This window comes from Kribbella sp. CA-294648, from assembly GCF_050943845.1.
Classification (GTDB): domain Bacteria; phylum Actinomycetota; class Actinomycetes; order Propionibacteriales; family Kribbellaceae; genus Kribbella.
This window is the reverse complement of the sequence record NZ_CP191981.1, coordinates 5,717,428-5,944,977: the sequence shown is the minus strand read 5'-3', so window position 1 is coordinate 5,944,977 and position 227,550 is coordinate 5,717,428. Positions and strand designations below refer to the sequence as shown.

Sequence of the window (227,550 nt, the reverse complement as noted above, 5' to 3'; positions counted from 1 at the left end):
GGGTCTAATACCGGATATCACCTCGGGCTTCATGGTTTGGGGTTGAAAGTTCTGGCGGTTGGGGATGGGCTCGCGGCCTATCAGCTTGTTGGTGGGGTAATGGCCTACCAAGGCGTCGACGGGTAGCCGGCCTGAGAGGGCGACCGGCCACACTGGGACTGAGACACGGCCCAGACTCCTACGGGAGGCAGCAGTGGGGAATATTGCGCAATGGACGAAAGTCTGACGCAGCAACGCCGCGTGAGGGATGACGGCCTTCGGGTTGTAAACCTCTTTCAGCAGGGACGAAGCGAGAGTGACGGTACCTGCAGAAGAAGGACCGGCCAACTACGTGCCAGCAGCCGCGGTAATACGTAGGGTCCGAGCGTTGTCCGGAATTATTGGGCGTAAAGGGCTCGTAGGCGGTTCGTCACGTCGGGAGTGAAAACTCGGAGCTCAACTCCGAGCCTGCTTCCGATACGGGCAGACTAGAGGTAGGCAGGGGAGAGCGGAACTCCTGGTGTAGCGGTGGAATGCGCAGATATCAGGAAGAACACCGGTGGCGAAGGCGGCTCTCTGGGCCTTACCTGACGCTGAGGAGCGAAAGCGTGGGTAGCGAACAGGATTAGATACCCTGGTAGTCCACGCCGTAAACGTTGGGCGCTAGGTGTGGGGGACATTCCACGTCCTCCGTGCCGCAGCTAACGCATTAAGCGCCCCGCCTGGGGAGTACGGCCGCAAGGCTAAAACTCAAAGGAATTGACGGGGGCCCGCACAAGCGGCGGAGCATGCGGATTAATTCGATGCAACGCGAAGAACCTTACCTGGGTTTGACATATAGGGAAATCCTCCAGAGATGGGGGGTCCGTAAGGGTCCTATACAGGTGGTGCATGGCTGTCGTCAGCTCGTGTCGTGAGATGTTGGGTTAAGTCCCGCAACGAGCGCAACCCTCGTCCTATGTTGCCAGCACGTTATGGTGGGGACTCATAGGAGACTGCCGGGGTCAACTCGGAGGAAGGTGGGGATGACGTCAAGTCATCATGCCCCTTATGTCCAGGGCTTCACGCATGCTACAATGGCCGGTACAAAGGGCTGCGAAACCGCAAGGTGGAGCGAATCCCAAAAAGCCGGTCTCAGTTCGGATTGGGGTCTGCAACTCGACCCCATGAAGTCGGAGTCGCTAGTAATCGCAGATCAGCAACGCTGCGGTGAATACGTTCCCGGGCCTTGTACACACCGCCCGTCACGTCATGAAAGTCGGCAACACCCGAAGCCGGTGGCCTAACCCTTGTGGAGGGAGCCGTCGAAGGTGGGGCTGGCGATTAGGACGAAGTCGTAACAAGGTAGCCGTACCGGAAGGTGCGGCTGGATCACCTCCTTTCTAAGGAGCATTGGCAGCTGCAACCCGTAAGGGTGTAGTTGCCTACAGGTCGTTTCCAGGACGAATGTTTCTGGGCGGCCATGCTTCGGAATGTGGAACATTGACCATTAGATGAGTAAACGGAACCGAGTGGGTAAGTACTGCTGATTCTCTTCGGAGAGGACGCGTGGAACACACATAGAGTCGAGTGGATCATCGAGGCGCGCTGTTGGGTCCTGAGGAATCGGGCCATGGATCTTCGGATCCTTGGATCGGTTTTTCTGGGTCACTACTACATCAACTGCTGGATCTTTGCGGATCACAGGGTTGGTGTGGCTGTGTGGCTGGGGCCGGCTCTCACCAAACTCCTGGTGATGGGTTTTTCGAGGGTGTGTTTTCCCTTCGTTGGATCTGTCCGAGGGTAGTGGTGGACAAGGGCTGGTGTTCCTGCCCGTATTTTGAGAACTGTATAGTGGACGCGAGCATCTTCAGTATTTTGTTGTTTTTGTGACAAGCTACTAAGGGCAATCGGTGGATGTCTAGGCACCAAGAGCCGATGAAGGACGTAGGAGCCTGCGATAAGCCCCGGGGAGTTGGCAACCAAGCTGTGATCCGGGGGTGTCCGAATGGGGAAACCCAGCTGGCATTCTAAAGCCAGTTACCAGTGCCTGAACACATAGGGTTCTGGAGGGAACGCGGGGAAGTGAAACATCTCAGTACCCGCAGGAAGAGAAAACAATAGTGATTCCGTGAGTAGTGGCGAGCGAAAGCGGATGAGGCTAAACCATGTGCGTGTGATAGCCGGCGTGCGTTGCGTATATGGGGTTGTGGGAGCATTCAGATCCTAATGCCGTGGGGTCAGGGAGTTATAAATCACTGTTGAAGTCGAATTTTCTGGAAAGTTGAGCCGTAGTGGGTAAGAGCCCCGTAGGCGTAAGACAGTGACTTCCGAGTGTTTTCCCAAGTAGCACGGGACTCTTGAAATCCCGTGTGAATCTGGCGGGACCACCCGCTAAGCCTAAATACTTCTTGGTGACCGATAGCGGACTAGTACCGTGAGGGAAAGATGAAAAGTACCCCGGGAGGGGAGTGAAATAGTACCTGAAACCGGTTGCCTACAATCCGTCGGAGCGCTCACCTTGTGTGGGTGTGACGGCGTGCCTTTTGAAGAATGAGCCTGCGAGTTAGTGGTATGTGGCGAGGTTAACCCGTGTGGGGTAGCCGTAGCGAAAGCGAGTCTGAATAGGGCGACCAGAGTCGCATGCTCTAGACCCGAAGCGGAGTGATCTATCCATGGGCAGGTTGAAGCGCGGGTAAGACCGCGTGGAGGACCGAACCCACCAGGGTTGAAAACCTGGGGGATGACCTGTGGATAGGGGTGAAAGGCCAATCAAACTCCGTGATAGCTGGTTCTCCCCGAAATGCATATAGGTGCAGCGTCGCGTGTTTCTTACCGGAGGTAGAGCACTGGATGGTCTAGGGGGCTTACCGGCTTACCGAAATCAGCCAAACTCCGAATGCCGGTAAGTGAGAGCGCGGCAGTGAGACTGCGGGGGATAAGCTCCGTAGTCGAGAGGGAAACAGCCCAGATCACCAGCTAAGGCCCCTAAGCGATTGCTAAGTGGAAAAGGATGTGGAGTTGCCCAGACAACCAGGAGGTTGGCTTAGAAGCAGCCACCCTTGAAAGAGTGCGTAATAGCTCACTGGTCAAGTGATTCCGCGCCGACAATGTAGCGGGGCTCAAGCAATCCGCCGAAGCTGTGGCATTCACACTCGTACCCGGCCCAGACTTGTTCTGGGTCCAGGTGTGTGGATGGGTAGGGGAGCGTCGTGCAGCGTGTGAAGCAGCAGAGTGATCTAGTTGTGGATGCTGCACGAGTGAGAATGCAGGCATGAGTAGCGAATGACGGGTGAGAAACCCGTCCGCCGAATGATCAAGGGTTCCAGGGTCAAGCTAATCTGCCCTGGGTAAGTCGGGACCTAAGGCGAGGCCGACAGGCGTAGTCGATGGACAACGGGTTGATATTCCCGTACCGGCATTAACACGACCCGACCGAACCCACTGATGCTAAGGATCTGAAACCGCGAGGCCTTCGGGCTGAGTGGTGGAAGCTCTGACCCTAGGTGGTATTAGGTGCACTAAGGAGTGACGCAGGAGGGCAGTCCATCCGCGGCGATGGTAGGCGCAAGCTGATCCGCGGGCAAGGTGGTAGGGCGAGGCATAGGCAAATCCGTGTCTCACAGAGCCTGAGAACCGAGGCGGACCCGTTCAGGGGAAGTGGATGATCCCATGCTGCCGAGAAAAACTTCGTAGTGAGTGTTAGAGCCGCCCGTACCCCAAACCGACACAGGTGATCAGGTAGAGAATACCAAGGCGATCGAGTGAACCATGGTTAAGGAACTCGGCAAAATGCCCCCGTAACTTCGGGAGAAGGGGGGCCTGATTCGTGACGAGACTTGCTCTCGGAAGCGTTGATGGCCGCAGAGACCAGGCCCAAGCGACTGTTTACTAAAAACACAGGTCCGTGCGAAGAAGTAATTCGATGTATACGGACTGACGCCTGCCCGGTGCTGGAACGTTAAGGGGACAGGTTAGCTGGCTTTGGCCGGCGAAGCTTTGAACTTAAGCGCCAGTAAACGGCGGTGGTAACTATAACCATCCTAAGGTAGCGAAATTCCTTGTCGGGTAAGTTCCGACCTGCACGAATGGCGTAACGACTTGGGCGCTGTCTCAACCATGGACTCGGCGAAATTGCATTACGAGTAAAGATGCTCGTTACGCGCAGCAGGACGGAAAGACCCCGGGACCTTTACTACAACTTGGTATTGGTGGTCGGTACAACTTGTGTAGGATAGGTGGGAGACTGTGAAACCTGGACGCCAGTTCGGGTGGAGTCATCGTTGAAATACCACTCTGGTTGTTCTGGCTGTCTAACTTCGGTCCATTATCTGGATCAGGGACAGTGCCTGGTGGGTAGTTTGACTGGGGCGGTCGCCTCCTAAAAGGTAACGGAGGCGCTCAAAGGTTCCCTCAGCCTGGTTGGCAATCAGGTGTCGAGTGTAAGTGCACAAGGGAGCTTGACTGTGAGACAGACATGTCGAGCAGGGACGAAAGTCGGAACTAGTGATCCGGCGGTGGCATGTGGGAGCACCGTCGCTCAACGGATAAAAGGTACCCCGGGGATAACAGGCTGATCTTCCCCAAGAGTCCATATCGACGGGATGGTTTGGCACCTCGATGTCGGCTCGTCGCATCCTGGGGCTGGAGTAGGTCCCAAGGGTTGGGCTGTTCGCCCATTAAAGCGGCACGCGAGCTGGGTTTAGAACGTCGTGAGACAGTTCGGTCCCTATCCGCTGCGCGCGCAGGAGACTTGAGAAGGGCTGCCCCTAGTACGAGAGGACCGGGGTGGACGAACCTCTGGTGTGCCAGTTGTTCCGCCAGGAGCACGGCTGGTTGGCTACGTTCGGGAGTGATAACCGCTGAAAGCATCTAAGCGGGAAGCACGCTTCAAGATGAGGTCTCCCACCGAGTTAATCGGGTAAGGCCCCCAGTAGACCACTGGGTTGATAGGCCAGAAGTGGAAGCGCCGCAAGGTGTGGAGCTGACTGGTACTAATAGGCCGAGGGCTTGTCTCAACACCAACACATCGTGTTGGGGCAACAAACTGCTGCAAGATTCGCGTCCACTATACGGTTCCCGAAATACGGTCAACCCCCAGCCGATGCCTGCCCCTCGCGGGGCGGGAAGTGACTGTAGTGTGGTTGGTTGATATTTCTATAGAGTTACGGTGACCATAGCGTCGGGGAAACACCCAGTCTCCATTCCGAACCTGGAAGTTAAGCCCTTCAGCGCCGATGGTACTGCGACCGGGAGGTCGTGGGAGAGTAGGACGTCGCCGGACATTCACACTGTTAAGGGCCACCCACACCGGGTGGCCCTTAACATTTCCCCCGGCTACTGCCACATGCCGTCTAGCTAAAAGGCGCACGGCGATGAGCTCGTTCGGCAGCGGCGGCGGCCGCTCAGCCTTAGGATCTCCGCTGAAGGCCAGCTGGCGAGCTCAGGGGTGATGGCTGCCGTGGCTGAGAAGGCCGGCTGGTATACCCGGCGATGAAGTCCCGTCCGGAGACTGCCGGCACAGCTCAACCGGACGCTGCGCCGTGCACGGGCGCTTGGTCCATGCCGAGGAAGCCGGCGTCTCCAGCGGCTGGCGCCGCCCAGCGCAGCCGCCTCGAGCAGCGCCTTCGGGAAGGTGCCGAGCACGGAGGCGAGCAGGGCTGGAGCTCAACGATGGACCTCACGGTCCGAGGCTCCGCGCGTGGACGGCTGGAGGCTGATTTCAGCTGGCCGGCTTTCTGTGCCCGGTAGTGAGTCCTCCGGTGCGCCTTCATGGGACTGGCAGCGATGGGCCGAGTGGTGGTAGCCGGTTGCCGGCGTCTCTGCGACCCGACAGCCATGCGTTCCACCGCCCCATGCCTTGGTGCTTTAGCGCCCCATGCAGGTGGTCGACCGTCGCCACGCAGCGGTGCTGCTCGACCGTCGCCACGCAGCGGTGGTGCTCGACCGTTCTCAGGCAGTGGTGCTGCTCGGCTGTTCCCAGATAGTGGGCCAGCTCAGGTGCGTGCCGAGCTTCCCGCTCGTGCTCGCCTTTAGAGGTCTTCGGGGGAGATTCCTACTAGGGCTGCTGCTGCGCAGATGTGGATGGGGGTTAGGTCTGCGGGGGCTACGGGGGCCTGGAGGAGGGTGCCTCGTTCGAAGGGGGTGAGGTTGATGTCTATGCCGTGGGCGCCGGCGACCATGCCTCGGACGTACGTGAGCCAGCCCATCATCGGGATGCCGCGGCGGAAGACGCCTGCGGCGGCGGCTAGTTCGGTGTCGGCGATGCTGGCCCATTCGGGTTCCCAGATCGTGACGACTGCTCGGAGTACCTGGGCGAAGCGCTCTGACTGGATCAGGGCGTCCTCGTCGCTCCAGTGCAGCGTGAGCTGGTCGGAGACGGTGGTGAGGGTGCCGCCCATGGAGAGGTCGAACAGCCAGGGGAGTTCACCGGCGCTCTGCAGGTGCAGACGGGTGGTGCTGGAACCGTTGGAGAGGACCTTGGTGGTCGCCTCGACCATCTCCTGCAGCGGCGTCGACGCGTCGGCCTCGAGCACGTGGAAGCCCCAGCGTTCGTCCTGCGTCCAGAGGTGGACCTCCGGGAACGCGACGGCGACCGCGGTCAGCGTGCGCCCGACGCGCAGCGCCCTGTGGTCGACCGATTCGTCTCGGTGAGCCCATTGGGCGCGCAGTAGCCAAGATGCCATCTCACGCCCTCCGATCAGCTGCCGGCTGGACCTGTCCAACGGACGCTACGCCGACCGGTGAGTGGTTGACCAGAGCTCCGCCTACTCCGTGTGAACAGATGGGGCGGGCCCGAACGCCCAGCTGCTGACACGTCACCGCTCCAGTGTGAAGCAGCCACAGGTCAGCCCCGACCACCGGGGTCGCTTTTCCGCAACCTCCCACCAGAAACCCGAGGCGACCCCCACCCTCCCCAGCAGCAGCCACCCCACCAACAGCACTCAGTACTCCGCCCCGTCCGCCTCGCCACCAACCCCGTTGCCGTCATAAGCAGTCGCCGCGGCGGTCGTGCCATCTGCGCCCCCGACTTCGCTGCCCACGTCGCCGGTCGGCTCGCCTGCGTCGCCAGCTCCACTGCCGGTGAGGTCCTGGGTGCTGCCGCCGACGTCGCCGGTCACGCTCTGAGCACTCCCCGCGCCGCCGGTGCTGTCGCTGACGTCGTGGGCGTTGCTCCCCGGGCCGCCAGCTCCGTCCGTGCCGCGGGTCGCGGTCTGGGCGTTGCTGCCCGAGGCGGCGGACCTGCTGGCGGCGGCGCTCGGCTTGCTCTCCGCATCGGCGGGAGCTGCGTCGGCGGGAGCTGATGCTGTGGTGCTTGTGGCAGGCGGGCCTGCCTTGGGGGAGCGGCGGCGGGAGGTGGGTGCCGGCGCGGCGGCGGTCGTCCCGTCGGCGTCGCTGCCCGCGCCGGCGGTTGTGCTGTCAGCTCCGCCGGTGCTGCTGGTGGCGCTCTGGGTGCTGCTGTCCGAGGCGGCGGCTGTGTTGGCGGCGGCGCTCGGCTTGCTCTCCGCGTCGGCGGGAGCTGATGCTGTGGTGCTTGTGGCAGGCGGGGTTGTCTTGGGGGAGCGGCGGCGGGAGGTGGCCTTGACGGGCTCCGGCGCTGCGTCGTCGACAGGCGCCGGTGCGGTGGGGGCGGCGTCGGTTGTTGTTGTGGCGGGGGCGGGCGAAGGGGCGGGCTCCGGGTCGTGGGGGATGGAGTCCAGGGTTGGAGCTGCTAGGTCGAGGGTGGGGCGGGGGCCTCGGTAGGAGTCGAGCCAGGTGCGGAGGAGTTCTACTCGGTCGGCGTACTCCTCGTTGCCCTTGACCACCGGGGCCTGGTTGTAGGCCATGGTGTCGGAGGAGCGGCGGAGCTTTACGTAGAGGCGGGAGGAGGACAGGGCGTAGCGTTCCATGTCGTCCTGGAGGGCACCGATCACCGTGATGTTGCGGTCGCGGCCGATCTGTTCGAAGAGAGCCACGGCTTCACGGCGGTGCTGGGAGCCCAGGTTGCGACCCAGCTCGTCGAGGATCAGCAGCAGCGGGCGGTCGCTGCCGCCGGCCAGGGCGGCGGCGCAGACGAGCTTGACCGCCTTCTCGTCCATCTGTGCGGTGTTGCCCTTGACGTTGAACGCCGAGAACGGACCACCCTCGGACCGTCGCCACTTCGGCGTGACCGTCCAGCGCCACGGCTTGTCCGGTTCGGCCGGCGGGTCGGGCTCCGGGTACTCGAGCTTGGCCCCATACCCGCCGTACTGCTGATCAAGCCGATCGAACTCAGTCGACACCAGCCGCAGCCGGGCCTTGATGCCGTCGGCAAGTGACGCGCGGTGGGCGCGTGCCGTGCTCTCAGCCTCGCCGAGTCCTTCGCGGGCCCGCTCCAGAGCCGCATTGCGCTCGGCACGCTGGCTCGTGATCTGTTGTTGCTGCAAGCTGTCGAAGGTCTCGTGCTGCGCCAGGTGGCTGGCCAGCGTCCGCTGCATAGCCGGTACCAGCGCCACGCGCGCCCCGAGCGTCCCGTTCGACCAACCATCGGGGCCGTTGAGGATCTCCCACAGTTCGGACGGGATCTCTTCCCGCGAGCGGGCGTTCGGGAAGCATCGGCGTACGACGTCGTCGAGTTGGGTGCAGGCCTGGTGGTTCCAGTCGGCCGTGGTCCGTCGCTGGGCGGCCTCATCCGGCAGCGCGACCAAAAACTCAGCAGCTTCCGAGGCGCTGCCGCCCCAGGCAGTCGTCCTGGAGACGAGGTCGAGCGCGGTCTGCTCCTCCAGCAGGACGAGCCGGCGCCTGGCTAGCTCTTCGAGGATGCGGTCGTGGTCGCGGCGGGTCGCCTCGAGGTTCTTCAGCCGCTCGTCACGGACGAGTTGCTGCCCGGCCGCCGCCTCGGCTGACTCCTTCGCCGCCTGCAACGCGGGTGCAAGCTTTTCGCGATCGGTCTCGTGCTGATCATTGGCTTCGCGGAGAGCGAGGATCTGCTCCTGTACGTCGGCGGCCGTCCCGAGCGCGCGAGCGGCCGCTGTACGGCGCTCGGCCTGTTCGACCCGTGCGCGAGCCTGCTCGAGTGCAGCCGATGCCAAAGACCGGGCTTCGACGGCGGCGTCGAGCCGGCGGCGAGCGGCCTCGATCCGGGCGGTGCGACCGGTGATCGCCTCCTCGAACTGCCCGACGGCGACCACACCGGCCTGGTCGTCGATGACCTCCTTGGCCGAGCGGGCGGCCAGCGCGGCAAAGAACCCATCGAGCTTGAAGCGCTTGTCAGCCGACGAGGGACCGCCCTTGAAGGCCGCGGCGCCAGGCCGATTCGCCAGCACCAGCAGGAAGCCCGGATAGCCGGCATCGCTCAGCGCGGAGGTCGCCAGCGCGACATCGGCCGCGTCAACGACAACAGCCTCCCGGTACGGCGCCAGCCGCGGCTCCCACTCCGCACGGTCGGACGAAGCGAGTTCGGTGATGTCGGTGAGCGCACCGCACTCGATGCCCGCGTTCGTGAGGACCTGCTGCTGCGGAGCCGAAACGGTCTGGCCGCTCTCGGCCTCCCGCAACTCGGCAGAGGCCTGATCCACGAACGAACGTGCCGCGTGATCCCGCCCGATGTGCTCCTCGAGTACTGCGCGGGCCTCCTCCTGCTCGTCCGCAGCAGCGGCCAGGTCGCGTCCGTCGGCCGAGCGACCCGCATCGAGCAGTCGCCGGTGCTCCTGGCCGAGCCGCTCGAGCTGCTCGCGGACCGAACGCTGGGCAAGATCCAGTTCGCGGTCCCGGGCGTCGAGCTTGTCGCGCTCCTGGCGGGTCAGCTGGACGTCGCGGAGCAGGTTCTCCTCGCTGCCGAACGCCTCGATCTCGGTGTCGATCGTCTCGCGGCGAGCTTCCTGCTCGGCGACCCGCTCGTCGAGAACACCCAGCTCCTGCACGATCTCGCTGTTCCGCGCATCGCCGTCGATCAGATGCCTGGCGCAACGAGCCCGCCAGGACTCGCGAGCCGCGGCAAGGGCCTCGCGGGCCGCCGCGCGCTGCAGGATGCCCGCCTCGACGGTGGCCATCTCCTGCTCCCAGCGCTGCAGGTCGGCAGCCGCCTGCTTGGTCGCCTCGCGTTGCGTGTGCTCGGCGGAGCGATGAGCCTGCTCCTGCTCGAGTTCGTGGTCGAGCCCGGTCAGCGTCGCGATCGCGTTGAAGATGCGGGCCGGGCCGAGTTCGTTGAGCGGCTCGGCCAGCAGGTTGGCCGTCGGCGACGACCTGACGGAGGTCGACAGGAACGACACGCAGCGGACCTGACCGCCGTACAGGACGGTCGAGAGCTTGTTGGCGTGGAAGTCGGTGCGGCCGTTGGAGTGGGGGAGGGCCGCCCACAACGCGTCGGCGCCGGCCGCGCGCTCGGCCTCGGTCGCGCCGTACGGGACGTGCAGGCCCTTCTTCCAGCGCAGATCCAGGTACGACGCCTTGCGGTTGATCCGGATCCAGACGGTGATGGCGGCCGCTTCGATCTCGGACAGCTCGGTCAGGTCGGGGTCGGAGAAGACGCCGATGATGTAGCCGCGATCGACGTTCGACCAGGTGCCTTCCTGGCCGGCCGCCTCCGCGGTGAAGAGCAGCTCGGCCGCGCCCGGAGCACCGCTGGTCAGTCGCCACTGCTCGTCGGCGTGCAGGAGCGACAGCGCGGCGATCCACGACGACTTGCCGGCGCCGTTGGAGTCGACCGGGCCCTGGCCGGCGACGGTGACGAGGCCCTGGCTGACCATCGGGATCGGGTGCGTCGAGAGCCGGGACAGGTCGACGACCTGGACGCCGAGCAGCACCTTCGAACCGAGGATGTCGAACGGGCCGTCCTCGGTCGGGGTCGTGGTGCTCATGCCGTTCCTATCTGGTCTGCGTTCGGGGAGCTCGTCCGGGTCACTCCTGGTCCCCCGGCCGGAAGGACCGACCATATCCAGTCGGCGCCCCAGCGGCCGCATCGGCAGGCCCGGAGCGATCCCGCGGCGTCCGGAAGGCCGCCGATCCACCCTCGAACCGCCCTCGAACGAGCCCAGAAAAGTTTCGGCAGCGCCCTGCAAAATCGAAGATTGTCGAATACGTAATCAGCTGGTCACGCACTGTTGACGCCACCGTCACCCCGTGACTACCTTGCATTCCGAGGAAAGCGTTTTCCCCCTGCGGATAGAGCGCTCTATCCAACCCTTCCATCCACCAGTACCGCGAAACCCGGACGCGGGTCGCGGAACCGGTACTCGTCCTGGAGGTTCCTCGTGTCATCTTCCGCCCCAACTTCAACCCCTCCGCGCCGTCGGTTCGGCCGTGCCGCCGTGGCACTGGCCGCCGCCGCGGCACTCGTCGCGGCCGGCAGCGTCGCCGTCGCGCCGGAGGCTTCCGCCTACACGTTCGCGCTCCAAGGCTGGGCCACCCAGGGTGGTGGTACGACCGGCGGCGGGAGCGCGTCTCCGGTCACCGTCACCACCCAGGCGGCGCTGATCAGCAACATGCAGGCCAGCGGTGCCCGGGTGATCCGCGTCTCCGGCACGATCGCGCTGCCCAGTGGCATGACCAAGGTCGCGTCCAACAAGACGATCATCGGCGTCGGCAGCGGCGCGACGATCACCTCGGGCGGTATCAACGTCAGCCAGGTCAGCAACGTGATCATCCGCAACATCAACTTCCGGAACTGGAACGACGACGCGATCAACGTCCAGTACTCGACCCGGGTCTGGATCGATCACAACAACTTCAGCAACGGGTACGACGGCGCCGTCGACATCAAGCGCGCCTCGGACTACGTCACCGTGTCGTGGAACCGGGTCTTCAGCCACGACAAGTCGTTCCTGCTCGGTCACTCCGACAGCAACGGCGGTGAGGACCGGGGCAAGCTGCGGGTGACCTACCACCACAACTATTTCGACGACTCGAACCAGCGCCACCCGCGGGTGCGGTTCGGCAACCCGGTGCACGTCTACAACAACTACTACCGCTCGACCAGTGGGTACGGCGTCGCCTCGACGGTCGGCGCGGGCGTCTTCGTCCAGCGCAACTACTTCGAGAACGTCAGCAAGCCGACGGTCGCGCAGACCGGGGACTCGCCGGAGGGCAACCTCAAGCTCGACGGCAACCACCTGGTGGGTTCTGGTACGCCGGTCTCCCGCAACCCCGGCAGCGTCGCCGGCATCCCCTACAGCTACACCCTCGACGCGGCGGCCAACGTGAAGTCGATCGTCACGGCCAACGCAGGCACCGGCAAGATCTGAACCGAGGAGTCAGGTTCCGCCCCGCCTGACAGACGGGCACGCGACCAACCGTCGCGTGCCCGTCTCACTGGCAGCGGCGGATCGCCTGGAAAACAAGGGGATCTGCTCGAAAGGTCAACCACCGGCAGACCTGAGCTGCCGGTCCATCTGCCTGTTCTGGTCTCCGTGCGGCCGGTGTCATGGAGTGACCGGCCGATCACTCGGCGCCGCTCGAACGGAAGGAACGAAAGTGAGGATGATCAACCGGCGAGCCGTCTCCGCCACAGCGCTCTGGCTGTTGGCGGTCGCGGTCTGCGTCACACCCTGGGCAGGCACCGCCAACGCCGCGCCCACCACCTCCCCTGCCGCAGTACAGGCCGCGCCCGCCGCGGCAGGCGATGACGAGGTTGTTGTCGTCGAGCGCAATGCTCTGGGGACCATCACGAAGATGACTCGGTATCAACCGGCCGGATCCGCCGAGAAGCTCCGGGCTCAGCTCCGGGCCAGCGGCGTCACCGGAGTTCTCCCGGCCGGCCAGAAGGCTCCGAATCAAATCCTGGCCGCCTGTGCGCCGTTTGTCGGTACCGCCGCGGCCTGGTGCGATCACGCTTGGGCCTACAACGGATTCAACGATCCGCAGGTCTACTTCCTGGACCACACGCCGGCGGGATATCCCGTGACCGCTGCCGTGGCGGACTGGTACCAGTCGCCGGGAATCGACGCCTACTACCGTTGGCACACGCAGGGCTGCCCGGGCGGCGGACGTCACTGTGTCCACGTTCGTGTCGTCAGCAGCACGGCCAACTGGTTCGGCCGGACCAGTTGGGCGCCGAACGCCCCGCAGGGCCCAGCCTCGGTGGAGCTGAACAGCAGGCTGCTCGGTAACGCCACCCAGCGGCGCAAGACCACCTGCCACGAGCTCGGCCACGCCCTCGGCCTCGAACACAACTCGTCCACCAACAGCTGCATGAGGAGCGGCACTGTAGGAGCGGGCTGGTCGGTCCGCCCGTCAGGCGACGACTTCCAGGTACTCAACCGGCTCTACCCCCGGCCGGGCACCTGATCGGCACGTTCCACACGCGAGTCCCGTGCTGCCGGCACCCCTTGCCGGCAGCACGGCCGTCGTCCGGGGCCGCTAAAGGCGTTCGGCTCCGTACTACGGTCCGCCCGCCGCCGTGGCTGCTCGTCGGTGCCGGTCACCTGCTGGTTACTCGGACGTGGCCGCGGTTCGCGCGGACGGCTCGAGGCGGGCGCGGATGGCTTCGGCGATGGGGCTCGACGGCGCGGCGGCGAGGATCAGCTGGTCTTGCAGCCGGCGGCGCGCTGCTGGGGTGAGCCGTTGAAGCTGCGGACCAGGGATGTAGCTAGGCCCGCCGGAGTGGTCGCCCGACAACTGGATCAAGCCGGCCGCTCGAAGTCGCTGCAGGGCAAGCCGGCGCTCCTCACCGCTGATCTTCGTGGTGCGCAGTTCGTCGACCGTCGTCGGCCGGGCCGACTTCCAGCTGTCGCCGGTGAGGATGCCTTCACTGCGAGGAATCGCCACCGAGTGGACCAACACAAGCACCAGGACGGCGCGATCAACCACGGACAGCGGCTGCCACCCCTGCGCGGTGAGCGTCTCGGCGATGTCGTCGGCATAGCCGGCAGTCCAGTGGGTGCCGTCCACGTGCACCAGCGTGCGGCCGATCAGCTTCAGCATCTTCTGGACCTGGCGGCGCAAGGTGACATCGCGCAAACCAGCCAGCTGTACTTCGGCCACCGGGTGCGCGGCATACTGCACCGCGCTAAATGCAGCCAGTACTTCGTCCCGGCTCCGGTCACTCAGATCCTGCACCAGAGAATCAAACAACGCATGCTGCTCGCTCACACGTCCTCCTCGGTCGCAGCCTCAGACGGCAGTGGGTCCGGCGCAACCTCAGGCGCCGGCGGAGCAGCCAGTACTGCGGGTGGCGGGTCGGGCAGCACCCGGCAGACCTCGCGCAGCCCGATGAGCTGCGATGGTCCCCACGTGATGACCCGAGGACCCAGACGGACCTCGCCCGCCTTCTCGTTCCACAGGAGCCAGCTGGTTGCGTGCAGACGACGGAGGCTGCCGATGATCAGAGTCAGGTCGCTCGACTGTTCCGGGCGGCCGCGCAGACCGGCGTACACGGCTTTGATCTGGGTGAGCGTGCCGACGACTCCTGGCCAGGCCGAGCCGCTGCGATCCGGCCAGCAGCAGGCGACGCAGATCGCGAGCACTCGGGCCGTTTCGTTCGGCTGCTCGACCGCCACCGCCGACATGCCGAGCTCATCCAGAACCGCGTGCCCGGCACCATCCGGCAGTGTCGGCACCATCCAGATCGACTCGCCGTCAGGCTCGGCCGCGCGAGTCATCCCCGAAACCGCAGGCGTGTCCGGCGAGACCTGCAACGGGCCCGCGGACTGCACCTTCGCCCACCACAACGCGTTGTAGCTGCGCCCGCTCTCTACAACCTCCGGCGCGCTCATCGCGTCACCCGGCGGAACGAACCCTCGGTCGCCCACGGCGTCCCGGCCGACGGATCGATCCGCATCCCGTCGCCCCAGACCAGTTCGTAGTCGAGTTCGTCATGCAGATGAGCCGCCGTCAGCTCGGCCAACACCCGTCGCGCGGTCACCCAGTCGCCCGCGTCGTCGACCACGTCCACGATGCTCACGCTGTCCCGCCCGGCCAGGATGCGCTCTGCCTCCGCTCGCAGGTCCTCGCGATCCGTCGCGGCAGCCGACTCCGGTGCGTCGGTCTCCGACGAAGGCCGCGGCGGCGCCATCCGCGCAGTACCGGTGCGCCGTCCGGACTCGACTGCCTCCAGCATTCCCTCGGGCGAGAATTCCGGAGCGGCCGCGTCGAAGAGCAACCCGTCCAGAACCCCAGCCAGTACGTCGATCTCGCTGCTCCTCGTGAACGTCAGCCAGGTCTCGATCGGCAGCAACCCCAATGCCCGGGTCGTACCGGCTCGCTCGACCAGCCGGCCGGCCGCTAGCTGGACAGCGTCGGCATAGGCGGCCAGCGACATCCGCAGTTGCGTGCAGACCTGGTGCAGGGTCGGCCAGCGGTCGAGGACGATGCGGTGGACCTTCTCGGCTTGTTCGATCAGCCGCTCGTTGCCCCAGGCGAGTTGCGCGTTCTCCCGCAGTTGCGCGGTGGTGCTGGTCGACACCAGGATCGACAACTCGTTCCCCAGCAGCCGGAACACCTTGGTCAGTCGCTCGATCGACGCCTTGCCCTGCTCCTCGACGGCCCGCGGGTCGCTCACGCTGTGTGCCTCGAGCGTCAGCAACTGGTGCAGCTCGGCCTGACCGCCCTGCACCGACATCCGCTTGAGGAACATCAGCATCACGTACGGCGCGAAGGCGGCGCGGTGACGCAACTCGTTCGGCCGGTCGACCAGCTTGGTGATCGCGCCGTACTGCCGGAGCACCTCGAAGCGCCGCACGATCACGTCGTGCGGATAGCCGCGGCAGGCGAGCGTGGCCTGTTCGACCGTCATCCCGTCGCTGCCGGCCTCGGCGAACGCGTCCAGGATCGCCTGGTCGACATCGAGCAGCTCGGGATCGACGATCATCGCGCCGGCCTCGCGGGCGAGCACGGCGAAGACCTGCCGGTAGACGCGCAATACGGCCGCTTCGGCCTCCGCGTCCAGCAATGTCGCGTCCATCGCGCCTCTCCTCCCGTGGCCCGGCCGCCCTGAGAACGACCAGACAACGGACTTTATCGACGCGGCCCGACGGACCGAAACCCGCCCCGACCGGCCTGTGGACAAACCAGGCCGGTCAAGGCAGAGCCGGAGGCAGCAAGCGGGCTCTAGTCGCGCGAGCGGCGGCGGAAGGCGGCCAGGGCGAGCGGGGCGAACACGGCGGTGAAGACGATCGACCAGCCGATCGAGGCGATCACCGGGTGCCGGAGCGGCCATTGGGCGTCCGCGGATGGTGCCAGGCCGTTGCCCCACAGCTCGCGGCAGGCGGCAGTCAGCGCGGACACCGGGTTCCACTCGGCGATGAACTGCAGCCAGCCGGGCATGTTCTGGGTCGGCGCGAACGTGTTGGCGACGAAGGTGAGCGGGAACATCACGGTGAACATGAAGCCGTTCACCGCCTCCACCGAACGCATCAGCGAGCCGACCCAGATCCCCAGCCAGATCATCGAGAAGCCGAAGAGCAGCAGGAGCAGGTACCCGAGGATGCCGTTGACCAGTCCGTCGCGGATCCGCCAGCCGATCAGCAGACCGGTCAGGCTCATCACCACGATGCCGATGCCGGAGTGGATCAGGCTGGACAGGCTCCGCCCGACGAGCACCGACGACCGCGAGATCGGCAGCGACTTCAGCCGGTCGACGATGCCCTTCTCCAGGTCGCTGGTGAGCCCGATGGCCACGATGGCGGAGGAGAAGATGATCGTCTGCGCCATGATGCCCGGCAGCAGGAACTCCCGGTACGACGTCCCCGGCACATTGATCGAGCCGCCGAAGACGTAGGCGAACAGCAGCACGAACATCACCGGCTGGACCGTCACGTCGAGCAGCATCTCCGGCATCCGCCGGATGTGCAGCAGGTTGCGCCAGACGACGGTCATCGACTGCTGCAGCAGGGAGCGCTGGTGGATCGGCGGCCTGGTCATCACGGCGGTCATCGGACAGCCTCCTGGTCGGTCAGCGCCTCAGCGGTATCGGTGGCGGTCGGCTCGGCGCGGTGGCCGGTCAGGTGCAGGAAGACGTCGTCGAGGCTCGGTCGTTGCAGGCCGAGGTCGTCGATGCCGATCCCGCTGTCGGCGAAGACATTCGCGATCCGGGAGATGTCGCCCAGGCCGCTGGCCGGTGCGGTCAGCCGCCGGCTCGCCTCCTCGACATGCACCTCCGGCGCGTGCTGCCGGAGCAGCTCGGCGGCGCGTTGCAGATCGACGGCCGATGTCACCGTGACCATCACGCTGGCGCGGCCCGCCTCGTCCTTGAGTTGGGTCGGCGTCCCGGCCGCGATCACCTTGCCCTTGTCGATCACGATGATCTCGTCGGCCAGTTGGTCGGCCTCTTCCAGGTACTGCGTGGTCAGCAGCAAGGTGGTGCCGTCCTTGACCAGGCCGCGGAGCACCTCCCACAGGTCCGCCCGGCTGCGCGGGTCGAGGCCGGTGGTCGGCTCGTCCAGGAACAGCACCGGCGGCGAGGCGACCAGGCTGACCGCGAGGTCGAGCCGTCGCCGCATGCCGCCGGAGTAGGTCTTCGCCACCCGGTCGGCGGCGTCGGTCAGCAGGAACCGCTCGAGCAACTCGTCGGCCAGCTTGTGCAGGTACTTGGTCGGCAGACCGTAGAGCCTGCCGATCAGCCGGATGTTCTCCCGGCCGGTCAGCAGCTCGTCGATGGTGGCGGCCTGTCCGGTCAGGCCCATGCTCCGCCGCACCGCCGCCGGTTCCTTGAGCACGTCGTGGCCGGCCACCCGGCCGGTTCCGCTGGTGGGCACGCTGAGCGTTGTCAGCATTCGCACCGTAGTTGTCTTGCCGGCGCCGTTGGGCCCGAGCAGGCCCAGCACTGTTCCTTCCGGCACGACAAAACTCACTCCGTCGACGGCACGGTTCGTGCCGAACACTTTCACCAGATCGATCGCTTCGACTGCGGGTCCGTTGGACATGGGCTCACCCTAAATCGCCGCACCGACAAGTTGCCGAGCTTTTCGACCAGCAGAAAAAACCTGGTGACGCCGGGCAGCCGCAGTTCCTACCATCCGAACCATGATGAGACTGCTCGGCTAGTGCGTCCTCAAACGCTCTAGCCGACCCCAGCAGCGGTACCGGTGCGGACGACCCATGCGGTCGTCCCCGGGCTGCTTGCTGTTCTCATTCACCGGAGTCACCCATGGCACCGTCACGTCTCGATGCTCTGTCCATCGGCGCGCAGCACCCGCGAGTCCGCGAACTGCTCGCTGTCCGCAAGGATTCCGTCCCGGGCCGGATCCTGGTCGAAGGCAACTGGGAGCACAACCAGCTCCTCACCACGCCGACGATCATTGACGCCTTGTATTACTGCCCAGAAGAAGCAGAAGACACCCGTACTGCGGAACGCGCCGCCGCCCGAGCGCGTGAGGTCTACCGGATCTCCCCGAAGCTCTTCACCAGAGTCGCCCGGCGGAGCCGATCGGACGGCCTCATCTCCATCGCCCGGCTCCCGGTCTGGCAGCCTCAGCAATTGCAGTTCACCGAGTCATCCCTGGTCCTGGTCGCCGACGGAGTCGAGTACGCCGGAAACCTCGGCACCCTGATCCGGACGGTCGACGCGGCCCGCGCGGACTGCCTCGTCCTGACCAGTCGCCGGGCCAAGTTGTCGCACCCGTCGGTCTACACGGCCAGTCGCGGCATGGTCCTGAGTACGCCGGTGCTGGAGTTCGACGACATCGCCACGGCAGCCGGGTGGCTCCGGCAGCACCGGTTCGCGGTCCACCTGGCCGACCCTGGCGCGACGGGGAGCTACCGCGTACCGGAGTACAGGGGAGGGCCGACGGCGTTCGTGGTCGGTTCGGAGGGGAACGGGCTCGACCGGCAGTGGCATGAGCAGGGGTTCGACGCTGTGTCGATTCCGATGCTCGGGCGGGCGGACTCGCTCAACGTGGCGTTGTCGGCCGGCATCCTGCTCTTCGAGGCCCGCGCCCGGAAGGACGGCTGGTAAGCGTGCGGCCACCCGCCCCAGCCAAGCTTGTGCACCACCTGAGCGGATCCACCCCCGCCCACTTGCTCAGGTCGTGCACAACGTGGCTCGGAGGGCGGGCCGGAGGGGCGGGCTGGGGTGGGGATGGGGAGAATGGGGGGCGTTGCCGAGGTCGGGAGTGGAGCTGTGGGGTTTGTGGCGGGCGAAGTGGTGGCGCCGGGGGATCCGCGGGTAGTGCTGGAAGGCCAGTGGGGACACCAGCCGGGGTTGGCGATCACGGTGAACTCCGGGTCGCGGATCTCGTTCACGGTCAACGGCACCGCCGTCCAGGTGCTGTTCGACGTCGATGGGCTGACGATCCCGCCGCAGCTGTGGGTCAGCGTCGACGAGGCTGAGCCCGAGCTGCATGTCCTCGAGAACCCGCTGATCGAGTTGACCGCCGAGCGGGCCGGTCAGCACAAGGTCGAGATCGTGGTGAAGGACGTCAACGAGCACGCTAACCGGTGGAACCCGCCGTTCGGCTGCGCGGTCGTGTTCGCCGGGCTGGTGCTCGACGCGGAGACGCGGTTGCGGTTGAGCGGCCGGCCGGGCGGTCCGCGGCTGGAGTTCTACGGCGACTCGATCACCCAGGGCGTGCGGGCGCTCAGCGCTCACCCCGAGTCGGAGGGGGCGGACGGAAGCAAGTCGTACGCCTATCTGACCGCGCGAGCGCTCGGGGCTTCGGCGTACCAGGTGGGGTTCGGCAGTCAGGGCGTCCTCAAGCCGGGGAACGGTGAGGTGCCGCCTGGCCCCGATTCGTTCGGCTGGAACTTTGCCGGTTCGCCCGCCGAGCGGGTCGAGCAGCCCGACGTGGTTGTGCTCAACCTCGGGGTCAATGATCAGACGCTGACGGCCGCGCAGTACGGCGACTACCTCGCGCGAGTGCGGGCGGCGTACCGGGACAGCAAGATCGTTGCCTTGAGCCCGTTCAGTGGCAAGCACGCGAGCGAGATCGAGGCGGCGGTGAAGTCGGCGCGCGACCCGCGGATCCGCTATGTCAGCACCGACGGCTGGATCACCACGGACGACTGCACCGACGACGTGCACCCGAGCGTCGACGGCCACGCCAAGATCGCCGCGCGGCTGACCGAGGAGCTGAAGGCGGACCTGGCCGACTGATTGCCTTTGCAGGCGTGGCCGGGGCACTCTGAGACATGGCGACCACGGATTTCCGGAGTGTCGACGAGTACATCGCGTCGTTTCCCGCCGACGTGCAGGACATCCTGCGGCAGGTGCGGGAGACGATTCGCGCGGTGGTGCCGAACCCCGGCGAGAAGATCAGCTACCAGTTGGCGGAGGTCTCGATGGACGGCAAGCCGCTGATGTACTTCAGCGGCTGGAAGAAGCACATCGCGGTCTATCCGCTCCCGCCCGCGGACGACGAGCTGGCGCGGGCGATGGAGCCCTACTTCTCGGGCAAGGGGACGCTCAAGTTCCCGCTCAACCAGCCGATCCCTTATGACCTGATCCGTCGCGTGGCCGAGGCCTTCGTCGCGTCACGGACGACCAAGTAGCTCCGCGGGATCGGGCGACGGCGGCGCGCTCAGCACCCAGTCGCTGAACTGCTTGGTGAACAAGTACCAGAGCCCATCGGCCCCGAGACGCAGCTGAGCCCGCGCGGCCGTGATCCGATTGCCCTCGATCACGCCGTCGAGCACCTCCAGCCCCTCCGCCAAGGCGCTCGGATCGAGATCCGCCGGCCGATCGGCAGCCGCGGCCAGACCACCGGCACCCCCTTCGCGCCACGCGACGGCCCAATTCGTCAGCTGCCGAGCGGTCAGCCCGGCGCGATGCGCGAGGTCGGCGAGTCCCGGCGTACCGAGCAAGCCAGCGGCTCGACGGGCCAGGTCTTGCTCACGCGTCAGGCGGAGTCCGCCGTCGCCGTCTCCGGCCGCGAGCTCCCACGCCCGACGCGCCGCGTCCGTCGCCAGCGCGACCAAGTCCTTGCCATCGACACCGGACTGCCGTGGCGGTTCCAGCACCAGTACTGCGGTTGGCGCGCCCGGCTGATTCATCGGCCGCACTGGCTTCGGGATGGGCCCGGGCGTTCTCGCGAAGGCCGCCTTGGCTACAAGGCCAACGGGTTGGGGCTTGATCTGTGGCGCATCGCCGCCCACGGATCGTCGTGCGCGCAGAGCTGACAGGAGTTCGTCCTTCTGCCTGCCGCGCAGCAACAGCAGTTCGAACGGATCCTCGTCGAGCGCGTCGGCGATCAGGTAGCAGACCGCCGCCGAATGCTTGCAGGGAACGGCGAAATCGGGGCAGCTGCAGTCGGTGCGCACCTCACCCGCGTCAGGCAGCTGCTCGAGGCCGGCCGCTTGGGCGTCCTCCACCAGCTCAGGCGGCAACTCGCCGTCGAGCAGCGCTGCGACCCGCCCGATCTGCGCCGACACCACATCGAGCACCGCATCCCACTCGGCATCGTCGAACGCACGGATCTTCACCGTCACCTCGTACGGCGTGACGCGGCTGCCCTGCACCGACGCGCGCACGACACCGGGGTCGACGTCGAGCTGGAGCACACTGCCACGCCGCGCGTAGGACCGCCCGCGACCCAGCCTGTTCGGGTCCAGCCGGGCCCGATGCTCCAACGCCTCCAGCCAAGCCTTCCCCCACCAGGTCGCCCCGAACGGCCGCCGACTCCCCGGCCCTTTAACCGCAGGCAACCCCGCATTCTCCCCATCCCGCTGCCGCCACCCCTGCCACGGCGTCCGCTCATTCATCCCCAACCACCTCCCGGGCTGGGGAGGCGGACGCGGCTGCGTCGAGAGCTGGGTCGCGACCGATCGCCGAGGGGTTGTAGGCGCTGGCGGCGCCGGACTTTGCGGGGGTTGTGGACAGTTCGACGAGTTCTGTCAGTTCGGTGTCGGAGAGTTCGCTCAGCCAGGACTCGCCGGAGCCGATGACCGCGTCGGCCAGTTCGCGTTTGGTGGCGAGCACCGTGGAGATGCGGTCTTCGAGGGTGTTCTCGGTGACGAGGCGATGGACCTGGACCGGGCGGTCCTGGCCGATTCGGTACGCGCGGTCGGTGGCCTGGTCCTCGACGGCCGGGTTCCACCAGCGGTCGTAGTGCACGACGTGGGTCGCCTTCGTGAGGGTCAGCCCGACGCCACCCGCCTTGAGCGAGAGCAGGAAGACCTGCGCCTCACCCGCCTGGAACTGCTCGACAAGCTGCTCCCGCTTCCGCACCCCGATCCCGCCGTGCAGGAAGAGCGAACGCACCTGCCGCGCCGCCAGATGCGACTCGATCAGCCGGCACATCTCGACGTACTGGCTGAAGATCAGGACAGACTCGCCCTCCGCGAGGATCACGTCGAGCAGTTCGTCCAGCGCCGCGAGCTTGCCTGACCGCCGGGGGAGCGGCCCCGGCTCGTGCAGGAACTGCGCCGGATGGTTGCAGACCTGCTTCAGCTGCGTCAGCAGACTCAGCACCAGCCCCCGCCGCGCGATCCCCTCCGCTTCCTCGATCTTCGCCAGCGTCTCCTTGGCAACAGCCTGATAGAGCGTCGCCTGCTCAGCAGTCAGCGGTACGACGACGTCGTGCTCGGTCTTGCGCGGCAACTCCGGCGCGATCCCCGGATCGCTTTTTCGCCGGCGCAACAGGAACGGCCTGGTCACCCTGGTCAGCCGCGCCGTCGCCTCTTCGTCGTGATACCGCTCGACCGGTACGGCGACGTCGTGCCGGAACCGGTCGAGCGTGCCGAGCAGTCCCGGCGCCGCCCAGTCGAGGATCGACCAGAGCTCCGACAACCGATTCTCCACCGGCGTCCCGGTCAGCGCCAATCTAGTTGCCGCTGGCAACGTCCGCAACGAGCGAGCCGTCCGGGACAACGGGTTCTTCGCATGCTGCGCCTCATCCGCGACCGCCAGCCCCCAGAAGATCTCACCCAGCACCCGATGGTCCTGACGCACCACCCCGTACGTCGTCAGCACCACCTCGTCGGGAGCCACATCCGACAACGATCGCCCAGCCCCGTGGTACCGGCGTACCGGAACGTCGGGCGCGAACTTCATCAGCTCCCGCTCCCACGTCCCGAGCAACGTCGACGGGCAGACCACCAGCGTCGGTCCGCGACCGCGTTTGGACAGATGCAGATGCAGCGCGATCACCTGGATCGTCTTGCCGAGCCCCATGTCGTCGGCCAGACACCCGCCGAACCCGAGCTCGGCCAGCTGCGCCATCCACGCGACACCTCGACGCTGGTAGTCGCGCAACGTCGCCCGCAACCCAATCGGCTCGGCGACGGGCTCCGGCTGCTCGGCGGCCCGCAATCGCTCGACCATCGTCAGCAGCGAACCGTCCGCGTCGAAGGCGACCAGTTCGCCGTCGATCTCCAGCGTCCCCGTCAACGCCGCGCCCAGAGCCTCGGCGCCACTGAGCTTCCGCGATCCACCGTGGCGCAGCTTGCGAACCAGCTCCTGATCGATCCGAACCCACCGCCCGCGCATCCGGATCATCGGCCGCTTCGCCTCCGCGAGGGCCGCGATCTCGGCCTCGGTCAGCTCCTGCCCGTCCAGCGTCGGCCGCCAGCGGAAGGCCAGCAGTTCCGTCAGACTGAAGTCAGGCCCAGTCACCGCACCAGGCGTCGGCGTGGCCTGGACGGCGCCGCGCAGCGCGAGCTCACCCGCAAACAGTTCCGCGGGCCACAACACCTCGATCCCGGCACCGTCGAGCGCATCACTGTCACCCGCCAATTCGTCCAGCGCCGCATCGCCCACCGGTACTGCGGCCGGCGCGGCATCCCGCAGCGCAGCCCCGAGCGGCGGCCAAACCCGAGCACCCCGACGTAAAGCCAGCAGCAGATCCGTCTCGGCCCGCTCACCCAAAGCAGCCAGTACTGCGGGAGGCGCGTTCCACACGTCAGCCACATCGACGAGCAAACTCGGATCGACGCCACTGCGCAGTTGCAGCACAGCCCGGAACTCGGAGTCATCCTCAGGCGGCTCGATCCGCAGTACCAGTCGCGCCCCGGCCTCCTCGCTGCGAGCGGTCTCCTCGAGCCAAGCCGTCGACCCCGTCAACGCCACTGGCTCAACCTCGGCGAAAGCCGCGGCACCAGCCCGTACTGCGACCGCGGCGGCGGGCGTCCGCACCAAGGTGTCGGCGAGCGCATCCCAGAACGCGCGCACGAGTTGCTCAGGATCCACAAGTCGCAGCGGCCGCGACCCTTCGATGGCGAGCGCATGTCCGCACGCGGGCATAGCTGCCGCCAGATTCCGCAACCACCCGTGATCCGCTGGATCAAGCGGCGCGACCCGCCACGCACCGAACCCGGCCGGACTCTTCTCCGGCACCAACCGCCCGCGCCCGATCAACCCCACCCCAGCCAACGCAGCCGCCGCCCAAGCCCGCCAACTCCCCGACCCCGAGTCCGCGTCGGCCGACTGACCCCGCAATTCCTCACCGGCCCACCCCGAGCGGTCGGCTGACTCCCCGTCTGGCGAGCCCAGCAAGAAGGTCAGCGCTTCCTTCACCCCGAGGCTCGCCACGGGCACTCGCACTCGCCGCACCTGGTCGCCGCGGGGGAGCACCAGCTCGGCTTTCTCGGTCGCGACGAGGCCGGCCGCTGCCAGGTCGCCGTACAGGAGCAGCCGGCCCGCGCGCGGCGGGTCGGCGGGCCTGAAGACAACCTCCAACACCCCCCGAACCCTACCGACCACCACCGACAATCCGGATTTGACCTCAACATTGGTTCAGGTAGCAGGCTGACCAGCACAACCCGCTACCACGGAACGGAGCCATCACGATGAGGGCAGCAGTAGTGACGAAGTTCGGCGACCCGGACGTCATCGAGGTACAGGACTGGCCGGAGCCGGTGGCCGGACCTGGCCAGGTGCTGGTGGACATCGAGCTGACCGACCTCATCTTCGTCGAGACAGCCATCCGGAAGGGTGATCACGGCAACTTCTTCGACGTGCAGCCGCCCTATGTCCCGGGCAACGCCTTCGGCGGCAAGGTGCGGTCGGCCGGATCGGACGTCGACGAGAAGTGGATCGGCCGCACCGTGGTCGGCCGAACCGTCGACTTCGGTGCGCACGCCGAGATCGGGGTCGCCGAAGCAGCGGCGCTGGTCGAAGTACCGGCAGAGCTGGATCTCCAGACCGCCGTGGCCGTGTTCGGTGACGGCTTCACCACTTTGCTCCTCGAGCAGCTCGCGCCAAGCCTGCAAGGAAAAGAGGTGCTGATCACGGCCGCGGCGGGTGGCATGGGAGTCCTGCTCGTCCAGCTCGCCCACCAGGCCGGCGCGCACGTGATCGGCGCGGCGCGCGGTCAGGCCAAGCTCGACCTGGTCAAGGCGCACGGTGCCGACGTGGTGATCGACTACTCGGTCGAGGGCTGGGAGAAGTTGGTGCTAGAGGCAACGAATGGCGAGGGTGTCGACGTCGCGTTCGAAGGCGCCGGTGGTCAGCTCGGCGCGACCGCGTTCAGCACCGTCAAGGATGGCGGCTGGATCTCGGCGCACGGTGCGCCCAGCGGCGGCTTCGCGGCCATCGACCCGGCGGAGGCCGAGCGGCGGGGGATCACCGTGAAGGGGATCATGGATCTGCGCGCCGACACCCGCGAGATCGAGATCACCGGCGAGGACGTGATGCGCCGAGCGGCCCAGGGCGACCTGGTCCCGGTGATCGACCGGACCTTCCCGCTCGACCAGCTCGGCGAGGCACACAACGCGGTCGAGTCACGAGCGCTGGTCGGTAAGGCTTTGATCAGGATTCAGTGACTACCGGTTAGTCAGTCCCCTCCACGGGGCATTGGTTGCTTGAGGGTGTGGCACCAGCGCCTCGAGGAGGGCTGACCCATGTCGCTCGGAGCAGCAGGCGGGTACGGCGTACGGTCAGTCGCCGACCGGTTGGTCGGAGCGCTCGCCGACGGCCGGTGGGAGCGGTCGCGCGGACACGATCGTGTTCCGGCCGGCCCGCTTCGCGGTGAGCAGCGCGTTGTCGGCGGCCAGGACGAGCTGGTCCATCGTCACGGCCACTTCCGGATACACGGCAGCCCCGAACGAAGCCGGTACGCCGGTGATGACGGTCTTCGACGTCCCCGTCGTACTGACCGAGACGGTCAGCGCGGCCAGCCGGTCCCTGATCCGCTCCGCCACCTCCAGCACCTCGGTCTCCGAGGCGCCGGGCAGCAGCACGGCCAGCTCGTCGCCACCGACCCGAGCGACCAGGTCGCCCTGCCGCACCTCGGCGCAGACGCTCTCGCCGACTGCCTTCAGCGCCTGGTCACCCGCGGGGTGCCCGTAGGTGTCGTTGATCTCCTTGAACTTGTCCAGGTCGAGCATCAGCAGGCCGACCGTACTGCGCAGCGTCTCGGCGCGAGCGAGCTCCACCGGCACCGCGTTGGCCCAGTACGACGGGGTGGCGAGCCCTGTCTTCACGTCCGTCCCGGCGGCCCGCTGGTACTGCGGGAGCAGCAGGTCGCGGTGCAGCGCGAGCACGGTCACCATCAGGACGGGGACGACCCATGGGTATGACGTCTGCATCGCAGCGATCGCGACGCCCAGGCCCAGGCCGGCGCAGACCACCAGTTGGTCGGACAGCTCGCCCAGCGCGTCGCGGGCGGTCGCCTCCGGGGAGGCCAGCAGGATCGCGCCGATCACCAGCGCGTAGTTCACCAGCCACCAGGTCGCCGCGGCGGCGATCACGACGAGCAGGGACCAGAAGCTGGTCGGGACGCGCGGCTCGGCGAGCAGGCCGCCGCCGCGCAGGACAGCGGCAGCGGCAGCGCTGGCCAGGATGTAGGTGGACGTGGAGAAGATCTTGCGGTGGGCCACGGTGCGGCCGTACACGCGGAGCCACGAGTACAGGTACGACAGGCAGATCAGTGGGATGACCAGCGACAGCGGCAGCAGCAGCAGGCTGGCGAAGACCCACAGACACTTCAGGTTCGTGTGCGGCGAGGTGTTGGCGGCCATCTCGCGGCGCCGCTCGATCCCGCGGGCGGACTCCAGGTGCAGGGTGGAGGCGACGGCCAGCACGGCGAACGCGGCCCACTGGCTGGAGGTCACCCCCGCGCCGGGACCGGACACCGTCGACCGCACCGCGAGGGCGGTAATGGTGATCGCGATGAAATCAATCACCAGTACATATCCGAGCGCGGCGGGCGGCAACGACCAGAGCTTCCATTGCCGGGGTGGCACCCAGCTGCTCCGACCGATCAGAATCATCATGAGCCTCACACAGTCGACCTGAACGGTTATGTGTTCATCGTAACGGCCTGTTCACGTCAGGTCACCCCTGTGTCCGGATTCCTCGACGGACGAAAACTCAGCGAAGGGTCGAAAATCATGAGCAAGGCAGCGCGGACGACCGGTACCGGCAACGACTGGTTCACCGGCGGCAACGACTGGTTCCACGGGGGAAACGACTGGTTCACAGGCGGTAACGACTGGTTCACCGGCGGCGGCAACGACTGGTTCGCGGGCGGAAACGACTGGTTCGTCCCGGCCGCGCCGGGCGGTAACGACTGGTGACCGACGGTCAATCTTTACTCTTTTCTTACGGTCGGCCGCAGTGATTCGAAACTGATTTCCGAGCGCGCTTTACCGGAATTTTACGGAATCCGCCGGTAATGGGCGGGCGCGCCGCCAGGCAGCGCCCGCCACGACCGCCACCAATACCCCGGCCGTTCCCATCAGGGCCAATGCGGTGGACGGCGTGAATCGTTCGGCGAGAAGGCCCGCGAGCAGGATTCCGAGGCCTTGGCTGCTTTTCAGCGCCGTACTCGCGACCCCGAACGCCTGACCCCGCTGGTGGTCCGGCACGGCCTGGACGAAGCTCGCGCTGGCCGGCAGGTGGTAGGCCGACGCGAGGCCGGACAGGCCCCAGAGCAGCACCGTGACGGCCAAACCGGGCTTGAGGGCGCAGAAGACCAACGGAACGCAGGCAGCCACGGCCAGCGGTCCCAGGAAACGCATGCGGCGTTCAGGCGACCAGAGGGTGATCAGCCACATCCCCAGTACGGCTCCGGCGGGACTAGCGGCCAGCAGGAGCCCGGCCGCCTTAGGGCCGCCGCCGATCTCGTCGGCATAGGGGACAGCCAGGCCTTCCACCGTGACGTAGAAGCCGGCGACCGTTGCCAGGGCCACCAGCGACCGCAGTTTCGGCGTACGGGCGACCAGGGAGGCTCCGGCGGCCAGGTCCTTGAAATAGCTGCGCTGGGGGCCGTCATCGGATGGTCGCGCCGGTACTGGGCGGGAGCGCACACCGAAGGTGATGAAGGCGGCGGACAGCAGGAACGTCGCGGAGTCGAGCAGTAGGCCGCCGGAAGTCCCTACGGCGACTACAGCGAGTCCGCCTGTGCCGAAGCCGAGCACCTGGCTGAACTGGACGACCATGTCGTTCGCAGCCTTGCCCAGGACGTAGTGGTCGTCTGGCAGGACCACTGGCAGCGTGGCTGCTCGTGCGGCGTTGAAAGGCGAGCCAAAAGCCTGCAGTGCGACCAGAAGCAGGATCACCGCCAACAGCGGCAGCGCATCGATGGCCATGAGAGCGACCAGGACAGCGCGTGCGAGGTCCGTGACGATCATCACGCGTCGCCGCGGATAGCGGTCGGCGAACCCGGCCAGCAGCGGTCCGAAGAGCAGGTCCGGTATGTAGGTGAGGGCGTAGGTCAGAGCGGTCAGCCCGGCCGATGCGGTCCGTTCGAAGACGAGCACAGACAGCGCGACCCGCGCGAGTTGGTCACCGACGACGGACAGCACGCCGGCCAGGAACAGCGCCCGAAACTCCGAGTGCCCGAACAGATCCCGCCAACGAGCCTTCTTCACCGCCCCCTCCGCCATGTCGGAGACCCTAACCACAATCTGTGGCCTGACACCTTCTCGCTGTGACAGTGAGGGTTTCCCTGCGCGGGGACAGCCGTGCCGTGTGATCGATCGCACCCCAGTGGTGACGTACCAGCGGCCGCACTGGTGTGCTGGTTCAAGGGTTTGAACACGGCGAAACAGTGCCAAAAGTGGCAGCCGGTGCAGCGGGACTTGTCCGCCCCCTCTATTCTGGAGTCCTCTGGTACTGGGGTCTGGGCGGGGCGGCCCCGACCCTGGTACCAGAGCTTTTTTCTGCCCGGCCGTCTGTGTGACCACGGGCCTGGGGCGGCGGCCGAAAACTGTCGGTGCGGCCCGGTAGCGTTCTTCTTGCCAGGGGCGGCTCTGGACGTGCTTCCTTCTCCTCTACCAGGCACTAGCGCGTCCGCTCTCCGCCCCTGGCAGTTCTGTCCATAACGCTGCCCGCGGGAGGCCGCTGTGCCGGAAGCTGTCCTCAGCACCGAAGCGCTCGCCGCTGTCCTCCTGCGCCGCCGCCGGCTGGTCCACGCCACCCACCTCACCCCATCCGTACGCCGATCCGCCTGGCAGTGGCTGCGCCGTCCGCTGACGACCCAGGCCGGGCTGACCGCGTTGCAGGGCGAGCTGATCCAGCGCGGACTGTTGCTGTCGGCCGAGCTCTATCGCCACTGCTCCGGCCTGAACCCGTTGGCACTGGCCGGGCTGGGCAAGAAGGTGCTCGAGTTGCTCGACCAGGAGTCGGGCGCGGACGCGTCGCACGTGCCGCTCTTCCGCAAGTTCCCCGAGAGCGTGCCGGGCAACACCGAGACCTTCTACATCGACCGGGTCTTCGCCCGGCTGCTGCAGGAGCCGGAGCAACCCTGCGTGCTGTGCGGCGAAGCGAAGACGGTCCACCCGGTCTCGCCCTGCGCCCACCTGGTCTGCCGCTCCTGCTGGGACGGCTCCGACTTCTCCGCCTGCCCCCTCTGCCTCCGCCGAATAGACCCGGACGACCCTTTCCTGCTGCCCTCCTCCCAGCAACACTTGACCGAGGACGAGGCACCGTTCCGCCAGACGTCAGCCGAGGACGGCACTTCGTACTTGCACCCGACGGCCAGGGATGGAGATTCAGCGACGCCCGGCGGCGCTCACCGGCTCCGCCTGCTGACGCTGGCGCCCGCGACCGCCGCACGCAGTACGGCCGCTGACCTACTCGCGCGACGAGCGCCCTTGTCCGCCGCCGATCGCGCGGACCTCGTCGCCTTGCTGGGCGAGGCCGACCCGAGCTGGCTTCCCGACGTGATCCCGGTGCGCGAAACCCGCGCCCTGGTCCTCGCCGAGTTCCTGCCCCGGTTTCCGACCCAGGTCGACCGCCTGATCGATACGGCGACCGACGCACTCCGGCTCCTGCATGTGTTGATGGGCGCCGACCCAGGCCTGCGCACCCCGCCGGACCGACGACTCTCGCTGCCGCGGGCGATTCGGCGCTCAGTGCTGCGCAGGCTCGATCGCCTGCCCGTCGAGACCCTCATCGAGGACATGCTGCGGCACGAGCGAGCCTGGAAGCGGATCGCGGAAAACCTGCACCCGTTCGAGTTCGCGGCCCGCTATCCGGTGGCAGCGCTGGCCTTCGCCGTACTCCGCCGGACAAAGCTCGACGCAGCGAGTCCGGCCGGGCGGGCCGTCCTGAGCGAGGCAGCTCGCCATCCACTCGTCCGGATCCAGGACGGACGGCTCACCGTGAACACCTTCGCGAGTCGCGTCGAAGATGCGTTCAATGCGGGTCAGCCCGAGCTCGCGTTGGAGCTGCTGCGCACCCGACCAGGCGAGATGCTGCGCCGACTCGTCCAACTGGCTCGGGCGCTGCCGCCAGCTGCGCACGCGACCTTGGTCGAAGCAGTCACCACGGCGATGTCCGACGTATCGCCGGTAGTGCTCACCGCAGCACTCGGCCAAGTGCGAACGCCACCCGGCGATCTGCGCCTGTTCTTCCCACGAGGCGGTACTGCGCAGGTCTGGACGACCGTCGACGAGCGAGACCCGTTGCCGGTCGAGCTGGCGGCGGCGCTGGGCGCAGTACTGGTGGGGGAGTTGTTGCGGAGGGCAACCGCTTTGCCGCGGGTGCGACGGGCGTTCCTGGATGAGGGGCTGTCTCTGCTGGCGGTTCCCGGGTCGGAGCGCAGCGCGTCTTCGTCGTTGTTGCGGATGACCCGGGGGAGTGCGCAGCCGATCCCGGAGGACGACCTGTTGCGGTTGTTCCTGCACTGGGTCGAGCCCGACGGCCAACGGGTCGATCTCGATCTGTCGGTCGCGGTCTTCGACGAGGAGTGGGCGTTCGTGGGGCTCTGCGACTACACCCGGTTGAGGTTCGACCAGGACGCGTTGGTGCACTCCGGTGATCTGACCTCGGCGCCGGGTCCGCTGGGCGCGACCGAGTTCGTCGACCTCGACCTCGTCGCGCTGCGGCGGGTCGGCGGACGGTACGTGCTGCCGGTGGTGTTCAGCTACAACAACGTGCCCTTCGAAGCCTTGGAGCGCGGTTTCGCCGGCGTGATGCGGCGCCCGGCCGGCCTGTTCGATCCGGCGGCCGTGGAGGAGCGGTTCGACCTGACCGGTCCGGCGAAGATCCTGCTGCCGTTCGGCGTCGACCTGCACACGAAGGAGCTCCGCTGGTACGACGTGAACCTCGGCACCGCCGGTTACGGACACAACATCGCGCGGTACGGCGGTCAGCTCGCCCTGATGGCCGCGGCGATGGAGGAGGTCCACGGCGCCGGCCACCGGGTGAGCCTGTGGGAGCTGGCCTGCTGGCATGCGGCCGCACGTACCGACGAGGTCGTGGTCCGCTGTGCCGATGGCTCGATCGTCGGCTACCTCCGTGGTGGGTCCGAGGACGTGACCGAGTTCGCCCGGAGGCTGACCGCTCGCCTCGAGCCCGACCGGTACTGGGACCTCGACGCCGCCAACCGCGCCGACTTCGTCGCCGTCGTCACCGGCGACGTGGACCCCAAGTCCGGCGCCGAGGTCTACGCCTTGCACCCCCACCTGCTCGACCCGAGCAACCTCACCCTGGTCGACGCCCCACACCTGCTCTCCACCCTCACCCCCGACACCCGAGCCACCCTCCCCACCCACTGACTCCAGCTGCGGGCCCTCGGGAGAGCCCGCTGCCTCAGAGGGCTCGGCTGGTGAGAGTTCGGTGACTTTTCGGCGCTGTTTGCGGCGATCATGGCCGCGGACGGCGCTGCGGAGTACAAAGGAAGTGTCGGCGAAGGGAGCCACGAATGACGTACGACGTGGTGGTACTCATCGAGCGGGAGATGAGTGAGGGCGACGCGCGAAGGGTCGCCGCCCTGCATGCAAGGCACGACGAGCCAGTGGACTACCACCTGCTGGTCTCCAGTCACCCCACCGAGGGCATCGGCGGCCCACTGGCGCTGCTGGGTTCCAGCTTCGCGGACGTCGCCGGTCTGGCCCCGGGCGCCGTCCCGGCCCGTACTGCGGCCGCGACGGCGCTGGCCGATCCGCAGTACGACCTGGCCTCGGTGATCGAGCGCAGCTCCCGAAGACTCCGCGGCCTCAACGACTGCCGGGTCAACGTCTCCATCACCCACGGCGAGATCCTGCTGGCCCTGAAGACCCTGGTGAAGAGCACCAACAGCCAGGAGGTCGTCGTGGTCGCCTGGCCCGAAACGGCGGCCAGCTTCCTCTGCTCCAACTGGCCCGCCAACGCCCGCCGCCAGCTCAACATCCCGAAGATCCGAGTCCTCGAGCACGCTGACTAACCCCGTACCGGACCGCTGGCCGCCGCAGCGAGCCAGCGGTCTGATCAACGGCGCCCGGTCAGTCGTCGATGAGGGCTCGCAGAGGGTCGCGGGCCGGTTCGGGGACGTAGCTGGCGTAGTAGTCGTAGAGGTTCTGGCGGGCCAGGCGGGCGGCGGCGTGGCCGTCGCCGGCCCGGATCGCTTCGACGACCTCGGTGTGGTGCTCGAGCGAGGCGAGCATCAGGGCACGGCTGTTGGGTGCGTGCGCGATCTTGTCCGAGATCAGGCTCAGCACGACGCCGCGCACGACCTCGTTGCAGGTCTGGATCAGCGAGTTGCGACTGACCCGGGCGACGGCCTCGTGAAAGGCGACATCGGCTTCGCTGAACGCGGCGAAGTCGATGTCGATCGCCTCCCGCATCGCGACCAGGGTCTGCTCCATCTCGGCGAGTTGCTCGTCGGTGCGCAGCCGCGAGGCGAGCTGGATCGCCGCGCCGTCCATGATCATCCGGAACGCGATCAGCTCGCTCAGGGTCAACTGGTCGACCCGGGCCAGCCGGGTCATCTGCTTGCGCAGCGGGCCCTGCGAGAACGGCAGGATCTCCGGGCCGTGGGGATCGCCCGGCCGGGAGCGGACCACGCCGTTGCTCTCCAGCACCCGCAACGCCTCGCGCACCGTCGACCGGCTGACCGCGAACTGCGTCACCAGCTCCCGCTCGCTGGGTAGTCGCTGACCGGGGGTGAGCTCGCCGCGGGCCAGTGCGTCCTCGATCTGCTCGACGATCCGCTGGTACGCGCGGACCGGCTGCACCGGCTCGAACCGCACTGGCTGGACTTTGCCGGCCATCCGCACCCTCCATCGCTTGACAGCCCGATCGGTAGCGACAAACCTAGTGCCCTATTGATACCTAGTCCACTGGTCGGACCAGTCACAGCTGCACTGCCCGTCGGCCCCGGTCGGCGATCCGCGAGCGTGACGCCGCGAGTGGACAGGCAAAATCAAGCGCATGAAGGCAGGCGCAGCAGAGCAACGGCCGACGGCACCAGAGGAGTTCGCGTGAAGTCCTATCCCACTCGGGCGGTCGCGCTGCTCGGCGCCGCCTTGCTGACCACCGCTGTCGCAGCCTGCTCCGCGGGCTCCGGTACGTCGGGCGGCTCGTCTCCCGGCGGCGACCAGTCGCTCGCGATCGGCCTGGTCGCCGAGCCGGCCAGTCTCGACTTCACCACCACGGACGGTGCCGCGATCCCGCAGGCGCTGCTCGGCAACGTCTACAACGGGCTGGTCAAACAGGACGAGAGCGGCAAGATCGTTCCGGACCTGGCCAAGTCGTGGACCGTGTCGCCCGACCGCAAGACCTACACGTTCGAACTGGTCGGCAACGCCATGTTCACCAACGGCGCCACCTTCACCGCCGCCGACGCGGTGTTCAGCATCAACCGGGTGAAGACGGCCTGGACGACCTCGCTCAAGTCGGTGATGGACGTCGTCCAGGAGGCCAAGGCCGTCTCGCCGACCCAGCTGCAGGTGACGCTGACCAAGCCGAGCAACGGCTGGCTGTTCCGGATGACCACCCGGGTCGGCGCGATGTTCTCGCAGACCGGCGTGGACAAGCTCGCCAGCGAGCCGGTCGGCACCGGGCCGTACAAGCTCGGCAACTGGAAACGCGGCGACTCGATCGTGCTGCAGCGCAACGACGCCTACTGGGGCACCAAGCCGTTCTTCAACCAGGTCACGCTGAAGTACTTCAAGGACCCGACCGCGCTGAACAACGCGTTGCTCACCGGCACGATCAACGTCGTCGGCACGGTGCAGGCGCCGGAGGCCCTCACCCAGTTCACCAGCAGCGACAAGTACAAGGTGATCGAAGGAACCACCAACGGCGAGGTGGTCCTCTCGTTCAACAACTCGCGTCCGGTGTTCAAGGACATCCGGGTCCGGCAGGCGATCCGCCAGGCGATCGACCACAAGGCCTTGCTCGACACGTGTTTCGCGGGTCGCGGCAAGCTGATCGGCAGCATGGTCCCGCCGACCGACCCGTGGTACGAGGACCTGACCAGCGTGGCGCCGTACGACAAGGCGAAAGCGACCGCCGAGCTGAAGGCGGCCGGGGCGGCCGGCGCGACCTTCCGGCTGCGGCTGCCGACGTTGCCTTACGCAACTTCTTGCGGCCAGGTGGTGAAGAGCCAGCTGGAGCAGGTCGGGCTGAAGGTGACCATCGACCAGCTCGAGTTCCCGGCGGCCTGGCTGACCACGGTGTTCAAGAACGCCGACTACGACATGTCGATCATCGCCCACGTCGAGCCGCGTGACCTCGGCGCCGTCTTCAACGCGAAGTACTACACCCGGTACGACGACCCCACGCTCGTCGGGCTGCTCGCCGCGGCGGACGCGGGCGACGAGGCGGCGCAGACCGAGAACATGAAGAAGGCCGCGCGCCGGATCTCCGAGCAGGCGGCGGCCGACTGGCTCTACCTGATCCCGAACCTGGTGGTCGCCGAGAAGAACCTGACCGGTCTGCCGACGAACGCGATCACCGAGTCCTTCGACCTGACCCGCCTAGCGCGCTCGTAGTCCGATGATCCTCCGCCTGGTCGAGCGCACCGCCGTGCTGCTGGTCAGCCTTGCGGTCGCCTCGGTGCTCGTGTTCGCGTTCATGGTGATCCTGCCGGGCGACCCGGCCCGGGTCGCGCTGGGCGTGAACGCGTCGGACGAGGCCGTCACACAGTTGCGTCAGCAGTTCGGACTCGACCGGCCACTGCCCACGCAGTACTTCGACTGGCTCGGTGGTCTGCTGCAGGGTGACTTCGGGACGTCGTACGTGTCGAAGGTTGCCATCGGCCCGCAGATCGCCGATCGGTTCCAGGTCACGCTGTGGCTGGTCGTGGTCGGCATGGTCGTCGCGCTGGTGATCGCCGCACCCGCCGGCACGGTGATGGCGGCGCGGCACCGGCGGATCTCGGGGCTGGCGTTGTCGGCGCTGTCGCAGGTTGGCGTCGCCGTGCCGGCCTTCCTCGCGGGGATCCTGCTGATCATGGTGTTCGCGGTGAAGCTCGGCTGGCTCCCTGCGAACGGCTGGACGCCACCCGCTTCCGATCCGGGGATGTTCTTGAAGCAGTTGATCCTTCCCGCGTTGTCACTGGGTCTCGTGCAAGGCGCGGTGCTGACTCGCTACGTCCGCAGCGCCGTGCTCGAGGTCCTGCGTGAGGACTACCTGCGGACCGCGCGAGCGAAGGGGCTGCGGCCGTTTCCCGCGTTGTGGCGGCATGGTCTGCGGAACGCGGCTGTGCCGGTGGTGACCGTGCTGGGGTTGCAGTTGGCGACATTGCTGATCGGGGCGGTTGTGGTCGAGCGCGTGTTCGTCATCCCGGGCCTCGGCAGCCTGCTGCTCGACGGCGTCTCCAACCGCGACCTGCTGCTGGTCCAGGACGTCGTGATGGTCCTCGTGGTCGCCGTCCTGGTGGTCAACTTCCTCGTCGACCTCCTGTACGTCGCCCTCGACCCCCGGTTGCGGGTCGCGCGATGAGAAGACTGAACCCGAGCCTCATCGTCGGCGCCGCGATCGTCGGCCTGATCGTCCTGACCGCCCTGTTGTCGTTCGTCTGGACCCCGTACGACGCCACGCTGGTCGACCCGGCCGGCCGGCTGGCGGAGCCGTCGTGGTCACACTGGCTCGGCACCGACAAGTTCGGTCGCGACGTGTTGAGCCAGCTCATGGTCGGCTCCCGGACGACGCTGTTCGTCGGGTTGGTGGCGGTCGGCGTCGCGGCCCTGATCGGCGTACCGGTCGGGATTCTCGCGGCGATGAGCCGACGGTGGTCGAGTGAAGTGATCATGCGGGCGAACGATCTGCTGCTCGCGTTCCCGGCGTTGCTGCTGGCCATCATGTTCGGTGCGGTCTTCGGAGCCAGCACGCTGACGGCGATGGTTGCCATCGGCATCGCTACCGTGCCGTCGTTCGCCCGGGTGATCCGGAGTGGAGCGTTGCAGGTGATGCGGACGGAGTACGTGCTGGCGGCGCGGGCTGCTGGGCGGACACCGTTTCCGATCGCAGTGCGGCATGTGTTGCCGAACGTGATGAGTTTGATCACCGTGCAGGCGTCGGTGTCGTTCGCGATCGCAGTACTGGCTGAGGCCGCGTTGTCGTTCCTCGGATATGGGACGCCGCCGCCAACGCCTTCGTGGGGGCGGATGTTGCAGGAGAGCCAGGAGTTCTTGTTCAGCGCGCCGCGGCTGGCGGTGTTCCCTGGGTTGGCGATCGCGATCGCCGTACTCGGGTTCAACCTGCTGGGTGACGGGTTGCGGGACCGGTTCGATCCGAAGCTGGAGGACCGGCGATGAGCGACGTTGCGCGCACCGAGCCGCAGACCGACGCGCGGGGCGATGTGCTGACTGTGCAAGGTCTGACTGTGACCGTGCGGGACAAGACGCTGGTGGAGGATGTGAACCTGACCGTCGGGCCGGGGGAGCGGGTTGGGCTGATCGGGGAGTCCGGGTCCGGCAAGTCGCTGACGGCGTTGAGCGTGATCGGTCTGCTGCCGGAGGACGTGCACGCGGCCGGGTCCGTGCGGTTGGCCGGTGTCTCACATGAGCTGATCGGTGCCGACGAGCGGCGGATGTCTCGGGTGCGAGGACGCTCGCTGGCGATGGTGTTCCAGGAACCGATGACCGCGCTCAACCCGACGATGCGAGTAGGCGATCAGGTCGCCGAGGCGATGCTGATCCATCGGACTGTGGTCGGCCGGTGTGCGGCGCGAGTTGCTGCCCGCGAACTGCTGGACAGGGTTGGCTTGCAGGGTGCTCTCCGGACTTATCCGCACCAGCTGTCTGGTGGCCAAAGGCAACGAGTCGTTGTGGCGCTTGCCTTGGCTAACGATCCGGCTTTGCTGATCTGTGACGAGCCGACCACGGCGCTGGATGTGACGGTGCAGGCGATGATCTTGGACCTGATCATGAAGGGTGTCGCGGCGCGCGAGTCGGCGCTGCTGTTCATCACCCACGACCTCGCGGTGGTCGCCACCGTGTGTCAACGCGTACTGGTCATGTACGGCGGCCGCGTGGTCGAATCCGGCCCGGTCAACGAGATCTTCACCAACCCCCGCCACCGCTACACCCAGGGTCTACTGGCCGCCTCCGACCTGGAGTCCGCCGAGCAGGGCCCAGCCGACCAGCGGCCAGCTGGCCAAGGTGCAGCCGAGCCGGGGTCAGCCGACCGAGAGCCCGTTGGCCTGGAGTCCTCCGAGCGGCGGCCTTCCGGTCGCCGTCTCGCGACCATTCCCGGCAACGTGCCGCCCGCCGGTCAGTTCCCGTCCGGGTGCGTCTTCCGGACCCGCTGCACCCACGCGACCGACATCTGCGCCGAGACCCCACCCTGGACAGGCACCGAGACCCGCGGCTTCGCTTGCCACCACCCCGCTCCCGCATTGGAGCGCACCCATGCCTGAGCCAGTCATCCAGGTCGTCGACGTCCGGCGCGACTACCCTCGCCCCCGCACCTCCTTGCTCAAGGCAACTCCGCCCATCCACGCACTCCGCGGCGTCAGCCTCGAAGTACAGGCAGGGGAGCGGTTCGGAATCGTCGGGGAGTCCGGCTGCGGCAAGTCGACGCTGCTCCGGATCATCGCCGCGCTCGACCGCGCCACCTCCGGGCAGGTGGTTGTCGAAGGCACCGACATCACCCGGTTGCCCGAGCGCCGGCTCAAGTTCCTCCGGGAGAACCTTCAACTCGTCTTCCAGGACCCGATGAGTTCGCTCGACCCGCGGATGCGAGTCCGCGACATCATCGCCGAACCCCTCGTAGTACAAGGCCATCCGGCCTCCGGTGCGCGCGTTCGCGAGTTGCTCGAAGCCGTCGGCCTGTCGGCGGATGCCGGTGACCGCTATCCACACCAGTTCTCCGGCGGCCAGCGCCAGCGCATCTCGATCGCCCGCGCGCTGGCGCCCCGTCCACGCATCCTGATCGCCGACGAACCGGTGAGCGCGCTCGACGTCTCGGTTCGCGCACAGGTCCTCAACCTCATCTCGGACCTGGTCGACGAGCTCAATCTCACCCTGGTCTTCGTCTCCCACGACCTGTCCGTCGTCAAGCACGTCTGCGACCGCGTCGCCGTGATGAACGCCGGCGAGATCGTCGAAACCGGCCCCACCGGTCAGGTCTACGCAACCCCCACCCACCCGTACACCCGCCGCCTCGTCTCCGCCATCCCGACGCTGCCCCGAGCCCTCGCCGGCGCCACCACCTCGGACCTACTGAGAGGAGCCCCCGAATGACCACCCCGCCAGGTCTCCCCATCGGCGACTCCTGGGTGCCCACGCCCACCACAGCCCCAGTGCATTTCCCGTACGACGGTTCTGTGGTGGCCGAGGCGCCCGTCGGCACCGTCGAGCTTGCTGCGCGGGCGCTAGAGGAAGCCCTCTCGGTGCGGACCCAAGTTGGCCGCCTGCCCTCGCACGTTCGCCGGGCAGCTTTGCAGGGAGCGATGTCTGCGGTAGCCGACCAGCGTGACGCTTTCGTCCACCTCCTCGTCCTGGAAACCGGCAAGCCTCTCGTCGACTGTCGAGTCGAGGTCGATCGCACCCTGCTCACCTTGGAGACGGCGGCCGAAGAAGTAGCTCGGCTGCACGGGGAGACGGTGCCTCTCGATCTCCTGCCGAGCGGCGACGGCCTGCAAGGGTTCTGGGTGCGCAAGCCGATCGGCGTCGTCGTCGGCATCACCGGCTTCAACTATCCGCTCCTGCTCGCCGCGCACAAACTCGCCCCGGCTCTGGCCGCCGGCTGCCCAGTCATCATCAAGCCCGCACCTCAGACTCCGCTCGCAACGCTGTGGCTTGTACACCTTGTCCGCGAGGCCTTGGCTGCGGCCGGCGCTCCGGTTTCGGCCGCGCAGTTGGTGACAGGCGGAGTCGAGGTCGGCGTCACCCTGACCACAGATCGCCGGATCGGCGCCGTCTCCTTCACCGGCTCGGCCGCCGTCGGCCATCAGATCGCCCGCGATGCCGCCCCCACGAAGGTCCTGCTCGAACTCGGCTCCAACTCGGCTCTCGTCGTAGCGGAGGACGCAGACCTCGCCGCGGCCGCCGACGCCGTAGTACGGGGTGGTTATTACGCGTCCGGCCAGGCGTGTATCAGCGTGCAGCGAGTCATCGTCGTTGAGGCTGTGCGCGCCGCGTTCCTGGCCGAGCTGACTCCGCGGCTGGAGCAGGTGGTCGTCGGTGACCCTCGCGACCCGGCGACTCGGGTGTCGGCGCTGATCGACGAACGCTCCACCGCCCGCGTCCGCACCTGGATCGACGACGCCGTCACAGCCGGCGCCACTCTTGTGCATCCAGTAGCTGGCGGCAGCGATGGCACGGTCATCCGGCCGACAGTGCTCCTCGACCTCCCACACGGACAACTCGTCTGGGACGAGGAAATCTTCGGCCCCGTGATCGCAATCCGCTCGGTCCCCGACATCGCCGCCGCCTTCGGAACCGTCAACGCCTCGCGGTACGGCCTGCACGCCAGCGTCTTCACCTCCTCGTTGGAGACCGCCTTCGCCGCCATCGACCAACTCGAGGTCGGGGGAGTAGTGGTCAACGAAGTCCCCGGCTTCCGCTCGGACGTGATGCCGTACGGCGGCGTCAAGGACTCCGGCACCGGCCGGGAAGGCCCCCGCTTCGCCATCGAAGAACTCACCACCACCCGAATGGCCATCATCCGCCCGACGCCCTCGACGCCCTCGACGCCCCCGACGCCCTGAGCTTGCCCGAAGTCCTGAGAAGGAGGTTCCACCGATGACCGACTATGCGACGTTGTTCCGGCTGGACGGCAGGCATGCGGTCGTCGTCGGTGCGGGTAGCGGCATCGGCCGGGAAGCCGCTCTCGCCCTCGCCGCCCAGGGCGCCCGCGTGACCGCCGCCGACCGCGACCTCGCCGCCGCCTCGGAGACGGTAGCCCTCGGCAACCGTGATCTCGGCGCAGCAACGGAGACCGGGGCCGATGGCAACCACCTCACGGCGTACCAGCTGGATGTACTCGACGAGCAGGCGATCACCACCGCGGCCCGCGAGCTCGGCGACGTCGACGTGCTCGTCTTCACCGCGGCGACCAACGTCCGCAAGCGCATCCTCGACTACACCGGCGAGGAGTTCGACCGGGTCGTCGCGCTCAACCTGCGCGCGTCGTTCGACCTGATCCGCGCGTTCGGCGGCCCGATGGCGGCGCGCGGCCGGGGCAGCATCGTGGGGTTCAGCTCGATCCGCGCGACCACCGTCGAGGCCGGGCAATCGGTGTACGCGGCAACCAAAGCCGGTCTCGTCCAGCTCCTCCGCACCGCCGCCGCCGAGCTCGGCCCGAACGGCGTACGGGTCAACGCGATCGCCCCCGGCGTCGTCGAGACACCACTCACCGCGCAGATCAAAGAGAACAAGGCCTGGTACGACGCGTACGCTCAAAAGGGGGCGCTCGGCCGATGGGCAACCCCCGACGAACTGGCCGGCGCCGTCGTCTACCTCGCCTCCGACGCCTCGACCTTCGTCACCGGCAGCGTCCTGCACGTCGACGGAGGCTGGACCGCCGTCGACGGCCGCTTCGACCCACCGAACTGAGCTGGCGGAACCCGAGCCGGATCACCACTGACTTGTCTGGAGCCTGACCACGATGACCGAGCGCCTCGCCGATCTGACCGCTGTCGAGCTCGTTTCCCGTTACCAGGAAGGCTCGCTGTCGCCCGTCGAGGTGCTCGAAGACGTGCTCGCCCGGGTCGAGACGCTCGAACCCAAGCTTTGCGCCCTCTACGCTCTCGAACCCGACAGAGCACGCGCGGCAGCCCGCGAATCGGAGTACAGGTGGCGCCGCGGCGAGGCCGGCCCGCTGGACGGCGTACCGGTGACCGTCAAGGAAAACATCGCGACCCGCGGTACTCCGGTTCCGCAGGGGACGGCCGCGACCGAACTCATCCCGGCACCCGAGGATGCTCCCGCCGCGGCCCGCCTGCGCGCAGCCGGCGCCGTCATCTTCAGCAAGACCACAATGCCGGACTACGGCATGCTCTCGTCCGGCGTCTCGACCTTCCACCACCTGTCGCGCAACCCGTGGGACCTCACTCGCACCCCAGGCGGGTCCAGCGCGGGGGCAGGCGCAGCGGCCGCGGCAGGCTACGGCCCGATCCACATCGGTACCGACATCGGCGGCTCGATCCGCCTCCCCGCCGGCTGGTGCGGCCTGGTCGGCGTCAAGCCAACCCACGGCCGGGTAGCAGTCGGCATCCCGTACCCAGGAAGAGCGATCGGCCCCCTCACCCGTACTGCGGCCGACGCCGCGCTCGCCCTGAGTATCATCTCCGGCCCAGACCGCCGCGACTACACGTCTCTACCGCACGATGAAGCGCTGAACCCATCCCACCTTGCCGACCTGGAAACCCCGGAAGGCATCCGCGTAGGTCTGCTCCTCGACGCGGGCGTCGGTCTGCCGGTTGATCCGGAAGTCACCGCAGCCGTCTCAGCTGCCGCCGCGCTGCTCGAGAAAGCGGGCGCCTTCGTCGAACCGATCGGCCCGATCGTGACCCGCGAAATGCTCGACGGCCTGGACCGCTTCTGGCGCGTACGTTCGGCGTACGACATCAGCAACCTGCCCGCGGACCGCCAGACCAAGGTCCTCCCCGAGATCCGCGAATGGGTCTCGACCGCTTCCGACCTCACCCCCTTCGACGTCCTGCACGGCCACTCCCAGATGCATGCGCTCGCCGTCGCCGTCGACGCCGCCTTCGCCGACTACGACGTCATCCTGTCGCCGGTCGCCCCGATCACCGCGTTCGCCGCCGAGCTCGCCTACCCGACGGACGATCCGCTGAAGCCGTTCGAACACATCGCCTTCACCGTCCCGTACAACATGTCCGCCCACCCCGCGACCACCGTCAACTGCGGCTTCTCCACGGACGGCCTGCCCATCGGCCTGCAGATCGCCGCGCCCCGGTTCCACGACCTCGCTGCACTCCGCCTGGCCGCCTACGTCGACTCCGTGGCGCCCCACCGGCCCTGGCCTTTAGCGGCAGCTGGTTAAGCGAGCCGCAATCGAGGCCGCGGATCGCTCCCAGCCTTCAGAATCTCGCTCAGCACCGGCGACGGCAGGTGAAGCTCATCGGCCAGCTGATCGGCCCCATAGCCAGACTTCGCCAGCAGCTCGAACGTCAACTGCAGCAACGTCGGCGCCTCGATCGCGCTCAGCGGACCCGGTTCGGGATATCCCCATTCCTTGAGCTGCTGCATCCCACGCCGGTACGCGTTGGGGGTCAGTACGCCGAGGTGGTGCGCGCGGTAGACAAGCGCCTTGAGCGAAACTCCCCAACGCTGCTTGAGGTGATGCAGCTTCTCCCAGTCGAGCCGACGGGGGAGCTCGTCGACAATCTCATCGGCCGGCATCAGGAACTCGGCGGCGAACGAGTCGGCCTCCTTCTCCACCAGCCGCGAACCGGGCGCCGCATCGAAATGCATCACCAGATGCGCGAGCTCATGCGCCGAGTCGAAGCGTGCGCGGGCGGCATCACCCTTGGCCGGGTTGAGCAGCACGACCGGACGAGTCGGGAGATGGGCCGAGAATGCATCGACGGACTGCGAGATCTCCGGCAGGCGCAGTACGAGCACGCCGGCCGCTTCGAGCATCCTGACCATGTGCGGCACAGGACCAGGCTGCAACTCGAAATGTTCGCGCGCCTCAGCCGCCAGCTTCGCGATGTCGGCGTGATCCTCGGGCGCCCGCAAATCGGGCAGCAGCAGGTGCGGCAACTCGACCTGCTGCTCAAGCGCCGTCAGTACGTCGGCCGCCAACTCGGCGAAGGCGAGCGCGCGATCCCGTTGCAGCTGGCTCGTGGCCCGCAGACTGCGAAAGTGCGGACTCGAAGCCGAACCAGGCTGCAGCGACCGCCCCAACGTGAAGAACTCAGCCGGTACTGCGAGCGCCAACGACATCGCCGCGACCAAGGGCAAGGTCGGCCTCGTCTGACCCCGCTCGAACTGACTGACCGCGGCCGGAGTCACCCGGATCAGATCGGCCAGCTCGGTACGGCGAAGTCCCCGCAGCCGGCGCGCGAGGGCAAGCCGGAGCGGATCGAAGCGCACGGCAACGCCCGCGGACCGCCGTTCGTTCGGGTCCGGGTCTGGCTTACGCACCATCGCTGCCGGCCGCCTGCTGCTCGGCATCGCGGAGACGAACGGCGATCGGCGGCACCGGACGCTGGTCGAACCGGTCCGCGTCGTACCCGGTCGCAGGCACGATCGGCAACTGGTCGCCCGGCAGATCGCGATGAACCAGCCGTACGGCGAACCACGGCTCGGCGCCGTCCTTGGTGTCGCGCGGGAAGCCGAGATGCGCGGCGATATCGCCGGTCTCCGCATCGCCGGCCCAGGCCAGATGCAGGTACCGCGGCGAATTGGCTCTCGAGTTGGCCTCAAGCTCCTCATCGGGCAGCTCGAACCCGTCGAAGAGCTCGAGTTGCTGGCTGTTCGCCGCCGGGCCCTGGTGTCTGGTCGCGGAGGACTCCCAGTCGACGGAGTACGGACTCGCGTCTACGGACTTGCCCGGCAGTTTGGACGCACGCAGAACGCGGCCGAGGTGGACGACCCGCAACGAGTTGCCTTGGAGGTCGGCAACCACGTCGGTACGACGGGCGAACTCCTGCACGGTCCGGTTCGCGAAGTTGCGCGCCGACCCCATCCCGAGCGTCACCGCGTCGTCGCCGAGGGCCGGTTCGTGGCGATCGAGGTTGGTGCGCCAGACGTCGCGCAACAACCCGACCAGCTCCGGCAGGACGCCACTGGCCGTCCAGTCCGACGTCACCTCGGCGAGCAGGTCTTCATGCATGCGACCAGTTATAGCCGAACCCCCGGACAGTTGCCGGAAAATCAAGTGGGCGTGTCGCGGATCGGTGCGAGTCTTGGTGCCGGCTGCCGGGTCAGTACTTGCCGTAGACCTGCACCTTGGTGCCGATCGGAGTCTCCTCGAAGATGTGGTGGATCTCCGGCCGCATCACCCGCACGCAACGGTGACTGGCGGGATAGGTCTTGATCAGGCTGTTGACGCGACTGCCGTGCAGCGCGATGCCCGGCCGGTCCTTGAGGAAGTAGATCGAGTCGTACATGTACGCGTCGTCGTACAGGCTGCTCTCGTGCGCACCCGCCCACTTGCGCCACACCTTGCCGGTGCGGTTCGGCGTCTCGTACCCCGGCGCGCCGGTGGACACCCAGACGATCCGGCGGATCTCCTTGCCGACGACCTGGTAGAGCACCAAGCAGGTCTTGTTGACGTAGATCCCCGGCTCCCGGTTGGCGGCCGGCCGCTTGGTTGCCTTGAGCACCGACCAGACATCGGCCGCGGTCAGCCCGCCCCGGCTCACCGGCAGTCCGTTCGTCTCACGCCAAGCACACAAGGCCTGCTTGGCCCGCGTGGTGATGTCACCGTCGACATCGCCCACTGGGTAGCCGAACGCCTTGAGCTTCGCCTCCACCTGCTTCGCGTACGCCGCCGGCGGCCGCCGCGGCTTGGGCCTCGCGGTCGGCTGGCCCGTCGGTTGGCCTGTAGGCGTGGGGGTCGGGGTGAGGGTGGGCGTGCCCGTGGTGCCCGGGGTCGGGTTGCTCGGGTTGCTCGGCGTCGGGGTCGGCGTCGAGGTGGGCGCCGGCGTACTCGGGGTGGCGCTCGGCGTCGTGCTCGGCGTGGTCGTCGGACTGCCGGAGGACGCGGTAGCGCTCGGCGTACCGGAGGAGTTCGGCTCGGCCGCAACGTCGGCGCATCCCGTCAGCACGAGGGCCAGCAGGGCGGTACCAGCAACGAGACCACGTCGGCGAGACACGGTTCCCCTTTCCGTCGGCACTTCTCAGAGTCGCAGAGAGGCAGCACCGTCAGCCGAAGACCCGCCGCACAGCCTGCCGCCCGCCGAGGCTAGTACTCCGACGGGTTCCCGGAGCCGTCCTGCTCCACACCCGTCACCGAACCGTTGTCATCGGTCGTGTACCGACCCTTCGACAGATCGATCAACACCAGTTCGTTGCCGAACGCATCAGCCACCACCCCACACCGCCCAACCGGCACGTCGAACGGCTCATTCCGCACCACACCCCCACCCGCAACAAACGCCGCAACCGCCTCGCTCACATCGTCAACCAACCATGTCGGCGCATAATCCAGCCCAGTAGCCAACACGATCTCGGTCTGACTGTCCGGCAACGCCAATCCAGCCTGCCCAACCTCGTCATTCCACCACAACAACGCATGCCCCAACCGATCTCGGTACAACGCCAGCCCGGCATCCAGATCAGGGACTCGAATCGTCACCGCGTCGACCATCCGTAGTACGGGTAGCTTTTTCTTCACCGTGTCCTCCGGCCTTTAGGACAGAACAATTTCGACAGTACGACGCCACGCCGTAGGCTGGACGACCATGGACGAATCGCGGCCGTTGTTCGAGTTACCCGCTGTGCGGCTGCCTCCCTTCGCGCAGCTTGCTGCCGCTGCACGCGAGTGCGAACGCCTGCAATTGGTACGACGCCTGGCCAGGTGGACCGGCAGGCGCAGGGTCACCAAGGCGGGCACCCTGCTGCTCGCCGACGCCAGGGCGGCCGTGCGGGAGCTCGGATTGCCAGAGCATCCCCAGGCGCGCTCGGCCACCGGATTCCCTGAGCTGAGCGCACTGTGGTCGTCGGTCGTCGGCATGCACCTGGTCGAAGGCGGAGCCGGGCGTGCCGAATATCGCGCCGATGCGGACGACGGTTCGGACCGCAGCGTCGTCGAGCTCTGGATCGACCTGCTCACCTCGACACTGCGGCAGCTACCGGCGGCCGACGACGGACTCGTGCTACCGGTGTTGATGCGGCTGTACGTCGACACGCGGGGCAACACCGTTGAAGGATTGGCGGAGCACGCCGTCACCGCCTCACTCGAGATCGGGCTCGATGGGGCCGCTCTAGAACCGGCAGCACTCCCATCGCGAGTGCTTGCGGCGCTGGACCCGTCGGTCCGACGCCTGGTGGAGTCGCTGGCCGCGATCGATGCGCTCATCGTCGAGGACGAACTGGTTCGGCTCACCGACTTGGGTCGGTTCGGTTTGGTGCACTGGTTCGAGTCGGGCGGGATCGGCGCGCCATTCGTGATGGACCTGGCCGGCGCGACGGTGGCTGAGGTGCTCGATCTGGGTCTGACGCAGGACTCGGCCTTCGAGGAATGGTTCGGACTGGTCGGGCCGGAGGTCGCGACCGACCGCATCCTCGAGTACGCACGAGGCGGTACGCCGACGCACCGGGTCGTCGCCTTCGGGATGCTCAACCAGATCGGCGTCGTCGCGGAGAGGGCTGTCCGCGCCTGTCTCGACGACCCCGACCTCCGCCCCCACGCCAACGCCTGGCTGTCAGCTCGCGGACTGCCGGCGGGTGAATCCACACTGGACGACCTCCACCGGGTCTTCATCGACATGGTCGCCACCGACCTGGACGGCCACCCGCGGTCGGCGCGCGAGTCGATCCGCGACCTCGCCAACGGCATCGGGTACGACCCCGCCGCTCTCTTCGAGAACCTCTGGCGCTCCGACCACCCCGACACCCTCCCGGTACTACGAGCCCTCGCCGAACACTTTCCCGACCAGACCGCCGCAAGGGTCGCCCGCAAAGGCGTCATGCGCCTCGAGTCGGAGGCTCCTCCGCAGACGACCGCTTCGACTACCAGCTGAAAGTGGTGCTGGAGCACGTGAAGCCACCGATCTGGCGGCGGATCGAGGTCCCTGGATCCACCAGCCTGGCAGAACTCCACCTGGTGATCCAGGTCGCGATGGGGTGGACGAACTCCCACCTGTACGGGTTCGAGATCGCGGGCAGGAGCTACGGCGAGACCTACGACGACGCACCGGAGACCCTGCTCGCAGCGGCCGACCACACCTTGGCCGACGTCGCCGAGGCGGGGGACCGTTTCTCCTACCTCTACGACTTCGGCGACAACTGGGACCACCTGGTAACCGTCGAGAAAACGCGACCCGCGACCCCTGCCCCAACGATTCGCTGCACCGCCGGCCGACGAAACTGCCCACCCGAGGACATCGGAGGCCCGTACGCGTTCGACGAGTTCCTGAAGGCGTACGCGGATCCCGCCCACCCCGACCACAAGCACTACCGGAACTGGCTCGGCAACAACTACGACCCAACAGCCTTCAACCTAACCGGAACCAACACGGATCTAGCCCGACTCCTGTAACTGCTCTGGGCCGGGCTTGCTGCCCGGCTACCCAATAACAGGTACTAGACGCCGCCTGGAATTCCTGAGGTAGACCGTCGCACGGGGCGCGTCCAGGCGGCCGGGTGGCCGACCGAGGACGGGCCGGTCGCGGCTGGAGTTCGCGCGCAGCCACTCAGGGGCGACCCCGGCGGCCCGCCAAGACGTGTGCCGCCGAAGCTGCCTCAGAGCCCGAGGTCGCGAAGGAACTCCGGCTTGTAGGCCTGCATCACCACATACCGCGGATCCGGCGTCTCAACACCCTCGTAGCTAGGCTCCGCCGCGCCGACCTCGTCCTCCGGCGTACTCGGATCAACCCACTCCTGCTTCGCGTGACTCCACCGAGTCAGGGTGTAGTCCGCGCTCAACTCATCCGCCGAGATGACCTCCCGCACCGTCTTCTCAGCCTCACGAGCATCCGCCTCGGTGTCCGCATAGATCAGCATCCGCGACCCATCCCGCGTCACAGTCACCTGACCTCCGAGCCGCTTCCGCGCATCGTCATCCACATCAAGCGCCCGAAGCCGCTCCCAGAACGACAATCCATGCTCAGCATCATCGAGCTCAACCTCAACGCGGTACTCATCAGCCATGCCCACACCCTACCGACGGCAGACCCCAAATCCCCGCATCCCTCAGTCAGGCGGCCACCCACAGCACTTCTTGTACTTGACCCCAGATCCACACCAACACCCCTGATTACGCCCCGGCGGCCACTCGATCGCCTCGCCCACGTCACACCGGCTGGTGACCGATACCAGTTCGGCCATGGTTCTCGCGCCGAAGGCAGCCTGCGCCCAGGGCGACAACACGTCGAAAAGACGCGGCAGTACTACGACCCGACCACTGCCATGGTTTCGCAGTTCACGCTCAGCGAACTGGTAGTAGATATCCACGAATCTTGCGGGTATCCCTGGATCCAGCCGCCTGAGCCTGTCGAGGTCGCGCCGACTCCTGAGCTGCAATCTGCCGTCGATCACCTGTGGGTAGCTCAGCAGGCGACTCAGACCTCGGACCTTCTCTTCAGCCTCGGCTTGGCCCAACGGTGCCAGCAGGTCCCTTTCATCGAGCGGGATACCCAGACCCCACCTGACCCTGCGCCGGCCGGCTCGGAGCTCCTCCGTCCAGTCGTCGACCTGGTGCGCCATACCGCCGATGGGCGGCTCGTCAAGAGCGGCTGGTTCGACGGCCGGGAGAGCACCAGCCGCCGCGGAGTACCAGACCAGTGCCTCTTCCAACTGCCCGCGGTCCTCAAGTAGCTCTGCCGTTGACAGCCACTGCACGCCAGTTGCACGCCGCCCCACCACCAGTGTCACCAGTTCGGTGCGAGCCCCACGTTCCTGCTCCGAACTCAAGAAGTAGTCCGCGAATTCGAGATGCCCCCAATCAGCTGCTTCCCCTCCCTCGCTGATCAGTTGCTGCCAGATCGCAACGGCCTCCTCCGGCTGATCTTCTAGTAGGTGTGTCTGCGCGGCATCCAGCATTTCTGCCACTCGCCCGTCGGGCCAACCGCTACGGACTTCATCTGCTGTCAGGTTCTTCATGCCAGGGAAGATATGGATCACGGCCCGCCTCGCCGGAACCTTCTGGGAACCTGTGGACAACCCGTCCCCATAGCGCACAGGGACATCTGAGACCGAAGAATCACGGGAAATCGATAACCTATACTTCTGAGTCATGGAGCTGAGGCATCTCGAACACTTCGTCGCCGTCGCCGAGCAGAAGCACTTCACCCGCGCCGCCGAGGCGATGTCGATCTCGCAGTCCGGCCTCTCCGCGTCGATCCGGGCCCTCGAACGCGAACTCCACGCCTCCCTCTTCGTCCGCAACACCCGCAGCGTCGAACTCACCGAAGCCGGCCGAGCCCTCCTCTGCGAAGGCCGCCGCACCCTAGCCGCCGCCGAGGCAGCCAAGGACGCGGTAGCCGCAGTACAAGGCCTACTCCGCGGCACCCTCACCGTCGGCCTCGAGCAGTGCCTAGGCGTCGTCGACGTACCGGCCCTCCTGGCAAAGTTCCGCTCGGCGTACCCCGGAGTCGAAATCGAAGTCCGCCAAGGCGGCTCCACCCCCATGCTCGACGAACTAGCCTCAGGCCGCCTAGACGTAGCCTTCGTAGCCACCGCCGGCCACCCCATCGAAGGCCTAGACCTACGCCCCCTCTCGGCCGAAGACATGGTCATGGTCTGTTCCCCAGAACACCGCCTAGCCGCGGCCTCCACCGTCTCCCTCCAAGACCTAGCAGGCGAGGCCTTCGTAGACTTCGACCCCACCTGGGGCGCCCGAGCCATCTCCGACCACGCCTTCGCCACAGCCGGCGTCGCTCACCCCGTCACCATCGAGGTCAACGACGTCCACACCCTCCTGGCCCTGGTCAGCCACAACCTAGGCGTAGCCCTAGTCCCAGAACGCATAGCCGCCAAACGAGGCGACCACATCACCATCCCCCTAACCCCCAACTCAGCCGACTCCTGGCAAGTCTCAGTAGCAGTCCCCACCGGCTCCGCAGCCTCCCTAGCCGCCGACGCCCTAATAGGCATGCTCCCCACCAGCAACACCTAAGCCCCGCCACCGGCACAACCACATCACCCGCACGACAACGCTGCGTCGTACGGGTGATGGACTAGCCGACTCTGGTGTGGTAGACCTACCAGGCGTAATCCTCAGGGGCGGTCTTGTACCCGGGGAAGATCTCGTCGAGCTTCGCCAGTGACTTGTCGTCGAGCTTGAGATCGACGGCCCGTACTGCGGACTCCAACTGCTCCATCGTCCGCGGCCCGACAATCGGCCCGGTCACGGCAGGCTGGTGCAGCAACCAGGCGAGCGCGATGTCGCCAGGCGCATGCCCAATCTCATCCGCAAACGCCTCGTACTGCTCGATCTGCGGCCGCATCTTTTCCACGGCCTCCTTGGCGCGCCCTTCAAGCCGGCGTACGCCCTCGACGTCCTTCCGCAGTACGCCACCCAGCAACCCACCCTGCAACGGCGACCAAGGAATCACCCCAAGCCCAAACTCCTGCGCCGCCGGCAACACCTCCCGCTCCACGTCCCGGACAATCAGGTTGTAGATCGACTGCTCACTCACCAGCCCGGTGTAGTTCTGCTTAGCAGCCTCAGCCTGCGCCTGAGCAATATGCCAACCCGCGAAGTTGCTGCTTCCCGCGTACAGCACCTTCCCCTGCTGTACGGCGACCTCCATCGCCTGCCAGATCTCGTCCCACGGCGTAGCCCGATCCACGTGGTGGAACTGATACAGATCGATGTAGTCCGTCTGCAGCCTCTTCAACGAAGCATCAAGCGCCCGCCGAATATTCAGCGCCGACAGCTTCCCCTCGTTAGGCCACCCATCGCCCATGTCCCCATAGACCTTGGTAGCCAACACCGTCTTCTGCCGGTTACCAGGATCCTTGGCAAACCACTCCCCAACGATCTCCTCAGTCCGCCCCATAGACACGGCCCGCCCATACACGTTGGCCGTATCAAAAAAGTTGATCCCCGCCTCATGAGCCGCACTCATGATCGCGTGCGAGTCCTCCACACTCGTGTGCGGCCCAAAGTTCATCGTCCCAAGAACGATCCGACTAACCGTCAGGCCAGTCCGGCCCAGATGAGTAAATTCCATACTTCCAACCTCGCCCATCCCAGCCGAGATCTCCAACAGAAGAATCCACTGAGTTTGATCACTCAGTCTTCTGAAATGCGCAGGGGCGGCAACCAGCAGCCCCAGGCTTGTCAGGCGACTACTGAGGCCGCCTGGAATAAGTCGGTGGGCATGGCGTGGTCAAGTCGCCAGGTGATGGCGATGGGGCGATCGCCGGTGTGGGAGGTGTAGGTGGCTGGGCCTAGGAAGAGATAGGGGGAGGTGCCCAACTCGTTGTGCTTTTTCTCGCGGGCGAAGATGAGGATGCTGGACCCCAGGGAACGATGGTTCAGGTAGCGCTGGCCAGTTACTGAGGTGACCGAGGTGGTGCTTTGGGACTCCCAGTGAAACAGCGTGGGGCTGATGGCGTAGTCGCGGTACATCGTGGTGGGGGAGTAGTCCGCTTCGGACTTGGTCAGAGTGACGAAGAAGGCGTCGATGCCGGCGTCTTTCGAGGACAGAACACCTTCGCGGAAGCTGCTTGGGCGGCGTTGAAGACTCGCGTAGTTGAGAGCCGCCAGGATTTCCTCGCGCTGATAGCGAGCGTGGACACGAAGCGGGATGCTGTGGAGTGCGCCTGAGAGTTCGATGGTTCGGTGACGAGCGCGGTCCATGGAGAAGTCGATGACTTGGATCAGCTCGTCGCGAAGGGCTTGTTCTGACCGAAGCGCCTGCAACCCTGCATCGTATGAGCTGAAGCCTCCGCCATCAGGCCATAGGGAGAAGAAGAGCATCCGGGCGTGATGGCGTTGCTCTTCGCTCAGGTGGTCATAGGCTGGCGCGGCGTCGTCCAGGAGCAAGGTGTAGGTGGACATGCGGTCGGGGTCGTCGATGTGGGCCAAGGCGCGCACGCGTCGGAGCAGTGTTGACTCGCGAGCTGTGCCTTCGCGGGTCGGTAGGCCGGCGTTACGTCTCAGCGCAGTCCAGCTCTTGCCGTTGCGAAGGATGTCACTGATGTCGACACCAGACTCTCGGATGAAGGTGCCAAGGTCTTGGTCGCCGTGCGAACGCAACTCGGCGGTCATCTCGGGCCAGCGCCCGACGACCTGGGTCCGTAGGTTATCCAGAACGGTCTGCTGGGTGACCTTGTCGAGAACGATCTGGCAGCCCGAGGGCAGGAACGGGAAGCCCAGCTCCACTTGCCGCTGAAGACCTCTGCGAGTCTGCCCAGTGAGCGCCCCGAATCGCTTGTCGAATCGAAACTCTTTGCGTTGGTGTCCGACAAAGTCGAGGGCCGTCAGCACAGCCTTACCTGGTGCTTGGCGCAGGCCGCGGCCGAGCTGCTGTAAGAAGACGGTTGGGCTTTCGGTCGGTCGCAGGAAGAGGACGGTGTCCACTTCGGGCAGATCGAGTCCTTCGTTGAAGAGGTCCGCTGCGAAAAGAGCATTGACCTTGCGATCCTTCAGATCGCGAAGTGCTTGGTCGCGGTCGGCGTGCAGGGACCGGCCAGACACTGCCAGGGCGGGAATGCCTGCCTCGTTGAACACCTTCGCCATGTACTCCGCATGCGCGACGGAGACGCAGAAGCCGAGAGCTCGCATCGCTTGGACGTTGGTCAGCTTGTCCTGAAGCTCACGCAGGACGATAGCTGCTCGTCGGTCATTGCCGGTGTAGAGGCCTTCGAGTTCCGACTCGTCGTATCGGCCACGCTTCCATTGGAAGTCAGTCAGATTGGTGCCATCGGCAATGCCGAAGTAGTGAAAGGGGCAGAGGAGGTCGTCAGAGAGAGCGTCCCAGAGCCGGAGTTCGACTGCCGTGCGGCCGTCGAAGTACGACTGTAGGTCGAAGCCGTCGGTGCGCTCTGGCGTTGCTGTTAAGCCGAGTAGTTCCTGTGGCTGGAGGTGAGTCAGGAGTTTGCGGTACGTCGGTGCGGCGGCGTGGTGGAACTCGTCGACGACCACGATGTCAAAGGAGTCCGGCGGCAACGTGGTTACGTCGTACCCGTGCAGCGCTTGGACGGACGCAAAGACATGATCCCAGCGCTCAGGGCGGAACCCAGAGTGGTACTCCTCACCGAAAGACGCATCGTTCAGCACCTCCCGGTAGGTCCGCAGAGACTGCTGAAGGATCTCTTTTCGGTGGGCGATGAACAGGAGTGACGGGGCCAGCTTCCCGCTTGCGAGTGCGGCAGCTCGGAGACGTCGATAGTCGAGAGCTGCGATCACAGTCTTGCCGGTGCCAGTTGCTGCGACCACCAGGTTTCGATGGCGGTTGTGAACTTCACGCTCGACGGCGAGGGTCTCGAGCATCTCGGCTTGGTATGGCCGCGGACGTACCTCGAGGCCAGCGAGCGAGATGGTCACGCGGTCTGACGATTTTCGGTGGCCGGCCTCAGCTAGCGCGTCATCTAAGCGGTCACGGTCTCGTTCCGGGTCATACGCCTCGAAGGTGGAGTCATTCCAGTAGGTGTCGAAGGTAGCGCCGAACTTGTTGAGCAACGTGGGAGTTCCGATCCGTGACAGCCGGACGTTCCACTCGACTCCATCCAGGAGCGCCGCACGAGAGAGGTTCGAGGAACCTACGTAGGCGGTATCGAAGCCGGTGTTGCGGCGAAATAGCCACGCCTTGGCGTGCAGACGGGTCCGAAGTACGTCGTACTGGATCTTGACCTCGGCACCGAAGTCGCGGACCAGCCGATCCAGGGCGGCTCGATCGGTGGCTCCGAGATAGGTCGTTGTGATGACGCGGAGCGGTGCGCCTCGTTGTCGTAGGCGGTGGAGTTCTGGTTCTAAAAGTCGCAGTCCGTACCACTTCACGAAGGCGCAGAGAAGGTCGACCTCGTCCGACGTGTCGATCTCAGCGCGCAGTTCCGAGCCTAGCGCGGGCTCGCCGTGGGCATTGGTAAGAAGAGCTGCATCTGACAGCGGTGTGCTGGGGCGCTTGTCGCCAGGCTGGTGCACCCCCGGCCCAGCCGCTGGACGTAGCGCGAGGAGTCGCTGTGGGTTCGTCTCTGGCAATGCATCATGCTGCGCGGCGAGGCGGCTGAGGAGTTCGTTGACGAGTGCTACTCGCTCGCCCTTGCCGCGAGTCGCGGACAGCGTTCGCAATACGGCGTCCCGAACGTGCCGAGCCAGCACCTCAGGCTGATCCGCGTCGTCGATGTCTTCGAGCGTCGGAGCAAGTCCCTCAGCCTGAGTGAGTGCCCCCAGCAGGCCATCAGTAACGAGTGCGTCATAAATACCGGGCTTCATCCAGTCACCACCTCGCCGAGAGCTTGTCAGATCCCGCCGACATTTGCTGACCCGCCGACAGCTGGGCGTGCTTGGGGCATCCTGTGAGACTGTCCGGTCTAGCTGGCAGCCTTGAACTGCTCATAGCGCCATTCAAGGGCCTGGAGGCTCGGGTGTTCAGCCTTACGTCGCGGCAGCGTGATGGTGGTGCCATGCATCTCCTGGAGGCCATATTTCAGCATCGGGCCGTCGGTTTCGGTTAGAAGACCCTGATTGATTTGAACCACCCAATCAGGGCGGATGCCGAGGAGGTTCTGGTCGTAGGCGGCGTGGTGGATTTTGCACAGGCTTAGACCGTTGCTTACGACCGGGAGACCCTCTTCGTCTGAGTCTGGCCGGATGTGCGCGGCGTCGAGGAGCTCGCCATGTTTCAGCCGACAGACAGTGCATTGGGTCTGGTACGCGCGGATCACGGAGGCTCGGAACAGTGGCTGATGGAGCCGGCGGCGAGTGGTTTGCTCTGCGTAGCGCTTGAGCGGTTCGGACATGGTCCCGGGGTCTTCGACAAACCGCAACGACTCATCCAAGGCGAGCAAGAACTGGCGTGCCTGATCGTCGAACGCGACGGCAAACACAGGAAAGACCGGTACGAAGATATTGGCCTTGAGTTTGAACAGCAAGATCAAGGGCAGGCCGAGCTCGACTGCCCGACGGAGTTTTTTGTTGCTGCCATCGACCGATCCGGCTCGATAGTCATACTTGAAAAAGCCACCCTCAACCTGACCGTCCCGGTACGGACCCGTAGGCGAGCTCATGATGGAGAGCGTCGCGTTGAGATCCTTGGGGTTCCAGATTCCGGCATTGCGATCGACGATCCGACGCCGCCCGCCCCCGACCTCAAGATCGGTCAGCTGCTCGCGGGTGACGATGCCGCCTGACTGATCAGCGAGCTGTGCCAGGCACTTCATGATCTGGTCACGAAGGGCGAAGTCCGCGGGCAGATCCAACCTCATGCGCCGCCTTTCAAGGAACCGAGCATCAGTCGGATAGGAGATGTGCGTTGATTGCTTTGACTGCGTCGGCGAGCTCAGATAGCTCCACAACTTCGAGACCCGCAGAGCTCAAGAGTTCGACCCCTTCGCAATCGACGAAGATGGCCGGTTCGCGCCACGCGAGTACGACGCGGCCAATGCCGGCGGCCACGATCAGGTCAGTACAGGTTCGGGGGCGTGAGGCCCGCTTGCTGCATGGTTCGAGACTCGTGTAGATCGTCGCACCGACCAAGGATTCGTTGTTGCCGGAGAGCTTGGCGATAGCGACTTCTTCTGCGTGGTCGTGAGGGTCGGTTTCGCGGGAGTAGCCGGTCGAAAGGACCGTGCCTTTGGCGTCCACGATGATCGCGCCTACTGAGAACGCCGTCGCCAATGGTGGGCAGGAGCGGGAGAGGTTGATGGCCTGCTGGAGCCAGTGGCGGTCGTCGAAGTCAGGCACTTAGTGCTCCGCTTGGGAGATAGCGCAGGAGTACGACGTCGCCGATCTGTTTTACCTCGGCCAAATTCATTCGGTTGGCAGAGTTCTGTGGGAACTTGGCGTCGCCTACGAAGCGGGGAGCGGTACTGTCACCGATGAAGAACGGCGCCACCACAAGGTGAACCTCGTCTGCGAGGCCGGCGGACAAGAACTGGGTGTGCATAGTTCCACCACCCTCCACCATGAGCCGTGCGATGCCACGTTTCCCGAGGTCTTCGAGGACAAATGCGAGGTCGACCGTGGTGCCGCTGCCGACCACCGTGGCGACCTCTCCGAGTGACTGTGTGGCCATGGCCGCCGCGGAGCTGGGGACGTAGACGATCTTCTCGACGTTGCCTGTGCAGAAAAAACTCGCCGACGGGTCTAGGTTTCCACTGGCGCTGATGGTCACCTTGATCGGCGACTCGGTCATGCCGGCCGCCTGACGCTGTTGGCGCCGAATAGCTGAGCGGACGAGCAAGCGGGGGTTGTCCCGACGGATGGTATTGGCGCCGACCAGAATTGCGTCAACTCCAGCCCGAACTTCGTCAACCCGATCGAAGTCCTCGTCGTTAGACAACAGGAGTCGCTGATCGGTGTTGTCATCGATATAGCCGTCGATCGAGGCTGCCACTGACAGCAAGACAGAGGGGCGCTCAGTCACGCGGGTCTCCTTGGTCGGCGTCGACAAGGTTGTCGATCAGGTCAACAAAATCATCCGCAACGCGGGCAATGTCGCCCGACCCAGCATCAGCGTCGAGGTCCGCGCAATGATCCAGTGCCCTCCGCGTGCCGTCGCTCATCCAAGCAGACAGCAGCGGCGTACGGAGGATCTGCTGGTAGATGGCCTGAGATGAGCCACCGCTGGCACCAAGCGGGAGGATCCGCTTACCAAGAGACATGGCGATGTCCGCTTCAGCTTGCGTACCGTTCCCGCCCCCGACGAAGACGACGTACTCGGCGTCCATGATGATATTGCGGCGGCCGAAGATCGCGACCGCGGCACGCAGGCCCGGGGGCTGATAGTAGTCCGCGATGTGAGTGATCACTTCGATGCCTACACCGATCGGTCCATGGTTAACCATCAGGCGTCGCACCATGACAAGCCGAGCCAGAGACCTCACAGCTGCGTCGATGACTTGCTGGTTGGCAGTGACCGCTCGGCTGCCGCAGATCGCAATCCGTGTGCTGGACGAGTCTGCTCCGTCGACACGACGCCTTGCGTTTGGTACAAGTCCCGGCGCGCTAGCGAGCTCCCGCTCGTCGCGGACCGACGACACCAACGCATCCGCGGGCGCCAAGCCCATCAGGATCCTTGCGCTGTCGGGCATCCGTAGGCCCTCAGCGATGCGGGTCAGCACATTAATGTCGGAAACTTGACCGTGGCGACTGCCACGAATCCAGTTCGAGACATCCGATCGATCATGCTCGGTGAGCAACGCCAACTGGGTTTGAGTGCAGTCCGCAAATTGCTTCAAGTAAGCCCGGAACAGTTCGGCGACATCACGCCGAGCCAGCGCGACCTGTACGACGTCGTCGCGCCAGAACGCGGCCGGCACGACGCCTGGATCGAACATCCTTCGACGAGTCACGCATCCCCCCAGCTGTGGTACGCCATCCCACAGAGGGTAGCCGGACGCTTCCGAGCTGTGGAATGAGTCCACGGATTCGGCCAATTTCCCTGCCGACCCGCTCCGGTCAGCATGGACGCATTGGCTCGGTCGAACCTTGAGGAGTGGCGATGTCGGTCGTACAGCAATTGAAGGAACAGCTGCATCACATGTCGGTGGAAGCGAATCGTGCGGCAGGCGGTCTCGGAGGTTTCCAGAACAACTTCGGCCAGAGCAGTGCCCAGGTACAAGCGCTGATCGCGGGTTCTGCCACAGGCACTGATCGCGACATCTGTCAGCTGCTCGACGCGGCTAGCAAGGCCGTAGGCGACGCAGTACAGAGTCTCCAGATTGCCGCAGCGGGTTGTGCCAGCTATGCGAATCAGATCTAGGGCGAATGCCTTCCGAGCTGCAGCGGGTGGCTCAGAGCCTGGTTGAGTGTCTAGACCAAGTGCCGGCGATAGTCGGCTACCTTCGTCGGCTTGCGGCGCAGTGCAGGGACAACGCGTCCTTCATTGCGAACTTTGCATCAGGCAACCCCGCTGCGCGACTGGCGGCCTATCAATTGGCGGCGGCCGCGGATGCCTGCGAGCTGGCGGCACACCTTGCCAGCGGAACCCCGCCGAAGGCTCGAGCCTGGGCAGACCACATGGTTGCCGGTGTGCGGGGACCGGGAACACCGCCGCGCACAGGTCGCCCACCTGCAGCAGCCGCAGAACGCCAGATTTCAGACTCGATCCTCGAGCTCTCAACAACAGACCCAGATCACAAGGACCTTCTGGATAGGCCTCCGGCCAGCAAGACAGTGAGGGTCGACAAACGGTTCACCTATGAGACCGATGAGGCTGGCCGGGTCGTCCAAGCGAGAGCGCTGCTGGACATCGTCGATGTGACGCATCCTCGAGACACGGCGGCTCAGCGCAGACTGGCAGACAAGCTGGCAGGTGATCACGCCGGCCACATCTTCGCGCGGATCTTTCAGGGGCCGGTCGGGATGATGAATCTGGTCCCGATGATGGGCAGTAAGGTCAATCTCAGCGCCTACAAGAAGGCCGAGAACGCATGGCGGGTAGCGCTTAAATCCGGCCACGATGTGGAGGTCCAGGTCGACCTGCTCTATCGGACCAGCAAGAATCGCCCCGACATGATCGCGCTGAGGTACTCGATCAACGGGGTCGTGACGCAGCAGACCATCCGCAACATGCCACGCCGAACACGAGAGGCTAACGATGCCGATTCCTGACCAAGCAGCGCTGGATGCCATTGGCTCAGCCATGGCAAAAGTGGTTCCCGAGGGATGGGGGCGAGCTGTGCTGAAGGTGTCGGCGGTGGCCGCGACGATGGAGACGCAGTTGGCGATTGAGATGTTGGATGGCTCGGCTGATGGGTCGCACAGCCTCGACGCGGAGGCGCAGCTGGTTTGTGATGACCTTCGGGATGCCATGTATGAAGAGGGCGCAGGCACCTGGTACAACGCTGTGTTCATCTTGAGTCCCGTGGATGGGCTTGCCGCAGAATTCGACTATGAGACGCCGCCGTTTGGCGGCGAGGCGACTGACGATCTCCTTGAGGATGACCAGCGGGCCTATCCGCGCGACGCCGCGCACCTGCCCAGCTGGCACCCATCTCGATCCGACACTGCGTAGTCGCCGGTCCCGCTAGCCAAGAATCGCCAGTGATGGGTGCGAGCCGGGTTGTTCCGATCTACGCTTGTCGAATGTGACTCAGCGTGAACGGTGGCGACCGGAGGTGGCGATGGTTGCGGCGGGGGAATTCGAGACGCTCGTGGCGCTTCGCGCGAAGCAAGGGGAGTTCGCCGCGCTCAAGGCCTTGTCGGACGGTGATATCGTCCAGCCGCTCCTCGAGCTGCACGAGACCGACCATTCGCCAGCGGGTGATACGCGGCAGCTGGTGGAGGTTGTCCGGCGGCTCCATGGGTTCGGGCGGTTGATCATGGTCGATGCTGCCGAGTTGAAAGCTGTGGCGAGCGTTGGAGGTGAGAAGCCTGGCGGCCTCGCTGAATTGGCCGACAGTCTGCTACCCGTCAAACTCCTTGACCATCCCGAGCAGATCCCCTTCATTCCTGTCGTCCGCAGCGGCTTACCAGCAAATCAGGTCGCTTGGATTGGCCGGCTATGCAACGAGCTGGGAGTTGGTGGAGCGATTCGCGTTCGCCGGAGTGGCGCCACGCCGGAGGAGGTCGGACGGCTCATCGCGGGTCTCGAGATCGGAGTCGAAAACCTAGATCTGCTCCTGGATCTGCAGTACGTCGACTCCGTCACGGTAGAGCTCATCGACTGGGTGTCGGGCACTCTGGTTGACCTTGGCAGACTCGGACCGTTCCGGTCGGTGACGGTGTTGGGCGGCTCCGTTCCGTCCAGCCTGGACCGAACCGCGTTCTGGGAGAGACCACGGTTCGAGGAACTGCTCTGGAAATCAGTCCACGACGGCGGATTGGAGCAGGTTCGGCTAGGTGACTATGGCGTCACACATCCCGGGGCAGGCGTTCCATTTCCGTCGAAGCATGTAGCTGTCAAGTACACGTGTCCGGGCCACTGGCTGTTCGTTCGTGAGCGCACAACCGATACCAGCGACCGCGGTCGGACCTTGAAGACCGTCTGCCGGAATTTGGCCGAGTCAGACAGCTTCTCGGGGCCGGAGTTCTCCTGGGGTGACAGCGAGATATCCCTTGGAGCAAACGGGCTCGGAACAGGTTGGGGCTCGACGAGCAAGCCGGTGGCCATCGGAACTTCTCATCACCTCGCATATCTCGCCTCGTTTCAAGCCGCGTAGCGGACTCGGCATGCATGAACTGCTGGCGCTGGCTTCGCAATGCCTGGTTGGTGCGCCTGGGGCGGACAAAGGCTGTGGTGATTGAGAGGTCTATTTGCACGCTGGTCGGGGGTTCAGCCTCCGCCCGGCCCTTCGGCCAGCCTTAAAGCGATGGGGTCAGCGGTCTCGGGTGGGAGGGTCGGGGCGACTACGGGTGCTTGTCGGGGTCTGTGACGGGGGCTGGGCGGTGACGGCGCCGCGGGCGGGGGCTACGTCGGAGGCCGCGGCTAGGGCTTTGCGGAGGTCTGGCGGGAGGGGGTGGCGGATCGGGGCTGACTCGTTGGTGGGGCGGCGGGTGGGGGTGGAGGGTGTGCCGGCGGTGGAGTGGAGGCGGTCGAGTCTCATGCCTAGTGGGCGGTTCAGGCGGGCTGCGGCGACGTGGAACGGGCGGTCGTCCTTGCGAGGTTCGAAAGCGACGATTTCGCGGTACGGCGGGCCGTCGTCTTCTGCTTCGAACTCGCGATAGATGAGGCGGTGGGAGGGCCCGAGTTCGGTGTTGCCGCGAGCCTCGGGGATGACGGAGAGCTTGATTTCCGCGCAGTCGCTGAGGTCATGGTCGGCGTTGCGAAGGCGCTTGCCGTCGAAGCTTTGCTCTTGGCCGTTGGCCAGTGCTCGAAGGCCGAGTCTGAGGGCGTGGAGTTCTCGATCCCGCAGACCGCCTGGCTGTTGCGACTCGGCGGCTCGCTGGAGGGCCCTCAGTTGCTGCATCACCTCCGGACGGACGAGGAGGCGGTACGGCGTCACTGTGGCTTGCGGAACTCGGAGTCGTCGACCTCTTCGTCGAGGTCCCAACCCAGCTCGGCGGCGACGTCCTCGAGAGGTATCGACTGTTGCGGGTTCGCGAGTCGGTGGCGCGCGAGCGAATAGCTGGCGTCGAAGCCCTCCTCGTCAGTCGCTTCGGAGACCAGCGCGCGCCAGACGGCGAACGGGATCACGACGGCCTCTGGTTGGCCTGCATCGCCGAAGATCAGTGGTTCGGCTTCACCTTCGCGGTACAGGGCGAGCAGGTTGGGCAAGTGTTTCGCGGCCTCGTCCGTGGCGATCACCCAGGCGGTCTGACCGTCGGGGAGGAGATGCGGCGTTTCCGGGTCCATGGGAATCCTGTTCGGCTTGGTGATTCCAACAGGATAGGGCGGCGCCGTGGGATGGGTGGGGAGTTTATCCACAGGGGTTAGGTGGTTAGGCGGGCTAGGAGGCGGCCGGCTTGGGTGGTTAGGGCTTCTAGGGTTTCGGTGGCTCGGGCTATTGGTGGGGAGAGGATCAAGGCTATGTAGCGGCTGGTGGGTTTGGCGGTGGTGTCGAAGGAGCCGTGGGGGCCGTGGTCGCCGGGGAGGGGGTGGTAGAGGTTGTCGGGGCGGTTGGGGGTGTCTGGTTCCGCGGTTTGTTGGCTTTGGTAGCCGGTTTTGGCTAGGAAGGCGTCCAGGAGTGGGGCGGCTATGCGGTTGCCGAGGATGGTGTAGGCGGTGGGGAAACCGATCCAGAGTTGGCGGCGGCGGTGGTGGGCTGCGTGCCAGATGGCTTCGGCGGCCAGTTCGGGTTGGTAGATGGGCGGGACCGGTTGGGCTTTGTGGTCCAACTTGGATCGCTGGATGCGGAACTGTGGGGTGTTCGTCGCCGGCATGTGGACTTCGCAGATGTGGATGTCGATGTTGTCGTGCTGGAGTTCGCAGCGGATCGACTCGGTGAATCCCTGGGCTGCGTGCTTGGCGCCGCAGTACGCCGATTGCAGGGGGATCCCGCGGTACGCGAGTGACGAGCCGACCTGGATGATGACGCCGCGGTTGCGGGGGACCATCCGGCGCAGGGCCGCGCGGGTGCCGTTGACGAAGCCGAGGTAGGTGACCTCGGTGACGCGGCGGAACTCGTCGGGTTCGAGGTCGAGGAACGGGCCGAAGACGGTGGCCATCGCGTCGTTGACCCAGACATCGATCGGGCCGAGTTGCTCCTCGATCTGCCCGGCCGCGCGATCGAGGGCCTCACTGTCACTGACATCAGCCTGTACTGCGACCGCACGCGCCCCCGTCTTCTCCACCTCGCTCTGGGCGGCGCTCAACCCGTCGGGGCCGCGCGCGATGAGACCCACGTCGTACCCACGATCGGCGAACAGTTGGGCGGTGGCCCGGCCGATCCCTGCACTGGCTCCGGTGATGGCGACAACACTCATGGCCCGCCGGTGCCCAGCAGTAGACGCTCCTACTCGTTGACCAAGTCCTGAAGGAAGAGGCCGTGGATGATGGTGCGGTGATCATGCGTATTTGGCGGACTGGGCTGGACGAGCGGCGGGCGGCGGAGTACGAGACGTTCGCGGCTGAGCGGTCGCTGCCTATGTTCAAGCGTCAGGCTGGGTGCCTGGGGGTGCTTTTCGGGCGGACCGCGAGCGGGCGGATGGTGGTCACGTTCTGGCGAGATCAGGAGGCGGCCGAGGCGTTGGCTGAGTCCGATGACTATCTCGAGACGGTGGCGGCGATCATGGCTGCTGGTTTCCTCGAGGCGCCGCAGTCGGTGGAGCTGCTTCCCGTTGACGACGCCTGGGTTGCATCCGAGCTGTTCTGACGCGGTGGTCCGCAAACGCCAACCGGCCGGCTCACCGCGGGTGCGGTGGCCGGCCGAAGGTGGTTCAGCTCGATGCTGCCGGAGTGACTACAGGTTGCGGAAGAAGGTGCGGAGGTCTTCGGTGACGTCGGTGGGGCGTTCCAGGGAGGCGAAGTGGCCGCCTTCTTTGAAGGTGGACCAGTGGACGATGTTGGAGTTGTCGCGTTCGGCGAGGGAGCGGATGGTTTTGAAGTCGTCGGCGAAGACCGCGACGCCGGTCGGGGCGTGGTTGATGGCCGGCTCGGTGCCTGCGTTGGCTTCTTCGTAGTGGTAGCGGCCGGCGGTGGCCGAGGTGTTGGTGAACCAGTAGAGGCTGACCTCGGTGAGGATCTGGTCGCGGCTCACCAGGCTGGTGCCGTTGCCGAAGTTGTTGAACAGTTCGTTCCAGGCCAGCTGGCCGACCGGGGAGTCGGAGATGCCGACGGCAACGGTCTGCGGGCGGGTCGAGTTGATCGCGTTGTAGCCGCCGACCGACTGGAACCACTGCAGGTGCTCCAGCGCCGCGTAGTCCTCGGGGGTGAACTTCTCGAACTCGGACGGGTCGCCCGACGGGAACGAGAACAGTTGCAGGACGTGCAGGCCGAGGAAGCCTTCAGGGTTCAGCAGGCCGAGTTCGCGAGAGATCATCGCGCCGCCGTCGCTGCCGTGCGACCCGTACGACGAGTAGCCGAGCCGGCGCATCAGCTTGTCGAAGGTGCGCGCCACTCGCGCCATCGTCCAGCCGCGGTCGACCAGCGGAGTACTGAAGCCGAAGCCGGGGATGGACGGTACGACGACCGAGAACGCGTCCTCGGCCTTGCCTCCGTGGGCGACCGGGTCGGTGAGCGGGCCGATCATGTCGAGGAAGTCGACGAACGATCCCGGGTAGGTGTGGAGCAGGAGCAGGGGAGTCGCGTCGGCCTCGGCGGACGGTACGTGGATGAAGTGCACGGTCTGGCCGTCGATGTCGGTCAGGTAGTGCGGGAACTCGTTCATCCGCGCCTCCTGCGCTCGCCAGTCGAACTCGGTGCGCCAGTGCTCGACCGTCTCGCGCAGGTAGTGGTTCGGAGTACCGAGGTCCCAGTTGTCGCCGGGCGCCTCGGCGGGGAGGCGGGTGTTGGCGAGCCGGGCCTGCAGGTCGTCCAGGTCGGCCTGGGCGATCTCGACGCGGAAGGGGCGGATGGCTGCGGTGTCGTTGTTGTTCATGGCTCTACCGTAGAAGCCATATAGGAACGTTAGATTCCCAATTGAAGTACCGTTTTCCGCATGCGTGAAACTTCTTCCCGGTTGCTGTCCTTGCTGGCGCTGATGCAGTCGCGGCCGGCCTGGCCCGGGTCCGAGCTGGCGGAGCGGCTGGGGGTGAGTACGCGAACCATCCGGAACGACATCGATCGGCTGCGCGAGCTGGGGTATCCGGTGGATGCGACGCGGGGCGCAGCCGGGTACTACCAGCTAGGTGTCGGCGCCAAGCTGCCGCCGTTGCTTCTGGATGACGAGGAAGCGGTGGCTGTGGCTGTCGGGCTGCGGACAGGTGCTGGGGTCAGCGGGATGGAGGAGAGCAGCGGGCGGGCGCTGGCGAAGCTCGAGCAGGTGCTGCCGCATCGGCTGCGGCGGCAGGTCAACGCGATCCACACGACGCTGTCGAAAGGGCCGGACAACACCGGGTCGAACGTTCCGGATCCGGAGATCGATCCCGTGGTTGTGACTACGATTGCGGCGGCTATCCGCGATGAGCATTACCTGCGGTTCGACTACGCAGTACCGGGGCAGGAGTCGTCGGGTCCTTCGCTGCCGTTGCTGGTGGAGCCGTATCGGTTGATGAGTTGGCAGCGGTACTGGTATCTGGCCGCGCGCGACGAAGCGGGCGAATGGCGGACGTATCGGGTCGACTGGATGGATCTGCGGATGGCGACCGGGCGGAAATACAAGCCGCGCCCGATGCCGGACGGCGACTACACCAACTTCGTGATGCGCGACGTCGCCACCGCGGGCTGGAAGGTGCATGCCCGGATCACGGTGTTCGCTTCGGCGGAGGAGGTGCTCGCGCGAATCCACGCGGCAGTCGGAATCGTCGAGTCGGTCGACGAAAAAACCTGCGTACTCGTCACCGGCGCGGAAAGCCTCGAGGTAGTCGCCGTCTACATCGGCATGCTCGGCTTCGACTTCCACGTCACCGCACCCGAGGCCCTGGTCGACCACCTCAAGATAATCGGCGAGCGCTACCTCCGGGCAATCGAATCGAGAACGGACTAAGGGTTTCCGAGGCCGGCGTTGCGGGCTTGGATTATGGCTGTGGCTCGGTCGGCTACGGAGAGTTTGGTGAAGATGGTGGAGACGTTGTTGGCGACTGTTTTGGAGGCCAGGCCTAGGCGGGTGCCGATGGCGGTGTTGGAGAGGCCGGCGGCTAGGAGGTCGAGGATTTCGCGTTCTCGGGTGGTGAGGTCGGGGAACGGTTCGGCGGCGGGTTGTGGGGGTCTGGCGAAGAAGGAGAGGACGCGGCGGGCAACGCCGGGGCCGAAGATGGCTTCGCCGGCGGCGACGGCGTGGATGGCGCGGGCGATCTCGTCCTGTTCCGCGCCTTTGACCAGGTAGCCGCGGGCGCCGGCTCGCATCGCGGCGAAGACCGAGTCGTCGTCCTCGAACATCGTCAGCACGAGCACCGCGACGTCGGGCGCAGTACGGGCCAGTTCGCGGGTTGCGGCGAAGCCGTCGAGGTCGGGCATCTGGAGATCCAGTACTGCGACGTCGGGTCGCGTCGTCACCACTTCGCGGACGGCTTCGCGGCCGGTCGCGGCGACGCCGACCACCTCGATGCCGGGCAGCGAGGAGAGCAGGGCGGCGAGACCGGCGCGAACCACCGGGTGGTCGTCGGCCAGCACGACGCGGACCGCGCTGGTTGCCTCGGGGGTCATTGGGATGCCTTTGAGTCGCCGGCCAAGCGGATTTGGGACGTGGCCTCCTGGTCGACGGTCATCGGGAAGGTGGCGTGGACCCGGCCGCCGGTGGGGGTAGGGCCGGCTTCGAAGGTGCCGCCCAGTTCGGCGGCTCGTTCGCGCATTGCTTGCAGGCCGACGCCTGGCTTCCACGCACCGTTCGGTGGGCCGTCGTCTGTCACTTCGACCTCCAGCTCGGGACCACAACGCAGGCACAGTACTGCGGACGTCGCGCGCGAATGCCGCACCACGTTGGTGAGTGCCTCGGTCGCGATCCGGTACGCCGCGACCTCCAGCGCGGCAGGCAATGCGGGCAACCCGTCGGCTGACACTCGCACCGAAACCGATGCGCCGTCTGCTCGCCATGACAGTTGGTCTGCTCGCTGGCGCAGCGCACCGACCAGGCCGAGTTCGTCCAGCGCGGGCGGGCGAAGGTCGTCCACCAGCCGCCGCACGTCGGCGATCGCCGCTCGAGTGTCGGTCCGCAAGGTCCCCAGCAACTCAGAAGCTCGCGCCGGATCGGCGGAGATGAGGTTGGCGGCCGCATCCGCCGTGAAGGCGACGCCGGTCAACGTTGGGCCGAGCCCGTCGTGCAGGTCCCGCCGCAACCGCCGGCGCTCCTCCTCGCGCGCAGCGACGAGGTGCTCCCGCGAGGCCTGCAATTCAGACGACAGCCGAGTCGCATGCACAGCAACGGCCAGCGGTACTGCGATCAGCGCGAGCACGTTGCGATCAGCCTGCGACAACCCTGACTCGCCCGAACGCAGCCCAACCAGCAACGAGCCAACCGTAGTACCGCCATAAGACAACTCCACCGGTACTACGTCCGCCGAGCCCACGAGCCCGCCCTCGCGGGCGACTCCGGCCGAGTCCACGGGCCCGCCATCGCGGGACACCCCGGCGGAAGGCTCGCCAGGCGGCGCGACTCCGGCGGAGGCGAGGATCGTGTCGTCCACCGCGACGGCGACGTACGGGAAGCGGAGGGCGGAGCGGATGGCTTCGACGACACCGGGCATGCCGCCGGCCACGCCGGAGGACAGTTCCTCCCCGATGCGTGAAGCGACCCGAGCCGGGTCGCGGCGGTCGCCGTACATGGCTCGGTCGACCATTCGCTGCAGGCGCGGCAGTACCGGAGCGATCAGCAGTGCGACCAGGACCGTGACCGTGGCGGAGCGCCCGAAGCGGGAAGAGATCAGTGAGTCCGTGAGAGCGACCAGCGCGACATAGGCGCCGACGGCAAGGATCGACAGCAACGCCCAGCTCAACGCCCGGGACACCACCAGTCGGATGTCCAGCAGCTGATGACGAACGATCGCGACCGCCACCGAGATCGGGATGAGTGGGATCGCCAGCAGGACCAGGATCGGTGTGCCGCTGACCAGCGCCCAGGGGGTGACGAAGACGATCATGATGACGCTTGCCAGCAGCAACCACAGTAGTTGTCGGCGGCCCGTATCAGCCGCCCGGCGATAGCGGATGACCAGACTCGCTATCGCCAGGAGATAGGCGAGCAGTCCACGGAGTTCGGTTGCCGTCCACAACGGTTGAAGGGAGTCGTACCCGGGGAGCTGGAGATAGCTCGTGGGGCCGTCGTCGAATATCGCCTCCGGGCCTGCGCCCATCTCGAGAGCGAACAACGGCGAGGTGACGATGATGCCGATGGCAACAGGTCGCCACCGCTTCGAGAGAAGGCGTCCGTCGGGGAACAGCAGCAGCGCCAGCGGCAGGAACAACCCGATCGACCAAGGCCAGGACCAGAGGAACACCGTCGCCGCGAAGCGTTGCACCGGCATCGGCGCGGCACTGTCGTACAGCAGTTGGCTCAGCGGCGCCCCGACGGCGGTGGTCGCGTGACCGATGCCGTCGGCGATGAAGAGCCAGCCGATCGGGTTGGCCGGCCGATGCCAGGCGATCACCGCGCCGCAGGCCGCGAAGGTGAATCCCATCAGCCCATTGGTGACCAGGAAGCTGTCGAGCGCAGTACTGAAGGACCAGCCGACCACCACGGCCAGGACCAGCCCGGTGAGCACTTCGGCCACCGCGAACCCGCCGAGCCCGGCCGCCAGCGCCCGGCGGTTGGGAGGGTGGTCGGCCTTCATGGGGATCAGTGTGCGCTCAGAGGTGTCCCGGTGTCTCGGGAACGGGTTCCCGGGGATGGCGGGCGAGTTCCTGGCGACGGGTGAACGCCGGCTCAGGCGGCGGGAGTGCGGCCGGCCCGACTGTGGAGGCAGACGGCCCGACGGGCCGCAGTACAGGGGAGGTTTGGAGATGTCTCGTACATTTCGTGCCGGGCTGGTCGTACTAGGGCTGCTGTCGCTGGCGGACCTGGCCGGCCCGCTGCTGACGGATGGTGAGCACCCGCCAATGTCGGTCGCGCTGATCGGCTCCGCGCTCGGGCTGGTCAGCCTGGTGCTCGTGGTGTTCGCCTGGCGCGGTGCTCGGCGGCCGGTCGTGCCGCTGATCGTGCTGCGGGCGCTGTCGGCCCTGAGCGCAGTACCGGCCTTCTTCGTGGGTGACGTCCCGGCAGCGGCGTTGGCGGCCGCCGGACTGGTAGTCGCGTTGACTGCGCTCGGTGTGGCGCTCCTGCTCGTGCCTGCGCGGCAATTGGCAGGTGCGCGATGACAACCACAGCAGCCCGTACTACGCCCGTTGCGGACACCCGCGGCATCACCCGATGGGCAGCCGCGCTCCTGTTGCCAGTCGGCCCGGCGGCTGTCGCGGTACTGCGGTACGTCCTGCCCTACGACACCGTCGACGACACCTCGACCATGGCCGCGAAGGCGATCGCGGAACCGGGTCGCGCCTCGGCCGTGTTGTGGTTAGGACTCATCGCGATCCTGACGCTGGTACCGGCCGCGTATGCGGTTGGTAGGCTGACCCGGCGGCGGGCACCCAAGCTGACGCTGGTCGCGCTGGCGCTGCTGATCCCGGGGTACCTGTCGCTCGGCTGGCTGGCCGGTAGCGACCAGCTTCTCTGGGCTGGGGCAGATGCCGGGCTGGAAGCCGGTAGCGTCACGCGGATCGCGGAGGCAGTCCACCCGACGGGTGAGATCGCCGGGGTGTTCTTCGTCCTCGGGCATGTCATCGGCACCATCCTGCTCGGTGCCGCGATGTGGCGCTCGCGAGTGGTGGCGCGCTGGGCCGCGGTCGCGGTGATGGTGTCGCAGCCGGTTCATATCGTTGCCGCGGTCATCATTCCCAACCACACGCTCGACCTGTTCGGCTGGGGACTGCAGGCGGCCGGGTTCGCCGCGGCGGGGTGGGCGATCCTCAAGCTCCGCAACGACGACTGGGACCTACCGGCCGTGCGCTGACGGCAAACCAAAGCGTCTGGGTCTGATGTCCCGTCAGACCCAGATTGCTGCCGGCCACCCGTCGGCGAAGATTTCCGGTGGATTGGGCAACGACACGGCATCTCCTCGCGCGACGCGCAGCGCGGACCACGCCGCCGCACCCGCGTCCAGTACGTCGTCCACGCCGACCGCCTGACCCGCCAGGCCGAGCTCGCCGTTCAGAGCGATACCTGCGTCGGCCAGCAGAGCACGTCGGCGTTCGGCGCCGGCCCAGGTCGACTTGCGGACCGTCAGCGGCGCCCCGGCCAGCTGGGCGAAGCTGACCTCCGGATGAACCTCCACCACCAGCGCACCGGCCCGCTTGACCCACTGGTCGACCTCGAACAGTTTCCCCCGCAGACCATAGGCCTGGATCGAGAGCCCTTGCCCGGTGAGTTCACGATTGATCAGGACCGCATCCCGATGAGTCGGAGCCAGCAAGGCCGCTCGTACCGGCGTCGTGAACACCGAAGACGACAACCGTCCGATCGCGGACCTAGCCAGCAGATCCGCCTGCCGTGGCGCCTTGTCGGGCAGCCCGATCGGCATGTCGACGGCGACGACAGCGAGCGGTCCGTCATGCTCGGCCTGCGCGATCAGGAGTTCGATCGTGCTCGCCACGTGCGCGCGCACCGAATCGTCCTCCAGCAGTACGCCGACCCACCCCGCCTTGCAGGCATCGACACCGAGCACCCGGGTCACTTGCTAGAGGCCCTGTTGTTTGAGGAAGGCAACAGATCTGGCCATCGACCTCGGCCAGGCGGCAGCGAAGGCGTGCTCCTCACCAGGGTAGGTGTAGAGAGTGGCTTGCTTACCGGCCTTCTGCAGGGCTGCGTAGGTTTGCTGCGCCCAGACAGGTGGACAGGTGGAGTCGGCCAGGCCCTGCTGGATCAGCAGTGGTTCGGTGATGCGGTCGAAGAAGTTGACGGCTGACAGGTTCCGCCAGAAGGTCGGGTTCGCGGCCGGGTCGCCGTGAGCACGGACGATCGCACCGGCGATCTCGGCCTGCGGGCGGACCCAGCGGTTGAAGTTGTCGACTGCGTTCGAGCTGACCGGCGCGTAGACGATGGCTGCCTTGACCAGACCCGGTTGCGCCACCAGCACGTTGTACGTGATGCCGCCACCCATCGACCGGCCGAACAGCCCGACCCGCTGCGGGTCGACGAACGGTGCCGCCTTCAGGGCGAGCACCGCGTTGATGACGTCCTCTGTGTAGCCGAGGCGCAGGTTGACCTCGGACTGCGGATCCTTGGACGACTGCGCGTGATTGCGATAGTCGGTGTGCAGTACTACGTATCCGCGGCGGGCAAGGTAGTCCTGCTCGCGCATCAGGCCGCGGCCGTTGGTGTAGATGGCTGGGTCGATGTAGCCGTGGTTGAGGACCAGTGCTGGGTGGCGGCCGGGGGTGCGCGGGACGTTGAGGATGCCGGAGATGGTGAGTTTGCCGCTGGCGTAGGTCACGTAGTACCGGGTGTAAGCGTCTGTGCGGCTCAGGACGCGGCCGAGGCGGAGGTCGCGGCCGTCGTACTTCTTCGCCATCAGGGCCTGGAGCGACACGGGATGCGGCGGCGTGACCGGGGTGCTGGCGGTGCTCGGAGTGGGTGCCGGAGCAGTCGGTGTCTGGGAGGGCTGGGACGGCTGAGCGCTAGGGGTCGGTGTGGTGGCAACGGGTCCCGTAGGCGTGGGGTCGGCCGACTGGGGCGTCGAGCAACCAACTGCAGCCGACAGGACCAGCGCGGCACACCCCAGCGCAGGGCGTCCCAACCACGGCAGCTTCATAGCCCCATAGTGCCGCCCTGCCCCAAGGCGAGCGGAGGGACGGGGGTTGACGCAGGCGGGAGCGAGGGGGACTGTCAAGGGGAGAGGGGTTGTCAGCGGGGAGGTCTGGCAGCCGTCCGGGGGACCAGTTGCGCTGGGGGAGCTCGCGCTGAGTTCACGGGGTGGCTTGCCGGTCTGGGCGGCGCCGCGTGAAGCGCGCCGGTCGACACAGGGAAAGCCCACTGGACCGTGGAGGAGTCATGGGCGAGTACACGATCGAGAACTTGAGGGAACGCACCAGAGGTCCCGTCATCACCGATGCGGACGAGGGGTACGACGAGGCGCGCAAGGTCTACAACGCGATGCACGACAGGCACCCACGGGTGGTCGTGCAGTGTGAGAACACCGGCGACGTGATGGCCGCTGTCGGCTTCGCTGCCGCCAACAACCTGGACCTGGCCGTCCGTGGCGGCTCGCACAGCGTCCCGGGCTTCGGCACCTGCGACGACGGCGTCGTGGCCGACCTGAGCCCACTGCGCAACGTCCGGGTGGACCCAATCACCCGTACTGCGCGCGCCGGCGGCGGCGCCACCTGGGGTGACTTCAACGCGGCGACCCACGCGTTCGGGCTGGCGACCACCGGCGGCATCATCTCGACCACAGGTGTCGGCGGGCTGACGCTGGGCGGCGGGATCGGGTACCTGGCGCGCGGGCTCGGCCTGTCCTGCGACAACCTGATCTCCGCGGACTTGGTCACGGCGGACGGCCGGTTCCTGACTGTCAGCGAGAAGGATCACGAGGACCTGTTCTGGGCACTCCGGGGCGGCGGCGGCAACTTCGGCGTCGTCACGTCGCTGGAGTTCCGGCTGGCTCCGGTGGACACCGTCTACGGCGGGCCGATGCTGTTCGAGATGGCTGACGGAGCCGCTGTGCTCGCTGGGTTCAGGGACCTGATCAAGGACGCGCCAGAGCAGCTCGGCGGCTTCCCGGCCTTCCAGTTGGCGCCACCGCTGCCGTTCATCCCAGAGGACCGCCACGGCGACCCGTTCACGCTGATAGTCGCTTGCTGGGCCGGGGACCCGGAGCAGGGCGAGGACGAGGTCAACAAGTTCCGGCAGTTCGCCCCTGTGGTCGCAGAGAGCGTGGGGCAGATGCCGTACCCCGCACTGAACAGTGCGTTCGACGGACTCGTACCGCCCGGCCTGCAACACTACTGGAAGGCCAACTTCGTCACTGAGCTCACCGACGACGCCATCCAGGCGCATCTGCAGCACGCACCCGGTCTACCGGCAGTGAACTCGACAGTGCACATCTACCCGATCGACGGAGCCTGCCACCGGGTAGCGGCGGACGCGACGGCCTTCGCCTACCGGGAAGCCAATTTCGCGACAGTGATCGCCGGCATGTGGCCGGACCCCGCGCAGAACGACGAGGGGACCAAGTGGGTGCGCGACTACTACGACGCTGTGGCGCCCCACTCGGAGGCGGGCGGCTACGTCAACTTCATGGCCGGTGACGACCAGGGCCGGGTTGCCGACAACTACAAGGGCAACTACGAGCGGCTGGTGGACGTGAAGCGCAAGTACGACCCGGACAACCTGTTCCACCTCAACCAGAACATCGCTCCCTAGTCCACAGCAGGTCTGGTCCAGAGCATGGCGTGGGCGTTGCCGACCCTGGTGAAGGTGGCACCGGGGAAGGCGGCTGAGTAGGTCTCCTCGAACTGCTGGCGACTCAGGTACCGATCACTGACCCGGTGATCGAGCCAGTCGCCAGTAGCGAGCTTGAAGATCTCCCAGGCGTCAGCACGCCCGCGCCGTACCAGGTTGCGGGCTAGCTTCCGGAGCTCGCCGCCGTAGAGCCACCAGCGCGGGTTGGCCGGGCGCGGGGACACGGTGTCGACCAGGACGGCCTGCCCGCCGGGTGCCAGCAGGTCCTTGATGTGTGTCAGGGCTGCCGGCAGGTCTGGAACATGGTGGAGCGTCGCCGCGCTGACGATGAAGTCGTAGCTGCCGGTGACGTCCAGGATCCCGGACTCGAGGTAGCAGATGTTGGGACGTGGCCGCTTGCGCCGGGCCAGCCGGATCATCGCAGCGGACAGGTCGACGGCGTCCACGTGCTCGAAATGCTCAGCCAGCAGTACTGCGTGCCTGCCGGCGCCGCAGCCCAGGTCGAGCGCGTTGCCCCCCGAGCGCTGTCCGGCTGGCAGCACCGACGGGAGCCAGTCGCTGACGGCGTTGCCGGTGAGTTCGCCCAGGCGGTCGTAGTCCGCGGCCAGCCGATCGAACGACTGTGCCTCTGCCCGCGAGATCGCCTGCCGCCTGCGCCCCAGCAACTTCATGCCTCTGGGACGCGGCGGCAGGCGGAAAGGTTCGGCTAGATGCTCAGCAGGCGTTGGAAGAACGCGCGGTAGCGCTGCAGAGCGGAGCGCAGGTCCTCAGTATCGGGTTCGCCCTCCGACCACCGGCCTTCCAGTGTCTTGCGCTGCTCGTCGAACATGGCAGAGAGCCGCTCGAGGACTTCACTGACCAGCTTGTCGGCATCCGTGACCGCGGACCGCGGATCGTCCACGAAGCCTTGCTGGACGACGTCCCAGCGGGCCTTGAAGTCGACGGCGTCCGACGGGGTCATGAGTGGCTCGTCGGACGTGGAGTGTGCCGGAGCGGTCGGGGTTCCTGCCGTTGCTGCATCGGGTGTGGCGTTGGGGTCCGTCAGCGGGTCGGTGGTGCGGTCTTCCGAGGGGATGACCGGAGCCTGGTCGTCACCGACCTGGTCTACGGAGTACTCCGGCCGCTCGGCGTGCACGGGGCGGTCGGCCGCGACGGGGGTCGCCATACCGTCCACCGGGTCGGCATCCGCAGTACGGGCTGCCGAGTCCGGGTCCTCGGTACGGGGTGCTGGGTCGGCTTGCGCAGTACGGGTGGCGTCGTAGTCCGCAGTACGGTCGTCGGCCGCTTCCGCAGTACGGGGGTCTCCAGGGCGCGGGGTGGCGGGATCCAGGGGGTCGTCGTGGGGGAGGGTCATGAGTAGTCCTTCGGGTCGGTGTGGCCGTTGCGGGAGGCCGGGGTCTCGAGCAGGACGGTGACTAGGCGGCGGTAGGCGGTGACTGCCTGGCGGAGGTCTTCTGTGGTGACCTGGCCCTGGGTCTGGGCTACCGCGATCTGGTGTGCCTGCCGGTAGTTCTGCGCCACCTCGGGATGGTCCACCGAGATGTCGTCGGCCCGCTGGTCGAAGTCGTCGACCGGATAGCCGGCTTCGCGCATCATCCGCAGTACCAGCCGGTCTGCCTGGGTGACAGCCTCTCCTGGGGTGTCCACGAAGCTCTGCTGCAGTCCGGTCCACTCGGCGCGGTAGCGCTCGGCAGACTCCGCGCTGATCGGGTGTACGTCGAGCTGCTCGCGCCGCTGCTCCCGGGCGCGCAGATCGCGCAGCGCTTCCTTGCGATCACCCCGCTCCTCCAGAGTGCGCTCGTACTCCGGGCCGAACCGCTCCTGCAACTGGGCGGTCTTCCGTCGCTGGTACGCGTAGAGTGCCCCCGCGGCGACGAGCACGACCAGGACGACGACGATGATGGTGATGACGGTTCCCATCGGTCTCAAGTCCCTTCTGAGTAAGTAAGTTTTGTACCCAGGCCGAAACGACGAAACGCCCGGAACCCTGGTGGGCTCCGGGCGTCAGCCGGTCCTGCGACTCGTGCGGGATCAGGCCTTCGGCGCCAGCTTGTGGACGACGATGCCGGACTTGAAGGTGGTCGTACCGAGCAGTTCGAGGTGGTTGATCCCGATCTCGGACTCCGCGAACAGCTGGTCGCCGTCGGCCAGCACCGGGAAGACCCAGAAGTGGTACTCGTCGACCAGCTTGTGCTCGAGCAGCGTCTTGGAGAACGACCCGGTGCCGAACTTGAGCAGGTCGCCACCGTCCTCCGCCTTCAGCTTCCGGAGGGCCTCGACCGCGTCGCCCTCGAGCAGCTTGGCGTTCCAGGTGGTCTCGGTCAGCGTGGTGGAGGCGACGTACTTCGGCATGCTGTTGAAGGTGTCGGCCATCTCGCCGTCCCGGCTGGACCAGGCCTCGGCGAAGCCTTCGTAGGTGCGCCGGCCGAGCAGCAGGGCCTCGGTGCTCTCCATCAGCTTGCCGGAGTAGCCGAAGTGGTCCTCGTCCCAGTACGGCCCGCTCCAGTCCTGCGGGTTGGAGATGCTGCCGTTGAGGGTGACGAAGGTGGACTCGATGATCTTGCGCATGGTCGTGCCTTTCTGCTGTGTGGTGTCAGGCTTGGTAGGGGTGTTTGGTGCGTGCGTCGCGAAGTGCTTGCGCCCACCAGACGAGCTGGTCGAGCGTGGTCTTGGCCGAGGCCTCGTAGCCTGAGCCAGGGCGGGGCCAGCTGCCGTCGGCGGCGAACTGTTCCCAGTAACAGGGCAGTGTGACGGTGTTGCGGATCGTTACCGCCTGCAGCTCGGAGAAGACCTGCCGTAGCTGCGCTGCGGCGTACAGGCCACCTGTCTCGCGGCCGTAGGCGACGATCGCGACCGGCTTCGCGTGCCACTCCTCGTAGTACCAGTCGAGTGCGGTCTTCAGCGATGCCGGGAAGCTGCTGTTGTACTCCGGAGTGACGACAGCGAACGCATCCGCCGCAGCCAGCCGCGGAGCCAGTACTGCGACCTCTGCCGGCGTGGGCTCGTCCGTGTCGGACAGTGTCTGAGGCAGGTTCGCAGTGGCCAGGTCCACGACGTCTATGTCGAAGTCGGCCCGCTTGGCGGCCTGCTGTGCGAACCAGCTGGCCACTGTCGGCCCGAAGCGCCCGTTGCGGGTGCTACCGATGATCACTGCGAGTCGTAAGTTCATCCCTGCTCACCTCCCTCGTTGCTGTTGAGGAAGACTCTGCCGGAGAGGGTTTACGGTTTCTTTCCGGTCATCGGTGGGTCGGCCGGAAACCCTCCAGCGCCCTGTGTCCGAAGTTGTTTGAGTGATTGCGGTGTTGAGGTGCGTGCCGGGCGCCGCAAGCGCCAAAGAACTTCGGACACAGGGCGCTAAAGTGCGGCCATGCGCTTCGGGGTGCTCGGACCGGTGACGGCCTGGACGGACAGTGGCGAACCGGTCACCGTCCCGGGTCTCAAGGTGCGTGCGCTGCTGGCGGACCTCCTCGTCCACGAGGGGCGCCCAGTACCGGCGGACCGGCTCATCGACGACCTGTGGGGCGAGGACCTCCCGGGCAACCCAGCCGGGACGCTCTCCGCGAAGGTGTCCCAGCTCCGCCGCGCCTTCGAGGACGCCGAGCCCGGCAGCCGAGCACTGGTCGTCTCCGGCCCAGCCGGCTACTCGCTGAAGGTCGACAGCGGCTCGTACGACGCCCTGGGCTTCACTGCGCACCTGGAGCACGGGCGGCTGGAGGAGGCGCTCGCGCTGTGGCGCGGACCGGCGTACGCGGATTTCGCCGACGAGGCGTTCGTGGAGACGGCTGTGGCGCGCCTGAGCGAGCAGCGGCTCACTGCCACCGAGGAGTACTTCGAGGCCCGGCTGGCGCGAGGCGATCACAACGCGGTGATCAGTGAGGTCGCTGACGTGCTGGCGGAGCACCCGCTGCGGGAGCGGCTCCGTGCTGCGCACATGAAGGCTCTGTACCGCGCTGGGCGGCAGGGCGAGGCTCTGGAGAGCTACGAGCAGCTGCGGACGCTCCTGGCGGACGAACTCGGCCTGGACCCGACGCCTGAGCTCGTAGAGCTGCAGCAGTCCATCCTGACGCAGGAACTCCCCGGAGCGCGCCGGCGCAGCAACCTGCCGTCGCAACTCACAGAACTCGTCGGCCGCAGCCAGGCGATCACCGAAGTCCAGAGCCGCCTGTACGCCGACCGACTGGTCACGTTGACCGGTCCCGGGGGAGTCGGCAAGACGCGGCTGGCGCTTGCTGCTGCCGACGGTCTGGTCAGTCGCTTCCCAGACGGCGTCATCCTGGTCGAGTTGGCAGCGGTTGCACCTGATGCGCTGGACGTCGCAGGGTCGCTTACAGACGCAGTACAGGCGGCACTTGATCTGCGGGACTCGGCTGGAGCCGGGGCTGGTGCGCTGGTCACTGCTCTGTCGTCGTTGGAGCTGCTGCTGGTGCTGGACAACTGTGAGCACGTCATAGAGGCGGCTGCAGCGCTTGCTGACGACCTGTTGGCTGCTGCGCCGGGGTTGAAAGTGCTGGCGACCAGTCGGGAGCCGCTGGGGCTCACTGGGGAGGCTGTGTGGAGTGTGCCTCCCTTGGAGGTGCCTGCGGTCACTGCTGCATTGCCTGACTTGGAGGACTCCTCTGCCGTGCAGCTGTTCGTCGCCAGGGCGGCTGCGGCGGACCGTGGGTTCTCGCTGGACGAGGAGTCGGCCACTGCGGTCTCGGTGCTCTGTAGGCGGCTCGACGGGATCCCACTGGCGCTGGAGCTGGCTGCAACGCGAGTGCGCGCGCTCGGAGTACAGGGGCTGGTTGCTCGGCTTGATGACCGGTTCCGGTTGCTGGCGACCGGGCATCGCGGTGCTGCGCCTCGGCAGCAGACGCTGATGGCGATGATCGACTGGAGCTGGGACCTACTGTCGCCGTCCGAGCAAGCAGTACTGCGCCGCCTCGCAGTACACACAGACGGCTGTACTGCGGATGCGGCCGAGCAGGTGTCTTGCGAGGACGGGGTCGACGTCCTGGACGTGCTGATGCGGCTGGTGGACCGGTCGCTGGTGGTGTCGGTGCACGGGTCGGACGGGCCGCGGTACCGGCTGCTGGAGTCGGTGGCGGCGTACTGCGTCGACAAGCTGCGCGAGGCCGACGAGCTGGAGCTGGTGCGGCAGCGGCACCACCTGTACTACACGGAGTTCGCAGAGACGGCTCGTTGCTATCTGACTGGTCCTGAGCAGAGCAAGTGGCTGCAGCGGCTGGACGATGAGGCCGGCAACCTGCGGACCGCGCTGGACGGCGCTGTAGCCGGTGGTGACCTTGAGCTGGCCGAGCGGCTGGTGGATGCGCTTGCTTGGTACTGGTTCCTTCGGGGGCGGTTTGCTGAGGCCAGGCGGTCGCTGGAGGCTCTGCCGTCTTCTGCAAAGGCGACTGCTTGGCTTGCTGGGTTTCTTTATGCGCAGGGCGATGTCAGTGCGGCCGCTATACGCGAGCGGGCGACTCTGACTGACCCGAGGGTTGAGTGGTTCATTGCCTTTACTGCAAGCGATTCTGGCGACCTTGCGGCCTGTGCGGCGATGCTGGATCACGCCCTGGAGGCCTTCGAGGCCTCCGGTGACCAGTGGGGGATCGCTGCGGTGCTGGCGGCTCGGGCTGTGCATGCTCACGTCCGCGTCGACCTGAAGGCGCTGGAGAGGGATGCGGTCGAGAGTGCTCGCCTGTTCCGGCTGCTGGGCGATCGGTGGGGCCTGCTGCAGGCAACTGGCTGGCTTGGTGCTCTGGCCGAGCTGCAGGGTGACTTCGACAAGGCTGTGCGGCTCCACACCGAGGGCCTGGAGATGGCCGAGGCGCTTGACCTCTGGCTCGAGGTGGCCGGGGAGTTGGGGTGGCTGGGCTGGACGGCGCTGCGGCAGGGCGACTACGGGCGAGCGAAGGCCTTGGGCGAACGGGCGTTGCGGCTGGCTACGGAACAGGGCCACCGCGCGACGCAGGCGTTGGGTGAGCTCGTGCTGGGGTTTGCGGACCGGCGTACGGGTGAGTTGGAGTCTGCCGAGAAGCGGTTGCAGGCGATGGTCGATGCGGCTCGTAAGCAGGATGAGCCGGTGTTGTACCTGTCGATCGTGTTGCAGGAGCTGGGCTACACGGTGGAGCTGCAGGGCGATCTGGTGCGCGCTCGGGAGTTGCATGCGGAGGCGTACCGGATCTCACGCGAGTTCGAGTCGCGGCGGGGGATGTGCTGGGCGCTGGAGGGTCTTGCCGGGGCTGTGGATGACAAGGTGGTGGCTGCGCGTCTGCTGGGGGTTGCGGCCGCAGTACGGGGTGCTGAGGGACATGTGGTGAGTGCCGCCGAGCAGGCCGACATCGATCGGGCTGCTGACGCTGCTCGGGCTGTGCTGGGTGGGGATGCGTTTGAGGCGCAGTACGAGGCTGGTGGGCGGTTGGAGTTGGAGGAGGCCTTCGCGGAGGTTCTTTCCTGAGGTCCTAGGAGCCGGTGTCTGCGAAGACCGCCGGTGCGTCGGCGACCACACGGCCCAGGGTCTTGGTGAACCGGTCGCGCTCGGTGGCGGGCAGTTCCTGCAGCAACTGATCCAGACGGTCGGTGAGCTCATCGTGGAACCGGTGCAGCGCCGCCGACCCTGCGGGTGTCAGGGCGACCTTCACCGCGCGCCGATCCTGCGGATCGTCCTCCCGTACTACGAGGCCGCGCTGCTGGGCGCGATCCACCAGGCCGGTCAGGCTGGATCGCTCCAGGCCCAGCATGTTCGACAGCTCGGCCATGCCGATGGACCGGTCCGCGAGCGAGCACAGCATCTGCGCCTGGGCGGTGGTGAGATCGCAGCCGCGGCCGACCTCGGCGTACAGGTTCTGGACCAGGAACGTCAGCCGCACCAGCCCGCTGGCGGCTCCCAGGGTCTCCTTCACGGCTGCTCCTCACTTGTGATTGTTCCCGCTTGTGATTGTTCGCGGCACGAAGTAATTTGTTCGTCGAGCCAATATTACGTGACACGAACTACTTGAGCTAGAGGGTGGAGTATGGACTACGGGCACGAACTGACGTTCGGCACGTTCCTGACGCCGGCGGTGGACGACCCCGACCGGGTGATCGCGCTGGCCCAACTGACCGAGCAGGTCGGCTTGGACCTGGTGACCGTGCAGGACCACCCGTACCAGCCGCGGTTGCTCGACGCGTGGACGCTGCTGTCCGTCATCGCCGCTCACACGGAGCGGGTGTCGGTCTCCACCAACGTCGCCAACCTGCCGCTGCGCCACCCGGTCGTGCTGGCCCGCAGCGTCGCCACCCTCGACCGGATCACCGGGGGGCGGGTTGAGCTCGGGCTGGGGGCTGGCGGGTTCTTGGAGGCGGTCGCTGCCAACGCAGGGCCGCGATTGACGGCAGGGGAGAGCATCGCGGCGCTGGAGGAGGCCATCGCGATCATCCGCGAGGTTTGGTCTCCGACTGGTGGAGGGATCCGGCTGCCGGGCAAGCACTACACGGTGGCGGGCGCCAAGCGCGGTCCTGCGCCGGCGCATGATGTGCAGATCTGGCTGGGCGCCTACAAACCGCGCATGCTGGCCCTCACCGGACGCCTCGCCGACGGGTGGTTGCCGTCGAGCGGCTACCTGCCGCCGGAGGACCTCCCCGCCCTCAACAAGCTGATCGACGAGGCGGCTGTCGAGGCCGGCCGCGAACCGTCGGCAGTGCGCCGCCTCTACAACATCTCAGGCAACTTCACCGGCCACGGCGGCTTCCTCCAGGGCCCAGAAGCTCAGTGGGTCGACCAACTAACCGAACTGACCCTCGCCCAAGGCATCAGCACCTACATCCTCGCCTCAGACACCCCCGAAGACATCCACCGCTTCGCCGAGGTGGCTCTCGCAGTACAAGAAGCCGTAACCTCGGCCCGCACAACCACCAGCGCCACAACCAGCGATCCGTCGTCCGCCCACTCCACCGCCAGCGCCCCAGCTGCCGCCCACTCCACCGCCACTGGCACCAACTCGCCCGCTGCCGGCACCACCGACCCGGCGACCTCAAGCCCGCTGACCGCTGGCACCCAGGCTCCGGGCACCCAGGCCACGGGCATCCCGGCTCCGGGTGCTGCGCCCTTCTCTTCCACCGCGCCGTCCACCGGCGCAGCCGGTGGACGGCGCGGGAACTTCAGCGTGGTGGCGACGCCGGCGCCCGCGACCAGGCGGAGCGGAGTACAGCCGTGGGACGAGTCGCAGCGGCCGACTGGGCCGGCGCTCGACCCCACGCGCGTCTACTCGCCGCAGGAGCTGGCTTCGGGGCAGCATCTGGTGCAGGTGCACGACCACCTGCGAGCCGAACTCGAGCAGATCCACGACCTGGTGGAACAGGTAGCCGCCGGCTCGATGGGCGTCGGCCAGGCTCGCTCCCACATCAACACGATGACCATGCGCCAGAACAACTGGACCCTAGGCGTGTACTGCGAGTCGTACTGCCGCCTGGTCACCACACACCACTCGCTCGAAGACGCCACGCTCTTCCCACGCCTCCGCCGGGCCGACCCGCAGCTCGCCCCAGTGGTCGACCGCCTGCAGGAAGAGCACCTGGTCATCCACGACGTACTGGAAGGCGTCGACAAGGCCCTGGTGGCCCTCGTAGACGGCTCAGCCACCATCGACAAGCTCCGCGCCGCCGTAGACCTCCTGGACGACGCCCTGCTCTCCCACCTCTCCTACGAGGAGCGAGAACTGGTCGAGCCGCTGGCCCGCCTAGGCGTCATGTAGCGACGAGCCCGGCCTCGCCACAGGACAAGCGAGACGCAGGCGGCTACTTCGCCTCGCCCAGCAGAGAGGCGAGGATGTCGAGCAGCCGCAGCGTGGGCGCCTCGGCCAGTACGCGCGCGGCGGAGGTGGCCGGCTCGGCAATCAGTCGGACCTGGAGCAGCTTGAAGTCGCGGACGTTAGCCGGGTTGACCAGGTCGCGGTGCACAGCGGCCAGGAAGTCGGGCCCCGCCGACGCCTCGCTGTAGGTCATCCGGATGAAGCTGTCGCTGACGGGGAAGAGATACGGCCGCTTGAGGTGCAGCAACTTGGACTTCTTGGCGTGCCCGAATCCGCGGTGCCCACTGAACTTCTCGTCCAGCGCGGTGGCGGCCTCGAACAACGGCGTACCGGGCGCCGCGTCCTCCAGCTTCGCATCAGCTGGTACCGCGGCGAACTCCTTGTCCGCGTCCACCTCAAGCAGCCAGGGGATGTCCGCGGCGCGCAGGTCGGAGCCGGCCACCATCGTCCGGGCCAGGTCCTCGAGCGTGACCCGGTCAGGCTCGGATCCGCCGACGTTCGTCATGCCGGGCAGACCGTCGTAGTACTTGAGCACCGCGCCGTTCGTCTCGGCGTACAGCCGCAGCTGCGCGATGGCCTCGTCCACGACGATCTTGCGACTACCGATGTTCATGGCCACACCCTCACACTCTTCGTGGCAGACCCGCCAGCCGGATTGGGCGATCCGTCGGCGAATCCGAAGTACATCCGGATGCGGTGAATCGTAGGGGACGCCCAGCCCCGCCCTCGCACAGGGTGACATCCCCACTTATCCACACCCCGTAACCAACCACCCCATACCAACTCCCGATCGCCATAAACTCTCAGTCACCACCCCTCACCGACAGGAGGCAAGATGCCCCGTACCGGCCCACGCCTCCTCCTGCTGTTCCTCTCGCTCCTCCTCCTCGTCCCGCTGAGCGCCATGCACCCCGTCGCCGCCCACGCCGAGGACGGCACCTGCATCCACGTCGACGTCAGCATCACCGCCAGCGGCGAACTCCTGACCAAAGGCCCCCAGCTAGCCAACGACGGCGGCTTCGGCCACGCAGGCACCGGCCAAACATTCACTTTCCAGGCCCGCACGTTCGCGCCGTCGCTGAACATCTGCGTCATCAAACTGACGGATGTCCGCATCTGGCAGGTGAGCGTATGGCCGTGCACGAACCACCCCAGGCCGAAGCCGGTGCGCACCCAGTCCCTCACCTGGACCGTCACCGTTCCGCTCGACTGCAAGATGCCCTCGTCGCCCGGCCTGCTCAGCGCCACCCTTACGAACGGCAAGGGCTCCGCCGGTGGCTACGTCAATATCTATGCGGGTGCGCCAGGCTTCACCTTGCCCGACAAGCAGGCTCGCGGGTTGTTCGGACCATTCGCCATGCAATCGGACCCGGTCAACTCCTTGACCGGTGCGCTCACGGCGGTCGAGACCGACGCGGCACTTCCTGGGCCCGGTGTGCCGCTGACGGCGACGCGCACCTACAACTCGAACGACTCGGCGACCGGTGCGCTGGGACCAGGCTGGCGCCCGTCGTACTCCGACCGGCTTGCGCTGTCCGGCAACTCTGCGACGTACCTGGCGTCGGATGGCCGAGAGATCACCTTCGCCGGCAGCCGAGGCACCTTCGCTGTGGAACCCGGGGCGGCACGATTCAGCCTGACCAAGGCCGCTGACGGCTACGTGCTGACCAGCTTCGACCAGATGCGGATGCGGTTCTCTGCCGCAGGTGACCTCCTCGCGGTTCTCGACCGCAATGGCCAGGGAGTCAGAGTCGAGCGATCCGATGGACGGGTCAGCGAAGTCGCGAACGGCCGGCGCTCTCTGAAGTACGCCTACAACGACGACGGCCTGATCTCGTCGGTGACGCTACTTGCACCGGCGACCGAACCTCGCAGCGTCAACTACGCCTACACAGAAGGTCGTCTCACCTCGGTCACGTCGCCGGGTGGATCGAAGACCACCTACGGGTACGACGGTGGCGGGCGGCTCGCTACGCAGTTCCAGGGGTCCGCGACGAAGCCTTCGCTCACGACGGAATACGACGCGGACGGCAGGGTCATCAGCCAGACCGACGCAAAAGGCGGGAAGACCTCCTGGCTTTGGGAACCGGCAGGCATTCGCGGCACCTCCACAATGACCGATCCCGTCGGTGGCAAGTGGGTCAACGAGTACGAGCGCAACTGGCTCGTCCGACAGGTCGATCCGACCGGCGCGGCTGTCACGTTCCACTACGACTCGTCCGGAAACCTCATCCGTGTCTTCGATGGGCTCGGCCATGGCGCGCGGCATGTCTATGACGCCCACGGCCGCCGCACCGCCTCGACCGATGCCGCCGGAAACGTGACCCGATACAGCTACAGCGCCTCCAACGACCTGGTCGCGACCACGGACCCGATCGGCCGGCGCACGACCTTCACCTACGATCCCAAGGGCAACCTCACAGGCACTGCCTTTGCGGGTTCTGCATCCACCGTCAGCTACGACAACCGGGGTCTGGTGACCGCGGTCCGGGATCCGCTGGGCCGAGTCACCCGCCTCACCTACTCAGCCGATGGTGATCTCCTCCGCGTATCAGATCCCGCAGGACGGGTGACCACCCAAGAGGTAGACGGTTGGGGTCGTCCGACCAAAACCACCTCGCCGCGTGGACAGAGCACGTCGTACGTCTATTCGGCTGATAGTCAGCTGCTCGAGCAGCGTGGACCACTGGGCATCACCACCAAGCAGACCTACGACGAGCGCGGTCGGCTCACCTCTGTCACCGACCCACGCGGTGGTGCCTCCCAGTTCCGGTACGACGATGCGGACCAGTTGGTGGGGGTGAAAGGTCCTGATCCGTCCCTGCCAGAGGTAGTTGCGGAATACGACGCGGCAGGTCGGGTCACCAAGCACACCGACGCCAGCGGACGTAGCCAGGCCTTCGAATACGACGGTGCGGGGCGAACGACGGCGACGACGTACGGCAACCGGACCTGGCGGTTCGGCTTCGACAAGGCCGGCCGTCTCACTCGCACCACCTTGCCTTCGGGCAAGACGGCGTCTTTCACGCTGGACGCCCGCGGAGCGATGACCAAACTCGAGTACTCCGACAAGACCGTGCCGGTCTCATTCGCCTGGGATGCCGTCGGCCGTCGGACGGCGATGATTGACGCGCTAGGAACCACTCGGTTCGGTTATGACTCCTTCGATCGTCTCAGCTCGGTCACCCGGCCGGGCGCGACGATCGCGTACCAGTGGGATCGTGCCGGCAACCTGGCGGCACGAACCGCGGCCGGCCACACGGAGAGCTACACCTGGGATCAGGTCGACAGGCTGAGTTCGGCGAAGGTCGACGGCAAGACGCTGGCGTCGTACAGCTATGACCTTGCCCGTGGATCAGTGACGGTCAAACGACCCAGCGGTCTGACTGAAACGCGCCTGTACGACGCGCTCGAGCGCGAGACCTCCTTAAAACTGACGCAGGCCGGGAAGACTGTTCGAGAGGTTTCATCCGAGTACGACGCCGCTGGCAACCTGGTGAGGTCAAAGGACTCGGTCAGTGGATTGGTTGCCTACAGCTACGACCCGCTGAGCCGTCTGACCGAGGTCTGCTACGCGGTCGACAAGTGCTCTGACGATGCGACCGATTACCTCCGCTACGCCTATGACGGCGCTGGCAATCGCACCTGGGAGAACCGTCCCACCGGCAGCACTTGGTCGCTCTACGGTCCGGGCAGCGAGTTGCTCGCCTCTATCACGGCGCCCAAGGAGTATCCACGGGCTCCGCCGTCGGCCCGTTCGTACAGCTATGACGCCGACGGCAACCTCGCCTCCGACGGGACCATTGCCTTCGCGTGGAACGCCGCAGGCAAACCAACTTCGTCCACAACTGACAAGGCCACAACGACCTACACCCACACTGGTGACGGTCGCCGGGCCAGCTCGACCTCCGGCTCCCGAACGACTACGTACCTCTGGGATGCCCTGTCTCCACAGATCCTCCAGACGGCGAGCGGCAAGACCGCGCAGCGCTACAGCTACGGCGCCGGCCTCATCGCCCAAAGTTCCGCCGGCGGAACCAGTGAACTCCTGTCCGGTCGGGCAGGCTCGCTGGTTGCCGCAGCCGGAAAGTCACTGAATCACTACGACTACGAGCCCTACGGCGCCCCTCGCCAGGCGACCAGTGCGGCACCAAAGCCAGCCGGTCCGACCTATGCGGGCGCCCTCCAGCTGCCGAACGGCAACTACCTGATGGGCCAACGCGAGTACAACCCCACGACCGCCACGTTCCTGTCACCAGACCAAGGCGGCAGCACTCAGCCCTACGCCTATGCCGCCGGCAACCCGATCTCCAACAACGACCTGCAGGGCCTCAGCGACATCGAAGGCACCCTCACCGACGTCTCCACCGTCTCCGGCTGGACCTCCACAGCAGCCCTGACCGGCGCAGTCACCTGCACCATCGTCCGCTACTGCGCCCCCGCCGTCCCCATGTTCCTGCAAGTCTCCGCAGCCACCGGCATGTTCTCCGCAGGCACCGCCGGCGTCCTGGACTCCAAAGCCTGCGTAGTAAAGGGCAACTGCTCAGCCCTAGCCGCCGACATAGCCATAGGCGCAGTAGCCAGCCGCTTCCCAGCGCTAGGAAGGGCAGCGCGTGGCGCAACCTCCTCACAGAGTGCTACTGCAAGCACTGACATGGTGCGAGTGGCTGACTTCGCAAATGATCGCACTGCATTCAGGCATTATTCTAAACATGTGCAAGGTGTCATATTGAAGCCGAAAGGCAAGTACGGCCTCAAGAAGACCGGCGATGAGTATGCAGGCGACCTGCCGGAGTTCCGCGGATTCGCTGAATATCGGCAAAATGCCCGACTGTTTATGGGAGGCGGAGCACAGCCGGGGTCCATCGAAGGAATCAGGCCCTCAGATGGTGCGATCATTCGAGTGGACCCCGTAAGTGGGTATTTTGGGGTCCGCTCTAGAAGCGGCAGTATCATCACATTTTTCCGCCCGGATGGTGATCCAATGGACTATTACTGGAGTCAATATGGGCACAACTGACACGGCCGCGTTCTTGGAAGCGTTCAGGGACTTGACGGAGTCGAAGGGGTGGGGTCGTCCACTCTCGCCTACGGGGTTGATCGGACGGTGGGAAGAGTTTGTCGGAAGTTGCGAAGAAGGGTACTCGGATGGCATCGACGAGTTTTGGAATGACCGAAATGTTAGGCGAATGCTCGAAGATGTCATGCGAGACTCCACGCTAGCTGAATTCGATCAGATGGCCTGGGTGCGTGCAGAAGTTGAAACAATCGATGACCGGTATCGCGCCTTGCTGACGGATCATGATGTGCGATCAAGCATCAATTGGTGGGAAGCTCGAGTGCCGCGATTCGCCGGGCCCGAGTTGGCGAATGATTTCAAGACACATTATCGAGTAGAGGTAGAGGTTCGCGAGTGATCCGGCAGCGGCAGGCAGTGAGTGGTGCCGTCAATTTCTCGTTCGAGCAACTCATTGAGCGGGCGCGCCGTGAGAGTTCGGTGTTGATGCTGAATCGGGTGGGCGAGAGATCGTGACGGGGATGGCGGGCGATGGGTCGTAGTACCAGGATGACGTTCAGGTTGATTGGTTACTGGGCGGGGCCGAGGGCGCCAGGGTGGCCTGATCCTCGGGCGTTCGTGGATTCCAGTTGGGATCGGGAAGTGCGGGAGGACGTGGCCGACTATTTGACCCAAGGCTTCGTCTTCAGGGGGTTCGGAGGGGTTTCGACCTGTCGGATCTGCGGTGTCGAGAATGGCGCGCTCGAGTTGACGGACGGCGTTTGGTACTGGCCTGACGGACTGGCCCACTACCTGACGGCTCACGATGTTCGACTGCCTCAGATCTTCGTCGACCATGTCGTGGCCGAACTGGATCGCCTGGACAACGTAGATACGGAGACCGAGTGGTGGAGGGCTCAGTCCGGCCCTGGGATGTGATCACATGAGCAAGATTGTGCGGATCGGCTACTGGGCTGGGCGTGGATCGGGTTGGCCGATGTGCGCTGCTATGTGGACGAGACCTGGGATGAGAGTGAGCGCCTCGACACCGTGCTCTATCTGCGGCAGGGCTCGTTGCGCGCGCCTACCTGGGGCCGTCCGAGTGCAGGTTCTGTGGGCGACGTAATGGATCGCTGGAGTTGACGGACATGGTTCACCTATGGCCCGAAGGGCTTGCTCGCTATGTGAAGGACCACGGCGTGCGCCTGCCAGCGCGGTTCGTGGAGCGGGTGCGAGAGCAGGGGCTGGCGATGGATGAGTTGGAGGTCGACGACTCGTGGTGGCTCGCCATACAGAGTCCGCCCTGGCGTAGGTAGCCGTGGATGGGTGCTGGAGGCCGAGCGACAGAGGAACGGCGACGTCTTCTTGGTGGGGATGTCGTCGGTGTAGCTGAGATTGCTGCGATCGAGTTGGTCGTCGAGTCGGTAGACAGTGCTTTGCTGCTTGAGCGGTGTCGCGAGGTGCTGGAGGTCGTGTTGCGGCACGCCGGTCGAGACTGGCCCGGCTCGGTGAGGTGGCGGCGGGAGTTGCCGGAGTGGTTCGTGGCTGCTTGCGGTCCGGAGCAGTCTGCGGAAGAGGCTCAAAGGTGGCTCGCCTGGTGGAGGTCGCTTCCGCCTGCTGAGCAGGGAGAGGTTGAGGATCGTCAGCCGTGGGCCCTGTCGGACTGGCTTGAATGGCTTCAGCCGTGCGAACGGAGTGGTACTGGCTGGGAGCTGAGAAGGACGGACCGCACCGCCTCAGGGTTTGGATCGATGTCGACGGATGGTCGGCACCGATCGGCGCGCTCGAGTGGCTGGTGAAGGTCGCCGGCGCGACTGCGATCGAGGTTGCTTAGGGGCCGCAGCTAGTCGTACGGGGTTGCGGCTATTTGTTTGGCTAGGCCAGCTGAGAGCGGGTAGGGATGTTCGGCGGGGAGTTTGGACGGCCGCGTCGGCAGGGGATGTGCGGGTGAGGGTGTGGATGGCGTGCATCTCCTCGGTGATGTCTTCGAGGGAAGTGATCCAGTCGTTGACGTAGAGGGGGACAGCTTCCGCGGAGAGGCCGATCTGGATTGAGCGGATGGTCGGTTGGGGTTGAAGGTGGATGGTTTGCTCGGGATCCCATTGGATACGCACGGGGGACTGGTGGAGCTGGGTGCGCCAGGCGGCTGCCGATGCGTGGTGTTTGCGGTCGTAGTGGCTCAGGCAGCTGTGGGACAGGGCCCACTCGAAGCCCTCGTGGGTGACGCGGATCCGCAGTACGCGGGTCTGACCGGGCTTGGTGGCCCAGCCTGAGCGGTAGGCCATCCAGAGGAAGGACGGCTTGATCCACGTCATCCGGGACATGCCGAAAGGCTTAACGAAGGTGCCGGCCCGGAGCGCGGGTTCGGCGATTTCGGGTGGATAGGCCTGATAGACCGCGATCGTGTCGTCGTCGTACAGCGCACGGATCTGCCGGTACGGCGTTGCTTCGGACATGGAACCCATTCTGTGTTGGCAGGCGGTCAGGTCGGGTGTCAGGTCACCGGTTACGAGAGCACTGTCCTGGGTGTTCAGTCTCCAGTTCGTGCCAGCTGTTTGCTGACTGTGCAGCGTATGGGGGTTCGTGCTGAGCAGCGCGTGTGTGTGTGGCGTGCGGGGTGGTGTACGAGTCGGGGTGGGTGTTCGGATCTGAAACGCCGCCTCGGGGCTCGAGCCGAGGCGGCGCGTTGGGGTCAGAGGGTCGAGACGAGTAGGTGTAGGGCTAGGGCGGTGATCAGGAGGCTTGAGAGTAGGGCGGTTAGTAGGCGGGCGGTGGGGGTCGTGAGGAGGCGACCTAGGAGGGCGCCGCTGGTGGCTAGGGCTAGTTGCCAGGAGGCTGAGGCGGCGAAGGCGGCTAGGACGAAGACTGATTGTTCGAGGTGGGTTGGGGTGGTGGCGTCTTGGCTGCCTAGGACCAAAGCGGTGAAGTAGATGACGGTGGTTGGGTTGAGCATCGTCATGGCTAGTAGGGCGAAGTACGCGCGGGTCGCGCTGGGTGGGGTGGTGGGTGGCGGCTTGGTGGATTGCAGTCGGCGGTGGTGAGTTATTGCTGTGGTTGCGCCGCGTGTCGCGAGGGCGAGGAGGACCAGCACCGAGATCCACTTCAGCGGAACGGTGATCGGTTCTATCAATGGCGCGAGGGCTGAGCCGCCGAGGGTGGCGATGAGGGCGTAGAGGCCGTCGGCTGTTGCTACGCCCAGGGCGGCGAACGCGCCGAGCTTCAGGGAGGTGCGGGCCGTGAGGGCTACGAGGTACGTCGCGATGGCTCCGACGGGCATGGCGATGCCATAGCCGGCGAGGAGCCCTGCGATCAGGGCCGCGGTCACGACTGCGTGGTGATTGTCCTCCGCGCTCGGCCGGTCTGCTGCTGGACCCGCACCGGACGAACGGTGGAGGTCAAGAGCAGAAGGGCTGTCGTCGTGGTCATACCCCGATCGTGCAGCTGTTTGGGTGTCGTGGGCAACTGGATTTCAGAGCTGGTGCGCGTGTGCCTCGGTGGGTGCCAGGAAGAGCAGGACCGGACGGCCCGAGTTGGGCAGCAGGTCGGTGTAAGTGCGGAGTTGGGGAGCGTAGTAGGCGATGCGGGCATCCAGCGCTTCGGCGGGGATGGCGTCGGTTTTGTAGTCGACGATGATCAGGGTGCCGTCGTCCTCGCGGTAGATGAGATCGACGAAACCCTCCAGGATGGTGCCGTCCGGTTGCAAGGTGCCGACGTAGGACTCGCGCCAGTGCTCGCGGGTGGCGGCTCGTTGAACCACCTCGGACGACAGGGCGGATCGGACCAGGGCCGTGACGACGTCGGCGTACTCGACGACTCCCTCCGCCAGGCACTGTGCCGAGACCGCGGCATCCAGGCCGGCGCCGGTGGAGAGGTCGACGACTTGGAGTACGCCGTGGACTGCCCGGCCGATCGCGGTGCCGTATCGGCCCTTCGACCAGGGTGGGAGCTCAACGTCGCGGGGTGCTTTCGCGGCGCCGGGGTCGGCTCCTTGGAGGGCGACGTCGGGGCCGGTGCCTTCGAGGCCGGAGGCGCTCTGGGCGGAGCGCTTGCGACTGGCCCGGCGGGCCTCGGTGACGCGCGCTTCCCACTCCGCGCGGTTGACTGGCGGACGAACCTGTACTGCGTGGACCGCTGCTTCGGGCGGCACCGTGACCGGAGGGCCGGTGAAGATGGCGGGGTTGGCTGCGGTGGCGGCTTCGGCGGATGCGAAGAGTTCGGCGTTGCTGGAGTGGCGGCGGGTGCCGGAGCGGTGCAGGGAAATGACCAGGTGGTCGCGGGCGCGGGTGGCGGCGACGTACAGCAGACGGCGGCGCTCGTAGTCGTCCATCTGCTCGTCGACCGGTTGGACCTGGTCGAAGTCCTCGGTCTGCACCGATGACTTCAGTTTGACGGCGTAACCACCGTCGGGCGGCCAGAGAACCTGTACTCCGCGCTGGCGGTTCGGGGCGGCGGTCATGCCGGAGAGGATCACGATCGGGAATTCCAGGCCCTTGGCGGCGTGGATCGTCATCACCCGTACTGCGTCGGCGTCGGTCTCGGGGAGGATCGCTTCGGCTACGCGGGATGCTTCTTCGCCTTGGTGTGCAGCCCAGGCGAGGTACGAACGCAGGCCGCCGTGCTCGACCTCGGACCAGGCGCGGGCCTGGTCGACGACGAAGCGGACGCGGCGCCAGGCATCGCGGGCGCGCGGGCCGGTCGCGGCGACCTCGAGCATGCGGCGGTCGGCGACGATCTTGGCCAGTACTTCGCTCGGGGTCAGCCAGCGGGACGCGTAGTACGTGCGGCGGAGCCACTCCATTGCCTCGCCGACGGGGTGGGTTAGTAGGGCGTCGGGGACCGGGGCGGTGAGGTTGAAGGAGCCGCCGGATCGCTTCCAGGTGAAGAGATCGTCGTCGCCGCACCCGAAGAGGGGTGAGCGCAGGGCCGTCACTAGGGCGAGTTGGTCGCTGGGGTCGCCTAGGGCTCGGGCGCAGGCGAGCAGGTCGCGGACCTCGGCGGTTTGGTAGACGAGGGAGCTGGCCTCGGCGCGGTACGGGATGTCGGCTCGGTCGAGGGCTTCTTCCAGGAACGGCAGCGATGTGCGGGCTGGGACGAGTACTGCGATGTCGCCGGGGCCGGCTGGGCGCCAGGACTCGGTCTTTGTGTCGTGGACCTGCCAGTTGTTGGTGAGGGCTTGGTCGATGACGGCGGCTACGTCTGCTGCTTCGCGTTCGCGGAGGACGGAGGCTTGCGCGCGGGGGAGGTCGGTGTGGGGGTCGGCGCCGAGGATGGTTACGGCTGGGCCGCCGGGGGTGGTGGTGAAGGTGGTCGTGGGGGTGGCGGGGGCGGCCTCGTCTGTGGGTGGGGGGTCTGTGGGTGGTGGGGTGCTGGGGGTCGGGAGGGTGGGGACGGAGGTTAGGTGGCGGTGGAGGGGGATGACGGTGGCGAGGGGAGCTTCTTCGGTTGGAGGCTCGGGGGCGGCGGGGGCTGGCTGGTCGTCGTTTGCTGGTGAGTCCGTGGAGTCCGAGGCGTCATCCGTGGGGTCGGTGGTGGCGGGCTCGTCGTCGGAGAAGTCGAGGAAGGAGAGTTGGTCGCCGGTTACTGACTGCGGGGTGGCGGGAGGCTTGTCCGCGCCCGCGGCCGGATTGAGACCCGTGGTCGGGGGAGGTATGGCGCCGTGTGGGCTGACGGGAGGCGCGGTCGGGCCAGACATGGCTGTGGGATTGGGGGTGGTCGTGGAGGGAGGGGTGGCCGTGTCTGTGGTGCGGGGAGGTGTGGCGCCGTGTGGTGTGTGGGGAGGCGTGGTCGGGCTGGACATTGCTGTGGGGTTGGGGGTGGTCGTGGAGGGAGGGGTGGCCGTGTCTGTGGCGCCGTGTGGTGTGTGGGGAGGCGCAGGCTGGCCAGACATGGCTGTTGGGGTGGGGGTGGCCGTGTTTGGAGCGGGTGGGGTGGTGAGGGCCGGGGTGGGGCGGTGGGGGGTTAGGGGGTGGTAGGTGGGTTGGGCGGAGGGTTCGGGGGTTATCAGGGTGGTGAAGACTGTGTTGATCCAGGTGAGGACGCCGGGGACTGTGCGGAAGTTGGTGGTTAGGGTGACGGTGTCGCCCAACAGGTCCTGGGCGGTCAAGTAGGTGGCTATGTTGGCTCGGCGGAAGCGGTAGATGGATTGCTTGGGGTCGCCGACCACGAAGAGGCTGCCGTCGGGGATTTCGATGTCGCGCCAGTCTTCGGCGTCTGCCTCGGCGCCGCCGGCGATGCGGACAGCTAGTTCGATCTGGATTGGATCGGTGTCTTGGAACTCGTCCAGTAGTAAGCATTGATAGCGCTCTTGGAGCGCTGCGCGCACCGACGGCTCGCGGCGTAGTAGGTCGCGAGCTAGGACTAGGAGGTCGTGGAACTCCAGCCGGCCCTCTGCCCGGCGCAGCTCCGCGGACTCCAGCACGCGGATGGCGATCCAGTGTGAAAGGTGCCTCAGGCAAGCATCGAGGAGGAGCTCGACCAGTGAGCCGGCCACGTCGACGACTTCGCTGCAGTCGGAGCGCAGCTTCGCGACGTCGGGCCAGTTCTCCTTGCGGCCGATCCGGCCGACCTTCAGGATGCGAAGGCTTTGCAGGACGGCGAGCTGGGTCTCCGGGTCCGCCGCGGCATCGAGCATCAGACCGAGGTCGTGAATCTGACGCACCTTCGCCAGCAGCCGGTCCTCGGCGTCGAGGCAGTCCGCGGCCGATGAGCTGATCTGTGCCGCCGCGGCGATCAGTCCGGTGAGGTCCGGCATCTCGACCAGTTCAGGCGGCTCGACCAGGACGCGATCACTGATCAGGTCCCAGTCGTTGCCGAACAGCCGGGCCAGCGACCGGAGATGCTTGAGCTCCACGCCCACGGCCATCGCGAGCAGTAGCGGCTCAGCGATCGAGTCGTCATCCAGCAACTGCTGTTGGAGCTCAGACCAGCGCTCCTCGAAGGCAACCGAAGACCCGACCTCGTCCAGTACATCGATCAACGGCGGCAGCCCAGCCTCGATCGGATGCGCGAGCAGGATCTGCTGGGCGAACGAGTGCAGCGTCCCGATCGAGGCCGAGTCCAGATCGTCCAGCGCGGCGTCGGCAGCAGCCCGGTCCGGCCCCTTGCGTGCCCTCTCGAACTCCACCCGCAACCGGTCGCGCAGCTCCGCACCGGCCTTCTCGGTGAAAGTCACGGCCGCGATCGCGCTCAGCGGTACGCCGTCCCGTAGTACCAGGGTGGTCACGCGTTCGATGAGTGCATGCGTCTTGCCCGAGCCGGCGCCGGCCTCGACGAACAGGGTCGACGAGGTGTCGGTCCGGATCCGCTCGCGGGCCTCGCCATCCAAGAGTTCAGTCATCGAGCGGCACCTCCTCGAACGCCGGCAAGGCGGCAGGATCGATCAGGCGGACCAGCCGCTCGAGAGTTGGATCCAGCCGTTTGCGCTCCCACCGAGCCCGGACTTCGCTGTGCCCGATGCCATCCGGATTGCAGTACGGACACTGCACCCACAGGAAGTCGGGAATCTCGGGCGCCTTCGCCGGGAAGTAGCCGGCGGCGATCGACGAGACGATCACGTCGAGGGTGTCGACGTACCGCGCGGCGACCTCGTCCGTGAGCGGGACCGGGATCCGTCGCCCGCCCTTGCGGACGAACCAGTACGCCGCTTCGACCGGCGTCGACGGGTCGCCCAGCCGCGCCCGCGCGGCGTAGGCATAAACCGGGAGCTGGAGCTTCGTCCCGGCGGCGACCGGGTCGGCCTCGATCGCCTCGTAGCGCGAGAACCCACCGGTCTTCACATCGGTGACGTAGATCGTCCCGTCCTTGCCGAGGTCGACCTTGTCCGCCGAGCCACGCAACAGCACCCGCCCGGACGGAAGCGGAATCTCCACCGGCGGCTCACCGTCGAACCCGAACCGCAGCTCGCTCGCCACCACCGACGCGTCGTGCTCGGCCCGCCAGCGTTCGTCGTCGCTGAGCAGCACCAACAGATCACCCAGAATCCGGGCCCGCTCACGCTGCCACAGCCGCGGATGCCCGGTCAGCCCCTCCGCCTCGAACCGGTCAGCCAGGTCGGCCCCGATCGCCAGCAACAGCGACCGTTGCTCGTCCGTCCACGGCTCACCGAACCCCGGAAGCGAACCGTTCAACCGGCTCACAAAGGCGTCGAGACTGTTGTGGATCAGGTTGCCGACCTGCAAAGGCGAGATGACCAACAGATCCTCGGGCGCCTCCAGTGGCTGGACCTGCAGCAGCCTCTCGACGAAATACGCATGCGGACAGCTCGCATAGGACTCCAGCGAGGTCGGCGACGCGATCCGGTCCTCCAGCGCGTAGTCCGGCAATCCCGGTACGCCGGACAGGTTCCCGTCGAAGCGGGTGAACTCGTCGCCGGACCGGGCGCGCAGCAACACCCGAGCCCGATCGACCACCTCGTCGGCGAGCGTCAGCCCAGCGGTCAACGCGCGCACCCGCCAGTCCTGCTCAGTCGCCGGCAAGGTTGCCGTGGTCAACGACCCCGCGTACGACGCCGACGTCAGCAGCCGATCGCCGTACGACGCCTGGTCCCACTCCGTCGCGGCCAACGCATGGTCGCCGGTCAGTGATCGCAACGTCCCGAGCAACCAGCGGGTCGGCAACCGTCGACTTGATCGACGCAGATCGCCCCGTGGGAACGAGGCCACGACACGGGACCCCGCGGAGAACGCGACCAGCAGATGCCGTTGCTTCTCGTCGAGCCGATCCCGGAACGACGCCAACTCCGGCGCGGCCGCCTCGCGCACCCGGTGGGGGAGCAGCGCATCCTCATGCACCCTGCCGGGATAAAGATCCTCCGACAGACCGACCACGAACACGACATCCACCGACAACCCGATGCTCGCCGACAATGGCGCCACCAGTACGCCGGTGCCGAACGTCCCGACGCGAGGCAGCGACTGTTGCAACTCGAGATCGAGCACGTCCCGCAGTACCGACAAGCTGGCTGGGGTGCCGAGCTCGTCGAGCGTGGACAGCCCGCGCAGCGACCCCTCGACCGCGACCGCCGCGTACTGCTCCTCGATCGGCAACGACGACGCATCGCCGAGCAGCGCCTGGAAGAGCCCGAGCACCGAATCGGCCAGCTCCGACCACGTCCCCAGCTCCGCGGCCCGGAAGAGTCGCCGCCGGAGCTCGACCGCGAACTCGTGCAGCTTCTGGGCATGACCCGCGTTGTACTGCGCGCGCCGGATCACGCCGGCGATCGGGTCCTCCGACGCCTGCTCCTGCGCGGCGGTCCGATGCTCCGACTCGACATAACGCCGGAGCCGTTCGTCCCAGTCGTCACCGCGAACCACCCCGGCCACCCGCGACAGCCGCTCCCATTGCGGAACGGGGATCCGCTCGCCTGTGAAGTCACGGGTCGGCGCATTCGCGAGCGCACGGAAGAGGTCGGCTCGCGGCAGGTCATGGTCGACCAGCGCGAGCACTTCGAGCAGCGTGCGGGCGATCGCGCGTTCGTGAACCGGACGCGTGCCGGGCCCGTTGACCTCGATCTTCGCCGCGGCCAGGTGCTCGTGCAGCAACCGTGCGTACGGCGCTGCGGCGGAGTACAGGATCGCGATGCGGTGAGCCGGGGTCCGGCGCAGGGAAGCGACCACATCCCTGACGACGCAGCGAACTTCGTCATCGGCGTCGGACGCGTTCAGGACCTCGGTGGCGACCGGGTAGTTCTTGGAGATCGAGGTCGGCAGGTCAATCCCGATGCGATCCAGCGAGCGGCGGACGGCCCGATCGGCGCGGCGGACGTCGGTCAGCCCGACGATCACGGTCAGGTCGGCGGCCGCGTCGCCGAGCGCCGAGACGAAACCCGCCTCGGCCTGGGTGAGCTCCTGGGGCAGATACAGCACAAGCGCGCCCAACTCCGCCACGACACCGGGCTCGCAGCGGGCCGAGGCGGCGTGCAGCAACGCGGTCTCGTCGTACCAATCCGGGAGCAGTTCGTCGGTGACGTGGCGGTGCAGGCGGACGAGATCGGGCCCGAGAGTGGAAGCGGTTGCCACCTTGTCCAGAGCCCCAGGCGTCAGGTCGCGCAGCTCGCGATGCGCTGCAGCAAGCGCTTGGATCGTCGACGGGTGGTCGGCGACGGCTTTGAAGACACCGGGCGCCTTGGACAGCGCAGTACGCCAGGTGGCGGCAACGATCGGGCGGGTGGCGGGGCGCCGGGGCGCGAGGGCACCGGCGGCGAGTTGCTCGGCCAGACGTGGCAACGTCGCCAGGTACAGAGCGCCGATGGTGGATCTGGCCAGGAAGCGGCGCGCGGTGACGCCTGCCAGGTTGTTGGGGAGCAGCAGAGTGACCGGCTTCATCGGGTCGTCGCCCTTGAGCCCGGCCACGACCTCGCCGAGCTTGGCCAGCGCGGCAGCGCCGTACGCAGTGGTCTCGATCCGGGTCGCGCTCACCTTGCCCCCTTCTGATCAGCAGAGCCTGCCTGTCCCCCCAGACGCTAGACCACCCCGCGGACAAAAACCGAACCCCCGCCAAAGCTGTGGAAAAGCAGGCGTCGGAGGGGTGCTTCGGCGCTTGAAACGGTCCGGAATGCGGGAGAAACGCCCGGTTCTCTGCGGCGAGGGCGATCGGCTCGGACAATGAAGGAATGACCAAGGAGAGCAGCGTCGCCCGCGTTCTGCTGGTGCTGGTCTTCGCCCCGTCCGGCGGGCTGTTCGGCAAAGCGGTCGCCGATGCCGCGGCCGGGCGCGAATGGTGGCCGTGGCTGGTCGCCGCCCTGGTCTGGCTGGTGCTGTCCGGGCTGGTCTCGGTCGCGGTGTCGAGCCGTCTCGAAGATCAGCACGAGCCAAACAGACGCGCTGAAGGTCGAGCCACCGCGAATCGCAACAAAGCGGGTCTAGACAGCGCCGATCGATACCCCGACCATCGCTCCAACGACCAGCACAGATAATGCTCCGATGGCCGCAGCCGTGCACCACCTCGAGATCTGGGTCCCCGACCTCTCCCGTGCGCTGAACGACTGGGGCTGGGTGCTCCGCCGGCTCGGCTGGAAGGACGGTGACGGCTGGCCCGGCGGTTTCAGCTGGCAGTCCGGTGTCGACAGCTGCTACATCGTCGTCGAGCAGAGCCCCGCGCTGTCCGCCGACACCCACGACCGGCTTCGCCCCGGGATGAACCATCTGGCCCTGAATGCGGCCAGCCGGGCCGAGGTCGACGCGATCGTCGCCGAGGCGGCCGCGCACGGCTGGACGCTGATGTTCGCCGACCGCCACCCGTACGCCGGGGGCCCGCAACATTACGCCGCTTTCCTGCATAACCAGGACGGCTACGAGCTCGAGATCGTTGCCCCCGGCTGACCCACGATCGGTTGGTGAGACTTCTGATGTCTGGTGTGACGCACGGGACTGATGGTGTGACATTGTTGGCGAAGGCATTCGGTTGGTCGCGGGGCAGAGGTGGAAGGACGGTGCTCGTGACGGAGCAACCTGACGGGAGTGCGCCCTCGCCGCCCGCAGAAGTTGCAGCAGCTCCGGAGATCCTGGAAGCGCGCATCCGCGGCCTCCAGTTCGCCCTCGGGCAGTTGCTCGAGAACGCGCGTCAGCACACCCGGGGTGAGCACCAGCGCGCAGTACAGCTGCATCGTCAACTGCAGGCCGAGACCGCGGCTGCCCGGCGGGAGTCGCGGGGTCTGGTCGAGGCGGCAACTACCGAGGCGCTGGCCGCTGCGGAGCCCGCTGCGCGCCTGCTGGCCGACCGGTTGGCGCCAGGCCTGGCATCCATTCCCCCCAACGACGCCCGCTGGCGTTCCCGCCAGCTCGTCGGTGCTGGTACGCCGTCGTACGTGCGGGTCGGCGACCTTGACACCGGTACGCCGGTGATCGCGCCGCTGCTGCGCACGAACGGCTGGAAGGTGTCGGCCGATCGCAACGAGTCGGCTCGCCGGCTGCTGCAGAGCGTGGCGTTGCGGCTGATCGCGGCGGCCGAGCCGTTCCGGTTGCGGATCGACGCGTTCGACCCCCGGCTGACCGGCATGATGGGTCTGCTCGGGCACCTGACCACGAAGTACCCGCAATTGGTGCCGAGGGCAACGCACACGGCGGAGCAGCTGCACACGGTGCTGTCCGGGCTGGTCGACGTCTCCTCGTTGCGCGCCAGTCGGCAGGCGCAGTTAGGGCACAAGCACTTCGAGGACCTGGTCCGCGAGACCGGGCGGGTCACCGATCCGTACCGGCTGATCGTCCTGTTCGACTACCCGTCCGGGATCGACCAGCTGGCTCAGCGCGATCTGGTCCGGCTGGCGGCCACGGGTGCGGATCGCGGCATCTGCTTCCTGGTCCACCACGACCCCACGAGCAGCGGCGAGCACGAGGTCGACGCCCGGCAGTTGCTCGACCTGCTCCAGCCCGTTGCCATCGCCAACGAGAAGGTCGAGCTCTCCCACCTGCCCGGCGTACCGGCGCGACTGGATCCGCCCTTCGACGCGAACGTTGCCGCGGGCATCTGTGACGTCGTCGCCGAGCTCGCCGAGATCGCGGTCCTGCCGACCATCGAGTTCAACCGGACGCTGCCGGACAGATCGACCTGGTGGCAGCCGGTTACCGACGAGCTGAGCACGGTCATCGGGTACGACGATCGCACGCCGGCGCTGCTGCGGTTGCGCAGCGGCAACCCCGCGCTTCCCCATGTGCTGGTGGGAGGCGCCGTCGGCCAGGGTAAGTCCAATCTCTTGCTCGTACTGATCCATGGCCTGGCCGCGCGCTACGACCCGGCTGACCTGGAGATGTACCTGCTCGACTTCAAGCATGGTGTCGAGTTCTCGGCACTCGGCCCCGCCGGTGAGCGCGAGCACTGGTTGCCCCACGTGCGCGTGCTCGGTGTGCACAGCGACCGGCCGTTCGGGCTCGCCGTACTGCGGCATCTGTCCGACGAGCTGGCCCGGCGGAGCGAGATCTTCAAGTCGCACGGCAACGTTGCCGACATCGCCGAGCTGCCACCGGCCGCGGATCGGCCGCCGCGGATCCTCGCGGTACTGGACGAGTTCCAGGTGCTGCTGGAAGACGATGACGAACTGGCTGACGAGGCTGCCCGGTTGCTCGAGCGGCTGGTGCGGCTGGGGCGCGCGTACGGCGTCCACGTGGTGCTGGCGACGCAGACGATCGAGGGCGTCAAGCGGCTGTCGACCCGGCGTGACTCGATCTTCGGGCAGGTGCCCTACCGGATCGCGCTGAAGACGACGCCTGCCGACTCGCAGGCGATCCTGCGGACGGGCAACACCGCCGCGGCCGAGCTGCAGTTCCGTGGCGAGGCTGTGCTCAATGCGAACTTCGGATCGCCCGACGACAACCAGCACGTGCTGGTCAGCTTCGCGGACAAGAAGGTGCTGAACGACCTACGCCGCGAACTCTGGCAGAGATCCGGTACTACGCATCCGCCACGCGTCTTCCACCTGGCCGAGCCGGCGCGGCTGACCGACACCGCGGCTGCCGTCCGGCCGGAGCTGGGACGGCCATGGACCGGTTTGCCGATCGCTGTGACCGAGGCGCCGGTGTCGGTCGAGGTGCGGCCGGAGCCGGGCGCCGGAGTACTGGTGCTTGGGGATGGGCCGACCGATGCGCTCGGAGTGTTGACCGGGCTGGCGGTGTCGGCCGCCGCCGCGGCCGCGGTACCGCCTCGCTTCATCTTCCTCGACGGCACCGACTCGGCGCCGTTGGTTGCTGAGGGCAAGGATGCACTGGTCGAGACGTTGCGGCAGCTTGGCTGCGAGGTCGAGACGGTGGACAAGCATGCTGATGTCGTACCGCGGCTGTTCTCCCTGCGCGACTCGATCCGCGAGGGACACGCGGGCGGTTCGACGTACTTGCTGGGGTTCGGCTTTCACGGCGTACCGAAGATGCAGACGCATGCGGAGGGGTTCTTCGAGAGCCCGGCCAACGCGTTGCAGGACATCGTGCGCGACGGGCCGGCCCAGGGGCTGGTGACATTCGGCTGGTGGAACCGGCTGCACGTCTGCACCGAGCAACTCGGCTACGGCCGGGCCAACGTGGCGACACATGTCTTCCTGCGGCACCCGCAGGACGGCGTACGGGCTGTGGCTGGGCCGCTGGTGCGCTGGGCGTCGGAGCCGCATCGGGCGCTGCTGTGGGACGGGCTGCACCCGGAGGCGCAGGTCGTCGTACCGTTCGCGCCGCTGCGGGCTGACGAGGTCGACCGCTGGCTGGAGCTGGTGCGGCGATGAAGACGGAGCAGCAGCAGTGGACGGAGTACGCGCGGGCGTTGCGGCAGGTCGCTGGTGCCCGTGCTGACGCGCAGCAGACTCAGGACCGGCTGACCGCCAACAGGTCCAAGGCAGAGGCCACTGCAATGGCAGAGGCGGACGCTATGGCCGAGCGGGGGCGCAAGCTGGAAACACGGCTCAACGCGCTTGCCGAGAAGGCGGCGGAGAGCCTGCAACGCGCCGGGCTGCCGCCGGAGGGGAAGCGCGCGACCATCCCGCTGCCGGAAATGCGCGGGATGACGGACATGGAGGCGGCCGCCGCGAAGCTGACCAAGCAGCTTGCGGAGACCGTCGACAAGCTGGAGGACGTCCGCAAGGCGGCCCGGGCGGAACAGGAGCGGCGCAAGCGCCGTACGATCAGCGCCGTCGAGGTACTGGTCGGCTTTGTCGTGGTCTGGGTAGCGAGGGGATCCCTCCTGGTCGGTCTGGAAGCCGCCGCGATCGCGGCGGTCACCCTGCTGGCCGCGTCGCGGGTACTGGGCCTGCCACGGCTGCCCGGCGCTCGCTGGTGGGGCTGGGGCGGGGCTGGCCTGGTCGTCGTCCTGATGGCATCAGGACTGCCGTGGTGGCTGGCGATCCTGGTACCGGCAGCAGTGTCCGGTACGGCGATCGTGTTGCCGAAGAAGCGCAACCCCTAGGAAGAAGAGGCAGTAAGTGTCCGACGTACAGCGGCTCAAGGAACAGCTGCACCAGGTCTCCGCCGAGGCCAAGCAGGCAGCTGGCGGCTTGGCCGGGTTCAAGCTCCGCTTCACCCAGCACAGCGCCCAGGTGGAGAGTCTGATCGCCGGTACGGCGACCGGGGTGGACCGCGACATCTCCGAGATCCTCGATGCCGCGGGCAAGGCGGTCGAACAGGCAGCGGAGGCGCTGGAGATCGCCTCGGCCGGCTGCAAGAGCTACGCCGACCAGATCTAGTTCCGATGCCCTCCGACCTGCAGCGGGTGGCGCGCGGTCTGGTCGAGTGTCTGGACGAAGTACCGCAGGTCGTCGCCCACCTGCACCGCACGGCCGAACGCTGCCGCGAGAACGCCGCCTTGGCGATCTCGGCATCACGAGGGCAGGCGACGGTCGCTGCCCAGCAGCTGGACGCGGCAGCGCGAGCCTGCGAACAGGCGGCGCACTATCTGTCGATGGCGCCGCCCAAGGCGAAGGCGTGGGCGGAGCGGTTGGTGGGTACGCCGCGGTCGAGCGATCGCCCGGACTCGCAGTCGGCCGACCGCAACCGGACGACCGGGGGAGCGGGCGACGTCGCCGAACGCGACCTGCTGGGGCGTGTCACCCGTCTGAAGTTGCCGTTCAAGCCGCAGGAAGATGCCGAGGGCAAAGAGCCGCCCCTCATCACGGTCGCCCGCAAAGCCTTCGAAAAGCTCCGCAAGAAGCAGGAGAAAGCCGAAGAGGAGTGGGAACAACCAGAAGAACTCGAGATCGAGATCGTGGTCGCTGAGACCGGCGAGATCGAGGTCGTAGACGAGGAGCCACCAGAGGAACGCGACTACGAGATCAAGGTAGAACTCGACGCAGCCGCCACCGAACTCCTCAAGTCAATGGAAGAACACGGCAAACAAAACTGGACCGCCGCCACCGTCCTCATCACCCCCAACCACGTCTCTGCCACCTTCACCTACCCTGAGCCCCCACCCCGCGAGGGCCCCCCACCCGTCATCGACGTACACCTGCCGGAGTTCCCCGCCGCAGACCCCGACAACCAGCCGGCACCCGCGGTCGAAGTACCGGAGATCGATGCCGCCCTCGACGAACTTCCTGACTTCGATCCAGCGTTCGAGCCTCGCGTCCTGGGCGATGACTTCGCTCCCGGAGTTCACGATCCGCTGAACAAGTTCCTGGCCAGTGAGCAGGACACGGCCGAACGACTGGCAGCCGAGGGCTGGCGAGTGGATGGTCGGCTTGAAGACCACACTGCGCAGCACAAGAAGAACCCTGACTCCATGGTGCGCAAGCATCGCGCCGATCGAGGCACGGTCGTCGAGTTCAAGACCCCGACAAGCGGGGCGGCAAATGCGATCAAGCGAAACATCAACGATGCCAGCGAACAGGTGCTGCCAGCCGGCGAAGTCGTCATCGACGGCCGGAAAGTCGGACTGACCGAAGGTGATGCCCTGCGCGCCTTCCGAAGAGCTTGCGGTCAACCCGGCAAGACTGTGGCGGACGTAGTACACGTCATCCTCGGTGACGGGCGGTTGGTCAGCTATGTGAAGGAGAACTGATGTCGACTGTCGAGAACATCTTTCTCGGTACGGATTTGCCGGTCCAGGAGGTGCTCGACGGCTGGCTGGTGCCGTTGTTCGGTCTCCAGAGTGTGCCTGGCGAGCCGCCTGAAGGTGAGGAGTTCTACGTCCGTGGCCGGGCCATCGATGGTGATGGGTGGCTGGGGTTCGTGGTTCGGCCCAACGGCTATGCGCAGACCGACCCGCAGCCTGACGATGCGCAGGCCTTTGATGCCTACCCACTGGAGATCGCCATCCGCCACGGCGCCCGGATCGAGGGAATCCAGGAACAGCAGGCGAGGCTCGTCTTCGAGAAGCTGGTCGAAACACGACCGGACGTCGCAATGCTCCTGGTACACGACTTGGACCGGTTGATCGCCGCCCACCTGCCGGGAGCCGGAACGCAGTACTGGTCAGAGCCCCCGACCGTCGACGCACCGGACGAGGACCAGTGGCGCCCGTGGGTTCTGCGGGCCTGCTAGCCGGAGGGGACAGGATGGCGGATGGTGATGAGATCTTCTTGGCGGTTGAGGGCGGGGTCGATGCTGTAGCTGCACGGGTGGCGGAGGTTTTGGGAGCGCGGGGGGATGGGCAGCGTGACGATGAGACCGGGGAGTGGGGTTTTGTCGGGCAGGGGCGGACTGTAGATGCGCCGTACGGGTTGTTCGTCGGGCCGAATCGACTGGCGCCGGAGGCCGGGGTACTGCAGGCGATGGATTGCTGTCCGGTGATGTCGATGTGCAGTTGCGGACTCACAACGAGCTGCAGGCGGAGGAAGCGCGCCTTGCTTTCGAGGCGATCGTGCGGGCGATGCCCGACGTGCCGACACTGTTGCTTCACAACGCGGAGTGGCTCGTTGCCGCCTATGTTCCTGGTCAGCCGATCGAGTACTTCGAGCCGAGGTTGACGCCGGACGCGGAGGATGTGGACACCTGGGGTCCGTGGGTTCTGCGGTCGGAGTAGTCGACGGTCGACTCGGGAGGTCAGGCCGATTGGCTTCAGCCTCACGGAGGCGGCGGCTACTCGCGTCTCGGCCCGCGAGAGTTGGACATTTCACGAAGCGGTCCGGTCGGGGTAAAGGGACGACTCATGACGGAGGACCTGGTGGCGCCGCTTGATGAGCCTGAGTGGGCGGTGGCGGCCGAGGAGTTGGCTGCTGGGCTGCGGGAGCGGTGGCCCGGGGTGCGGGTGGGACTCGGGGCGGTCGAGGGGTCGTCGATGCGGCTGGAGGCGTTGATTCCGCTGACACCGAGCCCTCGCGAGCTAGGGATTGCTTTGAGTGGAACCGGGCGGGCGGCGACCCTGGAGCCGGCTGATGCAGAGGCGGCGGCGGAGTTCGCGGTCTGGTACTTCGGGCGATTCCTGGCTGGTCGCCAGGGCGTTCACCTCATCGAGCCGGCGACGATGCGGACCGTGGAACTCACCGACGGGCTCACGCCCCAGATGGTGCTGGAGCGGCTCGGGTAACCAACCGCAGGCCAGGCGACCCCCGGGTGCTGCGGGGGTGCCTGGCCGGTGTGGCTACTTGGTAGGTGGAGGTGTGGTGGTGGTTTGGGTGAGGGTGGAGGTTTCGTAGGAGATGTCGCCGGCTCGGAGTACCTCGTAGTCGTTGCCGGCGGAGTTGTTGGTGGGTTTGCCTGGGTGGTCTCGGGTGACGACCAGGCGGTAGCCGATCATGCGGCCGGTGGAGGGGGAGATGATGAGGTCGCTGCGGTAGCCGTTCTTCTCGTAGCCGACCGCGCGACCGGTGCGGCCGTCCAGGGTGGTGACGTTGTCCAAGAGCTTGATTCCCGGGATCTTGCGGGCGGCCTGGTAGAGGGCGGCGCGGAGGTCGGCCGGTACGAGTCCTGTGCTCAGGCCGTCGGCGATGTTGTGGAAGGCCCTTTCATCGGGGTCGAGCGTCCCGGTCCTCCAGCCCGTGGTGTCGTTGCGCAGCGCGGTCAGCAGGCGGTCAGGGTCCCGCGGTTGGCGGGCGAGGAAGTCTGGGGTCGGACTCGACCAGCTGGGTTTGCAGAAATGCCCAGGGAACTTCTCGCCCTTGCTGGTGATGGTCTCGTTCCCGCACAGGCGGGCGAGGTAGAACTTGGGCTTCTGGTCCACGAACAGATAGGGCGCCTGTTTGCGGGCCGCCAGCCGTGCCTCGGCTGACGGGAACTCCACCTTGAAGGCCTCGTCGACCCAGGTCGGGTACGCCGTGCTCTTGCCGCTCGGGTTCCACCTGTCGATCCGCGTGTGGATCGTCGCGCGCTGACTCGGAGTGGTTCCGAACGTGTCAATCCTCGCCGTGTGAATCGTGGTCTGGCGGTACTGGCCGGGTCGGAGCGGGGCGTCCGGGTTGGCAGTTGTCAGGCCGGCTGCGTCGGAGAGGAAGCTGCTGGCGTCGGCGACTGTGCCGGGGGTTGGGGCGTTGTCGTGGTTGATGACGTCGGCGGCCAGGAAGGCGCCGGCCAGGGTGAGGGCCAGGGAGGCGGCTACGAGCACGCGCGGCCGGGGTGCGCGGCGGCGTACAGGGGGAGTGGTCAGTAGACGCTGGCGGGCTCGGGCCAGGGTCAGGGGGTCGGGGTCCGGTACGTCGTTGCGTACCTGCTTGAGCAGGTCTAGTTCGTTCATGACTGGTTCTCCTCGAAGTCGGGGCCGAGCGCGGAGCGGAGGGCTCGACGGGCTCGGTGCAGGCGGGAGCGGACGGTTCCGATGGGCAGGCTGAGCGCCTCGGCGATCTCGGCGTAGCTGAGGTCTTCCCACGCGTAGAGCAGCAGCACGTCACGCTCTACCTGCCTAAGGCCGGCCAGTACGCCGTTCAGTAGGCGCGACGCCGAGGCCGCGTCGACTCGTGCCGCGACCTCGGTGGCCAGCGGGTCGCCCTGCTGGTCGAAGCCGGCCGGTTCCGAGCGGGCGTAGGCCCGGTACTGGCGGACCTCGTCGCGGCGCCGGCGGTGGATCAGGTTGGTGGCGATGCCGTAGAGCCAGGGCAGGGCGCCGTCGGCCGTACCGGAGTACCGGTGTCTTCGTTCGAAGGCGATCAGGAAGGTCTGGCCGAGCAGGTCGTCGGCCTCGGTCCTGCCCAGCCGCCGGGCGACGTACCGGTGGATCTTGACGGCATACCGGTCGAACAACTGAGCGAACTCAGCCGGATCGCTGGCTGTTCGGATCAGCTCGCCATCCGCCGGCGGGACGGGCTCGGGCGGCACGGCGGCGAGGGGGACCCGCTGGGGCGGCTCGGGCTCGGGTGGGTCGGTGTCGGCGACAGCGGTGGCGAGTCGGGGTCGGTGCATGTCTGTTACTGCCCGCAGTGCCCGATCCGGTTCCCACCCCATCGCCGGAGCGTGTCACGCGCCCAGGGCCGTCGCCGGAAAAGTCCTGCCGAATTCGCGTCATGAAGCCGTCACGGCGCCGTCACTACCAGTGAACCCATCCCCACAGGGAAGTGGAAGTGATCGAAGTGAACCGCAGAGTTGCGAAGTCGCTGATGGGAACACCGAGCGGTACCAAGCGGGTGCACTGACATGTCCGATGACCCCGCGGGACCGCAACGTCGCCGCGTACGTGTGTGGTTCGGTGACCACATCGTCGCGGACTACCGGGCGGAGGCCGATGTGGCCGACCGCTATGCAGCCGCCATGTCGCGCCGGTTCGCCGGCCTGCGCGTGACGAGCGAACCGATTCCGGCCCTGGATCCCGGCGGGGAATCCCTGCCGGGGGAGCGTTTGTGGGAGGTCGCACCGAAATGACCGCTCGCCGCTTCCGGCTGATACGCCATCATGACGTCTCCGGTGTGAGTGGTACCGGACCTGTTGCCGAGGGCGTGCAGTTCACCGACGACGCCGTCGCGCTGCGCTGGTACGGCGACTATCCGACCACCACCGTCTGGGACAGCATCGATTCGGTGATCGCGATCCACGGTCATCACGGCGCCACCGAGATCGAGTGGCTCGACCCCGACCCGGGTCCGGACCCCGAGCTGCCGCGCCGTGCCGATCTGCCGCCCCAACCGTGGCCGGAACTGCACCCGGCCCCCGAGCCGCCACTGGACGAGTTCCAGTCCGGCCGGCAGACCACGACCGGATCCGGCGCCGCGGACCCGGTCTGACCCCGAACGGGCCGGCGCCGAACTCCTTTCCGGCGCCGGCCCGCTCGAAACCGTCAGCTCATGTCCATGCTCTCCTCGAGGTCCAGGTTGTAGAACTTCGTGGGACCGTCGCACAGCTCCGCCATCTTGGCGGCGAACTCGGACGTGTCCGGGCGTCCGGAGTTCTTCATCGCCTCCTCGTAGGAGTTGAACTCGACGATGGTGAAGTAGCGGCCCGGCTCGTCCCGGTCGGCGCAGGACATCGCCCTGGTCGGCGTGGGATCGTCGTCGGCTTCGCGGTCCTTGCGGTACTGCTCGGTGAGCGCGCGGACTTCCTCCGGCTTCGAGGTCCGGTACTCGATGATCTGAACGAAACCAGCCATGTCTTCCCCCTTGGTTGCTGTGACGTCCTAAACCTGACAGTGCGCCCGGAGACCCGGCCTCGCAAGAGGTGAAGCCAGAATCACGCGCTGCGGACGGCGGGCCACGAAGCGTGCTTGTCTGCCCCTGGCAGAGCGGCTGGGTTTTGTCCCCGCGGGCTGATTGGCTGACCTGGTGGACATTCTGATTCTTGGTGGTACGGCGTTCGTCGGGCGCGAGCTCTCGGCCCAGGCGCTCGCGCGGGGACATGCGGTCACCTGTCTCGCGCGCGGCGAGAGTGGTGGCGTGGCGGAGGGCGCGACCCTGGTTGCCGCCGATCGCGGCCGGCCGGATGCGTACGACGCAGTACGGGACAAGGCCTGGGACGCGGTTTTCGAGGTGTCGTGGCAGCCCGGGTTCGTCCGGGAGGCGCTCGGTGCGCTCGGGGCGAAGGCGAAGCACTGGACCTATGTGTCGTCCGGCAACGCCTACGAGAAGTTCGACGTACCGGGTGCTGACGAGTCCGAGCCGTTGCGGGAGGCAACCGATCAGGATGTCGTGGATCGGGAGTTGTACGGCGAGGCCAAGGTGGCCTGCGAGCTGGCGTCGGTCGAAGCGGTCGGGGATCGGCTGGTGATCGCCCGGGCCGGCCTGATCGGCGGGCCGGGGGACAGGAGCGACCGTGCTGGCGCCTGGGTGGCTCGCGCCGCGCGTGCGCCCGAGGAGCCCTTGCTGGTGCCGGACACACCTGAGCTCGCGACGTCGGTGATCGACGTACGGGATCTCGCGTCTTGGCTGCTGGACTGCGCTGTGAAGGGCAAGACCGGGACCTTCGACGCGTACGGCCCGGTGGTGCCGTTCGGTGAGTGGGTGGAGCTCGCGCGCGAGGTGGGTGGGCATACCGGGCCAGTGGTGCTCGCGCCGCGTGAGTGGCTGGAGGAGCAGAAGGTCGAGCAGTACATGGGACCGGAGTCGCTCACGATGTGGCTGACAGAGCCCGGCTACGAAGGCTGGGCGAACCGCAGCGGCGCAGCAGCCCTTTCTGCGGGGCTGAAGCACCGGCCGCGACGCGAGTTCGTGGTCGACACCTTGGCCTGGGAACGGGAACTCGGTCTCGACCGCGAACGCAAGGCGGGCCTGAGCCTTGGCCGCGAGCAGGAGCTGATCAAGTCGCTGCCGAAGTAACACGCCTGATCGGCGGGTCGTGGGAGACTAGCTCGCATGCGGTTGCTGCTGATCTCGGACACGCACCTGCCGGTCCGCGCGAAGAAGCTGCCCGCCGCGGTCTGGGCGGCGGTCGACGAGGCGGACGTGGTGATCCACGCCGGCGACTGGGTCAGCGTCGACCTGCTTGGCGAACTGACCGAGCGCGCGAACCGGCTGATCGGGTGCTGGGGCAACAACGACGGGCCGTTGCTCAGGGCAAGGTTGCCCGAAGTCGCCCGGGAGACACTGGATGGCCTGTCCGTCGCGGTGGTGCACGAGACCGGACAGGCGAAGGGCCGCGAGGAGCGGTGTGAGCGTGCCTACCCGGACGTGGATCTGCTCGTCTTCGGGCACAGCCACATCCCGTGGGACACCACGTCGCCGCGCGGGCTGCGCTTGCTCAACCCGGGCTCGCCGACGGACCGCAGGCGCCAGCCGCACTGCACCTACCAGACGGCCGTGATCGAGTCAGGCCGCCTGACAGACGTCGTGCTGCACAACCTTTAGGCGTTGGCAGCTTCCTTGACCCGGGTCTTGATCCGGTTGCGAACCTCTTCCGGTGAGTAGGCGCGGCGCTTCCGCTCGTCCCGCGCGATCACGACGCCCGTCGCGGCGACTCCGACGAGCCCAGCCAGTCCTACGACCTTCCATACCTTCATGTCACTAACCTAGCGACGTGGAGACACAGATATCACTGGATGACGCTACGGAATTGACTCGAACGGGTGACATTTGGCTGTTCCGCGGGGAGAGCGCGGCCGATCGCGCGATCCGGCTGACCACCAACAGCCCGGTGAACCACGTCGGGATGGCGATCGTGCTCGAGGACCTGCCACCGCTGATGTGGCACGCCGAGCTCGGCCGCTCGCTGCCCGACGTGTGGACCGGCAACCACCAGCGCGGCGTACAGCTGCATGATCTGCGGGATGCGGTGCTGACGTGGTCGCAGAAGTACGGTCAGCGGGCCTGGTTGCGGCAGCTCGAGTACCCGATCACCAGGGCGACCGAGGACGCAGTACTGCGGACTGTGGCGCGCCTCGACGGGACGCCGTTCCCGTCGACCGCCCGGCTCGCGTCGCGGTGGGTGCGTGGGCGGATCCCGCAGTTCCGCAAGGGGGAGCGGGAGCTGAAGCTGGAGAGCGCATACTGCGCTGAGGTGGTGGCCGTGACGTATGAGGAGATGGGGTTGCTGCCGGCCGGGCGGCGGCCCAACTGGTACGACCCCGGGCGGTTCTGGAGTGGTGACGACCTCGACCTCATCGGTGGCGCGAAGCTGGGCGAGGAGATCGCGGTCGACGTGCCGGCGGCGTAGTACTGGCTTGGGGCCGTGCTGGCGTCAGCGTGCGGCGGTGCGGCGGTGCTGGTGTCAGCTGTCCGTGGTGTGGTCAGCCAGTGTGGCGGGCGCGCATCCAGAGGATCACGTCGAGGGTGCGCAGCACGGTGATCCTCGGGCCGAGCTCCGCGACCTCGTGGGCGCGCTCGAGATGGTCGCGGACCTCGGCGGTCAGCGCCTCCTGCAACGAGATCCACCAGCTCGCGCCCTTGCCCAGATCGATCAGCTGGCTGACCTGGTGGTCGTAGATCGGGATCAGCCGGGGCCGCTTGCGGGCCAGCAGCTTGCTCGCCGTGACGCCGGCCGTCCCGTGCTCACCACCATTCCAGGCCATCGCCCGGAACTTCGTGAACAACCGGTACGCCGGCGAGCGCGGGCTCAGCTCGGATCGCGGAACGGCCCACAGATCGGCGTCGGCTGGAATCGTTGTCAGCAATTCGCTGATCTCGGCGGCATCCGGGCCGAGCAGCCGGGCCGAGACCGTGATCGGCAGCCGGATGTTGAGCGCCGACAACGCCACGATGTCGTCCGCGGTGAGCCGGTCGCGGTTGCGGTCCTGCTCTTCCGGCGTACCGATCTGCTCGAACCAGCGGCCCGGGTGGCCGGTGCTCGGCGGACCTTCCTGGTAGAACGTCCGGAGGTCGTCGACGGCCTGTGGATCCGCGACGATCCGCAGCAGTCTGGTGGACAGGCCGGTGTCGATGGTGAGCTGCATGATCCCCCCGCAATGAACGGCCGCGGCGCCTTCCGGCTTCCCCCCGCGCTTCCACCCGGCCTATCGAGGGGATCCGGCCGGTCGTTACATCGAGTTGGCGGTGGCGCCGGAAATTGTCGGTGGCGGGTGATTGGGTAGTCACAGGTTGCAGGTCATCGTCGGAGCAGTGGCCAGAGCAGTAGTCGGAGCAGTGGTCGGAGCTGGAGGAGGCGCCGGATGTACGCCGTCATCGACACCGAGACCACTGGCCTGTCGCCTGGTCATCGGCATCGGGTCATCGAGATCGCCGTGGTGCTGCTCGACGCGCACGGGCGGTTCGAGCAGGAATGGGTGACGCTGCTCAATCCGCAGCGGGATCTCGGGCCGCAGCACATCCACGGGATCCTGACCGCCGACGTGCTGGCGGCGCCGCAGTTCGAGGACGTCGCGGCGCGGCTGGGGGAGTTGCTGGCCGGGCGGATGGTGGTAGGGCACAACGTCGAGTTCGATCTCGGGTTCCTGCGGGCGGAGTTCGCGCGGCTCGGGGTCACGGTGCCGCTGATCACCGAGCGTTCGATGTGCACGATGGCGCTCGCCGGCTACCTGTATCCGCGGGCCAAACGGACGTTGGGCGCGTGCTGCTCGGCAGCCGGGATTCCACTCGAGGGTTGGCATTCGGCGCTCGCGGACACTCGGGCCACCGCTCAACTCTTCAGCCATTACCTCCGCGCGTTCCCGTCGCCGCCGCCTTGGCAGTGGGCTTATGAGGAGATCAGGGGACTGCGCTGGCCGGCGCTGCCTGGTGCTCATGGGGTGCCAACCGTTCGGCCTGTGCACGCGAGTGGCCGGCACGGCTGGATGAGCCGGCTGGTCGATCAGTTGCCGCGCGTACCGGATCCGCCCCAGGCCGACTCTTACCTGGCCGTCCTCGACATGATCCTGGCCGACCGCGATATCAACCAAGCCGAGGCGGACCAGCTCGTGCACGTCGCGACGGATCTCGGTCTCACCCGCTCGCAAGTCGACGAACTCCATCAGGTCTACGTCACCGACCTGGCGGACGCCCTGTGGAGCGGCGGCTCGATCACCCCCGAAGAGCGCCACGACCTCGACCGAGTCGCGGCAATGCTCGGCCAACGCCCCGTCGACGTCGACGACGCCCTACTCCGGGCAAGCAACGGCCGGTACGTCGTACCGGCTCGCCCTGGCTCTACGGGATTCCCACCGGGCAGCAGCCTCGTGTTCACCGGGGACATGGTCGAGCCGCGCGAGGTTTGGTGGGACCGCGCGGTGGTCGCTGGGTTTGTTCCGCAGGAGGCGGTGCGACCGGACACCACTTTCGTGGTCGCGGCCGACGTCGACAGCCTCTCGGTCAAGGCGCGCGCGGCACGGTCGCTCGGCGTACCGATCATCGCCGTCGAGGACTTCACCCGCATGCTCCCGAACACCAACCAGCAAAAGGCCGGCTGACACCCGGATAGGGTGCGGGCGTGGAGATTGCGGAGCTGGCACAAAGGATCCAAGAGACCTCTCAGTTGACCGGTGAGTTCGTACTACGGTCGGGCATCAGGTCGACGACCTACTTCGACAAGTACCGCTTCGAGGCCGACCCCGTGCTCCTGGACGCGGTCGCCGAGGCGATGGCCCCACTCGTTCCCGCGGAGACCGAAGTACTGGCCGGCTTGGAGATGGGCGGCATCCCAGTGGTGACCGCACTGAGCCGACACACCGGTCTCCCGTGCGCCTTCGTACGAAAAGAAGCGAAGACCTACGGCACCTGCCGCTTGGCCGAAGGCGCGGAGGTCGCCGGCCGCCACGTCCTGATCGTCGAGGACGTAGTCACCAAGGGCGGCCAAATAGTCCTCTCCACCGCCGAACTACGAGCCCTCGGCGCTAACATCACCCACGCCCTCTGCGTAATAGACCGCCAACAAGGCGCCCGAGAGGCCCTGACCGCAGCCCACCTAACCCTCATCCCCCTACTGACACCCGCAACCCTCCACCCCTAACCCGTACGCCGCCAGCCGTGCTCGTCGCCCTCACCAACAAGCAACCCACCCCCGCGATGGCACGCCGCCCCAGCCAAACCCGACGGACTCCCCAGCGCCTGCGCGGGCGTGCGTGTGCCGCGCGGCGTACGCGCCTCAGGCGGCGGGGATGGGGTTATTCGTGGATGTCTGTTTGGCCGTCTTCGCGTTCTATTTCGAAGCGGAGGGTTTTGCCGGAGCGGATGCGTTCCACGGCGGAGAGGCAGGCTTCTTCGCTCATGTGGACGCCGATCTCGCCGAGCTTGTGGCGCAGGACGAGGGCGGCGTCTGCGGCGGAGCGGGAGCTCGACTCGTTGATCGCGTTGATCGTCGTGGTCGTGAGTTTCTCGCGGATGTCCGGGTGGACCTCGTGAACCTCATGAGTGATTCTGAACTCCGACATCGCGACCCTTTCTCTGACGGCCTACCCGTGACCTGTCGCTCAGCCTAGTGCCCCGAGTCGGCTGTGGCAGGTTCGGACTTCGTCAAATAAGTACCCGCCCGACGAACGTCTCGAGCCGCTCGGTCAGCCGTTCGGACCGGATTTCCGGCCCGGCGGTCTCGCCTTGCGGGACTTCGGGGTCGCGGAGGCCGCGCAGGTACAGGGAACACGCGAGGTCGGCGCAGATGTAGGTGCCCACGGTGTTGCCTGCCTTGCCCGCTGCTCCGGCTCGGCGGGCGACGAAGAGCGACACGTCGGTGAGTTGGTGTGCGGTGTGGCAGAGGTCGCACAGACCGGTACCGCGACGCGGCTTGCCCGTGGCCGCCGTGTTGACGGCGATCCCGGTGAGGCCGTCCGCTCGCGGTACGACGAGGTAGCCGCGGGCCGGCGCCTTCGGGTCCCGCCAGCCGAGGTAGTCCAGGCTCTCCCAGGGCAGCTCGCCGAAGTCACGCGGCAGCGTCATCGCCTTCACCAGGCTCTTGGACGAGTTGACGAAACTGCCCTTGATCTCGTCCGCACTGAGCGGTTGCACGATGCTCCTCCGGTCTTCCTGTCAGGTCGTATCCAGCCAACCCCAGGCCCGCTGGCCGCCGCAACCGAATAATTCGTTGCCCTTAGCAACCGTCGATGCAGTCCTAACGCGGTGGGGATCGTGGTTCCGCAGGTCGTCGCCGAAGTCGACGTGTGCTTTGAGGCGCAGCAGCAGGGAGATCCAGGCGACCGGGTCTGGGTCGCCTTCGTGGCTGAGGGTCAGGTCGGTACCGCGAGTCCCGTCCGACGCGAGGCTGAAGGTGAGCCGCTCGCCGAGGAGGCGGACGCGGTACAGGTGGTCCTTGATGGCTTCTTCGATCGGCGCGTCGTCGGTCCTGCCGCCGGGGAGGATGAAATGGATCATCCCGTCGGTCTCCTTGGCCGAGTCGGCCCAGAACCGCGACCGGCCGAGCGGAGTACTGAGGGCTCGGTAGACCTCGCTGGGGGCCGACTTGAAGTGGACCTTCCGCTGCGTCGAACTCACGGAACCTCCTCGTGGCCGACGGCATCCGGCACACCACGATTGTGCGGTATAGACCGGTTCTGCGAGAGGTGTTTCGGTGGTTCGATGTTGCACAGTGCGGCTGAATCGTCGCAATGGTGTCACAATCGCGGCGAATCCGGTCCGGCGGTGGTTGGTCACGTCCGGTGCTGGGAAGCTTTCAGATCAGTGCCGGGTGCCGTGCCCTGCGTCGGGTCCAGGGGGTCCGCCGATGATCGACACGAGGCTGTATCGCTGGCTCCGGCCGTTGCTCCGGCGCAGGCGCCGAGGGTTGCGCGCGCCGGAGGAGTTCCGCCCGCGCGGGACGAGCTCCAAGATCAGCCGGCTGTCCACCCGGTACGACGCCGAGGTGGATGCCGCGCTCGGGCGACTCTGGCCGAAGGCGCGGGTCTATCACGATCGCGAGTTCACCCGGGATCGCGCGGACTTCCTGCTGGTGGTTCGCGGTCGCGGCGTGATGATCGAGACGAAGGTGAAGAGCGACCCCGGGTTGTTCCGCGGCTCGACGCTGCCGCCCCTGCTCGACCGGCTGCAACGCGACGGCCGCCGACTGGTCGTCCTGCTCAACCAAGGTGATCCGACCCCCGCCCAGGAGCTGGTCGCCGCGAAACTCGGCGACAAAGCACGAGTCATCGTCTGGTCCGGCCCCTCAGACGACGCCGCCCTCCACGAAGCAGTCGAATCCCTCCTCAAACAATCAACCCGCCACGCCTGACCTCCCATAAGCCCTGGTCGGCTGCTCCGGACAACAGACAGCGCGGAGGGCAAGGGATGCTCTCCGCGCTGTGAGTTGGCTCCGAGCCGCGAGGTGTGTCCTGGAAGGACGGCGGTGCGGAGTCGTTCGGGGGTGATGCGGTCCCGGTGTAGGTCCTGCCGGGGTGGTGCGGGTGCCGAGGCGGTCCAGCCGGCGGGGATGGGGATGGTCGGTGGGGCTGTGGCTGGGCCGGTCGCAGGGTGCGGGTGCGGGTGGGGTGTTGCGGCTGGGGCCGGTCGCCGGGTGCGGATGCAGATGGAACGGTCGGTGGTGTTCGTGGTGCTGGGGTGACCGTTGGGTGGTTGGTGCGGGGTTAGCAGGCTTGGGGGGTGGTGCTGCCGCCGTCTACTACCCAGCGGCCTTGGATTTGTTCTATGCGCATTTGGTCCAGCCAGCGGGTGGGGGTGTTGGCTGGGAGGACGCTGCGGCCTTTGCTGTCTACTGTGCGGGCCTGTTTGGTGTCGTAGCAGGCGCGGACGAGGACGCCCTTCGCGTGCAGGACGCGCTTGGCCCACAGGACCTTGGTGAGGCCGGTGTTGTGAAGGCGTTTGGTCCGGTAGTACTTCGCCTGCTGGCTGATCGCCGTGAACATCGCCGGCGTCATCACCGGAGCGAGTTGCTCGGTCGAGCGGCCGCCGCTGCGCATCATCGCGTCGAACGCGACCCGGTAGTTGTAGTACGCATTGATGACCGGGTCGTCCGAAGGCGGTGCGTCGGCTCCCGGAAGGGTGCCGTTGGCGACCGCTTCGGTCAGGCTGGGCTTGATCGCCTTGTGGGCGCCCGGCGACGAAGCGGCTACGTCGGCCGACTTGTCCTCACCGCAGCCCGCGAGCATCAGGACCGGGACCAGCGTGGCGGTCACCGCCAGGTTCTGAATGCGCATGTTGTCCGAACCTCCTGTCGGCGCGGCACTGCCGCTCGCGCCTCCTCCGGCACTGACCGTGTAACGCTGAGACACGCACCGTGGTCACTGTGACGTGGGTCACAGTCGATCCCCTACCCGGGTAGGGGATGCGATCTGGCTCCATGGCCGGATGCCTGTCCGCACGCTCGTTTCTAGGCTCGATCTCAGTTACTGAGACTGAGGAGGCGACGATGACGGACACAGTTCGAAGCGCGGCTCGTACGGCGGACGGACCGCTATCCGGGCGCGGGTCCTTGACAACGCGGCTGATCCGCTGCCCGGCGCGGCTGGTCCGCTCCATCGGGTACGCCGTCGCGCTGGTTCCGGCGGGGCTGTTGGCGATCGGAAACTCGCTGCTCGGGCGCGCGGACACGGTGCACCGGACCTGGCGACGGTTGGCCCGTTTCCAGGGCTCGCCGGATCCGATCAGGTGGCGTAGGCCGGGTGCTGCGAGTGTCGTCTTCAGCTCTCTGGTGAGCCTGGCGTTGGGACTGTTGAGTTGGTTCCTGCTGATGCTCCTCGTGGTCGCGGTGGTGCGGGGTCCGTTCTATGGCTTCGTCGAGACCGGGCCGGTCGGGCCGGGCACGTGGGGTGGTCCGACCAAGGCAGGCGCCTGGGCCGTGCATGCGGTGGTCGCCGTGCCGATCATTGTGGGGTTGCCGTTCGTCCTGCGGGGACTGGCACTCGTGCAGGCCGCCATGATCCGCCGGCTATACGGCTCGGGCACCTCACGATTGGTGCTACCGGCAACTATTCTGCTCGCTGTCCTGGGTGCCCTCCTGTTCTCTTCGTGGATTCAGCAGCTGTGAGTCCGCTGCGCGGTCAACCGGGGAAGAGCTGGTTTGTCATTAAGGTCGAGAGATGAGCTCGAGATGGCCGGCCGGGCGGGCTGGCGCGACCGTCGGGGTGGTGGCGCTGCTGGTGCTGACCACGGCTGACCTCGCCCAGCATTACCGGCTGCCGATCGGGGCCGCGCTCGGCTTGGGAGTGGCGCGGGCGTTGAGTTTGGCGTTGGTCTGGCTCAGGCCCGGCGGAGCTCTGCCGGTTTCCTTGGCGACCTCTGCGCTGACCGCCGCGGTTTGTGTCCCGATCAACGCGGGCGAACCGTGGCCGTGGCCGGTGACGGGAGTCTTCGGGCACTCCGCAGTACTGGCGATCGTCGGCGCTCGTGGTGCGTCGCGGCGGGAGTTGGCCGGTTGGTGGGTCGCGACGCAAGCGGTCGGTGTGATCGGGATGGTGTTGGCGCCGGATCGTGGGTCATGGCCGGGGCTGCTCACCATGGCTGTGTTCTCGGCTGTGGCCGTGATGGTCGCGGACTTGTTGAGGTCGCGGGCTGAGGCCCGGCAGCAACTGGTCGAGCAAGAGAGCATCAGTGCGGCCGAGCGGGCGCAGCGTGCTCGATGGCAGGAACGCGCTCGGATCGCGCGGGAGTTGCATGACGTCGTTGCGCACCATTTATCGGTTGTCGTGGTTCGGGCCGACAGTGCGCCGCATCGTGTGGTTGATCTGCCGGAGGCTGCTCGGGAAGAGTTTGCGGGGATCGCGGAGGATGCTCGGTCGTCGTTGACGGAGATGCGACGGGTACTGCGCTTGCTACGGGAGGATCCGGGCAGCGGCGAACCGAGTAATGAGCTCGGGCCGCAGCCTGGGTTGGCCGATCTGGAGGAGCTGGTTGCCGGCACCAGGCGGGCTGGCGCGGATGTGCGGTTGGAGGTCGAGCCGGTGGCGGAGCTGGATCCCGCGATCGAGCTGACTGCGTACCGCGTGGTGCAGGAGGCGGTGAGCAACGCGGTGCGGCATGCGCCGGGTGCGACGGTCGAGGTGAGCGTTCGAGTGGGGCGGGCAGAGGATGCCGGCGAAGGCGGGGAGGTCGGCGACGGGTTGATCGTGCAGGTCGTGAACGGCGCCGTGCCTTCGCAAGTTGCTTCTTCGGAGGGGGTGGCTGGGCAGGGGGGTGGGCATGGGCTGGTTGGGATGGGGGAGCGGGTGGGGTTGTTGGGTGGGCGGTTCCGTGCCGGAGCTACCGGGGATGGCGGGTTTGTTGTGGAGGCCGTGATCCCGTTGAAAGGCGAGGAGATGCGATGACGATCTCGGTGCTGGTTGTGGATGACCAGGCGGTTGTTCGTGCGGGGTTTGCTGCGCTGCTCAATGCCCACGCGGATCTGACGGTGGTGGGGGAGGCGGGCGACGGGGCGGAGGCGGTCGAGTTGGCAGCGAATCTTCGGCCCGAGGTCATCCTGATGGATGTTCGGATGCCTGTGTTGGACGGGCTTGAGGCCACTCGGCGGATTCTGGCCGACGCTGTTCCGGGTGAGCCGCCTCGTGTCATTGTGCTCACCACCTTTGATCTCGACGAGTATGTGTACGACGCACTGCGGGCCGGGGCCAGTGGGTTCCTGCTGAAGCACTCCTCCCCGGACGAGCTCGCCGCCGCGGTCCGGATCGTCGCGGCCGGCGACGCGCTGCTGGCTCCCTCGATCACGCGCCGGCTGGTCGAGGACTTCGCCAAGGTGCGACCGGTCCTGCCGGCCACCGCCGGCGGCCTCACTCCGCGCGAGACCGACGTACTGCGGCTGATCGCACGGGGCCAGTCCAATCGCGAGATCGCCGCCGGTCTGGTGCTCGCCGAGCAGACGGTGAAGACTCACGTCAGCCGGATCCTCACCAAGCTGGACCTGCGCGATCGCGCCCAGGCGGTGGTCTACGCCTACGAAGCCGGTGTGGTCGCCCCCGGTCCACGCCGCTGAACGCCAGCTCGCCGGAGCCGCCACCGGAACCGGAGCTGACACCGGAACCGGACCTGACACCGGAACCGGAGCCGCAACCGGAATTGGAACAGGAGCCGGAACCGGAACCGGAACCGGAGCAGCAACCGGAACAGGAGGCAGGAATGGACGCGCTCGAACGGTTGCGAGGTTTGTGCCTCGCGCTGCCGGAGACCACCGAACGGCTGAGTCACGGTGAGCCGACCTGGTTCGTCCGGGACAAGAAGACGTTCGTGATGTTCGCCGATCAGCATCACGACGACCGGACAGGATTCTGGTGCGCAGCCCCAGCAGGCAGCCAAGAATCACTGATCGCCAGCGACCCGGAGCACTTCTTCCGCCCGCCGTACGTCGGTCACCGCGGCTGGCTCGGTGTCTACCTGGACGTGCCCGGAGTCGACTGGTGCCATCTCGCCGAGCTCGTCGAGGACGCCTACCGGCAGGTCGCCCCCAAGTCATTGGTAGCTCGGCTCGACGAGGCCGCCGCTGAACGCGCGGCCGGTGGCGGGAGCTGACAGCCAGGCCGCTTCCGTGTCGTGACGGCAGGGCATGGCGGTTCGGTACGTCGCCGCGGACAGCAGCAGGACCGTGAGCTCACCCAGGCTGAGCCCGAGGTTCCGCGCATCCCGATGCAAGGCGGACACCAAACCGGCAGGCAGATCCTCGAGCACGACCTGCTGGCCGCTCGGTGCTGTGTCGGCCGCCTCGACGGCCCAGCCGCGGCCCCAGCGTTCGCTGCCCAGTTGCAGCACCTCGTCGAGTGGTGGCAGTGGCTCGATCAGGAGATCGGGAATCTCGGCCAGGGCACGGAGCATCACCGCTCCGAGGGTGAACTGACTCTGCCGCTGGCTCAGTCCGTCGTCTGAGCGCAGGTAGCGTCTCAGCAGGACGCGGAGCCGCTCGGTCGCCGGGCTCGACAGCGACGGCTCGTCAAGGACCGGCTCGATCGATACGTACCCGTTCCGGAGCCGGAAGGCCAGGAGCGCGTCGGCACGCACGTCCGGAAGCCAGTCGGGTGGGCCATGCCAGCCGCCGAACTCGCCGTACGACGAACTGATCGCCCCGCCGGTCGATAACGGCAGCGAGCCTTCGTGCACGAGCAGTTGGTCCAGCAGCGCCAGCTCTGGCCCGGCGAAGAGGATCGGCCGGCCCTTGGTGGCGTAGCGGACCCGATGAGTCAGGGCAGCGCCGTCCAGCATCCGCCGCGCGCTGTCGAACCGCCCGTCGGGCAGCTGCACCATCACGGGTGACTGGCGCAGCGCAGTACGGACGGAGGCTGCCGGGTTGCCGGATTTGGTCAGGCCCGCGCCCGCCACCCTCGCTCCGAGGTCGTCGGGGGTCAGCGGTCCGGACGCGTTGATCTGGTCTGCGCAGAAGGTGACGATTCGTTTGCTCATGCCAGGAAAGGTACGAGCCTCCACGCCCTGTTTTTCCTTTATCCACAGGGCAAAGTCGATCGGTTGGAACAATCCCCAGGTTTCCACGAGAACCTCGGCCGCCGGCTCTGCGGCCGGCCGGCTGCTCGGTCGGTAGGGTGGCGCGGTGGATGCTGCAGAAGAGATCGCCCACGAAACACCTGCCAAAGGGGTCAGTGGCAAGATCGCCATTGCCTTGGCGTTCGGAAGCTCTGCAGCCGTTCTGGTGCTCGAGCTGGTGGCCCTGCGCCTCGTGGCGCCCTACCTGGGCCTGACGCTGGAAACCAACACAGCGGTCATCGGTGTCGCCCTGGCAGCCATCGCCACCGGTGCCGCGATGGGTGGCCGGCTGGCTGACCGGATGCCGCCCACTCGGACACTCGGGCCGATCGTGATGTCTGCGGGTGCGCTGGTGCTGCTGATTCTGCCGGCGGTGCGCTGGACGGGCGAGACGGTTCGTGGCGGCGGCGCCGACCTGGTCTTCCTGGTCGTCGCCGCGGCCCTGTTCCTGCCGGCCGCGCTGCTGGCCGCGGTGACGCCGATGGTGACCAAACTGCGGCTGTCGACGCTGGCCCAGACCGGGACGGTCGTCGGCCGGCTGTCCGCGTGGGCCACGGTCGGCGCGATCGTGGGCACCGTGCTGACCGGGTTCGTGTTCGTGGCCCAGGTCCCGACCAGCGTCATCGTCTTGTGCCTCGGCGGTCTGCTGGTCGTCGCCGGCGCGGTCCTGACGGTCTACTTCCGCGGCTTGAAGGCGGCCGCCCGTCCGCTGGTCCTGGCGCTGATCGGCACCGGTCTGACCGTGGCCGCACCGCGGCCGTGCGAGGTGGAGACGGCGTACCACTGCGCGCGGGTGGTCCATGACCCGGAACGGGCCGGCGGGCGGATCCTCTACCTCGACCAGCTTCGCCACTCCTATGTCGATCTCGACGATCCGACCCATCTCGAGTTCGGGTACACGAAGAACTTCGCGGCCGCCATCGACTCCAGGTGGCCGGACAAGTCGCCGCTGGAGGTGCTGCACATCGGCGGTGGCGGTCTGACGATGCCGCACTACCTGACGGCGACCAGGCCGGGGACCGGGAACAAGGTCTACGAGATCGATCCCGGCGTGATCGAGCTCGACAAGGCCGAGCTCGGGGCCAGACCGGGTCCTCACCTCGATCTGCGGGTCCGCGACGGGCGGCTCGGCGTCCGGTCCGAGCAGACCGACAGCCGGGACTTGATCGTGATGGATGCGTTCGGCGGGGTCGCGGTGCCGTGGCATCTGACCACGCGGGAGATCGTTGCCGACATCCGGCGGGTGCTCGAGCCGGACGGGCTCTACCTCGCGAACATCATCGACTTCGGTCCGCAGGCCTTCGTGAAGGCCGGGATCCGCACGATCGCGGCGGAATTTCCGTACGTCGGCGTGATCGCGGAGCCCTCCGCGCTGGCCGGAAGGACCGGCGGCAACTTCGTCCTGGTGGCCGCCGACCAGCCCCTGCCCGGTACGGCGATCCGCCGGCGGTACGGCGCCGACGGCTACCTCGACGATCCCGCGGCCCTCAGGCAGTTCATCGGCGATGCGCCGTTGCTCACCGATGACTACGCGCCAGTAGATCAACTGCTCACCCCCGCCGCGAACTAGCACCGGGCGAGCCGCGCCACGGGTGGAGTTGTGATCAGGGCCGAAGGCTTGTTGCATGTGCATATGCACCCACGCGCAGGACAGGCCGCTCAGCCCGAGGATCTCGTCGATGTCGACGCGTTGCTCGCGGCGTACGAGGGGATCACGCCGGATGTCGACAACCCCGCTCAGAAGGTCGTCTTCGGGACGTCCGGGCATCGCGGATCGTCCCTCGATGGTGCCTTCAACGAGGCGCACATCCTTGCCATCACGCAGGCCGTCTGCGAGTACCGCGCGGGGGAGGGGACCACTGGTCCTCTGCTGGTCGGGCGGGACAGTCACGCCCTTTCGGAGCCCGCGTGGCGGACCGTACTCGAAGTGCTGGCGGGCAATAACGTCGAGACGCTGGTGGACAGCGCGGACCGGCTGACCCCGACGCCGGCCGTGTCGCACGCGATCCTGCGGCTCAACCGCGGTGCCGGTGCGGGTACCGACGGCATCGTCATCACGCCGAGCCACAATCCGCCGCGGGACGGCGGGATCAAGTACAACCCGCCGCACGGCGGACCGGCCGACTCGGATGCGACGGGCTGGATCGCGGCCCGCGCGAACGAGCTGATCGCCGGCGGCAACCGCGAAGTCCGCCGTACGGCGTTCGAGGCGGCGCGGGCGCAGGCCGAGGAGTACGACTTCCTCGGTCACTACGTCGACGATCTGTCCTCCGTGCTCAACCTCGACGCGATCCGGGCGGCCGGAGTCCGGATCGGCGCGGACCCGCTGGGTGGCGCGAGCGTGGACTACTGGGCCGCGATCGCGGAGCGGCACCGGCTCGACCTGACCGTGGTGAACCCACGGGTCGACCCGGCCTGGTCGTTCATGACGCTGGACCACGACGGCAAGATCCGGATGGACTGCTCCTCGCCGTACGCGATGGCGTCGCTGGTCGCCCAGAAGGACCGCTACGACGTGGCCACCGGCAACGACGCGGACTCGGACCGGCACGGCATCGTCACGCCCGACGCCGGGCTGATGAACCCCAACCACTACCTCGCCGCGGCGATCTCCTACCTGTTCGCGAACCGGCAGTGGGGTCCCGAGGTCGCGGTCGGCAAGACGCTGGTCTCGTCCTCGCTGATCGACCGCGTGGTCGGTGATCTCGGCCGGCGGCTCTGGGAGGTGCCGGTCGGCTTCAAGTGGTTCGTGCCCGGCCTGATCGACGGCTCGGTCGGCTTCGGTGGCGAGGAGTCCGCGGGCGCGAGCTTCCTGCGATTCGACGGCACGGTCTGGACGACGGACAAGGACGGCATCCTGCTCGCCCTGCTGGCCAGCGAGATCACCGCAGTGACGGGCGAGACGCCGTCGCAGGCGCACGCCAAGCTGGTGTCGAAGTTCGGCGCCTCGGCGTACAGCCGTGTTGATGCGCCGGCCAGTCGCGAGCAGAAGGCCAAGCTGGCCGGGCTCTCGGCCGACGCCGTGACCGCGACGAAGCTGGCCGGTGAGCCGATCCTCGACCGGCTGACCAGCGCGCCCGGCAACGGCGCGGCGATCGGTGGGCTGAAGGTCACCACCGAGTCGGCGTGGTTCGCCGCCCGGCCGTCGGGCACCGAGGACCTCTACAAGATCTACGGCGAGTCGTTCAAGGGTGAAGACCACCTGGCCGAGGTCTTCGCCGAGGCCCGCGACGTGGTTTCCACCGCCCTGGAAAGCTAACGCACGAAGGCGTCGACCAGCCGGTCCAGGTCCGCAGCGGGGTCGTTGGTGAGCCCACTGTGGATCGGGCCGGGGTGGACGACCGTACTGCGCGGCGCCGCGAGCCACCGGAACCGTTCGCCGATCCTGGTCGCGGCGGCCGGCCCGCCCTCCGGATCGCCTGCGCAGATCGCGCGGATGTGCTCCAGTGACGCGCAGACGACGTCCACGTCGACCGCTGGGTCGAGTGCGCGCAGGCGGAGCGGGTCGACGTCCCAGGACGCGCCCAGGAAGTCCAGTGAGCGGCAGTAGAGCACCGCGCCGACGTTGACGAACTCGCCGCGGTGGATGCGCGGTGCGGCGCGCAGGATGACGTAGTCGAAGGGCACCAGGTTCACCGTGCACCACCCGGCAGCCATGCGGACCGGTCCGCGAGCCTGGCGGTCAGATGACCGACGTACCGCTCCCGATCGCCCTCATCGATCCACTCGTCCGGCACCAACGCGACCACTTCGGACAGGAGCTCCGGCGTGATCGTCGCGGCCAGTTCGGCATCCGCAGCCGGTACTGCGGGCGCAACGTCGCGGAACACGTGATCCTGGGCGTCGTACGCGAGCCCGGTGAACTTCTCGGCGGACATCCAGGAGTGGTGGAAGTACAACGCGGCTCCGTGGTCGATCAGCCAGAGTTCCTTGTGCCAGACCAGCAGGTTGGTGTTGCGCCAGGAACGGTCCACGTTGGCGACGTACGCGTCGAGCCAGAGGATCTTCGCCTGGGTCGCCTCATCGGGTTTGCCGCTGGAGCCGTCGTACCCGAAGGAGCCGGGCAGGAAGTCGACGGCGAGGTTCAGCCCGGCGCTGCGCAGCAGGAGGTCCTGGATCTCCTCGTCGGGCTCGGACTTGCCGATCGCCGGGTCGAGCGCCATCAGCTTCAACTCGGGGACCCGGAGGCCCAGCCGGCGGAACAGTTCGCCGACGACGACCTCGGCCACCAGCGCCTTCGGACCCTGACCCGCGCCATGGAACTTGAGCACGTAGGTGCCAAGGTCGTTGCCCTCGACAACACCCGGGAGCGAGCCGCCCTCGCGCAACGGCAGCACATACCTGGTGGCGGTGACCATCGGCAGACTCACCCGGCAGAGCCTAGTGCCCCAGTTTCCGCCATCCAGGGGCCGGGTACCTCGATGGCAGCCGAGAAAGAGGAGAAACCTTGAAGCACCCGTCCATGGGCGTCGAGGAGGAGTTGCTGCTGGTCTCGGCCGGTGGTGCCCCTTTGCCGCGCAGTAAGGCCGTCGTCGAGGGGACACACGGAGTAGACGTCGAGCTGGAGCTCACGCGGGCCCAGGTGGAGATCAACACGCCTGTGTGCCAGACGTCCGACGAGTTGCGGCTCCAGCTGACCTGGGCGCGGTCGAAGCTTGCAGAGTCGGCTGCGGCGGAAGGTGCGCGACTACTGGCGATCGCGGCGCCTCCTGGTGGGGTGGCAGCACAGTTGGTGACCCACAAGCCGCGCTATGAGGAGATGGCCGCCCGCTACGGCTTGCTGGCCCGGGAGCAGGCGGTTTGCGGTTGCCACGTGCACATCGGCGTACCGGACAAGGAAGCGGCTGTGCGGATCAGTAATCACCTGCGGCCGTGGCTGCCGGTCCTGCTGGCGCTGACGGCCAACAGTGCCGTCTATCTGGGCTCGGACACCGGCTTCTCCAGTTGGCGATCGATCATGTGGTCCCGGTGGCCCTGCTCGGGCCCGCCCCCGTACTTCGAGTCCGCCGAGCACTACGAAGCCCTGGTCGCCATGCACATCGCGACTGGCGCCATCATGGACGAGCGGATGGTCTACTGGGATGTCCGGCCGTCCAGTCACCTGCCGACGGTCGAGGTACGGATCAGTGACATCCCGCTGACCGTCGACGAGACAGTGCTGCTGGCGACGCTCATCCGCGCACTGGCCATGACAGCAATGGAAGACGGCGGTCGCGGACCGAAACTCGAGCCCGCCGTACTGCGTGCGGCGTACTGGCTGGCGGCCCGGGATGGCATCAGCGGCAACGGCCTGGATGTCCTGAAAGCCAAGCCGCTCCCGTTGGGCGAGCTACTCGGCTTGCTGCAACGGCATGTCCATGGGGCGCTCGAAGAGCTGGATGAAGCGGACATGGTCGCCGAAACCATCCAGCAGGTACTCCGCGAAGGCAACGGCGCCCTCAAGCAACGCAAGGCCTTCGCCGCCGGTGAAGACATCGTCGCGCTGACAGCGGTCACCGACTAGTCTTCTGCGGTGCCAGCGAGATCCCGTGGTGGGCACTGCTGCTCGCGAGTTCGCGGTGGGCGGTCGGCTCCCCGTACTGGTTGAGCCGACCGCCCGCCTGTTCGAGGTGAAGGTCTAGCTAGCGGAGGAACTCCTCCAGGCCGTGCAGGTCGTCGGTGTTGACGTGGTCGACGCCGGCGGCGGTGAGTTCGGACCAGAGGGCTTCCCGCCCGGCGCCCGGGGTGTCCGGGGTGGCCCAGAAGCGGACCCGGTAGCCGGCGTGGTGGGCAGTGGTGACGATCTGGTGCAGCTTGGCGCGTTCCGTCGCCGGGAACGGGCCTACACCGGTCCAGGTGAAGTTCTTCGTCCAGTTGTCGCTCACCAGCGGCATCACTGACGCAGGCAGCTTGGAGTTCAGGTCCGCGAGCCGGCCGTCGTACCCGGCGTACCGGACCTTCTGTGCCTTCAACACGTCGAGTGGACGGTTGCCGCTGATCACCGACGTGACGGCGCCTCGGTAGGTGCGCCCGTTGGCGAAGATGGTGCTGATGCCGCGGTACTTGCGCAGTACTACGTCGATCGCCGCATAAGTGGTAGGCCCGTCGCTCTTGATGTCGATGAGCAACTGGAAGTCCCGGCCGCGCCGGTACACCTGCCCGTGGTTGTCGCGGACCCGCTCGGCAAGCGGCTTCAGGTAGAGGCTCTCGAGCGTGCGACCCGGTACGACGTCCTCGAGGTCGTGTGCGACCAGGAGCTCACCCTTCACCAGCCAGACGTCCGCCTCGACACTGTTGAAGCCACGGTCGAGAGCGTCCTGCAACGGCCGCCGGTGCTCATAGTCGTTGTGAGCATGGGCCGACGGCAGCGCACGGACCGCCGGAGCCTCGTACGCCGTGGGCAGCCGGAACCCGTTCGATCGTGCGACCGTCCGCAACCGATCCGGGTAGTCCGTGATGATCCCGTCGACGCCCTTGCCGATCAGCGACTGCATGGTCGCCGGGTCGTTGACCGTCCACGGGACCACCTTGAGACCGGCCTGGTGAGCCGACCGGACCATCTCGGTGGTGACATAGGGCCGGTACGCCGGATCCGTCACCTTCCCGTCTTGCGGGAAGCCGTGCACGGGTGAGATCGCGTCGGCACCGAACGACGCGGTCGCCTTCACCAGGTCGCCGCCGAAATCGTCGATGTCGAGACCACCCAGCCAGGGCGACTTGCCCGGCCGACCCGTCTGCAGGAAGTCGTAGTTCGTCAGCGCGACGATCGGCAGCTCCGGCGCGACCTGGCGCATCCGCATCAGAGCGCCCCAGTCGAAGCTCTGGATGGTCACCTGACGGCTGATCCGGGCCTTGCGGATCTCGGCGGCGACCACCTGGACGAACTGCTCACGTGGCGCGGTCTCGGACGGAGCGCCGGCCTCGACCTTGGTCTCGATGTTCAGCTTCACGTGGTGGGCGCGGAACCGGTGGACCAGGTCGAAGATGTCGCGCAGCTCGGGCATCCGGGCGCCCGGGTCAGGCGTCTGGCCGGGGTGCGCGGGCTGGGTCAGCGAACCACAGTCGAGCTGCTTGACCTGCTTCAGGCTCAGCGTCTTGACGAACTTGCCGACGTACGGGTACTCCGGGTCGCCGGGCGTGTAGGGCGCGGTGTCCTTGCATTTGTTGCCGGACACCTTGCGATCGTGGGTGACGACCGCGTGGCCGTCCTCAGTGATCTGGACGTCGAGCTCGAGCGTGCTGACGCCGGTCTCGAGGCCGTGCGAGAAGGACGCGATCGTGCTCTCCACAGTGAGCCCGAGACCGCCACGGTGGGCCTGGACGTCGAACTCACGGCCCCGGCCGGCTCCGGCGGGGGCGGCGACGAGCGTCTGGCCGAGCAGACCGGCAGCGAGGGCAAGCGGAAGCAGCGCGCGGGGGAGGCGGCGCATGAGGGTTCCCTTTCGTAGGGGCAGGGCGTAGGCGTCTCGTGTCGGAGGTTGCGTTGCGCTACCGGCGCCCAGGCACGCACCTCGCGGCAGCGGAGAAACGGCAATGATGGAAAAGCATCGACGCCGCTCCTCCGCCACCGCGATGCACGCACCTGAACACCGCTATCGCTAACGCAACCTCCGACACGAGACGCCGACCGATGATCTCCCGCTCGGGGATACCCCGGCCCTCGTGAAGGTAGCCGAAAAGAGGCCGATTGGTGACCCCTCGCCTACTCAGGGTGCCGTGACCACCTGGCGGACCGTCTGGATCTCCGCTGCCACGGACCCGTCCTTGAACGTCTTGTCCAGGGTGCCGTCGGACCGCCGGGTCAGGGTGAGGATGAGCTCACAGCTGACGGTGGCCTCGGCGTTCGGCGTGGGGGTGGGCAGTGCCCGGATCGTGCCGCGGCTGATCGTCGCCGAGGTGCGCCCACCCTCGAGGGTCACGCTTCCGCCTTGGACGCACGGTCCGGCCCAACTGAGCACGCCGCCGTCGGCGGCCGCGGCGAACCGGAGTACGAGATCAGATTGCCGGGAGATGCGGGCGCCGGCGGCCGGGGCTGTCAGCCGGATGGGTTCGGGGATCTTCACCACGGACGTCGGCGCAGACGCTTTGCCTCCGTCGCGCTCCAGGGCGAAGGTGATCTCCGTACCCGCGGTGCAGGCCCCGTCGAGGCGGCCGGTGTAGCTGGTCGCGCCGGCGAGCTTGCCGCGCTTGAGCGTCGCGGTGTGACCACCACCGGACGCGCTGATCTTCTCCCCGCCGCCGAGCTCGACGTAGGTCATCGTGCCGACCCGCAAGGTAGCGCTGACCTCGGCAGTCGTCGTACCGTCCGGCACGGTGACCAGCAGGTTTGCGGTGATTCCAGACGTGTCGATGTCGGCCGAGTCGACCGTCGAACACCCGGTGATCAGCACCAGAACGGCGGCCAGGACAAGCGATCGGCGAACCACGGCTGCTCCTCAAATCGGTCAGGGGAGTAAGTGCCCCGCACCGGAAGTTCTTTGGCGCTTGCGGCGCCCAGGCACGCACCTCGCGGCACTTGACGAGCATCCACGATGCTCCGCATCGAGGACCCTCCTCAAGCACCGCGATGCACGCACCTGGACACCGCAATCACTCAAACAACTTCCGGTGCGGGGCACTGAAGCTAACACCGCCGTGGATCACCGATCCTGAGCAGAACTACTCGTATTGCAAGGCCTCCAGGGGGTTCAGGCGGGCGGCTCGGCGGGCGGGCCAGATGGCGGCAAAGATGCCGACGACGACTGAGACGACAGCGAAGATGACGAGTTGGCCGGTGGGGACGGCGAAGCTGATCTCGTCCAGGCGAGCGGCGAGCAGGGACGCCAAGCCGAGGCCGAGCAGGATTCCGATCAGTGCGCCGATCAGAGCGGTGATCACGCTCTCGTGCCGGATCATCCGTTTCACCTGCCGCCGGGTCAGACCGATCGCGCGCAGCATGCCGAGCTCGCGAGTCCGTTCGAAAACGGTCAGCACGAGCGTGTTGACGATGCCGAACAGGCTGACCAGGATCGACAGCGCGAGCAGTACGTAGAGCACGTTCAGCAGGCCCTTGATGCCGTCCGACTGCGCGGCCTTGAACTGCTCGCGGGTTTGCGCCTTGGCGTTCGGGAAGCTGGCCAGCGCCGACTCGAGGGCCGCCGTGTTCGCGGGCGTGACGCCGCCGTCCATCTTGAGGAAGGTGTAGATGTTCAACGGCTGAGGGTTCGTCGCGTCGAACGTCGCGGTCGAGATCGTCACGTTGCCGAACGGAGAACCACCCGCCGGCGGCTTGAAGATGCCGCGCACGGTCAACTGCAACGTACGACCCGTGACAGTCGTCAGCGCGAACTGCGAACCGAGTCGCAGGTCGTGCTTCTCGGCGTACTCCTCGTCGAGGATCGCCCCATCAGCGCCCAGCTCCCCGAGCGCCGACTGTGACCCGCTCTGCCAGTCGAAGCTGAGCACGGTCGGCGCCTGCGTATCGACCGCCGTGATCGGGATCGTCTCGTCGAACGCCCGGCCTTGTCCGCCCCGGACACTCGACGTCGCCTCGACGCCCGGCACCTTCGCAACCGTTGCGGCGACAGTCGGCGGCAGCGGGCTGAAGTTGTTCTGTGCCGCGACCGCGTAGTCGCCGCTGAAGATCCGGTCGACCGCGTCCTCGAACGGCTTGATGATGCCCGCGCCGAGCGTCGCGACCAGGGTGACGAGGGCCAGACCGATCATCAGCGCGGCAGCGGTCGATGCGGTCCGGTGCGGATCGCGCTTGCTGTTCTGCCCACCGATTCCGGCCGCCGGCCGATCGGTCAGTACGCCGGGGAACTCCGCGGGCCACTCAGGTTGCCACGAACTCGCCTTCCGGCGTACGGCCATCGCGGTGACGATCACGAGCAGCACGGGATTCAGTACTGCGCCCAGCACGAACCCGCCGACCCGCTTCCCCGTCGACCCCGGCCCCCAATACCCGCGGCGCAGCAGCCAGTACGGCAAGGAGAACAGCGGCCAGGCCAAGATGCTCAAAACGAGGACCGACCCACGCGCGACGGGATCGGACGCAGCCGCCAGCGGACGCACCAGCTTTGCCGCGAACAGCGCGATCCCGATGAAGATCAGCAGTACGCCGATCGCCAACGCAGCCAGCAGATTGCCGGTGCTCAACCCATCGACGAACAACCCGACCACCACCAGCGCGATCCCGGCGAGGGTCAGCAGAACCGCGCCGAGCGCCCGATAGCGCTGAAAACGTCCAGGCGGCAGCTTCGCGCCTTCGCGGACAGCCGCGATCGGCGGTACTCGCGTAGCTCGCCAAGCCGGACGAAGGCTGGCGAGCAGTGTCACCAGTACGCCGACCGCCAACGCGACGATGACCGTCCGAGGGCGGAAGACCAGGCCGTTGTTGGGCAGCGTCAGCCCGGCCGCGTCGAAGATCTTGAACAACCCGGTGGCGATGCCCAACCCGAGGAACAACCCGGCGACCGCGGCCACCACACCCGTCGCGAGCGCTTCGAGCACCACCGAGTTCATCACCTGGCGCCGCGAAGCACCGAGCGTGCGCAGGGTGGCGAACTCGCGGGTCCGCTGCGCGATCGTGATCGACAGGGAGTTCGCGATCACGAACGAGCCGACGAACAGCGCGATGCCGGCGAACACCAGCAGGAAGGTCCGGAAGAAGGTCAGGAACTCGCTCGTGCCCGCAGCGTCCTGGGCAGCCTGGTCATCGGCTGACCGGACCTGCGTACCTTCGGGCAGAGTCTTCTGAACCGCCTCGATCAGCTGCTGCGGAGACGTGCCGCTCTTGGCCTTCAACACGATCTGGTCCAGCTTGCCCTGCTTGTCGAGCAGTCGCTGCGCGGTCGGCAACTCGAAGCCGGCCAGCGTCGCGCCCCCGATCGAGGAGACCGAACCGAACTCGACCAGTCCGGAGATCCGCAGCTGCTGGACCTGACCGCGAGCCTGGACACCGATCAGGTCGCCGGCCGCAAAGCCCTTCTTCGAGGCCGTTTGCGTGTCGATCACGACCTGGTCCGGTCCCGGCCAGTCGCCTTTCACCAGCGCGAGCGTGTTGAACTCCGGGTGCTCCCCATCGATGCTGAAGCCCAGGTTCGGCGCGCCGCCGAAGACGATCGCCTTACCGTCCTTGCCGATCAGCTGCGCTTCGCCCGAGACCGCGCCGCCGGCCACTCCGACCTCTGGCAGCTTGGCGACCGTGCCCAGCAGCGACTCGTCGAACGACGGTGCCGGCACCGTCCCGTCGGCCGGTACGTCGAACGCCGGTTTGCCGGTGATCGCCGCGTCGGTGTTCTTGTACGTGTCGGAGAAGATCGTGTCGAACGCGGTCGAGATCGAGTCGGTCAGCACGTAGGTACCCGACACCAGCGCGACCCCGAGCACGACCCCGATCGCGGTCAGCGCGGTGCGCAGCTTCCGGGCCAGCAGACCGCGCAACGCGAAGCCGATCACGACAACTCCCGTACTGCGATGCCGATCACGACAACTCCCGTACTGCGATGCCGAGCACGGCGGCCCGTACTGCGATGCCGGTCACTGCAGGTCCAGCGAATCGATGATCTGCAGGATCTCGTGCTGATCGGTGCGACCGGTCTCCTTCACGATCACGCCATCGGCCAGGTAGAGCACCCGGTCGGCCATCGCGGCCGCCTTGGCGTCGTGCGTCACCATCACCGTCGTCTGGCCGTACTCGTCGACCGAACCGCGCATCAGTTGCAGGATCTCGTTGCTGGTCCGCGAGTCGAGGTTGCCGGTCGGCTCGTCGGCGAAAATCACCGTCGGCCGGGACACCAGCGCGCGGGCGATCGCGACCCGCTGCTGCTGACCGCCGGACAGCTCGGCCGGTCGATGGGTCAGCCGGTCGGTCAGGCCGACCCGGGCGACCAGTTCGTCGAAGTACGCCGGATCGGCCTTCTCGCCGGCGATCGTCAGTGGCAGCACGATGTTGTCGCGCGCGGTCAGCATCGGCAGCAGGTTGAAGAACTGGAAGATGAAGCCGATGTGCTTGCGCCGCAGCTTGGTCAGGTCGTCGTCGCCGAGCGTGGTGATCTCCGTACCGCCGACCTGGACGGTGCCCGTGGTCGGCTTGTCCAGCCCGGCCAGGATGTGCATCAAGGTCGACTTGCCCGATCCGGACGGGCCCATCACGGCGGTCAGTTGCCCCGCGGTGATCTCCACCCCGACCCCCCGCAACGCGTTGACCGCGGTGTCACCCTCGCCGTACGTGCGATGCAGTTCCTCCGCGCGTACGACGGTCTGCTGTCCATCCATGTGCCGATCGCCCTCCCTGGCAGATCAGCGGCCCCCCAGAAGCCGTCGATAGTGCTCCGAGTCTGCTCCTGGAACAGTCGGCAGCGACAGGGGGATGCCCCCGACCGGACCCGGAGATCCGCCGGGTGGGTCTGGTGAACAGCTGAGGCCGGTCGGTCGGTGAGAAACCTACGGAATCCGCCGGGGGAGAAGAGTTATTGGTGCCGGACCGGGAAGCGCCTCACGGCGCGTGGCCGCTCGTAGCGGCTAATTTTGGGACCCGGGGCTACCGCGGCCCGACACCTCCATCAGTGTAACGGGTGGGCAAACCCCTTGTCCTGTTGACTTCTCACGCTTCGGTTGCCGATACCACCTGGTTTCGGCGGACGCAAGTGCCGGTCCAGAACCGCCGGCGGACTACCAGAGTTGCCCGGCGCGTTCGGCCCGCCCGGCGGTCTGCAACTGGTCGGCCATCTCGACCAGCCGGGATGCCGATCGGACCTGGTCGTGGGCGTCCTCGGCCAGGTGAGCCCGGCCGGTTGCGACGATCCGCGCGAAGGCCGCCGCGCGATCCAGGGTGGTCGCGAAATCCCCGGTCGCCACGCCCCGCAGTACGGCGTCGACCATGTCCCTGACCTCAGCCGGACCGGGTGGGTCGGCGACGCCGGCCACCACCGCGTGCACCTCGGCGTACTTGCGGCCGGAGGTGTACTCGCGGGAGACCTCGTCGGCGTTGCCGTGCACCCACGAGCGCAACAGGTAGAGCCGCCACAGCGTGCCGGGCAACGAGTCCGCGGGCGCGTCGGACCACAGATCGGCCAGCTCGTCGAGACCGTAGTCGTCGGCCAGCTTCACCACCCGCGCGATGACTTCGGCGTCCTCGCTGGACCGGGCGCCACGGACGAGCAGCTCCGCGGTCCGGTGCGCAACCTCGGCCACCGCGGCCGGGTCGTGCGCACCAGGCAGCGACTCGAACAACTTGGCACCCGGCAGAATCGGCCGGCGCGGAGTAGGAACGGTCACCCGCCCATGGTGCCTGACCACCCCCACCCCCGCACGCCGACCCGGACGTGTTGCCCCCACGTCCGCACCGCAGGCTGGAATGATCTACCTGGTGTACACGGTCAACGGATGGTTCGAGCTGGCGTCGGACGACGATCGCGAAGAGGAGGCCGTTGCGGGACTCCAGGACTACTGCCGGACCTTCGACGGCACCAACATCCAGGTCACGTGGCCCGCACCCAACTACGCCCGCTTCCTGACGATCGCAGGCAACGCGAACCACCTCCGCACCCACAGTGCTGACGTGCACGGCCTCCTGCAGTTGGTAGGCGAGCGGCTGCCGGGGAGCTGGGGGCTGCTCTACGAGCAGGACGACGAGCGGACAGAGCCGCCTGGGCCCGATGCGTACCGGGTGACTCGGATGATCCGGGGCCGGTTGCAGGAGCAGATGGATCCGTTCTTCTCGCCGATCGTTCCGGTGGTCGAGAGCCTCGAGTGGACTCCTGAGGCCGGCGACTCCCTGGAGGCTTGGGTCGAGTACTACGAGGCGGTCGGTCGGCCTGCTGGGCTCGACGGCGTCGACCTGGCGCGCAGTACGGCTGTCGGGGTGGAGTGGCGGGGCACGACGGCGGTGGTGACTGTGGACTGGCTGCTGGAGCCGGGACATCCGCAGTACGGCGGGGGGCCGCAACGCGGGGTGCTGCGCTGGGGTGGGGTGACTGAGCTGCACGTGGTGGGGGACGTGAACGGAGTGCTGGTGGAGCTTGCCACGGCCGGACGGCTTTCCAAGGTCCGGGCGGGCGCAGGGGTGCTCACTGTGACGGCGGACCGGCTCGAAGTCGAGTTCTGAGGTCCGGTGGGTCGGTACAGTCGGGGGTATGGCGGGTGGACGCGGGTCGTTGGCTAAGAACGTGGTGAAGTATGGGGTCCGGTACGGGCCTATGGCGTTCGAGGCGGTCAAGCATGGGCGGGAACCGGCGCAGCAGGCTCTGCAGGCGGCGCTGGCGAAGCGGAACGCGCGGAAGAAGGCGATCGAGCACGCGCTGACCGTGCGGGACGGGTCTCTGCTCAAGGTGATCAAGGACGGGCAGGCGGTCTTCTTCGTCTTCAGTGGCGATGCGATCGTCACCACCTACCCGCCGGTGGCGCAGTCGACCTACCCCGAGCTGCTGCGGCACGCCGACCTGGATCGCCGGGAGAGCGCGCTCGTGCTCTCGGCCAACAAGACCAAGCTCACAGAGCGGCTGCCGCGGGTACGGCGCCGCAAGTAGACCGGACTAGCCGGTCGCGCGGGGCCTGAGCAGCGGGTTTGACCTCGACGTAACACTCGCGACCCGGCGTGGCAACACCTCCCACGCACAGTGGAAGCACGTTTCCACGAGGGAGGGCCACCCATGCTCTGGAAGATCAGGACCGAACTCGCCGACCGGCCGGGTGCGCTGGCCGAGCTCGCCGCACGCTGTGGTGCGGACGAGATCAACATTCTGAGCCTGGAGGTCTTCACCTCCGAGTCCGGCGCTGTCGACGAGCTCGTGGTCTCCACCGGCGTCGGCTGGACCGCGGAGGACCTCACCGCGCTGGTCGCCGAAGCCGGCTGCACCCGTACTACGGTCCGCCCGTGCCAGGCTGACGTACTCCACGACGGGCCGACCCGCTACCTGCGCGCAGTACTGCGACTGATCGACGACCCGCTGGCCGTGGACGAGGAGCTGGAGAGCCTGCAGGGGTTTGACGAGTACACGGCGGCCGAGTGGGCGCGGGCCGACGTACTGGTGGAGATCGCTGGTCGCCTGGCCGGGCGGGAGCTTGCGCCGGTACAGGAGCCGCCGCGGCCTGGCAGCGCAGTACCGGAGTTGCGCAAGGCCACTGTCGAGGACGCTGAAGCAGTAGTTGCCATGCACGACCGGTGCTCGTACGAGAGCCGCACCAGGCGCTACCACGTCCCCATGCCGAAGCTCACCGCCCGTACTGCGCGTCACCTGTCGGCGCCGGCCGGTGGCGTCTCCATCGTCGCCACAGCCGGTGAGGCCGTCGTGGGGATGGCTACTGCTGCTCCCTGGGACGAGCTGGGCGGCGCGGCGATGGAGATCGCAGTACTGGTCGAGGATGGCTGGCAGCGGCACGGCCTGGGGTCGCAGTTGCTGCGCAGGGTGATCCAGGAGGCCCGGGAGCTCGGTGCCGATCGCGTTGTCTGCATGGTCCAGCCGGAGAACACCGCGATGCTGCGGACGGTCGAGGGACTACGGATGCGGACCAGGGTGGTGCAGGACTCAAGTCACCTGATGGTGACGGTCGCCCTGTCCGATCAGAGCCTGTCGCATGCGGTGGATCGGCCGTCAGTGCCCTATCGTCAGACGCGTGCCATCCCTGCCCGGTCGTAACCCGCACGGCCTTCTCGTCAACCTGCCTGCGAGCACCCGCTCGCCGGTGGTGGAGTTGTCCCGGCGGCTGCTGATCGCGCTGGGACTCCTGACGCTGATGGTGCTCATCGTGGTCGTCGACCGGGACGGCTACAAGGACACCTACGACGGCGAAGTCGGACTGATCGACAGCATCTACTACGCGACCGTCACGCTCACCACGACCGGCTACGGCGACATCACCCCGGTGACGCCGACGGCCCGGCTGGTGAACGCCTTCATCGTCACACCACTGCGGATCTCCTTCCTGGTGGTGCTGGTCGGCACGACCCTGGAAGTCCTGGCGAACGAAGGTCGCCGCATCATGCGCGACTCACGATGGAGGAAGCGCATGAAGGACCACGTGGTGGTAGTCGGCTACGGCACCAAGGGCCGGTCGGCGGTACAGACCCTGCTCAGCAACGGCGTCAAGCGCGAGGACATCGTCGTGATCGACCCGCGGGCGCAGGCGATCGGTGACGCGGGCAACGACCAGATGGCCGCCTTCCACGGCGACGCCACCAACCGCACCGTACTGCGCCGCGCGGAGGTGATGACCGCCCGCGAGGTGATCGTCACCACCGACCGCGACGACTCGGCGGTGCTCGTCACACTGGCCGTCCGGCAGCTCAACCCGAACGCGCACATCGTCGTCGCGGTCCGCGAAGAGGACAACGTCCCCCTGCTCCGGCAGAGCGGCGCCGACGCGGTCGTCACCTCGTCCGAAGCAGTCGGCCGCCTGCTCGGCCTCTCCGCCGTCAGCCCGAACCTGGGCGAGGTGATGGAGGACCTGCTGACGTACGGCGAAGGCCTCGAGGTCGCCGAACGCCCGGTCCTCGGCCGCGAGGTCGGCAAGGCACCGTCCTCGGTCCCCGACCGAGTGGTCTCCGTCGTCCGCGACGGCCGGGTCCACCGGTACTACGACTCCTCGGTCTCCGTCCTCGCCGCCGGCGACAAACTCATCGTCGTCCGCCCCGCCAAGGAAACCCCCTGGGCCGAGCGCCCAGGCGCCGACGACCAGGACGAGTAGCCACACTCCGCACAGCCCAGCTCACCGGATCAGGTGTTGACGGCGGGCTGGGCGGCATCTTACTGTCGAGTGTGTAAACGATTACAAGAACGATTACAGGAGGCTGCGTGAGTCGGCCGACGGTTGCGGGAGTGGCTCGGGTCGCCGGGGTTTCGGTGGCTTCGGTGTCGCGTGTGCTGAACGGGCTGCCTGCGACCGAAGAGATGGTCGAGCGGGTGCAGCGGGCTGTCGAGGAGCTCGGGTACGTGCCTGACTCGCGGGCCCGGTCGCTCAAGGTGGGGCGGACGTTTCAGCTGACGCTGGCGGTGGCCGATGTCGGTAACCCGGTGTACGTGACGATGATGCGGGCGGTGGAGGAGGTTGTCTCCGCCGCGGGGTATCGGCTGGTGGTGACCACCACCGGGCCCGATGTCGTCGACGAGGTCGCGCTGGTACGGGGGCTGGCGCGCGGGTACGCCGACGGGCTGGTGATCAGCCCGCTGCGAGTGGACGACGACCTGATCAAGTCGATCCGCGAGTGCGACGTACCGGTGGTTGTCGCCGGTAATGTGCCGGCTTCCGCGGGGGTCGACACGGTCCGGGCCAACTCTCCGAAGGGGATGCGGCTCGCGGTCGAGCATCTGCTGGCGAAAGGCCGCAAGCGGATCGCGTTCGTGAATGGTCCTGTCGACACCGTTCCTGGTGCCGCACGGGCCAAGGGTTTTGCTGATGCGATGAAAGAGAACAAGCTCCAGTCCGTGGCGGAGGTCGAGGCGGTCGACTTCACCTTCGCTGCTGGTCGCGAGGCCGGCCGCGAGCTGCTCGAGACTCTTTCCGGTGGCCACGGGGGTGCCACCGGCAAGGCCGATGCGGTGATCGCGGCCAACGATTTGCTTGCCGTGGGCATCATGCATGAGCTCGCGGCGCGCGACCTCGCCGTACCGGCGGATGTTGCGGTGATCGGGATGGACGACAGTGAGCTGGCCGAGCAGTCGTTTCCGCCGCTGACGAGTGTGAACCTCGGGTCCGCCGAGCGTGGACGGCGCGCCGCCGAGTTGCTGCTGGCAAGGATCGAGGACAGCACCCGGACGCCGCGGCGGATCGTCGTTCAGCCGACCCTGAGCGTGCGGAGGTCGACGCCATGAGTGCCGCGACCCTGACGGAGGCGCCGAAGAAGGACCCGCAGAAGGCCCGGCCGAAGCAGAACAGAGAGGCAATCTATCTGTTCCTGCCCGCCTTGCTGCCCGTTCTGCTGCTGAGTGTCTATCCGCTCGTCCGCGGCATCGCGCTCGGCTTCACCGACGCCCGGGCCGGCCTCAACGTCGACACGAACTTCATCGGGTTCGGCAACTTCGGCAAGCTGCTGCAGAACGACCTGTTCTGGGACTCGTTCAGGATCGGCCTGATCTGGACGCTCTCGGTGACCATCCTGCAGTTCGTCGCCGCGCTCGGCCTGGCCCTGCTGCTGAACACGAACCTGCGCTTCCGCGGCGTCGCGCGAACCCTCGCGCTGATCCCGTGGGCGATGCCGCCGGTGGTCGTCGCGATCATGTGGCGGCTGCTGCTGCACCCGACCAACGGCCCGGTCAACGAGATCTTGCAGAAGCTGCACCTGACCGACCACCCGATCAACTTCCTCGGCGACTTCAGTACTGCGCTGCCGGCGGTGATCGTGGTCGGGATCTGGGTCGGCATGCCGATGACGACGGTGACCCTGCTGGCCGGTCTGCAGAGCATCGACCGGTCCCTGTACGAGGCGGCCGCCGTCGACGGCGCCGGCGCCTGGTCGCAGTTCTGGAACGTCACGCTGCCGCAGCTCAAGACGGTGATCGTCGCGATCACGAGTCTGGACATGATCTGGAACTTCAACTCGTTCGGGCTGGTCTACGTGCTGACCGCGGGCGGCCCGGGTGGCAAGACGATGCTGCCGATGCTGTTCGCCTACAACGAGGCGTTCCGGTACGGCAACTTCGGGATGGCGGCCGCGATGGGCGATGTGATGGTCGTGATCATCATCGTGTTCCTCGCGTTCTACCTGCGGAACCGGTTGAGGAGCCAGGCATGAAGCGGCGCAGGCTGGGAACGAGTCCGGCGGCACGCGCCGCGCAGTACGTGGCCGTGGTCTGTTACCTGGTGTTCCTCGGGTTCCCCTTGCTGTGGCTGATCTCCAGCTCGCTGAAGTCGCCGCAGGAGTTCGCCAGCATGACGCCGTCGATCCTGCCCAAGCACCCGAACCTGTCGAACTTCACCGACGCGCTGGAAGAGCAGGGGCTGGTCCGATCGATGTGGAACAGCCTGCAGATCTCGGTCGCCTCGACGATCCTGGTGCTGGTCGTCTCGCTGCCGGTGGCCTACGCGCTGGCGCGGTTCCGCAGCCGGTTGCGGCCGCTCACCAACGGCTGGATCCTGGTCAGCCAGGTGTTCCCGGTGATCCTGATCGTGATCCCGCTGTTCATGATCCTGCGGCCGTTGCACCTGACGAACACGATCCCCGGCGTGGTGATCGTCTACATGGTCTGGTCGATGCCGTTCGCCCTGTGGATGCTGCAGGGGTACGTCGCCGCCGTACCACGCGAGCTGGAGGAGGCCGCGTCGGTCGACGGCGCGAGCCGGCTCCGCACCATCGTGTCGATCGTGATGCCGTTGCTGCGGCCCGGTCTGATCGCGACCGCGATGTTCACCTTCATCTCGGCGTGGAACGAGTTCTTCTTCGCCCTGGTCCTGCTGCAGGACCCTGAACTGAAGACGCTGCCGCTGGTCCTGGCCCGCTTCGTCGGTGCCGAGGGTCAGGTCCAGTTCGGGCCACTCGCGGCCGCGTCCGTCCTGGCCACCGTGCCGAGCCTGGTGTTCTTCGCCTTCCTGCAACGCCGGCTGACTTCCGGCTTGTTGAGTGGCGCAGTCAAAGGCTGAAAGACCGAAGAACAAAAGCAGAAGAACAAAAACAAAAAGACGTTGTGGTGTGGGACAGGAGATGCAATGAAGAAAGCAATGACCGCGCTGCTCGCGGCGAGCGCTCTGGTGACGCTCGCGGCCTGTGGTGGCAACGACGACAGCGGCTCCGGTGACACCGGGTCGAACGAGAAGGTGACGCTGAAGTTCCAGAGCCTCGCCTTCCAGAAGAGCACCGTCGCCGCGACCAAGAAGATCGTCGCGGACTGGAACGCGGCGAACCCGAACATCCAGGTCGAGTACGTGCAGGGCAGCTGGGACTCCGTGCACGACCAGCTCGTCACCCAGTTCCAGGGTGGTACGGCCCCCGACGTCATCCAGGACGAGTCGGCCGACATCACCGGGTTCGCGAACCAGGGGTACCTCGCCGACCTGTCGCAGTACCTGAGTCAGGAGACGAAGGACGCCGTCTCGCCGGGTGTGTGGGAGACGGTCTCCAAGGACGGCAAGGTGTTCGCCGCGCCGACCCTGCTGCAGTCGTACGTCGTGTTCGGCAACTCCGCTGCGCTCAAGCAAGCCGGCATCGCGACTACCGGCGAGTCGCTCAGCTGGGACGACCTGCAGGCGAACGCGAAGAAGCTCACCGCGGGTGGCAAGTACGGGCTCGGCTGGGGCCTGAAGAGCCCGACCGCGACCGTGCTCAACCTCGGGATGAACTTCGACGGGGTGTTCTTCGAGGGCACCGGCCGCGACGCCAAGGCGAAGATCGGCGACGCCGAGCTGGAGGTGCCGAAGCGGATCCACGCGATGGCCTACACCGACAAGTCGATCGACCCGACCTCGCTGACCCAGAGCGGCTCCGACGTACTGCCGGGCTTCTTCGGCGGAAAGTACGCGATGGTTGTCGGCGGCAACTACGCCGCGCAGCAGATCCTCGAGCAGGCGCCGAAGGGCTTCCAGTGGGAGGTGCTGCCGCCGCTGAAGGGTACGTCGGAGAAGCAGGCCGCGAACCCGCAGACGCTGTCGGTCCCGGCCGAGGGCAAGCACATCAAGCAGGCCGCGCAGTTCATCGACTACTACATGAAAGCCGAGAACCTGGCCGCGGTCGGGCAGGGTGACTGGCTGATCCCGACCACGAAGGCGGCGCGGGACGTGATCGCGAAGCAGACCGGCGGCAAGAACGGCTGGACCCAGACGCTGGCCAGCGGCGAGGAGCTCACCAAGGCGCCGTTCCAGAGCGTCGAGAACTATCCGAAGTGGAAGGACCAGATCGCCACCCCGGCACTGCAGGAGTTCCTGGCGGACAAGATCGATCTGGCCACCCTGGGCAAGAAGCTGAACGACGGTTGGGGGCAGGTCAACTCCTGATGTCGGCACTGGAGCAGAGGTCGGTAGGGGCGCTGGTCGGCTCCGCGGTCGGTGACGCGATCGGCGGGGCCGTCGAGGGCTGGACCCCGGAGGCGATCCGGGAACGGCACGGCGGCTGGGTGACCGGCATCGTCGGTCCGTGGTACGACGACTGGCGCACCGCGCGCCCGATCGCGCCGTACCACAAGGGCGACGGGCACATCACCGACGACACGTTGATGACGCACGCGCTGGTCGAGGTGTACGACGAACGCCGCGCGCACCTGGACGCGTACGCGATCGCGGAGTCGCTGGTACCGAAGCTGCTGACCGAGAAGCGCTGGATCCCGGAGCTGGAGACCGAGGCGTTGCTGCTGCAGCGCGTCTTCCTGGCCGAGAAGTGGCTGGTCGCGCGGTTGCACTACGGGCACAACGATCCGCGCGAGGCGGGCGTCGGGAACATCGTGAACTGTGGTGCGGCGATGTACGTGGCGCCGGTCGGGATCGCCAATGCCGGTGATCCCGCCGGTGCCTATGCCGAGGCGATCGACCTGGCCGGGGCACATCAGTCGAGCTATGGGCGGGAGGCCGCTGGGGTGTTCGCCGCGGCGGTAGCGGCGGCGATGATGCCGGGGGCAACGGCTTCGTCGGTCGTCTCGGCGGCGCTGGAGTTGGCGAAGGACGGGACGCGGTCGGCGGTCGAGGCGGTGGCCGCGGCTGCTGACGGGCTGACCGACTGGGAGTCGGCGATCCCGGTACTGCGCAAGGCGGTGGAGCCCTTCGACACGGTCGGACCGGAGTACCGGAACCAGTCGCTCGACGCGCGCCGGCCGAGCCGGACCAAATCGATCGAGGAGTTGCCGGTCGCGTTGGGGTTCGTGCTGGTGTCGGGTGGGAATGTCCGGGAGGCGGTGCTGGGTGGCACGAACTACGGGCGGGATGCGGACTCGATCGCCTCGATGGCGGGGGCGATCACGGGTGCGCTGAGCGGCCCGGACGGCGTACCGGGGGAGTGGGCCACGGTGATCGCGGAGGCGAGCAAGACGGACCTGGAGGCGCCGGGGCGGGTGATGGCGTCGGTCGCGCTGGACTTGCACGAAGCCGACGCGCGGCGATTCGCGCACCGCAGTGCAACGTTGGAGAGACTGACGCGATGAGAATGACCTGGGTGCAACCGGAGGACCTGCTCCCACACCAATTGGTCCAATCCACCTCCGAAGGCGTCGACGTCGCAGACATCACCCAACGCTGGCAAGAAGCAGGCGGTACTACGCACGCCCCCGCCTCAGGTGCCTCCGACAAACCGGCTCCGTCGGCACTGCGGTCTCTCGCCCGCGAACTTCTGGACGAGTTGGACCGCCGCGCTGTCGAGTGGATCGCGCCAGCGATCCCGCAGCTCCCGCTGCTCGGCGCGCAGAGCGCGCGCGCCGCAGCGGACGGGGACGGCGAGGGCGCCGCGCAGCGCGCGCCGGGCAACGAGCGCGTGCTGGGAGCTTGGTTGGGGCGGGCTGCTGGGTGTCTGCTGGGGAAGCCCGTGGAGAAGATTCCTCGGGAGGGGATTCGGGAGATTTTGCAGAGTTCTGGGCAGTGGCCGCTTCAGCGGTATGTGTCGGCGGTGGGGGTGCCGGACGAGGTGCTTCGGCGGTGGCCTTGGAACAGGCGGTCGGCGCCCACCAGCCTCAGGGAGGTTATTGATGGAATGCCTGAAGATGATGATCTGAATTTTGCGATTGTGGCGTTGCAGTTGGTGGAGAAGCATGGGGACGGGCTGACCACCGAGGATGTGGCGTTGGCTTGGTTGAGTGACTTGCCGGCCGGGCGGGTGTTCACGGCTGAGCGGGTTGCCTATCGGAATCTGCTCGACGGGGTGGATCCGTTGCGGGCGGCGCTGGTGCGCAATCCGTTCCGGGAGTGGATCGGGGCGCAGATCCGCACCGATGTGTACGGCTGGGTGCACCCCGGCGACCGGAGTGCTGCCGCCCGACTCGCACTGACCGATGCTCGGCTCAGCCACACGGGAGCAGGTGTCGACGGCGCGATCTGGGTCGCCGCGATGTCGGCTGCCGCGATGGTGCTCGACGACCCGGTCGCGATCGCAGAGGCCGGGCTGGAGGCGATCAACCCCGAGGGCGCGCTGGCCAAGGCGGTGCGGTTCGGGCTGGCGCTGGCCGAGGTGCCGTTGGATGACGCTCTCGACGCGTTGCACGCGCAGTACGGGCATCTACATTGGGTGCACTCGGTGAACAACTCGGCACTCATCGCGTACGCGTTGACGGCGCCGGACTTCACCACCGGGATCGGCCGCGCGGTGATGGGCGGCTGGGACACCGACTCGGCCGGCGCCACGGTGGGTGCCGTGCTTGGCGCGGCGTACGGGGTTCCGGCAGAGTGGGCCGGACCACTGGACAACCGGCTGGCGACGAGCCTGCCGGGGATGAACCAGGTGGCGATCGACGAGCTGGCGACACGCACGATCACCGCCCGGGGCGTAACACCGACGCCTCCCGCGGAGATTGAGAGGGCAACGACGGTTGAGGGGGCAACGCGTGGCTGAGGTCGTAGTCGTGGGGAGCGCGAACGTGGACCTGGTGCTGGCGGTCCCGCGGATCCCTCGACCCGGCGAGACGCTGCTGGCGAGCGGACTCACCCGCGGCCCCGGCGGCAAGGGCGCCAACCAGGCCGTCGCGGCGGCCCGGGCCGGCGCCTCGACCACCTTCATCGCCTCCCTCGGCGCGGACGACGGTGGCGCAATGCTGCGAGAGGTCCTCGGCGAGTCCGGAGTAGACCACTCGCTCGTTTCGACCTCGACCAGCCCGACCGGTACTGCGATCATCACGGTCGCCGCCGACGGGGAGAACTCGATCGTCGTCGCTCCCTCCGCCAACGCGGATCTGAAGCTCTCCGCCGAGGCGCTCGAAGCGGTCGGCCAGGCGAAGGTCGTGCTCGCCCAGCTCGAGATCCCGTTCGGCACCGTCCAGGCCGCGGCCGAGGCGAGCGCGTACTTCATCCTCAACGCCGCCCCGGCCGCCGAGCTCTCCGACGAACTGCTCGCCCACGTCGACCTGCTGGTGGTCAACGAGACGGAGGCCGAGGCGGTGGCCGGCTCCGAGTTCGCGGCGCTGCTCGACCGGGTGCCCGCCGCGGTGGTGACGCTGGGCGCCGAGGGCGCGCTGATTCTTTCCCGGGATGCCGCGGAAATCCGGATCCCGGGCGTGTCGGTGGAGGTGGTCGACACCACCGCCGCGGGCGACACCTTCTGCGGAGTCCTCGCCGCGACGCTCGCTGCCGGATCAACTACTGCCCGCGACCTGACGAATGCGGTCCGACGCGCTAACGTAGCTGCTTCATTGAGCGTTAAAACCGCGGGGGCGATCCCCTCGGTGCCGCACGGGGATGTCATCGACGCGCGCCTTGCGGAGGTATACCTGTGAACCCCCTCGAGCCCCGGCGGATCGACCAGCCCGCGAAGGTCGATCTCGGCCTGCGGGCCGATCTGGCCGCCCTCGACGACGCCAAGATCCTCGGCGCCCCGGACGACCCGACCGACCTTCCGCGCTGGCGCGGCAAGCTGGCCGAGTGGCTGATGGGCGCCTACGACCGGACGGCGTACGACGGCGGCTCGCACTACGAGGTGCCCGGGCGCGAGTGGACCCAGACGGCGTACTCGGTGGCGCTGGTCTGGCTGTGGGACGACCAGCTGTACGACGTCGACGCCGGCGTCTTCACCCCGGCGAAGTTCGTCCAGCACGGGATCGACGACTTCGGCGGGTACGACGCGGTGGTGCTGTGGCACGCCTATCCGGTGATCGGGATCGACTCGCGCAACCAGTTCGACTTCTACCGGGACGTGCCCGGGCTGAAGGAACTGGTTGCCGAGCTCCACGACCTCGGGCTGAAGGTGTTCTTCGACTACAACCCGTGGGACGTCGGCACCCGTCGGGCCGGCCGGCCGGACGGGGACGAATTCGCTGCCCTGATTGCCGACTACGCCGTCGACGGGGTCTTCCTCGACACGCTGAAGGAGGCGGACCCGGCGTTCACCCGGCCGCTGCGCCGGGCCAATCCGGCGCTCGCCCTGGAAGGCGAGTCACGGTTGCCGTTGGCAAGGATCAGCGACCACGCGCTGTCCTGGGCGCAGTGGTTCGCCGACACCCGGGCGCCCGGCGTACTGCGGGCGCACCTGTTCGAGCGCCGGCACATGATGCACCACACCCGCCGGTGGAACCGCGACCACAGCGACGAGCTGCAGTCGGCCTGGGTGAACGGCGTCGGCATCCTGGTCTGGGAGTCGGTGTTCTCGGCCTGGGTCGGCTGGAACGCGCGGGACCGGGCGACGCTGCGCCGGATGGTCGCGGCGCAGCGAGCCTTCGCACCCATCCTGATCGGTGGCGACTGGATCCCGCTGACGCCGGAGATCCCGGACAAGGCGCGCGAGCACGGCGTCTTCGGCTCGCGGTTCGAGCTGGCCGACGTCACGTTCTGGACGCTGATCAACCGCGACGAGGAGGACTTCGAGGGCGTCGTACTGCGCTCCGAGGACCAGGTCGGCGACTGGTACGACGTGACGTCCGGCGTGCCGGTCACCGCGGATGACGACGGCGTGCACCTGGTCGTGCCGGGCCGTGGCGTCGCCGGCATCGTCCGGGTCGGTGCGACCGCCGGGCAGACCTGCAGGGCGACCGCGCGGAAGCTGGGAACGATGTCGCGCCCGCACGTCAAGGACTCGGCGTTCCCGGCTTCACCGGCTGTCCGGATCGCGGTGCCGGAGGTTTCCGGGCAGGCAACGATCGGCGAGACGGTCGCCGTACCGGCGGGAGAGCGGTCCTTGACGGTTCGGCACCGTCGGCGCGAGACGGGGCTGTACGACCAGGCGCCGTACGTGGAGGAGTGGAAGCCGTTGCCTCCGCGTCTGCACGACATCCAGACGCTGACCCGCGAGGTCACGCTGCCAGGGGTCTCGGTGGCGATCCGTGAGGTGACCAACGCGGAGTACGCGGAGTTCCTGAAGGCCACCGGCTACCAGCCGAAGGTGGCGAACAGGTTCCTCGCGAACTGGATCGACGGCGCTCCGGCGAGCGGCACTGAGGACCAACCAGTGACGTACGTCGACCTGCCGGACGCCCGGGCCTATGCGGCCTGGCGCGGTGGCCGGCTGCCGACCGAGGACGAGTGGCAGGTGGCTGCGGGGCAGCCCGGATTCACCCGCGGCGAGCCGCTGGTCTGGAACCTGACCGAGAGCGAGCACCGCGACGGACGCAGCCGGTTCTGCATCCTCAAGGGCGGCTCGTACTTCGTTGCCGAGGGCTCCGACTGGTACGCCGACGGCGGGCCGCAGGAGCCCGAGGTCAGCTTCAAGCTGGTGCTCACCGGTGGCGGCCTGGATCGCTCGGAGACCATCGGTTTCCGGTGCGCGGGATGAGCTTTGCGGTTCTGAAAGGCAGGACAGGATGAGGGCGGCGCCACTCGAAGGCGTGAAGGTGCTGGAGGCGGCGACGCTGTTCGCGGGACCGCTCGCGGCGACGTTCCTCGGCGACTTCGGCGCGGACGTGACCAAGATCGAGCACCCGTCGCGGCCGGACGCCGCGCGGGGGCACGGCACCAGCAAGAACGGTGTCGGGCTGTGGTTCAAGACGCTCGGCCGGAACAAGCGGCTGGCGACGCTCGACCTGTCCCAGGGCCGGGAGGTGTTCCTCGACCTGGTGCGCGCGAACGACGTCCTGGTGGAGAACTTCCGCCCGGGCACGCTGGAGCGCTGGGGGCTCGGGCCGGAGGTGCTACTCGAAGCGAACCCGCGGCTGGTGATCGCGCGCGTCACCGCGTTCGGCCAGGTCGGGCCGTGGTCGCGCCGGCCGGGGTTCGGTTCGTTGGCGGAGGCAATGAGTGGCTTCGCCGCGGTGACCGGTGAGCCGGACGGACCGCCGACGCTGCCGCCCTTCGGTCTCGCTGATGGGATCACCGCGCTCGCCACCGCGTACGCCGTACTGGTCGCGTTGAGAGAGCGTGATCAGTCCGGTGCCGGGCAGGTGATCGACATGGCGATCATCGAGCCGATCCTGATGATGCTCGGTGGACAGATCACGGCGTACCAGCAGACCGGGTATGTGCAGCCGCGACTCGGCAACCGCTCGTCGAACAACGCGCCCCGCAACGTCTACCGGACCGCCGACGGACGCTGGGTGGCCGTGTCGACCAGTTCGCAGAGTATTGCCGAGCGCGTCGTCACGCTGGTCGGCCGACCCGATCTGGTCGCGCAGCCTTGGTTCGGCAGCGGCCGCGAGCGGGCCGAGCACGCCGACGAGCTGGACGAGGCGGTTGGCAGCTGGATCGCTGAGCGCTCCCTGGACGAGGTCATGCTCGCCTTCGAGAAGGCCGAGGCCGCGGTCGGGCCGGTGCACGACATCCGCGGCATCATGACGGATCCGCAGTACGCCGCGCTGAACACGATCGTCGAGGTGGACGACGAGGAGCTCGGCGGGCCGGTCCAGATGCAGAACGTGCTGTTCCGGCTGTCGGAATCGCCCGGGTCCATCCGCTGGGCGGGCCGGCCGCACGGAGCCGACACCGACGCGGTACTGGCCGAGATCGGCGTGTCCCCCGAGCAACTTGCCGCATTGCGTGAAGCTGGAGTCGTCTAGGTGCTCACCGCCCTCTATGTACCGGCCAACCGGCCGGACCGGTTCGGGAAAGCTGTTGCCGCCGGCCCCGACCTGGTGGTGTTCGACCTCGAGGACGCCGTACCGGTCGATGACAAGGCCGATGCGCGCGGCTGGGCGATCGCGTGGATCGCCGCGTTCACCGGCCGGACGCCGGTCGAGGTACGGGTGAATGCGCCGGGGACGCCGTGGATCGAGGATGACCTGGCGGCAGTGGCGGCGGTGCCGGGTGCCCGGGTGCGACTGCCGAAGGTGGAGAGTGCGGACGACATCCGGCAGGTGCTCGATCAGGTGCCTTCGGCAAGGATCACCGCGTTGATCGAGTCGCCGCTGGGGTTGGAGCGGGCGTTCGAGATCGCGACCGCGGACCCGAGGGTTGTTGCCGTGGCTTTGGGTGAGGCAGATCTATCGAGTTCGCTGGGCGTCGACGGGCCGGGGGGACTCGCGTGGGCTCGCGGCCGGTTGGTTTCGGCCTCGCGGGCCGCCGGGCTGGGCGCGCCGATGATGTCGGTCTACCCGCACGTGAGCGACGAGGAAGGCCTGCGACGGACCAGCCTCGAAGGTCGCGCGCTGGGCTTCGTCGGCCGGACGGCGATCCATCCGCGGCAGCTGCCGGTCATCGTCGAAGCATTCACCCCGTCGGCGACTCAGGTGGCTGACGCCGCGGCCCTGCTGGCGGCGGTAGAGAAGGCCGGCCTGGCCGACGGCGGCGTCATCGTCCTCCCCGACGGCCGGATGGTCGATCCCGCCATGCTCGGCCGCGCTCGCGAAATCGTCGAACTGATGGCGAAGATCGACCTCTGAAACTCGGGTGGGCGGGGCTGAGCGGCTAAGGTCGAGAGCATGCTGCCGCGTGTGGTCGATGCTGTGGTGATCGGATCCGGGCCGAACGGGCTGGCGAGTGCGATCGCGCTCGCCGACGCGGGCTGGGACGTGCTGGTGCTCGAAGCCGCCGACGAACTGGGCGGCGCGGTGCGGTCCACGACCGTCGACGGCTGGACCAGCGACCGGTTCAGCTCCAACTACCCGCTCGGGGTCGCCTCGCCGGTACTGCGCGCGCTGGAGCTGGAGCAGTTCGGCCTCCGCTGGGCCCACGCGCCACTCGCGTTGGCGCATCTGCTCGATCCCGGCGACGAGGATGCGGCCGCGATCCATCCGGACCCGACCGACACGGCGGCCTCGATCGGGCGCGATCATCCGAAAGACGGCGACACCTGGCTGCGGCTCTACCAGGACTACGTCAAGATCCGCGCGCCTTTCCTGGAGTCGTTGCTGACGTCCTGGCCGCCGGTCGTCCCAGGGCTGCGGCTCGCCCGCAAGCTCGGGTCGGCGGGGGAGTTGGCCAGGTTCGCGCGGTTCATGGCGATGCCGATGCACCGGATGGGGAAGGAGCTCTTCGAAGGTGAGCGTGGTCGGGCACTTCTGGCTGGCAACGCCTTTCACGCCGACGCCCCGCTCAGTGGCAGTGTCAGCGGGACGATGGGCTGGCTGTTGGCGATGCTCGCCCAGGACGTCGGATTCCCTGTAGCAGAAGGCGGTTCGAGCGCTCTCTCGTCAGCCCTCGTGCGTCGGGCCGAGCACGCCGGCGCGGTGCTGACCACCGGTACGCCGATCTCCGCGATTGACGTTGCCGCCGGCAAGGTGACCGCAGTACGGACCGCGTCCGGCGAAACGGTCCGCGTCCGCCGAGCCGTGATCGCCGACGTCTCCGCACAGAATTTGTACGGCGAACTGTTGCCGCCAGCAAGCGTTCCGGCCGGGCTCCGTCGCGATCTCGAGAACTTCGAATGGGACTACCCGACGGTCAAACTCAACTACCGGCTGAGCAGCCCGATCCCTTGGCGAGCCGCGGAGGCCCGCGCCGCCGCTGTGGTCCACCTCGGCGGTACTGCGGACGAGCTGGTCCACGTCGGTGCCGACCTGGACACCGGACGGTTGCCCACAGCACCGTTCTTGCTGATCGGCCAGCCGAGCAAGGCCGACTCCTCCCGCTCGCCGGACGGTACCGAAGTGGTCTGGGCCTATGCGCACCTGCCCCGCGGTGTCGTCGACGACGCCTCGGCTGAGAAGCTGGCCTACCGGATGGATCGCGCCATAGCGCGGTACGCCCCGGGCTTCCCGGAGTTGGTCGTCGACCGTGATCTCCAGCGCCCGAGCGACTTCGTCCAAGCGAACGCCTCGCTCGGGATGGGAGCACTTGGCGGTGGCACCACCCAGCTTCACCAGCAACTCATCTTCCGCCCGACGATCGGCCTCGGCAGCCCACGGACCGTCGTCTCGGGGTTGTACCTGGGCAGCTCCGCGATCCACCCCGGCCCCGGCGTCCACGGAGCCTGCGGCCACCTCGCCGCCCGAGCCGCCCTCCGCGACGCCTCCCTCCTCGGCCCCCTGACCCGCATCCCCACCACAGCAGCCCTCCGCCACCTCCAACGCTGACCCCGCCTGTGCTACCAGGAGTGCGGGCGGACCGCCCCCACTCACAAACCTCAGCTGATCGAACCGGGCTACGCCTGCGCGGGCATGCTCCCGGCTGGAAACGGGAGGTTAGTGAGTGGGGGCGGTCCGGCCCGTCCGGCTGCTAGGCGGGTTGCGGGGCTATGCGGAGAGCTGCGACCAGGGACTGGTACAGGCTGTCGGTGGCGAGTAGCTCCTGGTGCGTGCCGCGCGCCCGGACCGAACCGGCTTCCAGCACGATGATCTGGTCAGCGTCGATGACCGTCGACAGCCGATGCGCGATCGTCAGTACTGCGCCCGTGCGGGCGATGCGCGCGATCACCTCATGGACCGCGGCCTCCGTCAGCCCGTCGAGCTGAGCCGTCGCCTCGTCCAGCAGCAGGATCTCGGGATCGCCGACCAGTGCGCGGGCGAGCGCGATCCGTTGCCGCTCACCACCGGAGATCACCGCGGTCGACAGCACTGTGTCCAGCCCGTCGGGGAGTTCCCGCACCCGCTCGTCGAGCCGAACCGCCCGGAGCGCTTCCCAAACGGATTCCTCGCCGGCTTCCTCGTGCGTGTAGAGCAGGTTCTCCCGAAGTGTTCCGGGCACCAGCGGGGTGTCCTGTTCGACGTACACGACTCTCCGGCGGAGATCCTCCAGCGACCAGTCCTGCAGCGGTACGCCGTCGAGGATCAGCCGGCCGCTGTCAGGGTTCAGGAAACGCAGCAGGAGCGAGAAGATCGTCGTCTTGCCGGCACCCGACGGGCCGACGATCGCGGTGTGACCGATACGGGGGATCTCCACGCTCACGTCCTGGATCGCGGGCGCCGCGCCCGGTGCGTAGCGGGCCGTGACGTTGTCGAACACCAAGGCCGAGTCGCTGAGCGAGGCGGTGGACTTTCGTAGTACGGGGCTGTCGTCAGTGGGCTCCAACTCCAACGCGTCGACCTCCCGGATGCGGGCTGCCGCGGCGATGCCGGCCTGCAGTCCGCCGACCGTGGTCGCGAGACTCGACACCGGCTCCATCAACTGGAACGCGTAGAGCAGGAAGGCGACCAGGGCCGAGACGGTCAGCAACCCCTCGCTGACCCGGTACGCGCCGAGGCCGAGGATCAGCATGATCGCCAGCCCGACTCCGAAGCCCGCGACCGTGAACGCCACGGCCTGGAACCGGACCGCGCGAATGCTCTGCCTAGCCGACTCGGTCGCCTCGACGATCACCCGCTCGCTCTCGCGGTGCTCCGCACGACTCGCCTTCACCGTCCGGATCGCGCGCAGCGCACCCTCCAGTACTCCGCCCAGCCGGCCGACCGCACCCTGCGCCTGCTCCTGAGCCCGGGCCATCGGTGGCATCAGGAGACCCACGATCACCCCGACGACGACCAGCGCGCCGAGGGTGGTTGCCAGCAGTACTCCGTCGAGGGTCGCCATCAGGATCAGCGCACCGGCCAGGCCGATCACGCTGTTCACCAGTTCGACGATGCTGGAGGCGGCGGCCTCGCGCAGCAGGACGGTGTCGGAGGTGACGCGGGTGACGAGCTCACCGGGGGAGCGGGTCGCCAGCTCACCGATGCGGACCCGGAACAGCCGGCGCACCATCGAGCTCCGGGCCTCCAGGACGACGCGCTCGCCCATCCGCCCGAGGATGATCCACTGGATCAGGCCCAGCGCCGAACCGGCGACCAGCAACACGACCAGCAGGACCACCGCGGGCGCGATCGACGCCGACGACGCGAGCCCGTCGAGCACCGACTTGGTCACCAGCGGGGTCGCCAGCGAGGCGCCGGTCGTGCCGAGTCCGAGCAGCAGACCGAGCGCGAGCGTCCGCCGGTGCGGGCGGACGAAGGTCCACAACATTCTCAGGTTCTGCCAGCGGCCGGTCATGCGGTCCTCCCCAGGGTTGGTGCTGAATCATCAAGGTAACAGAATGGGACACTGGTGTCCTATTATTAATCAACGCAGACCTACCGAGGTAAGGTCTGGGCATGACTGACACGGTCGAGTCGGGGAGCCGGAGCCGGACCCGCAGAGCGATCCTGGATGCCGCGGTGGTCGTCTTCAGCCAGCGGCGGACCGCCTCGCTCGGCGACGTCGCGGCCGAGGCGAGCGTCGCCCGCAGTACCTTGCACCGGTACTTCGCGGATCGCGCCGAGCTGGTCCATGCGATCGCCCAGGACGTCCTGGTCGCGGTGGAGAAGGTGATCACCGAGGCGGCGCTCGACCAGGGCACCCCGCGGGAGGCGCTGCACCGGCTGGCCGCCGGGTACTTCGAACTCGGACCGCGGATCTTCTTCCTGTTCAACGAGCCGACCTTCAACGCTCCGGACACCGACGAGCGGGTGAAGCAGTTCTTCGAGCGACTGGACGAGATCGGCAAACCGATCGAGGAGCTGATCCTGCGGGGGCAACGCGACGGGGTCTTCGCGGCTTCACTGTCGGTGGACTGGATCATCCGGATGTTCTGGTGGATGGTCTACATCGGCTGGGAGGCCGTCGACGAAGGCGCGTTGCCCCGGCTGTCGGCACCCGCGACGATCCTGCAGACCATCGAACACGGCATTTCCACGCCACCCGCGACGCCTTGAATCGGCAGGCTGTGATGAGGTGGCGGGGTTGAAGGGACTGGGTTGATGAGTGGCGAGCAGGTCGAGGGGCTGTTGCGGGAGCTGGCCCCGCAGGTGCTGGGGTTTCTGGCTCGGCGGCATGGGCAGTTCGACCTGTGCGAGGACGCAGTACAGGAAGCTTTGCTGGCGGCTGCGACGCAGTGGCCGGCGGACGGCGTACCGGCCAATCCCCGGGGCTGGCTGATCACGGTCGCTACTCGCAAGCTGACCGACCAATTCCGGAGTGAGAGCGCGCGGCGTCGCCGGGAGGACTCGGTGGCGGCGATGGCCGGTGTCGACGAACTGGTCGCGCCTGGTGCCGATCAGGATCAGCCGCCGGAGTCCGACGACACGCTGACGCTGCTGTTCCTGTGCTGTCATCCCGCCGTCACTCCGGCCTCGCAGGTCGCGTTGACGCTGCGGGCGGTCGGCGGTCTGACGACGGCTGAGATCGCCAAAGCGTTCATGGTGCCGGAGGCAACGATGGCGCCGCGGATCAGCCGGGCGAAGCGGAGCATCAAAGCGGCTGGCTCGCGGTTCGTGCTGCCGCCTGAGGAGGAGCGTGCGGACCGGCTGCGCGTCGTACTGCAGGTGCTGTACCTGATTTTCAACGAGGGTTACACCGCTAGTTCGGGGGCCGAGCTGCAGCGGGTCGAGCTGACGGCTGAGGCGATCCGGCTGACGCGGATGCTGCACCAGTTGCTGCCGGACGAGGGTGAGGTTGCCGGGCTGCTGGCGCTGATGCTGCTCACCGACGCGCGGCGGGTGGCTCGGACCAAGCCGGATGGAAGCCTGATTCCGATCGATGAGCAGGACCGCAGTCTGTGGTTGCGGGAGCCGATCGAGGAAGGTGCTGCGCTGATCCTGCGGACGCTGGCGCAGGGGGAGGTCGGATCGTATCAGCTGCAGGCCGCGATCGCTGCGGTCCACTCCGAGGCGGCGAGTGCTGACGAGACCGACTGGGAGCAGATCCTGGCGCTCTACCAGTTGCTGGAGACGGTCGCGCCGAATCCGATGGTGACGCTGAACCGCGCGATCGCGCTGGCTCAGGTCGGAGGGCCGGCGGCCGGGTTGGAACTGCTCGGAACGCTGGACGGTGACAACCGGATGGCGGACAACCACCGGCTGGACGCAGTACGGGCGCACTTGCTCGAGCGCCTCGGCAAGTTCGCGGAAGCGCGCGAGCACTATCTCGCGGCGGCGCGCCGGACCACGTCGTTGCCGGAGCAGCGCTACCTGGTGGCGAAGGCGGATGGGTGTGCGGAGAGACAGGATGTAGCGCCGCGCGGGTAGGGCGGTTGAGCCTGCGGCTGAGGCCGTGTACGGCGTATCGGGGTGCACTACCTGTCCGTCGGGACGGTCGGGTGAGCCAGCTCATGCGTGACTTGAGTTGTAACTTCAGTTTACAGTTGCCGCATGGTGATCCAGCAGAGCGCGAAGCCCGGCCGGCGGTGGGACCCGATCGGGGTCGGCGTCGCGTTGCTGAACCGGCTGGCGAAGTTCCGGGCGATCGACCGGCTCGGGTTGCGCAAGCAGACCGAGCGGGTGGTCTTCGAGGCGACCAAGACCGGGTTCCGCACGGCCGGAGCGCTGTCGCGCAGCTTCACGGCGGCGAGCAAGCTGGCTCAACCCTCACGGCTGCCCGCGGCCAGGGGCACCGGGGTGTTCGACCTGACTCCGACCGAGGACCAGCAGATGGTGGTCGGGGTCGTCGCGGAGTTTGCCGCAGAGGTCTTGCGGCCGGCCGCGGCCGAGGCTGACGTCGCCGGTGCTACGGATCCGAAGGTGCTCGCGCAGTCTGCTGAGCTCGGGTTGAGTTTGATCGAAGTACCGGAAGAGCTTGGTGGGATCGTCAGCGAGCGGTCGGCGATGACCGGAGTGCTGGTGGCCGAGGCGATGGCGCATGGCGACATGGGTCAGGCGGTCGCGTGTCTGGCACCGGCGGCGGTTAGCACGGCGATCTCGCTGTGGGGTGATGAGACGCAGCAGGCGACTTACCTGCCGGCCTTCACCGGCGAATCGGTGCCGGCCGCCGCGCTGGCGATCGTCGAGCCGCGGGCGTTGTTCGATCCTTTCGCGTTGAAGGCCAGAGCGACGCGGCAACGAACTGGTCATCTGCTCAACGGGGTCAAGTCTTTGGTGCCGCGTGGTGCGGAGGCTGAGGTGTTCGTGATCGCGGCTCAGCTCGAGGATCAAGGGCCGGCGCTGTTCCTGGTGGAGTCGGGGCATCCGGGCGTGACGATCGAGGCCGAACCCTCGATGGGTCTGCGGGCGGCCTCGCTGAGCCGGGTGCTGCTGGACGACGTACCGGCGGTGCAGTTGGGGACGCTCGAGGACTACTTTGAGTGCGTCCGGCTGTCGCGACTGGGGTGGTGTGCGCTCTCGCTCGGCACTGCGAAGGCGGTGCTCGACTATGTCACGCCGTACGTGAACGAGCGGACCGCCTTCGGTGAACCGATCAGCCACCGGCAGTCGGTGGCCTTCATGGTGGCGAACATCGCGATCGAGCTGGAAGGGATGCGGCTGGTGACGTATCGGGCCGGATCGCGTGCAGAGCAAGGGCTTCCGTTTGCTCGCGAGGTCGCGCTGGCGCGGCGGTTGTGCACTGAGAAGGGGATGCAGATCGGGACGGACGGGGTGCAGCTGCTCGGCGGGCACGGGTTCGTCAAGGAGCACCCGGTGGAGCGGTGGTACCGCGACCTGCGGGCCATCGGCGTGATGGAAGGTGCGGTGCTGGTCTGATGATCAATCTCGAGACTCCGCGGAAGTTCCGCGCGTTCGTCCACCAGGCGCATCAGGTCGCGGCGGAGATGTTGCGACCGAACTCACGTCAGTACGACCTGGCCGAGCATGCGTATCCGAAGGAGCTGGACATGCTCGCGGCGATGGTCGACGGATTGGGTGCCTCAGGCACCGGTTCGGGTGCCGGGGCTGGCGGCGTACGGCGTACTGAGGCTTCTGAAGATGGCGGCCAGGTCAAGAATGGGTCCAACCTGTCGTCGGTGTTGTCGATCATGGAGATGTGCTGGGGTGACGTCGGGCTGCTGCTGTCGATGCCACGGCAAGGGCTGGGCAACTCGGCGATCGCGTCGGTGGCCTCGGACGAGCAGCTGCAGCGGTTCGACGGAGTGTGGGCCGGGATGGCGATCACCGAGCCGGGGTGTGGATCGGACTCGGCGAACATCCAGACGACGGCGCGGCTCGACGGCGACCACTACGTGATCAACGGCGAGAAGATCTTCGTCACCGCCGGCGGCCGCTGCGACGCGGTCGTGGTCTGGGCGACGCTGGACAAGGCACTGGGCCGCGCCGCGATCAAGTCCTTCGTCGTCTTCAAGGACACGCCGGGGATGACGGTCGAACGGCTGGAACACAAGCTCGGCATCCGCTCGTCCGACACCGCCACGATCCACTTCGAGAACTGCCGGGTGCCCGCCGAGAACCTGCTGGGCAGTCCCGAGATCGACGCGGACAAAGGCTTCGCGGGCGTGATGCAGACCTTCGACAACACCCGTCCTCTGGTCGCCGCGATGGCCGTCGGATGTGCCCGCGCTTCGCTTGAGGTGACCCGCGACCTGCTGTCGGATGCCGGCGTCGAGATCGACTACGACCGCCCGATCCACCTCCAGCCGGCCGCCGCGGCGTCGTACCTGCAAATGGAAGCCGACTGGGAAGCCGCCTATCTGCTGACCCTGCAAGCCGCCTGGATGGCCGACAACTCCCAACCCAACTCGCTGCAAGCCTCCATAGCCAAAGCCAAAGCCGGCCGCTCAGCCAACGACATCACCCTCCGCTGCGTAGAACTAGCCGGCAGCCTCGGCTACTCCGAACACGAACTCCTCGAAAAGTGGGCCCGCGACTCCAAAATCCTCGACATCTTCGAAGGCACCCAACAAATCCAGCAACTGATCATCGCCCGCAAGTTGCTTGGAAAGACGTCAACTGAACTCAAATAGCCTTATCTACAACGGGTTTGTGGGTCCTAGAGTGCTGGGATCGCTGTTGTCTGGCGACCTCGTTGGGACGGCCTCAAGCCCCGCCGGAAAGCCGCTGACGGTGGCGGCCGGGTCGCGCAAGATCACTGCCACAGACGGCGGGTAAGTCGTGATCGAGCGGCAGGTGACGGTGGGTGCCAAGGGCAACCTCGATGTCGTCATCCATCGCCCGGCGGCGCCGACCGCGGCTCCGGTGATCACCACGTACGCCAACAAGCTGTCGGGCCGCTGAATTTGCCGGTCCGGTTGTTGACGATGACAACCATTGAACGGCTTGACTGAACCCCTGTCACGTCCTCAGGCGCCCCTCAATCCTGACAGCCTCAGACAAGGTGTGCGGGCCCCCGCACGATGCGAAGTCGGCCCACCCAGAACCTCGCGACAGCGCGCCGTGAACGTCGAAAGCACCGTCGCGCGTGTGCGATGCGCGGCGGTGCCTTCTACTCAGGAAATGAGCCGGCCTCGGCCGGACCGCATGGAGCAACGGTCCGGAAACGACTCGCTGGCCACGCTACAGCGCCGCACGTCTGTGACCGTGTGCCCGTGCTGTGGTCGCGCATGAAGACGTGGGTGTCGGCGATCTTCTCCACGGCTGAGCGGACCGGGACTGGTTGCCGGGCTGCGGCAGTGAGGAGCCGGGTGGCTCGGGCCGCCTCGTGCTGGGAGATCTGCCCGTACTTCCAGAGAGCAGTTCGCTGTGGCGCGGGTCAGCGGCCAGCAGGCGCCGCGGCTTGTCTGCCGTGCAGGCGTCGGCGGGCCGCTGACAGCTCAGCACTGTGCGGCTTCGCGCTGCCAGGTGAAGTCGAAGAAGTCAGTGAGAGCCTCGTAGTGCGCCAGTTGAGGAACCTGGACCATGAGTTCGTCGGAGTTGATCGAGGAGTCGGCCATGTTGTCCGACCCGACCCAGCTTCGGTAGCTCCGCGTCCCGGCCGACAGGTAGCTCACCAACAGCATCTTCGAGTGGTTGAAGCTGATGTCGTTAGTGCCGCCGCAGGTCTGCGTGTCCAGCCGGGTGACCCCGCCGCGGTCGAGGATGTCCTCCACCACCGGTCCCGTACCGGCAGTGTGCATGACCTTGACCCAGGCGCCGGCCTTACGCAACCGCACCAGTTCCTCCGCGATCCGCCGGGCTCGCTCGTTGGTGAAGCCCGAGGTCGCCACCCGGATCACCGCATGGTCGGGGTTGGGGATCGTTCGCAGGCGGGTGATGACGGGATCTTCGGCTATGCAGTCCAGTGGGTAGGCCATCAGGCCGTAGCCGCTGTTGAAGAAGTGCTGGAAGAGCCTGCCGTCGTTGGGCGCGGCAGTCTGGCACCGGGCCGGGCGCGGCTGATCGGCCGTCTGCTGGACGAACAGCATTTTCAGGTCGTCGTGCATGGTCTGGTTGTTCACGAACTGAAAGGCGACGTTGTACTGGTTCTTGTTCGCGTGCTCCGTCGGGTTGTACGACGTCACCAGCGAAACATGGCTCGCGGTACCAGTTCGGGAGAACGTGAACGATTTCTGATGCAACTGGCCCTTGCCTTCCGGCCCGCGGGCGGAGTTCTGGATGCACTTGAAGAAGCTCGCGTCACCGGCACCCCCCAGGACAGCCCGCAGCTGGACCGTCCCGCTACCGCAGTTGCTCTCCCATACCAGAACCTGCACGTGAACTCCGCGCCGGTGCGCGTTGATCAGCGCGGTGGTGATCCCCTGGTCGTCGAAGTTCCAGGCCACCACCCGGATCGTCTGCTGTTGCGGGGTGTGCGCGATGTTGTCGAGGATGGCGCGACGGATCGGGCTCGACTGTGCCCCGGTCGCTGTGGGGTGCTGGCCGATCGGGCCGGACTGCGGCGCATAGGTCACCGCAGCAGCCACGTCCGCGGCCGGCCGACTCGCCACCGTCGTTGCTGCGGACGTTCCAGCCGCCGGCGCGGCTGAGGATATGACGACCAGCGGCATCGTCAGGGCTGCGATCGCCGCGACTCCGACCATCGCCACTTTTCGTGGACGTTTCATTGCCATTCCTCCGTCTGCTGCTTCATCTTCGGATAGGTCGGCGACCGTACAACCGTCTGGCCGCGGTCGGTACCAGGAAAGGACTCCGGCACTTGACCGGAAAGTCCGCTTACGCTGTGCCGGGGTGACCGAACCCGACCCTTTCTGCCGGGGAACTTTGGGGGTGCTGAGTGCGGTGTGCAGAGTCGAGCCGGCCTTGAAGTGGGTAAGTCGGGGGCCAGCCGGCTGGAGCATTTAACTCATGACAGCGCCGCAAACACGACCCGATGCGCAGCAGCCTGACCTGATCGACCTTCGCTCGTGAGCGTTGCATGTTCACGCAGGGCCGAGGGCTGTAAGCGCTCGTGTTTTCGCAGACGCCGCCATTCAGTTGCTGTCGCCTGCCTTGCCGTCAGTGCTGCGAAGTGGTGTGGGATCGCCGACCCAGCGGCGCACCGGAACCTGGTTTGCCGGTCCCGGGGCGCGCCCGCAACGGTGCTCTCCACAGGCCGGGACGACAACGGGTTCCCGCTCTCGGCGCCGGTACTCACGTCGGCCGACTGGTGGCCGCGGTGCGATGGACCGCTCTGTGCCGGCGGCGTACGACGACCCGCGACCGGTGGCCGTCAAGCCCGGCTGCTTGTCGCCACTCGCTGAGCCGAAGTTCGATCAGGTGTGCGGGTTGTGGAAGCTCTCGCACATCCTGTCACCATGGCGTGCAAAGTACATGTCGTACTCGGCCACGCAGAGCCTGATGTGTTTGATCCATCGTGTCGAGTCGAACACGACCGGCAAGAAGACGAGTGGGAGGTGGGCGGTCGCATTGCAGGTACGAGTGTCTTTGGCGACTGTGCCCCGGTTGTTGGCATCACCGTTCATGTAGCGGACCTGGGCGTAGAGGTATGCGCCGTAGCCGTCAGCCGGGCATCGGTCGTCGATCCAGCCGGTGGCGACAACCTTCGTCTGGTCGTGCCAGGCCAATGATCCCTTGATCCGGGCCGAGCCGTCGGGCGGCACGGGGCCCGCGATCGTCTCCATGTCGAACGGGCGGTTGATCACCGCCGCCTGCGCGGTTGGTGCTTGCGCGACAAGCGTCGTCGCGATGAGCGCGGTTGCGGCAAGAGCCGTTCTCACGCGTCGGATCCTGATGGTGGTGCTCCTCTCATCCGGGTGCTCCGATCGTAATCGTCGAACCTTGAATTTCATTCGGCCGGCCAGGTCCGCGCTTGGGTCCCCGCCCGGTGGTGGCGCAGACCGGGCGGGGCGGCCGAGCGCGTAGGTTCCATCAGGCCGGGCAATGAAGACGCTGATCGTGCGGTACCCGCACCGCTTACGTCACCCGCAACACTCACCGCCAAGCGAACCCCCAACAGATCACGGACGGCCACCAGCGACCGACCGCTTCTGGGTGGCGTTCGACCTCTCCAACTAGGCATCTGGATCAGGTCGCGCACTCAGCGATTCGGGTTCCACTTCCAGTCGCTGAAGCCGTTGTCGTTGGGTGAGGTGTTGCAGCCTTCGCGGCCTGAGCACTCCCGGACGATCACCCGCACCGCGCCCACCGTCTGGCTGCTGCGGATGGGGTAGCTGCCCTTGTCAATCTTGCCGTCGCTGCACCCAGTGGTGTCCGCGATGTCCGTCCACCGCCACTCGGTGAACGAGTTGCCGATGCGGTACTGGTACCAGACATACGCACCAGCGCCGTCGCCGCCGCTGAGGCAGATGTCAGCCACCCTGGCAACGTGGATCGTGAAATACTTGGCCCCGTGCCACTCGATCCGGCCGCCCGCCTCCGCGTGCCCCGCGAACTCGCCCCCATTCTGCGAGCGGATGTCGAAGCCCGGCGATGCCGTCGCGGCAGGCATCGCCGTGGTCAGGCCAGCCAGGCCAAGGGCCCCGGCGGCCAGCACCGATGCAATCCTCATCGTTCCTCCAGTTGGGTGACTCGTGCCGAAGAAGGTCCCCCTGCGGCTGGAGCTTGCCGTAGTGACGCTGTCCGGATCAGCTGATCTGATCGAATCCGATCAGCGGCGATCCACGCGCTTGCTAGCGTCCGGACATGGGATCCGACCACCACTCACCCAGACGCCGGAGTCGGGGTCGTTGACGGCCTCAGGCCGCCGCTGAAACTTGCAGATGACCATGAACCGCCAACCCCTTGATACGCCCGGCAGCCCTGTGGGTTGGCGGCAGTCAGTTCCGCCGGTTCGGGGATCGACAGGTGGCATCTGCTGACAACCAAATGTTCGCGCCGAAGGTACAGTTGCTCTTAGCTAGGGCGACCGTTTCGTGATCGTGAGGAGCCTCTCGCTCCGCTTGGGCGCTGACCGCATCCGGTTTCGCAACCTCGCCAGGCAATCCAGCATGCTGGATGCGCATGCTCAGGCGTCGGAAGTGAGCAGCCTGTACAAAGGCGTCTGCCGGTGGATTGTCACCCAGGAGTGCTCGGCTCTTGATGTCGTAACGCTCTCGATAGGCCGCGACTTCGACAAGCAGCTCGTGTGGGATCGGTTGGTACCAGGCCGGTCTCTCAGCCTTGACCTTGACGGCTAGCCAGGTGGCGCGCTGGGCTATTTGGCTTTCCAGTTCGCGGAGTGGGGCAATGAGGGTTGGGTCGGAGAGGTAGTCGGCCGGTGTGATGAGGCCTGCGATGAGGTTTGGTTGGTGACCGGTACGGCGTACCGCTCTGGCGGTGAGTCTTTCGACTCGGGTGTGGAGTCGTCTGAGGTGGTCACGCGAGCCAGGATGCATCGCCTCAGGGTCTTCGCCAAATCGCTGTAGAACCCTGTGAGAAACTCTCAAACCCCTATATAGAGTGGCTAAAATGCGCCGGTGCCCACAGGACTGATGGCTGCCACCATCACGGGCTTGATCTCAGTCCTGCGTTTCCGCATCGCGCTCGGCGCTTTCCTCATCGCGACGGGCATGACACTCGGCCTGTTCAGCGCCAAATACCTGAACTGAACTCGCGGACAAGCGATCCGGCGCTGTTTTTCCGCGGGTTCAGACCTGGACTGATTGGTTCACGGGGCGGGTCGGGGTGCGTTTGATCAGTCGGCGCCACAGGGTTCGGTGGATCAGGAGGGTCGCGATTCCGGCGGCTGTCATGCCGATCAGGTTGATGGCGAGCTGGGCGGCCGATCCGCCGATGTGGTGGGGTGCCCACAGCGCGATGGACAAGGCGAGGTCGCCTGCGGCCGGCGGCCTGCCCAGCGCCAGGCCGACGGCCAATGCGGCAACTGCGCCGAACTCCGGTCCGACGACCATGGCACCGACGACCAGGATGGCCGAGTCGTTGATGACGGCGACCGCGGCGATCATGGTGGCCAGGGTGAGGAAGGCGTAGAACGCCCAGGAGCCACGCGCTTCGGCGTACGCCTGGTCGACGACGGCATCCCACACCACGGCGTCCTCCGGCGCACCGGGAGCGGCCTGTTCGGTGTCCCGGGCATTACGCGACGGCGAGGAGTCGACGGACGTGAGCGCAACCGCGCCGCGGTCATAGACGCCTTGATCCCGCAATGAGGCGAGGATGTCCGACGTGGCTTCGCGGGCGACGTCGCAGTACAGGACATCACCCGCCGGGCGCTTCGCGGCGGCGGGCATGACGACGACGTTGGTGACCCGATCATCGGCGACGAGCGAGTCGACGATGGCATCGGTGCAGTCGGCCGGGAGGATCAGTCGAAGATGGATCACGCGCCCATGATGATCGACGAAAGGCTACCGTCTCCCCGCTGGTCCCTCGTCATGAGAGTTTGCCGGCGACGGAAAATCCACGGCTCGCCGCGCTTGTAGGATGCGTGAATTGCTTCGGGAGGGGACCACCTTGTCTACGTTCGTTGTGAAAGCCACGGCGGTCTTGGGCGGCCTGGCTCTGGTGGTCGCTGGATGCGGGACGCCGGACGGAGCAGGCAGTCAGGAGTCAGCGCGAACCTCAGTGTCGGCCAGCCCTGGAGGCACCTCGGCCTCCGAATCGATTGCGTCGCCGAGTGTCGGGCTGCAGCCGGTGGATGTGCGTTGCGGGTTGACGGATGCCCAACTCGGTACTGCTGCTCGAGTTATCAAGACCGCGGACAACGAGCAGTTGTACGCCGTCGGTGCCGGGCGCGGGCGCCTTGGCGTAGTTCTGGTGCATGGTTCGGGCTCGCGTGGTCTGTGCAACTGGGCCGAGGAGATCGGCTGGCTGGCCCAGGCGGGCCATCATGTCGTCGGATATGACCAGAGTTGCGTCGGTGGGAGTACGTGCGTGGGAGAGTCCCGTCCGGTGGATGATCTGGTCTCCGTGGTTGCCGAGCTTCGCAAACGTGGGGCGACGCAGGTCGTGGTGGTCGGTGCATCGGCAGGCGGTTCACTTCCGCTGGTTGCCGCTGCCCGTCCGAAGTCAGGGATCTCTGCCGTGGTCTCGCTGTCCGCGGCAGATCTCGCCGTACCGCTCGGGACGGCGGATGCGCGAAATGCCGCGGCTACCTCGGTTGCGCCCGCTCTGCGGCTGCCGGTCCTCTACGTCTTGGCCCGGGACGACACGGCCTCGTCGGTCGCCGAGATCACCGCACTGCACAAGGCCACTCAGGCATCGCGCCTGGTCTTGCTGCCTGCCGGCTCAGGGCACGCGCAGGAAGTCCTGTACGACAAGGAAGGGACGCGACCTTCTCCCTTCCGGCAGACCTTCCTCGCGTTTCTTCGCAATCTGAAATAGCGCCCACGACTCAGTGGATCGTTGCCTGACCGACGTCGATGCGTGCCAGGGCGAGTCTGGTACCGATGTCGCTCGGTATGGGCGCATTGCCGACCAGTTCGGGGATGTTGAGGGTCCGGCCGAGCGCCTTGGCTGCACGTGGATGCCGGCTGCGGTAGCTGCTCAGCCGCGATGGTGCGTCGACGGCTGGTAGGTGTGGCACGAGCAGGCGCGTTCTGCCTGCGGCCGGTCCAGATTCGCACTTGAGGCGTTGCGACGACGTTGCGGTACCACTGCGTCGAGCGGCCGTGGCCGGACACGACGATCATCGACTCGGGCTCGCGGTCGACGACCTCCAGCACCACGTATCGGTGCTGACCGGTGGGCCGGCCGCGGTGCTGGAGCATCACCAAACGCCGACTGGCAGTCGAGTTCCGAGCCCGCAGCGGCGTAGTCCGAGCGGTCGACGGGATCAGCTACACCCTGGTTACCCGCGCCGGCCGCAACAGCCAGGCGGGCCGGAAGCGTTGGGCTTCCGGCCCGCCTCGCGCTGCCCTGCGTAGTTGCTCCGGGCATTGAATGACGGGCTATGGAGGTGGACCTATCCGCTGCGGGTGCGGTGACGAAGGGTTTGTATGACTGATCGGGGCCACTCACGGCGGTTGGCTGAGCATGTCGAGCGGATGGCTGATGAGCATCCGCCGATCCCGGTGGACAGTGCCGACTTCTCGATGGCGCGGCCACGGGTGCTCGCCGAGCGTTTTGGTCCGGTGCTGACCTATATGTCACGGGTCGAGCTGGAGGTCGAGCGGAACGTGCTCGAGCTCAACTTGCTGCTTCCGGATCCGCCGCCGATCGACCGGCACTTCTACGCCGACGTCTGGCTGCCGCAGGAGATCCATCACGGGTTGCTGCTGGATCGGCTGCAGTCGCTGGCGGGTCTGCCTCCGGCGACGCCGGACCTCACCCATGTGTCGTTCAGCTTCCGGGTGCTTGGTGCGCTCGGCCGCTTGAACGCGGTCCAGGACGTGACCCGGATGATGTATTACCTCACCGGCGCCGCGACGGAGCGATCCGCCATCATCGCGTACAACAGGCTTCAGTTGGGGCTGATGGATCTTGGCGAGCGAGCTGTTGCTTCAACCGTCGTGGCGCCGATCAAGCGTCAAGAGCCGGGTCACTTCGCCTATTACAAGATTGCCGCGGAGGGGTTGTGGTCCGAGCTGGCGCAGTGGCAGAAGTGGCTGGTCAGGACACTGCGGCGGCAGACGTTCGAACCGGTCGGCGCCTACACCAAGCAACAATGGGCCGAGTTCGGCGACGTCATGCACCATCTGGGCATCACGTCAGACGGCGAGCGGGGAATGACCAGGTACGCCGAGCAAATCGGTCGGCTGGAACTCGAACTGCTCTGGGCTCAACGGCAGGGCCTGCGCGCGCCCACCTACGTCTTGGACTCTCTCCGGGTAGCAGCGCGCTTGGCCGCAGGCGACCACCACCAGCAGACTGTTGCTCGCTTGCAAGCTCCCACCGCCTGAACCGACTACCTGCTGTGTAGCCGTTCGATCTCTTCGCGGCAGACGCGCCAGGCGTCGTGGTCGGAGTCGATCAGCTCGAAGTGGCCGACGTCGGGGAGCTCGGTGAGGGTGACAGCGTCACCGGCTTGGGTGGCTGCGTCTCGGTAGCGCCGGCTCTGACCGAGCGGTACGACGCGGTCGCGACTGCTCCCTTGAGGATGACCTTCGGAGTCGCACCTGGCGCGGTCAACGGCAGATTCGGGCGACCTGCTGCCCACACGGCGAGATGGCCCCCTGCCGAGTTCCATGCCGTAACGGCTCATCCAGAACCCGCCATGAATCACCACGGCGACCGGAACGACCCCATCACCTGCTGGCAGATAGAGGTCCGCCACTTGCGATTCGTCACCGCCGTACCGGATCCGCTGGGCAGGCTGGCCCTTGGGGGCAGCTTCACGAGCGCAGCCGGTCATCAACGCTACTGTGCCCAGTCCCCAGCTCAGGGCGTGGCGCCGGGTGATCGTCATACCCAGCATTCGTGGCCGTGGGCCCGGCGGATCGGTGGGCCTCGTCGACGGGCAATCGACTGACGACCAAGGTCGTCGTCGTCGGCGGCGGGGCGGGGGAGATCAGTCGGCCGCCGGCGTCGGTGCGAGTGGCTCGATGTGGTGTCGCCGGACCAGCAGGACAGCGGCGACGACGAGGTAGGCCAGGATCGCGGCGGCGGCTCCGACGTAGGGCTGCTGGTCGACGAGAACCACGGTGCCTGTGAGGAGGGAGAAGTCGAAGAGGCCGTGCAGGACCGAGTTGACGGCATTGGTGCCGGCGACGCGTCGCGTCAGGTAGAAGAAGTAGCCGGCGCAGCTGACCGCGAGGGCCTGCGGAATGGCTTGTGCACCGTGGGTGAGAGCGTTGGACAGGTGTACCGCGCCGAAGATGACGCTGGACCAGAAAGCGACTTTGCCTTCGGTCAAACCGTGGGAGCGGAGCGCGGTGACTCCGATGCCGCGGAACATTCCTTCCTCTCCCCACCCAACGAACTGAGTAGCGATGAACAGTACGAGGATGTATCCGATCGTCTTGTCGCCGAGAGCGGCGTAGTCGATGGCGACCAGGCTGCACAGGGCGAAGATGATCGGTATCACCCAGACCCAGCGCCGTACCGGTCGGTCGTCGCGGAGTACTGGCCGCCACCAGCCCAGTACGGCGACGACGGCATAGGTGAAGACGAGAGCCGCCCCGAGGGGGATCCACAGGTTGTAGATCACGCCTTCGGTCGTCGTGGTGGTGCCGTCATGGTCGCCGACGTGGTCCGCGAGGATCCCACCGCCCTGGATGATGGCGAGGTAGACGATGACGACTACCCCGAACACCCGGTACGGCAGTGGCTTGCGCTTCTGTCGACCTTCCATGCCGGAGGCTAACAGTCCGTGACGCTCGCAACGAGGTTTCCGCTAGCGTGAGGCGTGGCCCTCTGAGCCTATTAAGCTCTGGCGCATTCGTGCGGGTGATTTACGGGGAGATGTGATGTTCGCGAAACAGCACGTTGGACGCGTCGTGCGGTTGATCGCAGCCACCGCGACTCTGGGGGCGCTGATCGCGGGGCCGGGCACCACTGCCGTTGCCCGCGTACAACCTGATTCGGTCGCTGCAGTGCAGGCCCAGTCCTACGTGGCGTGTGGACCGGAGCGGATCGAGCGGGACGGGACGATCCGCCGGTTCTGCGGTCAGACCGTCGGCGACCTCGGCCGGACAGGTTGGTACCTCCCCGGCGAGGACCGTTACCAGTGGGCGGACTGGTGGCGGGCGACGGTACGGAACTGCATGCTCCACGACAAGTACCTGGGCACCGACGGTGTAGGGCGGATGTTCATCGGCTATCCGCACTTCCGTCGGCCGACCGATGGCAGCGTTTACGTGCCCGGCACGCAGTACTGGGAGTGGGAGGGCCGCACTTACGCACGGTTGGCCTACTACAGCTACGCCGATCACCGGGTGCACCCGACGGAGGACCGGTTCACGGACCGGCGACCCCGGGAGTATCCGCCGCACGGCAAGTATGCCGTGCGCTGCTAGGGCTCCAGGTCGAGGGTCTGTCGGCATCGCTCGATTCCGGCGCGCGCACACTCCAGTTCACCTGGATTGTCGAGCGCGCCGGCTAGGTCTTCGGCCAGCGAGTAGGTCTCCAGTGCGCGGTCGATCTGGCCGAGCAGGTGCAGGTCGGCCGCCAACTCGTTGAGTATCGAGAGCTCGCCCAGGCGATACCCGGTCTGGCGTGCGAGCGCGAGCGCCTGCTCGTGGTATGCCAACGCCTCCTCAAGCCGTCCCAGCCGTTGGTAAACGCTGCCCACGTTGCCGAGAGCAACTCCCTGGGCTGCCTGGTCGTCGATTCTTCTCGCGAGCTCCAGGTGTCTGAGGTTTTGCTCGAGCGCCTCATCGAGCCGGCCGCTGCGCTCCAATGCGTATCCGAGGTTGCCGAGCGCCACTCCTTCGGTGACACGGTCGTCGGTCGTGGCCAGGATGTCGATCGCGGTCCGGTAGTGCTCGATCGCCTCCGGCAAGCGGTCGAGTCGTCCGCAGCTCACACCCAGGTTGGTCAGGGCGATGCCCTCGCCAACTCGGTCGCCCATGTCCCGGTGGATGACCAGCGCGGCCTGGTTGTGCGCCAGCGCCTCGTCGTACCGGCCGAGCCGCCAGCACGCGGTGCCCAGGTTGATCAGTGCGCGAGCGCGCTCAGGTGGCTCCGCGATCGTGGCCGCCAGGCCGTGCACCATCGCGGCGTCCTGGTGGTGCCCGGCAGCGTCGAGGAAGCGGAACAGCAAGATGGACAGGTCGACGATATGTTGAGCCGACCCGTTGCTGCTGGCGTGGCTCGCGACTGCCAGCAGGTTGGCCCGCTCGGCCTCCAGCCAGGCGGAAGCACTGTCTCTGTCGCTGAGCGCCGGCGTGGGTGTGTCCGGGGCAGGTACCTCCGGGTGGCGGTGCCGGTCCTGGGGTGCGTAGTGCACCATTGCGCACTTTGCCGAGTGGCGGTAGTAGTCGTAGAGCTTGAGCAATGCCGAGCGTCGCTCGGCCGGCCGCTCCTCCTCGCGAGCCCGGTCGGAGGCGAAGATCCGGACCAAATCGTGCATCGCGTACCGGCCCGTCGTCGGTCGCCGCAGCACGCTGGCCGACACCAGGCGGTCGAGCGTCATGCTTGTACGGCTGAGCCCGCCGCCGGTGAGCGCGGCCGCGGCGTACACGTCCAGGTCCGCACCGGGGTGCAGTGACAGCAGCCGCAACAGCCTCCGGTCGTCGTCCGGCAGCCGCTCGTACGACGTGGCCAGCGCGACCTCGACCGCATTGTCCAGACGGAGGCCGCCGCGTCTTTCCGCGAGCCGATCGAGGTGGTCGGACAGAGTCCAGTCCGGTCGGTTGTCCATCCAGCCGGCGATCAGTGCGACCGCCAGCGGCAGATGCCCGCAGAAATCCGCGATCTGGCCGGCCAGTTGGGGCGACGCATCGACTCGACCGCTGGCGCTACGGCGCAGAAGTTCGACGGATTCCGCCGGAGCGAACGGTTCGAGCGCGATCTCCTGAGTAATTCCCGGCAGCTCGAGACGTCGACGGCTGGTCACCAGGGTCAGACAGCCATCCGCGTCGGTGAGCAGCGGCGCCACCTGGTCCTCGCTGCCCGCGTTGTCGAGCAGCACCAGAGTCCGGCAACGCGCCACCAGGACGCGGTACATCGCCGTACGCCGGGCCAGGTCAAGCGGCGCGATCTCGCTGCCGCGTACCCCCAGTCGGCGCAGGAAGGCACCCAGGACTGCCGCTGGGTCCGCCGGTGGCCGCTCTGGATCATGGCCGCGCAGGTCGACGAACAAGCGTGACCCGGGCGCCAGTCGCTGGGCGATGTGGGTGGCGAGTGTCGTCTTGCCCGAGCCAGGCATCCCGTGGATCGTCACCAGCCCGGTCTCGGTGCCGGCCGGTACCCGGCCTAGCTCGGTCCGCCTGCCGATGAAATGGGGCAGGTCGGCCGGCAGCTCGGCAGCCACGTCCACGACGGAGGCCTCGGCGGCGCGCTGGTCGACTACCTGGCAGACCTGCCGCCACTCGGCCGCGGCCGAGTCGTCGTCGACCAGCGCTCGAACCACATCGACCACCAGTTCCGGGTCCATCCGCCTCCGGCCAGGCTGGAAGCAGTTGTAGACGGTGGCGTACGCGGGGATCTCGGACACCCCGCGGCCGGTCCGGTCGCGGACGGTACGGCGGTGCACCTCGCGGTACGACGCCCCGGACCACGATCGGAGCGCGCGGAGGCGCTCGGCCAGTTCGTCGTACGTGCGCACCAAACCCGGACGGGGTGGCTCACGGCCGGATTCCATGCCCGGCACGCTAGCAAGCTCAGCAGGTGCGAGTGATCGGATTCGATCAATTCGAACGATCGGTCCGGCGAACGACGACATGCTCATCCCGCCGGGACCACCCGGCACGGAACATCCATCTGGAGGAAATGATGAGGATTGCGTCTTTGCTGGCCGCCGGGACCATCGGCCTGTCCGGCCTCGTTGCGGGCGTGCCGGCCGCCACGGCGACCGACGTTCCGGAGGTACCGGAAGGGCCGGGGTACGACATCAGGACGATGAACGGCGGGGAGTTCCCGGGGCATGCGGAGGCCGGCGGCCGGGTCGCCTGGCATGGAGCCAAGTCGTTCACGGTCCACGTCGCCCGGGTGGCCGACATCTGCCTCAGCGGCGGCGACGGCGCCGGTGCGTACATCTGGTACCAGACGCGCCTGGGCAACTCGTTCAGCGTGTGGAAGCGCACTCCCATCGCGGACACCTCAGGCTGCAGCGATGGCGACGTCGACCACGGCGACTACCGCTTCTACGACACTCAGACGGTGGGCGCAGTGCGAGTGATCCTCCGCGAATGCGACGGCCGCGACGGCTGCAACACCTCCCCGAACGACAACGCCGCCAGCGCCTGGAAGTGGAACCCGAACCGCTGATCCGAGCCCAGCAGGCTTGATCGGATCCCCTCAGGGCGGGAGGCCGACGCGGACACTGACGTTGCAGCGAGGGCTGCACCTTCCGCAGTTCGCTGACTTCATCCGACCCGCTGTCGTCAGCGTTCGAAATGAAGATGCCCGCAGCGGATTGTTGAGTGAGACTTGGGCGATGGTGACAACGCCTCGCCCAATCATCGATTCAGTGCTGAGGTCGATGTGCGCCGGCGACGTCGAGTGTCTTGTTCCCCTTGCCGGTGGAGGGATGAATGAGGCGTACTGCGCCAGGTTCGTCGACGAGGTCGCCGTGGTCGTCCGGATCGCGTATCGGCCTGTTCCGTGGTTTGTCGATGAGGCGCACCTAATGGCGCGGGCGCGTGCGGTCGGCGTGCCGACAGCAGAGGTACTCGGCCTCGAGCACCTGGATCATGACGGTGAGGTGCTGTCCTTCTCGATCCAGCAGTTCCTGCCGGGCCGCTCGCTTGACGAGCTCGCCGGCGAACTTTCGGTCTCTGATCTCGAGCGGTTGGTCATGGACGCCGGTGAGATTCTGGCCCAGGTGCACAGCGTTGGCATGGACGACCAGCGAGGCATCCGCCACGGCCTGAGGTTGCCCGATGATCGCGAGGTCACCCGGATTGCCCGTATCGTCAGGGAAACGCTCGGCCCGGCTGCAGCCGCCGTCGTCGAGCGCGGTGCTGACTTCCTGCGACAAGAGGTCACGACCCGCGCGGCGCCGCCGTTCTCCCTCGTCCACGGCGATTTCTGCCCGAAGAACATCCTGATCCACGACCGGACGGTCACCGGAATCATCGACTGGGAGTTCGCCGGCGCCGCGTCGCCGGCCTACGATTTCGCCCAGTGGGAGGTGGATGCCGGCGACCCCTTGCACGACCGATTGGACCTGGTACGCCGCGGGTACGCGCGGGTCGCTGATCCCGACTCGGCCGATGCAGGCTGGACGCCGGCCTTCGCCGTCGACTGGGCACTCGAAAAACTCGGGTGGAAGAACCCCGCTTCGCCGGCGCAGTTCCGGCACTGTGTCGACGTGCTAGCCCGCTACACCACCCCTTGACCATCCCACGCACCACTCGCCGCCTGCAGATCAGCGGGAGTGGCCAGGTTTGTCAGGCCGCCGACGGCCACTTGGCCTAGCCTGCAAGCTCTTCGGCGGCGTTCTTGGCCTTGTCTGCGATACCCATGCTGTCATCTCCTGTTTGTCGACCGGCCCGGAGCGGGTCGGAGTTGGTGGTGTGCGGTACCTGTCGTGCCGTGCTCGGCCCGAACGCGAGCGATGCTCACGCCGGCCATGAGCGGGCGGCTTTGGCGCTGACCCACTATGGGCAGCTGACCTACCGGGCGACGGCCGACCTGCTCGGACTGCCAGGTGCAGAGGTCGCACGCTGCTTGGGGTCGGCGCTGCGTGGCGCCGATGCTGTACCCGGCGCACAGGTCACAGAGCAATGCTCTCCACGGGTAGGTGGAGAGCATGTGGTGCTAGGTGGTGCGGGTCTGCCGCGCTCGTGCGCGGCGGACCGTGGCGGGTGTCAGATCAGTTGAAGATGCCGAACAGGCCGTGGCTCCAGCCGCCGTGACCGCTCCAGCGCGAGCTGATCTCGACGTACAGGCCGACGACGATGTTGAGGCCGCTGTGGTAGTCCATGATGTCTCCTTGAAGCGTGGAGGAGGGTTGCTGACATCTGTACTTCGGGGCGGCGCTGACGCCGGATGGGTCAAACGCTTTATTTGTTGAGGATCAGCTGTCGGTCATTGCGCAGGGCAACGGCTGAGGATGCGGGTCAGGTGTCGAGGTCGGCGTACGGGGCGAGGTCTTTGAGCAGCGCGGCCTTGGGCTTGGCGCCGACGATGGTCTTGACCAGTTCGCCGCCCAGGTAGACGTTGATGGTGGGGATGCTGATGACGCCGTACATGCCGGGGGTGGCGGGGTTCTCGTCGATGTTCATCTTGAGGAAGGTGATCTTGTCGCTGTGCTCCTCGGCGAGGGCTTCGAGGATCGGGGTGACTTGCTTGCACAGGAGATGGGTTGGATGGTTGCTTCGAATTCGAGGGCGGCCAGGAAGCGCTCGGCGTCCAGGGCGGCGGCACAACCGGTGCCGGCGGCCGTGATGGCCTGGCGGTAGGTGTGGTCGACCAGGTCACCCGCGGCGAACACACCGGGCAGGTTGGTCCGGGTGCTGTCGTTCTGGACCAGGACGTAGCCTTCCTCGTCCAGGCGCACCTGGCCCTTGACCAGCTCGGAGCGTGGGTCGTGACCGATCGCGATGAACAGTCCGGTGATCGGCAGCTCGCGGGTCTCGCCGGTGACGGTGTCCCGGATGACGATCACGGCGATCTCCTGCTGACGGAAGAAGAAGCCGTCGCAGGTCGCACACCAGGACACGCCGTGGCCGGACAGCCGCTCCTCGTCCGGCAGGCCGAGCTTGCGGTAGCCGGAGCCCATCGCCAGGATGACGGCCTTGGCGCGGTGCACTTCGGAGACAACCGGCCAGCGGATAGGTGCTACAGCAGAAATCCTTCGGGTGACTCGATAGATCGAGAGTGATCTGGGAAAGAAATCGGTCCGCGACACAAGACCGACGCCGAACTCAAGGCAAGAACTAGCCCGGTCGAGAGCAGTGCCGTGTCCTGACATGTGCACTGGTCAGTCGTGGCTGCGCATGCGATAGCCGAGTAGTAGCGCGCCTGAGGGGGTTGGTTCCGCCTCGATCAGTTCGAGGTGCCGGCCGCTGTCGGAATCGAACAGTCGGCGTCCGCTGCCGGCCAGGGCGGGGGTTACCACCAAGCGCAACTCGTCGATCAGCTCGGCCTCGATCATCGACCGTGCGAGTTCGATGCTGCCGTGGACGCCGATGTCGCCGCCTGGCTGCGACCTGAGTTCGTCCACCAGATCGCTGACTGGACCATCCACCACCGTGGACTGCTGCCACTCGCTGGCGGGAGGCCTTGAACAGACGACGTACTTGGCTACATCGTTGATGAACGCCGCGAAGGGCGCTTCGGTCGACGTCGGCCAGTAGCCGGCCCACTCTTCGTAGGTGCGCCGGCCGAGGAGTACACAGTCCTGACTTGCGACCACCCGTGCGAGATGATCCCTCATCGCGTCATCGAACACATGGACGAAGTCGTCGGGTGATTCGGCCACACCGTCGAGCGACAACAACGAATACAACACGACTTTACGCATGACTCATCCTTTGAGCAGGGAACGATTGGCTACCGCCGGTAGAAGCTGGTCAGGGCCGCAACGTTTATGCCGCAGGCGGGGGCGAGGGACGACGTGGCCGTTCCGCAGATCTGCCATCGACCTTCCTTCCTGCCTGGCGTAGTGGCACGGCGTCACTAGCGTAAGTAACAATTCGCACCAGTTTGCCGCCTTGGTCGATGCATCCTGGCGATGGCCTCTGCCACGGCGGTCTCATTGCGCTGCCGCGGCGAGAGACTGGAATCTGCGTAGCTGTCAGGGGCTGGTCTGCCCCGCGGCTTCGGCGAATCGGCGCAACGGCCTGCGGGAAACTGTCGCGGTTCATGATGTCGTGGAAACCCTGGCCGAGTTGGAGATTACGTCTTGCGAGCCGGATCACTCCTCGCCGAGCTGACGAGTGATCTGAAGACGTTCTTCGCTGCTGAACGGTCGCACTGGCCGAAGGGGACCTGGACGCCGCCGTCGAAGCGAACCTGACGTGGTGGGTGGACGGCCCTCAGCGCGGGCCCGCCGACGTTGATCCTGCCCTGGTGCTGGTCGGCGGACTGGACCTCGACACGGTCCATGATGCTGCCCGCCGGGTGGTCAACGGCGTGACCGGAGCCAGCCGGGTCGATTGGCCAGACGCCGGCCACTTGCCCTCGATGGAGCGGCCAGCCGAATTTCTGGCCTTGCTTCGTCAGTGGCTAGCGGGTTCTTAGTCGCGTAGACCCTGGCGGCGGTGCGAGTCAGCTGCCGGGATCCAATAGGGCACAAGACCGTAGTAGCCATAGAGGCCCGTGAAGTACTCAGGGTCTTGCTTGATCAGGTCTCGCCATCGTGGTCGAGAACCTGCTTTCCCCGGACGTCTTCGGCAGGATCCTCGAGTACCAGATCCGTGTCGTCCAGCGATTCCAGCGTGGCCAGCCGGTCTTCGGCGTCCATCGCGTCCACCTCCACCCCTCCGTTTTGAGTACCAGCGCCCCGTACCCAGCTTGCTCAGAGCCCATTCAGCATTGGTCAGAGGTCGGTTGCGCAGCGGAAACCTAGGTTGGCCGACGAGGAGTCTGGGGTGTTGCCGGAGCGGGCGGCGACGCGGTAGCGGTGGCAGTAAGAGTCGTGGCAGAGGTAGGAGCCGCCACGCATGACCCGGTTCTGCCCGTACGGGGCTCCGGGCGGGTTGTCGATCGGGGATCGGCGGTAGTAGTACGGCGAGAACCAGTCTGCGCACCATTCCCACACGTTCCCGGTCATGTTCCACAGACCGAAGTCGTTGGGTGCGTAGCTGATTGCGGGTGCGGTCGTCAGGTAGCCGTCGTCGAGCGTGTTGACCGTGGGGAATCTGCCCTGCCAGATGTTGCACTGATGCTCGTCGTCCGGGGTGAGGTCGTCGCCCCACACGAAGCGGCGTCCTTCGTGACCGGCGCGGGCGGCGTACTCCCACTCAGCCTCTGTCAGCAGCCGCTTGCGGGCCCACTGGCAATAGGCGAGCGCGTCGTGGTGTGAAACGTGTACTACCGGATGGTCGAGCCGGTCGTCGATACCGGACAGCGGTCCGTCGGGGTGTCGCCAGGAAGCGTCACGCACGCTGATCCACCACGGCGAACCGGCTGCCGGTCCGAGGATGTCGGCGGGATCACTGTGCACGGCGAGATGAAACACCGCTGAGGAGCGGTACTTCTCTGCATCGGTGACGTAACCGGTGGCTTCGACGAAGGCACCGAACTCGGCGTTGGTCACCGCGGCCGGGTCGACCGCGAACGGCCGCAGCCGCACGGTGTGCACCGGCGTCTCACCATCACCTGGATAGCCCTCGCCGAACGGATCTCCCATCCGAAACTCGCCACCGGGCAGAGGAACGGGCTGCTGGATGACATCGGGCCTGCCGCTGACGTTGATGAGCGTCTCGGTGCCGGCGCCGTTGGGTGCTGTCGAGGCGGGTCCTACTGCTGATTTCGCGTCCCGGGGTGCTGCACAGCACGTAGGTTGCCCATCTGGCCCCCCAGGGTCCGGCGCCGACATCCGAGCCGTTGTCGGTTCAGGGTGATCACTCACCACCAGACCTCCTCACATGGCGCACTGAGACCACTCGCTCAGCGAGTCAGTGGGTCAGTTTGAGGCCGAGGACGCAGGCGATGATTCCGGCCAGGAAGAGCACCTTCAGTACGGACACCGCTTCACCGTCGAAAGCCATCGCATAGGCAACAGTGAGTACGGCGCCGATGCCGACCCAGACCGCGTACGACGTCCCCACGGGAAGATCACGCATCGCGAAGGCGAGTCCGCCCATGCTCAGGACAAGTGCCACAAAGAACACGACCGACGGGCCGAGCTTCGTAAAGCCTTCCGACTTGTCCAGCGCCGTTGCCCAAACGGCCTCGAGGACACCCGAGATCACCAGCACCAACCAAGCCATGCCGTGTCCTCCCATCGATCCAGTGAACAGGTACTTGCCTGCGGCAACCCATGCCGTTAAGGTGTCCATCACTGAGCGGTTAAAGGTTTAAACGAGATGAGCTTAGCATCTGACCGAATCTTGAACACGGAGTTGAGGTGGGCCATGGTCGGCAGCGCGGACAGGGCAGGAGTACGCCCGACGATTCGCACGATTGCCGAGCGCGCCGGTGTGTCGATCGCGACCGTCTCGTACGTGCTGAATCGCCGCGATCTCACCGACACCAAGGTGAAGATCACTCCGGAGACCCGCCGGCGCGTTCTCGATGCGGCCGAGGAGTTGGGCTACACACCGAACCAGAACGCCCGGGGCATGCGAACCGGACGGACGAACCAGATCTGCCTGGTCCTGGAAACCGTCGAATCGCCGTGGTCCCAGGCCCTGGTGACCTCGCTGACGCGAGCTTGCAAGGCCGCTGGGATGACATTGCTGCTGCTGGTCGACGGCGACTGGCTCGGTTTTCTGTCCCGCCAGGGAGCCGATGGCGCAATCATTGCCACCGTGCCCGAGTCGCAGGAGATGGTCGAGCGGCTCCAGGTGCTCGGAGAGCGTGGTCTGTCGATCATCCTGCTGAGCGACGAGTACGACGAGTTGCCGGGTGTGGATCTGATCCGACAGGTTCAGCAGCCGGCCGTCGACGAGGCGGTGGACCTGCTGACCTCGCGGCACCGCCGGATCGCCTGCTTCTGGGCCCCGGAGAATGCCGAGTCCAGGCAGCGGCTCGGCCGCTATCGCGAGGGCCTCCAGCGGGCCGGTATCCCGTACGACGCCGTCCTCGTGCGCGAGACAGGAGCCAGCCGGGAGCAGGCCTATCGCGACATGCTGGACCTGCTGGCCGGGCGCGATGCGCCGACGGCTTTGTTCGCGACCAACGACCTGAGCGCGATCGGTGCCCTCTGGGCCTGTTACCGGCGGGGACTGGATGTGCCCTCGGCGTTCGAGATCGTCGGCATCGGCAATACGCCCGAGGGCCGCCGTGCCGATCCACCCCTGACCTCGGTCGGCGCCGACGCGCTGTACGACGAGGTCGCTGAGCTGTTGATGAGGCGATTGACGATGGGACCCGACGCGCAGCGGGTGCATCGCATCCACTGGTCGGTGCACCACCGAGGTACGACCAGGCCTCTTGGCGACGAACCAGTGAACCATCGACGAAGGAAGTGACTGTGGACCGCCCGAATCTCGTCCTGATCTGCGTGGACCAATGGCGGGGCGACGCGCTCTCGGCCGCGGGCCACCCCGTCGTCCGCACGCCGTACCTGGACGACCTCGCCTCCCGCGGTACCCGGTTCAGCCGGGCGTACTCCGCGACGCCGACCTGTGTACCGGCGCGAGTCGCCTTGATGACAGGGCAGTCGCAGGAGGCGCACGGACGGGTCGGCTACGACGACGGGGTGCCCTTTGACCGTGCGCACCCGGTCAGTCTGCCCAGGGAACTTCGCACCGCGGGCTACCAGACCCAGGCGATCGGCAAGATGCACGTCTACCCCGAACGCGCGCGGATCGGTTTCGACGACGTTCTCCTCCACGACGGGTATCTGCACTTTGCCCGCCGCCGCGACCAGAAGGACCTCCGGCAGATCGACGACTACTTGCCCTGGTTGCGACGCAAGGTCGGTGGCGATGAGGACTACACAGACAACGGCCTGAACTGCAACAGCATCGTGGCTCGTCCCTGGGACAAGGACGAGTCGTTGCATCCCACCACCTGGGTCGCGACTGAGGCGATCAACTGGCTGTACCGACGCGACCCCACCGCGCCGTTCTTTCTCTATCTGTCGTTCCACCGGCCCCACTCACCACTGGACCCGCCCGCGTGGGCCTTCGAGCAGTACGTGCACGGCGAACGGACCGATCCGGTGGTCGGCGACTGGACCTCGGACTGGGACGGGCTGCGCCGCGACGGCGCCCATGACACCTTCGTCGGGCGGCTGGACACCGAGTCCCACCACCGTGCCAAGGCCGGCTACTACGGACACATGTCGCACATCGACCAGCAGGTCAACCGCTTCCTCGAAGCGCTGTGGGAGATGGGCCTGCGCGAGAACACCGCGGTGGTCTTCGTCTCCGACCACGGCGACATGATGGGCGACCACGACATGTACCGAAAGAGCCAGCCGTACGAGGGATCCACCCACATCCCGTTCATCATGTCCGCCCCCGCCGCAGCCGACGGGCCGCGCGGTGCCGTGATCGACCAGGTGGTCGAGTTGCGCGACGTGATGCCGACTCTGCTCGACCTGGCCGGCGTGGACATCCCGGCCGGCGTCGACGGACGAAGTCTGGTTCCGTTCTTGCGCGGGGATGATCCGGAAGGCTGGCGTGACCACCTCCATGGCGAACACACGATGTTCGGACAGTCGCTGCAGTGGATCACCGACGGCAAACGCAAGTACATCTGGTTGTCCGGCAAGGGCCGCGAGCAGTTCTTCGACCTGGAGGCCGACCCCCGGGAAACGCGAAACCTGATCGACGACCCGACTCGCTTTGATGAAGTGCAGCACTTCCGTGCACTACTGGTCGATGCGCTGGCCGATCGCGAAGAAGGCTACGTCGCCGACGGGGAACTGATTCCCGGTCGTCGTCCCGTGACCGTGCTCGCGCACACGCGGGCCCGAGCACAACTGAGTTAAGGAACAAAGGTGACGTGCCTCCAGCCTCTTGCGCCGCACAGACCACCGCATCTTGCGGACGTACCCGTCGGCCCACTCCGCCAGCCAGATAGCAGCTGGCACTGCGGTCAGTGCCGCCGTCGACGCTGTCGCTGCTCGGCCTCATCCGGCACTTGTCGGCAGTCGAGGCCTGGTTCCATTCGTACGACGGCCAACCCGGCCACCAGTATTTCTGGGACTACGGCTCGACGGAAAGCGGCCACGTCGATATCACGCGGGCCGCGGACGACCTGGCCAGCTATCAGGCGAGTGTGGCCCGGTCACGCGCGGCGGTGGCCGGGCGCGGTCTCGACGAGGCCAGTCCTGGCGAGGACTACACGCTGCGGTGGATCTACCTGCACATGATCGAAGAGTACGCACGCCACAATGGCCACGCAGATTTCCTCCGCGAACGCATCGACGGCACCACGGGCGAATAGCTTGCAGGCGGCCTCGGCACCATGCCGGCATCCCACAGACCAGCCGCGAACCCGACCAGCTCCGTCACCCAGCTCATTATCCGCGCCCCCGTCGCCACCGACCCAGCATCGAAGCCGCGCAGTCTCGTCGTCGGTGCTCAATCCATCTGCAGGCATCGGCTGACAGAATTCCACTTCACCAACTTCCGGTCGGCCCGGCTGGTACCTGCTGGTTGCTCACCTGACCACCAGGCCCCTCTGCCCCGGAGGTCTTGAACCATCGAGACCGGAACACGCACCGCTGGCGGCGTCGACCGGGGCGGAGCTCGGGGGCGACGCCGAAACTATCGGTGTGGCGCAATGAGGAGGCCGGGCGCTGTTGCTGTTGTCGACGACGGCTGTCATACGGCTGGTATGCCCGCCGCGGTCGGGGTACCTGGAGGGTGTGCGGGCCGTGATCGGCTGGGGCTTGGCGCTACGGGCCGCCGCCGCAGCTAGGTGGGCAGCGAGCGGAGTCGATCCCGTCGCAGTGAAACCAAAGCACTGACATCCGACCACGAGGGCCTCAGGAAAGCCGCTGGATGGCTTCCTGAGACCCTTTCGCATGCCGTGGTGGGTCAGCGTCGCGTACGTGGCTGTCGATCGGACACTCCTGGTCCTGTGGAGTCACCGGTAGCGGAAGAACGCCTCGTGGATCTTCTGGTCGGTGCCGACGTAGGCGATGTGCTGGCAGTCGTCGGTCTGCGTGTACCAGCTGGTGGGGCTGGTGCCGGCCGCGACCTCGTGTCCGTTCCAGCTCGGAACGTTGTGGTCCCATTTGAAGGCGCCGTCCCCTTTGTAGCGGAAGAACGCCTCGTGGATCTTGCGGTCGGTGCCGACGTAGGCGATGTGCTGGCAGTCGTCGGTCGGCGTGTACCAGCTGGTGGGGCTGGTGCCGGCCGCGACCTCGTGTCCGTTCCAGCTCGGAACATTGGGCAGCCAGGTGAACGCATCGTCCCCTTTGTAGCGGAAGAACGCCTCGTGGATCTTCTGGTCGGTGCCGACGTAGGCGATGTGCTGGCAGTCGTCGGTTGGCGTGTACCAGCTGGTGGGGCTGGTGCCGGCCGCGACCTCGTGTCCGTTCCAGCTCGGAATATTGGGCAGCCAGGTGAACGCATCGTCCCCTTTGTAGCGGAAGAACGCCTCGTGGATCTTCTGGTCGGTGCCGACGTAGGCGATGTGCTGGCAGTCGTCGGTCGGCGTGTACCAGCTGGTGGGGCTGGTGCCGGGTGCGACCTCGTGTCCGTTCCAGCTCGGAATATTGGGCAGCCAGGTGAACGCGCCGTCCCCTTTGTAGCGGAAGAACGCCTCGTGGATCTTGCCGTCGGTGCCGACGTAGGCGATGTGCTGGCAGTCGTCGGTCGGCGTGTACCAGCTGGTGGGGCTGGTGCCGGCCGCGACCTCGTGACCGTTCCAGCTCGGAACATTGGGCAGCCAGGTGAACGCATCGTCCCCCTTGTAGCGGAAGAACGCCTCGTGGATCTTGCCGTCGGTGCCGACGTAGGCGATGTGCTGGCAGTCGTCGGTCAGCGTGTACCAGCTCGTCGGACTCGTGCCGGCCGCGACCTCATGACCGTTCCAGCTCGGAACATTGTGCAGCCAGGTGAACGCTCGCTGCTCGATGTCGTAGTCGTAGCCCAGGGCACGGTGATCGAGTACATGGGCAGGAGTGCGATCGGGCCACTCCATCATGGCGTCATTCACGCCTACACCCGGACGGCTGGCGACAAATGGTGCGTCGCGGTGCTTCATCTGCCACCGGACCCACAGCATATCGATCCAGGCGTGGTGCATGAAGAATATCGGATCACCGGGAGAAGAGCTCCCAGCCATGACGCCGCCGACCCACCGGTGCGGTGGATTGTGGATGTCGCCTTCCAGTTCCGGCCAGAATTCCTCATAGCTGTCCCGTTGCTGATTCGCCTCGACCTGAGCCTGGGTCGGCAGTGTGTCCGACCCTAACGCTCGGTTGAGGCGCCACGGCTGGTCGAACTGGCCGAGGAAGTCCGGATCCCACAGTGGGTCCGACGGACTTCTGTCGACGGTGGAGTCCCAATAGGGGATCGAAACGCTAGGGTCGAACGTTTGAAGTGCCACCTCGAAGCGGCGGACGAACTCGCGGTGCCACGGCAAGAAGTGTGAGGTTTCATGGATGCCCATGTTCTGGTGGGCCGCGTGCACTCTCGCGAAGTCGTCAATAACCCCATTGGTCTTCACATGGTGCAGCGCCTGGACGAAGCGGTTGCGCTCGTCGTCGGTGAGGCGCCGGTAGTTCTTGCGGGTTCCCATGGCCGCCTCCTACCCGACCCTGCCGCGCCGGACCTTGGCGGCCTCCGCCTCGTAATCGATCCGCCTCTCGGCGAGATCGAACAGGTCGTCGGTCCAGTCGTAGGCGTAATCGTGCATGAAATACCGCCCGCTCGGCATTCGGCCGTACCTGACCGGCTCACCGTCGATGCGCAGTTCGAGTCCCTCTTCGTGGACAGCATCCAACTCTTCGCGACTAGCCAACTCGATTCGATGGCCCTTGTAGTCACGGCTCTCAGACCCCATACCCGACACCCCCTGTACCGGTTATCGTCCGCTCTTCCAACGAATCATCCGACCAACTGTGATCCGCCCCCATTGCGGACAGTGATTGAGGAGACACTACCGCGCAATATGGCATGACGGAAGGCAATTTATTGGTGACTCGTTGAGGACAAAATGACATGGATGAAGTTACACGGCACTTCACCGGACAATGTCAGCCATAACGGCGATGCGGCCCGCGAAAAGCGGTGCAATTCTGCAGCGCCGCTTTGCAAATGTTCGAGGGGTGACCGACGTGGCGGGCGTGGACATCTCCAGGTGCCGGGGTCGGACGGACCGGCAAGCAGAACCGCCCGGGCTCCTGGACCAGTGGCCTGCCTGCCACGGCATTTCGGAGGCCAACGCCTTTCCGCCAACGCGAATCATCGAGAGACCGCCCCGCACAACCGAACTGATTCGCCTGGTCCGCCTGTCCAGCCCACACCTGGACGCCGGCTCACGTCATCCAGTTGCCGTTCAAGACCCCCCAGCCGCATCTTCTTGCTACGACGCCTGCAACGGATCGTGGGGCGGGTTGGTGAGTCGCCTGTCCAGCCACACGGGGAGGGCTGGACAGGCGAGCCAGGCGGGAGGATCCGATGGCAGCGATACCGGCAGCGCCTCATCAATTCCCGATTCCTCCCGGCTGACCTATCGCGTCAGGAGATCGAAGCGTTTCGGCGTACCGGTGTCGAATAGGTAACGGTGACCAGCGGCGGCGCTCCGGTCGGAGTTGGCCGAGCGCACTTGATGATGCGAGATCGGCCCCGGGGCATTGAAAGACCCGGCCGCGTGGGGGGTAGAGGCGGCGACCGGGTCTTCTACTTGCCGACCCTGAACATGCAGCTCAGGGCAACAATTCGGTACCCGGAACTGGAGATCTGCATGCGGATAGTCACCAACAGCACCGTGTCGCACCGGTGGAACGTCGCTTGGCCTCGGGCAGACGGTGCCGCAGTACGGCGGAACTGGCCTTGGCTTGCCCCGTTGTGAAGACGCGCGATCTGCGGTGAACCGATCTCGCCCGGACCCGAACGCCGGCCAGGCGGTTGAGCGGTCCCGACGCTGGCTTCTCAACGCCGAGACCTCGGCTACGGGGTCTCGAACAGCCAGCCCTGGAGCCGCAGCGGGACGGTGCCCATCGGTGCTCGGCAGTACACATCCGGACGCGGTCCGCGCAGAGTCGTTCAATCTTGTTCCGATCCTCCTCGGCCCCGACATTGAGCGCTAAGAGTGGCCGGTGGGAGTAGCGTGGAGTTGCCGGCGGTTTCTCGCCTCAGCGGTCAGCTGAGGCATCTTCGGTTCAACACCTCCCAGTCCCACCACCAAGGTGGAGGGGCTGAGATCGGACCGACGTCGTGGAGCTGCCGGAACTCATCACTGTCATGGATCGGGTCGCTTTGTCGCTGCGGTATCCGATGGACGTCGAGGAGACCCTCCAGGGGATCACCGCGGCGGTCGTCGTGGCCACCTCGGGCGTCGATCACGCGAGCATTTCCGTCACGAGCAGCGATGGCAAGATCCAGACCCTGGCTCCTACTGACGACGTCGCGGTTCGATGCGACGAGCTGCAGTACGAGCTCGGCGAGGGCCCGTGCCTGGAGGCCGTGCTGGAGGAGCACGTCGTTCAAGTCGATGACGTCAGCTCGGACCTGCGGTGGCCGATGTACGGGCCTCGTGCCGCCGGCGAACTGGGCATCGGCTCTCAACTGGCGTTCCAGTTCGCCGCGGAACCGCACGTGCGCGGTGGATTCAACCTGTACTCCGAACAGCCGCACAGCATCGGTATCGAGGACCGCCAGTTGGCGATGCTGTTCGCGAGCCTTGCCGCGGCCGCGCTGGGCTGGAGCCGTCAAGACGACACGTTGAACAAGGCGCTGGAGACCCGCAACGGCATCGGCCAAGCGGTCGGTATCGTGATGGAGCGCTACCAGCTCGACCCCGAGCGCGCCTTCGCGTTCCTGGTCCGAACCTCACAAGCCGGCAACATCAAACTGCACGACGTCGCAGCCGGCGTCGTCGCCGATGTCGTCGCCAAGGCTCGATAGGAGCCCGCCTTCACCACCGGGAATCGTTCGCTCGAGGTCGGTCCCAGCGGCCGCATTCGGGCTACGGGAGCCGATCGCGAAGGTCCGTCGAACTGGCTGGCTGCCCGTCAGCCATCGGCAGGCTGAATTGGATGAGTTCATCCGAGCGATCGATGCAGTTGGCAATCTTCACGCTACGTCCGTGGCCTGCTTGGCCGGCTGGATTGCCGGTTGGGGGATCTGGCCTCCGCGGAGGTAGTTCGAGTAGGCGGAGTCGCGGTGGGGGTGCTGGGTGTAGATCGTGGGGATGAAACGTCCTTCGAGGTCGTCCCAGGTCGAGTCGGGCAGTCGCCAGATCCGGTGCGTCAGGCGACCGGCGCGCCCGGTGTGTGGTGAGTGCGGATGTGCACGAGTCGGTGCGACTTGTTCAGCGGCGGATAGTTGCTCCGCCACCTTGTCGAGGAGCGCAGGAGTGAGTTTCGCGTTGAGCAGTTGGACATACCTGGCCTCGAGCTGTTCGTGCTCGGCTAGCAGCCGATCGATTTCCCGCCAGACGTCGCTGTGCCGGAGATGCTGCGCCCGGCCGTCGCCGTACTGGCGGGCCTTGAGGAATCGCAGCGCGGTTTCCAGTTGCCGGACCTGATGGACGTACGCCGCGACGTGGCGACGACCGCCGGGAAGGCGCCGCACATGCGGCAACAACACGTCTCCGGCCGCGGCGAGGTGTTGCGCGGTGATCGCGTAGAACCAGTCGGTCTCATGCCGCCTGTCACTCCGGCCGGCTTCCGGAGCGTGGGCCGGGGCAGCGAGTGCCCGTCCGCCGGTATGGCTGCGATCCAGCGCCAGTTCAAGCATCGACTTCGTCATCCCGGCCACCTCCTGAAGGTTGTCCAACACCACTGGTTCGAATCAGCCGCCGTACCGGATGGGTAGGCCCGTCGGGCTAGCTGCAGTTGTTGGTTGGGCTGCCGCCGGCGATGCCGGACCTCACCCACGTGTCGTTCAGTTTCCGGGTACTGGGTGCGCTCGGGCGCTGGAACCCGGCACAGGACGTGACTCCGATGATGTACTACCTGACCGGCGTCGCGACCGAACAGTCGGCCATTCTCGCGTACAACAAGCTTCACCTTGGCTGCTGGAAATGGCTGGTCAGAACGCTGCGGCGGCAGACCTTCGAGCCGGTCGGCGCCTATACCAAGAAGCAGTGGGCGGAGTGCGGTGCAGTCATGCACAACCTCGGCATCACGATCGATGGCGAACGGGGATCACCCGGTACGCCGAGCAGATCGGTCGGCTGGAACTCGAGTTGCTCTGGGCCCAACGGCAAGGCCTGCGCGTGCCCACCTACGTGCTGGACTCGCTGCGGACCGCCGCCCGTCTGAACGCCGCCGATCGCTGACCATGACTAAATGCGTTGTAGCCGTGCGACCTCATCACGACTTACCCGCCATGCGTCGCGGCCGGCATCGGTCAACTCGAAATTGCCAACCTTGGGTAGTTCGGTGAAAGTGACAGCGTCACCGGCTCGATGAGCCGCGTCTCGGTAGCGTTGGCTCTGCCCGAGCGGGTTTCTCTGGCGGCGGAGGATGGGTCTGGCGGCTGGAAGCCGAGCTCGTCTTCCGGATGAGTGGTGGGCTGCAGGTGAGCATGGGGAGGCAGTCGCAGATGGCTGCAATGGAGCTGGCGATGACAGATTTCACCGAACTGCATGGCCTGCCAGGGACTGGGCATCTCAGTCCGGTCGAGGGCTCCCGACAGCGACTCCTGCTCGACTGGCTCACCGGAGCCAGTCGAGCATGCGGGCGGTCCAGTCGCTCAGTGTGTCTCGGCGTCTGGTGGGGGCGAGATGGTCGGAAGTTCCGCGACTCGGAGCCGGGCGCTGCCGTACGGCTTCAGTGGCAGATCCAGGACCGGCATCGTGGTGACCACCGGGCTCGGCGGTGGGGGAGCCGCGGAGGCCTCGCGCAGCGTCCAGTCGCGGATCATGGCCCCGCGGGCGCGGATCACCACCGGCGCCGCCTCCGCGTCGAACGGTACGTCCGATACTGGGCGGCGCTCGACCGGCCAGGAGTCGACGCCGCCGCCCGGCTCGTCAAGCCAGAGGCCGCAGTTCCACACTTTCCGCGGGGTGAGCTCCCACTCGCCCAGGCCGGCGTGGTCCGGCACGGGCCGCCAGATCTCCTCGATCGCGTGGACCATGACCAGCGGTCCCAGGCGGAGGCCGACCGCGCCGGACTCTCGAGGCACGGTCCGCAGCTGCATCGGCAGGGTCAGTTCGACGGTGTCGCTGTCGTGCCAGGTCCGCTGGATCGTGACGTAGCCGTCCCCGCCGGGCGCCACGGCCACTTGCTCGCCCGCGACCATGAGGGCGGCGCTGTCGCACCAGGCCGGAATGCGGAGCCGGACGGCGAAGTCGTGTGGCTCGTCCAACGACACGGTGATCCGGATCGTCTCGTCGAACGGGTAGCTCGTGTCGACGTCCAAGCGAACAGCATGCCCCGCGATGTCCGCGTCGACCGTGCAGGGACCGTACGCCACCGCGGTCAGCGCCTCGTCCGGTCCACTCATCCACAGCGCGCGGACGAGCTTCGGCCAGCCCTGGTGCAGGTTCGCCGTACAGCAGCCGAAGTGTGGTTCCAGCCCGAACACGTTGGCGTCCGGACCGCTGAAGCTCCAGTCGCGCTGGGCGAAGCTGACCAGGACTTGGTTGGCCTGCTGGTGGTACTGGTGCGCGAGCATCCGCGGATCGTTGCTGGCAGCAAGCAGGTTGTAGGCCATCTGCTCCAGCAGGTCACCGTGGCGACCGTCGCCGAAGACGCGCGCCAGCTGCTCGAGCGTGAACATGAGCTCGACCACCTGACACGTCTCCACGCCGTGGTGGGCCTCCGGCCCACCGAGCCACTCGTCGCCGGAGAACATCCCGTGTACCTGGCCGTGCAGCCGGCTGAGGTTCTGCCACATCCGCGCCGTGTCGGTGGCATGACGGTCCTCGCCGTCGACGAGGTACGCCGCCGCCGGGGTCTTGAGCCCCATCGCGACGTTGGGTCCGTGGGTCAAATGGCGGAAGTACGGCGTGACGCCGGCCGGCAGCTCCTCGGTGAGGAAGCGAGTCCAGTCGTGTGTCTGGGACAGCACGGTCCGGGCCAGGTCGACCAGCCAGTCCTCGCCCGTTCGGTCGTACAGCCACATGATGGACAGCACGTTGTCGGCGCCGCGGGCCTCGCCCCAGCTGCTCAGCGGGCGCTCGGGCAGGGCTTGGCGCTGGTGTTCGAAGTACCGCCGCAGGAACGGCGCCACCCGCTCGTCGCCGGTGGCGTCGGCGTACTGCGTGAGCACCTTGAGCGCGACCATCCGCGGCCACCAGTCCAGGTTGTGCGTCGGCCCGAACTGCCCGTCGGCGCGCTGGCTGCCGAGAATCGCCTCGATCCATTTCTGCGCTTTGGTTTGCAGGTCGGCGTCGTCGAGGACGTAGGCCAGCGGGACCAGGCCGTCCAGGTAGTACGGGCCGCGTTCCCAGGACTCGCCGTCACCGCCCAGCCAGCCGCTGTCGGGTCCTACCTCGGGCCAGATCTCCTCCAGCCGGCCGGTCTGGCCGGCAGCCTGCAGGCGAAGCTGCTTGAGGAGCCAGCCTCGGGGCCGGACGGCGCCGAGTGGGAGTTCGTGGAGCTGGGCGTGACTGGTGCTCATAAGCGTCCTTCGAAGTCGAGTGGCCAGGTCATCCGCGCAGGGCCCCGTTCACGAGGCCGGAGACGTAGTAGCGCTGTAGCAGTAGGTACACGAGCAGCACCGGGGCGACGGCCAGGACGACGCCAGCCTGCAGCGCGCCGTAGTCCACCACGCCGTACGCGCCGGACTGCAGGCTGACGAGCATGACCGGGAGGGTGTACCGCTCGCCGTCGTTGAGGAAGATCAGCGGCGCGAGGAACTCGTTCCACGAGGCGATGAACGAGAACAGCGCCACAGTGACGATGCCGGGCGAGACGAGTCGCAACGAGACGTGCCGGAGCGCCTGCAGGTCGCTGCAGCCGTCCACCAGCGCCGCCTCCTCGAGCTCGCGCGGAATCGACTCGAAGCTGTTGCGCATCAGGAAGACGCCGAACGGCAGCTGGAACATCACCAGCACGAGCGCGAGCCCGATCACGGTGTTCGTCAGGCCGAACCAGCCGAGCACGATGTACAGCGGCAACAGGATCGTTGCGTAGGGCACCATCAGGATCAGCAGGGTGGAGCCGAACAGCAGGCGCTTGCCGAGGAACTCGTAGCGGGCGAAGCCGTAGCCGGCCAGGACCGTGACCACAGCGGTGCCTGCGACGACCAGCACGCACACCACCGCGCTGTTCAGCAGGTACACGCCGATGCCCTCGCCGTACGTCGCGAGCTGGCGGTAGTTGCCGACCGAGAACGACTTCGGGAGCCAGGTCGGTGGCTGCTGGTTGGCTTCCTCGGGCGACTTGATCGAGTTGAGCGCCACCCAGATCAGCGGCACCAGGAAGATCGCGGCCAGGATCCCGCTGACCAGGTGATAGCTCGTCCCGGCCAGGGCGGCGCGGCGCCGTACCAGCGGGGGTCGCCGAGGCGGGGTCAGGGCTGTCATCGTCAGTCGTCCTTCGGCCGGAGGAACTTCAGCTGTACGGCGTTGAGGATCACCAGCGCTACCAGCAGCACCACCGACAGCGCTGCCGCCTTGCCGAGGTCGAACTCCTGGAAGGCGGTGTTGTAGACGGCGAACATCACCGTGATCGTGCTGTTGTCGGGGCCGCCTTTGGTGAGCACGAGGAACTGGTCGAACGCCAGCAGCGAGCCGGTGATCGACAGGATCAGCAGCAGAGCGAGAGTCGGCCGCAGGTACGGCAGCGTGATGTACCGGAGCCGCTGCCAGGTGGAGGCGCCGTCCACGCGGGCTGCCTCGTGCAACTCGGCAGGAATCGACTGCAGACCGACGAGCAGGACCAGCACCTGGAAGCCGATGAACTTCCACACGACCAGCGAGAGCACGGTGAACAGTGCCTTGCCGGGCGTGTCGGGGAATCCCCAGGGTCCGTCGGTCAGGCCGAGGCGCTGAAGGACGTCGTTCGCGATGCCGTTCTGGTCGTTGACCGAGGCGAACCAGATCAGCGCGGCCGCCGCCGTACCGACCACGTAGGGCAGGAAGAACGCCGTCCGGTAGAAGCGGGCGCCCCGGCGGGGCGAGGCCGCGACGGCCACCAGCACGAAGGAGACCGCGAAGATCACCACCGTCGCCAGCACGGTGTAGAGCAGTGTGAACCGGATGGCGCCGGTGAACAGTTCGTTCGACGCGATGTCGGCGTAGTTCTCCACCCCGTTGGGCTGCGGCGTGCCGAGCAGCGGCCAGTCGTGGAAGGACATGAAGATCAGCACGCCGAGCGGGACGAGGAAGATGACTGCGACGACTACGGCCAGCGGCGCGACGAACAGCATCCCGGTAGCCGGCCTCCGGATACGACGCCGGCCGGGGCGGCGCCGATCGCGGCCGGCAGTGTCCGTGCGGGGTTGCAGGGAGGTGAGGGTGGCCATCTGCGCGATCCTCCGCCGACCTCAGTCGGCCTCGTCGATGATTTTCTGGATCTTCTGCTGGGCGTCGGGCAGTGCGGCGGAGTTGCCGTTGAAGATGTGACCCCGCAGGCCCGCGAGCCAGGGACCGTTCGCGTTGTTGAAGATCTCCCCGTACGGCAGCGTGGCGGGCGTGTAGCCGTTCTTCAGTCCCTTGATCGCGGCGACCCGGGCCGGGTCCTTGGCCGTGTACTGGTTTTCCGCGAGGTCGAAGCGGGGCGTGAGGAAGCCGTTCTTCGCCCAGACCTCGAGCTGCGGCTCGTCGGTCAGCGACCAGGTGAGGAAGTCCAGCGCCTGCTCCGGATGCTTCGACGTGCTGGTCACCCCGACGACGTCACCGCCGACGAAGGTCGACGTGGCCCCGCCGTTCGGCGCGGTGAAGGGTGCCACGCCCCACGTGAACTTCGCCCCCTTCGCCAGGGCCAGGAAGTTGAACGTGCCGACCGGGATCATGCCGATCTGGCCGGCGTTGAACGCCGCGGTCCAGGTGGCGCCGTCGTCGGTCTTCGCGCCGGACGGCACGATGCCCTCGGCGTACAAGCGGCGGTACAGGTCCGCGGTTGCGGTGAGCGCAGGGCTGTCGATCTGCGCTTTCTTGCCGTCCTCGGCCACCGGCGGCGTACCGGCGGCGGCCGTGAACGGCATCAGCGTGTACGCCAAGCACCCGGCGCAGTTTCCGGCGAAGTAGAAGCCGTACGTCTTGCCGCCGAGGCCGCGGATCGCCTTGGCGTAGCGGTACATCTCGTCGAAGTTCGCCGGCGGCTTCTCCGGGTCCAGCCCGGCCTTCGTGAACAGATCCTTGTTGTAGATCAGCAGCGAGGAGTCGACCAGCAGCGGCAGGCCGTAGACCTTCCCATCGCGGGTGACGACCTTTTGGTGTGCCTGCGCGAGGTTGTCCTTGAACGGGAGATCCTCCGCCTTGTCGGTGATGTCGCGGTACAGACCCTGGTCGACGTAGTTCGGCGAGTAGACCACGTCGGAGGCCAGGATGTCGGGCAACGACCGCGCCCCGGCGGCGGCGCCGACCTTCTGCTGGAACGACTCGCCGGGGATGACGGTGAGCTTGATCTTGTTCTGGTGCGTGCGGTTGTAGAGGTCGACCAGCTTCTGCACGGGTTCGCCCTCGGTGTGCCGCACCCACATGGTGAGCTGCGTGCCGTTGTCGGGCCCTTCTCCGGAACCGCTCGATCCGGACGGCCCGCCGCAGGCGGCGAGGACCAGTGCGGCGGCCGCCGCTACGGCGGCGCGCCAAGGCACGGTGTGGGACATGGAACTTCTCCGTTCTCGTTCGCCGGCCGGCTGCCTGTCGGGGCGAGTGGGCTCAATGAACCCCGCTGCGGAAATTTCGGCTATCGGTTTCCGCAGGCTAGAACCCTGCAGTTGTAGGCGTCAAGAGCTCCGAGCGAGGATGCACAGCGGAAATGGACGGAAATGTTTCCGGCAGCGTAAGATGCCGCTGTCACCCGAGGTGGAAGTGAGGTGGGCATGGCCGCCAACCGGCAGCGGTCCGTCACGGTCTCCGACGTCGCGCAGCGCGCGGGCGTCTCGCCGGGGACGGTCTCGAAGGCACTGAACGGTCGCGGTCAGCTGGCGAGCGCGACGCGGGACCGGGTGCTGGCGGCCGCCGAGGAGCTCGGCTTCGTCCCGAACCTGACCGCCCGCAGCCTGTCGTCCGGGCGAACCTATCTGGTCGGCATCCTGACCACCGACAGCATCGGCCGGTTCACCATCCCGATCCTGACCGGAGCCGAGGACGTGCTGGGTCCCGGCCAGCTCGGCATGCTGCTGTGCGAGAGCCGCGGCGATGCGATCCGCGAGCAGCACTATGTGCGCAGCCTGCTGAACCGCCGCGTCGACGGCATCATCGTGACCGGCCGCAACAGCACGGTCCGCCCGTCACTGGGCCGCGACCTCGGCATCCCGGTGATCTACGCGCTGGTCGAGTCGGACGATCCGGGGGACCTCTCGGTGCTGCACGACGACCGGGATGGCGCCGCGCTCGCCGTACGGCATCTGGTCGAGACCGGTCGACGCCGGATCGCGCACATCACCGGCCCGATCCGGCACGCCGCCGTACGGCGGCGGCTGGCGGGTGTGGAGGACGCCCTGACCGCCGAAGGGCTGACTCTCGCCGGCGAGCCGCTGTACGGCGAGTGGAGTGAGCGGTGGGGCCGGGAGGCCGCGCTGCGGCTGGCACGTGGCGGACACGAGTTCGACGGTGTCTTCTGCGCGTCCGACCAGATCGCCCGCGGCCTGCTCGAGGGCTTCCGCGAGGTGGGCGTCCGCGTGCCGGAGGACGTCGGCGTGGTCGGCATGGACAACTGGGACGTGATGGCCGAGTCCGCCCGGCCGCCCTTGACCACGGTCGATCTCAACCTGGCCGGCCTCGGCCGGAAGGCGGCCGAGTTCCTCGTCGCCGCCATCGACGGCGACCCGTTCCCGGCCGGCCCCCACCTCACCACCAGTCACCTGGTGAAGCGCCACTCCACCGAGCTCCTCTGATCAGGGCGTCGGCCGCGACCTGGACCGCGTCGGTAGAGGGCTTAGGGGATCAGGACGGCAGTTTCCGGCTGGCGACGAGTTGGGCGGCGACGTCGCGGAGTTTGGTGTTGGTGTCCTGGGAGTGGCGTTTGAGTACTTCGAAAGCTCGGTCGGCGGCGAGGTCGAAGCGTTCCATCAGGATGCCCATTGTCTGAAACCGTCAGGTTCGGTGCTGTAGGGGCCGAGCACGCCGACAGTGCCTTCAGCTGTGGTCAGCGGCACGTCCAGGACGCTGCGTACACCGAGGGACAGCACCTTTGCTGCCCAGTCCGGCCAGCGTGTGCCGTCGCGGTGTCGCGGATCAGGAGGGGGACATGTTCCCGCATCGATGCGACCAGCGGCCCGTCGCCGGCGGCCATCTGGAACTGGTAGATCTGGGCGACCACAGAGTCGGTGGCCGCCGGCACCTCGGGGCGATTGCCGCTGACAGCAAGCGCTACCCCGACGTGGGAGCAGCCCAAGGCGTCCAGGGCGAACTCGACCACTCCCTCCACGGTCTCCTCGACTCCGTCGAAGTCGTACAGCTCGACCGCAAGCTGGGCGAAGATGGCGGCAGGCTCGTTGCCTGCACTGTCAAGGCCGGGCCTGACCGACTCCGTCGCCAGTGTGGTCGGAGCCTTCGAATCGCCGTGGCGCCTTCTCGCCGCCGCATGCTACGTGCCGTTGATGATCGGCCAGTGGCGCTGGCCGGGCAAGCTGCGTCGTCGGATCCAGGAACTGGCTGAGACTGGCGAGCCACCCAGTACTACGACACCCGACGATTGACGGCAGCCAATGGCGAGTAACCGGTTGCTTCGTCTTTCAGGCGAGACAGGCTGTCGGCGAGTTCGGTAGTGCCCAGGTTCAAGACCATGACTGGCAGTGTTGGGCGTCAGCACGTAGTACGGACAGGGTCAGGTTGCAGGGTTGGCGGCGCCGCGCCGATGAAGCGGTACGTGCTGGAGAACCTCGATCGCGTAGTACCGGCCGCGGGGTCAATCGGCGGCCGGCGTGGCGCGGGTGGTCGTGGGCCTGGGATGGGTGGATCCGATGATGATGATCGCTGCGGTGAACGGGATGATGCCGAGGGCGATCGTTTCTGGCAGGAAGCCGCCCGGTGTGAAGGAGATCGAGCTGCCTTGTTCGGGGGAGAGCAAGAGTTGGGCGACAGTCTGGAAGGAGACGTGGAGACCTACCCCGGTCCAGATCGTGCCGGTGATGCTGCGGATGTAGCCGAGGGCGAGGCCGACCGCCAGGAACCGTAGCGACTCGGCCGGACCGTTGTAGCCTCGCAGCGCCAACGCGGCTGTCATGAAGAGAATGGCCTGGACCCCGATTGCCTGAGCAGTGTCGAGGCGTTCGGCCAGGTTGGTTTGGATGTAGCCGCGGAAGGCGAGTTCCTCCGGGAGTGCTTCGAGCGCGAAGACGAGTGCCATCTGCAGCAGGATCGTGAGTAGTAGCTGTGGCAGGGGGACGTGAAGGGTGAACTTGGTGGTGCCCAGTGCGGCCAGGGCGCCGAGCGTTGCCATCGCCGGCAACAGCCAGGCCGCGTACCCGAGTGCGAACGAGCGCCCAGTAAACGGAGAAGCGCCGATGTGGGAGGCCGGCCGGCAGTCCAGGAAGCGGACGGTGAGCAACACTATGCCGGTCACCGCCGAGCCCGCGGCGACCGCGGTGATGGCATGAGCGGTCCGGCTGTACTCGGCGTCGGGGCTGAGCCAGCCATTGAGCCACCGATATGCCACGAAGAGCACCACTGTGGATGACACCAGCACCCACGCCACCCGGAGCAGCATCTTCATCAACCCATGATGGAGCCCTGCAGGGTTACTGTCTGGACGCCGGCGAGTGGTCCGCGAGCGCTGGCGGCAAGGACAGCCCGGAGGCTCCCCAGCGCCGGCGAGCGTCGCAAGGCCCGAGACCGGCAAGCGCAGTACGACGCCGGGCGAGATCCAGGCGGAGTACATCGGCTTCGGCGGTGATCTCGGTGGAACCGAGAGGGCGGATGACGCGGGCGCACACCGAGCCGGTCGGCCCACCGGTCACGGTGGCCCACTCCTCTGCAGATGGAGGCTGCCGGTCTGACTGTCGCGACGTGCGGCTGGTGGGTGTGTCAGCGCAGCATGCTGTTGTCGTGGAGGGCTGACAGGCGGGCTTTGACGCTCAGTAGGGATTCGATGATGAAGTCTTCCCGTGCCTTGTCGAGGCGGCTGATCGGGACGGCGACGCTGAGCGCGTCGACCGAGGCGCGGGAGAAGGGCAGGGCGACGCCGAAGCAGCGGACGCCCAGGCAGGATTCCTCGCTCTCTTCCGCGTAGCCGACCTGCTTGGCCTTCTCGATGATCGCGAGCAGAGTGCCCCGGTCCGTGGTGGCGTGCGAGGTCAGGGGCTCGATCTTGGCGGGAATGAGCGCGTCGCGGACATCTTCCGGCTGCTCCGCGAGCATCGCCCGGCCGAGGGACGTGGCGTAGGCGGGCAGGCGGCGACCGACGGCCGAGTGCATGCGCAGCGGGTGCTTGGACTCGCGCTTGGCGGTGTAGATGACGTCCGGACCCTCCAGGCGCCCCAGGTGCACGGTCTCTTCGGTGGCCGCCGCGATCTCGTCCATGACGGCGGACGCCTGGGCGAGGACCGGGTCCCCGTCGAGATACGCCGAGCTGACCGTCAGGGTGTGGATCCCCAGCCGGTAGACGCTGCCGGTCTGGTCGGTGTCCAGCCAGCCTCGGATGCACATGGTGCGCAGGAGCGCGTGCAGGCTGCTCTTCGGGATGCCCAGGCGGTTGGCCAGCTGCAACTGCGTGCCCGGTCCCCGAGCGGCGATGTCTTCGAGGACGTCGAGGACCCTCGCGGCGGACTTGACCTGCCCGGTGGTGGAGCTGCCGTTCCCCGTGTTCTCGCTGACCACCGAGACCTCCCGATCATTGTTGCGCGGTGTGCTCGCGTCAGTACGACTCTACACCACCGTCCACATATATGGACTAACTTCGCGCTCTTGACCTGTGATCGGAGCCACAGGTACGTTCTAGCGAATTCACGTAGCAGAACGTGGTTCAGATAGCGAGGAGCTCGCGTTGATCGAAGTCAGATACTCCGCATCCCAGTCCAACGTTGAAACGGCGACGACCGCGGACCTGCGGGAGAACTTCCTCGTGCAGAACCTGTTTCGCCCGGGCGAGGTGCACGGCGTGTACACGCACGACGACCGGCTGGTCGTCGGCGGAGCGGTTCCCGGTACCGGTCAGCTCGAACTGCCGGCCTGGGACGTACTCGGCACTACCTCCCACCTCGAACGCCGCGAGCTCGGCATCGTCAACGTCGGGCAGTCCGGGCACGTGCTCGTCGACGACGAGAAGTTCGAACTGGAGCACTTGGACGGACTGTTCGTCGGTCGCGGTAGTGAGGTCGTCTTCGCCGGTGCCGACGCCGCGTTCTACTTCGTCTCCGCTCCGGCGCACGCCACCTACCCCACCACCGCACTCAGCCACCCGGCGATCGAGCCGGTCGCACTGGGCTCGGCACAAGGCGCCAACGAGCGCAGCCTCTACCGGTACGCGTGGGGTCAGGAGCTCAAGACGTCGGTGCTCCAGTTCGGCGTGACCGTCATCGCCGAGGGCTCAGTGTGGAATACCTTCCCGCCCCACCTGCACGACCGGCGTACCGAGGTCTACCTGTACGTCGATCTGGACGAGAACGACCGGATCTTCCACTTCTTGGGCCGGCCCGGTGCGACCCGTCACCTGGTGATGCGGAACCGGGAGGCCGTCATCTCGCCACCGTGGTCGATTCACTCCGGCGCCAGTACCGGCTCGTACGCCTTCGTCTGGGCGATGGCCGGCGAGAACAACACCTACGCCGATCTGAGCCCGGTAGCGCTGGAGGACCTGTGACCACACAGACAGCCTCCGACGTTCGCTCGCCCTTCGACCTGCACGGCCGCTGCGCCGTGGTGACCGGCGCCGGTCGTGGCCTCGGCCAAGCGGTCGCTCTCGGACTGGCCCAGGCCGGAGCCGACCTGGTCCTCCTGGGCCGGCCCGGAAGCCAGTCGGCCACCCGGGACCAGGTGGCCGACCTCGGCCGTGACGTCGAGGTGGTCGACCTGGATGTCAGTGACCACGACGCGGTCGAGCGGGTTGGAGCCGAGGTGACCGCCAACCGCCAGGTCGACATCCTGGTCAACAACGCCGGGATCATCGACCGGGTCGACTCGCTGGCCGTGAACCACGAGTCCTGGCATCGCGTGGTCGACACCAATCTGACCGGACTGTTCTTTCTCTGCCAGCAGTTCGGGCGCCCGATGGCCGAGCGCGGGCACGGCAAGATCGTCAGCATCGCGAGCCTGCTGTCCTTCCAGGGCGGGATCCGGGTCGCGTCGTACGCCGCCAGCAAGCACGGCGTCGCCGGGATCACCAAGGCGCTGGCGAACGAGTGGGGCCCGCTCGGCGTACAGGTCAACGCCATCGCGCCGGGCTACATCGCCACCGACAACACGACGGCGCTGCGGGAGGACCCGGACCGTTCCCGTTCCATCCTCGAGCGCATCCCGGCCGGCCGCTGGGGCGTCGCCGGCGACATCGCCGGATCGGTCGTTTTCCTGAGTTCCGCCGCCGCCGACTACGTCAACGGCCACGTCCTCGTCGTCGACGGGGGCTGGATGGCCCGCTGAGGCCGGCCTTCCACCAGTCAGTGCCATCCCGCCGGAGCCCCGGCACGAAGAAATCGAGGAACGTCCATGAAGTTCACCTCTCGTCCCGCCGCTGCCCTGATCTGTCTGTCGCTGGCGGCCGTCACGGTCACGGGCTGCACCGAGGAGGCCGGCTCAGGCGGCAACAACACCGCCGCGGACGCGGGCAAGTGCCAACCATCCGACGTCAAGCTGGTGGGTCAGGTCCGCAACGAGTCCAACCCCTACGAGGCCGCCTGGCTGGCCGGTGGCGACACCTTCGCCAAGTCGGTCGGTCTCAGCCAGGAGCGGTTGACCTACGGCGGCGACTCCACCAAGCAGCAGGAGCAGATCAGCCAGGTGCTGGCCGGCGACACCAAGTGCCTGGTCCTGAACGTGCTCCCCAACGGCGACTCCGACACCACGCCGATCGTCAAGGGCGCCGACAAGGCCGGGGCCTACCTGGTCACCCAGTGGAACAAGCCGGCCGACCTCAAGCCCACCGACTACGACAAGTGGCTCAGCCACATCACCTACAACGGCATCGAGTCGGGACAGCAGATCGGTGACGCGCTCGCCACCGCGATCGGCGGCTCGGGCGGCATCATCGCGCTGCAGGGCGTCCTCGACACGGCCGCTGCCAAGGACCGGTACGCCGGTCTCCAGACGTCGCTCAAGAAGAACACCGGGATGAAGTTGCTCGACCAGCAGGCCGCCAACTTCTCCCGGGCCGAGGCGCTCGCGGTGACCAAGACGCTGCTGACCAAGCACGGCGACAAGATCAAGGGCATCTGGGCCGCCAACGACGACATGGCGCTCGGCGCACTGGAGGCGCTCCAGCAGGCCGGCCGGGCCGGCCAGGTGGCGGTGGTCGGTATCGACGCAGTGCCGGACGCGCTCACCGCGGTCAAGAACGGTTCGATGACCGCCACCGTCTCCAGCGACGGCCCGTGGCAGGGCGGGATCGGCCTGGCCATCGGCTACTGCGTCGCCACCGGTGAGCTGAAGGTGGCCGACATCGCCGCCGAGAACCGCGCCTTCTTCGCCAAGCAGTTCCTGATCACCAAGGACAACGTCGGCGACTTCCTGCAGCCGAAGACGGACCCGGCCGACTTCAAGTGCGCCAACGTCTTCAACCGCGTGGCTGGTTCCCTGTCGTGACCCTGACAACGCGGGTCGCGCCGGCGTCTCGCCCTCAGCCTCGGCGAGGCATGTCGTTGCGGGACGCCGGCCCGCCGGCCGCCCTGGTCGTCATCTTCCTGGTGTTCTCAGGCCTGAGCTCGCAGTTCCGCAGCATCGACAACGTCCAGAACATCCTGGACGCCGCGGCGGTGCTCGCCGTCGTCACCTGCGGCATCACGTTCGTGCTGATGATGGGGTCGATCGACCTCTCGGCGGCCGGCGTGATGGGGGCCTCGGCCCTGACCGTCTCGCTCCTGGTGGCGAACAACCGCAACGACAACGATCTGGGCATCCTCGCGGTCGGCGTCGCAGTACTGGTGGGGGCCGGGTTCGGCTGTGTGAGCGGGCTGGCCCTGGTGTTCCTGAAGGTGCCGTCGTTCATGGCGACGCTGGGGATGTCGGCGGTCGGGCTCGGGGTCGCGACGCTGATGTTCGCCGGCGTTCAGCCGAACATCTCCGACACCATGCTCAAGGGCTGGGCGATCGACCGGTTCCTAGGGTTCTCGCAGCTCACCTGGATCGCCGTGGCCTGCCTGGTGGTGGGATGGCTGATCCAGCGCTACACCCGGCTCGGTCGCTACGCCTTCGCGATCGGCGGCGCCGAGGAGGTCCTCACGCTGTCGGGAGTCAAGGTCCAGCCGTACAAGATCGCGGTCTTCACGCTGGCCGGCGCGTTCTACGGGCTGGGTGGCGTGATGGTGACCAGCCAGCTCGGCGCGGGCCTCGTCCAGGCCGGTGACGGGTACGACTTCTCGGCCATCACGGCAGCGGTCGTCGGCGGCACGCTGCTCACCGGGGGACGGGGTGGCGTCCTGCACTCCGCCGTCGGAGTCCTGCTCGTCGTGGTGCTCACGAACGGTCTCGTCCAGATCGGCGTCAGCCCTTACTGGCAAGGCGGTGTCCAGGGCCTCATCGTCGTGGCCGCGGTGGCCGCGGCAGTCATCCCTCAGCGTCGAAGGAACCAGGTGGTCAAATGAGCGTTCACGTCGACCAGGAGCAGACGACGTCCGCGCCGGCGTTGGAGGTCCGCGGTCTCGTCAAGCACTATCCGGGCGTCAAGGCCCTCGACGGCGTAGACCTGGTGGTGCGCCAGCACGAGGTCCTCGGACTCGCGGGCGAGAACGGCGCGGGCAAGTCCACGCTGCTCAAAGCGCTGGTCGGTCTGGTTCGCCCCGACGCGGGGGAGATCTACGTCCGCGGCGAACCGGTCAAACTGCGCAGCGTCGTCGAGGCCGCCAACCACGGCATCGGGATGGTCTTCCAGGAACAGTCCCTGGTGCCCAACCTGACCGCTGCCGAGAACATCGTGCTCGGCAGCGAAGGGATCGCCGTACGCCGGGGCCTCTACCGCTGGAACGCGATGCGTCGCCTGGCCCAGGAGCAACTGGACAAGATCGGCTCGAGTATCGATCCGCTGGCCCGCACCGACTCGCTCAGCTTCGCCGACCGGCAGATGGTCGAGATCGCGAAGGTGCTGCGAATCGAGGAGCGGAGCCAGCATCCGCCGGTCATCATCCTCGACGAGCCGACCTCGGTGCTGGAGTCGAAGGAGATCGAGACGCTCTTCGAGCAGATTCGCCGGCTGCGCGAGTTCGCCTCGGTCGTTTTCGTCTCGCACCGCCTCGACGAAGTACTGGACGTCTGTGACCGCGTCACCGTACTGCGCGGCGGCCAGTCGGTCGGTGAGGTGGCCACAGCCGGTGCCGTCCCGGGCGAGCTGCACCGGATGATGATCGGGTCCACCGGATCCGACGACCACTACCACGGGAACGTCGCCGCACCGGTCCAGGCCGAGCAGCCCCGATTGTCTGTCCGCGGCCTGTCGGGCAAGTCGTTCCGCGATGTCGACCTCGATGTCGCGGCGGGCGAGATCGTGGCGATCGTCGGCGTCCACGGCTCCGGCCGCGAGGATGTCTGCCGCGCCCTCTTCGGCGCCGAGCCGACCACAGCCGGCGAGATCCTGATGGACGGCAAGAAGCTCGACCTGCCTGGCACCCGAGCCGCGTGTGCCGCCGGCATCGGCTATGTCCCCGCCGAGCGAAAGACCGAGGGCATGGTCGGCCCGATGTCGGTGGCCGAGAACATGACCCTGACCAAGCAGAAAGCCCGGTGCTCGGGACCCCTCGTGGCACCCAAGAAGCAGGCCACCCTGGTGGACAGCTGGATCAGCCGGCTCTCCATCCGTACGCCGGGCCGCGACACCGCCATCCAGCGACTCTCCGGCGGCAACCAGCAGAAGGTGGTCCTTGCCCGCTGGCTGATCGGCGGCGAGATCAAGCTGCTCCTGCTCGACCATCCGACCCGCGGCCTCGACATCGGGGCCCGCTCCGAGGTGTACCGGCTGATGCGCGAGCTCGCCGGGAGCGGCGTTGCCACCGTGCTGCTGGCCGACAGTTTGGAGGAGGCCATCGGGATGGCCGACCGGATTCTGGTGATGAACGACGGACGGGTCGCGGCCGAGGTCGCCTGCCCGAACGGCGGCAAGCCGAGCCCCCTGGACCTCGTGAAAGAGATGGTATGAGCACCCCTGTCACCACGAAGCCGGCCGCCGCGCCCGCCACCGTGAAGGGTGGCCCTGGCCCGGCCCAGCGGCTCACCTCGTACATGCCGCTCATCGCCCTGGCGGTGTTGCTGGCCGCCCTGGCCATCGCCGACCCGGAGTTCCTGACCCAGCGCAGCCTGACCGCGGCGTCCCGGACGGCCGCACCTTTGATCGTGCTCGCCGCGGGGGCGACACTCGTCGTCCTCTGCGGCGGTATCGATCTGTCCATCGCGGCCCTGGCCTCGGTCTCGACCGTCTTCCTGGCTCTGTGGCTGCCGGAACTCGGTGCTCTCGCCACCCCTGCCGTCATCGTGGTCGCGGCGGCGATCGGCGCGCTGCAGGGCGTGGCTCATGTCCTGCTCCGGATACCGTCCTTCATCGTCACGCTGGGCGGGATGAGCATCTTCTCCGCCGTCGCCCTCGTCATCTCCGACGCCGGAACCGTACGCGTCGTGGACGACTCGACGATCGCCTGGCTGGACCTGTACGTCGGCGGCTACGTGCCGATGTCGCTCACCGTCGCGGTCATCGTCGTCGTGCTGATCTCCGTCGTCCTGAAGGTGACCCCGCTGCACAGCTGGATCTCCGCCACCGGCTACTCCGAATCGGCCGCCCGGCTGGCCGGCACGCCGGTCGACCTGGTCAAGATCGGTGCGTTCTGCGTCTCCGGCGCCTGCGCCGGACTCGCCGCGGTGATGCTGGTCTCGCGCCAGTTCAGCGGCAGCCCCACCATGGCCGACAACCTGCTGCTGCCGGCCGTCGCGGCGATCGTCGTCGGCGGCACCGCGATCACCGGCGGACACGGCAGCGTCTGGCGAAGCCTCGCCGGTGCGCTGGTCGTGACCCTGCTCCGGGTCGGCCTGCCGATCGTCGGCGTCCCGTCCGCCTACGAACAGATCCTGTACGGCGCGATCATCGTCGCCGCCGTCGCGCTCACCCTCGACCGCTCCAAGGTCCTGATCATCAAATAGCCGCGCCACCTTTCCCGCAGCCCAACCAACCAATGGAAGGCCACCATGCCCGACGTGAACTCCACCCTGCTGCCCGCTGTCCGCTCATTCCTGTCCTCGCCCAAGCAGTTGCTCATCGACGGTGAATGGGTAGACGCCAAGGACGGCAGGACTTTCGCCACCGTCAACCCCTCCACCGAGGAAGAACTGGTCCAGGTCGCGCACGCGTCAGCAGTCGATGTCGACCGCGCTGTCGTCGCGGCCCGTACTGCGTTCGAGTCGCCTTCGCCGTGGTCGAAGATGACTCCGCGCGACCGCTCCCATCTGCTCTGGCGGATCGGTGACCTGATCGAGGCGCACGCCGACGAGCTGGCGCAACTGGAGGCCCTCGACAACGGCAAGCGCGTCGAGGCCGCCCGCGACGGTGACGTCGCCACCGCCGCCGAGCTGTTCCGGTACTTCGCGGGCTGGGCGACCAAGCTGGAGGGCACGACCATCCCGATGTCCGTGCCCGGCCGTCAGTTCCACGCCTACACCCGGCGCGAGGCGATCGGTGTGGTCGCGGGCATCGTGCCGTGGAACTTCCCGTTGCTGATGGCCTGTTTCAAGATCGTCCCGGCCATCACGGCGGGCAACACGGTCATTCTCAAGCCTGCCGAGCAGACCCCGCTGACCGCGCTTCGCCTTGGTGAACTTCTGCTCGAGGCCGGCGTACCGGCGGGTGTCGTCAACGTCGTACCGGGCTTCGGTGACACCGGCGCCGCGCTGGTCGATCACCACGGTGTCGACAAGGTCGCCTTCACCGGTAGCACCGAGGTCGGCAAGAAGATCGCCGCCGCTGCCTCGGGCAACCTCAAGAAGGTCTCGCTCGAGCTCGGTGGCAAGGCTCCCAACATCATCTTCAACGACGCGGACCTCGACGCTGCGGTCGCGGGTGCGGTGCTCGGTGGTTACTTCAACGAAGGCCAGTGCTGCGTCAACGGCTCGCGCCTCTATGTCCAGCGCGACGTCTTCGACCAGGTCGTGGAGGGCGTGGCCGCGGCCGCGCGTGCCATCAAGGTGGGCGACGGTTTCGACCCGGCCTCGCACATGGGTCCGCTCGTCTCCCAAGAACAGCACGAGAAGGTTCTCGGCTACATCCGCGGGGCAGTCCAGGAGGGTGCTGTTCTCACCGCGGGCAGCGCCGACGCCGTTGGTGATCGCGGCTACTTCGTCGCGCCGACGCTGATCACCTCTGTCACCGAGCAGATGGCCGTGCAGACCGACGAGATCTTCGGTCCGGTCGTGACGGCGGTCCCGTTCGACACCGAGGACGAGGTCGTTGCCGCCGCCAACAACACGGTCTACGGCCTGGCCGCGGGCGTCTGGTCCAAGGACCTCGGTACCGCGCACCGCGTCGGCGGCCGGCTGCGGGCCGGCACGGTCTGGCTCAACACCTGGCACGCCGATGACGTGACCCTGCCACGCGGTGGCTTCAAGCAGTCCGGCTGGGGCCGTGAACTCGGCTCGTTCGGCCTGGACGACTACACCGAACTCAAGACCGTCATCGCCGAACTCCGCTAGCGCCACCGCAGTACCGCCCTACTTTCGCCGCCGTCCAGCCGAACCGAAGGTGCCGCCATGAAAGTGACCAGCAGATCAGCTCCCGTGCCGCTCAGCGCACGCTTCCCCCGATGGTTCGCCCGCTTCGTCGCCGTGTTCGTGGCGCTGGCAGTCGGTCTCGGTGGGGCCATCTCAGCAGACGCCGTACCGGTCAAGGCTGTCGCGCGCTCGGGCGCGGCCGCCTTGGCCGCCGCCGCTGATGGCCAGCTCAACGTGTTGTTGTTCTACAAGCCCAACTTCCACGCCTCGCACGTGCAGGCGCGGCAGGCCATCCGTGACCTGACCACCGAGCTCGGCACGCAGTACAACCAGCCGGTGAACATCCAGGAGACCGAGGACCCGTCGGCCATCACCACCGAGAACCTGGCCACCAAGGATGCGGTGCTCTTCGCGCAGACGGGCGGTGTGCTCTTCAACGCGGCACAGCGCACCGCGCTCGAGGGGTACATCCGTGGTGGTGGCGGTTACCTGGGCTTGCACTACACGGGTTGGTCGGTCGGCGAGAGTGAGCACGACGTCAACCCGTTCTACGCCCGCCTGGTGGGCGCCGTCTCCGAAGGCCACCCCGAGAACCCCGCCATCCGGCCGGGCCGAGTGGTCGTGAAGGACACCGGTCATCCGCTCGTGCAGGGTCTGCAGGCCAGTTTCACCCGCAGCGACGAGTGGTACGACTGGGTCGTCAACCCGGCGCCTCATGTCCGGACGCTGCTCGAGGTCGACGAAACGTCGTACGGGATGGGTCGCCAGGGCTCCTCACACCCGATCACCTGGTGCCAGGAGATCGACGCCGGGCGGTCCTGGTACACCGGCATGGGGCACGAGGGCACGGCGTACGCCGAGGCGCCGATCCGCGCCCAACTGAAGAACGGGATCGCGTACGCCGCCGCGCTGCTGGCCGCGGACTGCTCGCCACCGGTGAAGGACAAGGCCGGTGCGTGGAGCGGTGTCACGCCATGGCCGTTGATGCCGATCAACGTGGCGCTGACCTCGGACGGCAAGGTGCAGTCCTTCGGCAGCGTCGGGGGATGGGGCAACGACACCACGCCGTACGACTGGACCGGCAACAGCTCGATCACGCAGGGCGGCCAGATGGAGGTGGACGTCTGGGACCCGGCGCAGCCGCGCAACCTGACAAACCTCCGCAACGGGATCCTGCCGAACACGACCTATACCGACCTGTTCTGCTCGATGCAGGTGCAGAGTCCGCACAACCACTCCACGATGACGGTCGGCGGTGACGACAATCTGGGCGGCAATGCTCCGAATGACGGCGCCGTCGGCGTCACCAGTTACTCGACCAACAACGGGCTGCAGAACGAAGCGCCGATGAACTTCCCCCGGTGGTACCCGACCGGGACCACGATGCCCAACGGCGACATCGTCGTTCAGGGTGGCAGCCTGCGCGGTGGACCGGGCGGACCCGGTGTGCTCACCCCGGAGATCTACACCCCGGACAACGGCTCGGGCTGGAAGACGCTCGACGGCGCCAAGAGTTCAGCGGCGTACGGCGACGGCGGAGCCGACCACCCGGGCGCTGACGAGAACCGATGGTGGTACCCGCGGGCGTTCGTCGCGCCGGGCAGCGGCAACCTGTTCAACATCAGCGGAACGCAGATGTTCGAGCTCAACCCGCAGGGCAACAACGGTGAGGGACGGCTGACCCTGCGGGGCACACTGCCGGCCGGTATCGCCAACCAGGGCACGAACGGCAACCCCGTGGGCGCGACGTCCACAGCCACGATGTACCGCCCCGGCAAGATCCTCCAGGTCGGAGGCGGCTGGTGGGGTAACGGTGGCGGTCCCGACGGTGCTCGGGCCGGCTTCACGGTCGACATCACCGGTGGCACGGCCAGCCCGGTCATCGCGGCCACCGAGCCGATGAAGCACCAGCGCCACTGGGCGACCTCGACAGTTCTCCCCGACGGCGACGTCCTGGTGACCGGCGGCGGCCGGGAGAACAACGGCAACGGTGGCTACGCCACGACCGCCGAGATCTGGGACCCCGAGACTGGTAAGTGGACCGAGGTCGCCGTGCCGCACGAGCACGCCAGGCTCTACCACTCGACCGCCCTGCTACTGCCAGACGGTCGGGTGATGATCGGCGGCGGCGGCGCTCCCGGACCGCGGAACTACACGGACGTGGAGTACTACTCCCCGTCGTACCTTTTCGACGGCGACCAGCCCGCGGTCCGGCCGGTGATCAGCAACGCGCCCGAGAAGATCGGCTACAACGGCGACTTCCAGATCACCGCGTCCGGTCCGGTCTCGCGGGTCACGCTGGTCCGCAACGGGTCGGTGACGCACGGCTTCAACAACGACCAGAACTTCCAGGATCTCCAGTTCAGCCAGGCCGGTGGAACGGTGAACATCACCTCGCCGGTCGACGGCACGTTCGCACCTCCCGGTGCCTACATGCTGTTCGTCTTCGACGCCGACGGCACCCCGTCGGTGGCGAAGATCGTGGACATCGACCCCAAGGTGACGATGGACCAGCGGACCCCCCAGGTCGTCGACCAGTTCGAGTACCCGCGGCTGCCCACCGACTGGCGGGGCGCCAACCCGGCCCCGGTCGTCGATGTTGCCCCGGGCAACGCTCGGATGACTCCGTGGACCGTCAAGAGCCAGGTCCAGCTAGTCCGCGGTACCGCTACCGGTCAGGGTGGCCTGGGCCTCACCGGCTACCACCTCGGCCTGGGCAGTTCAGGGAGTCTCGAACGCACCCTCAAGGGACTCGACCCGGGGCGGCAGTACCGGATTTCGCTGCGCTACGCACGGGACAGCCGATCGGCTGCCGGGGCTGGTACGGCAACGGCCGCACTGTCACTCGCTGACCTGAACACCACGCTCACGGCCACGACTGACCTCCCGTCAACAGGGGCCTTCGGCACCTATGTAGGTACCTTCACCGCGGCGGCCCGTTCGCAGACGCTCAGCCTGCGGGCGCCGGGAACCGGCGCCGGCCTGATGATCGACAACCTCGTGATCATCGGCACGGACCCGGGCGCCTCCGACGTCCCCATTCACTATGAGTTCGAGGAAGGGCAGGGTACGACGGCGGCCAACACCGGCGACGCCGCCGGGATCGGTGCCGCGACTTTGACCGGTACCACCGGCTGGTCCGACAGCGGTGTCTTCGGCAAGGCGATCAACCTGCCGGGTGGCAGCAACGCCAATGCGGTGGACCTGCCGGACAACCTGCTCCAGGGTGCGGCGGACTTCACTACCGCATTTTGGGTGCGTCCGGATGCAGCGGGCAACTGGATCGGTCTGGTCCATCTCGGCGACGGACTCGGCGACGCCGGAAGCTTCTTCCAGATCCAGATGCAGACCCAGGCGGCCGGGAACACCGGGCTCGCGGCGACCTTCAAGGCGAAGGGCAATGCCCTGCAGGAGCGGGTCTACGCCAGTCCGGTCAAGGATGTGGCCGTCAACCAGTGGAACCACGTGGCCTTCACTCGGCAGGGCCAGGTCGGCACGCTCTACCTCAACGGTGTGGCGATCGCGACCCGGAACGACCTGACGATCGACATGACCGACATCGGTCCGACCGCCAACAACTGGCTGGGCCGCAACGGGTTCCCGGACCCGGCGTACGACGGTCTGATGGACGACGTCCGGCTCTACACGTCCACGCTGACCGCGGCAGACGTGGCTGCGATGTACGCCGCTGGTTCGGCCTTGCGCACGACCACGACGGTCAAGGTCGAGCCGGTCTCGCCCTCGCCGTTCGCCCAGCCGGTGACGGTCTCGGCGGTCATCGCCGACGAGGCTGCGGCGAAGGCCAAGGGGACTGCACAGCTGTGGGTCGACGGTTCCAGCGTCGGCTCGACGGTGGACGTGGTCGAGGGAGCAGTGTCGTTCCCCGCACTCACGTTGTCGCCGGGAGCGCACGAGGTCGAGGTCCGATTCCTTGCGGCCGAAGGGTGGCGAGACTCGTCGGGCAAGGTGACTCACACGGTTGAGCGACCACCGCCGGGCGTGGGTGTCCCGGTCCACTACACCTTCGACGAAGGACAGGGCACCACTGCCGCCAACTCGGGCAACGACACCTCGATCGGCGCTGCGTCCCTGCAGGGTGCGACGGGCTGGGCTGCCGGCCGATTCGGCAACGCGGTCTCGCTGCCGGGTGGAGCCGCGAGCACGGGCAACCAGGTCCGGCTCCCGGACAACATCGAGGCAGGCATGGACGAGGAGTTCACCGTGTCGTTGTGGGCGCGTCCGGACGCGCTGCCGAACTGGGTGCCGCTGGTCCAGATCGGCAGTAGTACGGACACGTTCTTCTTGCTGCAGTCGTCCACGCAGGCTGCCGGGGCCACTGGGTTCGCCGCGACGTTCAAGGCGCCCGGCAACCCGACCCAGGAACGTCTGACGCTCGGTGCGGGCAACGACCTGGCACTCAACGCGTGGACACACGTCGTGTTCACGATGAGTGGCTCGACCGGGAAGATCTACTTCAACGGGCAGTTGCAGGCCACCCGCACCGACTTCACGGTCGGCATCGGTGACGTCGGCGTCGGGGGCAACACCACGACCAACCTCATCGGGGGGACCAGCTGGCCGGACCCGAGGTTCGACGGTCTGGTCGACGACTTCCGGCTGTACGGCTACGAGCTCACGGCCGAGCAGGTCGCCGAACTCCATGCGGGTCCGGCGGCGAACGTCGCTCCGGTCGGTGCGGCTGACGCCTATGGCACGGTGGAGGACAAGCCGCTCACTGTTGCGGCACCTGGTGTGCTTGCCAATGACACCGACGCCGATGGCGACCCGCTGACCGCGGGCGGTGTGACTCAGCCGGCCAACGGAACCGTCGTACTGGCGGCCAATGGGTCCTTCACCTACTCGCCCAAGGCTGGGTTCTCGGGGACGGACACCTTCACCTACACGGCCTTCGACGGAACCGTTTCCTCGGCGAAGACGACGGTGACCATCACTGTGGAGCCGGGTGAGGAGCCGCCGGACAACATCGCGCCGATCGCCGGCGAGGATGCTTACGACGCCATCGAGGGCGAGCCCCTCGTACTGCCGGCGCCCGGCGTCCTGGCGAACGACATGGACGGCGACGGTGACGTCCTCACGACCACCGGGGTGACCCAACCCATCAATGGCACGGTGGCGCTGGCTGCCAACGGGTCGTTCACCTATACGCCCGACGCCGGCTTCGTCGGCAAGGACGTCTTCACCTATCGGGCCAACGACGGGAAGGACGTCTCGGCCGCCACGAAGGTGACCATCACGGTGAAGGGCGGGCCGGCGACCACAGCCGTGGCCGGTGTTGCGCTGCCGTTTACCTACGGGGCGACTGGCACTGTGTCGGTGGCGGTCTCTCCGGCGGAGGCAACCGGGAAGGTCGACTTGTTGCACGGGGCAACCGTTCTCGCGACGGCCACCATCGCCAACGGGAAGGGGACATTGGTGCTACCCGCCAAGGCGCTCCTGCCGGGTTCCCATGACCTGACCCTGCGGTACGGCGGGGACGCTGCGCACCAGCCCTCGTCGTCCACGGTGGAAGTGGTTGTGGCGAAGGTGGTGCCGGTCATGGAGGTCAGCGCGACGAAGCTGTCCGGCAACCGGGCGCTGATCTCGGTCCAGTTGTCGGCCGCCGGCGGCGTACCGGTGACCGGTGAGGTCAGGGTGAGGATCGATGGGGGAGCGACGCTCGTCGACACGGTCAGCGACGGTCGGGCGGAGTTCGAGTGGCCCAGAATCCCCAAGGGCGGTCAGTTGACCGTGGCGGCGGCGTACCTCGGCAATGAGTTGGTCGAAGCGGCGAACGTGGAGCGCACGGTCAAGGTCGGCAGGTAACGCGACACCACGGGCCCGGGGAAATGCCCGGGCCCGTGGTGGAGTGCTACTGATCAGCTCTTGTTCAGCGCGGCCACCACCCCGGCGCGGCTCTCGTCCTCGCTGGCGAGCACGCCGCCGTTGGCCACGATGTCCGGCGTGATCTCACTGAAGACCATCCGGACGTCCTGGCGCCGGGCGCCGAGGATCTCGACCGCACTGTCGGCCACGGCCTGGGCGAAGGCCCGGCGCTGTTCTACGGTCCGGCCGGCGAGCAGTTCGACGGTGATGTTGGGCATGGTGGCCCTTTCTGCTGAGGTCGTCCACATGGGCGATCAAGATTCAAAGATGTGAACGCTACGGTACCGCGTTGTTTCGAGCCGTCGCAACGATGACCAAGAACGAGGAGCAGACATGTGGCGCGATGATGGGGACTTGAACCCGGCCGACCGGCCCGCTCGCCGGCAGGCTCGGACGTGGCTGGGGCGCGTCGTACCGGTCGGCGCTCTCGCGCTGGCCGGTTTGGCCGGCGCTGCCCTGCCGGCGAGCGCCCACGTCATCGTCACGCCGTCCACGACGGTGGCCGGCGCGCACGCCCTCCTCGAGTTCAGCGTCGGGCACGGCTGCAAAGATTCGCCGACCAGCAAGATCACCATTCAAATACCGGTGGGGATCAACTCGGTGACTCCGACCCGGACGGCGCTGTGGACGGTGGAGAAGAAGCTGGAGAAACTCGACCCGGCGGTGGTTGATGCCCACGGCAACAAGATTGTCGAGCGGGTGGCCTCGGTGACGTTCAGCACCGACACTCCGCTCCCGGACGGCCAGCGCGACGTCTTCGAGCTTGCGGTGCAACTGCCCGACGCCGAAGGCACCAACCTCGTGTTCCCGACCATCCAGACCTGCCAGGTCGGCGAGTCCGCCTGGATCGAGGTCCCACAAAACGGCCAGACCATCAAGGACCTCGCGCTGCCCGCTCCGGCTCTCGTCATCTCCAAGGCAGCCGACGACGGTCACCACGCCGGCACTAGCTCTGCCGAGACAGCCGCACCAACGCCGTCATCAAACGATGACGGGCTCCTGACCTACGCCGCCCTGGCAGCCGCCCTCCTCGCCACCGCCCTGGCCACCACAGCCCTCCTCCGCCAGCGCCGCCCGACATGACCGCGCCCTACCTCCGTCCCCGACCGGCGCAACGACTGGCGGCGGACGTCCTCTTGGTCTTGGCGTTGGCTGTTGCAACGCTGTTCGGGCTTGCCCAGCCGGCGAGTGCGCACGCCAATCTCGTCAGCACCGATCCGGGTGAAGGTGCGGTCCTGCAGGTCGCGCCCCAGCAGATCCGGTTCACGTTCGACGAGGCCGTGCGCGGCGTACCGGACGGTGTTCAGGTCTTCGATTCCAGTGGTGGGCCGGTCGAAGCAAGCGCCACCGTCAGCGGACTTGAGCTCAAGGTCGCTCCGTCCAAGCCACTGGGCAACGGCACCACGGTGATCGTCTGGCGGGTCGTCTCCGAGGACGGACACCCCATCGGCGGCTCGCTCACCTTCTCCGTCGGCGCACCCACCGCCGGCGCCACTCCACCTCCGAGCGACCCGGCCGGTACTGCGGAAGCCCCCTGGGCGCTGACCTTGGCCCGGTGGCTGGGCTACCTCGCCCTCCTCCTTGCTGCCGGACTCGTAGCGTTCGCCGTACTGTTCCTACCCGCAGACCAGCAGGTCAATGGCGCCCGACGCCGTCTCGCCGTCGCTGCGCGTGCCGCCGCAGTTGTCGCGACCGTGGCATGGCTGGCAGCACTTCCGCTTACAGCGATCTACCTACTCGACGGCGGCCTGACCTTACTCACCCGCGGCAGCACCTGGTCCTCACTACCACTGACCGAGTACGCCGTACCTGCAATCGTCGTCACCAGCTTGGTGCTGGCGGTAGCCCTACTCGGTCGCGGCCTGCCGCCACTCAGGGAGCCCGCCGATGGCCGGCCACCCCTCGCAGCGGCAGTCGCAGCCGCGGTCGCGGTCGCTGCACCCGCACTGACCGGGCACACCCGCGCGGCGAGCCCAGAGATCCTCGTTGTAGGCGTGGACATGCTGCACCTATTGGCAGGCAGCATCTGGCTCGGTGGGCTCGCAGCCCTGGCACTGACCTTGCCCGACCTCTCGGGCCGCGGCGCCGTTGCGGCCGAGGTGCTCACCCGATTCTCCACCGCAGCGGCCGGCGTGCTCGCCGCACTGGTCGCCGCCGGCTTCGTGCTGGCCTGGCGGATCCTTGGCGCCTGGGCCCCTCTGCTCGACACGACCTACGGACAACTGCTCCTGGTCAAGATCGCCATCGTACTGCTCGCCATCGCGATCGCGTCCTGGAACAGATGGTCGCTCCTCCCACGACTCAAGCGAGCCACCAAGCAGCAAGACCGGCGGGCGCGCTCCCGACCAGTACTACGCGCCACCGCGATCGAGGGTCTGGTCCTCGCCATCGCCCTACTCGTCACCGGCTTCCTCGTCGACAAGAGCCCCGAGGGCGATCCCGCGCCGGTGAGTACGGTAGCCAAGACCGAGCCCGGCACCCGCAGTACGACGCTGGGCGAGATCCAGGTACAGGCCACACTCACACCACTCAGCCGGGGCCCCAACACCGTCACCATCAAGCTGACCACGGCGACCGGCGAACCCACCGAGGGCGTCGCGCCGCCCTTGGTACGCCTGTCCTCCGACCAGGTGGCTCTGGGCGAACTCCCGCTGAAGCAAGTCTCACCCGGCGTCTACACGGCACCAGTCGTCCTACCGGCCCCCGGAGCCTGGCGAATGCAGATCTCACTCCGGGTCAGCCAGTTCACCAACCCCGTAGGCGAACTGGAGTTCATCACCAAAGGCTGAAGCCCGTCTCCGTGGGCTCCTGGCCCCAGATCTGCACTGGCTGGCGGTGCGCCCGGCCGTCCAGTGATCACGGTGCGGCGCTAGCGGGGACCTCGAGGCCGTGGGCAGCTACCAGGTGGGCGCTGCCGTCGGCCAGGCGGTAGCAGAGGCCGACGACGGCGGTCTGGCCGGTTTCGACGCGTTCGGCGAGGGCTCGGGAGCGGTCCAGGAGCAGGTCGACCGTGTGCTTCACGTGTTCGGCCAGGATCTGGTCGGGCTCTGTGTGGCCGGCGGCCCGCGCCGCGAGCACGCTGGGGGTGACCCGCTCGATGACGTCGCGGATGTAGCCGGTCGGCGGTACACCTTCCTCCAGTGCGGTGCACGCCGCGGCCACCGCTCCGCACGAATCGTGGCCGAGGACAACTACCAGTGGGCAGTTCAGGACGTCCGCGCCGTACTCGATGCTGCCCAGCACCTCTGCGCCGATCACCTGACCTGCCGTGCGTACGACGAACAGGTCACCCAGCCCCCGATCGAAGATGATCTCGGCGGCCAGCCGCGAGTCGGAGCAACCGAACAGTACGGCGAACGGACGCTGGCCCGGCGCGATCTCGGCTCGGCGTACCGCGTCCTGGTTCGGGTGTTCGGGGCCTCCGGCAACGAAACGCCGGTTGCCCGCGAGCAGCAACTCGAAGGCTTCCTGGGGCGTCGGCGACTCGATCTCGGCCATGCCCGCAGCTTAGATCAGGCCTGGCATTCCCGTGCCCGGTACTCCGGCTGACGGCGATCCAGGTCTCAGACGGACGGCAGTTTGCGGTCGGCGATGAGTTGGGCGGCGACGTCGCGGAGTTTGGTGTTGGTGTCCTGGGAGTGGCGCTTGAGTACTTCGAAGGCGTGGTCGCCGTCGATGTCGAAGCGTTCCATCAGGATGCCCATCGCCTGGCCGACCAGTTTTCGTGCGTCGACCGCCCGCGCCAGGGATTCCTCCTGGCGGGCGGTGGCCACGGCGACTGATGCGTGCCGAGCCAGAATGTGTGCGATCGCTTCATCGTCGGTACTGAAGCCGTCACGCTCGGTGCTGTAGAGGCCGAGTACGCCGACCGTGCCGTTGCCGGTGGCCAGTGGTACGTCCAGCACGCTGCGTACGCCGAGCGACAGCACCTTGGCCGCCCAGTCCGGCCAGCGTTGCTCGGCGGTGGTGTCGCGGATCAGGAGGGTGCTGTGGTCGCGCATCGATGCGACCAGGGGTCCGTCGCCGGCCGCCATCTGGAACTGGAAGATCTCGGCGACGACGGGATCGGTCGCCGCGGGAACCTCCGGTTGACCGCGGACCGCGAGCGCCACGCCGGCGTAGGAGCACCCCAGGGCGTCCAGGGCGAACTCGACTACGGCTTCAACGGTTTCTTCGACACCGTCGGAGTCGTGGAACTCGACAGCGAGCCGGGCGAAGGTGGCCGCGGGTTCGTTCGCTGTGCCGTCGAGTGCGAGCTTGCTGGGCTCGGCCCGCTCGGTGCTGTCCTGATCGACACGATCCATGTGGGCAATGATGCCGCAGGCGGCGAGGGCCGAAACGGAACCGGGGGAGCGAGTCTCAGAGGGGGACTTGCCTCACCAGGATGTCATCGGTACGATGACAAGTGAGAATGTCATCGGATGGATGACGGTTGTATTCTGTAGGAGAGATTGGATCGCAAGACTCACGTGCTGGAGGTGAGTAGCAATGGAACTTCCCGTTCGCCGACGTAATCATGAGAAGTCCGGCGGTAACGGCGCCCAGCCGGTGCGGTGGCTGCCGACGGATCCGTTCGCTGACCTCGAGGACATCTATCGGCGGATGGACCAGATGATGCGTTCCTTCGCCACGGTGGACCGCGGCCAGTGGCCGGCCTTCGGAGTGGACATCGAGGAGACCGACGACAGCTACCTCGTCGAGATCGATCTGCCTGGCGTCTCACCCAGTGATGTCAGCCTGGAATGGGGCAACCGGGAGCTCACGGTTCACGGTGAGATCAAGGAGCGCGAGCGCAAGGGCTTCCTGCGCAAGCAGACCCGCCGGGTCGGACAGTTCCACCACTCGGTGACCCTGCCGGGCGAGGTGGACGGTGATGGCATCACCGCGTCGCTGGAGGACGGCGTACTGGTGATCCGGGCCCCGAAGGCCGCGAGCGCCAGGTCCCGCCGGATCCAGATCGGGACTCGTCAACACAGTGAGGACTGAGGAACTGTTGGAGGTGAGAGACGACGCTGGTTCGGACTGATCCGTTCCAGATGTTCGACCGGCCTGCCGAGCAGCTGCAGATCTCGGAGTGGCCGACAGGTGTGTTCTCCCGGCAGCTGTTCCTGGACGACAGCCTCGACACCGACAACGTCGAGGCAAGCTACGAGGCCGGCGTACTGCGGCTGCGGATCCCCGTCGCGCCGAAGCCCAAGTCCCGCAAGATCGCGATCGGCGACAGCCGGCAGAAACAGTTGAACAGCTAACCCCGATCCGGCCGACCGTGGGATGCACATTCCTGCGTCGACTACACCCTGGGCTTCGCGGTGCCGCCGCAGGCGTGGCGGCACCGCGAGCCGTGCAGGTGGCCCGCGCTAGCTGCTCAACGTCGGACCTTCCCGGCATCTGATCGACCAAGCGTCAGACGCCTGTACCGCGTTCCGTACCCGCCCAGCCGAAAATTAGTACTCGCCCGCCGTGTGGCCGCCTTCACGATCCCAGCCTGCGCGGAAGAAAGTTTGCCAAGGGGACCTATCCGGTCCGGGAGCGGCGCCGAAGTAGGGATGTCGGCTGCGAGTCGTTCGAAACGGCTCAGGGGCAACTGGTGGTGATGTAACCGGGTTCTTCACGGTCGTCGCCCGAGTTGCCAGTCGGCCCCCACCCAAGGAGAAGGATCGTCATGTCCAACACCATCAAGCGCGTCGCCCTGGCTGCCGCTGCCGTTTCGTTGCTCTTCGCAACTGCTGCCTGTGGCGGCGGCAACGACGACGCCGGCTCGACGCCCGCGACCACGGCCACCTCGTCCGCGCCGGCCGAGACCCCGTCCGCGTCGCCGTCGATGGACAACGCGGCCGGTCTGGTCGGACCGGGCTGTGCCGACTACGCCAAGGCGAACCCCAGCGGCGCTGGCTCGGTCGACGGGATGGCCGCCGCGCCGCTGGCCACCGCCGCCTCCGGCAACCCGCTGCTCAAGACCCTGGTCGCCGCGGTCTCGGGCAAGCTGAACCCGAAGGTCGACCTGGTCTCCACCCTCAACGGCGGCGAGTTCACTGTGTTCGCCCCGGTCGACTCCGCCTTCGCCAAGATCCCGGCCGCGACCATCAACACGCTCAAGACCAACGACGCGCTGCTCAGCAGCATCCTGACCTACCACGTCATCCCCGGCCAGCTCGACCCGGCCGCGGTCGTCGGCAAGCAGACCTCCGTCCAGAAGGGCGCCGTCACGGTCACCGGCTCCGGCGACAACCTGATGGTCAACAACGCCAAGGTCATCTGCGGCGGCGTGAAGACCGCCAACGCCACGGTCTACCTGATCGACACCGTACTGATGCCGCCGGCGGCCTGACGATCCCGCCGACCCGGCATCACCGGGTCGGTGTCGCCAGGCCAGGACACCAGATCACGGTGACATCGGCCCAGCAGTAGCGGTGGCGCCTCCCTACTCCGGGGAGGCGCCACCGTCCCGGCTCCGCACCATCCACCCAGACGAGGACGCGAGGCTCCACTTCACGACCACGACGGTTCCAGGGAAGCGACCTCACGTGACACCCCCGCCTGACATCCACGCCCTGACCGGTCCCTCTGTGCTCAACGCAGTAGACGACAGCGAACGAGCCGCCTTCGAACAGCACCTCGCGAACTGCAGCGCCGAAGTCGACGAACTCCGCGAGTCCGTCACCAGACTCAGCCTGTACGTCGCCCGCCAACCGCCGCCAGCCCAGTCAGGCAACGACTGTGTGTCTTTTGGGGTGAATCGCTGACGAGGCACCGGCCCCTCCGTAGGTTCAGCCGCAGGTCAATCGATTTCCGGCGGCTAGGGGTGGCCACTGATGTTCTTGCGACAGGCGCTGCGGTATCGGCGTTTGCAGCTGCTCGTGCTGGCGGGGATCAGCGTGCTGATCGGCACGTGTGCGGCGTTCGCGCCCTGGTTCTCCCGGGCGGTCGAGCAGACGGTCACCACCGAGACATTGACAACCGAGTGGCTGCGGGCCAGTTGGCACCTGGATGCGCCTCCGGTGGCCCGGGACAGCGGACCGAGCAGGGCCCCGGCGCCCGAGGACCTGACCGCGATGCTGCCGGACGACGTGCGGCCGTTGTTCGGCGAGCCGTCGTACGGCATGTCAGCTCCGGTGATCTGGGACCTCGAGACCAAGCGGCCGAGGATCGAAGGCCGCGTGCTCTGGCGGGACGGGTACTGCGAGCAGTTGGTGCTGATCGCCGGCCAGTGCCCCGACTCCTCGCACGAGGTCGTCGTCTCGGCCACCGACGCGGAGACCTTCGGCGCGATCGTCGGCGCGACTCTCAAAGCCCTGCCCACCAAGCACGCCGGGAGCGGGAAGCTGCTCGTTGTCGGCGTCTACCAGGCGCAGACTCACGACCCCTACTGGTTCGGCCACGGGCCGACGGGCCACTCGCAGCCGGGCAACGACTCCCAGACCCCGATTTCCGACTACCTGCTCACCAATCGCCAGACCCTGGTAGAGGGCTGGGGTGCCAACTCGACAGCGGACGCCCGTCTGCTGGCGGGCAAGGCCCGGGTGGACGATCTGGACCGGCTCCGCCACGTCACCGCCGAATCCGAGGCGAGCGCCCCCGACCTCGGGTTGCAGGCCAGGAACCACTCCGGACTGGTCGACCTCATCGACGGCATCAACGCCGAACGCCGGCAAGCGGTCACGATCATCCCGCTGGTCATGGTGCAGGTCGGTCTGTTCAGTGTCGTCGTCCTGGCCCTCGCGCTGGCGGCGGTGGTCGACCAGCGTCGGCCGGAGCTCGCCATCTCCCGGCTCCGCGGCGCCGGCGTACGGCGTACCGGGCGGGCGTTGGCGATCGAGCTGAGCGTGCCCGTGCTGGTCGGGACGTTGCTGGGAGCCCTGACCGGCTTCGGCGTACTGTTGGTGGTTCGAAGTACCTGGCTTGACGACGGCGCCCCGGTGGAGGTGCCGTGGACCGTGCCGGCCGCGGTCGTGTTCTCGACACTGGTCGGGCTTGCCGTGGTGGCGTGGTCGGTCCGCTCCGTCGTCCGGCAGCCGATCTCCACACTGCTGCGGCGCATCGTGCCGCGTCGTCGCGGCTGGACCATCGGCATGATCGACGTCGTCGTCATCGTCGTCGCCTCGGCCGGACTGGTGGCCGCGCTGACCGGCGGCGGCCGAGGTCCGCTGCCAGTCCTGACGCCCAGCCTGCTGGCCCTCGCAGCCGGCCTCGCGTTCGCCCATCTGCTACTGCCCGCGGCCGGGCTGATCAGCCGGCAGGCGTTGCGCCGCGGCCGGCTCGGCCTGGCTCTCGGCGCCCTCCAAGTAGCCCGCCGCCCGGCCGTCACCCGGATCGTCGCCGTCGTCGCCGTGGCCACCGCCCTGGTCTCCTTCGCCGGCCAAGCCTCCTCCGTTGCCGAGCGCAACCGTGAGATCAGGGCCGGGTACGAAGTCGGCGCCGCCGGGGTGCTGGCGATAAAGATCAACTCCATCGGGCAGCTCAAGAACGCCGTCGACAAGATCGACAAGGACCGGAACTGGCTGACCCCGGTGGTGCTCTCCTATCCCGCGAACACCAGCGGGCTGCGCTCGCTGATGATCGAGCCGGACAGCTTCCAGCGGATCGCCTTCCGCGGCCACCGGCTCATCGACGCGGACGGGCTCAAGGCGATCACCGCTCCGATCGGGCCGCCGCCGGTCGTGGTCGACGGTGACCGGCTGACCATCACCGCCACGCCCGGGGTGTTCAAGCCGTATGCGCCGCCGATCGCCGACGGCAGTGTGCCCCGGGCGGGTCCGCCACCCAAGTCCGTCGTCCTGCAGGCGACGGTCTTCAGCCAGAGCGTCGGCATCCGGTACGAGGTCGTGTTCCCGCCGCTGAAGCTGGTGCCGGGCAAGCCGGTGGAGCTCAGCGCCAAGCTGGGGTGTGCGAAGCCGTGTCAGCTGATCCGGCTGGGCGTGGCGCGCGAGCTCGGTGACCTGGCCGGGCTCCGTGGCGGGATCACGATCAACAAGCTGGCCACCAACACCCAGCCGGCCGTCGCGCTCGGACCGGCGGCGAACTGGCACGCCCCGCGGCAGACCGGCGGGGACGAAATCCTCGACAGCATCAGCGTGGCGGACGGACCGCCGAAGGGCCTGGTGCTGAACGTGACGAACAGCGGCGGCGCACTGACGCTGCAGACCGCGCGGATCCCGGCCGAGCTGCCGGTTCTGGTGACGCCGGACTTCGTGGTCAACGACGCCCAGACGATCCCCGCGATCGACGGACTCGGCGTACCGATCGAGAAGATCGACCGGCTGCGCAGTACCGTCCCTCGGCACACCGAGCACACCGCGGTGGTCGACCTGGAAACCATTCGCCGGTTGGGCGGCAAGGTGGCCGACCTCAGCACGGACACCGAGATCTGGCTGAACGACGAGGGACTGGCCCGCGCGGACCAGATCATCGCCGGACTGGCCGCCGTCGGCATCGCCGCGACCGTCGTCGATCGGCAGGCCGAGCGATCCGCCACCTACGGCCGCTCGGCGAGTGCGCTCGCGCTCGCGCTGCAGCTCACCCCGGTGATCGGCATCGCCGGCTGGGCCCTGGCAGTCATCGTGCTGCTGCTTATGATCGTGACCACGTGGCGTTCCCGGGCCCAGGACTACGCGAGCCTGCGCATCACCGGCGTACCGGCCGCGACCACCGGCCGGGCGGCGCGCTGGGAGCAGACCGGGCCCGTCACACTCGCGGCGTTGCTCGGATCGGCCTGCGGCATCCTCGGCGCCCACATCGCGTTGCCGATGATCCCCCTCTTCGCACCGACCGTCCTCCCGTCACCGATCCCGCTCGAGCTGGACATCAACTGGCCGATAGCCCTCACTCTCATGCTGTTCAGTACTGCGCTACTGGCCGCCGCCACCCTGTTGCTCGCCTCCGGCGTCAACGGCCGAGCCGGCTACGCCCGGATCCGGGAGGAACTGTCATGACCGTACTGATGCCTCGCCTCCGGCTCGGCCGGTCATGGGGCTGGAACCCCAGGCCTTCCCTCGTCGCTCCGGTCGCTCCGTGGATCTGACATCGCGGTCTGATCGCGACGCCGCCAATCGCTTGTATCAGCGCCTTGCCCTGGAACCGTGCCAGGAGCAAGCTGTCATGGCTCCATCGTGATGGCTGCACGGTGCGGCTGAGCAGGTGGTGATTCAGACTGGGGTCATGAGTCCTCCGGAGGCGCCGGCGCCGTTGCGAGCGGCTGTCTGGCTCGTCCTGCTGACGAACGTGGCGTGGGCATTGGTCCTGCCGATGATCATGGTCGACCCCGACACCGTGGCGACCTGGATGATCGTTGCCGCGGCATTGGCCGGCCACTCCACTGCGCACCTGCTGGTGATGCGAGCTGCCGTCACACCCTGGGGAAAAGGCCGACGCAGAATCCTGCCGGCGGTGGGCCTGGTCGTGGCCACCCTCGTTGCCTGGCCGATTCTGACCACGTGGGCGGAAACTGACGAGCAGCCCTGGACTTGGTTGGTCGGGTTCACCATCAGTGCCCTGTTCCTGGTGATCCGGCCGCTTTACGCTGCGTTGGTCGGAGTCGCCCTCACGGGATTGGTAGTCCTGGCGGCGATGGTCTCCGACCTGTCCGTGCTTCGCTCGCTGCTGTTCGTTGCCATCGCCGGACTCGCTGCCGGCGTGTTCGCGGCGATCGTGGTGTATTCCATGCGGTTGCTGGTCGCGGCCGAGACCGGGCGCGCCGCGGAGGCAAGCCTGGCAGTCGCGGAAGAGCGCCTTCGCTTCTCCCGGGAGCTCCACGACGCCCTGGGACATCGGCTCAACATCATCGCTCTGAAGGCTGAGCTCGCCGGCGCCGAGGACCTGCGTCAGCTTGCCGCCGAGGCAGCGATCGACATCCGTCGCGCTGTGCACGGCTATGCCGCTCTGGACATGGCCGAGCAGGTACGCGGCGCTGAACTCGTTCTCTCCTCGGCCGGTCTCGACGTCGAGATCGCGATCGACCCCGCGGCGTGGGGGCAAGTGGAGCCCGAGGTCGAGCAACTCCTGGCCACTGCCGTTCGTGAGGGCGTGACCAATATCTTGCGTCACAGCGATGCTCACTCCTGCCGGATCGCATTCTCCGAGGACGGAGACCTGCTTCGCTTCCAGATGACGAACGACCGGCCCCGGAGCGCGTCCGCCGCCAATGGCCTAGGCCTCTCGGGGCTTCACGACAGAGCCGCGGCGTTGGGTGCGCGGGTGCGAACTGAGAGAGAGGACGATCGGTTCGTGCTGTGCATCGAGGTCCCTCGATGAGCCCGGACGGGCCCGCCATCCGCGTTCTGCTGGCCGAGGACGAAGAGGTGATTCGCGAGGCACTGACCGAGCTCCTGGCACGCGAGCCCGACATGGAGGTCATAGCCGCGGTCCCCGATGGTCGCCGCGCCGTGGAGGAGGCCAGGAAATGGCGGCCCGATGTGGTCATCGTGGACCTCGAGATGCCGAGGTTGGACGGGCTGGGCGTGGTCACCGAGCTCACCCGCATCCTGCCGAACGTTCCCGTCATCGTCCTCACCGGTCATGGCCGGCCAGTGATACTGCGGAAGGCCCTGATGTCAGGGGCGCGCGGCTTCCTTGCCAAAGGTGCTCCTGGCGCGACGGTGGCCGACGTCGTACGCCGGGTCCGCGCCGGGAGCAGGTATGTCGACCCAGTGTTGGCGGCTGAAGCCCTGACCGCACCGGCATCGCCCCTGACTGCACGAGAGGCCGAGATACTCGCTGCGGCGGGCGTGGACCGCCCTGTTCGCGATTTGGCCCGCGAGCTGCATCTCTCGCCCGGGACGGTTCGCAACTACCTCACTGCAATCGCCCAGAAGCTCGGCGTCCGCGACCGCAGCGAAGCCTTCCGAACCGGCCGCGAACAAGGCTGGATCTGAGAGGGCATCATCCCCAACGCGGGATGGCGGTCAGATCCTGCTGCCAACCTTCGGGCTGTGCACAACAAAGTCGTGATGATTTCACAGCGGGGCCGTGCGCGGTCAGTGTCCAGGATGGCCGTATGACGGTGCGACAAACTCCCGCTCGAGGCGATGATGTTGAACGGCGCCACCTCTCACGCAGGTCGGCGAATTGGCGCCGCTGGGTGCCGTGGGAGGGACCCGCGACCCGCGGCGACGTGGCACTGATGGGCGCGATCCTCGGGGTGGTGGCGCTCGGGTTCGCCATGAAGCCGCTCAAGCCGTTTCTGATCGCCTCGCACCCGGTGATGTTGGAGTTCCTGACCGGTGACCTCGTCGCGATCGGTGCGGCCGCCGCGTTCGCCCGCATCGGGGAGGCGCCGCTCTGGCTCGTCGTAGTCGCGGGCGGTGTCGGCATGTCGAAGTTCGACTGGCTCACCTGGTGGGCCGGTCGGCAGTGGGGGACAGGGATAATCCGGATGTTCACGACCAGCGAGCGGGCTCTTCGTTTCGCCGATCGAGCGGGGGAGCTCAAGCCCTGGACGGTGCGCCTCCTGGTAGTGAATGCCATGTTCCCCGGGGTGCCCACGCCGGTCGTCTACGCCATGGCGGGCTGGTCTCGGATGAGGCTTCGGACGTTCCTACTGCTTGACCTGGTAGGCACCTTGCTCGTCAGCGGGCTGGTGGCCGGAGTCGGCTACGGTCTCGGCCAACCTGCGGTGGACGTCGTGCTGCAGGTCGACAAGTACGCCTCCCTGGTCAGCCTGACGATGCTCGGCGTCGCCGCTCTCATTCCGTTGCTCAGGCGACGGATCCGCAGGAAGAAAACGTGATCCCAGCATCGCCGCCAGGCGCTCGCCCGGAGTATCACGGCGTAGATCTGCCGCCTCGGGGCTTCGCATCCCCCGCAGCCGTCGTCCGAAACCGTTGCGCACGGCAAGGGTTTGGCAGCGGCGCCGGCGACGGGGGCACCGATCTGCTAGTGCCGGACGCGGTAGCGGATGTGGGTTGCCTCCGGGGTGCCGATCACGCGAATGATCTCCAGTTCGATCAGTGACGGCAAGACGTCGAACAACCGGCGTCCTTGACCGAGCAGGACCGGGATCTGATGGATCTGGATTTCGTCCAGAACTCCGGCCTCCAGTGCCTTCTGCGCGGTGTAGGCGCCGCAACGTACCTGGACGTCTTTGCCGCCGGCCGCCTCCTTGGCCTGCTTCATCGCGCTGGCGATTCCGTCCTGTACATAGGTCACCAGCGGGTATCCCCAGCGGGCGGCGGGGCTGGGCGGTCGGTGACTGGGAACGAAGATCGGCGCTCCGTTGTGGTCACCGCCCCAGTGATCCATCAGCTCGGCGGTTCGCCGTCCCGCCACGACCGCGCCGCACGCTTTCCACTCGTCGAGGAAAGTTTCGTCCGGCCAGTCGTGCAGCCGATGGTCGTCCTCGCCGCCGAGGTAGTCGTTGAGATCCGCGATGTACCCGTCGAGGGACACCGACATGTCGAGAATCGATGACGCCACAGCAAGTTCCTTTCGTTGAAGGCTTTCAACCTAGGGCCGCCCGCCCGGGACCAAGAGGTGACAGCTGTCATTGCCTCGTCATGACACCGGCTCGCCGTTCCTGATTCCGCAAGCAGGCAAGGGCTGCTCGAGCACGACGTCGACATGAGCTGGTGGGTCACAGCTGCAGACGCGGATACGGATCCGATGGGCGAATTCTCGCGTCGGGCGATCAGGACGATCACGTCCTGTCGTTCCAGTCGCCGAGCCTACTCCGCGGCTGTAACGGTGACAGGCCCTTGGCGCAGGAGTTCGGCGATTTCCCGGGTCATCTCGGAGACGGACCCTGCATCGGCTGGGGTTGCGCGGTCAACGGTGAGGTTGGGGGGCAGCGTCATACGGGAAGTATCAGGGCCCCACTGCCCAGCCAACCCGTGACACTTGCACCGATTATCTGTGACGGACGGCGTGATGGGATCGGATAGTGTCTAGCGGGTCGAGGTCAGCGAGGCGTAGGGCGGCTGCCTCCTGAAGCCTCTTGTTTTCTTGGCATTCGGGGGACGAGGACCCTGATCCAGGCTGGGTCTCTGACCTGTGGTCAGGTGATGCCGTCGAAGGGCTTCTCCAATTCGATCCAAGGGATGGACTGGTCGGGGAGCACGTAGCGCTCGGTCTCGGTGAAGCCGTGGTGGAGCGCGAAGCGCAGGCCGTCGGCGTTGGTTGCGAGAACGACGGTCCCGATCGCGGTGACGCCGAGGTCGGCGGCGCGGCGGAGGGTGCGCTCGTAGAGCCGGGAGCCGATGCCGCGGCCGCGATGCCCTGGCAGGACCCGGGCGATGACCCGGGCGGCGGGGATGTCGTCCGCCGGTGGCCATACGGTGCTATTGCCGACCAGGACGTCGTCCAGGTAGGCGACCTCCAGGTGGTTGCGCTGCGACCGTTCGCGGACCTCCTCGAGGGAGAGCGACACGGTGGGGATGACGACGTTGTGCACGTGTCGCCAGTCCTCCAGGGTGGCATCGTCCGTCGGCTGGATGAAGCGGAGTTCGGGCATGGCGGCAGCAAACCCGATCTGGGGGTGCAGGTCAACGGAGTTCGGTGCGGACAGCGGTGAGAAGCGTGCGGGTGTACGCCCACCACACACCACCATGTCCTGGTGCCAACTACCGGGTCCCGGGCTCTGGGACTTCTCGCACGTGAAGATGTAACCGGATCTCTGCTGCGGGGATATGAGGGTGTGAAGCAGACAACGCCAGGCGGGCAGTTCGAGCAGCTGTACCGGGCGCACTACGTGGCTGTGTTGGCCTACGTCGTCCGTCGGTCGGCTGATGTGGAGGCGGCTCGGGACGTGGTTTCGGAGGTGTTCGAGATTGCGTGGCGACGCCGCGAGGAGATTCCGGCGCAGCACGTGCGGCCGTGGCTGTATCGGGTTGCGGCTAATCGGCTCGGGCATCGGTATCGCAGTGACCAGCGCGAGCTCCAGGCGTTGCGACGGCTCGCCACTGAGGCTGCCACGGATAGTGCCATGCGAGGCACGGCGGAGCAGGTGGAGGCGGCGCATGCGCTGGCCGAGGTGGTCACGGCGCTTGGTCGGCTCGGTGTCAAGGATCAGCAGGTGCTGCTGCTCAATGCCTGGGAAGGTCTCTCCGGCCACGAGCTGGCTGTCGCGCTCGGATGCTCCACCACAGCCGCCGGAGTTCGGCTGCACCGGGCCCGGCGACGGCTCAAGTCCGTCGTTGGTGCTGATCGTGAATCTTCTACCCCGCCGGCGCCGGCCGTCGACGGATCCGTTCAGAGAACAGGACACAGCTCATGACGCGTACTTCGAGGATGGACACACTCCGCACCAACGATCCCGCCGCCGACGCGGCACTCTCGCTCGACGCCCGCGCCGAGGCCGACCTCCAGCGAATCGTCGGCATCCCAGCCGAGGCCGGCTCAGTCGGCGGCGTCGGGCACCCCAGCCCGGTACTGCGTTCGCGAAGGCGGCTGGCCGTCGCCGTCGCGGCGGGCGGTGCCCTGGTGGCCGGCGTCGCGGTCGCCGCACCCCTGGTAGGTGGCGGAGAGACCGCCTCACCGGCGTACGCGGTGACCGACGCCGGGAACGGCAAGATCACCGTCACCATCTACCGGGCCGAGGATGCCGACGGACTCGAACGCCGGCTCGCCCAGGCCGGGCTGCGAGCCGAGGTCGTCTACTTCCCGCGCGGCATGCATTGCGAACGCTCGCCGCACGGTGTCGGGTTCGACGGCCAGTGGAGCAGCACCGACAACTGGGACGGGCAACGGTCGCACGGCACCTCGTACACGCTCAAGCCGGCCGACTTCGAGGGCGCCACCTTGGTGATCGAGCAATCCGACTCGAACGCAACGGTGCCAGGGAAGCCCGCCAGGGCCTTCAGCAACAAGATGGGCTTCCTGAAGAACGGCACCTTCGGACCCTGCGTCCTGACACCGACCCGCTGACTCGCCGGCGGGTCCGTTGCCTGGGGGAGTGATCAAGAGCTGAACGGCGGGACGGCCCCTGACCTGGGTCCTGGTCCGATCTGGAGTTCGCCATCGCCTGTCAGCGCTTCGATGGCGTGCTGGAGTCGGTCGAGTACTTGCTCTCGTCCGAGCGCTGCCATCGTCTCGTGCAGCGGTGGCGATACCGGACCGCCCGCAATCGCCACTCGTACCGTCATGAACCAGCGCCTCCGGTTCAAGGAATCCTGCTCAGCGATCTGGTTGAGCACTTCCTCGATCTGAGCCGGCTCGAAGACGGTCAGCTCCGGCAACCGCGCGGCCAGCGAACGGAGGGCAGGTCCGCCCCGGTGGCCCAGTCGGGCAGGAATGGTGCTGCCGTCTCGAAGAACTGCTCGTCGCTGAGAGCGCGAATGTAGTGGCCGTTCAGCCAATCGAGCTTGTCCAGATTGAACACCGGCCCCACGGTGTTCAGGCGACGCCAGTCGAACGTCTCAATCAGCTCGTCCAGCGAGAAGACGGCGCCGGCCAACCGAGCCATTCGTACAGCAGTACGTGCTTGGCGGTCGAGCTGATCCACTCCTCGCCTCGGATCACGTGGCTGAAGGGTGGGGCCTCGGCGGGGATCAGTATCCGGACAATCCGCAACACCAGCGTGCCGCCGGCGCTGCGTGCGAACGCGAGATTGATCAGCGCCGCGTACGCAGTGCCGACATGCGGATCGCCCGTCGGCGAAGGCGCGACCCGGCAACGGAACCGGCGCGGGGACGTCATGGGTGGTTCGTGACAGATGACATCTGTGGCCGGGGAGTGTGCCGAACGATGCTGAGGGCATGGACCTCGATCCTCGTGACAACGGACAGCTCGCGGCACGGCAGAACCCCGCGAGTTCTTCGCATGACTCCCACGGTTCGCCGGATGACGCCAGCCGTTCGCGGTCGGTCCCGGGCACGGTCACCTGGCTCTTGCGCCGCTGGCCTACCGTTCTCGCCGCCGGGCTGGTCATCACGACTGGCGCGCTGCCTCCCATGTGGGCCATGCACTTCCTGCCGGTGCTGCCCCTGCTCTACGTGGTACTCGTGGCGATCGGCCGGCGGGTGGCGACCTGGCCGGTACTGGCCGGCCTGACGGCGCTGTTCCTCGTCCTCGAGCACTACGCGGTGGACACCTTCACCGTCATCGCGATCCTCGCCGTCGTGGGCACGGTGCTTGCGGTCGTGGCCGGCCGCTCCCGCGAGGCCGGCCTGCAGGCGGCGGCGTTCGTCGGGTTCTTCGTCGTCGGGCTGGCCGCGATGTATCTCGACCGTACTGCGGGGATTCTGCTGGTTGCCGGGGGATGGGCTGCGCACGGGTTGTGGGATTTCTGGCACCTGCTGCGTGACAAGGTCGTGGCACGCACGTTCGCCGAAGCCTGCGGAGTCCTCGACATCCTCGCGGCTGCCGGTCTCCTGCTGGCGTTGTGACGCAGGCGCTCGCCCGCAGGCAGGGGGAGGCTTGCCGTCAGATCCACCCCTGCTCGGTGGCGAGCCGGAACGCCTCCGACCTGGACTCGGCTTCCAGTTTGCGGGTCGCCGAGGACAGGTAGTTCCGTACCGTCCCGGCGGTCAGGTAGAGCTCGCGGGCCACGTCCCCGACGGGGCGGTCGGCGCCCGCGGCTCGCAGTACATCGGCCTCGCGCGTCGTCAGTGGGGACTGCGGGGCCGTCAGGGCGTCGGCAGCAAGCACCGGGTCGACGTAGCGGAGCCCTTCGTGGACACGCCGGATGACATCGGCCAGCGCGGTTCCCGGGGCGCCCTTGGCCAGAAAGCCCCGCGCGCCCGACGCCAGGGCGTTGCGCAACGTCAGTGGCCGGCCGTGGGCGGTGAGGATCACGACCGCGCAGTCGGACATGGTCCGGGCCAGCTCGGCCACCACCCCCAGCCCGTCCAGGCCGGGCATCTGCAGGTCGGCGACGACAACGTCCGCACGATGCCGCAGCGCCGCATCGACCGCGGCCCGGCCGTCAGCGACCGAGGCGACGACGGTGATGTCCGGCTCACGCTCCAGCAGCGCCGTCAAAGCAACCCGGATGAGTTCCTCGTCCTCTGCCAGTACGACCCTGATCACGCGTCCCTCCTGTCTGCCAATGGTCATACGCCCAGTCCGGACCGGTGAAATCCAACGACACCGGTACTGCGAGCCACCGGCCTCCCGTGACGGTCGTCACGGTCGCGGTATCGCGCTCACACACACGAGCATCGAGTCATGACGCCGCCCGAGCGTCCCGCTCTCCGCAGTAGACGTGACGACCCGGCTGGGCCGCTGCAACTGAGCGGGTCGCCGACGCCGGATCCTCACGGTGCGGGCGCTCATAGTAACCTCCGCCGCCCTGTGGTCACCGTCGTTTGCCTGGTGTCGTCCCGGCGAGGAGCCGTGGGCCCGGCTGGCGGATTCAGCGTCGCCCTCCTGCCGCTCATCACCCCCCCCGGTGGGCTGCGGCGGTCCTAGCGGTCGGCGCCGCCGGTGCCTGCATTCTGGGATCGCTGATCTTCGACGAGTCGCCTATGCCAGCCCGGGAGTCGCCTACTCGGCCCGAACGCGAGCTGGCGCGCCGTGCCGCCGATGTCGATCGCGTGCACCATGTCGGCGGCGGTGAGCGCGAGAAGCGAGCCGTCGACCTCGAGCTCTGGGCGGGTCAAGACCGGTGCCCTGGCACGCGCGGGAACAGCTCGTGGCCGAAGGGCTTGCCGATCGGCAGGCCGAGTCCGTCGGTGACCACATGGCCGCTGCCGGAGTACGTCGTCTCCGCGTCGATGTAGATCGCAACGTGGGCGATCCGGGGATCGTCCGTCAGGTTCGGCGTCGCCGAGTGGGCCAGGTAGGCGTTGTGGAAGGTGCAGTCGCCGGCCTGGAGCGGGATCGTCCGCCGCTCTGCCCAGCGCAGGTCAGGCGCGGCCCGGAACATGTCGTCGCGGTCGGCCAGATCCTGACTGCGCAGGTCCTGGTGGTGCTGCGAGCCCGGGATGAACGTCATGCAGCCCCGCTCGACCGGTACGTCGACCAGTGCGACCCAGGCTGACAGCGAGGCGCGCGACCCGGCATGTGGCCAGTACGGCGCGTCCTGGTGGAACTCGGTGGCGGCGCCGTTGTGGGGTGGCTTGATCAGCAGCTGGTCGTGCCAGATCCGCAGTGGTACGCCGGCGAGTGCGGTGGCCGCCGCGGCGAGTCGCGGGTCGAGCGTGAGCTCGCGCAGTACGTCGTTCTGCCGCCACACGTTGACGTACTGGTTGAAGATCTTCGACCCTTCGAACAGGTCGTCGGCGGTCTCGGTCCACTCGGTCGCGGCGGCGCGGAACCGGGCGGCCTCGTCGCGGCTGATGATGTTCGGGATCCGGACCACACCGTCACGGCGGTAGGCGGAAATGATCTCTTCGTCCAACGGGACAGCTGTCGTATGGTCAGTGGTGGTCATCGGCCGGTTCCTCGTGATCCTGTGAGTAGGGGGATCCAGCCTCCCTCAACCCGGTACTCGGCGACAGGCAGACATTGACCAGTACTTGACTGATTTTGACCTCCGGAGGTCGGCCGTGCACAAAGTCCTCAGCAGTGAGGTCTTCCCGGACCAGCGGCTGCCGATCGCGGGTGAACGGGTCGAACTGGGGGCCGACGTCATCCCGCACAGTCACGCGTTCTTCGAGATCGCGGTCGTGCTCGAAGGCCGGGCAATCCATCTCTCGGCCGCCGGCGAAACGCCGCTCCAGCGTGACTCGGTCGTGGTGCTGCGGCCGGGCGAATGGCACGGCTACGTCGAGTGCGAAGGCCTCGTCCTGCGCAACGCCTATCTCGGCGCCGACATCTTCGGCATGCTGT

The 227,550-nt window shown here is 67.1% G+C and carries 207 protein-coding genes, 3 rRNA genes and 6 pseudogenes (2 of these 216 cut by a window edge); 117 read left to right on the top strand and 99 right to left on the bottom strand.

The features are described 5' to 3' along the window. The 3 genes from ACQPYM_RS28065 to rrf form a co-directional block, all read left to right on the top strand. Positions 1-1,361: ribosomal RNA gene (locus ACQPYM_RS28065) — 16S ribosomal RNA — on the top strand; it begins 157 nt to the left of the window's first position. Between the two features lie 487 nt (positions 1,362-1,848). Further along, positions 1,849-4,976, top strand: a 23S ribosomal RNA gene (locus tag ACQPYM_RS28060). 148 nt (positions 4,977-5,124) lie between these two features. Further along, positions 5,125-5,242 (top strand): 5S ribosomal RNA (gene rrf / locus ACQPYM_RS28055). The 16S, 23S and 5S rRNA genes sit together here, the layout of an rRNA operon. 748 nt (positions 5,243-5,990) lie before the next feature. On the opposite strand, the gene ACQPYM_RS28050 is transcribed toward rrf, so the two are convergent. After that, positions 5,991-6,644, bottom strand: coding sequence for a hypothetical protein (locus ACQPYM_RS28050; RefSeq protein ID WP_433006139.1), 654 nt, complete (start codon positions 6,642-6,644; stop codon positions 5,991-5,993). Positions 6,645-6,902: 258 nt separating this feature from the next. Continuing rightward, positions 6,903-10,775: a chromosome segregation ATPase gene (locus ACQPYM_RS28045; protein ID WP_433006136.1), complete on the bottom strand. Its 3,873-nt coding sequence runs from the start codon at positions 10,773-10,775 to the stop codon at positions 6,903-6,905. A 450-nt stretch (positions 10,776-11,225) separates the two neighbouring features. Between ACQPYM_RS28045 and ACQPYM_RS28040 the strand changes: the two genes are divergently transcribed. Both ACQPYM_RS28040 and ACQPYM_RS28035 read left to right on the top strand, forming a co-directional pair. Beyond that, complete coding sequence (locus ACQPYM_RS28040) at positions 11,226-12,158, top strand: pectate lyase family protein (RefSeq protein WP_433006133.1); 933 nt, start codon at positions 11,226-11,228, stop codon at positions 12,156-12,158. Positions 12,159-12,393: 235 nt separating this feature from the next. After that, on the top strand, positions 12,394-13,200 hold the full coding sequence (locus ACQPYM_RS28035; RefSeq protein ID WP_433023403.1) for a matrixin family metalloprotease: 807 nt from the start codon (positions 12,394-12,396) through the stop codon (positions 13,198-13,200). A gap of 144 nt (positions 13,201-13,344) precedes the next feature. Here ACQPYM_RS28035 and ACQPYM_RS28030 read toward each other — a convergent pair whose 3' ends face one another. From ACQPYM_RS28030 to ACQPYM_RS28010, 5 genes are all read right to left on the bottom strand, one after another. Further along, positions 13,345-14,004 (bottom strand): hypothetical protein, encoded by a 660-nt coding sequence (locus ACQPYM_RS28030; RefSeq protein WP_433006130.1) that lies wholly within the window; start codon positions 14,002-14,004, stop codon positions 13,345-13,347. After that, positions 14,001-14,627 carry a hypothetical protein gene (locus ACQPYM_RS28025; RefSeq protein ID WP_433006127.1) on the bottom strand — a complete coding sequence of 209 codons (627 nt, stop codon included), beginning with the start codon at positions 14,625-14,627 and terminating at the stop codon, positions 14,001-14,003. Before ACQPYM_RS28025 ends, ACQPYM_RS28030 begins: the two co-directional genes overlap by 4 nt. Further along, positions 14,624-15,814 (bottom strand): hypothetical protein, encoded by a 1,191-nt coding sequence (locus ACQPYM_RS28020; protein WP_433006124.1) that lies wholly within the window; start codon positions 15,812-15,814, stop codon positions 14,624-14,626. The genes ACQPYM_RS28025 and ACQPYM_RS28020 overlap by 4 nt, the downstream gene beginning before the upstream one ends. 146 nt (positions 15,815-15,960) lie before the next feature. Further along, positions 15,961-16,785 carry an ABC transporter permease gene (locus tag ACQPYM_RS28015; RefSeq protein WP_433006121.1) on the bottom strand — a complete coding sequence of 275 codons (825 nt, stop codon included), beginning with the start codon at positions 16,783-16,785 and terminating at the stop codon, positions 15,961-15,963. Then, positions 16,782-17,774: an ATP-binding cassette domain-containing protein gene (locus tag ACQPYM_RS28010; RefSeq protein ID WP_433006118.1), complete on the bottom strand. Its 993-nt coding sequence runs from the start codon at positions 17,772-17,774 to the stop codon at positions 16,782-16,784. The genes ACQPYM_RS28015 and ACQPYM_RS28010 overlap by 4 nt, the downstream gene beginning before the upstream one ends. A gap of 224 nt (positions 17,775-17,998) precedes the next feature. Here ACQPYM_RS28010 and ACQPYM_RS28005 point away from each other — a divergent pair, with 224 nt between their 5' ends. The 3 genes from ACQPYM_RS28005 (at position 17,999) to ACQPYM_RS27995 (ending at position 20,337) form a co-directional block, all read left to right on the top strand. Then, the gene (locus ACQPYM_RS28005; protein ID WP_433006115.1) at positions 17,999-18,805 is read left to right on the top strand and encodes a TrmH family RNA methyltransferase; all 807 of its coding nucleotides are present in this window, start codon (positions 17,999-18,001) and stop codon (positions 18,803-18,805) included. A 165-nt stretch (positions 18,806-18,970) separates the two neighbouring features. Beyond that, complete coding sequence (locus ACQPYM_RS28000; RefSeq protein ID WP_433006112.1) at positions 18,971-19,942, top strand: SGNH/GDSL hydrolase family protein; 972 nt, start codon at positions 18,971-18,973, stop codon at positions 19,940-19,942. Between the two features lie 35 nt (positions 19,943-19,977). After that, positions 19,978-20,337 (top strand): iron chaperone, encoded by a 360-nt coding sequence (locus ACQPYM_RS27995; RefSeq protein ID WP_433006109.1) that lies wholly within the window; start codon positions 19,978-19,980, stop codon positions 20,335-20,337. On the opposite strand, the gene ACQPYM_RS27990 is transcribed toward ACQPYM_RS27995, so the two are convergent. Together ACQPYM_RS27990 and ACQPYM_RS27985 are read right to left on the bottom strand one after the other, a co-directional pair. After that, entirely contained in the window at positions 20,320-21,546 is a 1,227-nt protein-coding gene (locus ACQPYM_RS27990; protein WP_433006106.1) for an SWIM zinc finger family protein, read from the bottom strand. The two genes, ACQPYM_RS27995 and ACQPYM_RS27990, sit on opposite strands and share 18 nt — an antisense overlap. Beyond that, positions 21,539-24,463 carry a DEAD/DEAH box helicase gene (locus tag ACQPYM_RS27985; RefSeq protein WP_433006103.1) on the bottom strand — a complete coding sequence of 975 codons (2,925 nt, stop codon included), beginning with the start codon at positions 24,461-24,463 and terminating at the stop codon, positions 21,539-21,541. Before ACQPYM_RS27985 ends, ACQPYM_RS27990 begins: the two co-directional genes overlap by 8 nt. Positions 24,464-24,570: 107 nt before the next feature. Between ACQPYM_RS27985 and ACQPYM_RS27980 the strand changes: the two genes are divergently transcribed. After that, positions 24,571-25,545, top strand: coding sequence for a zinc-binding dehydrogenase (locus ACQPYM_RS27980; protein ID WP_433006100.1), 975 nt, complete (start codon positions 24,571-24,573; stop codon positions 25,543-25,545). 114 nt (positions 25,546-25,659) lie between these two features. On the opposite strand, the gene ACQPYM_RS27975 is transcribed toward ACQPYM_RS27980, so the two are convergent. Beyond that, positions 25,660-26,997, bottom strand: a complete 1,338-nt coding sequence (locus ACQPYM_RS27975) for a diguanylate cyclase (protein ID WP_433006098.1) — start codon at positions 26,995-26,997, stop codon at positions 25,660-25,662. A 117-nt stretch (positions 26,998-27,114) separates the two neighbouring features. Here ACQPYM_RS27975 and ACQPYM_RS27970 point away from each other — a divergent pair, with 117 nt between their 5' ends. Continuing rightward, positions 27,115-27,300, top strand: coding sequence for a DEAD/DEAH box helicase (locus ACQPYM_RS27970; RefSeq protein WP_433006095.1), 186 nt, complete (start codon positions 27,115-27,117; stop codon positions 27,298-27,300). 69 nt (positions 27,301-27,369) lie between these two features. On the opposite strand, the gene ACQPYM_RS27965 is transcribed toward ACQPYM_RS27970, so the two are convergent. Further along, positions 27,370-28,611, bottom strand: a complete 1,242-nt coding sequence (locus ACQPYM_RS27965) for an MFS transporter (protein WP_433006092.1) — start codon at positions 28,609-28,611, stop codon at positions 27,370-27,372. A gap of 459 nt (positions 28,612-29,070) precedes the next feature. Here ACQPYM_RS27965 and ACQPYM_RS27960 point away from each other — a divergent pair, with 459 nt between their 5' ends. Beyond that, complete coding sequence (locus ACQPYM_RS27960) at positions 29,071-31,728, top strand: MXAN_6230/SCO0854 family RING domain-containing protein (RefSeq protein WP_433006089.1); 2,658 nt, start codon at positions 29,071-29,073, stop codon at positions 31,726-31,728. Positions 31,729-31,874: 146 nt separating this feature from the next. Then, positions 31,875-32,375 (top strand): hypothetical protein, encoded by a 501-nt coding sequence (locus ACQPYM_RS27955; RefSeq protein ID WP_433006086.1) that lies wholly within the window; start codon positions 31,875-31,877, stop codon positions 32,373-32,375. 58 nt (positions 32,376-32,433) lie between these two features. On the opposite strand, the gene ACQPYM_RS27950 is transcribed toward ACQPYM_RS27955, so the two are convergent. After that, positions 32,434-33,201 carry a FadR/GntR family transcriptional regulator gene (locus ACQPYM_RS27950; RefSeq protein ID WP_433006083.1) on the bottom strand — a complete coding sequence of 256 codons (768 nt, stop codon included), beginning with the start codon at positions 33,199-33,201 and terminating at the stop codon, positions 32,434-32,436. A 210-nt stretch (positions 33,202-33,411) separates the two neighbouring features. Between ACQPYM_RS27950 and ACQPYM_RS27945 the strand changes: the two genes are divergently transcribed. The 9 genes and pseudogenes from ACQPYM_RS27945 to ACQPYM_RS27905 all read left to right on the top strand — a co-directional run bounded on the left by ACQPYM_RS27945 (position 33,412) and on the right by ACQPYM_RS27905 (position 42,391). After that, positions 33,412-34,926 (top strand): ABC transporter substrate-binding protein, encoded by a 1,515-nt coding sequence (locus ACQPYM_RS27945; RefSeq protein WP_433006080.1) that lies wholly within the window; start codon positions 33,412-33,414, stop codon positions 34,924-34,926. A gap of 4 nt (positions 34,927-34,930) precedes the next feature. After that, the gene (locus ACQPYM_RS27940; RefSeq protein ID WP_433006077.1) at positions 34,931-35,878 is read left to right on the top strand and encodes an ABC transporter permease; all 948 of its coding nucleotides are present in this window, start codon (positions 34,931-34,933) and stop codon (positions 35,876-35,878) included. After that, on the top strand, positions 35,875-36,693 hold the full coding sequence (locus ACQPYM_RS27935) for an ABC transporter permease (protein WP_433006074.1): 819 nt from the start codon (positions 35,875-35,877) through the stop codon (positions 36,691-36,693). The genes ACQPYM_RS27940 and ACQPYM_RS27935 overlap by 4 nt, the downstream gene beginning before the upstream one ends. Next, a pseudogene (locus ACQPYM_RS27930) lies at positions 36,690-37,649 on the top strand (ABC transporter ATP-binding protein); the annotation flags it as partial. The gene ACQPYM_RS27935 and the pseudogene ACQPYM_RS27930, both read left to right, overlap by 4 nt. Beyond that, positions 37,638-37,796, top strand: coding sequence for a hypothetical protein (locus ACQPYM_RS27925; RefSeq protein ID WP_433023401.1), 159 nt, complete (start codon positions 37,638-37,640; stop codon positions 37,794-37,796). The pseudogene ACQPYM_RS27930 and the gene ACQPYM_RS27925, both read left to right, overlap by 12 nt. Then, positions 37,789-38,622, top strand: coding sequence for an ATP-binding cassette domain-containing protein (locus tag ACQPYM_RS27920; protein WP_433006071.1), 834 nt, complete (start codon positions 37,789-37,791; stop codon positions 38,620-38,622). Before ACQPYM_RS27925 ends, ACQPYM_RS27920 begins: the two co-directional genes overlap by 8 nt. Further along, positions 38,619-40,091 carry an aldehyde dehydrogenase family protein gene (locus ACQPYM_RS27915; RefSeq protein WP_433006068.1) on the top strand — a complete coding sequence of 491 codons (1,473 nt, stop codon included), beginning with the start codon at positions 38,619-38,621 and terminating at the stop codon, positions 40,089-40,091. Before ACQPYM_RS27920 ends, ACQPYM_RS27915 begins: the two co-directional genes overlap by 4 nt. A gap of 34 nt (positions 40,092-40,125) precedes the next feature. Beyond that, positions 40,126-40,938 carry an SDR family NAD(P)-dependent oxidoreductase gene (locus ACQPYM_RS27910; protein WP_433006065.1) on the top strand — a complete coding sequence of 271 codons (813 nt, stop codon included), beginning with the start codon at positions 40,126-40,128 and terminating at the stop codon, positions 40,936-40,938. 52 nt (positions 40,939-40,990) lie between these two features. After that, positions 40,991-42,391 (top strand): amidase, encoded by a 1,401-nt coding sequence (locus ACQPYM_RS27905; protein WP_433006062.1) that lies wholly within the window; start codon positions 40,991-40,993, stop codon positions 42,389-42,391. Here the strand turns inward: ACQPYM_RS27905 and ACQPYM_RS27900 are convergent. From ACQPYM_RS27900 to ACQPYM_RS27885, 4 genes are all read right to left on the bottom strand, one after another. Beyond that, positions 42,388-43,497, bottom strand: coding sequence for an ImmA/IrrE family metallo-endopeptidase (locus ACQPYM_RS27900; RefSeq protein WP_433006059.1), 1,110 nt, complete (start codon positions 43,495-43,497; stop codon positions 42,388-42,390). The two genes, ACQPYM_RS27905 and ACQPYM_RS27900, sit on opposite strands and share 4 nt — an antisense overlap. Beyond that, the gene (locus tag ACQPYM_RS27895; RefSeq protein WP_433006056.1) at positions 43,490-44,188 is read right to left on the bottom strand and encodes a hypothetical protein; all 699 of its coding nucleotides are present in this window, start codon (positions 44,186-44,188) and stop codon (positions 43,490-43,492) included. The genes ACQPYM_RS27900 and ACQPYM_RS27895 overlap by 8 nt, the downstream gene beginning before the upstream one ends. Before the next feature lie 91 nt (positions 44,189-44,279). Then, positions 44,280-45,173, bottom strand: a complete 894-nt coding sequence (locus ACQPYM_RS27890; protein ID WP_433006053.1) for a L,D-transpeptidase family protein — start codon at positions 45,171-45,173, stop codon at positions 44,280-44,282. Positions 45,174-45,262: 89 nt separating this feature from the next. Further along, positions 45,263-45,667 (bottom strand): VOC family protein, encoded by a 405-nt coding sequence (locus ACQPYM_RS27885; protein WP_433006050.1) that lies wholly within the window; start codon positions 45,665-45,667, stop codon positions 45,263-45,265. Between the two features lie 94 nt (positions 45,668-45,761). On the opposite strand from ACQPYM_RS27885, the gene ACQPYM_RS27880 reads away from it, so the two are divergent. Beyond that, positions 45,762-47,042 (top strand): hypothetical protein, encoded by a 1,281-nt coding sequence (locus tag ACQPYM_RS27880; RefSeq protein WP_433006047.1) that lies wholly within the window; start codon positions 45,762-45,764, stop codon positions 47,040-47,042. A 5-nt stretch (positions 47,043-47,047) separates the two neighbouring features. Beyond that, positions 47,048-47,560, top strand: a complete 513-nt coding sequence (locus ACQPYM_RS27875; RefSeq protein WP_433006044.1) for a plasmid pRiA4b ORF-3 family protein — start codon at positions 47,048-47,050, stop codon at positions 47,558-47,560. 203 nt (positions 47,561-47,763) lie between these two features. On the opposite strand, the gene ACQPYM_RS27870 is transcribed toward ACQPYM_RS27875, so the two are convergent. Together ACQPYM_RS27870 and ACQPYM_RS27865 are read right to left on the bottom strand one after the other, a co-directional pair. After that, entirely contained in the window at positions 47,764-48,171 is a 408-nt protein-coding gene (locus tag ACQPYM_RS27870; RefSeq protein ID WP_433006041.1) for a hypothetical protein, read from the bottom strand. A 42-nt stretch (positions 48,172-48,213) separates the two neighbouring features. Further along, on the bottom strand, positions 48,214-49,122 hold the full coding sequence (locus ACQPYM_RS27865; protein WP_433006038.1) for an SEC-C domain-containing protein: 909 nt from the start codon (positions 49,120-49,122) through the stop codon (positions 48,214-48,216). 133 nt (positions 49,123-49,255) lie between these two features. On the opposite strand from ACQPYM_RS27865, the gene ACQPYM_RS27860 reads away from it, so the two are divergent. Next, on the top strand, positions 49,256-50,137 hold the full coding sequence (locus tag ACQPYM_RS27860) for a LysR family transcriptional regulator (RefSeq protein ID WP_433006035.1): 882 nt from the start codon (positions 49,256-49,258) through the stop codon (positions 50,135-50,137). Positions 50,138-50,222: 85 nt separating this feature from the next. On the opposite strand, the gene ACQPYM_RS27855 is transcribed toward ACQPYM_RS27860, so the two are convergent. From ACQPYM_RS27855 to ACQPYM_RS27830, 6 genes are all read right to left on the bottom strand, one after another. Then, positions 50,223-51,137, bottom strand: a complete 915-nt coding sequence (locus ACQPYM_RS27855; protein WP_433023399.1) for an aldo/keto reductase — start codon at positions 51,135-51,137, stop codon at positions 50,223-50,225. Positions 51,138-51,307: 170 nt separating this feature from the next. Beyond that, the gene (locus ACQPYM_RS27850; RefSeq protein WP_433006032.1) at positions 51,308-54,406 is read right to left on the bottom strand and encodes a DUF3427 domain-containing protein; all 3,099 of its coding nucleotides are present in this window, start codon (positions 54,404-54,406) and stop codon (positions 51,308-51,310) included. Positions 54,407-54,504: 98 nt separating this feature from the next. Beyond that, complete coding sequence (locus ACQPYM_RS27845; protein WP_433006029.1) at positions 54,505-55,398, bottom strand: HNH endonuclease; 894 nt, start codon at positions 55,396-55,398, stop codon at positions 54,505-54,507. Positions 55,399-55,423: 25 nt separating this feature from the next. Further along, positions 55,424-55,876 (bottom strand): deaminase, encoded by a 453-nt coding sequence (locus ACQPYM_RS27840; RefSeq protein ID WP_433006026.1) that lies wholly within the window; start codon positions 55,874-55,876, stop codon positions 55,424-55,426. Beyond that, positions 55,869-56,558: a RibD family protein gene (locus tag ACQPYM_RS27835; protein ID WP_433006023.1), complete on the bottom strand. Its 690-nt coding sequence runs from the start codon at positions 56,556-56,558 to the stop codon at positions 55,869-55,871. Before ACQPYM_RS27835 ends, ACQPYM_RS27840 begins: the two co-directional genes overlap by 8 nt. Continuing rightward, positions 56,551-57,471: a hypothetical protein gene (locus ACQPYM_RS27830; RefSeq protein WP_433006020.1), complete on the bottom strand. Its 921-nt coding sequence runs from the start codon at positions 57,469-57,471 to the stop codon at positions 56,551-56,553. Before ACQPYM_RS27830 ends, ACQPYM_RS27835 begins: the two co-directional genes overlap by 8 nt. A gap of 164 nt (positions 57,472-57,635) precedes the next feature. On the opposite strand from ACQPYM_RS27830, the gene ACQPYM_RS27825 reads away from it, so the two are divergent. The 4 genes from ACQPYM_RS27825 to ACQPYM_RS27810 all read left to right on the top strand — a co-directional run bounded on the left by ACQPYM_RS27825 (position 57,636) and on the right by ACQPYM_RS27810 (position 60,297). After that, complete coding sequence (locus ACQPYM_RS27825) at positions 57,636-57,896, top strand: hypothetical protein (RefSeq protein ID WP_433006017.1); 261 nt, start codon at positions 57,636-57,638, stop codon at positions 57,894-57,896. A gap of 5 nt (positions 57,897-57,901) precedes the next feature. Next, entirely contained in the window at positions 57,902-58,747 is an 846-nt protein-coding gene (locus tag ACQPYM_RS27820) for a DNA/RNA non-specific endonuclease (RefSeq protein ID WP_433006014.1), read from the top strand. After that, a complete protein-coding gene (locus ACQPYM_RS27815; RefSeq protein WP_433006011.1) occupies positions 58,734-59,150 on the top strand; it encodes a hypothetical protein in 417 nt (138 codons plus the stop codon). The genes ACQPYM_RS27820 and ACQPYM_RS27815 overlap by 14 nt, the downstream gene beginning before the upstream one ends. Positions 59,151-59,223: 73 nt before the next feature. Further along, positions 59,224-60,297, top strand: coding sequence for a beta family protein (locus ACQPYM_RS27810; protein WP_433006008.1), 1,074 nt, complete (start codon positions 59,224-59,226; stop codon positions 60,295-60,297). Positions 60,298-60,453: 156 nt separating this feature from the next. On the opposite strand, the gene ACQPYM_RS27805 is transcribed toward ACQPYM_RS27810, so the two are convergent. The 3 genes from ACQPYM_RS27805 to ACQPYM_RS27795 all read right to left on the bottom strand — a co-directional run bounded on the left by ACQPYM_RS27805 (position 60,454) and on the right by ACQPYM_RS27795 (position 62,500). Continuing rightward, on the bottom strand, positions 60,454-61,044 hold the full coding sequence (locus ACQPYM_RS27805; protein WP_433006005.1) for a hypothetical protein: 591 nt from the start codon (positions 61,042-61,044) through the stop codon (positions 60,454-60,456). Between the two features lie 32 nt (positions 61,045-61,076). After that, complete coding sequence (locus ACQPYM_RS27800; RefSeq protein WP_433006002.1) at positions 61,077-61,430, bottom strand: hypothetical protein; 354 nt, start codon at positions 61,428-61,430, stop codon at positions 61,077-61,079. A gap of 77 nt (positions 61,431-61,507) precedes the next feature. Then, positions 61,508-62,500, bottom strand: coding sequence for an SDR family oxidoreductase (locus ACQPYM_RS27795; protein ID WP_433005999.1), 993 nt, complete (start codon positions 62,498-62,500; stop codon positions 61,508-61,510). 83 nt (positions 62,501-62,583) lie between these two features. On the opposite strand from ACQPYM_RS27795, the gene ACQPYM_RS27790 reads away from it, so the two are divergent. Next, on the top strand, positions 62,584-62,889 hold the full coding sequence (locus ACQPYM_RS27790) for an antibiotic biosynthesis monooxygenase (protein WP_433005995.1): 306 nt from the start codon (positions 62,584-62,586) through the stop codon (positions 62,887-62,889). Between the two features lie 87 nt (positions 62,890-62,976). Here the strand turns inward: ACQPYM_RS27790 and ACQPYM_RS27785 are convergent, their stop codons facing one another. Beyond that, positions 62,977-64,113, bottom strand: a complete 1,137-nt coding sequence (locus ACQPYM_RS27785) for an epoxide hydrolase family protein (protein WP_433005992.1) — start codon at positions 64,111-64,113, stop codon at positions 62,977-62,979. A gap of 60 nt (positions 64,114-64,173) precedes the next feature. Here ACQPYM_RS27785 and ACQPYM_RS27780 point away from each other — a divergent pair, with 60 nt between their 5' ends. Then, the gene (locus tag ACQPYM_RS27780) at positions 64,174-65,160 is read left to right on the top strand and encodes a helix-turn-helix transcriptional regulator (protein ID WP_433005989.1); all 987 of its coding nucleotides are present in this window, start codon (positions 64,174-64,176) and stop codon (positions 65,158-65,160) included. Here the strand turns inward: ACQPYM_RS27780 and ACQPYM_RS27775 are convergent. Together ACQPYM_RS27775 and ACQPYM_RS27770 are read right to left on the bottom strand one after the other, a co-directional pair. Further along, positions 65,157-65,819, bottom strand: coding sequence for a response regulator (locus ACQPYM_RS27775; protein WP_433005986.1), 663 nt, complete (start codon positions 65,817-65,819; stop codon positions 65,157-65,159). The two genes, ACQPYM_RS27780 and ACQPYM_RS27775, sit on opposite strands and share 4 nt — an antisense overlap. Continuing rightward, complete coding sequence (locus tag ACQPYM_RS27770) at positions 65,816-67,939, bottom strand: histidine kinase (protein WP_433005983.1); 2,124 nt, start codon at positions 67,937-67,939, stop codon at positions 65,816-65,818. Before ACQPYM_RS27770 ends, ACQPYM_RS27775 begins: the two co-directional genes overlap by 4 nt. A gap of 169 nt (positions 67,940-68,108) precedes the next feature. Between ACQPYM_RS27770 and ACQPYM_RS27765 the strand changes: the two genes are divergently transcribed. Together ACQPYM_RS27765 and ACQPYM_RS27760 are read left to right on the top strand one after the other, a co-directional pair. Beyond that, positions 68,109-68,462, top strand: coding sequence for a hypothetical protein (locus tag ACQPYM_RS27765; RefSeq protein ID WP_433005980.1), 354 nt, complete (start codon positions 68,109-68,111; stop codon positions 68,460-68,462). Continuing rightward, positions 68,459-69,154, top strand: coding sequence for a DUF4386 family protein (locus ACQPYM_RS27760; protein ID WP_433005977.1), 696 nt, complete (start codon positions 68,459-68,461; stop codon positions 69,152-69,154). Before ACQPYM_RS27765 ends, ACQPYM_RS27760 begins: the two co-directional genes overlap by 4 nt. A 33-nt stretch (positions 69,155-69,187) precedes the next feature. Here ACQPYM_RS27760 and ACQPYM_RS27755 read toward each other — a convergent pair whose 3' ends face one another. Together ACQPYM_RS27755 and ACQPYM_RS27750 are read right to left on the bottom strand one after the other, a co-directional pair. Next, positions 69,188-69,874: a DUF429 domain-containing protein gene (locus ACQPYM_RS27755; RefSeq protein ID WP_433005974.1), complete on the bottom strand. Its 687-nt coding sequence runs from the start codon at positions 69,872-69,874 to the stop codon at positions 69,188-69,190. 3 nt (positions 69,875-69,877) lie between these two features. Next, positions 69,878-70,729, bottom strand: a complete 852-nt coding sequence (locus ACQPYM_RS27750; protein ID WP_433005971.1) for an alpha/beta hydrolase family protein — start codon at positions 70,727-70,729, stop codon at positions 69,878-69,880. Between the two features lie 461 nt (positions 70,730-71,190). Here ACQPYM_RS27750 and ACQPYM_RS27745 point away from each other — a divergent pair, with 461 nt between their 5' ends. After that, positions 71,191-72,561 carry an FAD-binding oxidoreductase gene (locus ACQPYM_RS27745; protein ID WP_433005968.1) on the top strand — a complete coding sequence of 457 codons (1,371 nt, stop codon included), beginning with the start codon at positions 71,191-71,193 and terminating at the stop codon, positions 72,559-72,561. On the opposite strand, the gene ACQPYM_RS27740 is transcribed toward ACQPYM_RS27745, so the two are convergent. The 5 genes from ACQPYM_RS27740 to ACQPYM_RS27720 form a co-directional block, all read right to left on the bottom strand. Continuing rightward, positions 72,558-73,271: a class I SAM-dependent methyltransferase gene (locus tag ACQPYM_RS27740; RefSeq protein WP_433005965.1), complete on the bottom strand. Its 714-nt coding sequence runs from the start codon at positions 73,269-73,271 to the stop codon at positions 72,558-72,560. The two genes, ACQPYM_RS27745 and ACQPYM_RS27740, sit on opposite strands and share 4 nt — an antisense overlap. A gap of 35 nt (positions 73,272-73,306) precedes the next feature. Beyond that, positions 73,307-73,954 (bottom strand): hypothetical protein, encoded by a 648-nt coding sequence (locus ACQPYM_RS27735; protein WP_433005962.1) that lies wholly within the window; start codon positions 73,952-73,954, stop codon positions 73,307-73,309. Further along, on the bottom strand, positions 73,951-74,520 hold the full coding sequence (locus ACQPYM_RS27730) for a hypothetical protein (RefSeq protein ID WP_433005959.1): 570 nt from the start codon (positions 74,518-74,520) through the stop codon (positions 73,951-73,953). Before ACQPYM_RS27730 ends, ACQPYM_RS27735 begins: the two co-directional genes overlap by 4 nt. Before the next feature lie 111 nt (positions 74,521-74,631). Beyond that, a complete protein-coding gene (locus ACQPYM_RS27725; protein ID WP_433005956.1) occupies positions 74,632-75,168 on the bottom strand; it encodes a dihydrofolate reductase family protein in 537 nt (178 codons plus the stop codon). A 25-nt stretch (positions 75,169-75,193) separates the two neighbouring features. Beyond that, on the bottom strand, positions 75,194-75,769 hold the full coding sequence (locus tag ACQPYM_RS27720) for an NADPH-dependent FMN reductase (protein WP_433005953.1): 576 nt from the start codon (positions 75,767-75,769) through the stop codon (positions 75,194-75,196). A 198-nt stretch (positions 75,770-75,967) separates the two neighbouring features. Between ACQPYM_RS27720 and ACQPYM_RS27715 the strand changes: the two genes are divergently transcribed. Next, positions 75,968-79,042 (top strand): BTAD domain-containing putative transcriptional regulator, encoded by a 3,075-nt coding sequence (locus ACQPYM_RS27715; RefSeq protein ID WP_433005950.1) that lies wholly within the window; start codon positions 75,968-75,970, stop codon positions 79,040-79,042. Positions 79,043-79,046: 4 nt separating this feature from the next. On the opposite strand, the gene ACQPYM_RS27710 is transcribed toward ACQPYM_RS27715, so the two are convergent. Then, complete coding sequence (locus ACQPYM_RS27710) at positions 79,047-79,487, bottom strand: MarR family winged helix-turn-helix transcriptional regulator (RefSeq protein WP_433005947.1); 441 nt, start codon at positions 79,485-79,487, stop codon at positions 79,047-79,049. 111 nt (positions 79,488-79,598) lie between these two features. Here ACQPYM_RS27710 and ACQPYM_RS27705 point away from each other — a divergent pair, with 111 nt between their 5' ends. Continuing rightward, positions 79,599-81,317 carry an LLM class flavin-dependent oxidoreductase gene (locus ACQPYM_RS27705; protein WP_433005944.1) on the top strand — a complete coding sequence of 573 codons (1,719 nt, stop codon included), beginning with the start codon at positions 79,599-79,601 and terminating at the stop codon, positions 81,315-81,317. Between the two features lie 43 nt (positions 81,318-81,360). Here ACQPYM_RS27705 and ACQPYM_RS27700 read toward each other — a convergent pair whose 3' ends face one another. Beyond that, positions 81,361-81,987 carry a DUF6308 family protein gene (locus ACQPYM_RS27700; RefSeq protein ID WP_433005941.1) on the bottom strand — a complete coding sequence of 209 codons (627 nt, stop codon included), beginning with the start codon at positions 81,985-81,987 and terminating at the stop codon, positions 81,361-81,363. A gap of 222 nt (positions 81,988-82,209) precedes the next feature. Here ACQPYM_RS27700 and ACQPYM_RS27695 point away from each other — a divergent pair. From ACQPYM_RS27695 to ACQPYM_RS27685, 3 genes and pseudogenes are all read left to right on the top strand, one after another. After that, positions 82,210-82,899: pseudogene (locus ACQPYM_RS27695) on the top strand (DUF6531 domain-containing protein); the annotation flags it as partial. 84 nt (positions 82,900-82,983) lie between these two features. Further along, positions 82,984-86,394: an RHS repeat-associated core domain-containing protein gene (locus ACQPYM_RS27690; protein ID WP_433023397.1), complete on the top strand. Its 3,411-nt coding sequence runs from the start codon at positions 82,984-82,986 to the stop codon at positions 86,392-86,394. A gap of 169 nt (positions 86,395-86,563) precedes the next feature. After that, positions 86,564-86,791 (top strand): hypothetical protein, encoded by a 228-nt coding sequence (locus ACQPYM_RS27685; RefSeq protein ID WP_433005938.1) that lies wholly within the window; start codon positions 86,564-86,566, stop codon positions 86,789-86,791. Between the two features lie 736 nt (positions 86,792-87,527). On the opposite strand, the gene ACQPYM_RS27680 is transcribed toward ACQPYM_RS27685, so the two are convergent. The 5 genes from ACQPYM_RS27680 to ACQPYM_RS27660 all read right to left on the bottom strand — a co-directional run bounded on the left by ACQPYM_RS27680 (position 87,528) and on the right by ACQPYM_RS27660 (position 96,785). Then, positions 87,528-87,854, bottom strand: coding sequence for a hypothetical protein (locus ACQPYM_RS27680; RefSeq protein ID WP_433005935.1), 327 nt, complete (start codon positions 87,852-87,854; stop codon positions 87,528-87,530). A 252-nt stretch (positions 87,855-88,106) separates the two neighbouring features. Further along, positions 88,107-88,826, bottom strand: a complete 720-nt coding sequence (locus ACQPYM_RS27675; protein WP_433005932.1) for a DUF4291 domain-containing protein — start codon at positions 88,824-88,826, stop codon at positions 88,107-88,109. Positions 88,827-89,062: 236 nt separating this feature from the next. Continuing rightward, the gene (locus ACQPYM_RS27670; RefSeq protein ID WP_433005929.1) at positions 89,063-89,695 is read right to left on the bottom strand and encodes a LysE/ArgO family amino acid transporter; all 633 of its coding nucleotides are present in this window, start codon (positions 89,693-89,695) and stop codon (positions 89,063-89,065) included. A 144-nt stretch (positions 89,696-89,839) separates the two neighbouring features. Then, positions 89,840-93,706, bottom strand: a complete 3,867-nt coding sequence (locus ACQPYM_RS27665) for a UvrD-helicase domain-containing protein (RefSeq protein ID WP_433005926.1) — start codon at positions 93,704-93,706, stop codon at positions 89,840-89,842. Continuing rightward, positions 93,699-96,785 (bottom strand): PD-(D/E)XK nuclease family protein, encoded by a 3,087-nt coding sequence (locus ACQPYM_RS27660; protein ID WP_433005923.1) that lies wholly within the window; start codon positions 96,783-96,785, stop codon positions 93,699-93,701. The genes ACQPYM_RS27665 and ACQPYM_RS27660 overlap by 8 nt, the downstream gene beginning before the upstream one ends. Before the next feature lie 194 nt (positions 96,786-96,979). On the opposite strand from ACQPYM_RS27660, the gene ACQPYM_RS27655 reads away from it, so the two are divergent. The 9 genes from ACQPYM_RS27655 (at position 96,980) to ACQPYM_RS27615 (ending at position 104,298) form a co-directional block, all read left to right on the top strand. Beyond that, positions 96,980-97,282, top strand: a complete 303-nt coding sequence (locus ACQPYM_RS27655) for a hypothetical protein (protein WP_433005920.1) — start codon at positions 96,980-96,982, stop codon at positions 97,280-97,282. A 7-nt stretch (positions 97,283-97,289) separates the two neighbouring features. Beyond that, positions 97,290-97,688, top strand: coding sequence for a VOC family protein (locus ACQPYM_RS27650; RefSeq protein WP_433005917.1), 399 nt, complete (start codon positions 97,290-97,292; stop codon positions 97,686-97,688). A gap of 116 nt (positions 97,689-97,804) precedes the next feature. Then, on the top strand, positions 97,805-100,567 hold the full coding sequence (locus tag ACQPYM_RS27645; RefSeq protein ID WP_433005914.1) for an FtsK/SpoIIIE domain-containing protein: 2,763 nt from the start codon (positions 97,805-97,807) through the stop codon (positions 100,565-100,567). Then, positions 100,564-101,244 (top strand): hypothetical protein, encoded by a 681-nt coding sequence (locus ACQPYM_RS27640; protein ID WP_433005911.1) that lies wholly within the window; start codon positions 100,564-100,566, stop codon positions 101,242-101,244. The genes ACQPYM_RS27645 and ACQPYM_RS27640 overlap by 4 nt, the downstream gene beginning before the upstream one ends. Before the next feature lie 16 nt (positions 101,245-101,260). Further along, a complete protein-coding gene (locus ACQPYM_RS27635; RefSeq protein ID WP_012922179.1) occupies positions 101,261-101,521 on the top strand; it encodes a hypothetical protein in 261 nt (86 codons plus the stop codon). Between the two features lie 5 nt (positions 101,522-101,526). Next, on the top strand, positions 101,527-102,831 hold the full coding sequence (locus ACQPYM_RS27630) for a hypothetical protein (RefSeq protein ID WP_433005908.1): 1,305 nt from the start codon (positions 101,527-101,529) through the stop codon (positions 102,829-102,831). Next, the gene (locus ACQPYM_RS27625; protein ID WP_433005905.1) at positions 102,831-103,313 is read left to right on the top strand and encodes a hypothetical protein; all 483 of its coding nucleotides are present in this window, start codon (positions 102,831-102,833) and stop codon (positions 103,311-103,313) included. Before ACQPYM_RS27630 ends, ACQPYM_RS27625 begins: the two co-directional genes overlap by 1 nt. 256 nt (positions 103,314-103,569) lie before the next feature. Further along, complete coding sequence (locus tag ACQPYM_RS27620) at positions 103,570-103,794, top strand: hypothetical protein (RefSeq protein ID WP_433005902.1); 225 nt, start codon at positions 103,570-103,572, stop codon at positions 103,792-103,794. A 126-nt stretch (positions 103,795-103,920) separates the two neighbouring features. Next, on the top strand, positions 103,921-104,298 hold the full coding sequence (locus ACQPYM_RS27615) for a hypothetical protein (RefSeq protein WP_433005899.1): 378 nt from the start codon (positions 103,921-103,923) through the stop codon (positions 104,296-104,298). Positions 104,299-104,352: 54 nt separating this feature from the next. Here the strand turns inward: ACQPYM_RS27615 and ACQPYM_RS27610 are convergent, their stop codons facing one another. Then, entirely contained in the window at positions 104,353-105,441 is a 1,089-nt protein-coding gene (locus ACQPYM_RS27610) for a CU044_5270 family protein (protein ID WP_433005896.1), read from the bottom strand. Continuing rightward, positions 105,438-106,103, bottom strand: coding sequence for an RNA polymerase sigma factor (locus ACQPYM_RS27605; RefSeq protein ID WP_433005893.1), 666 nt, complete (start codon positions 106,101-106,103; stop codon positions 105,438-105,440). The genes ACQPYM_RS27610 and ACQPYM_RS27605 overlap by 4 nt, the downstream gene beginning before the upstream one ends. 231 nt (positions 106,104-106,334) lie before the next feature. Between ACQPYM_RS27605 and ACQPYM_RS27600 the strand changes: the two genes are divergently transcribed. Next, positions 106,335-106,559, top strand: a complete 225-nt coding sequence (locus ACQPYM_RS27600; RefSeq protein WP_433005890.1) for a hypothetical protein — start codon at positions 106,335-106,337, stop codon at positions 106,557-106,559. Continuing rightward, positions 106,556-106,918: a hypothetical protein gene (locus tag ACQPYM_RS27595; protein ID WP_433005887.1), complete on the top strand. Its 363-nt coding sequence runs from the start codon at positions 106,556-106,558 to the stop codon at positions 106,916-106,918. Before ACQPYM_RS27600 ends, ACQPYM_RS27595 begins: the two co-directional genes overlap by 4 nt. Positions 106,919-106,971: 53 nt before the next feature. Here ACQPYM_RS27595 and ACQPYM_RS27590 read toward each other — a convergent pair whose 3' ends face one another. Further along, the gene (locus tag ACQPYM_RS27590; RefSeq protein ID WP_433005884.1) at positions 106,972-107,280 is read right to left on the bottom strand and encodes a hypothetical protein; all 309 of its coding nucleotides are present in this window, start codon (positions 107,278-107,280) and stop codon (positions 106,972-106,974) included. A 172-nt stretch (positions 107,281-107,452) separates the two neighbouring features. Here ACQPYM_RS27590 and ACQPYM_RS27585 point away from each other — a divergent pair, with 172 nt between their 5' ends. Further along, positions 107,453-108,442, top strand: a complete 990-nt coding sequence (locus tag ACQPYM_RS27585) for an NAD-dependent epimerase/dehydratase family protein (RefSeq protein ID WP_433005881.1) — start codon at positions 107,453-107,455, stop codon at positions 108,440-108,442. Between the two features lie 36 nt (positions 108,443-108,478). Continuing rightward, positions 108,479-108,970: a metallophosphoesterase family protein gene (locus ACQPYM_RS27580; RefSeq protein WP_433005878.1), complete on the top strand. Its 492-nt coding sequence runs from the start codon at positions 108,479-108,481 to the stop codon at positions 108,968-108,970. On the opposite strand, the gene ACQPYM_RS27575 is transcribed toward ACQPYM_RS27580, so the two are convergent. Beyond that, complete coding sequence (locus tag ACQPYM_RS27575) at positions 108,967-109,122, bottom strand: hypothetical protein (protein WP_433005875.1); 156 nt, start codon at positions 109,120-109,122, stop codon at positions 108,967-108,969. The two genes, ACQPYM_RS27580 and ACQPYM_RS27575, sit on opposite strands and share 4 nt — an antisense overlap. A gap of 53 nt (positions 109,123-109,175) precedes the next feature. On the opposite strand from ACQPYM_RS27575, the gene ACQPYM_RS27570 reads away from it, so the two are divergent. Next, on the top strand, positions 109,176-109,775 hold the full coding sequence (locus ACQPYM_RS27570; protein WP_433005872.1) for a hypothetical protein: 600 nt from the start codon (positions 109,176-109,178) through the stop codon (positions 109,773-109,775). 73 nt (positions 109,776-109,848) lie between these two features. Here the strand turns inward: ACQPYM_RS27570 and ACQPYM_RS27565 are convergent, their stop codons facing one another. Next, positions 109,849-110,511, bottom strand: a complete 663-nt coding sequence (locus ACQPYM_RS27565; protein ID WP_433005869.1) for a DUF6308 family protein — start codon at positions 110,509-110,511, stop codon at positions 109,849-109,851. A 216-nt stretch (positions 110,512-110,727) separates the two neighbouring features. Between ACQPYM_RS27565 and ACQPYM_RS27560 the strand changes: the two genes are divergently transcribed. Both ACQPYM_RS27560 and pyrE read left to right on the top strand, forming a co-directional pair. Next, the gene (locus tag ACQPYM_RS27560; protein WP_433005865.1) at positions 110,728-111,960 is read left to right on the top strand and encodes an exonuclease domain-containing protein; all 1,233 of its coding nucleotides are present in this window, start codon (positions 110,728-110,730) and stop codon (positions 111,958-111,960) included. 20 nt (positions 111,961-111,980) lie between these two features. Next, on the top strand, positions 111,981-112,499 hold the full coding sequence (pyrE, locus tag ACQPYM_RS27555) for an orotate phosphoribosyltransferase (protein WP_433005862.1): 519 nt from the start codon (positions 111,981-111,983) through the stop codon (positions 112,497-112,499). A gap of 154 nt (positions 112,500-112,653) precedes the next feature. On the opposite strand, the gene ACQPYM_RS27550 is transcribed toward pyrE, so the two are convergent. From ACQPYM_RS27550 to ACQPYM_RS27540, 3 genes are all read right to left on the bottom strand, one after another. Then, positions 112,654-112,920, bottom strand: a complete 267-nt coding sequence (locus tag ACQPYM_RS27550; RefSeq protein ID WP_360287199.1) for a hypothetical protein — start codon at positions 112,918-112,920, stop codon at positions 112,654-112,656. A gap of 82 nt (positions 112,921-113,002) precedes the next feature. Then, positions 113,003-113,491: an FBP domain-containing protein gene (locus ACQPYM_RS27545; protein WP_433005859.1), complete on the bottom strand. Its 489-nt coding sequence runs from the start codon at positions 113,489-113,491 to the stop codon at positions 113,003-113,005. A 21-nt stretch (positions 113,492-113,512) separates the two neighbouring features. Next, the gene (locus tag ACQPYM_RS27540; protein WP_433005857.1) at positions 113,513-113,974 is read right to left on the bottom strand and encodes a hypothetical protein; all 462 of its coding nucleotides are present in this window, start codon (positions 113,972-113,974) and stop codon (positions 113,513-113,515) included. 229 nt (positions 113,975-114,203) lie between these two features. On the opposite strand from ACQPYM_RS27540, the gene ACQPYM_RS27535 reads away from it, so the two are divergent. Then, positions 114,204-114,707, top strand: a complete 504-nt coding sequence (locus ACQPYM_RS27535; protein WP_433005854.1) for a hypothetical protein — start codon at positions 114,204-114,206, stop codon at positions 114,705-114,707. A gap of 352 nt (positions 114,708-115,059) precedes the next feature. Here ACQPYM_RS27535 and ACQPYM_RS27530 read toward each other — a convergent pair whose 3' ends face one another. Next, complete coding sequence (locus tag ACQPYM_RS27530) at positions 115,060-115,629, bottom strand: hypothetical protein (RefSeq protein WP_433005852.1); 570 nt, start codon at positions 115,627-115,629, stop codon at positions 115,060-115,062. Positions 115,630-115,841: 212 nt separating this feature from the next. On the opposite strand from ACQPYM_RS27530, the gene ACQPYM_RS27525 reads away from it, so the two are divergent. The 4 genes from ACQPYM_RS27525 to ACQPYM_RS27510 all read left to right on the top strand — a co-directional run bounded on the left by ACQPYM_RS27525 (position 115,842) and on the right by ACQPYM_RS27510 (position 118,930). Further along, positions 115,842-116,459, top strand: a complete 618-nt coding sequence (locus ACQPYM_RS27525; RefSeq protein WP_433005849.1) for a hypothetical protein — start codon at positions 115,842-115,844, stop codon at positions 116,457-116,459. Positions 116,460-116,511: 52 nt separating this feature from the next. Then, the gene (locus ACQPYM_RS27520; RefSeq protein WP_433005846.1) at positions 116,512-117,735 is read left to right on the top strand and encodes a sensor histidine kinase; all 1,224 of its coding nucleotides are present in this window, start codon (positions 116,512-116,514) and stop codon (positions 117,733-117,735) included. Then, positions 117,732-118,397: a response regulator gene (locus ACQPYM_RS27515; protein ID WP_433005843.1), complete on the top strand. Its 666-nt coding sequence runs from the start codon at positions 117,732-117,734 to the stop codon at positions 118,395-118,397. Before ACQPYM_RS27520 ends, ACQPYM_RS27515 begins: the two co-directional genes overlap by 4 nt. 143 nt (positions 118,398-118,540) lie before the next feature. Then, positions 118,541-118,930 (top strand): MmcQ/YjbR family DNA-binding protein, encoded by a 390-nt coding sequence (locus tag ACQPYM_RS27510; protein ID WP_433005840.1) that lies wholly within the window; start codon positions 118,541-118,543, stop codon positions 118,928-118,930. Here ACQPYM_RS27510 and ACQPYM_RS27505 read toward each other — a convergent pair. Beyond that, positions 118,871-119,812 (bottom strand): hypothetical protein, encoded by a 942-nt coding sequence (locus ACQPYM_RS27505; RefSeq protein ID WP_433005837.1) that lies wholly within the window; start codon positions 119,810-119,812, stop codon positions 118,871-118,873. The genes ACQPYM_RS27510 and ACQPYM_RS27505 overlap by 60 nt on opposite strands. Before the next feature lie 145 nt (positions 119,813-119,957). Here ACQPYM_RS27505 and ACQPYM_RS27500 point away from each other — a divergent pair, with 145 nt between their 5' ends. Then, on the top strand, positions 119,958-121,460 hold the full coding sequence (locus ACQPYM_RS27500; RefSeq protein ID WP_433005834.1) for a fused MFS/spermidine synthase: 1,503 nt from the start codon (positions 119,958-119,960) through the stop codon (positions 121,458-121,460). Between the two features lie 63 nt (positions 121,461-121,523). Next, positions 121,524-123,149 (top strand): phosphoglucomutase (alpha-D-glucose-1,6-bisphosphate-dependent), encoded by a 1,626-nt coding sequence (gene pgm / locus ACQPYM_RS27495; RefSeq protein ID WP_433005831.1) that lies wholly within the window; start codon positions 121,524-121,526, stop codon positions 123,147-123,149. Here the strand turns inward: pgm and ACQPYM_RS27490 are convergent. Both ACQPYM_RS27490 and ACQPYM_RS27485 read right to left on the bottom strand, forming a co-directional pair. Next, the gene (locus ACQPYM_RS27490; RefSeq protein WP_433005828.1) at positions 123,146-123,526 is read right to left on the bottom strand and encodes a DUF3037 domain-containing protein; all 381 of its coding nucleotides are present in this window, start codon (positions 123,524-123,526) and stop codon (positions 123,146-123,148) included. The genes pgm and ACQPYM_RS27490 overlap by 4 nt on opposite strands. Then, a complete protein-coding gene (locus tag ACQPYM_RS27485; protein WP_433005825.1) occupies positions 123,523-124,260 on the bottom strand; it encodes a HipA family kinase in 738 nt (245 codons plus the stop codon). Before ACQPYM_RS27485 ends, ACQPYM_RS27490 begins: the two co-directional genes overlap by 4 nt. 77 nt (positions 124,261-124,337) lie before the next feature. On the opposite strand from ACQPYM_RS27485, the gene ACQPYM_RS27480 reads away from it, so the two are divergent. After that, on the top strand, positions 124,338-125,393 hold the full coding sequence (locus ACQPYM_RS27480; protein WP_433005822.1) for a carboxylate-amine ligase: 1,056 nt from the start codon (positions 124,338-124,340) through the stop codon (positions 125,391-125,393). Between the two features lie 118 nt (positions 125,394-125,511). Here ACQPYM_RS27480 and ACQPYM_RS27475 read toward each other — a convergent pair whose 3' ends face one another. The 5 genes from ACQPYM_RS27475 to ACQPYM_RS27455 form a co-directional block, all read right to left on the bottom strand. Beyond that, complete coding sequence (locus tag ACQPYM_RS27475) at positions 125,512-127,299, bottom strand: glycerophosphodiester phosphodiesterase family protein (RefSeq protein ID WP_433005819.1); 1,788 nt, start codon at positions 127,297-127,299, stop codon at positions 125,512-125,514. A 276-nt stretch (positions 127,300-127,575) separates the two neighbouring features. Then, positions 127,576-128,295, bottom strand: a complete 720-nt coding sequence (locus tag ACQPYM_RS27470; protein ID WP_433005816.1) for a hypothetical protein — start codon at positions 128,293-128,295, stop codon at positions 127,576-127,578. A 232-nt stretch (positions 128,296-128,527) separates the two neighbouring features. Beyond that, positions 128,528-131,308, bottom strand: coding sequence for an ABC transporter permease (locus tag ACQPYM_RS27465; RefSeq protein ID WP_433005813.1), 2,781 nt, complete (start codon positions 131,306-131,308; stop codon positions 128,528-128,530). A gap of 81 nt (positions 131,309-131,389) precedes the next feature. After that, positions 131,390-132,127: an ABC transporter ATP-binding protein gene (locus ACQPYM_RS27460; RefSeq protein WP_433005810.1), complete on the bottom strand. Its 738-nt coding sequence runs from the start codon at positions 132,125-132,127 to the stop codon at positions 131,390-131,392. 396 nt (positions 132,128-132,523) lie between these two features. Continuing rightward, complete coding sequence (locus ACQPYM_RS27455) at positions 132,524-133,129, bottom strand: hypothetical protein (protein WP_433005807.1); 606 nt, start codon at positions 133,127-133,129, stop codon at positions 132,524-132,526. A 79-nt stretch (positions 133,130-133,208) separates the two neighbouring features. Between ACQPYM_RS27455 and ACQPYM_RS27450 the strand changes: the two genes are divergently transcribed. The 15 genes from ACQPYM_RS27450 (at position 133,209) to ACQPYM_RS27380 (ending at position 149,841) form a co-directional block, all read left to right on the top strand. Further along, entirely contained in the window at positions 133,209-133,958 is a 750-nt protein-coding gene (locus tag ACQPYM_RS27450) for an Imm7 family immunity protein (protein ID WP_433005804.1), read from the top strand. A 28-nt stretch (positions 133,959-133,986) separates the two neighbouring features. Further along, complete coding sequence (locus ACQPYM_RS27445) at positions 133,987-134,379, top strand: hypothetical protein (protein WP_433005801.1); 393 nt, start codon at positions 133,987-133,989, stop codon at positions 134,377-134,379. 123 nt (positions 134,380-134,502) lie between these two features. Further along, positions 134,503-135,489, top strand: a complete 987-nt coding sequence (locus tag ACQPYM_RS27440; RefSeq protein ID WP_433005798.1) for a GNAT family N-acetyltransferase — start codon at positions 134,503-134,505, stop codon at positions 135,487-135,489. Beyond that, positions 135,455-136,537, top strand: coding sequence for a potassium channel family protein (locus tag ACQPYM_RS27435; RefSeq protein ID WP_433023395.1), 1,083 nt, complete (start codon positions 135,455-135,457; stop codon positions 136,535-136,537). Before ACQPYM_RS27440 ends, ACQPYM_RS27435 begins: the two co-directional genes overlap by 35 nt. 107 nt (positions 136,538-136,644) lie before the next feature. Continuing rightward, complete coding sequence (locus ACQPYM_RS27430) at positions 136,645-137,661, top strand: LacI family DNA-binding transcriptional regulator (protein ID WP_433005795.1); 1,017 nt, start codon at positions 136,645-136,647, stop codon at positions 137,659-137,661. Next, positions 137,658-138,581 (top strand): carbohydrate ABC transporter permease, encoded by a 924-nt coding sequence (locus ACQPYM_RS27425; protein ID WP_433005792.1) that lies wholly within the window; start codon positions 137,658-137,660, stop codon positions 138,579-138,581. Before ACQPYM_RS27430 ends, ACQPYM_RS27425 begins: the two co-directional genes overlap by 4 nt. After that, entirely contained in the window at positions 138,578-139,426 is an 849-nt protein-coding gene (locus ACQPYM_RS27420; protein WP_433005789.1) for a carbohydrate ABC transporter permease, read from the top strand. The genes ACQPYM_RS27425 and ACQPYM_RS27420 overlap by 4 nt, the downstream gene beginning before the upstream one ends. A 66-nt stretch (positions 139,427-139,492) precedes the next feature. Continuing rightward, positions 139,493-140,773: an ABC transporter substrate-binding protein gene (locus ACQPYM_RS27415; protein WP_433005786.1), complete on the top strand. Its 1,281-nt coding sequence runs from the start codon at positions 139,493-139,495 to the stop codon at positions 140,771-140,773. Then, positions 140,773-141,909, top strand: coding sequence for an ADP-ribosylglycohydrolase family protein (locus ACQPYM_RS27410; protein ID WP_433005783.1), 1,137 nt, complete (start codon positions 140,773-140,775; stop codon positions 141,907-141,909). Before ACQPYM_RS27415 ends, ACQPYM_RS27410 begins: the two co-directional genes overlap by 1 nt. After that, entirely contained in the window at positions 141,906-143,306 is a 1,401-nt protein-coding gene (locus ACQPYM_RS27405; RefSeq protein ID WP_433005780.1) for an ADP-ribosylglycohydrolase family protein, read from the top strand. The genes ACQPYM_RS27410 and ACQPYM_RS27405 overlap by 4 nt, the downstream gene beginning before the upstream one ends. Continuing rightward, entirely contained in the window at positions 143,299-144,183 is an 885-nt protein-coding gene (locus tag ACQPYM_RS27400) for a ribokinase (RefSeq protein ID WP_433005777.1), read from the top strand. Before ACQPYM_RS27405 ends, ACQPYM_RS27400 begins: the two co-directional genes overlap by 8 nt. Further along, positions 144,180-146,171, top strand: coding sequence for an SUMF1/EgtB/PvdO family nonheme iron enzyme (locus ACQPYM_RS27395; RefSeq protein WP_433005774.1), 1,992 nt, complete (start codon positions 144,180-144,182; stop codon positions 146,169-146,171). Before ACQPYM_RS27400 ends, ACQPYM_RS27395 begins: the two co-directional genes overlap by 4 nt. Before the next feature lie 28 nt (positions 146,172-146,199). Further along, a complete protein-coding gene (locus tag ACQPYM_RS27390; protein WP_433005771.1) occupies positions 146,200-147,387 on the top strand; it encodes a CaiB/BaiF CoA transferase family protein in 1,188 nt (395 codons plus the stop codon). Beyond that, entirely contained in the window at positions 147,388-148,209 is an 822-nt protein-coding gene (locus tag ACQPYM_RS27385; protein WP_433005768.1) for an HpcH/HpaI aldolase/citrate lyase family protein, read from the top strand. Between the two features lie 39 nt (positions 148,210-148,248). After that, positions 148,249-149,841 (top strand): phytoene desaturase family protein, encoded by a 1,593-nt coding sequence (locus tag ACQPYM_RS27380; RefSeq protein WP_433005765.1) that lies wholly within the window; start codon positions 148,249-148,251, stop codon positions 149,839-149,841. 142 nt (positions 149,842-149,983) lie between these two features. Here the strand turns inward: ACQPYM_RS27380 and ACQPYM_RS27375 are convergent, their stop codons facing one another. Continuing rightward, a complete protein-coding gene (locus ACQPYM_RS27375) occupies positions 149,984-151,726 on the bottom strand; it encodes an ABC transporter ATP-binding protein (protein WP_433005762.1) in 1,743 nt (580 codons plus the stop codon). Between the two features lie 101 nt (positions 151,727-151,827). On the opposite strand from ACQPYM_RS27375, the gene ACQPYM_RS27370 reads away from it, so the two are divergent. The 5 genes from ACQPYM_RS27370 (at position 151,828) to ACQPYM_RS27350 (ending at position 156,672) form a co-directional block, all read left to right on the top strand. Continuing rightward, entirely contained in the window at positions 151,828-152,427 is a 600-nt protein-coding gene (locus ACQPYM_RS27370) for a TetR/AcrR family transcriptional regulator (RefSeq protein ID WP_433005759.1), read from the top strand. 45 nt (positions 152,428-152,472) lie between these two features. Further along, a complete protein-coding gene (locus tag ACQPYM_RS27365; protein WP_433005756.1) occupies positions 152,473-153,738 on the top strand; it encodes an RNA polymerase sigma factor in 1,266 nt (421 codons plus the stop codon). Positions 153,739-153,861: 123 nt separating this feature from the next. Continuing rightward, on the top strand, positions 153,862-155,187 hold the full coding sequence (locus ACQPYM_RS27360) for an acyl-CoA dehydrogenase family protein (protein ID WP_433005753.1): 1,326 nt from the start codon (positions 153,862-153,864) through the stop codon (positions 155,185-155,187). Further along, positions 155,187-156,401 carry an acyl-CoA dehydrogenase family protein gene (locus ACQPYM_RS27355; RefSeq protein ID WP_433005750.1) on the top strand — a complete coding sequence of 405 codons (1,215 nt, stop codon included), beginning with the start codon at positions 155,187-155,189 and terminating at the stop codon, positions 156,399-156,401. The genes ACQPYM_RS27360 and ACQPYM_RS27355 overlap by 1 nt, the downstream gene beginning before the upstream one ends. 148 nt (positions 156,402-156,549) lie before the next feature. After that, the gene (locus ACQPYM_RS27350; RefSeq protein ID WP_433005747.1) at positions 156,550-156,672 is read left to right on the top strand and encodes a hypothetical protein; all 123 of its coding nucleotides are present in this window, start codon (positions 156,550-156,552) and stop codon (positions 156,670-156,672) included. Positions 156,673-157,208: 536 nt separating this feature from the next. Here the strand turns inward: ACQPYM_RS27350 and ACQPYM_RS27345 are convergent. The 3 genes from ACQPYM_RS27345 to ACQPYM_RS27335 all read right to left on the bottom strand — a co-directional run bounded on the left by ACQPYM_RS27345 (position 157,209) and on the right by ACQPYM_RS27335 (position 160,342). Further along, positions 157,209-158,438, bottom strand: coding sequence for a phospholipase D-like domain-containing protein (locus ACQPYM_RS27345; RefSeq protein WP_433005744.1), 1,230 nt, complete (start codon positions 158,436-158,438; stop codon positions 157,209-157,211). A gap of 648 nt (positions 158,439-159,086) precedes the next feature. Further along, on the bottom strand, positions 159,087-159,551 hold the full coding sequence (locus ACQPYM_RS27340) for a hypothetical protein (RefSeq protein WP_433005741.1): 465 nt from the start codon (positions 159,549-159,551) through the stop codon (positions 159,087-159,089). Positions 159,552-159,871: 320 nt separating this feature from the next. Next, entirely contained in the window at positions 159,872-160,342 is a 471-nt protein-coding gene (locus ACQPYM_RS27335; RefSeq protein WP_433005738.1) for a hypothetical protein, read from the bottom strand. A 907-nt stretch (positions 160,343-161,249) separates the two neighbouring features. Between ACQPYM_RS27335 and ACQPYM_RS27330 the strand changes: the two genes are divergently transcribed. Next, positions 161,250-161,381 carry a hypothetical protein gene (locus ACQPYM_RS27330; RefSeq protein ID WP_433005735.1) on the top strand — a complete coding sequence of 44 codons (132 nt, stop codon included), beginning with the start codon at positions 161,250-161,252 and terminating at the stop codon, positions 161,379-161,381. Positions 161,382-161,420: 39 nt separating this feature from the next. Here ACQPYM_RS27330 and ACQPYM_RS27325 read toward each other — a convergent pair whose 3' ends face one another. Beyond that, on the bottom strand, positions 161,421-162,116 hold the full coding sequence (locus ACQPYM_RS27325) for a hypothetical protein (RefSeq protein WP_433005732.1): 696 nt from the start codon (positions 162,114-162,116) through the stop codon (positions 161,421-161,423). 310 nt (positions 162,117-162,426) lie between these two features. Here ACQPYM_RS27325 and ACQPYM_RS27320 point away from each other — a divergent pair, with 310 nt between their 5' ends. Beyond that, entirely contained in the window at positions 162,427-163,116 is a 690-nt protein-coding gene (locus ACQPYM_RS27320) for an alpha/beta hydrolase (protein WP_433005729.1), read from the top strand. 10 nt (positions 163,117-163,126) lie between these two features. On the opposite strand, the gene ACQPYM_RS27315 is transcribed toward ACQPYM_RS27320, so the two are convergent. After that, positions 163,127-163,318 (bottom strand): hypothetical protein, encoded by a 192-nt coding sequence (locus tag ACQPYM_RS27315; RefSeq protein WP_433023517.1) that lies wholly within the window; start codon positions 163,316-163,318, stop codon positions 163,127-163,129. 40 nt (positions 163,319-163,358) lie between these two features. Beyond that, positions 163,359-163,502 (bottom strand): annotated as a pseudogene (locus ACQPYM_RS27310) (nitroreductase family deazaflavin-dependent oxidoreductase); the annotation flags it as partial. A gap of 228 nt (positions 163,503-163,730) precedes the next feature. Between ACQPYM_RS27310 and ACQPYM_RS27305 the strand changes: the two are divergent. After that, entirely contained in the window at positions 163,731-164,633 is a 903-nt protein-coding gene (locus tag ACQPYM_RS27305; protein WP_433005726.1) for a GTP-binding protein LepA, read from the top strand. Positions 164,634-164,638: 5 nt separating this feature from the next. On the opposite strand, the gene ACQPYM_RS27300 is transcribed toward ACQPYM_RS27305, so the two are convergent. Further along, the gene (locus tag ACQPYM_RS27300) at positions 164,639-165,139 is read right to left on the bottom strand and encodes a hypothetical protein (RefSeq protein WP_433005723.1); all 501 of its coding nucleotides are present in this window, start codon (positions 165,137-165,139) and stop codon (positions 164,639-164,641) included. A gap of 102 nt (positions 165,140-165,241) precedes the next feature. After that, a complete protein-coding gene (locus ACQPYM_RS27295; protein WP_433005720.1) occupies positions 165,242-166,024 on the bottom strand; it encodes a CPBP family glutamic-type intramembrane protease in 783 nt (260 codons plus the stop codon). Between the two features lie 115 nt (positions 166,025-166,139). Here ACQPYM_RS27295 and ACQPYM_RS27290 point away from each other — a divergent pair, with 115 nt between their 5' ends. Then, on the top strand, positions 166,140-166,688 hold the full coding sequence (locus ACQPYM_RS27290; protein ID WP_433005717.1) for a hypothetical protein: 549 nt from the start codon (positions 166,140-166,142) through the stop codon (positions 166,686-166,688). On the opposite strand, the gene ACQPYM_RS27285 is transcribed toward ACQPYM_RS27290, so the two are convergent. Further along, positions 166,685-168,976 carry a tetratricopeptide repeat protein gene (locus ACQPYM_RS27285; RefSeq protein WP_433005714.1) on the bottom strand — a complete coding sequence of 764 codons (2,292 nt, stop codon included), beginning with the start codon at positions 168,974-168,976 and terminating at the stop codon, positions 166,685-166,687. The genes ACQPYM_RS27290 and ACQPYM_RS27285 overlap by 4 nt on opposite strands. Positions 168,977-169,107: 131 nt before the next feature. On the opposite strand from ACQPYM_RS27285, the gene ACQPYM_RS27280 reads away from it, so the two are divergent. Together ACQPYM_RS27280 and ACQPYM_RS27275 are read left to right on the top strand one after the other, a co-directional pair. Then, positions 169,108-169,602: a hypothetical protein gene (locus tag ACQPYM_RS27280; RefSeq protein ID WP_433005711.1), complete on the top strand. Its 495-nt coding sequence runs from the start codon at positions 169,108-169,110 to the stop codon at positions 169,600-169,602. 262 nt (positions 169,603-169,864) lie between these two features. Then, positions 169,865-170,674: a phosphotransferase family protein gene (locus ACQPYM_RS27275; RefSeq protein WP_433005708.1), complete on the top strand. Its 810-nt coding sequence runs from the start codon at positions 169,865-169,867 to the stop codon at positions 170,672-170,674. A 724-nt stretch (positions 170,675-171,398) separates the two neighbouring features. On the opposite strand, the gene ACQPYM_RS27270 is transcribed toward ACQPYM_RS27275, so the two are convergent. The 6 genes and pseudogenes from ACQPYM_RS27270 to ACQPYM_RS27245 form a co-directional block, all read right to left on the bottom strand. Next, positions 171,399-171,578: a thioredoxin domain-containing protein gene (locus ACQPYM_RS27270; protein WP_433023393.1), complete on the bottom strand. Its 180-nt coding sequence runs from the start codon at positions 171,576-171,578 to the stop codon at positions 171,399-171,401. Next, positions 171,560-172,090, bottom strand: a pseudogene (locus tag ACQPYM_RS27265) (NAD(P)/FAD-dependent oxidoreductase); the annotation flags it as partial. The pseudogene ACQPYM_RS27265 and the gene ACQPYM_RS27270, both read right to left, overlap by 19 nt. A 171-nt stretch (positions 172,091-172,261) precedes the next feature. Continuing rightward, positions 172,262-172,804 carry a dihydrofolate reductase family protein gene (locus ACQPYM_RS27260; RefSeq protein ID WP_433005705.1) on the bottom strand — a complete coding sequence of 181 codons (543 nt, stop codon included), beginning with the start codon at positions 172,802-172,804 and terminating at the stop codon, positions 172,262-172,264. Positions 172,805-173,178: 374 nt separating this feature from the next. Next, positions 173,179-173,388: a hypothetical protein gene (locus ACQPYM_RS27255; protein WP_433005702.1), complete on the bottom strand. Its 210-nt coding sequence runs from the start codon at positions 173,386-173,388 to the stop codon at positions 173,179-173,181. Between the two features lie 433 nt (positions 173,389-173,821). Further along, a complete protein-coding gene (locus ACQPYM_RS27250; protein ID WP_433005699.1) occupies positions 173,822-174,634 on the bottom strand; it encodes a formylglycine-generating enzyme family protein in 813 nt (270 codons plus the stop codon). Positions 174,635-174,902: 268 nt separating this feature from the next. Then, positions 174,903-175,217 (bottom strand): DMT family transporter, encoded by a 315-nt coding sequence (locus ACQPYM_RS27245; RefSeq protein WP_433005696.1) that lies wholly within the window; start codon positions 175,215-175,217, stop codon positions 174,903-174,905. A 144-nt stretch (positions 175,218-175,361) separates the two neighbouring features. On the opposite strand from ACQPYM_RS27245, the gene ACQPYM_RS27240 reads away from it, so the two are divergent. From ACQPYM_RS27240 to ACQPYM_RS27230, 3 genes are all read left to right on the top strand, one after another. Next, on the top strand, positions 175,362-176,420 hold the full coding sequence (locus tag ACQPYM_RS27240; protein ID WP_433005693.1) for a LacI family DNA-binding transcriptional regulator: 1,059 nt from the start codon (positions 175,362-175,364) through the stop codon (positions 176,418-176,420). A 2-nt stretch (positions 176,421-176,422) separates the two neighbouring features. Next, on the top strand, positions 176,423-177,889 hold the full coding sequence (locus ACQPYM_RS27235) for an arylsulfatase (RefSeq protein WP_433005690.1): 1,467 nt from the start codon (positions 176,423-176,425) through the stop codon (positions 177,887-177,889). A 110-nt stretch (positions 177,890-177,999) separates the two neighbouring features. Then, positions 178,000-178,347: a DUF664 domain-containing protein gene (locus ACQPYM_RS27230; RefSeq protein ID WP_433005687.1), complete on the top strand. Its 348-nt coding sequence runs from the start codon at positions 178,000-178,002 to the stop codon at positions 178,345-178,347. Positions 178,348-178,992: 645 nt separating this feature from the next. Here ACQPYM_RS27230 and ACQPYM_RS27225 read toward each other — a convergent pair. Both ACQPYM_RS27225 and ACQPYM_RS27220 read right to left on the bottom strand, forming a co-directional pair. Further along, a complete protein-coding gene (locus ACQPYM_RS27225; RefSeq protein WP_433005684.1) occupies positions 178,993-180,654 on the bottom strand; it encodes a tyrosinase family protein in 1,662 nt (553 codons plus the stop codon). Between the two features lie 9 nt (positions 180,655-180,663). Next, positions 180,664-180,918, bottom strand: coding sequence for a hypothetical protein (locus ACQPYM_RS27220; protein WP_433005681.1), 255 nt, complete (start codon positions 180,916-180,918; stop codon positions 180,664-180,666). 1,403 nt (positions 180,919-182,321) lie between these two features. Between ACQPYM_RS27220 and ACQPYM_RS27215 the strand changes: the two genes are divergently transcribed. Beyond that, the gene (locus tag ACQPYM_RS27215) at positions 182,322-182,984 is read left to right on the top strand and encodes a GAF and ANTAR domain-containing protein (protein ID WP_433005678.1); all 663 of its coding nucleotides are present in this window, start codon (positions 182,322-182,324) and stop codon (positions 182,982-182,984) included. 168 nt (positions 182,985-183,152) lie between these two features. On the opposite strand, the gene ACQPYM_RS27210 is transcribed toward ACQPYM_RS27215, so the two are convergent. After that, positions 183,153-183,830, bottom strand: a complete 678-nt coding sequence (locus ACQPYM_RS27210) for a hypothetical protein (protein ID WP_433005675.1) — start codon at positions 183,828-183,830, stop codon at positions 183,153-183,155. Between the two features lie 110 nt (positions 183,831-183,940). Between ACQPYM_RS27210 and ACQPYM_RS27205 the strand changes: the two genes are divergently transcribed. Continuing rightward, positions 183,941-184,345: a hypothetical protein gene (locus tag ACQPYM_RS27205; RefSeq protein WP_433005672.1), complete on the top strand. Its 405-nt coding sequence runs from the start codon at positions 183,941-183,943 to the stop codon at positions 184,343-184,345. A gap of 433 nt (positions 184,346-184,778) precedes the next feature. Here ACQPYM_RS27205 and ACQPYM_RS27200 read toward each other — a convergent pair whose 3' ends face one another. From ACQPYM_RS27200 to ACQPYM_RS27185, 4 genes are read right to left on the bottom strand one after another with little or no spacing between them, the layout of a single operon-like run. After that, positions 184,779-186,650: a beta-L-arabinofuranosidase domain-containing protein gene (locus ACQPYM_RS27200; RefSeq protein ID WP_433005669.1), complete on the bottom strand. Its 1,872-nt coding sequence runs from the start codon at positions 186,648-186,650 to the stop codon at positions 184,779-184,781. A gap of 28 nt (positions 186,651-186,678) precedes the next feature. Beyond that, a complete protein-coding gene (locus ACQPYM_RS27195; RefSeq protein WP_433005666.1) occupies positions 186,679-187,557 on the bottom strand; it encodes a carbohydrate ABC transporter permease in 879 nt (292 codons plus the stop codon). Between the two features lie 2 nt (positions 187,558-187,559). Continuing rightward, positions 187,560-188,498 carry a carbohydrate ABC transporter permease gene (locus ACQPYM_RS27190; RefSeq protein WP_433005663.1) on the bottom strand — a complete coding sequence of 313 codons (939 nt, stop codon included), beginning with the start codon at positions 188,496-188,498 and terminating at the stop codon, positions 187,560-187,562. A gap of 21 nt (positions 188,499-188,519) precedes the next feature. Continuing rightward, a complete protein-coding gene (locus ACQPYM_RS27185; protein ID WP_433005660.1) occupies positions 188,520-189,803 on the bottom strand; it encodes an ABC transporter substrate-binding protein in 1,284 nt (427 codons plus the stop codon). 216 nt (positions 189,804-190,019) lie between these two features. Here ACQPYM_RS27185 and ACQPYM_RS27180 point away from each other — a divergent pair, with 216 nt between their 5' ends. Next, entirely contained in the window at positions 190,020-191,036 is a 1,017-nt protein-coding gene (locus ACQPYM_RS27180) for a LacI family DNA-binding transcriptional regulator (protein WP_433005657.1), read from the top strand. Positions 191,037-191,085: 49 nt separating this feature from the next. Here ACQPYM_RS27180 and ACQPYM_RS27175 read toward each other — a convergent pair whose 3' ends face one another. Further along, positions 191,086-191,223 carry an ANTAR domain-containing protein gene (locus tag ACQPYM_RS27175; RefSeq protein ID WP_433005654.1) on the bottom strand — a complete coding sequence of 46 codons (138 nt, stop codon included), beginning with the start codon at positions 191,221-191,223 and terminating at the stop codon, positions 191,086-191,088. A 245-nt stretch (positions 191,224-191,468) separates the two neighbouring features. On the opposite strand from ACQPYM_RS27175, the gene ACQPYM_RS27170 reads away from it, so the two are divergent. Then, on the top strand, positions 191,469-191,840 hold the full coding sequence (locus tag ACQPYM_RS27170) for a hypothetical protein (RefSeq protein ID WP_433005651.1): 372 nt from the start codon (positions 191,469-191,471) through the stop codon (positions 191,838-191,840). A 209-nt stretch (positions 191,841-192,049) separates the two neighbouring features. Here ACQPYM_RS27170 and ACQPYM_RS27165 read toward each other — a convergent pair whose 3' ends face one another. The 3 genes from ACQPYM_RS27165 to ACQPYM_RS27155 form a co-directional block, all read right to left on the bottom strand. Continuing rightward, a complete protein-coding gene (locus tag ACQPYM_RS27165) occupies positions 192,050-192,856 on the bottom strand; it encodes a lysostaphin resistance A-like protein (protein ID WP_433005648.1) in 807 nt (268 codons plus the stop codon). A gap of 25 nt (positions 192,857-192,881) precedes the next feature. Next, the gene (locus ACQPYM_RS27160) at positions 192,882-193,100 is read right to left on the bottom strand and encodes a hypothetical protein (RefSeq protein ID WP_433005645.1); all 219 of its coding nucleotides are present in this window, start codon (positions 193,098-193,100) and stop codon (positions 192,882-192,884) included. A gap of 67 nt (positions 193,101-193,167) precedes the next feature. Further along, entirely contained in the window at positions 193,168-193,959 is a 792-nt protein-coding gene (locus ACQPYM_RS27155) for an IclR family transcriptional regulator (protein WP_433005642.1), read from the bottom strand. A gap of 166 nt (positions 193,960-194,125) precedes the next feature. Between ACQPYM_RS27155 and kduI the strand changes: the two genes are divergently transcribed. The 8 genes from kduI (at position 194,126) to ACQPYM_RS27115 (ending at position 207,792) form a co-directional block, all read left to right on the top strand. Then, entirely contained in the window at positions 194,126-194,941 is an 816-nt protein-coding gene (gene kduI, locus ACQPYM_RS27150; protein ID WP_433005639.1) for a 5-dehydro-4-deoxy-D-glucuronate isomerase, read from the top strand. Further along, the gene (locus ACQPYM_RS27145; RefSeq protein WP_433005636.1) at positions 194,938-195,717 is read left to right on the top strand and encodes an SDR family oxidoreductase; all 780 of its coding nucleotides are present in this window, start codon (positions 194,938-194,940) and stop codon (positions 195,715-195,717) included. The genes kduI and ACQPYM_RS27145 overlap by 4 nt, the downstream gene beginning before the upstream one ends. Before the next feature lie 66 nt (positions 195,718-195,783). Beyond that, on the top strand, positions 195,784-196,875 hold the full coding sequence (locus tag ACQPYM_RS27140) for a sugar ABC transporter substrate-binding protein (protein WP_433005633.1): 1,092 nt from the start codon (positions 195,784-195,786) through the stop codon (positions 196,873-196,875). A gap of 50 nt (positions 196,876-196,925) precedes the next feature. After that, the gene (locus ACQPYM_RS27135; protein WP_433005630.1) at positions 196,926-197,873 is read left to right on the top strand and encodes an ABC transporter permease; all 948 of its coding nucleotides are present in this window, start codon (positions 196,926-196,928) and stop codon (positions 197,871-197,873) included. Beyond that, a complete protein-coding gene (locus tag ACQPYM_RS27130; RefSeq protein WP_433005627.1) occupies positions 197,870-199,417 on the top strand; it encodes a sugar ABC transporter ATP-binding protein in 1,548 nt (515 codons plus the stop codon). The genes ACQPYM_RS27135 and ACQPYM_RS27130 overlap by 4 nt, the downstream gene beginning before the upstream one ends. After that, on the top strand, positions 199,414-200,409 hold the full coding sequence (locus ACQPYM_RS27125) for an ABC transporter permease (protein ID WP_433005624.1): 996 nt from the start codon (positions 199,414-199,416) through the stop codon (positions 200,407-200,409). The genes ACQPYM_RS27130 and ACQPYM_RS27125 overlap by 4 nt, the downstream gene beginning before the upstream one ends. A gap of 45 nt (positions 200,410-200,454) precedes the next feature. Beyond that, positions 200,455-201,951 carry an aldehyde dehydrogenase family protein gene (locus tag ACQPYM_RS27120; protein ID WP_433005621.1) on the top strand — a complete coding sequence of 499 codons (1,497 nt, stop codon included), beginning with the start codon at positions 200,455-200,457 and terminating at the stop codon, positions 201,949-201,951. 57 nt (positions 201,952-202,008) lie between these two features. After that, positions 202,009-207,792, top strand: coding sequence for a LamG-like jellyroll fold domain-containing protein (locus ACQPYM_RS27115; protein WP_433005618.1), 5,784 nt, complete (start codon positions 202,009-202,011; stop codon positions 207,790-207,792). A 53-nt stretch (positions 207,793-207,845) separates the two neighbouring features. On the opposite strand, the gene ACQPYM_RS27110 is transcribed toward ACQPYM_RS27115, so the two are convergent. Then, on the bottom strand, positions 207,846-208,070 hold the full coding sequence (locus ACQPYM_RS27110; RefSeq protein ID WP_433005615.1) for a tautomerase family protein: 225 nt from the start codon (positions 208,068-208,070) through the stop codon (positions 207,846-207,848). Between the two features lie 115 nt (positions 208,071-208,185). Between ACQPYM_RS27110 and ACQPYM_RS27105 the strand changes: the two genes are divergently transcribed. Both ACQPYM_RS27105 and ACQPYM_RS27100 read left to right on the top strand, forming a co-directional pair. Then, entirely contained in the window at positions 208,186-208,935 is a 750-nt protein-coding gene (locus ACQPYM_RS27105) for a YcnI family copper-binding membrane protein (RefSeq protein ID WP_433005612.1), read from the top strand. Positions 208,936-209,000: 65 nt separating this feature from the next. Beyond that, positions 209,001-210,641: a copper resistance protein CopC gene (locus tag ACQPYM_RS27100; RefSeq protein WP_433005609.1), complete on the top strand. Its 1,641-nt coding sequence runs from the start codon at positions 209,001-209,003 to the stop codon at positions 210,639-210,641. Between the two features lie 67 nt (positions 210,642-210,708). Here the strand turns inward: ACQPYM_RS27100 and ACQPYM_RS27095 are convergent, their stop codons facing one another. Further along, positions 210,709-211,350: a carbonic anhydrase gene (locus ACQPYM_RS27095; RefSeq protein WP_433005606.1), complete on the bottom strand. Its 642-nt coding sequence runs from the start codon at positions 211,348-211,350 to the stop codon at positions 210,709-210,711. Positions 211,351-211,415: 65 nt separating this feature from the next. After that, positions 211,416-212,156: a GAF and ANTAR domain-containing protein gene (locus ACQPYM_RS27090; RefSeq protein WP_433005603.1), complete on the bottom strand. Its 741-nt coding sequence runs from the start codon at positions 212,154-212,156 to the stop codon at positions 211,416-211,418. Positions 212,157-212,340: 184 nt separating this feature from the next. Here ACQPYM_RS27090 and ACQPYM_RS27085 point away from each other — a divergent pair, with 184 nt between their 5' ends. From ACQPYM_RS27085 to ACQPYM_RS27050, 8 genes are all read left to right on the top strand, one after another. Then, positions 212,341-212,838, top strand: a complete 498-nt coding sequence (locus tag ACQPYM_RS27085; protein WP_433005600.1) for an Hsp20/alpha crystallin family protein — start codon at positions 212,341-212,343, stop codon at positions 212,836-212,838. A 50-nt stretch (positions 212,839-212,888) separates the two neighbouring features. Then, positions 212,889-213,101, top strand: a complete 213-nt coding sequence (locus ACQPYM_RS27080) for an Hsp20/alpha crystallin family protein (RefSeq protein WP_433005597.1) — start codon at positions 212,889-212,891, stop codon at positions 213,099-213,101. Between the two features lie 413 nt (positions 213,102-213,514). After that, complete coding sequence (locus ACQPYM_RS27075) at positions 213,515-214,180, top strand: fasciclin domain-containing protein (protein WP_433005594.1); 666 nt, start codon at positions 213,515-213,517, stop codon at positions 214,178-214,180. Between the two features lie 196 nt (positions 214,181-214,376). Then, positions 214,377-214,595 carry a hypothetical protein gene (locus ACQPYM_RS27070; RefSeq protein WP_433005591.1) on the top strand — a complete coding sequence of 73 codons (219 nt, stop codon included), beginning with the start codon at positions 214,377-214,379 and terminating at the stop codon, positions 214,593-214,595. Between the two features lie 69 nt (positions 214,596-214,664). After that, positions 214,665-217,781 carry an FtsX-like permease family protein gene (locus tag ACQPYM_RS27065; protein WP_433005588.1) on the top strand — a complete coding sequence of 1,039 codons (3,117 nt, stop codon included), beginning with the start codon at positions 214,665-214,667 and terminating at the stop codon, positions 217,779-217,781. A gap of 226 nt (positions 217,782-218,007) precedes the next feature. Continuing rightward, positions 218,008-219,099, top strand: coding sequence for a sensor histidine kinase (locus ACQPYM_RS27060; RefSeq protein ID WP_433005585.1), 1,092 nt, complete (start codon positions 218,008-218,010; stop codon positions 219,097-219,099). Further along, positions 219,096-219,719: a response regulator transcription factor gene (locus tag ACQPYM_RS27055; RefSeq protein WP_433005581.1), complete on the top strand. Its 624-nt coding sequence runs from the start codon at positions 219,096-219,098 to the stop codon at positions 219,717-219,719. Before ACQPYM_RS27060 ends, ACQPYM_RS27055 begins: the two co-directional genes overlap by 4 nt. A gap of 248 nt (positions 219,720-219,967) precedes the next feature. After that, positions 219,968-220,573, top strand: coding sequence for a VTT domain-containing protein (locus ACQPYM_RS27050; protein ID WP_433005579.1), 606 nt, complete (start codon positions 219,968-219,970; stop codon positions 220,571-220,573). Positions 220,574-220,719: 146 nt separating this feature from the next. Here the strand turns inward: ACQPYM_RS27050 and ACQPYM_RS27045 are convergent, their stop codons facing one another. Together ACQPYM_RS27045 and ACQPYM_RS27040 are read right to left on the bottom strand one after the other, a co-directional pair. After that, positions 220,720-221,259: a dihydrofolate reductase family protein gene (locus tag ACQPYM_RS27045; protein ID WP_433005576.1), complete on the bottom strand. Its 540-nt coding sequence runs from the start codon at positions 221,257-221,259 to the stop codon at positions 220,720-220,722. Between the two features lie 577 nt (positions 221,260-221,836). After that, entirely contained in the window at positions 221,837-222,292 is a 456-nt protein-coding gene (locus ACQPYM_RS27040; RefSeq protein WP_433005573.1) for an N-acetyltransferase family protein, read from the bottom strand. Between the two features lie 183 nt (positions 222,293-222,475). Here ACQPYM_RS27040 and ACQPYM_RS27035 point away from each other — a divergent pair, with 183 nt between their 5' ends. Beyond that, positions 222,476-223,054, top strand: coding sequence for an RNA polymerase sigma factor (locus ACQPYM_RS27035; RefSeq protein WP_433005570.1), 579 nt, complete (start codon positions 222,476-222,478; stop codon positions 223,052-223,054). 14 nt (positions 223,055-223,068) lie between these two features. After that, a complete protein-coding gene (locus ACQPYM_RS27030; RefSeq protein WP_433005567.1) occupies positions 223,069-223,704 on the top strand; it encodes a hypothetical protein in 636 nt (211 codons plus the stop codon). Positions 223,705-223,736: 32 nt separating this feature from the next. Here the strand turns inward: ACQPYM_RS27030 and ACQPYM_RS27025 are convergent, their stop codons facing one another. From ACQPYM_RS27025 to ACQPYM_RS27015, 3 genes and pseudogenes are all read right to left on the bottom strand, one after another. Then, on the bottom strand, positions 223,737-224,015 hold the full coding sequence (locus ACQPYM_RS27025; RefSeq protein ID WP_433005564.1) for a TetR/AcrR family transcriptional regulator C-terminal domain-containing protein: 279 nt from the start codon (positions 224,013-224,015) through the stop codon (positions 223,737-223,739). A gap of 80 nt (positions 224,016-224,095) precedes the next feature. After that, a pseudogene (locus ACQPYM_RS27020) lies at positions 224,096-224,298 on the bottom strand (hypothetical protein); the annotation flags it as partial. A gap of 96 nt (positions 224,299-224,394) precedes the next feature. After that, a pseudogene (locus ACQPYM_RS27015) lies at positions 224,395-224,475 on the bottom strand (glutamate--tRNA ligase family protein); the annotation flags it as partial. A 59-nt stretch (positions 224,476-224,534) separates the two neighbouring features. Between ACQPYM_RS27015 and ACQPYM_RS27010 the strand changes: the two are divergent. Then, positions 224,535-225,164 (top strand): hypothetical protein, encoded by a 630-nt coding sequence (locus ACQPYM_RS27010; RefSeq protein WP_433005561.1) that lies wholly within the window; start codon positions 224,535-224,537, stop codon positions 225,162-225,164. Positions 225,165-225,201: 37 nt separating this feature from the next. Here ACQPYM_RS27010 and ACQPYM_RS27005 read toward each other — a convergent pair whose 3' ends face one another. The 3 genes from ACQPYM_RS27005 to ACQPYM_RS26995 all read right to left on the bottom strand — a co-directional run bounded on the left by ACQPYM_RS27005 (position 225,202) and on the right by ACQPYM_RS26995 (position 227,152). Next, positions 225,202-225,834, bottom strand: coding sequence for a response regulator (locus tag ACQPYM_RS27005; protein WP_433005559.1), 633 nt, complete (start codon positions 225,832-225,834; stop codon positions 225,202-225,204). Positions 225,835-226,184: 350 nt separating this feature from the next. Beyond that, complete coding sequence (locus ACQPYM_RS27000) at positions 226,185-226,379, bottom strand: hypothetical protein (protein ID WP_433005556.1); 195 nt, start codon at positions 226,377-226,379, stop codon at positions 226,185-226,187. Continuing rightward, the gene (locus tag ACQPYM_RS26995) at positions 226,376-227,152 is read right to left on the bottom strand and encodes a phytanoyl-CoA dioxygenase family protein (RefSeq protein WP_433005553.1); all 777 of its coding nucleotides are present in this window, start codon (positions 227,150-227,152) and stop codon (positions 226,376-226,378) included. The genes ACQPYM_RS27000 and ACQPYM_RS26995 overlap by 4 nt, the downstream gene beginning before the upstream one ends. Positions 227,153-227,267: 115 nt before the next feature. On the opposite strand from ACQPYM_RS26995, the gene ACQPYM_RS26990 reads away from it, so the two are divergent. After that, positions 227,268-227,550 carry the start of an AraC family transcriptional regulator gene (locus tag ACQPYM_RS26990; protein ID WP_433005550.1) on the top strand. Its footprint extends 374 nt past the window's final position, so the window shows 283 of its 657 coding nt (coding positions 1-283); the start codon lies at positions 227,268-227,270; the stop codon falls past the right edge of the window.

Bases quoted from the DNA above. Each gene is read 5' to 3' on its own strand.
- ACQPYM_RS27780 (WP_433005989.1), top strand. From the start codon at position 64,174: ATGCGTGAAACTTCTTCCCGGTTGCTGTCCTTGCTGGCGCTGATGCAG.
- ACQPYM_RS27075 (WP_433005594.1), top strand. From the start codon at position 213,515: ATGTCCAACACCATCAAGCGCGTCGCCCTGGCTGCCGCTGCCGTTTCG.
- ACQPYM_RS27845 (WP_433006029.1), bottom strand. From the start codon at position 55,398: ATGAGGTTGGATCTGCCCGCGGACTTCGCCCTTCGTGACCAGATCATG.
- ACQPYM_RS27110 (WP_433005615.1), bottom strand. From the start codon at position 208,070: ATGCCCAACATCACCGTCGAACTGCTCGCCGGCCGGACCGTAGAACAG.
- ACQPYM_RS27700 (WP_433005941.1), bottom strand. From the start codon at position 81,987: ATGAACATCGGTAGTCGCAAGATCGTCGTGGACGAGGCCATCGCGCAG.
- ACQPYM_RS27055 (WP_433005581.1), top strand. From the start codon at position 219,096: ATGAGCCCGGACGGGCCCGCCATCCGCGTTCTGCTGGCCGAGGACGAA.
- ACQPYM_RS27910 (WP_433006065.1), top strand. From the start codon at position 40,126: ATGACCGACTATGCGACGTTGTTCCGGCTGGACGGCAGGCATGCGGTC.
- ACQPYM_RS27530 (WP_433005852.1), bottom strand. From the start codon at position 115,629: ATGCGCATTCAGAACCTGGCGGTGACCGCCACGCTGGTCCCGGTCCTG.
- ACQPYM_RS28015 (WP_433006121.1), bottom strand. From the start codon at position 16,785: ATGACCGCCGTGATGACCAGGCCGCCGATCCACCAGCGCTCCCTGCTG.
- ACQPYM_RS27240 (WP_433005693.1), top strand. From the start codon at position 175,362: ATGGTCGGCAGCGCGGACAGGGCAGGAGTACGCCCGACGATTCGCACG.
- ACQPYM_RS27980 (WP_433006100.1), top strand. From the start codon at position 24,571: ATGAGGGCAGCAGTAGTGACGAAGTTCGGCGACCCGGACGTCATCGAG.
- ACQPYM_RS27575 (WP_433005875.1), bottom strand. From the start codon at position 109,122: ATGAAGGTATGGAAGGTCGTAGGACTGGCTGGGCTCGTCGGAGTCGCC.
- ACQPYM_RS27305 (WP_433005726.1), top strand. From the start codon at position 163,731: ATGACTGATCGGGGCCACTCACGGCGGTTGGCTGAGCATGTCGAGCGG.
- ACQPYM_RS27850 (WP_433006032.1), bottom strand. From the start codon at position 54,406: ATGAAGCCCGGTATTTATGACGCACTCGTTACTGATGGCCTGCTGGGG.
- ACQPYM_RS27715 (WP_433005950.1), top strand. From the start codon at position 75,968: ATGCGCTTCGGGGTGCTCGGACCGGTGACGGCCTGGACGGACAGTGGC.
- ACQPYM_RS27445 (WP_433005801.1), top strand. From the start codon at position 133,987: ATGGCGGGTGGACGCGGGTCGTTGGCTAAGAACGTGGTGAAGTATGGG.
- ACQPYM_RS27650 (WP_433005917.1), top strand. From the start codon at position 97,290: ATGGCCGCAGCCGTGCACCACCTCGAGATCTGGGTCCCCGACCTCTCC.
- ACQPYM_RS27290 (WP_433005717.1), top strand. From the start codon at position 166,140: ATGTTCGCGAAACAGCACGTTGGACGCGTCGTGCGGTTGATCGCAGCC.
- ACQPYM_RS27380 (WP_433005765.1), top strand. From the start codon at position 148,249: ATGCTGCCGCGTGTGGTCGATGCTGTGGTGATCGGATCCGGGCCGAAC.
- ACQPYM_RS27210 (WP_433005675.1), bottom strand. From the start codon at position 183,830: ATGACGAAGTCGATGCTTGAACTGGCGCTGGATCGCAGCCATACCGGC.
- ACQPYM_RS27505 (WP_433005837.1), bottom strand. From the start codon at position 119,812: ATGAGCAAACGAATCGTCACCTTCTGCGCAGACCAGATCAACGCGTCC.
- ACQPYM_RS27610 (WP_433005896.1), bottom strand. From the start codon at position 105,441: ATGAACGAACTAGACCTGCTCAAGCAGGTACGCAACGACGTACCGGAC.
- ACQPYM_RS27730 (WP_433005959.1), bottom strand. From the start codon at position 74,520: ATGGGAACCGTCATCACCATCATCGTCGTCGTCCTGGTCGTGCTCGTC.
- ACQPYM_RS27860 (WP_433006035.1), top strand. From the start codon at position 49,256: ATGGAGCTGAGGCATCTCGAACACTTCGTCGCCGTCGCCGAGCAGAAG.
- ACQPYM_RS27375 (WP_433005762.1), bottom strand. From the start codon at position 151,726: ATGACCGGCCGCTGGCAGAACCTGAGAATGTTGTGGACCTTCGTCCGC.
- ACQPYM_RS27255 (WP_433005702.1), bottom strand. From the start codon at position 173,388: ATGGACCGTGTCGAGGTCCAGTCCGCCGACCAGCACCAGGGCAGGATC.
- ACQPYM_RS27300 (WP_433005723.1), bottom strand. From the start codon at position 165,139: ATGACGATCACCCGGCGCCACGCCCTGAGCTGGGGACTGGGCACAGTA.
- ACQPYM_RS27420 (WP_433005789.1), top strand. From the start codon at position 138,578: ATGAAGCGGCGCAGGCTGGGAACGAGTCCGGCGGCACGCGCCGCGCAG.
- ACQPYM_RS28010 (WP_433006118.1), bottom strand. From the start codon at position 17,774: ATGTCCAACGGACCCGCAGTCGAAGCGATCGATCTGGTGAAAGTGTTC.
- ACQPYM_RS27180 (WP_433005657.1), top strand. From the start codon at position 190,020: ATGGCCGCCAACCGGCAGCGGTCCGTCACGGTCTCCGACGTCGCGCAG.
- ACQPYM_RS27800 (WP_433006002.1), bottom strand. From the start codon at position 61,430: ATGGACCCGGAAACGCCGCATCTCCTCCCCGACGGTCAGACCGCCTGG.
- ACQPYM_RS27725 (WP_433005956.1), bottom strand. From the start codon at position 75,168: ATGCGCAAGATCATCGAGTCCACCTTCGTCACCCTCAACGGCAGCATC.
- ACQPYM_RS27615 (WP_433005899.1), top strand. From the start codon at position 103,921: ATGACGGAGGACCTGGTGGCGCCGCTTGATGAGCCTGAGTGGGCGGTG.
- ACQPYM_RS27215 (WP_433005678.1), top strand. From the start codon at position 182,322: ATGGATCGGGTCGCTTTGTCGCTGCGGTATCCGATGGACGTCGAGGAG.
- ACQPYM_RS27745 (WP_433005968.1), top strand. From the start codon at position 71,191: ATGGGCGAGTACACGATCGAGAACTTGAGGGAACGCACCAGAGGTCCC.
- ACQPYM_RS27885 (WP_433006050.1), bottom strand. From the start codon at position 45,667: ATGGTCGACGCGGTGACGATTCGAGTCCCTGATCTGGATGCCGGGCTG.
- ACQPYM_RS27090 (WP_433005603.1), bottom strand. From the start codon at position 212,156: ATGGATCGTGTCGATCAGGACAGCACCGAGCGGGCCGAGCCCAGCAAG.
- ACQPYM_RS27125 (WP_433005624.1), top strand. From the start codon at position 199,414: ATGAGCACCCCTGTCACCACGAAGCCGGCCGCCGCGCCCGCCACCGTG.
- ACQPYM_RS27580 (WP_433005878.1), top strand. From the start codon at position 108,479: ATGCGGTTGCTGCTGATCTCGGACACGCACCTGCCGGTCCGCGCGAAG.
- ACQPYM_RS27410 (WP_433005783.1), top strand. From the start codon at position 140,773: ATGTCGGCACTGGAGCAGAGGTCGGTAGGGGCGCTGGTCGGCTCCGCG.
- ACQPYM_RS27220 (WP_433005681.1), bottom strand. From the start codon at position 180,918: ATGGGGTCTGAGAGCCGTGACTACAAGGGCCATCGAATCGAGTTGGCT.
- ACQPYM_RS27165 (WP_433005648.1), bottom strand. From the start codon at position 192,856: ATGAAGATGCTGCTCCGGGTGGCGTGGGTGCTGGTGTCATCCACAGTG.
- ACQPYM_RS27870 (WP_433006041.1), bottom strand. From the start codon at position 48,171: ATGGCTGATGAGTACCGCGTTGAGGTTGAGCTCGATGATGCTGAGCAT.
- ACQPYM_RS27105 (WP_433005612.1), top strand. From the start codon at position 208,186: ATGTGGCGCGATGATGGGGACTTGAACCCGGCCGACCGGCCCGCTCGC.
- ACQPYM_RS27065 (WP_433005588.1), top strand. From the start codon at position 214,665: ATGTTCTTGCGACAGGCGCTGCGGTATCGGCGTTTGCAGCTGCTCGTG.
- ACQPYM_RS28005 (WP_433006115.1), top strand. From the start codon at position 17,999: ATGGCACCGTCACGTCTCGATGCTCTGTCCATCGGCGCGCAGCACCCG.
- pgm (WP_433005831.1), top strand. From the start codon at position 121,524: ATGCACCCACGCGCAGGACAGGCCGCTCAGCCCGAGGATCTCGTCGAT.
- ACQPYM_RS27770 (WP_433005983.1), bottom strand. From the start codon at position 67,939: ATGAAGGCCGACCACCCTCCCAACCGCCGGGCGCTGGCGGCCGGGCTC.
- ACQPYM_RS27365 (WP_433005756.1), top strand. From the start codon at position 152,473: ATGAGTGGCGAGCAGGTCGAGGGGCTGTTGCGGGAGCTGGCCCCGCAG.
- ACQPYM_RS27475 (WP_433005819.1), bottom strand. From the start codon at position 127,299: ATGCGCCGCCTCCCCCGCGCGCTGCTTCCGCTTGCCCTCGCTGCCGGT.
- ACQPYM_RS27855 (WP_433023399.1), bottom strand. From the start codon at position 51,137: ATGAACTTTGGGCCGCACACGAGTGTGGAGGACTCGCACGCGATCATG.
- ACQPYM_RS27515 (WP_433005843.1), top strand. From the start codon at position 117,732: ATGACGATCTCGGTGCTGGTTGTGGATGACCAGGCGGTTGTTCGTGCG.
- ACQPYM_RS27790 (WP_433005995.1), top strand. From the start codon at position 62,584: ATGCGTATTTGGCGGACTGGGCTGGACGAGCGGCGGGCGGCGGAGTAC.
- ACQPYM_RS27040 (WP_433005573.1), bottom strand. From the start codon at position 222,292: ATGCCCGAACTCCGCTTCATCCAGCCGACGGACGATGCCACCCTGGAG.
- ACQPYM_RS27460 (WP_433005810.1), bottom strand. From the start codon at position 132,127: ATGGATGGACAGCAGACCGTCGTACGCGCGGAGGAACTGCATCGCACG.
- ACQPYM_RS27295 (WP_433005720.1), bottom strand. From the start codon at position 166,024: ATGGAAGGTCGACAGAAGCGCAAGCCACTGCCGTACCGGGTGTTCGGG.
- ACQPYM_RS27450 (WP_433005804.1), top strand. From the start codon at position 133,209: ATGATCTACCTGGTGTACACGGTCAACGGATGGTTCGAGCTGGCGTCG.
- ACQPYM_RS27415 (WP_433005786.1), top strand. From the start codon at position 139,493: ATGAAGAAAGCAATGACCGCGCTGCTCGCGGCGAGCGCTCTGGTGACG.
- ACQPYM_RS27895 (WP_433006056.1), bottom strand. From the start codon at position 44,188: ATGCATGAAGACCTGCTCGCCGAGGTGACGTCGGACTGGACGGCCAGT.
- ACQPYM_RS27605 (WP_433005893.1), bottom strand. From the start codon at position 106,103: ATGCACCGACCCCGACTCGCCACCGCTGTCGCCGACACCGACCCACCC.
- ACQPYM_RS27640 (WP_433005911.1), top strand. From the start codon at position 100,564: ATGAAGACGGAGCAGCAGCAGTGGACGGAGTACGCGCGGGCGTTGCGG.
- ACQPYM_RS27260 (WP_433005705.1), bottom strand. From the start codon at position 172,804: ATGCGTAAAGTCGTGTTGTATTCGTTGTTGTCGCTCGACGGTGTGGCC.
- ACQPYM_RS27440 (WP_433005798.1), top strand. From the start codon at position 134,503: ATGCTCTGGAAGATCAGGACCGAACTCGCCGACCGGCCGGGTGCGCTG.
- ACQPYM_RS28025 (WP_433006127.1), bottom strand. From the start codon at position 14,627: ATGAGCGCGCCGGAGGTTGTAGAGAGCGGGCGCAGCTACAACGCGTTG.
- ACQPYM_RS28020 (WP_433006124.1), bottom strand. From the start codon at position 15,814: ATGGACGCGACATTGCTGGACGCGGAGGCCGAAGCGGCCGTATTGCGC.
- ACQPYM_RS27115 (WP_433005618.1), top strand. From the start codon at position 202,009: ATGAAAGTGACCAGCAGATCAGCTCCCGTGCCGCTCAGCGCACGCTTC.
- ACQPYM_RS28045 (WP_433006136.1), bottom strand. From the start codon at position 10,775: ATGAGCACCACGACCCCGACCGAGGACGGCCCGTTCGACATCCTCGGT.
- ACQPYM_RS27135 (WP_433005630.1), top strand. From the start codon at position 196,926: ATGTCGTTGCGGGACGCCGGCCCGCCGGCCGCCCTGGTCGTCATCTTC.
- ACQPYM_RS27735 (WP_433005962.1), bottom strand. From the start codon at position 73,954: ATGACCCTCCCCCACGACGACCCCCTGGATCCCGCCACCCCGCGCCCT.
- ACQPYM_RS27245 (WP_433005696.1), bottom strand. From the start codon at position 175,217: ATGGCTTGGTTGGTGCTGGTGATCTCGGGTGTCCTCGAGGCCGTTTGG.
- ACQPYM_RS27200 (WP_433005669.1), bottom strand. From the start codon at position 186,650: ATGAGCACCAGTCACGCCCAGCTCCACGAACTCCCACTCGGCGCCGTC.
- ACQPYM_RS27955 (WP_433006086.1), top strand. From the start codon at position 31,875: ATGACGTACGACGTGGTGGTACTCATCGAGCGGGAGATGAGTGAGGGC.
- ACQPYM_RS27360 (WP_433005753.1), top strand. From the start codon at position 153,862: ATGGTGATCCAGCAGAGCGCGAAGCCCGGCCGGCGGTGGGACCCGATC.
- ACQPYM_RS27815 (WP_433006011.1), top strand. From the start codon at position 58,734: ATGCCGATTCCTGACCAAGCAGCGCTGGATGCCATTGGCTCAGCCATG.
- ACQPYM_RS27010 (WP_433005561.1), top strand. From the start codon at position 224,535: ATGGACCTCGATCCTCGTGACAACGGACAGCTCGCGGCACGGCAGAAC.
- ACQPYM_RS27250 (WP_433005699.1), bottom strand. From the start codon at position 174,634: ATGGGAGATCCGTTCGGCGAGGGCTATCCAGGTGATGGTGAGACGCCG.
- ACQPYM_RS27535 (WP_433005854.1), top strand. From the start codon at position 114,204: ATGATCGACACGAGGCTGTATCGCTGGCTCCGGCCGTTGCTCCGGCGC.
- ACQPYM_RS27280 (WP_433005711.1), top strand. From the start codon at position 169,108: ATGAGGATTGCGTCTTTGCTGGCCGCCGGGACCATCGGCCTGTCCGGC.
- ACQPYM_RS27805 (WP_433006005.1), bottom strand. From the start codon at position 61,044: ATGCAGCAACTGAGGGCCCTCCAGCGAGCCGCCGAGTCGCAACAGCCA.
- ACQPYM_RS27880 (WP_433006047.1), top strand. From the start codon at position 45,762: ATGGACGAATCGCGGCCGTTGTTCGAGTTACCCGCTGTGCGGCTGCCT.
- ACQPYM_RS27390 (WP_433005771.1), top strand. From the start codon at position 146,200: ATGAGGGCGGCGCCACTCGAAGGCGTGAAGGTGCTGGAGGCGGCGACG.
- ACQPYM_RS27370 (WP_433005759.1), top strand. From the start codon at position 151,828: ATGACTGACACGGTCGAGTCGGGGAGCCGGAGCCGGACCCGCAGAGCG.
- ACQPYM_RS27085 (WP_433005600.1), top strand. From the start codon at position 212,341: ATGGAACTTCCCGTTCGCCGACGTAATCATGAGAAGTCCGGCGGTAAC.
- ACQPYM_RS27060 (WP_433005585.1), top strand. From the start codon at position 218,008: ATGAGTCCTCCGGAGGCGCCGGCGCCGTTGCGAGCGGCTGTCTGGCTC.
- ACQPYM_RS27950 (WP_433006083.1), bottom strand. From the start codon at position 33,201: ATGGCCGGCAAAGTCCAGCCAGTGCGGTTCGAGCCGGTGCAGCCGGTC.
- ACQPYM_RS27140 (WP_433005633.1), top strand. From the start codon at position 195,784: ATGAAGTTCACCTCTCGTCCCGCCGCTGCCCTGATCTGTCTGTCGCTG.
- ACQPYM_RS27630 (WP_433005908.1), top strand. From the start codon at position 101,527: ATGCCCTCCGACCTGCAGCGGGTGGCGCGCGGTCTGGTCGAGTGTCTG.
- ACQPYM_RS27175 (WP_433005654.1), bottom strand. From the start codon at position 191,223: ATGGGCATCCTGATGGAACGCTTCGACCTCGCCGCCGACCGAGCTTTC.
- ACQPYM_RS27965 (WP_433006092.1), bottom strand. From the start codon at position 28,611: ATGGCGGAGGGGGCGGTGAAGAAGGCTCGTTGGCGGGATCTGTTCGGG.
- ACQPYM_RS27915 (WP_433006068.1), top strand. From the start codon at position 38,619: ATGACCACCCCGCCAGGTCTCCCCATCGGCGACTCCTGGGTGCCCACG.
- ACQPYM_RS27785 (WP_433005992.1), bottom strand. From the start codon at position 64,113: ATGAACAACAACGACACCGCAGCCATCCGCCCCTTCCGCGTCGAGATC.
- ACQPYM_RS27820 (WP_433006014.1), top strand. From the start codon at position 57,902: ATGCCTTCCGAGCTGCAGCGGGTGGCTCAGAGCCTGGTTGAGTGTCTA.
- ACQPYM_RS27520 (WP_433005846.1), top strand. From the start codon at position 116,512: ATGAGCTCGAGATGGCCGGCCGGGCGGGCTGGCGCGACCGTCGGGGTG.
- ACQPYM_RS27795 (WP_433005999.1), bottom strand. From the start codon at position 62,500: ATGAGTGTTGTCGCCATCACCGGAGCCAGTGCAGGGATCGGCCGGGCC.
- ACQPYM_RS27590 (WP_433005884.1), bottom strand. From the start codon at position 107,280: ATGGCTGGTTTCGTTCAGATCATCGAGTACCGGACCTCGAAGCCGGAG.
- ACQPYM_RS27655 (WP_433005920.1), top strand. From the start codon at position 96,980: ATGACCAAGGAGAGCAGCGTCGCCCGCGTTCTGCTGGTGCTGGTCTTC.
- ACQPYM_RS27525 (WP_433005849.1), top strand. From the start codon at position 115,842: ATGACGGACACAGTTCGAAGCGCGGCTCGTACGGCGGACGGACCGCTA.
- ACQPYM_RS27005 (WP_433005559.1), bottom strand. From the start codon at position 225,834: ATGACCATTGGCAGACAGGAGGGACGCGTGATCAGGGTCGTACTGGCA.
- ACQPYM_RS27990 (WP_433006106.1), bottom strand. From the start codon at position 21,546: ATGAATGAGCGGACGCCGTGGCAGGGGTGGCGGCAGCGGGATGGGGAG.
- ACQPYM_RS27765 (WP_433005980.1), top strand. From the start codon at position 68,109: ATGTCTCGTACATTTCGTGCCGGGCTGGTCGTACTAGGGCTGCTGTCG.
- ACQPYM_RS27345 (WP_433005744.1), bottom strand. From the start codon at position 158,438: ATGAAACGTCCACGAAAAGTGGCGATGGTCGGAGTCGCGGCGATCGCA.
- ACQPYM_RS27355 (WP_433005750.1), top strand. From the start codon at position 155,187: ATGATCAATCTCGAGACTCCGCGGAAGTTCCGCGCGTTCGTCCACCAG.
- ACQPYM_RS27050 (WP_433005579.1), top strand. From the start codon at position 219,968: ATGGGCGCGATCCTCGGGGTGGTGGCGCTCGGGTTCGCCATGAAGCCG.
- ACQPYM_RS27225 (WP_433005684.1), bottom strand. From the start codon at position 180,654: ATGGGAACCCGCAAGAACTACCGGCGCCTCACCGACGACGAGCGCAAC.
- ACQPYM_RS27775 (WP_433005986.1), bottom strand. From the start codon at position 65,819: ATGACCCCCGAGGCAACCAGCGCGGTCCGCGTCGTGCTGGCCGACGAC.
- ACQPYM_RS28050 (WP_433006139.1), bottom strand. From the start codon at position 6,644: ATGGCATCTTGGCTACTGCGCGCCCAATGGGCTCACCGAGACGAATCG.
- ACQPYM_RS27740 (WP_433005965.1), bottom strand. From the start codon at position 73,271: ATGAAGTTGCTGGGGCGCAGGCGGCAGGCGATCTCGCGGGCAGAGGCA.
- ACQPYM_RS27675 (WP_433005932.1), bottom strand. From the start codon at position 88,826: ATGTCCGAAGCAACGCCGTACCGGCAGATCCGTGCGCTGTACGACGAC.
- ACQPYM_RS27995 (WP_433006109.1), top strand. From the start codon at position 19,978: ATGGCGACCACGGATTTCCGGAGTGTCGACGAGTACATCGCGTCGTTT.
- ACQPYM_RS27560 (WP_433005865.1), top strand. From the start codon at position 110,728: ATGTACGCCGTCATCGACACCGAGACCACTGGCCTGTCGCCTGGTCAT.
- ACQPYM_RS27550 (WP_360287199.1), bottom strand. From the start codon at position 112,920: ATGTCGGAGTTCAGAATCACTCATGAGGTTCACGAGGTCCACCCGGAC.
- ACQPYM_RS27720 (WP_433005953.1), bottom strand. From the start codon at position 75,769: ATGAACTTACGACTCGCAGTGATCATCGGTAGCACCCGCAACGGGCGC.
- ACQPYM_RS27185 (WP_433005660.1), bottom strand. From the start codon at position 189,803: ATGTCCCACACCGTGCCTTGGCGCGCCGCCGTAGCGGCGGCCGCCGCA.
- ACQPYM_RS27275 (WP_433005708.1), top strand. From the start codon at position 169,865: ATGAATGAGGCGTACTGCGCCAGGTTCGTCGACGAGGTCGCCGTGGTC.
- ACQPYM_RS27865 (WP_433006038.1), bottom strand. From the start codon at position 49,122: ATGAAGAACCTGACAGCAGATGAAGTCCGTAGCGGTTGGCCCGACGGG.
- ACQPYM_RS27920 (WP_433006071.1), top strand. From the start codon at position 37,789: ATGCCTGAGCCAGTCATCCAGGTCGTCGACGTCCGGCGCGACTACCCT.
- ACQPYM_RS27830 (WP_433006020.1), bottom strand. From the start codon at position 57,471: ATGTTCGATCCAGGCGTCGTGCCGGCCGCGTTCTGGCGCGACGACGTC.
- ACQPYM_RS27510 (WP_433005840.1), top strand. From the start codon at position 118,541: ATGGACGCGCTCGAACGGTTGCGAGGTTTGTGCCTCGCGCTGCCGGAG.
- ACQPYM_RS27975 (WP_433006098.1), bottom strand. From the start codon at position 26,997: ATGATGATTCTGATCGGTCGGAGCAGCTGGGTGCCACCCCGGCAATGG.
- ACQPYM_RS27030 (WP_433005567.1), top strand. From the start codon at position 223,069: ATGGACACACTCCGCACCAACGATCCCGCCGCCGACGCGGCACTCTCG.
- ACQPYM_RS27335 (WP_433005738.1), bottom strand. From the start codon at position 160,342: ATGAGGATTGCATCGGTGCTGGCCGCCGGGGCCCTTGGCCTGGCTGGC.
- ACQPYM_RS27195 (WP_433005666.1), bottom strand. From the start codon at position 187,557: ATGACAGCCCTGACCCCGCCTCGGCGACCCCCGCTGGTACGGCGCCGC.
- ACQPYM_RS27940 (WP_433006077.1), top strand. From the start codon at position 34,931: ATGATCCTCCGCCTGGTCGAGCGCACCGCCGTGCTGCTGGTCAGCCTT.
- ACQPYM_RS27425 (WP_433005792.1), top strand. From the start codon at position 137,658: ATGAGTGCCGCGACCCTGACGGAGGCGCCGAAGAAGGACCCGCAGAAG.
- ACQPYM_RS28035 (WP_433023403.1), top strand. From the start codon at position 12,394: ATGATCAACCGGCGAGCCGTCTCCGCCACAGCGCTCTGGCTGTTGGCG.
- ACQPYM_RS27565 (WP_433005869.1), bottom strand. From the start codon at position 110,511: ATGCAGCTCACCATCGACACCGGCCTGTCCACCAGACTGCTGCGGATC.
- ACQPYM_RS27405 (WP_433005780.1), top strand. From the start codon at position 141,906: ATGAGAATGACCTGGGTGCAACCGGAGGACCTGCTCCCACACCAATTG.
- ACQPYM_RS27970 (WP_433006095.1), top strand. From the start codon at position 27,115: ATGAGCAAGGCAGCGCGGACGACCGGTACCGGCAACGACTGGTTCACC.
- ACQPYM_RS27665 (WP_433005926.1), bottom strand. From the start codon at position 93,706: ATGACTGAACTCTTGGATGGCGAGGCCCGCGAGCGGATCCGGACCGAC.
- ACQPYM_RS27685 (WP_433005938.1), top strand. From the start codon at position 86,564: ATGCTCGAAGATGTCATGCGAGACTCCACGCTAGCTGAATTCGATCAG.
- ACQPYM_RS27190 (WP_433005663.1), bottom strand. From the start codon at position 188,498: ATGGCCACCCTCACCTCCCTGCAACCCCGCACGGACACTGCCGGCCGC.
- ACQPYM_RS27120 (WP_433005621.1), top strand. From the start codon at position 200,455: ATGCCCGACGTGAACTCCACCCTGCTGCCCGCTGTCCGCTCATTCCTG.
- ACQPYM_RS27595 (WP_433005887.1), top strand. From the start codon at position 106,556: ATGACCGCTCGCCGCTTCCGGCTGATACGCCATCATGACGTCTCCGGT.
- ACQPYM_RS27905 (WP_433006062.1), top strand. From the start codon at position 40,991: ATGACCGAGCGCCTCGCCGATCTGACCGCTGTCGAGCTCGTTTCCCGT.
- ACQPYM_RS27080 (WP_433005597.1), top strand. From the start codon at position 212,889: ATGTTCGACCGGCCTGCCGAGCAGCTGCAGATCTCGGAGTGGCCGACA.
- ACQPYM_RS27825 (WP_433006017.1), top strand. From the start codon at position 57,636: ATGTCGGTCGTACAGCAATTGAAGGAACAGCTGCATCACATGTCGGTG.
- ACQPYM_RS27600 (WP_433005890.1), top strand. From the start codon at position 106,335: ATGTCCGATGACCCCGCGGGACCGCAACGTCGCCGCGTACGTGTGTGG.
- ACQPYM_RS26995 (WP_433005553.1), bottom strand. From the start codon at position 227,152: ATGACCACCACTGACCATACGACAGCTGTCCCGTTGGACGAAGAGATC.
- ACQPYM_RS27285 (WP_433005714.1), bottom strand. From the start codon at position 168,976: ATGGAATCCGGCCGTGAGCCACCCCGTCCGGGTTTGGTGCGCACGTAC.
- ACQPYM_RS27095 (WP_433005606.1), bottom strand. From the start codon at position 211,350: ATGGCCGAGATCGAGTCGCCGACGCCCCAGGAAGCCTTCGAGTTGCTG.
- ACQPYM_RS27205 (WP_433005672.1), top strand. From the start codon at position 183,941: ATGCCGGACCTCACCCACGTGTCGTTCAGTTTCCGGGTACTGGGTGCG.
- ACQPYM_RS27935 (WP_433006074.1), top strand. From the start codon at position 35,875: ATGAGAAGACTGAACCCGAGCCTCATCGTCGGCGCCGCGATCGTCGGC.
- ACQPYM_RS27625 (WP_433005905.1), top strand. From the start codon at position 102,831: ATGTCGACTGTCGAGAACATCTTTCTCGGTACGGATTTGCCGGTCCAG.
- ACQPYM_RS27130 (WP_433005627.1), top strand. From the start codon at position 197,870: ATGAGCGTTCACGTCGACCAGGAGCAGACGACGTCCGCGCCGGCGTTG.
- ACQPYM_RS27705 (WP_433005944.1), top strand. From the start codon at position 79,599: ATGGACTACGGGCACGAACTGACGTTCGGCACGTTCCTGACGCCGGCG.
- ACQPYM_RS27760 (WP_433005977.1), top strand. From the start codon at position 68,459: ATGACAACCACAGCAGCCCGTACTACGCCCGTTGCGGACACCCGCGGC.